We start from the raw sequence: 230,686 nt of genomic DNA on the forward strand, positions 1-230,686 counted from the left end.
CGCTCGGCTCGACCTGTTGTTTCTTCGAGCGATAGTCGGCCTTGCCGGAAGCGTGAGCGTTCGCGGCCGCATCATCTTGACGACGGTTGGCAGGCTTAGACGTCTTGCCGGTGTTCTTTGCCGACGCAGAGGCGTCTGCCGCCTTCGGCTTCGAATGACATACGGAAACCGAGGGCGATTCGGTCTGAACCGCCGATTGGTTTTTGGCCTTGGAAGACTTCATCGCGTTGTCGGACTTGGTCTCGCCTTTCGCGGCTTTGCCCGTCGACTTGGAGGCTTTGACGGTATCTTCGTTCTTCGTACGCGATTCGGAAGCGGCGACGCTTTGGACGGACTCGGCCTTCGACTTGGAACGTCGGCTCTCAATACGTTCTTTTTCGGCCCGAGTCTGTTTGACCGCCTTCGCGATTTCCTGCTCAGCCATCAGTCCGGTGGGCTGCTCATCACTGGATACGGGTTTCATGGAATCTTCGTTGGCAACCCGGTTGTCGGTTTTGGCCGTCTGACCATTGGCAACGGCCGCAGAACGGCCACGCTGAGATTGACCGGCCTTGGCTTGCGCGGCACGTTTCACCTTGAGGTCACGTTCCCAAGCCCTGGCATGATTGGCCGTGCGCACGCCCAACGCCACGACCACCGCGAGCAATACCGCGGGAATCAAGGCAAACAGCGGACTGAACTTCAACGGGAAGGAAACGGCGAGAACCACAATCGTGACGAGAAGCAACGCCGCCGAAACGATGGCACGCCTGCGCGCCGCCTCACGCCGAAGCCTACGGATACGCGCGACTCTGGCACGTTCCTTCATGGCTTTCGCGGTTCGTGCAACCGATGCCCCCGATGGACTCGCGACAATACCTTTTCGCTCCGATTGCATGACAATCCCTTTCGCCGAAGACTGGCGTTCATCACTAAAACGAGTACCGCTTTCGGCATCCACCAGATGCAACGACGGCGAGTACTTGTCCTCACGATGCTCGACCACCTTTTTCATACTATCCACGGTGCGCCGCGGAAGCCAGCCGAGTAACAGGATAACGAGAATGACCAGCACAACAACACCGCTCACCCACGCATAATCCATGGTTTCAAGAATAGAGAGAGTTAGTGACTTTTTACACCCGTGTAATTCGCACGCGTCATACAAGCAGTCGTCGGGTGAAACCATGCGGCGCATCCTCCGCCAACAGACTATAGACGTCGTGGTCACGCCATTGATGGTGGATGTACATGCTTTTCAAGCGCGTGCCCTCGTGATGGGCCTGCAATTTCTGCGCCACCCTGCGAGAACGCCGGTTTTCCGGCAGCATTGATATCTCCAAACGATGAAGCCGCGGACCGTTTGGACTGAACATCGCCCAATCCGCCAACATCGCCGCCGCCAATGGCGCGATGCCGTGGCCGGCGTGACCCTGATCGACCCAGTACCCGATATTGCCGCAACGCGACGATCCGTAGCTGATGGCACCCACGGAAATCTGGCCGATGATGTCCATCTGATATTCGATGACGAACAGCGCGCCGACCCCAAAGGCTTCGTCGCTACGCTGCCGTTGCAGCCACGTGTTGAACGTCAAAGCGGGTCCATGCATCGGATCGTCGGAATCCCAGGGAGCAAGCCAGGCAGCGTTGCGTTGTCTGGCTTCGTTCCACGCCGCCTCGTCCTCCGCCACCATCGGACGCAGACGAATCTGAATGGCGCCTTCGGGAGGCACGAGCTCGACCGGCATGGTGATGGCGTTGGGATTGGGGACAAACGCGTTGCGTAGCGAACGAAAGACTGACACACGTTTATCATACCCATTCGAGTCTTGCCTATCCGGACATCGCCAATCATCGATGCACAACCGCCGCGTAGTATGAAACCATGGGCAACGAATCCGAAAGCATCGATACGTTGAAACAGGGCATGCGGCGCAAGGCCATCGTCAGGCGCAAGCAAGTCGGCGAGTCCGAACGGGCGCAGGTCGGCGTGAGGCTGGGGGAACTCGGCGCATCATTTTTGAGCGGTCTGTCGGACGAAACGAACAGGTTCAACAGACCGGCAAGTCCAAACGGATCAAACGCGTCAAAGAGACCATATGGACCAGGTAGATCGGATGAATCGGATAAATCGGATAGCGAAGATTCGACGAGCGGCATCGAAAAGGTCAACGATGCCAACGGTTCCAATGCTCTTTGCCATATCAAAGCCAACGGCGCGGCCTTTGACGTGAAGCCCGGAGACACCGCTGCCGCTTACATTTCGATGGGCACGGAGATACCGACGCTTGGATTGCTGGACCAACTGGTCAAGCGACGGCTGCGAGTACTGGTGCCACGGCTCGGCACAGGGCGCGACATCGGATGGAGCGAGTATGCCGGCGAATCCGCACTACGAGAGATGCCGCACACCGCAACGGGTGGGTTGAGGCCGGCGGAACCTGACGGCAGGGTTCTGGGGCCGCGAGCCCTTGCCGACGCAAAAATCGTCTTCATACCGGCTTTCGCCATCGATCTCGACGGCACTCGGCTGGGACGCGGCGGTGGTTGGTACGACCGAGTTCTCAGCCTTTGCCGCCCTGACGCGCTGAAGATCGGGATTTGCTGGGATTTTGAATTCATCGACCGCCACGACGCCGTGCCTCGAGAGATTCATGACATTGCGGTGGATGCCGTGATAACGGATAGACGAATCATTACTATCTGACAAAACGACAAGCGTTGGGCTTTGGTCGGAGCGTTCTCATGCAGAGATAATCACGAAAACGGACCCGAAAATGTGATTATCACTGTATCAGGCTAGTCAGTACAGAGATAATCACGTTTTCGGCTCGAATTATGTGATTATCTCTGCATCGCACCACTTCGTAGGCGCCTCATCATGCTTTGGCCAATTGCCAAACCCCGGATCTTCACGCAACGCTTCCCTGCTGGAAGATGCCACAACTTCACCGGAAACGAACGAGCGTCAAGGCTGGGACTAGGATATGAACAGTTGAATTGTTAAGCATTTATCTTTGTGGAGGGACCGTTGCCTACTTATCACTATCGTTGCAAGAACTGTGGATACGATTTCACCGAGCAGCAGTCATTCTCCGACGATCCCATTACCGTTTGCCCCAAATGCGGCGAAGAGCAGGTGCGCAAGGTCTATTCGGCGGTCCCCATCGAGTTCAAGGGACACGGCTTCTACCGCACCGATAAGGGAGGTTCGTCGTCTTCATCGAAGGAATAGGCGCTATTCGATTGGTTGAGCAACCCTGAGAAAGCCGGGGCTCGTTTTGATGCGAGCGCCGGTTTCGTGTTTTATGCCTGCCAATCAAGAGTTCCGGGTCAACAATGATGTGCACGAATCAAGGTTTGGTCCGCAGTTCCGATTGATCGATAAGGTGGATAACTCGTTTTAGATCTCCACCGCGACACGCCCCGAATGTTGATAAGCCGTATCATCCGACCACAGTACCCGTTTTTGCCTCGGTAATTTGAGGTTCTGGTCCATCATGGAACCATGAACCTTTTTCATCATGGAGACCATCAAGGTCTAAGCGTAAAGCAACCGACGCTCAGGCAACGGCGCACCATGCGTCAGACGCGTACCGTGCTCGCGGCACTGTGTGTCGGGTTGGCCGTTTTCTTTGCCTTGCAGTCGATTTCCAGCAGCGTTGCCACTAAAACCGCCGTTACCGCCACCCGTGCCATCAAACGCGGGCAGACCATCCGCGCCGATGACCTCAAAACCGTACAAATCGCCGACAGCCCTGCTTTGGCAAACGTGTTCGGCCCGGATGACGACGTACAAGGACTCATAGCTCAAGTGGACATCGAAATCGGCAGCGTCATCTCCCGCCCCATGGCACGGGCCTCACCGGTGATCGGACACGGTTTGACCACCATAGACGTCAAAATCAGTGGGTCCTCACAGACATTGATTGCCGGTGACAAAGTGTCGCTTGTCGGCAGCGGCGGATGCGGCGCCTTGCCGGATCCATCCAATCAACACTCATCTGCAGGCCTGCACAGTGAAACCGATACGGCACCGATCAATCCGTCGACCGGAAACACTCTGGAAAACGGAGAATCGGCAGAAGGGAAAGCGAACAGCGGCGCAAGCATAGGCAACCCGGACAACGACGACTCGGGAATGCCAAATACGGCGACACCAACGCAGTCGGACGGGCAAACCTGCATGCTGGCCAGCCAGGCAACGGTCACTGGCAGCCCGCATCGCGATGACGGCGGCAATGTCACCACCCAGCTGGCCATGCCACCGCAGGATGCCGCCCGGATCATGGCAGCGCAGGAACGCATGCCCATTATGGCCGCTAGGCTCTAGCCCAACAATATCAACCACAGAGGGCAGGGCTATCAGATATCAACGAACGATAGGAGCACAACATCGACGAAGCAACATCGACGAACCGAGAAACCATCGACATCGGCTACAGGCATTCATCACAACGAAACTTACGATGAGACATTTTACGATGGCCGAGTCCAAGGAAGGAAACAGGAATGAAACGGTACGATTGCGCATGAGCAGACAGTCCATGCGAGCCGTCAATGCAAGAGATCCACCGGACAAACACGATTGCAGGACGATGCAAAAGGACGATGGCCGACTATCACCATCGCCCTTGAAATAATCATCCCGTAAATGTCGCGCTATTGGCTCCGCTCGCTGAAAATACCCCAGTGCGGGGGCAGCTCACGCAGGATGCGACTGTCATCATCCTGCTGCTTGCTGCCCCTCGGACGGCGATCTGACGGATCAGGCTCGACACCGTCGACATCAAAACGTTCGCTGCCTTTGCGCACCACACGCCGATGGACACGCGACGAGCGACGGTTCGGATCATACGCTGCCGCCATCAACGGACCTCTTGATACAAATCGCTGATGCGACTGACAATCCGGTCAACTTCCTTGTCCGGATTGACGAATGCCGCCACACTCCAGACCGTCATCACCGACCAGCCCAGGGTGGCCAATTCCTGCATCAGCACACGATGACGCTTGCGGGTTGACTGGATGCCCATGAAATGTGCGTCATCGGTCATCACCGCCAGCGAGAACGGCTTGTCTTTCAGGCCGACGACCAAAGGAATGGAGGCACCGCCATCGAAACCGTAATTGGCAGCGACTTTGAGCCCACGTGCACGAATGCGGTCGGCCAAATCGTTGAACAGAACGTTGTCGCCCTTAAGAGACATCGAGGGACGCACCACTTCCTTGCCCAGGCCCTCGGCCCACTTGAGCATGACCTTCAACAGCTTTGGACCTGGCTGATGGAGACGGTCGTCTTCCATGTCTTCGGAGCCGAATGCCGAAATGATGTCGACATTGCGATTGGCCAGAGCAAGGGCATCGAGCAGCTTGCCGCCGCCCCCCTCGCCTTCCAAGGTTCCAAACTGTTGGAGCAGACGGCCATGCGACGTCTTGGCGAAGCACAGCGAAAGGATGACATCAGTGGCACGCACCCCGGCCGCCTCATCGAGATCGACCAGACGTACGTGACGAAGGAAACGCCCCATGGCTTCATCCTTCAGCGACAGCGACTTCAGTTCAGCGCCAAGCCGCGTGCGGAAAACCGGAGTCAGAGTGACCACCGCAAGCAGATAGCCGGTCGGCACCACGGTAAAGGCCCCGGCACGCTGCTTGATCACGGCAATGACCTCATCGATTTCCTGCTGGCTGCTTTCCACCAATCCCGTGGCGAGCACGGGCACGCCGTTGGCCTCGATCCTGTGGAAACGCACCCTGCCCTGCATCGATTCCGTGGCCACATCCCTGCGGGCGCCACCATAGCCTTGAGCAGAAAGGAACAACGAAAGACGCGGATCGCGGCATACCGGCCGTGTTTCGAGCGTGACCTTCGGCAACAAGGCGACCAGAGCATTCATCGATTCAGAGGTGATGGTGGATTGATGGGCGATGACCACAACACGCCTGGCACGGCTCAAGATGCTCAGCAACTCAAGGGAAGGAAGGTGGGAGGCAGCATCGATGATGGCCACGTCGGCCAAAGGTTCCGGGCCGCTCAACACGGCAAGCGTGAACGGAGTGGCCATGATGACCGGCTTCGCCGCCGCAAGAATCTGCGAGTATTCATGGGCGATACGGCTCAACGGCACATGCCTGTTACTGGCCAGCAACGTGTGCAGCTGGTTGGCCTCCTGCGTGTGCGAAAACAGCATGTCGCAGAGGTGACGCATGGCTTCCTGATCAAGCATGGGACCCACGGAGTTGACGTGGTCGACATCGACCTGCACGAACCGATCGGCCGCGGATTGCAAGGCAGAACCGTCCTGGTTGGAGATAATCGCCGAAGAACGCACGATATCCTCAAAGACCGTCGTCCACCAAGACAGCTGAAGCTCCCCTTCCACGGCGTCCACGGACACGCGACGGTTGCGCATGTCTTCAATCAACGCATCAAGTCCCATGGAATGGAAATCGCGTTCAAGGCTGGCACGCCCCGGCAAGGTATCCAGCGCATTGCGATCGGAATAGAGAGCCTTGAGCCTGGTCTCAAGCCTGGCCAAGTCAACGCTTTGCAGGTCGCCGCCCTCGACCGTGGTGGCCAGTACGGTGTCGAGCGCCGTAATGTCACGCATCAGCGCTTCCTGCGTTTCCACTATCGTATCCAACTTTGCGGGAAGCACGGGCCAACCGCCATGAGGCACGATGTCATGCCACTGTTGCGATTGCTTATCGACAACCTGCAAAGCCTCGTGCAGGTCTTCCACCTGGGAACCGGCCCGAAGCAGGCTCTTGGCTTCTTTGACATGGCGGCGACGTTCCCAGAAGCCCATGCTCGTCCCCTCGGCCTTACGCTGGGCCTTGGGCTTGCTTGCCTCGATCATCGAGTCGATGTCACGCTCGAAAATCCTGGGTTGGAAAACGTCGAGCACGCGACGCAGGTTCTTCAAAACCGTGACCTGACGACCCCATTCCTGAGCTGTCGACGGCACCGGGAAACCGCAGGTTTCAGCGACGGACGCCACCTGGTCACGCGTGGCGGGAAGAAGACGTTGAAGCAGGTTCTCAACCTTCTGGTAGGCGTTTACCGCCTCGCTTTGCGTAAAAAGCGAGGCTCCATACCAAGCGGTGGTCTGCGGGCCGACGGTAAATTCACCGTATTCGCCGGCCTTGCGAAGCTTCTTGATCCATTCGTCCATGTGTGGGGCGATGGCTCTTGCGGTTTCATTGGAAAGACGGACATGCGTGGCCGGATGAGTCGGCATCGCGGAAATGCTGGCGAGATTTTGAATGGTCTGGTAGGCGGAGACGCCCCACCGACTGCTCACCCCGTGCAAATCTCCGAGATAACGGGTAAGACGCGAGCGCACTCCGACGAGTTCATCGGAAACTTGGTCGAATCGGGCGACGGCGGCACCCGGCTTGAATCCAACGGCCGCGATCAATTCCTTATCGATTTGCGACGCCGCTTGGGAATCAGCCATATCGACCACTCGGCCACCCATATGGCAGGTTTCCATTTCGTGGACGAAACGCTTCTTCTGCCCCGCCACTGCCGGCACGTACAACACGGTTCTGCCGGCACTGATGCAGCGGGAGGCAACGGCCGCGGATATCTGCGCCGTATCGTTGCCAGATGCAACGTCGACAAACAGCGAATGACCCTGTGCCGCCATATTCGCGGCATAACGCACAACATTGTCGACATCCCCGGCTTCATGCTCGCTATGGGGATCGGCATCAAAGGGGCTGAAACTCGGAAGTCTGGTGTCCTTCAAAGCGCTGATGGCGTCAGCGTTGCCGGCCAACGCGTCAAGAGCGGTGTTGCCGCTTGGCTTGCCGGCCAGAGCATCGATGATATGACGGCTTTCGGCAAGCATCTTGGTGGCAGGATCCATGAAGCAGCCCAGGATGATATTGCGCTCGATGTCGAAATCCGCAATCATCGGTTTGATTTCATCGGTGATGGCGCTGAACACGGAAGAAGTATCAGGAGTGCCGCTGGCATAGTTCCTGCCATCGAAAAGAGCAACTTCATCAATATCGAGGCGCTGATCGTGCATGGCCGTCGTGAATGCAGGATTCATGCTGACGTGACCGGTGAAACGGATGACGGCATCGGTCTCGCGGCCACCCGGCTTGCGGCGCACCTCAACCGGATAGAGAAGAACAGGAACCGAATTGCCCTTCCACGTAGCCACTCCGACCACCAGAGAAAGCTCGGCGACCCCGGCGGACCGCGTTTTTACGGCCTTGTCATCGAGAACGCGTTCGAGCCTGCGTCCGGCCGCCCGCAACATTCCGGCGTCACGGAACATGGAATCAAGGGTGGTATGCCCGCTGGCGAAAAGCTGGGCGATGCCGGAAGGATGGGCGTGGGTCAGATCGAGCTGCGCAGTGAGCTGTCCGACGTCTTCCAAAGGCGAAGGCATGAGCCCGTTGCGGTAGCTGTCATACCATTTGCGCATCCGCTGGATGCCGTTCATTGTCTGGTTCGTTTCGCTCATTGTCTACGTCCCTCCCCAACCTCGTTACGATATTCGATATATCCTGAATTTTGTGAAAGCGCGGCGTCGACATCATCGTTGCCCACTGCCGAAAGCCATGCATACAAATCGTCATACAGCGAAGGATTCATCGCAAGAAACGGCAGAAGCTCAGGTTGCTTCGCCATTTCGAACTGGCGCGAAAAGTCCGTGGTCGTCTTGGCTTCCAGTGAACTCATATCTCCCACTTCGACCTCGGGCTGCGGCTGGTCGAATTCGCCATTCGACACCTTTTCGAAAACCGAACCGGGTTCGAAGGTCGGCTTGAAGCCTTGTTGCGCATTGAACGTGCCATCATCGGCATTCGTGGAAATCCTTGGAGAATCGGTGGCTTCCCTCACCGGAGGCATGAACTTATTGCGTTTCTCGGCGGTCTTGCTCTCGGCCGAATCGTTTTGCGAATGCTGCGAGGCGCTGAAATCCAACCGCGGACGAGCGCCGCCACCGTCGCTGCGACGAGGACGTTCATCCATGGCGAATATCGGGTTGCCCTGACCGACTGGAGCCTGCTCGGATACCGAGTTCACACCATTGCCTGTCCGTCGTTCCGCCCTGCCTGCGTAAACGGTTCCGTTGCGGTTGGCCTCATCGCTGCCGGTATTGCCGTTGAAGTCGTTAGTGCCGCCGACACCGAGACTGTCCTGACGATCGGAAGCGCTATCTGCGCCACCATCGACGTAACCGCCAGCCGGCCGTTGCGCGGTGATTTGGGACTCGGGAATACCTGCGTCGAACCGGTTGACCTGCTGTGGCGACGCAACCTGCTGCGATTGCAGACGAGCGGCCTGCCCCTGTTGCACCGAAGAGGCGTCTATAGCGCCGCCGTTCACATTGGGTTGCAACTGCGTTGCCGTCGGTTGTTGTGCACCAGAAGCCTTCAGTAGGCTTTGTCCGTCATTTCGGCGAGAGGGCAAAGAAACCCGTCGTGCCTGGGATCCGTCTGGCGACGAGATGCTTTCAGCAGGAGCCGCGGTATCGTTTGCTGCCGGTTGTGAAGCCGTTTTGCCGGCATCGGCGGACTTCGCGGACTCTTCGGCCTGATCGTCGGCAGCGCTGGTCATGGCATCTTTAAACAAGTCACGCGCCTTCGCGTCCTCGACCTGCGGCTCGGGTGTCATCACGTTCAATGAAATCTCATCGATGGTATGCTCGATCGGCGAATCTCCGGGCTTTTGATTTATTCCGGACTCGTCCGACGGTGCGGCTTCGTCTGCAGGCTCTTCTGCGTTTGCACTGTTTTCGTTCGCCGTATGTCCATTCGCGTTTTGGGCATCGGCGTTACCGTCGGTGTCCGCATTAGACGAAGCCTCGATACGATCGGCCACATCCGCAGCGCTGAAAGCCGTGGTCGGCTCCCCCGCGCGTAGGTTCAGAATGTCGTCAACGGACATTTCATTGAGGTCGGGTTCGACATCGGCGCTTCCCCCGTCACTTGCGGCATAGTCGAACAAATCGGTAACCTGGTTGTCGTCCTCGGGGCTTTCATCCACCTCGACACGCACAAAATCAACAGGAACATCACCGAACTGTAATCTCATCGGCGAATCGGGAAGGATGAAATCCTGATTCGGGGTCAACGGACGCAGCCCCTTTTCATCGACCACGTATGTTCCGTTGGTCGAGCTCAAGTCGGTGAGCGACGCCCCGCCATTGGCCGCAACGGTGAATACCGCATGGCGCTTCGACATCGAACGCGTATCGTCGTCGATCTCCAAACGACGATGTCCGTCATCGGCAAGCGGACGCAAAGGCCTTCGGCCGATCTCAACGTTTTCGCCGGGACCGACATCGACTTTTGTAGAGCCATTGACCTTGATGACCCAATGTTTTGTCGTTCGCGGATCAGACACCTTGCGGCCTCCCCTATACACCATATTCATGCTAATGCCATTCTGTCATATTTATCTTGAAACCAAGAAGGAAAATGACAGATATTGACAACACTCACGCACGAGCCTGCCTTCGCTTTTGCATGAAGGACATCCTTAGATACTACGATAGCCGACAAAATGAACAAACCCTGCGAACGGAGATTCCGCACACAGGGTTTGCAACATCTTTGGGGTTCAAACGGCTACCTGCTGTAAACAGCCATAGCCGCCTCGACCCGCAAACAAGAAGGAACTACTTGAGTTCGACGGTGCCGCCGGCCTCTTCGATCTCGGACTTGGCCTTCTCGGCGTCATCCTTCTTGGCCTTCTCGAGGATGGTGGTAGGAGCACCGTCGACGAGCGCCTTGGCGTCAGCCAGGCCCTTGCCGGTGATGTTCTTGACGGCCTTGATGACCTGGATCTTCTTCTCGCCGAAGGAGGAGAGCACGACGTCGAACTCGGTCTTCTCTTCAGCGCCATCGCCTGCGCCAGCGGCAGGAGCAGCGGCAACGGCAACGGCCGGAGCGGCAGCTTCGACATCGAACTCGTCCTCGAACTTCTTGACGAAGTCGGAGAGTTCAACCAGGGTCATTTCCTTGAACGCGTCGAGGAGCTCATCGCTTGAGAGCTTAGCCATAATAGGCTTCCTTTCTTTTCTGATGACGGATGTTTATTGGTTCCGTCACCTAAATTCTTAAAATTTCTTTAATTATTGGCTATTGGACTGCCTGTAATTCACGCGGCCGAAACCGCGCAAAAATCAAGCGGCCTTTTCCTGCTTTTCGCGCAGCGCGTCGATCGTGCGCACGGCCTTGGTAGGCAGAGCGGCGAAAGTACGAGCGGCCTTGGCCATGGATTCCTTGAGGTCTCCGGCCATTTCGGCAAGCAGGGTATCGCGGGACTTGAGGCTCGCGAGTTTCATGAAGCCTTCGGCGTCGTACATGGTTCCGTCTGCGAAACCACCCTTGATGACGAGGGCCTTGTTTTTCTTGGCGAAGTCACGCAGGATCTTCGCAGCCTCGACGTAATCACCCTTGACGAAAGTGATTGCGGAGGGGCCGGCGAGGACTTCATCGAAGCCTTCGTATCCAGCCTCTTTGGCGGCGATGCGAGCGAGCGTGTTCTTAGCCACTGAGTAGGAAGTATCGCGGCCTAGCTTTTCGCGCAGATCGGAAATCTGCGGAACGGTAAGCCCGCGGTACTCGGTCAGGTAGACCGCGTCGGCGTCACGGAATTGCTCCGTGAGCTCCTCGATCACCTTTGCCTTATCGGGCCTTTTCATGGCGTTCCTTCCTGAGTCGACCATTGATTTGGAAATCGGAACGCTTCGGTTTCGGGCAATATCGCGAATGCAACGAACGCATTCGGCAATAACTGTATTTCTACAAAAAATGCCCTGCGCACAGGCAGAGCAACAATCAAGCCATTTTCATGACATATTTCCTTTTGCAAGGAACTTCATCTTGTTCAACCTATGCTGGCTTGGCGAACCAAACTTCGAGAGACCTTGCGGCCTCTAACCAACAGTCTGTGGTTTACAGATACATACTATACGGAAGACGGCCGACTATGCGACACGCCTGCCTCCCCTACTCAACGAAATGCGTTGGAAAGCAGAAAAACGGAGGCGAAATTCTGCTTTCCAACGCATCCTGATGGGGACTCGCGTTGAAAAGCAGAAATATCGACCTGAAAATCTGCTTTCCAACGCAGGCAGCGGACAACGATGGTCTCAGAGCACGGCCTGCAGCGCGAAGTCGAGGATGAAGAGGATGGTGACCACCCACATCACCGGATGGATCTCCTTGATCTCCTTCTTGCAGATCTTCACCAGGCAGTACATGATGAAGCCCGCGGCGATGCCGTAGGAGATGGAGTAGGACAGCGCCATGAACACAGACGCGAACAGGGCCGGAATCGCTTCGGCGAGATCGTTCCATTGCACTTCCTTAAGGCTCGAGGCCATCATGCAGCCGACCACGACCAGCACACCTGCGGTTGCCGCGGACGGAATGGCGGAGACCAGCGGCGAGAGGAACATCGAGATGAGGAAGCACACCGAGACGGTGACGGAAGTCAGACCGGTGCGACCGCCGGCGGCGATGCCCGCGGAGGACTCGACGTAGGTGGTGACGTTGGAGGTGCCGAACAGGCCGCCGATGGAGGTGGCGATGGAGTCGGCGAAGAGAGCCTTGTCCATCTTGGAGCTGAAGCCCTTGCCGTTGGCCATATTGGCGATGTCCTGGTCAGAGAAGATGCCGGTCTTGCGGCCGGTGCCGACGAAGGTACCGATGGTGTCGAAGGTGTCGGACATCGAGAAGGCGAAGATGGTGACGATCACCAGCGGCAGGCGGCTGAGGTTGCCGAAGAGCGACGGGAAGCCTTGCGGGCTGAAGATCGCGAGGAACGTGGTGGGCAACTGGGCGAACGTGTCGGAGATGGAGACCGCGTGGCTCATGTTGGTGATGCCGAAGGGAATGCCGATGAGTGCGGCGGCGATGATCGCGATCAGCAGCGACCCGCGGACCTTGAGCAGAGTGAGCACGATGGCGATGACCAAGCCGATGAGGAAGACCCAAAGCGCCGGGGTGTTGAGCGTGGCCAGACCCGGGGTCGCGTTGATCGGGCCGCCCTTGGCCGCGGCCTTCGGGTCGCCGGGAGTAAAGGAGATAAAGCCGACGTTCAACATGCCGACATACATCACGAACAGGCCGATGCCGCCGCCGATGGCGTGTTGCAGGGACTCGGGGATACAGGCGATGACGAGCTTACGAATGGAGGTGACGGTGATCAGGATGTTGATCAAGCCGCACAGGAATGTCATGCACAGGGTTTCCTGCCACGAGAAGCCAAGACCTGCGCAGACCGTGTAGGCGAAGAAGGCATTCAAGCCCATGCTGGCGGACTGAGCGTAGGGAACGTTGGCAAACAGGCCCATCACCAGCGTGCCGACGATGGAGGCGATGATGGTGGCGAGGAACACGGCGCCCCACGGCATGCCGGTGGTGCTCAGCACTTGCGGATTGACCACGATGATATAGCTCATCGCGAAGAAGGTGGTGATGCCCGCTGTGATTTCAGTGGATACTGTGGTGTGATTTTCTTTAAGATGGAAGAACCTGTCCATCATTCTCTCTTCCTTGGTTTGAGCACCGCCAAGTCAGAGCTACAAGGAAAGGGACGGTCGGCGTTCAAGGCGTTACCACTACGAAACCGACGACTTCACTAGCTGTTGATAGTTGAATTGACGATACGGAGGTTGCTGCGACTCGCCCGCGTTCCCGCGGACATCTCGAATATAACACCGGTACTCCCCTACGCCCGTTCCAGCGTGTCTGATATCTTGTTGACTTAAAAAAATAAATCACCCGAAACGGCCGGAGATGTAACGCTCGGCCTCTTCGTTTTGCGGGTTGTTGAACATCGTGGTGGTATCGGCGAAGTACTCAAGATGGCCGGGTTTGCCGACAGCCTTCAAGTTGAAGAAGGCGGTGTAATCGGCCACGCGGGCGGCCTGCTGCATGTTGTGGGTGACGATGACGATGGTGTAGTCGCGTTTGAGCTCGCAGATCAGATCCTCGACGGCGAGCGTGGAGATCGGGTCGAGGGCGGAGCACGGCTCGTCCATCAAGAGCACCTGCGGGTGGACGGCGACGGCGCGAGCGATGCACAGGCGCTGCTGCTGGCCCCCGGAAAGGCCGATGCCCGGACGATCGAGCCGGTCCTTGACCTCGTTCCACAGATTCGCGCCGCGCAGCGCCCATTCCACCAGCTCGTCGGCGTCGGATTTGGAAATACGGCGGTTGTTCAAGCGAATGCCTGCCAGGACGTTGTCGCGAATGGACATCGTCGGAAACGGGTTGGCCTTCTGGAAGACCATGCCGACGTCACGACGCACAGCCACCGGGTCGACGCCACGCGCGTAAAGGTCGCGGCCATCGAGCAATACCTTGCCCTCGACGCGCGCGCCCGGCGTGATCTCGTGCATGCGGTCGAGCGTGCGCAGGACCGTGGATTTGCCGCAGCCGGAAGGCCCGATGAACGCGGTGACCTTGTTGGCCCGGATGTTGAGGTTGACGTCCTGGACAGCCAGGAAATCGCCGTAATAGACGTTCAAATGTTCGACATCGATGCGTTGCCCCATGTTGTCTCGCTTTCATTGTTGATAACCTATATCGCAATCCGTATCGCTCTTACGCAGCACGCATCTTTCAGACGCTACCGTCCCAAAAGTGCGCTTTAGCGAATCTAGAATGCACCCTTCACACGCCAGCGTCAAAAAAGTGCGCCCGGGAACGGCTAACACGCACCCTTTGCACACCACCGTCAAAAAAGTGCACCCAGAGACAACCAACACGCACCCTTCACACATCACCGTCAAAAAAGTGCACCCAGAGACAACCAACACGCACCCTTTGCACACCACCGTCAAAAAAATGCGCTTGAGCGAATCTAGAATGCACTGTTCACACGCCAGCGTCAAAAAAGTGCGTCTGAGGACGACCAACATGCACCCTTTACACATTAGCGTCAAAAAAATGCGCCGCATAGAGGCCGATGGACCGCCATACTTGATGAATCGCGCGATGCTGCCTCTCATCGAGACGCCTCCGCGCTGAACAGGCGCTGCACCAAGCGGCCAACGAGATTCAAAGCAAGCACGATGGCAATCAGCACCAATGCCGCCGCCCACGAACGTTCGGACGGAATGGAGGCGATGCAGCCCGGGCCGGCGCTCGGCGGGCAGGTCACAGACATCTTGCTATATTCCTGATAGACGAACACCGGCAGCGTGGTCATCTGCCCGGAGAAGAGGTTCCAGTTGGTGGTGGCGATGAACCCTGCGGTCATCAGAAGCGGCGCCGTCTCGCCGATGACACGAGCGATGGCGAGGATGACGCCGGAGACGATGCCGGGAAGCGCGGTGCGCAAGACGACCTTCACGATGGTTCGTGATTTGGTGACACCCAGCGCATAGGAAGCCTCACGCAGGTCATCGGGGACGATCCGCAACATCTCGACGCTGGAATTGACCACGGTGGGGATCATCAGGATCGACAGCGCCACAGAACCTTCGAAACCGTTGGAAATACCGGGACCCATTACAATCGCGAACAGCGAAAAGGCGAACAGGCCAGCGACGATCGAGGGGATGCCGCTCATCACATTGACCAACAGCGTAATGGCCTTGGCGAATTTACCGCCACGCGCATATTCCACCAAGTAGATGGCGCACATCAGGCCGACCGGCACGGAAATCAGCATCGCACCAAGCGTGACCTCAAGCGTACCGATGATGGCGTGTTCGATGCCGCCGTGGCCGCCGGAGGGTGTCGGCATGCCGCCGATGACGCCGGACATGTTGTACGTCAGGAAATTCAGGTTCAGCCGTGTGACACCACGCGCGACGGTGGTCCAAAGCAGCGAAACCAGCGGTATCATCGCAACAAGGAAGGCAAGACCAATGAAACCGGCCATGATCCGGCTCTTGAATTCGCGGCGTTTAAGCTGCGCGTAAGAAGGCGAAAACTGCGAGAAATCTAAGGACATGGAGTGAGATGCATTCGTTTCACGCGACGGAATCACCTTACGAGCTACATTCACCTCACGAACCGCATTGCGCGACCCATTGCCCTGTGCGTCGCCTAACAACGGCACCGCACCGCTCTCCTCTTCCATCGGCGACTTGCCGGTCGCAAGCGGAGCACGCGTGCCGCGCCATGTTGCCGATGCCTGTCTCACCGTCGCGATGACGTTGCCCGCGATTCTTCCGGCCAACTTCTCGAAGCCCTTCCCGTCTGCGGTACCGCGTTTCGTGATACGTCGGGCAAGAAGGTTGACCGCAAACGTGATGGCAAACAGGACCAGGCCGGTGGCAATCAGCGCCGAGACACCAAGCGAATCGGCTTCAGGATATTGCGCGGCGATATTGGCGGCGATGGTCTGGCTTTTCGAGGCCTCAAGCCAGTGCCACGAATAGGTCATGCCCGGCGAAAGCACCATCATCACGGCCATCGTCTCCCCCAGCGCGCGCCCGAGCGCAAGCATCGAGGCCGACACCATGCCGGGGCGCGCGAACGGCAGCGCGGTGAGTTTGATCATCTCCCATTTCGTGGCACCAAGTGCAAGCGCCGCCTCCTGGTTGAGGCGCGGAGTGGCCGCGAAAACATCGCGGGTCATCGAGGTGATGATCGGCATGATCATGATGGCCAGAATCACCGCAGCGCTGGCAACCGTGCGCGGCGGGTTGGCAGCGGGACCGGCGAACAGCGGAATCCAACCCAGATGCGCGGAAACCCAGTCCCAGAACGGGTACATCGCCGGTACGAGTACCAGCGACCCCCACAGTCCGTAAATGACCGAAGGAATCGCGGCCAGCAGGTCGATGACGTAATTGAGAACGGTACGAATGCGTTCGCGCGCATAAAACGTGATAAACAGGGCGACGCCGAGCGCGACAAAAAAGGCGATCGCCAGCGCCAGCGCCGCAATCACCACCGTACCGAAGACCAAAGGCCCGACATATTGCCAGAACCCCTGCGCCTTGCCTCCGCTCAAGGTTGCAAAAACCGCAGAAGTCCGGGCTTGCGGACCGGCGAAAATCGGCCAGGCACGCAGCAGCAGGAAGAGGACCACAGCGCCCAGCGCCACCAGAATCAAGGCACCGCAGCCAACGGCCACGGCACGGAAAATCCTGTCTTGACTGCGCCAGCCCGCTTTGGCGTTCGCGGAATCAATTGATGCCGCCGGCATCGCATGCTCCAAGCTACTGCTTTCAGGTGTAGTCGCCATGCTGTTGCCTACCTTCAAAGTTCGGAGCCAGCCGAATCGCCTTTGCTCTCACAAAACCGGCCGATCCTCATCAAACGCGGTCAGCCAACCGGTGGAGTCATGCTTATCTGCCGGGTACTCGTCGGATTCGTTCGTTGGCCTGGTCGCCAATTGGTCTGGTCTCAGTTGGTTCAGTCGGTTGAGTTGGTTCAGTTCGCTCTGCCTCATTCGCTCTGCCTCATTCGCTTATCGACAAATCCGATGATTTCGTCACCCGGCAATCCGCTCAACGGCTATTTCGCCTGTACCGCACCAATGGATTTCAGGGCTTTCTGCGTCAGCGCTCCCCCTAGAGGGGCCGAACCGGTGTTGTCCGCAGCCACCTTCTGCCCGCTGTCGCTTAAGACATAACCGAGCCATTCGCGTACGAACAGGCCGGTCTGCCGGTCTTTGTAAGCCGGGCACGCCACGGCATAGGAGGAGGAAACCACCGGATAATCGCCAGCAGCATTCGTGGCATAGTTGACGTTTACCACCACGCGTTTGCTGCCCTTGGGCATCGGACGCAACGGCGAGGCATTGACCGTTTTCGCGGCCGCATCCGCAGCCGGCGCGACATAGTCGGAACCGACACGCACCGCAACCGTGCCGAAATTGCCGGCCTTGGCCAAATCCGCGTAACCGATGGTGCCGTCGGCCTGACCGATGCTGCTGACCACACCGTCGGTGCCTTTGGCGGCCTGACCGACCCCGACCGGCCAGTTTTCCTGCGGCTCGTAGCCCCAGTCGTTCGGTGCGGCAGCCTTGAGATATGAAGTGAAATTATTGGTCGTGCCCGACTTGTCGGAACGATGGATCACGGTTATCGGCGTGGCAGGCAGGTCCACCTTGGGGTTTTCGGCCTTGATGGCTTCGTCGTTCCACTGCGTGATCTTCCCGTCGAAAATACGCGCGATGACTCCGGCGTCCATATTCAGATGCTTGCCCTGCCCCGAAATGTCTTTGAGATTGAATATCACCGCAATCGGGGAAACGTACACCGGAACGTCGAAAGCGCTGCCCGATTTGCAGATGGACTTGGAAAGCTCAATCTGCTGGTCGTTCAACGGAGCGTCGGTACCCGCCCAAGCGATGGCACCGGTCAGAAACGTAGAGACCCCGGCTCCGGAACCGGAAGGGTTATAGGCTATCCGCGCGTTGCGGTTTTTGCCTTGGTAGGTGGCGATCCACGCTTCCACGGCCCCTTGCTGCGAAGAGGCGCCGGCACCGTGGAATTCACCGGAAATACCGGTATCCCTGCCTTTAGCACCTCTTAAGGCGCCGGAGGGGATATTGTCGCCGCAGGCCGAAAGCGCCGCCACCATCGCCAACGAGGAAACGACGGCGATGAGGCGCTTACATGTGGTGCTGTGCATGATGGTACTCACCGTTTCATTATGACAGATGGGCTGCCGCCGTTCACTAGACAATTTCCGCAATTTCATATCCGCAGCGTCTTTTGCAACGACCCATATGGAATTCCATTGCCGACCAAGCCGGAAACATAAGCCGACCTTCTGGCTTTTCGATTCAGAGTCGTGGAGCCGAAAACGGCGATACCGTACAATTCCTGACGTATGACATTATCGACCGAACGTTACGCACGGCACCGACCAATCCTTCAACGGCTTGCCGACCTTTTGAGCCGAAAAGGGTTGGTCATCCAAAGTTACAGCCTTCGGTATTTCTCATTGGGCGAACGGCGCACAGCGTCCGGCAAGATGGAGGAATTCAGAAATCAGCGTCTCATGAGTCTATAGGTTCCAAGGTTCCGGACGTTTCGGCATAAACCCGACCGGCCTACGCGCCGAAGAATAGTCAGAGCCTGGTCACGATATCGACGGCAAGGCGTGCTGCGGTATCGGCATATTCGGAGATGTCGAACTCCTTGAACTGCTCGTATTCGGTATCGGCCTCGTCGGAAAGCGCGCGGATGACCAGCACCGGCACGTCGTTGCGGGCGGCGACATGGGCCACGGCCGCGCCTTCCATCTCCACCGCGTCGGCGTGGGTCTTTTCGGCGACCACGGCCGCGGCTTCGGGAGTGCCAATGAAATTGTTGCCGGAGGCGATCACACCGGTCATGTGGTGGATGCTCATCTCGTCAAGCGCGGCACTGGCCACGTCGAGCAGATGCTGGTCGCTGTGGAATTCCTCGGTTTCCGGCTTCCACTGGGCGATCATGCGCATGTCGGAATCGAGGTAGCGCAGAGTGCCTCCGAGCACGATGTCATCGATATGCATCGACTTGTTGAGCGATCCGGCGATACCGGAGAAGATGACGGCATCGGGATGGTAGGCATCGACAAGGACCTGCGTGGTGGCCGCGGCGTTGACCAGGCCCATGCCACCCACCGTGGCGGCGACGGTGATCTGCTCGCCGGACTTGGAGGTGAGCGTGCCGACGTTGATGTCAAGGCTCGCAGTCTTGTTGTGCTTCACGCCGTCCAGAGACTTGGCGATCAGCGCGACTTCCTCTTCCATGGCTCCGATGATGGCGACGGTCTTCATAGTTCCTCGTTTCTTGGTTTTTCCTAAATTGCTGCCAAAGTCCTTATAAGAATACGGCTCTTCACCATATATTCAGACTCGGATATGACATTTCCGGTACAACGCCACGTCGCAAAATCGCGTGTCCTCGTGCAAGATCAGGCGCCGCGGCGGACATCGACGGCGTTGGCAAGCTCACGCAGCAACCGCTCCGTCTCTGGCCAGGCGATGCACTTGTCGGTGATCGACTTGCCGTATTCCAGCTGCGAAAGCGGGGCCGCGGGCTGGGCACCGCCGAGGATGTTGCTTTCCAACATGAGCCCGGTGATATCGGGCTCGCCGGTGGCGATTCGACCGGCCAATTCGCGCGCGACCTCGGCCTGACGAATCTCGTCCTTGCCTGAATTGCCGTGCGAGCAGTCGATGATAAGGCCGTGGCAAGCGGCACAATCCGACGGCATCTCGCTTCTGATGGAATGCATGGCCTGCTGCACCGAAGCCGTATCGTAATTGGGGCCGCGCGAGGAACCGCGCAACACGACGTGGCAATCGGGGTTGCCGAGCGTCTCGACGGCGCTGGCGCGGCCCAAGTGATCGATGCCGAAGAACGTGTGCTGCTGGGTTGCGGTATAGCACCCGTCGATGGCGGCCTTGACCGATCCATCGGTCGCGTTTTTGAAGCCGATGGGCATCGAAAGCCCACTGGCGAGCTGACGATGAATCTGGGACTCGGTGTTGCGAGCGCCGATCACCCCCCAGCTCACGGCGTCGGAAATGTATTGCGGACTGGTTGGCTCCAGGAATTCCGTCGCCGCTGCCACGCCTTCGTTCAGCACGCCGAGCAGGGTCTTGCGAGCCAGCAACAGGCCCTTCTTGATGTTGTGGCTACCGTCGAGATCCGGGTCGTTGATCAGGCCCTTCCACCCCACCGTGGTGCGCGGCTTCTCGAAGTAGACGCGCATGACGATAAGGAGGCGGTCGCCGAGCTCGTCCTTCATTTTGGCCAGACGGTGGGCGTAATCGAGCGCCGCCTTTGGATCATGAACGGAGCAGGGGCCGGTGATGACCAGAAGCCTATCGTCTTTGCCACGCAGACAATCGCGTATCTCGTCGCGGGAACGGACGACCAAATCCGTCGCCTCGACGCTCAGCGGCATGCTCGAAAGCACGTCGGCCGGGGTGGGCAACGGCTCGAGCTCGAAGACGCGGCGGTTGACGATGCGGTTGACCCCGGCCTCGTCCTCCCAACGCTTGATACCTTTGACTTTCAACGGATTCTCGCCGTTTTTCAGCGCCTTCTCGAAAGCCGCGCGGTTTTTGGCGTCATCGATGCCCTGAACGGATTGGCTGGAAACGTTGTCTTCGACTCTGTTGCCCTCGCCGAGCGCCGACGAACCTTTGGCGTCATTCACAGCTTCACCCATATATATTGCACTCCACTTATCGTTTTTCTGTCCACCATCATCCACATTTCCATATCGCCTTACGATCATGTCGACAATAGCGCATATCGGTTTGTCGTCCCAGCTATAAGGATAGGCCATATTTGTTCATAACTCGGCCCAGCTATCGGCGTTTCCCGAACTTGCGTCGAAAAGCAGAAAAACCATGCTGAAAATCTGCTTTTCAACGCATCAAATACATTATCAGCGTTAAAAAGCAGAAAAACGACACCGAGAATCTGCTTTTCAACGCAAATAAGCTACAACCATCACTCAGCGGTCGAGCTTGCGACGGGAGGTGACGGCGTCGGCCAGGGTGTGCAGCAGCTCGTCGGTGCGATCCCAGGAGATGCAGGAATCGGTGATCGAACGGCCGTAGACCAGCTGGTCGAGCGGCGCGGGCGACTGGTGGCCGCCGCGAATGTTGCTTTCCATCATGACTCCGAAGATGCCGGGCTCACCCTTGGCCAGACGTGCGGCGATCTCTTCGATCACCTCGGCCTCGCGCACCTCGTCCTTGCCGCAATTGCCGTGGGCGGCATCGATGACCAAGCCGTGCTCGCTCGGGCCGGTGACCTTCGACTGCTTCAGCGTCTCCAGCGCCTCGACCACAGACTTCGCGTCATAGTTCGGCCCGGAATTCGAGCCACGCAGGACGATATGGCAATCGGGGTTGCCCTTGGTCTCCGCCGAAATCACGCGTCCGTCAAGATTGATTGAAAGGAAATGATGCTCGCTGGACACCGCATAGCAGGAATCCGCCGCGACCTTCACTGAGCCGTCGGTGGAGTTCTTGAAGCCGATCGGCATCGACATGCCGCTGGCCAGCTCGCGATGGACCTGGCTTTCGGTATTGCGCGCCCCGATGGCGCCCCAGCTGACCATGTCACAGATATACTGCGGGGTAATCGGGTCGAGCCATTCGGTGGCGGCGGGCAAACCTTGGTTCAGCACGTCGGCGAGGACCTTGCGGGCCAGATCCATGCCCTTGCGGATATTGAATTCGCCGTCAAGATCCGGATCGTTGATCAGCCCCTTCCACCCAATGGTGGTGCGCGGCTTCTCGAAATAGACGCGCATGACGATCATCAGACGGTCTTTGAGCTCATCGTTTACCTTGGCCAGACGTCCAGCGTAATCCTTCGCGGCTTTCGGATCATGAATCGAGCAGGGACCGACGATGACCAGCAGTCGGTCATCACGTCCGTGCAGGATGTCGCGGATCTCCTGACGGGACTTCAAGACCAAATCACTCATCGGCTTAGTCAGCGGGGTTTCCTTCAGAAACGCCCTCGGCGCAGGAATCGGGTCAAGCTGGCGGATATTGACATCCACGGTTTCGGGATAAACGGCTTCCTCGCCAAATCGCCGTGCGTCCTCAGAACTTCCAGGCCCTCGCATAATCGCCATGATTCCCCTCCTCTTTCCTGATTCGGATATTTTCTCCCTGCACGCTCGAAGCGCAACAGGAGGCTCATTATAATCGATTGAACGATGTAATACCGCCATTTGTCCAATCATGATGACGTTGCCCCGTCTTCAAGGCGGGGCAACGAAAATATTAGCGAATGTGTATTGAAATTCGCACTATGCGAGTGCGCCTTATTGAGTCGACAATCATCTCTAACTCAACAGATGCCAACTGGTTTCCTGAAACCGGCAGGTGCCGGTTTCAGGCGCGTATTGGCCGAAAATAGCCCACTGGGCTATTTTCTTCAGGCCAATGCGCCCATTGGATCCCAAGCCGGCAGCATCGTCGCAGGCTCGGTGAGGGCGGCCTGGTAGTCAGCGGGAAGCATGGACTTCGGGACGGCGACCTCGTAGACGTACTCGGTGAACCAGTCGTCGGCCATGGTGAAGTAGCCCTTGTCGGCGACCTTGCAGCCCCACGAATTCTCGACGCGCCAACGGTTGGTGGTCTTGCCGTCATCGGCCACGTCCACGCCGACGAATGCCATCGCATGGTTCATCGCGGAGTCGCCGTAGCGCACACGGTCTTCCTTGCTCATATCAAAATCGACGTCATAGACCTTGCCATATTCGTAGAGATCGGTGGCCCACGCGCCGTTGTCGCGGTCCATCATCGGATGGCAATCCGCACCGAACCAAGCGGGCATGCCCTGCTCGCTCAGGATGCGACGCACGCAGTCCTTCATGAACTGGTTGGGGACGTTCAGATATTCGGTCGCGTCACCGCCTACCACGTTGCCCAAGTGCTCGATGCCGATCTTCTTGCCCTTGGCATGCTCGGCACGCGGATCGTCGACGAGACAGACATAATCCTCAAGATGCGCCGGACCGACGTACTTCTTCCAGAACTCGACCGGCGTGATCTCGCCATCGCGATGGAACTCGCCGTCCTTGTCGGTCCACTCCCAATCGAAGCTCTTCGGCGGCTCGCCCAAGTGGATGGTGAGCATACGATGACCGGCCTCAACGCCCTCGTCAACGATCTTGTCAATCGCTGCCGGATCGGCGTACATATGTGCCACAGCGGTGTGCAGCATACGACGCAGCTGCGTGTTCATCTCGCCGGTGTTCTTCGAGGAGGCCGTCTCCGGGAAGAAATCCTTGGGCACGGCGCCGTATTTCTTGTAGACGTTCATCGCCATCGTCCACTGTCCGCCGTCGCCCATCACGTCGGCGAGCAGATGCTGCATGAGCTGGGAATCCGCAGGCTCCCCTGCCCGCACCAGATCCGCGACGTCACGCAGGAAGTAATTGATGCGCTCAAGCTTGTCGAAGTACATCGCATAGTTCTGCGAGAACTCGAACTGCTCGAGGTTGAGGTTCTGCTTGGCCACGAAACGCGCGACGTTCAATGAGCTGAAGAGCCAGCAGCGCCCGGAACGATTCTGGTTGGTGACCTCACCGTTGTCGACGGTCACGGAGAAACGGCGCTGAAGCCTGCGGGCCCTGTCATAATTGTGCGCGACCGGATTGATACCGGAAGTGGTGACGGCGTTCATGGCCAGCGTGTTGACGGGTTTCGCTTCGAAATCGTCCTGCAACTGCCCCAGACGCTCGGTACTCAGCGGCTTCATTTCACTCATTAGACAATGCTCCTTTACTTGGTTTACTTTCCACCATATTCCATACACAGTATCCGACACGCAGATTGGAATCCGCGGCGTCGCAAAGCCTCGGAATCAAGGCATATCAACGGATACGACAAAATACGAAAGCGCGCCATGGCGAAATCGCCACAGCGCACACAATCGTTATGCAAACCGGTAATGCTTACCGGTCCACAGGGGCCCCACCAGCGGGCTCGCCGCCTTCAGGGAAAATGATGTTGTTGCTATTGATACGGCTCTGGTTATTGGCCGCAAACCTCGCGTTGGCAGGGACTCCTCCGTTGACCGGAGCGTTCGGCGAAGGAGCAGCGGCATTACCGGCCGGAGAATTCTTTTTCGAAGTGTGATTCACCAGATTGGAAAGCTGCCGCATACCGCTCTTGGAAGCGGCATCCTGCCCGGATTCCGAACCGTTCTGCGCCTGGGCCTGTGCCCTGTCATGGTGTTGGGGAGCCTGAACCGGTTGCGGCGCCGGAGCTTTGGCGGCATGGTTGCTTGGCGCGTAGGAGGCTGGCATCTGGGAAGCCGCAGCGGGAGCCTGGCTTGCAGAGGCAGCAGCACCTTGGCCCTGAGCCCCGCCCTTATCTTCGGGCTCGCGCTTTTCATCTTTTTGCTTGTCCGCTTGCGCGGCATCATCGAGATCATTGGCCACGGCATTAACCACCGGCACGTTGATCTCGGACCGCTTGTCATCGGCAAAACCGAATCCGGAGAACGCATTGGTGAACATCGCACGCAGCTCGGTGACGCGTTGGGTAATAGTAGATTCGCGCTCCTGGAGATCCTTGATACGCTTCTGGAGCCCATCAAGCTCGCCCTGCGCGGCCTTGCGGCGCTCTTCGACGCGGGCCTCGGCATCCTTCTTGGCCTTGGCCACGATCTCTTCGGCCTGCGCATCGGCTTCCTGACGCTTTGAAACCGCATAGTTGTCGGCCTCGTCCCTCAGGTCCTTTGCCTTGGAGACCAGGCTGTCCGCTTCCTTCTTCGCGGCGGAACGGCTCTCCTCCAACTGCTTGAGCAAATCGTTGACCTTGCTGGTCGCCTCTTCCTGCTGCTTGGAGATGTCGGTGCGAATCTGCTCGACCTCGGCATTGACCTGGCTCATGGTCTTGGTGCGCTGAACTTCGGCGTCATCGGCGATGCCCTGGGCCTTGGCCTTCGCATCATCGGTGATCTCCGTAGCCTTGCGCTGCGCCTCGGTGGTCATGCGCGAAACCTGCTCACGCACGTTGGCGAGTTTCTTGTTGGCCTCGGCCAGCGCGGTCTCGATCTGATCGCTGGCATCGCTTTTGAGTTTGGCGACCTCATCGTTCGCGGCTTTGCGCTGTTCGGCGACCTGCTGAGTGGCCTTGGCCTTGAGCTCGGCGATCTCGCGGTCCTGCTTGGCCTTTTCGCTGGCGAGACGCTTATTGTGCTCCTCGCGTGAATTGGTCAATTCGATTTCGATGGTGTCGCGCTGCTCGGTGACTTTCTTGGCGGTCTCCTCACGGAGTCTGGTGGCATCCTGGCGAGCGGAAGTCGTAATCGATTCGGACTCGGTCTGCGCTTTGGCCAGAATGGTGGCCGCCTTCGAATTGGCCTCGTCGGTGATATGCTGCGCATCAAGCTTCGTATTGTTGATCAGGGTTTCCGCCTGATGCTGGGCCGCTGAACGGGTGCTGGCGGCATCCTGCTTGGCACGGTTGACCAGTTCCGTACTGGTCTGTTCGGCGCTGGCGAGCATCTGCTGGGCGTTGGCTCCCAACGAAGCGAATGAATTGCCCTGCGACGCCTTCCTGGCATTTTTCTTTTCCTCTTCGAGCTGCGCACGCAATTGCAGAATCGTCTGGTCGCTGGAATTGACCTGCGCACGCATACGATTGAGCGTCTGCTGCAACGAAGCCAGCTCCTGGTCTACCTGCTCCTTGTTATACCCGCGCAATTCTGTCGTGAAGCGGTCATCCGCCATAGTGATTCCTTTCGCCTTGCGACATCGGTCGCAGTTTCTGAAAGCCGATACATACTATTGCCTCATTGTAGTGTATTTTTCAAGCGTTCTATGCCGAAATGCGTCTAATCCACACAGACACCACGCGATTCGGAGTGTCCCTTCCCTAACGTTTGCCGAGAAGGGCGAACCTGCAGCTTTGCAAGGCGCCCGACCTTCAGGCGATGAGGATGTTCGACGACGTCGGTTCGAGGAAGTAACGGGCGGTCTGGCGCACCACCACACGGCATGCCTCCACCTGCTGATCCAGCGTCAAACCATGCTGCGGATGCGGCTGTTCGTTGATCATCGGCAGGCTGACGAATCCGGAAAGCACTTTATTCTGGCCGGCCGTCCATCTCATCAGATTGTAGAACAGAGAATTGCAGACGAACGTGCCCGCGTCCGAACTCAAAGCCGAGGGAATCTCCTGTGAGGCAAAATCATCGAGGATGGAACGCAGAGGAAGCCTCGTCCAAAAAGCGGCGGGACCGTTCGAAGCGATTGGTTTACGCGCGGCCTCATCGGGAAGTTCAACGGCAACGCCGGTCATCTCACCGGAAATCGCCGTACGGGTGGTGTCGATGATGTTATTGGCGCAACGTTCCAGAAGAATCCCGCGGGCCGCGGCTTTAAGCCCCGTGGCAATGACGATGTCGGGATGTGTGGCTTCCAGCGTTTCCTTGAGCAGAGGCCAGCACTCGTCGACGCTCACCGGCAAATCGACGGCGTTGATCGACACATCCGCATCCCTTAAGAGATCATCGCTTTCAAGGTCGGAAGCATCGCCGAGGCCAGCATCAGCGAGCGCATGCGGCACCACATGCGAAGGATTGTTCGAGATGCCCTCGTAGGGATCGAACCCGGAGATGACGACATTCAAATGTTCCATGATTCCAGTCTAGCGCGGAATGCGGCTCTGGTTGGCCGTATACGCTTTTATTCCCGTACAATCAGGGCGAGCAGGCGGCCTTCATGCTCTTTGTGGCCGAGACTTGCACGACGATGCGAGTAGAAAAGCGGGTTTTCCAACGTGCAGAGGCTGTGGCGCACCTCGCCGATACGCTCGGAGAGATTGGGACTACCTTCGCCGTCGGCGGCGCACAAATCGGCAAGTTCCGCATCCTGATCGAGGTATTGTGTGGCGGCGCCGACACGTGGGGTCGAGCTGATGACATTGTCTGCCGGTATGCCAGCCTTGGCGAGTTCCTGCAGCGCGGCCTTGGCGATATCGATGCCGGGGCCTCCGAAACGGGTCAGGGTAAAGGTTGCCGGGAATTGCGCATCGAATTCGTCGGCGATCTGATCACCGACCTCGTAGCAGTCGCCGCAGATGCAGGGGCCGAGCGTGGCCACGATACGATTCGGCTTCGCGCCTTTGGCCACCATCAGATCGACCGCAGACCCGATGACCCCACGCTGCAACCCCTTCCGGCCGCAATGCGCCGCGCCGATCACACCCGCCTGCGCATCGGCCAGCAGCACCGGCAGGCAATCGGCCGCGAACATGCCAAGCGCGATGCCGGTTTGCGCCGTGACCTCGGCGTCCGCTTCGAGGCGCGGATAGGCAGTCGGAGAGCCCGCATCGGCTTGGGACTGATTCGAAGAGGATTCATCGTTTTCGGTCGTGCCGGATTCGCTGATACTGATACGCGTATCGGTCTTGGTGATTGCAGTTCCGTCTGCGCCCTCGATCTCCTCGACATCACGCTGTACCGCTATTGCATCGGTTTCTCCGGTCGCCGCACCATCACGCCGAGTTTGCGAACCGATAACCGTACCGGAACAATCGCAACCGTATGGTGCGTTGTACTCGAAGAACGTATCCACGTCAATGGCCTTGCCGGAATGGACCTGAGCCACCAAGGAAAGCGGAGCGCCCACTGCTTTGGCCAGCCCCATGCGATTGGCGACGACGGCAGCCGGGTCGTCACCTGACTTGCCGCCCAGATTGAGATTGCCCCAATCGTCGGTGCTTGAGCCGCCGAGCCGCGTGGTGTAGACGACCTTGACACCTGGCGCCAGGTCGATGGGAATCGTGACGGGAATGGGATTGCCGAATGTATCCGTCGATGGAATGGCATTGCTATTGAGAATCATGCCATCTTGGTTTGCAGTTTCACTCATGCCGCCACCTTATCGCAAGACACACTCCGATATCAATGCAGTTGAAATCCAACCTCACGGTCCCCCTTATGAATGTCACCACTCAATCGCCCCATTTTGACCATCTTGGTGCACCAAGACACCCCAAACGAGTGGAAAAGTGTGAATTCTCCCTTAAAAGGTCATCTTGGTGCACCAAGATGCCCCAAATGAACGGAAAAATGTGAATTTCCCCCTTAAAGACCCATCTTGGTGCACCAAGATACGAATATTCGAGAGAATTGATATCATATTGCCCCAAAACCGGCAACTTGGTGGCACCAACATAGCCAATAAGGAGGGTTAAGCGTTCATTACGGTGTCAGCGGCACACGTTAGTGACAGCCAGAGAAGAAGAAAACCTCTATTCAGCCTTGAGCGTGCGCTGCTTGGCACGCGACCGAATCATCGAGTGCTCGGCAATCGCGAATGGCAACGGCATCGAAAAGACATGCGCGGGGTTGTTGATTTCCTCGACGCTCTGACCGTCGGCGTCTTGCATGCCGCCTGCCGCGACCGTATAGTCAATCGGCTCGCGTCCCGGAATCAGGAACTCGATGAGCTGACCGGGTTCGATCTTGTTGCGGCTCATCAGGGTGAGACGTTGTGTCGCCTCGTCATAGCCGATGACCTCGCCGACCACGAGCCAGTCGCGGAAATAACCGCCGCGATCGGTGTTCTGGCCGGCCTTGTGCTCCGGGTAGTAGAAACCGGTGGAATAATCACGGTGCGAAACCTTGTAGGGTTCGTCCTTAAGCCATTGGGGCAGCTCGACATGCTTTGGTTCAGCGTTCTGGGCTTTCGTGGCCTCGGCACCCACCAACGCCGGGACGCTCGCGGAAATCGTCGCCTTGGCCGCGGCCTCGGCGCCCGCATTCTGCACGCCACGGAAACCAATGGATCCGCTGGATTCAAGCTCCCCTACAGCGCGGGTCGCCCGCACGACGTCGGAACGACGCACCATGTCGTGCAACGGCTTCAAGTGATTGCCGTCCGCATCCTCGAATCCGCGCTGCACCATATATTCATTGACCGCGCACTTGTAGGCGTTGGTGATCGCCGCAACATAGTACGCGCTTTTTGCCCGTCCTTCGATCTTGAGGCTTGAAGCGCCGGCGTCGATCATGTCGTCGATGTGTTCGAGCATGCACATGTCCTGCGAGTTGAAGAGGAAGGTGCCCTCGTCGTTTTCCTCGACCGGGAAGAACTGTCCGGGACGCTTCTGCTCGACGACGCTGTACTTCCAGCGACAGGGCTGCGAGCACTCGCCGTGGTTGGCGTCGCGCCCGTTCATGTAGTTGGAGATGAGGCAGCGGCCGGAGAACGCCATGCACATCGAGCCGTGCACGAAGGTCTCGATATCCATGTCCTCGGGGATGTTGGCGCGGATGTCGGCAATCGCCTGCAGATCGAGTTCACGGGCCAGCACCACACGCCTCGCCCCCAGTTCGTAGAGGGCGTTGGCGGCAAGATAATTGGTCACGCCCGCCTGGGTGGAAACGTGCAATTCCAGTTGCGGGGCGATGGAATGAGCGGCCATCAGCACACCGATGTCGGTGATGATCAGCGCGTCGATGCCTGTGGCGGCGAGGTGGGCAATGTAGGTCTTGATATCCTCGACCTCATCATTGTGCGGCAGGACGTTGCAGGTCACATACACCCTTGCCCCGCGCTCGTGGGCGTAGGCGGCGCCAACCTTCAGATCATCCATCGAAAGGTTCTTCGGCGCCGAACGCATGCCGAATTCCTTGCCACCGCAGTAGACGGCGTCCGCGCCGAAATCGATGGCCGTCTTGAGGCTTCGTAAGCTGCCCGCAGGCGCCAACACCTCGGGCCTGCGCCGCCGTACCATCTTCGTCTGAATCGGCTTGTTTTCGCTGCTTTCGGCCATCATTTCACCTTGATTGTTCTTGTATCCGCCCGTTTGCACCGTTCCAGTCTAGCCCCGATACGGTCTAGACAGCACAACACCGCCACCAAACCAAAAACGAAAAGACACACGAATACGGAACACATCCCGCACGACCGGCTTATGCCACAAATCGGTCATTAGCTCCCCACAACGTAGATTTTTAGACTCCAAAACCTACATCAAGCGGCACTAATGGCAGGTCTGTGGCAGGATTGACCGGTTGAAGACAGAAGAGAGGATGGGCTGGGCACGCCAAGACCGCGCACTGAGTAAGTATCCGGTCTTGGCAACCCTAGATGAGTAACGTGCACCATCTCCACTCAGGCGTTGAGCTTGGCGAGCTCCTCGGCGCTGAGCTTCAGATCGCCGGCCTTGAGGCTGTCGAGAATCGTTTCAGGGCGATGGGCGCCGGGGATGACGAAGACGTGACGCCCAAGGCTCAGCTCCCAGGCGAGCACGACCTGCTGGTGGCTCACCCCATGGGCCTGCCCGACCTCGCGGAACGGGTCGTACTTGGTCTCGTCCTTGGCCTTGCGGTAGCCGCCGAGCGGGCTCCAGCAGACGAACGGCAGCCCCAGCTTCTCGCAATAATCCAGCGTGTCACGGGTGGACTGGTAGGTCGGCGAGAACTGGTTCTGCACCGCCACCAGCTTGTCGCCCAAAATGCCACGGGCGATGTCGATCTGTTCGATCGAAGCGTTGGAGATTCCGGCGACCTTGGCCACGCCTTCATCCAGCAGCTGCTTGATGGCTTCGACGGACTCGTTATAGGGCACCTGTGGATCCGGACGGTGCAGATAGAGCAGATCGATGGTGTCGACGCCGAGTGCGAGCGCCGACTGCTTGCCGGCCTCAATCAGGTGCTCGGGCTGTCCGTTGACGCCCCAGGTCGGGGTCGTGCCGTCGTCGGCGAAATTGCGGAAATGACCGACTTTGGTGGCGATGGTCACCTCGTCCTTCGGCCCGTCCCAGCTGGCCATGGCACGGCGCACCAGCTTTTCGCCGGTCTGCTCCTCGCCGCCGGAGCAGTAATAGGACCATGCGGTGTCGATGTGGCGGCATCCGGCGTCGAGCGCGGCGTGGATGGTTTCGATGCCTTTGGCCTCGCCCAGGTTGTTTTCGATGGTCAGCGGCATCTCGCCCAAACCGATGGCGGTGGTGTCGAACGGGCCGAGATTACGATGTAATACCATGTTGCTCCTTTGTCAGCGCTGTAACTACCAATGCTCCCAGCCTACGGAACCAAGCGGATTTTCTCCACCCCATTGTCATCAAGACACTTTGCTGCTGGCAGACGGCACGTAAGCCACGCTCATATGCAGTTTGCCAGCAGCAAAGTGCGAAACGAAAACCTGATGCTGGTAAACAGCATCCAACAGACAACGAAACGCCGTTTACCAGCAACAAAAAAGCGAGCCGCTTCTCCAACGAGCAATAAATGATCGCCCCCTGTAAAGTTCGCCATACAGAGTAAAATACAGACAGTTTCTTAGCGAGGGTTGGATAGGAGAAGAGTCACGATGGCGCCAATGATACCAGATTGTGATTTCATCCGTGAACTGGGCTCAGGCTCCACCGCCGACGTGTATCTCTATCGTCAGCATAATCTCAATCGCGAGGTCGCCGTCAAAGTAGGAAAGGCGAGGCAGGACCGCGACTTCGATGAAGCCTTCGAAAAAGAAGCGAAGATCATGGCCCAGTTTTCGACCCACCCCTACATCGTTTCCATTTACGGATCGGGACTAACCCCCCAAAGCCGCCTGCCGTATCTTGTCCTTGAGTACGCCCCGCATGGCTCTTACAAGGACATCATGCGTAGCCGCAGGCTCACCGTCGCCGAAATGCTTGACCTCGGCGTCAAGCTCACAGCAGCCTTGCAGACCGCGCATCGTCACGGCATCATCCACCGCGATATCAAACCGGCCAATATCCTTATCACTTCCGCCAACCAGCCCGCCCTTTCCGATTTCGGCATCTCGACAAGCATCTACGAGTCGAAATCACGCACCGGCTTCTCCGTGCCCTGGGCGCCCCCGGAAGTGCTGACCGGCAAAAGCGGCGGCAGCGAAACCTCCGACATCTATTCGCTCGCTGCCACGCTTTATGGCCTCCTGGTCGGCAAATCGCCGTTCGAATACATCTTCCACCCCCATACGCAAAACGAACTGGCGCAGCACATCGTCTCGGACCAATTGCCGAAAAACACCATCCCGGATGCGCCCAAGGAAATCGAGCAAATCCTTCTCAAGGCGATGAACAAGGATCCGGATGCCCGCTACCTTTCGGCGCAGCAATTCGGCAGAGCCTTGCAAACGGCACAGGAGGATTGCGGATACAACATGACACCATTCGTGGCGGAGGACTGCGACGAATTCCCTGCGCATCATACGTTGCCGCAATCCGGCAAGAGCCGTTTCGGTGCAAAAACAGTCACTCCCCAACGGAAACGCTCGAAGAAACCGCTCGTCATCACCCTTGCCGCACTAGCCGTCGTCGCAGCCGTCGCAGCCGTTTTCACCTTCGCGGTGATCCCTCGCATGGACAGCAAACAATCAGGCAACCGCACGCAGATCAATGCGATGCAGACACCGCAGTCAGGGAATGCCCACTCCGGCAATGCCGGACAGCACAAGAGCCACGCCACCGGCCAAGACAACACCCAGAAGGATGACATCACCGCCGAGGACGCAGGGGCGGCGGTTCCGCAAGCCGCAAACCTTGTCGGCACTTCGAACGGGCAAAGCGTGACATTCACCTGGACCAATCCCGCTCCAAAAGAGGGAGACACCTACGCCTGGTCGGAAGTCCAGAACGGATCGGCGGCGACCGGCGGCCAGACCTCAATCGTCAAAGCGCCTAAAGTCACCTTAAGTGTGACCAACAGCGAACCCCAGACCTGCATTCAAGTTAGTATCGTAAGAGCTGACGGGCATATGTCTGCAAATCCTACGATGGCTTGCGCGACAACGTTGCAATGACGAACAGACGAACCATCGAACGACAACAAGAAAAGATTTTGGGCCAGCCATTTGAGGCCACCTGAAAAGAAGTAAGGAAGCAACTGATGAAGGCATCTGGCAAACCACAGGGTGAGCGTAGCGTCCGTCTCGCCTTGAGACGCCTGAATTCGCAGACCAACCGCCGCTGGCTCACCCCGGTACTCGTGCTGCTCCTGCTGCTGGGCATCGTGGCCGGAGCCATCATCATCAACACCCTGACCCGCACCCACGTCCATCTCGATGATGGCACGGTCTGGGTCACCTCACTCAAGGACCGCAAGGCCGCACGTTTCAACGTCAAACTCCAGCAGGCCAACGGGGCGGTCGCGCCGACCACTGCGACCTTCGACGTCAGCCAGCACAATGATGACGTGATCCTGTCCGACGGAGCAAAGGCGCAAGGCATCGTGGCTTCGAATCTCGGCATCCACGGCAAAGCCGAAATCAGAAACTCCACTTCGACCTTCATCGGCGGTAACTCTGCGGCGTTCCTCAACCATAAAACCGGCAACGTATGGGTCGGGGATTCAGGCAATCTCGATTCCATCACCCCCAAGACCTCGGCCCCGCAGATGCAGCTCGGAACCCATGGCCTGCTTGCTCTCGACCGCAACGGAGCAGTCTACGGATATCGCCCGGCAGACGGAGCCGTGCTCAAGATGGACGATGCGCACAGCGCGCCGAAGACGCTCAAATCCATCACCGGAGGCAAAGAGACCAACGCCGACAGCTTCACCGTCATCGGCGACCGCCCGGTCATCGCCGTCAAGCAACGCATCATGTGGCAGGGCGGAAGCGCGCAGATCGACTCACGAGGCCCGGTGACCCTGCAAGCCCCGTCCACCGACAACGCCCAAGGCGACTGGTTGGCGGCCAGTGCACGCAATGGCATCTTCACCGTTGATTTCAAGCACGGCGACAAAACCGCCGCGTTCATGAACAAGGGCATGGCCGAGGACGCGCAGCCGGTCTCATCCAAGGGCTGCGTATATGCCGCCTGGTCACAGCAGGCACACAACTATATCCGCCTGTGCTCCGCCGACGGCGCCGCCAATGCCGATCAGGGCAAAGACGACAACACCCAGGCGCAATGGCAGAGCCTGCAGTCCATCTCGCCGACCTCGCAGCTCGTATTCCGCACCAATCACCGGCTCGTGGTCTTGAACGACGTGACCAACGGCAACGTCTGGAACCCCGATCAGTCCAACAAGGTCATCAAAATCCAATGGCGCCAGATTCAGACGAAGAAGACCACCAACCAGCAGAAGAACTCCGATTCCGCCAACAACCAGACCCAGTTCAAGCCGACCTGCTCCGCCAAATCCGGCGAGATCAAGGCCGAAGATGACAACTTCGGCGCGCGCGTGGGCGGTCAGCAGATCCTCGACGTGCTGCGCAACGACGAACAGAGCGATTGCTCGGTGCTGCACATCAGCAAAGTGGGGCCGGTCTCAGGCGGCGGCATCACCGTCTCTCCCATCTATTCCGGCCGTTACCTGCAACTTGACACCACCGGCGCCGCTGCCGGCAAAACGAGTTTCACCTACGAGATCAATGACGGACGCGGGCAATCCAGCAGCGCGACGGTCAACCTCGACATCATCGGCGACACCACCAACCGACCCCCCGCTCAGGTCGACACCCCTCCCGAATACGATGTCGAACAAGGAGCCACCTTCACGCTCAACGCCTTGGGCAGCTTCGCCGACCCCGAAGGCGACCCGATGACGCTGGTCTCCGCCGTGGCGCAGAACAACAACCAGGTCGCCATCTCCACCCGCGCCGACGGCCAGCTCGTCTTCAACACCGGCTCCCTGACCGGTGGCCGCGTAGGCGTGGAAGTCACGGTCTCCGATGGCCAGCATAGCGGCAACGGCCTCATCTACTTCTCGGTGCGTCCGGCGAACACGTTGCCGGCGACGATCGACGCCGTGACCAAGAACACCACTCCCGACACCTCCACCACCGTTGAGCTCAAGCAATACGTTCACGGCACCAGCGCACAACCGCCGGTACTTTCCTCGGTCAATACCCCGAACGGCGCCACCACCGCAACCAATTCCGCCGACCTCTCCTTCACCTTCAAGGCCAGCAATCCAGGCACCTATTACGTCCCCTACACCATCAGCCAAGGCAGCATCGAGGCACAGGGCCTGGCGCGCATGGAAGTGCAGCCGGTCGCAGGCGATTCCGCCAAACCCGTAGCAGCCAACGATGTGGCGCTTCTGGGAGCCGACCGCACCGCCATCGTGGAGCCGCTGAACAACGACACCGATCCGATGGGCGGCGTCCTTTCCGTCACTTCGGTCAACGTCGATCCAAAACTCGGCATCAAAACCGGTCTGGTGGCCCACAAGCGCGTCTATATGACCGCCCGGCAGATTCCGACCAAACCGGTGCGTCTCACCTATACCGTCACCAACGCGGCAGGCTCGACCCGTGGCGCGATCATCCTTCAACCGCCGGCTTTGACCACGGCCAACGCAGCGCCCAAAGCCACCAACATCACCGCAAACGTGCGTACGGGCGGCATCGTCAGCGTCGATGTGATCGACCACGTCTCCCATGCCGACGGCACGACGGTGAAGCTGCAGAACACCCTTCAGTTCAGCAAGAAGACCTTCAAGGGCCTGGTCTTCGTCTCCGGAGACGAAGTGCGTTACCAAGCTTCGAACACCCCCGGCGTCTACCCGGTGACCTACACCGTGCGCGACAATCTCGGCAACGCGGCCTCCGGCATCATCACCATCACGGTGCACGCCAAGGACGCCAACAACAAGCCGGCCCCCACCCCGCAGGACGCGCAGGCACAGGTGGCGGCCGGCCAGAAAGTCCGTATCCCGATCACCCTGACGGGCATCGACACCGACGGCGACGACGACACCCTGCTCGGCCTTGGCGACAAGTCGCCGAAGATGGGACGCATCGACGAGGTCGGCGCGAACTACATGGTCTATGAGGCCTATGGCGATTCGTCAGGAACCGATACCTTCTCCTACGCCGTCGAGGATTGGACCGGCCAGCGGGCCCAGGCCCAGATCCGCGTGGGCGTCTACAAAGGCACCTCGGATTCCGGCGTGTACGCACGCGACGACCAGGTGACGCTACGACCCAACACCGAGGCGACCGTGCCGGTGGCGCAAAACGACATCTCCGGCGACAACACCGACCTCGTCGTCGACAAGAACCTACAGATGCAAGGCATCACCGGGGCCAGCGTCGCCGACAACATGATCTCCTTCAAGACTCCGGCTTCAGCAGGAACGTCCTACATCGTGTATTGCGTGAAAGACAAGGCGGGACTTTCCGACACGGCCACGCTGAGCGTGACCACCGATCCGAACGCGCCCATCGAGCCGCCGACCGCCTACGATTACCGCGTGCCTTCCGCGGCGACGCTCGACAAGAAATCCGTCGACGTCGACCTCTCGCAATGGATCGCGAACCCCTCCGGCACCGCCCAGGAGCTCACGGTCGGCATCGATCCGACCGCCGCCAACCATGCTCGAGTCAAGGGCGGGGCGAAATCCACCACGGTGACCGTCGATCTGACCGGCGAAGCCAGAAGCGTGCCTTACACGGTGACGAACACCACCTATCACGTGACCTCCACGGCCTTCGTGCAGGTGCCGCAGTATGGCGTGTTCCCGCCGACGCTGCGCCCGAAGGCCCCTGCGATCAAGGTCAACGCGAAACGCAGCGTCAATATCAACCTTGCCGATTATGTGCGCGTCGGACCGGGCAAGACCGCGTACGTCGACAAGGATTCGATCAGCGCCACCAAAAGCGCCGATTCGGATTATTATGTCAACGACCAGACCCTGAAGTTCACCGCGCCCAAGGACTATGCGGGCCCGGCCTCCATCACGTTCACGGTCTCGGACGGCAAACGGGACGACAACAGCAAGGACAAGAACGGATCGAAACAGGCCAAGATCATCAACTCTTCGGTGCTGACGTTGCCGATCACCGTCATCGGCCGCAACGTGCCGCCACCGACCTTCTCCGCCTCCACCATCAGCGTCGCGGCCGGCGAGGACGCCAAGACGATCGATTTGACAGCCCTGACCCACGCGCCAAGCGGCCTGGACGAAGACGAAAAGGAATACACCTATTCCGGAGGCCAGGCTTCCGGCGCGATCGAATCGCACCTCACTTCAAACGGCAAGCTGACCGTGAAGGCACCGACCGATGCCGCCGTGGGATCGATGTCGAGCATCCCCATCACCATCAAATATTCCGCCGGCTCAGTTTCGGCGGGACTGACGGCACAAGTGGTGCAATCGACACGCCCGCTCGCCAAAATCTCCGGAGTGAACAAGAAGATGAACGCCGGGGATTCCACCACCGTGGATATCCTCTCCGGGGCGTTCAACCCCTTCCCCGATTCGTCGCTTACCGTGGTGAGCTGCCAGGCCGACGATACCTCGAAACTCAAGGTCGACTGCGGCTCGAAAGGCTCCATAGGCATCCACGCAGCCGCCGACATCGGCGCATCGTCGAACACCGTGGTCGTCAACGTCCAGGACGCCACCAAGACCAAGGAACGCGAAGTCAGCGCCACCATCACCGTCTCGATCATCGACAAGCCCGACCCGCCGCTGCTCTCTCCGGTGGCCGGCCTTCCCGCCGACAGCGCGGTCAACCTGAGCTGGACGCCCGGCCCGGCCAACGGCAGCCCCATCAGCGAATACGTTGTGGAGTATGACGGCCAGAGCAAGTCGTGCGGTGCCGTCACCACCTGCAACGTGACGGGCCTGACGAACGGCAAGACCTACAGTTTCACCGTCAAGGCGAAGAACGAGGCCGGCTGGTCGAAGTCCTCGAACAGCGTGGAGAGCATGCCCGACAAGGTGCCCGACGCACCCAGCGGCATCAAGGTCGACGGCGATTACCAGAAGGTCACCGTCAGCTGGGACGCCGCAAGCTACATCGGCACCAAGCCCGACGACTATCTCGTGACATTGAGCGATGGCCAGTCGAAGCACACCAATGGCACCAGCCAAAGCATCTCGTTTTCCATCAGCAACGGAGCCATCAGCGACGGCACCACCATCAGTGCAAAGGTTCGCGGCCACAACCGGGCCGGCGATGGACTGGTAGGCGATTCCTCGAACTCCGGTACACCTTGGGGCGATCCCGATCCGCCCAGCGTCACCTTGAGCCAGCAGGATGAGAACACGATGAAGGTAAGCGCCGAGGCCAACAATATGCGCAACTCCGGCTGCCGCAGCATCGATATCGACGGTCACGGATCCTTCGATTGCAGGAATGCCAGCACAACGTTCGAATTGAACGACAGCGACTACGGCCACCCGATGATCGCCACAGCCACACTCGTGCCGGATAAGGGCGGTGCCGCCAAGTCCTCCGCCAACAGCAAACCCGTCACCCCGGGCTATAACGTCAAGACTCCGACCAACGTCATTTTGCAATTAGCCGGTAACTCCTGCAAGGTAAGCTGGCAGCCCAATGGAAGGCACTCCGGATTCACGATTTCAGGATCCAGCAAAGCCACGGTCGGCAAGAACGACACCTCATATGCATACACCATCGGCAACTGGCAAAACTGCGGTTCTGTGAGCGTGGCGCAGACGCTCAACGATTCAACCGGATCGCCGGTTCAAGCCACAGGTTCCGGCAACCTCACCTATAAGGTTCGGGCGAAATTCAACAACATCGCATTGACCTGGGGAGCGGATCACGACCATATCATCGTTACCGGGTCGGTCGACCTCTTCGGGCAGAGCGGTACGACACAGATCCATATCTGGTCGGACGACACGGAAAAGATATATGACTGGCCGGCGACCGGTTCGCTGGACGTGTCCGATCTACCGGATGCTTTATCAGGGTATACCTGGCAGGTAGTGGTGACCGGCACAGATTCCGCATTGAACAACGACACAGGCGATCATAGCCAGCATCCCGTCAGCGGGGCAGGGAGACAGCAAGCGACGTTGCCGTCAAACACGGGGACCGGCGATGAGGGCCAAGACCAATCGTCCGAATCGCAAAGCCTCGTCGACCGCTTCCCCACCCTGCAGAAAAGAATCATGCAACGCGATCTCGCCGCCGCGGCCAAACAACAGGGAGCGGCGCGATGATGACGACTACGACAACGAACGATGCCGCCGTCACCACGGCCATGCCCTTCTACGACGGCATCCGCGCGTCCGAGAGGCGCAGCGACCAAAGCAGTCTATACAGCAGCAACCATCAATCGGCTCATCAAGCAATCATAAAGGAGAATCTATGAGCACGCACAAGGCAGACCCGTCAAACGATGAGACGCAGATCTCGGATGCCACACACATCTCCGATACCACCCATCAGTCGAGATTCAACAATAACGACGACACCATGAACAGCCATCACAGCGCGTTCCCCTCGTTGCCGGAACGCTCCAGGTCCGAAGGCAAGTCGGAGTCCCAACATACCGGCGATCTCAGCGACGACAGCACCGTGCTCGGGTCCATCCACGGCGCAGGTGTCGACGATCCCGTCTCGGAAGAGACCGTACTGAGCACCTCGATGCCAAATGTCGGCAACGACCCCATCTCAGAGGAAACCGTACTGAGCACCTCGATGCCAAACATCGGCAACGACCCCATCTCGGAAGAGACCGTACTGAGCACCTCGATGCCGAATGTCGGCAACGATTCATTTGCCCGTCCCGCCGAACAGCCATCGGACGCCTCCCTGGACGGTCCAACCGCGAACAGCCATGTCTCCACTCCGGCCACGACCGCCGCAACAGCCCCGACCACGACCGCCGCTACGGCTACGTCCACCGCCAACCCGGCAACACCTGCCAGCACTACGGCGAACACGGCGCAGAACGGATATCAGGCACCGGCCGGCAACACGAACCCGCAGGTCTCCCCCAAACCCGCCGACGCCAGCGTGGATTCGCTCTCGGCTCCCTACGCCTCGGCCTCCCCGGTTTCAGGCATCATCCAACCCCCGAAGGATTCCATCCTCGATTTCAAGCGTTCCTTCGACGCCTTGGTCGACAACATCGGCAAGGTCGTCGTCGGCAAGAGCGAGCCCATCAAACTGTGCGTCACGGCCCTGATGGTCGGCGGCCACGTGCTGCTGGAAGACAACCCAGGCACCGGCAAGACCCAGCTCGCCCGAGGCCTGGCCAATTCCATCGCCACCTCGTTCAAACGCATCCAGTTCACCCCCGATCTGCTCCCGAGCGACGTGGTCGGCGTGACCTTCTACGACCAGAAATCCAGCGAATTCGAGTTCCGTCAGGGCCCGATCTTCGCCTCCATCGTCCTGGCCGACGAGATCAACCGCGCCTCGCCGAAGACTCAGTCCGCACTGCTGGAGGTCATGGAAGAGCAGAAGACCACCGTTGACGGCAAGACCTACCAGATGCCACAGCCGTTCATCGTCATCGCCACCCAGAACCCGCTGGAACAGCTTGGCACCTACAAGCTGCCCGAGGCCCAGATGGACCGCTTCCTGATCAAGACCTCCGTCGGCGCCCCCGGCCACGACGTATCAATCCGTATCTTGAAGGACATCGATATCACCGATCGCGCCGACACCGTTTCCGCAGTTTTGAGCGGCGACGACATCGTCAGGCTGCGCAAAACCGCCAAGGACGTACGCGTCGACGAACGCATCCTCGAATACATCGAACGCCTGATCGAGGCCACCAGACTGAGCGAGAAACTCCGCGTCGGTTCCTCCATGCGCGGGGCCTTGGCGCTGACCCGCTGCGCCCGCATCTGGGCCGCCGCCGACGCACGCGACTACGTGCTTCCCGACGACGTGCAAGACCTCGCCGTACCAGTGCTCGCCCACCGCATCATTCTCAACGCCGAAACCGCGTTCAAGGGCGAAACGGCCGAACAGGTCGTCGCAGAAATCGTCGATTCCGTCCCGGCACCTGCCATGGGGGCCTGAAAGCAACGCCATGCACAACTCCCAAACCCAACACCAAACGCCCACAACGCCACCCGGTTCCCCCGCTTTTCGCCGCAACGGGGCCATGGCGGCAAGTACCAACGGCCGAAAAGGCCTTCGAGGACTCAAGGGCCGCAAACCCAGTTTGATACAGGGCAATACCCGCCTTGCGCTGTTATCGCTCAAGGTGCGACACCATCTGGTTGTCTTGCGCAGGAAACTGCCCGAATGGCTTACCGCGTACGTTTCGCCGCTTGGTTGGTCGGTGACGGGCATGGCAGTGGTCTGCCTCGTGGCATTCCCTGCGTTGGGATGGCATGAGCTGCTGGTCTGCGGCATCATCGGACTGGTCATGCTGGCACTCGGCATCGCGATGTCACTTGGCAATACAAAATTCCATGCGGCGTTGTCCGTTTCCGACAACCGCATCACCGTCGGCGACTCGGTCAGGGTCGACGTCAATATCGCCAACCCCGGCAAAAGCCCGACGGTAAGCGTTCAGGGCGACCTGCCGATGGGCGAGATGCACCAGCACTTCCGCATCCCCGCCTTGATGCCCGGCAAATCCAGGGACGAACAGGTCGAGTTCCGCGCCACTTCACGCGCGATTCTCCCGGTCGGCCCGCTGAAAATCAGCAAGGGCGATCCTTTCGGCATCGTACGTCACGAACAGTCGCTTTCCGAGTCGGTGCAGGTCTTCATCCATCCGAAAACCGTCTTCCTCAACACCCTCGATTCGGGCATCTTCCGAGACCTTGAGGGCAGTCCTTCCGGCCAGGTGGTCGACGATGACCTCGATTTCTACGGGTTACGCGAATACCGGCCTGGCGATGACATGCGTAACGTCCACTGGCTTTCGTCGGCGAAAACCGGCACGTTGATGGTCCGCCAATACGAAGCGACCAAACGCACCGATACCTCCATCACCCTTGGCGTCAACCCTACGGACTATACGACCGAAGACGAATTCGAGCTGGCCGTCAGCACCGCCGCCTCTATCGGCACCGAATGCCTGGTCGAAGGCCGTCCGCTGGCCGTACAAGCCTCCTCCGATTCCCTGATTGCGCGTGGGGCCATGCCGTTCCTCGATTGGATGAGCGGGGTCAAGCCGGATATGGACGAAAACCCGAATCTCGCGCTCACCACGTTGAAGACAAGCCCTGCGGCCTCGTTCTATTTCTTCGTGGTCGGTTCCGGCGCCAGACTCGAACGCCTCCGCCGTATCGCGGCCGCACTGAACCGGGAATCCATCTGCGTCATGCTGCAAATCGACCCCATAGCCGGCAATGCCATCCATCAATACGATGATTTCACCCTGGCCACGCTTTCAGCACTAGACGACCTTCCGGTGATTATGGAGGCGCTGAAATGAGCGGCACCAATCCTATACGCAATGCTTTCAATGCGGCAAGCCGGTCGAAAACCCCCGATCGGACTTCCCTTCCCGATTTCACCGGCACCACCGGCACATGGGCGAGCACGACCCGGGCACCGATCGCGCTGACCGCCACCGGCAACGGCCAACGTCAGATATTCGTCACCGTTCATCGTCCTTGGACCACCGCCTCCATCGGCGCCCTGCTTGTCCTGGTCGCCGTGTGTCTCAATGCCGCCAATCTCATCGATGTCTACGGCAACATCCCGGTCTGGGCGATGGCGGCGGTCCCGGCAGCGGCACTTGGCGTGTTGATCGCCTTGGCCGGTGTCAATCCGGCGCTGAAGCTCTGGTGGCAAATCGTCTTTCTGACCCTTGCCCAGTTCCTCGTCGGCCCTGTCGTCGCACTCAACGGCACCACCATCGGCCATATCGTGCCGAGCCTGCAGACCTTGAGCCAAGGACTAACGCAGACCTTCGGCTCGTTCAAATATGTCATCGCCGTGGTCCCTCCGCTCGGAAGCGCCAACGGCAGCCTGATGGCTCTGTGGACGCTCAATCTGTGGACGGCGTTCCTCGCGGGCGTTTTCGCGGTTTCAGAAAGCCAGCGCATCAACCTCATCACCGTTTTCCCGCTGGCGTTGAACCTCGCGGTCAGCGCGCTGTTGGGAACCGCCTACGGCACGTTGCGCCCTGCTTGCGCGATCGTCGCCATGCTGGCGCTGGTCATCTGGCTGGCCTGGCGCTGGCAGTCGCTGGACATCCATCGTGCAATAAGCATGGCCATCATCATCCTTCTTGCCATCGCTCTCGCCTTCGGCGCTACCCTCATCGTCCCCCAGCACCGCCTCACCCTGCGCGACCGTTACAACCCGCCGCTCGACCCGCACCAATACACCAGTCCTTTAAGCGGCATGCGATCCTACGTCAAATACCACAAGAAGGAAACACTGCTTTCGGTTTCCGGGCTTCCTGCGGGCACGCCGGTGCGTCTTGCCGTCATGGACCGCTTCGACGGCAATGTCTGGAACCTTTCGGATTCCACCGACGCCAGCGATTCCTCCGATTACCGCAAGGTCGGCAGCGCCATCGCCAACACGACCCAGGGCGAACATTTCAAGGCCACCTTCACGATACGAAAAGGCTTCTCCGAACAATGGCTGCCGTTGGCGGGTGATGCCTCGTCGATCAGTTTGAAAGGCCAGGATTTCTACTACAACACGGGAACCCATTCCGCCATCGTTGCCAATACCCCACTTGGCGGGCAGACCTACACCGAATCCGGCGTCATCGCCGATATGCCCACCCAACAGCAGATCACCCACGCCCAGGCCCAACGCATTACGCAACCAGAGGCGAAGGACATCCCCGACAGCGCCAGCAAACTTGCGCCGTCACTGACCGGCAAACAGTCCAGCGACGGCGCGACCGCACAGACGCTGGCCACCGCATTGAAGACCAAAGGCTGGTTCTCGCACGGCCTCGCCGGCGATTATCCTTCGCTGCCCGGCCACGGCAATTTCCGCATCGATTCCATGCTCGGCGGCACGGCGATGGTCGGCGACAGCGAGCAGTATGCTTCGGCGATGGCGATGATGGCCCGGGAGCTGAACCTTCCCTCCCGCGTGGTGCTTGGTTTCATCCCGAAAGACAAGGACGGCAACATCTCCAAGTCCCGCACCTCGCACGGCAGGAACAGTGCTACACAGACCGATTTCACCGGCAACGACATCGAGGCCTGGGTCGAGATCAACTTCAAGGATTACGGCTGGGTTCCTTTCTATCCCACACCGAAGGAAACCAAGACCCCGAACAAGAACCAAGATCTGACGCCGCCGAACCCGAAGACACTCGTCCGCCAGCCGCCGGTACCGCTCGTCGACCCTCTGCACGACCAGAACCAGGCCCGCGACCAGTCCTCGCTTGACGGTGCGGATGCAGGCGACAAGAACGGCAATGCCACACTGATGAAAATTCTCATGGTGGCGCAAAAGGTAGCCGTCTACGGCAGTCCGCTGTGGATCATCCTTATCCTCTGCGGGCTGATTCTGCTCATCAAAGCCATCCAACTGGCCGTCATGGCCCGTCGGGGCAGTTCCACTCAGCGCATCGCCTCCGGCTGGAAGGCCATCGATATGCTCGCCGACCAGAGCGGTATCAAGACCTCCGGCACCCGCAGGCATCAGGCGGCCCAGATCGACGAGGCCCTGAAGGCCGCGCTGCAGGGCACGAATGCCACAAGTCCGGCGACGGCAGCCATCACGGACTCGACGTCGGGGCCGGCCACGACCCACAAGGAAAGCAAAGCCGCCCAAAAAGCAGCCAGGAAAGCAAACGGACCGAAAAAGAAGAAGACCTCCAACGCACGCCCCATCGATCTCGAAGCGTTGAGACTGCTCTCGCGCGAGGCCGATTGGGTCGCCTTCTCCGGCAAGCAACCGGAAGAGGCCGCCAGTAAGGATTATTGGAAGCGGGTCAAGGCCATGCGCAAGGCAATCCTTGCCGATCAGCCCCGTATGCGCCGCCTGCGCACCCGGCTTTCGCTCAAGGGCGTCTTCCAAGTGCCGCACTTCAGTCTCCAGCGTTTCAAAAGGTCGGGTTCCGCCGGTTCGGCAGGTCCTACAGGTGCCGGCGCGGCAAATCCCAAAACAGGGAAAAGCGCGAAAAACAGCAGGAAAAAGCCTCGCAAAACCATGAAAAGCAATACAACGAAAGACAAGTCTATACTGACTAATGTGCATGCAAAACGCAAATCCACCGCACGGAAAGGTCGTTGATAATGTCTGATCATCCACACATTCGTGCGGCTATGGGTAGCGACATCGGCAGAAAGCGTCGCAACAACCAGGACACCGGAATCAATGAGCCCGGCGTCTACATGGTTTGCGACGGCATGGGCGGCGGTGTCGGCGGCGAACGTGCCAGCGCCCTGACCGCAGCGCACTTCAGGTCAGTCGCCAATGAACCGGTCAGGTCAAGGCACATCATCGAATCCGCACTGAATGCCTCCCAGCACGATGTCTGCGACCTGGGCCGGGAGCTGGGCGGTGTCGCCGGGACAACGGCCAACGGCATCATCCTCCCCTCCCGGCCCGGCAACAACGGCGACGAGCAGGCACCGCTATGGTATGTGATCAATGTCGGCGATTCCCGCACCTATCATTTCGATATCGACACTGAGGGCCATGCCGTCGCCTCTTCGATCAGCCATGTCACCAAGGACCATTCCCAACGTCAACAGGCCATCGATACCGGGCTGATGTCTCCGCAAATGGCCAACGCGACCATTCCGCGCAACGTCATCACCCAGTGCATCGGCGCCCCGCAGGGCATCAGGCCGGATTTCTACGCGGTGGTGCCGACCGGTCGGTTCATCGTATGCTCCGACGGGCTGTATTCCGAGGTCTCGGACAAGAAAATCGCAGCGATCAGCCAGGCGAACCCCGACCCGCAACTTGCCGTTGAAGCATTGATTCGTGCCGCTCTGCACGCCGGCGGAAGCGACAACATCACGATCATCGTCGTCGACGTGTGGCCCGGTACTCCATACGACGAGCCTTGGCACGCCAGCAAACTCGACAACGGAGAGGAACTGGAGACCATCGGAGACGTCACACTCGACAGTCTGCATACATAAATCGCGTCAATTTCCCGTTTCCGTTTCATCCGTGTAATGCCGGCGAGACATAACGGGAACCAACCGATATAATCGTTACGTTGGCTCATGCAATAGTAAATAATCGATACCCAAACGATGAACGTCGAGCGATTCATCCAATAAGAAAGAGAAGTGAAGCAGATGGTTGATTATGACACCGCCGTCGCCATTGTTCAGGATTCCGAAGCGGATCCGGTCATGCTGGCGAAAGTCGCTTACGAAAACCCCGATTTTGGTGCGAACGTGGCTGCAAACCCACGCGCCTATCCTGGGCTGAAGCGCTGGCTGGCACAGTTCGGCGATGACCGCGCCCGCGAAACCCTCAAGTCCATGGGCTTCGAGGTTCCCGATCAGGGTGTCGAGCCCCAAGAGGCGCAGACACAGCAGGCTACGGAACAGGCATCAACACCTTATATCGCCGACCAGCAGACGGCAGCAGACGGCCAGTACACCACCATTGCCACTACTGCCAATCAGTACGCGACGCAACAGACGGCCACCACAGACGGCCAGTACACCGCTGCCACCACCAATCAGTACGCGGCGCAACAGCAATCGGCCACTTCCCAGAACTACAACCAGCAGATGCCCGTCGCCACGAACGCCTACGGCTACACCGCCGAGCAGGCACTGGACCCGAACACCGACCAGATGACCATCGCCAGCATCGCCCAGTATGCCCCCGAGCTGCGTCCATGCCTCGCACGCAACCCCAACACCTACCCGGAGCTTCTGAACTGGCTGGCCCAGCTGCACGACCCGGCCATTGACGCAGCCCTTGCCACGCGGCAATAGGCACAGTCGCAACAGCGCCAATATCGCCGTTATTATCGGCTGATGAGCTGGCTTGGTTGTCACGAGCCGATCGGCCTCGCCTGCGATAACCGAATCGGCTCATCACCGCTATAGCGTAAAACATATAGCGTAAAAACATGTCCCGCTATCTTGCCTTTTGGCCGGATAGCGGGACATGTTGTTACTGGATGTCTCTTCACTTTCAGAGACCTGTTTCATGCTGCCAGGGCACAAATCATCCTTTGTCTTCGGTGAGCTTGAAGAACTGGTCGCCGATACGCAACGTCACCGGAGCCGAAAGCTGAACCGGGCTGTTCTTGACTTGCTGCTCGTGGTCGCCAGCGATGATATACGTGCCGTTGAGTGAACCATAGTCCTCAAGCCACAACGTGCCGTCCTTGTCATAGCTGATGGCCGCATGGTTGCGTGAAACCGTGCGCGTCGGATCGGCGAGCCTGATGGACATCGCGCCTTCAGGCACAGTGGCCGAAACATTGCGGCCGAGCAGGGCGCTCTTGTCAAGCAGGATATCCTGACCGGTGGCGTCGTTGTGCAGCCGATAGCGTTTCTTGGGCTTTTCGGACATGAACGCGGCGGATAACACCGTGCCGTCCCAGTCCTCGATATCGCCATCGCTGTTGGTCTGCGGGGCGGCCGAAGTCCAGGAACTGTCCACAGCAGGCTTCTGTGTCCCCATAGCCCCGTCCACTAGCGACTGTGGAGTACGGGCCGTTTCTGAATCCCGTGCGAGTTCATCGGCCACGGTCTGGTTTGCGGATACAACTGTGGTGTCATCATCATACCAACCGAGCTCTGGTGCCGGTGGAAAAGGCAAAGTACTCATGGTTTCATATTACATCAGAACCGCAACATTACCGGCAAGGTTTCCTTGGAAGCGCGGTTTCTTTAACGCTCAGCAGACTTGCACCTTTACCGCTCATTCAATATATACAGATGGCGCTAAATCAATGATCAACAAGATGATGATGGATGGCATTGTCTGCTTCAGATACGCCAGAGACGGCAATGATGTGCTTGGCCGGCAATGCTTCAACGACTCGCTTGGCCTTGGCTTCTATCCGGGTCATACCGTAAGCAGAACGGTCGCCGATGGTTTGCATCCCTGACACAAAATCATCATCGAGGTTTGCCGACAGCCATGGCAGCTGCGGTCATCGCTTGAATGACGATCATGCTCAATGCCCTTTATTCCGGCTCACAGGCTGCAACAAGTCCGATCTTTTTAAGACAAGCTCGGCCGTATATGAAAATGTCTTGTTCCCCTACCGACTTGCAACAATGGCAAGCGGTAAAAGAACAAGACATTTTTAAACGACCTGTCGGGAAAGCCGGTCACCGAACTTTCCCGACATCGATATCAATCAGACCTGTGAAGCCGAATCGTCCGAACCGTTCGTGCCGAAATCGGTGTCGCCGTTCAGGTCGCTGGCTCCGCCCTGATCGTTGAGGAAGTCATCGGGATTGAAATCATCGCCGAGCTTCAGATCGCCGAAGTCGATATTGGAGAAGTCCATATCGTCCATGCCGCCGTCGCCGAACTCGGAGGACGCGTCCCCACCCAAGCCGAAGTTCGGGTAGATGGTGTCGCGGATGGCCTTGTCGGGCTCGACCGTCGCGTTGCGATAACGCGCCAGGCCGGTGCCGGCAGGGATGAGCTTGCCGATGATGACGTTCTCCTTCAAGCCCTTGAGCTCGTCGGACTTCTGCTCCAGCGCGGCCTCCGTAAGCACGCGGGTGGTCTCCTGGAACGAAGCGGCGGAAAGCCAGGAATCGGTGGCCAGCGAGGCCTTGGTGATGCCGAGCATCTCGGGACGGCCGGCAGCGGGCTTGCCGCCCTCCTTGACCGCCTGCATGTTGGCGTCACGGAACTTCGCCTGATCGACCAGCTGTCCGGGCAGCAGATTGGTGGTGCCTGAATCGATCACCGTGATGCGGCGAAGCATCTGGTGGACGATGACCTCGAGGTGCTTGTCGTGAATATCCACGCCCTGGGAGCGGTACACATCGTGCACGCCCTCGACGATACTGACCTGAGCCGCACGGGGGCCGAGGATGCGAAGGATCTTCTTCGGGTCGACGGAGCCTTCGATCAGCTGGGTGCCGACCTCGACGTGGTCGCCGTCCTTGACCAGCAGCGGAGCGCGACGGGTCACCGGGTAGGTGATCGGCTCGATGCTGGTATCGTCCGGGGTCAGCGTAACCGTACGGCCGTGGTCGGAATCCTCGACCTTGACGGTGCCCGGGTACTCCGTGATCGGCGCCTCGCCCTTAGGCGTACGCGCCTCGAAAAGCTCGGTGACACGGGGAAGACCCTGGGTGATGTCGGAAGCGGAAGCGACACCGCCGGAGTGGAAGGAACGAAGCGTGAGCTGCGTACCAGGCTCGCCGATGGACTGTGCCGCGACGACGCCGACGGCCTCGCCGACATCCACCAGGCGATTGGTGGCCAGCGACCAGCCGTAGCACTTCGCGCATACGCCGCGCTTGGACTCGCAGGTCAAAACGCTGCGCGCCTTGACCTCTTCGACACCGTGGGCGACCATATCGCGCAACACGTCCATGCTCATGGCGTCTCCACGCTTGTAGAGCACGGTCTTGCCGTCCTTGGGATCGATGACGTCATCGGCCAACAGACGCGAATACGGGCCACCATCGGCGGCCTTAACGAGTACGAGATTACCGTCTTCGTCGCGGTCGGCGATCTTGATCGGCAGTCCGCGCTTGGTGCCGCAATCCTCTTCGCGTACGATGACCTCCTGAGCCACGTCGACGAGACGACGGGTGAGGTAGCCGGATTCCGCGGTACGAAGTGCGGTATCGGCCAGACCCTTGCGGGCGCCGTGCTGGGAGATGAAGTACTCCAAGACGGACAGGCCTTCGCGGTAGTTGGACTTGACCGGGCGGGAGATGATCTCGCCCTTCGGGTTCGCCACAAGTCCACGCATACCGGAGATCTGGCGGATCTGCATCCAGTTGCCTCGGGCTCCGGACTGGACCATGATGTTGACGTTGTTGTCGTCCTTGAAGTTGTCACGCATGGCGTCCGCGACCTTGTCGGTGCATTCGGTCCACAGGTTGATGAGCTCCTGACGGCGTTCCTCTTCGGTCAACAGACCCATGTCGTACTGGTCGTTGACCTTGTCGGCCTGGCCTTCGTAGTCATGGATGATCGAAAGACGCTCCGGCGGCTCGACGATATCGGAGAAGGACATGGTGACGCCCGACCAAGGGGCGCGGGTGAAGCCGAGATCCTTCAGGGCATCCAGCGTCGCGGCCACCTGGGCGGTGGAGTAACGCGTGGCGATGTCGTCGACGATCGTGGAGAGCTTGCCCTTGGCGACCTGCTCGTTGATGAACGGGTAGTCGACAGGCAGGGTCTGGTTGAACTTCAAGCGGCCGTAGGAAGTGGCGAAGAGGACGGTTCCGTCCTTGAAACGCTCTTCCTTAACCACGTCGGGGCTGCCTGGCTCGGGGTCAACGACCTTGAGCTCGGCCGGCTCCCAATCCTTGGGAAGCACGAAGTCCTCGGGCAGGCGCACGAGCACCTTGGCCTGCACGTCGACATCATGACGGTCGACGGCCATGCGCAGTTCCTCGGGAGAACCGAGCACGCGGCCCTGTCCCTTGGCGCCGTCCACGACGGTGGAGAGGAAGTAGAGACCCAGAATCATATCCTGAGAAGGCATCGTGACGGTGTGGCCGTCCGCCGGCTTCAGGATGTTGTCGGAAGCCATCATCAAAGAACGGGCCTCGGCCTGCGCCTCGACGCTCAGCGGCAGGTGGACTGCCATCTGGTCGCCATCGAAGTCCGCGTTGAACGCGGCGCAAGCGAGCGGCGGCAGGTGGATGGCCTTGCCCTCGACCAGAATCGGTTCGAAGGCCTGGATGCCGAGCCTGTGCAGGGTAGGCGCACGGTTGAGGAGCACCGGATGCTCGCTGATGACGTCTTCAAGCACATCCCAGACGGATGAATCCTGACGGTCGACCAGACGCTTCGCGCTCTTCATGTTCTGCGCGTAGTTCTGGTCCACGAGCTTCTTGATGACGAAGGGCTTGAAGAGCTCCAGGGCCATCGGCTTGGGCAGACCGCACTGGTGCATGCGCAGCGACGGACCGACGACGATCACGGAACGGCCGGAATAATCGACACGCTTGCCCAGCAGGTTCTGACGGAAACGGCCCTGCTTGCCCTTGAGCATGTCGCTCAGGGACTTCAGCGGACGGTTGGAAGCGCCGGTGACCGGCCGTCCTCGACGGCCGTTGTCGAACAGGGAGTCGACGGCTTCCTGCAGCATGCGCTTCTCGTTGTTGAGCATGATCTCGGGGGCGCCGAGCTCGATGAGCCTCTTCAAACGGTTGTTGCGGTTGATCACGCGGCGATAGAGGTCGTTCAAGTCGGAGGTGGCGAAACGGCCGCCGTCGAGCTGCACCATCGGGCGCAGATCCGGAGGGATGACCGGGATGGCCTCAAGCACCATCGCCTCGGGCTTGTTGTCCGTAGTAAGGAAGGCGTTGACGACCTTCAGGCGCTTCAGGGCACGGGCCTTGCGCTGGCCGGAGCCGGTGTCGATCTCTTCACGAAGCTGCTTGGCGGCACCTTCGAGGTCAAAGTCACGCAAACGCTTCTGAATGGCTTCGGCACCCATGGAGCCTTCGAAATAGTCGCCGTAGCGGTCGCACATTTCCTGCCACAGGTCGACGTCGCCTTCCATGTCGCCGGGCTTCAAGGTCTTGAAGCGGTCGAACACGGCGGCGAGACGCTGGGCTTGATCGTCGTAACGCTGGCGAATGGCCGCCATCTCACGCTCGGCGGAGTTGCGCATCTTGGATTTGGCGCTGCCCTTGGCTTCGCCGCTCGCCTCGAGCTCGGCCATATCAGCCTCAAGCTTCTTGGCGCGTTCCTCGATCTCGTTGTCGCGGCGCTTGGAAAGCTGCGCGATCTCGGTGTCGAATTCGTCCTGCAGATCCGGCAGATCCTGCTGGCGCTGCGCCTCATCGACGCTCGTGACCATATAGGCCGCGAAGTAGATGACCTTCTCCAGATCCTTCGGCGCGATGTCGAGCAAATAGCCCAAGCGGCTCGGCACACCCTTGAAGAACCAGATGTGGGTGACCGGCGCGGCCAGCTCGATGTGGCCCATGCGCTCACGGCGGACGCGGGATTTGGTGACCTCCACGCCGCAGCGTTCGCAGACGATGCCCTTGAAACGCACGCGCTTGTATTTGCCGCAGGCGCACTCCCAGTCGCGGGTCGGTCCGAAGATCTGCTCTCCGAACAGGCCGTCCTTCTCGGGCTTCAAAGTTCTATAGTTGATGGTTTCCGGCTTCTTGACTTCGCCGTAGCTCCACTTGTGGATGTCCTCGGTAGTGGCGAGTCCGATCCTCAGTTTGTCAAATGCGTTGACGTCCAGCACTATGTTGTCCTGTCTTCCAATTGATAACAATCACGATTATTTTTCTCCGGCTTGCCGTGGCTTGGCGCTTTTCGTTCGTCAAGCCACGCTCTTAAAGCCGTTGGTTGAAGCGTTGCCTCTAGCGGTATTCCGGCTGAGGTGCCGCCTGATCGTCCTTGGCCGCGGCGTCCGGACGGGCGCCGATGTTGAAGCCGAGATCGTTGGAGTTGCCCACCGGGTCATCCTCAGCGTCGTTCAGGTCGATGGCCACGCCGTCGGCGTTGAGCACTTCGACGTTGAGCGACAGCGACTGCATCTCCTTCAAGAGCACCTTGAAGGACTCGGGAATGCCGGCCGGCGGCAGGTTCTCGCCCTTCACGATGGCACCGTAGGCGCGCACGCGGCCGTCGACGTCATCGGACTTGGTGGTCATCATCTCGTGCAGCGTGTAGGCGGCGCCGTAGGCCTCGAGGGCCCACACCTCCATCTCACCGAAGCGCTGGCCGCCGAACTGTGCCTTGCCGCCCAGCGGCTGCTGGGTGATCATGGAGTACGGGCCGGTGGAACGCGCGTGGATCTTGTCGTCCACAAGGTGGTGCAGCTTGAGCATGTACATGTAGCCCACCGAAATCGGCTTCGGGAAGGGCTCGCCGGTGCGGCCGTCGAAGAGGGTCGCCTTGCCGTCCTCGCCCACGAGCTTGTCGCCGTCGCGGTTGGGAAGGGTGCTGCGCAGCAGGCCCTGAATCACGTCGGGACGCACGCCGTCGAAGACGGGGGTGGCCACCGGGGTGTTCGGATCGCCGTGTTCGGCGCCCTGCGGCACGTACTGCTTCCATTCGGCCTCGAGATCCGGGTCGAGCTTGATATCCCAGCCCGCGTGAGCGATCCAGCCCAGGTGCAGTTCCAGCACCTGACCCAGGTTCATACGAGACGGGACGCCCAGAGGGTTGAGCATGATGTCGATCGGGGTACCATCGGGCAGGAACGGCATATCCTCTTCCGGAAGGATGCGGGAGATGCAGCCCTTGTTGCCGTGGCGGCCGGACATCTTGTCGCCCACCGTGATCTTACGGTGCTGGGCGATGTAGACGCGAATCATTGAATTGACGCCGTTGGGGAGCTCGTCGCCGTCCTCTTCGGCTTGGTCGCGGGTGATCTCCTTGATGGAGATGACCGTGCCGGTCTCGCCGTGAGGCACACGCAGCGAGGTGTCACGCACTTCGCGGCTCTTCTCGCCGAAGATGGCGCGCAGCAGACGCTCTTCAGGGGTGAGCTCGGTCTCGCCCTTCGGGGTGACCTTGCCGACCAGGATGTCTCCGGCCTCGACCTCGGCACCGATGCGGATGATGCCGCGCTCGTCGAGGTTCGCCACCGCTTCCTCGCCGACGTTCGGCAGGTCGCGGGTGATTTCCTCGGCACCGAGCTTGGTGTCGCGGGCGTCGATTTCGTACTCCTCGATGTGGATGGAGGAATAGGTGTCGTCTTTCACCAGGCGCTGCGAGATGATGACGGCGTCCTCATAGTTGTAGCCGTTCCAAGGCATGAACGCGACCAGCACGTTCTTGCCCAGCGCGAGGTCACCCTTTTCGGTGGCCGGTCCGTCGGCCAGGACGCTGCCGCGCTCGACGCGCTCGCCGTCATGGATCAGCGGACGCTGGTTGTAGTTGGTGGTCTGGTTGGAACGCTGGAACTTGGCGAGCTTGTAGCTCGACTGGGTTCCGTCGTCGTTGGCCACACGGATGATGTCGCCGGAGACGTAGCTGACGACACCGTCCTTCTCGGAGAGAATCGTATCGCCGGAATCGTAGGCGGTGCGCCATTCGGCGCCGGTGCCCACCAGCGGGCGCTCGGACTGCACGAGCGGGACGGCCTGACGCTGCATGTTGGTGCCCATCAGTGCACGGTGGCCCTCGTCATGCTCCAGGAACGGAATCAGCGAAGCGCCGACGGAGACCATCTGACGCGGGGAGACGTCCATATAATCGACGTCGCTGACCGGCACATCGACCGCTTCGTCCTCGCCGGAACGCACGAGTGCGGTCTTCTCGACGAAGTTGCCGTCCTTGTCCAGCTTCTGGTTGGCCTGGGCGATGACGTGCTCGGCGTCCTGATCGGCGGTCATGTACTCGATGTCGTTGGTGACATGTCCGTTGACGACCTTACGGTACGGGGTCTCGATGAAGCCGAACGGGTTGACGCGCCCGAAGGTCGCGAGCGAGCCGATAAGGCCGATGTTCGGGCCTTCAGGGGATTCGATCGGGCACATACGTCCGAAGTGGGACGGGTGGACGTCACGGACCTCCATGGAGGCGCGGTCGCGCGACAGGCCGCCGGGGCCCAGAGCGGAGAGACGACGCTTGTTGGTCACGCCGGAAAGCGGGTTGTTCTGGTCCATGAACTGCGAGAGCTGGGAGGTTCCGAAGAACTCCTTGATCGTCGCGTTGACGGGGCGGATGTTGATCAGGGACTGCGGGGTGATGGCCTCGGCGTCCTGGGTGGTCATGCGCTCACGAACCACGCGCTCCATACGGCTCAGGCCGGTGCGCAGCTGGTTTTGGATAAGCTCGCCGACCTGGCGGATACGACGGTTGCCGAAGTGGTCGATATCGTCGGTCTCGACGCGAAGGTCGACGTCCTCGCCATTGCGACGTCCCGGGAAGGTCTTGTCGCCGGCATGCAGCGCCACGAGGTACTTGATGGTGGCGATGATGTCCTCGCGCGAAAGGCTGCGATCGGTCGGCTCGGCCTCGAGGCCCAGCTTGCGATTGATCTTGTAGCGGCCGACGCGTGCGAGGTCGTAACGATGGTTGTTGAAGTAGAAGGACTCCAAGAGGTTCTTGCCGGCTTCCGGAGTGGCGGTGTCGGCCGGACGGATCTTGCGGTAGAGGTCGGTCAGGGCCTCGTCCTGCGTGTTGATGGTCTCCTTTTCAAGGGCATCGAGCACCAGCGGGTAGTCCTTGAAGGACTTGGCGATCTCATCCTTGGTCATGCCGATGGCCATGAGGAAGACGATGGCGGACTGCTTGCGCTTGCGGTCGACGCGCACGCCCAAAACGTCGCGCTTGTCGATTTCGAACTCGAGCCATGCGCCGCGCGACGGGATGATCTTCGCGCCGAAGACCTCCTTGTCGCTGGTGCGGTCCGGGGTGCGGTCGAAGTAGACGCCCGGGGAACGCACGAGCTGCGAGACGATGACGCGCTCGGTGCCGCCGATGATGAAGGTGCCGTGCGGGGTCTGCAGCGGGAAGTCGCCCATGAAGACGGTCTGGCTCTTGATCTCGCCGGTGTCGCCGTTCTCGAATTCCGCGTTGACGTAGAGCGGTGCGGAATAGGTGTAATCCTTCTCCTTGCACTCCTGGACCGTGTGACGCGGTTCCTCGAAGTACGGGTCGGAGAAGGTCAGGCTCATGGTCTGCGCGAAGTTCTCGATCGGGGAAATCTCGTTGAAGACCTCTTCGAGGCCCGAAGTATGGGCCACGTTGTTGGTGCCGGCCTTGATGTCGGCTTCGGCCTTCTTCTTCCAGCGTGCGTTGCCGATGAGCCAATCGAAGCTATCGGTCTGCACCCCCAGAAGGTAGGGCACATCGATGGGTTCCCTGATGGAACCGAAATTCACACGGTCCGACGCCTTATGCAACTTGATGTCGTGCTCATCGGCGCGTGCGATGACTTGTGTGGTGTTCGTCTTGAGCTTATTTTCAGCCAATGGACGTTCCTTATCGCTCGCTTGATCTTTGTCTATTCTTTTACGAGGAAACGCACCGCAAACGGCTACACTACGCGGGCGCTTCATCGTTAGAGCATGCCCGCAATATGACACACCTTATGCAAAGTATCTATTATACACGGCGAGGAGACCAGATAACCGGCATATGGGGCAGTGGATTCTTGGGACCGCATCAGAACGAAGCTCGACAATCCGACGTCGACCACTTCGCCGAACACGCCCCGAGCAATCGAATCCCGACCATCGACCGTCGTAAGCGCAGACGCGGTGCCGAACCCCGAAGACGGTACGCGGATCTTTTTGTATACAACCTATACATATAATCCCTATATGATAAAGCGATGGTGCACAGTACGGCAGTCTTGGCAACTTCACATATCATAGTATGATTAGATTTAATATCGGATTACAATTCTAGATTGCATCGGAAGAGCTCATGAGAAGAATCATGGTACTTGGCGCAGGCTATGCGGGCTTACATGCCGTAAAGCAGCTCGTCGCCCAGAACCCCGACGCGGAAATAATGCTGATCAACAAGGACGTTTACCATTATGACACCGCACGGCTTCATGAAGTGGCCGTCGGCAGAACCGACCCATCCGAAATCAGCTTCAACCTGCGCGAAAAGATCAATCCGGGCGTCACCCTCGTCATCGATGAGGTGGTGCGAATCGACCACGACATACGCGCCGTCGAGCTGCGCAAGAACGGACTGATTTTCTACGACTACCTGATCAACGCACTGGGCGGCGCTTCCTCCACGCCCGACGTTCCGGGAGCCACCGGCAACGTCCTGCCCCTGATTACCCTTGACGACGCGATGCGCGCACGGAGCCATGTCGAACAGGTACTGACGGATTATCGACTCAGCCAGAACCCCTACGATCTGCGCGTCGCCGTGTGCGGAGACGGATTCTCGGCCGTTGCGTTCATGGCCGCACTGATGCACGAGATCCCGGCGCTGGCGAAAAAATTCGACGTGCCTGCAAAAAAAATGGAAGTCCATTGCTTCGCCTCCAACCCTAGGCCCCTCTACCGTTTTGACCCCAAACTCACCGAATGGATCATGGAGGATCTGGGCGGCAGCGGCGTCATTTTCCATGGTTCTTCGCGCGTGACGAGGATCGAGCCGGGCACGGTATTCATCGGCAACCAGACTTTCCACGCCAACACCATCGTCTGGGCGACGGGAATCCGCGGCAGCCGGGTCGTTCCTGTTTCCGGCTATGTTCAGAAATTCAACCGCGTCATTGTCAACGATGACCTTTCGGTCGTGGAGGCCGATGGCGGGTGGCCACGGGAATTCGTGATCGGGGACGTTTCCGCCGTCGCAAATCCCGAAACCGGCCGCGTCTACCCGGCAAGCGCCCAGCTCGCGATCCAACAGGCGGATTGTGCCGTCAGCAATGTTCTCTCGCTGCTGCATGGCGGACGCACGTTCAGGTTCGTCTTCAAACCGTATGGCACGATTCTGCCGCTCGGCCCGCATTCGGGCGTCGCCCAGCTTGAGAATTCCAAGGGCAAATACACCCGGCTCAAAGGTGCCAAGGTACGGCTGCTGATCAGCAGGATGAACAAATACTTCAGAGAAGCCATCATCTAGGGATGAGTGAAGGCCGGGTTACAGCCCCATCTGGTAACGGCCTGATTTGGTTACGGCCCGATCTGGTGACAACCTAATCTGGTCACAGCCCGATCCGGTTACAGCCCGATCCGGTTACAGCCCGATCCGGTGACAACCTAATCTGGTCACAGCCTGATCCGGTTACAGCCCGATCCGGCTACGACCCGAGACGAAATTCAGGATTCCCGAATCTCGAAGACACCGCACTCCCGCAATGATTCGATGTGCGGCTGCGCCTACTTGACGGTAATCGGAACTTTTTCGCTTTTCACGTTTGGATGGTCTTTGAGGCTCAGCTGGGCCAGATAGACACCGCGCTTCACGCGAGGAAGCTGTTCGTCGGGCACGCAGGTGGATCCGGTCTTGTCGGCCGGCCAAGTGATTTTCTGCGCATCCTTGTCACCCTTGGCCATCAACAGCTTGCGCGAATCCGCCGGGCATACCGCCGAACTCCAGATGGTGTCGCCAGTTTGCCGGCCGGAAGACGCGTCCGCATCATCGCCGGAAGCAGAACCGGAATCAGCATCCGACGATGCCCCCGACTTGGCATCGGAACCGGATTTCGTGCCGGAACCGGACTGGGAAGACGAGCCTGCATCGGCATTCGAGCCCGAATCGGAAGCCGAATCGCCATCCGGAATCGAATAAATCGTCAGGATACGCGAGGCGTTGGAGGCGTCGACCAGGCAGGAATCATTGCCTTCGTAGCGTATGGTCGCCTTGAAATCGAGCGATCCGCCGAGTTCTACGCTTGACGTCGCGGGGCTCAGTTCCAGCTTCACGTCCTTGGCGCCGCATGCTTTGACCGTGCTTTGGTTGGCTTTATCATTCTTGCCTGCGTTGTCGGATGTGCCGGATTTCTTGGAAGCCGCGGCCCTCTTGCCACTCGGAGCAGAGCTTGAAGATGCCGAACCGCCATGCCCCCCATAAGTGGCCATGACCTTGGTGGCGAGCGCATAAATGCCGAGCCCAATCAACGCGAGAAGCGCCAACGCAATCACGCCCACGACAATGCGGCGACGCAGATAGACGCGCTGCATCTCTTTGCCGGGCTTGCGCTTTCCCTGTCGCTTCTGCGGTTGCTGAGAGGTCATACCAACCAAGTGTAAACGACTTGGCTGAATTTGACGGCCACCACGCCGACTTGGCCTGCTGCCGCCAATCGGAATTCCGTGAGGAACCTGCCGGTTTTGCATGCCTTCAGCAATGAAAACGTACCTGTTTTGGCAATATTCGCAAACCAATGACAGTTGGAGGTGCTACATGGACATTCCTCTGCACAATTCTCAAACCAATGACACTTGGATGACGCAAATGGACGTATCTGTGCAATATTCTCGAGTTAGTGACAGCTGACGCGGTTAAACGTACCTGTTTGAGCAATATTCGCAGAATAATGACAGAACAGTATGGCATTGGTGCAATGGCCGAACAAATATGATGGTGTTGGCGCAATAGCCGAACAAATTCGATAACCCAATACGACAACCCAATCGAGGATGCTGGGCGACCTCACCGCTTTCGTCACATTTCCAACGTCATTGGCTTCAGGCGGGCAGACGCAGCGAACCGTCCGGGGCGATTTCGATCAGACCGTCCTCATCGAGGCTGGCGATGCAGGCGTCGAGCTGGATGTGGTCGGGCCAGAGCTTTTCGACATCGGCGCGCGACAGATATGGCGACGTTGCCCGCTCTGAGCCGTGAGCATGTTGCGCCGCCGAACAATCGGCTCCCCCGTTGCCCGATTTATTCGCATGAGGCACTGAAAGCATGGAAGCAGCCAAGTCAGAATCGTTTTCAGCCGGTGTTGGCTCGGAAGGCGCGACCGCGAGTCCACGTAGCGCATTCAGGATAATACCGCGTACCTGACGGTTCGTGCCCTTGAAACTCTGGCGCGGACGGGTGCGTTTTTGGCCCATCCCCGGGCAACCGGCTGCGTAGAAACGGCTGTACGAGGCCCACGGATCCTCGTCGATCTTCGGGTTCTTGGCGGTGCACACCAGCGCGCCCAACTCAATCAGCGCCTCGTTCCAGATCACGCTTTCCCTGGCATCCTGCGGCAAGACCGCGTTCGCCAGTCGCCGTTCCTCCGGCTTGGTCGCGCCGCCGAAGGATTCCTCGCCCTTGAACGTACGCCAAAGCACACGGCGAACGTTGGTGTCGAGCACGGCGATACGACGCCCGAACGCAAAGCTCATCACCGCGCTGGCCGTGTAGTCGCCGATGCCGGGCAGGGCCACGAGTTCATCGTATGTTTTCGGAAGTTCATTGCGGTACTGCTCGGCGACGACCTTGGCACATTCCTGAAGGCGCAACGCACGACGCGGGTAGCCGAGCCTGCCCCATGCGGTGATGACCTCGGCGGCGCTCGCCTCTGCGAGACTTGCGGCATCCGGCCAGACGCCCATCCAGTTGTTCCAGTATTGCACCACGCGGCTCATCTGCGTCTGCTGGCTCATCACCTCGGAAACGAGAATTCCCCATGGCGTCGTGCGGCCGTTGCGCCATGGCAGGTCGCGCGCGTTTTCGTCCCACCATGCGAACAGCTCCTGCTTCATCGTTTCGAGCTCCGCCGAGCTGAAGCCTTCCGCCGATTCGGATGAGCCTGTGCCGGATTTCTTCATATCCTTATCCTCGTGAACCATCCGACCATTCTGCCCTGACGTCGATACAGCCCGGCCTTCACACTCCGTTAACGCTCACATGTCGAACGAGAATCAGGCATTATAATGACAATTGTTGTGAGCTATATCACAAAACATAAAGGAGTGAACAATGGTGTATCGTATGATCTTCAACCAGGAAGCCTATTTCGGGCGTGGCGCAATCAAGGAAATCCCGAATGCCGCCAAGGCGCACGGCTTTACCAAGGCTTTCATCGTCACCGATCCGGTGCTCTTGAAGACAGGAACGGTCAAGAAGGTCACCGACGTGCTCGATAGCGCCAGCATCCCCTACGAAATCTTCGACAACGTCAAGCCGAATCCGCCGGTGGAGTGCATCCAGGACGGTGTGGCGAAGTTCAAGAACGCAGGCGCCGACTTCCTGATCGGCCTAGGCGGAGGCTCACCGCAAGATACCTGCAAGGGCATCGGCATCATCACCGCGAATCCCGAATTCGCCGATGTGCTTTCCCTGGAAGGCACCGCCGCCACCAAGAACCCGTCCATCCCGATCTTCGGCGTACCCACCACCGCTGGAACCGCATCCGAAACGACCATCAACTACGTGGTCACCGACACCGCCAAGAAGCGCAAGTTCGTGGCCGTCGACCCGCACGACATCCCGCTGGTCGCCTTCATCGACCCGGACATGACCGACACCATGCCGCGCAGCCTGAAGGTCGCCACCGGCCTCGACGCGCTGACCCACGCCATCGAAGGCTTCGTCACCCCGGGCGCCTGGGAGCTTTCGGATTGCCTCTCGCTGCAGACGATCCGCATGATCGCCCACAATCTCGCCAAGTCCGCCGACGGCGACGTCGAGGCGGGCGAGCAGATGGCCTATGCCTCCTACATCACCGGCATGGCGTATTCCAACGTCGGGCTGGGACTCGTTCACGGCATGGCCCACGCGCTGGGCGGTCTGCTCGGCGTCGCGCACGGTGTGGCGAACGGCATTCTGCTCGCGCCCGTCATGGAATACAACAAGGACTATACCGGCGAGAAATACCGTGCCATCGCCCACGCCTTCGGCGACCAGAATTCCTATAATCCCGACCGTTCGATCGAGGAGGTGCGCGAAGAGGCCGTGCACAAGATCCACCAGCTCACCGTCGACCTCGGCAACCCGACCACCATCAGCGAGGTCGGCGCCAAAGAAAGCGACATCGACGGGCTGACCGACAACGCCTTCAAGGACGTCTGCACCGGCGGCAACCCGCGCAAGCCCACGCGCGAGGAGATCCACGCGATCTACGAGAGCCTGATGTAAGGTTTCGCCGAAGAGACGCAAGCCGATTCCGTCGACGCGTAAAGACGCGCGAACACATCGGTTGCTGCCGCGAAAGCCCGTCGACTTTTCGGCGGGCTTTCGCTATGCCGCCATTCCCTTACCCCACGTCGCACGTCGCACGCCACATCGCACGTCGCACGTCGCACGTCGCACGCCACACGCCACATCGCACGTCGCACGTCGCACGTCGCACGCCACACGCCACACGCCACACGCCACATCGCACGTCGCACGTCGCACGCCACACGCCACATCGCACGTCGCACGTCGCACGTCGCACGTCGCACGCCACACGCCACGTCGCACGTCGCACGTCGCACGCCACACGCCACACGCCACACGCCACACCACACACGCCACACCACACACGCCACACCACACCCAACATCGAGAGAACGGCCAGAACGCGGTATGAGACGGGTTCCAACGTATTGCGCCATGTAAGGCATAAAACCGTTCAAAACCAGAATCGTGGATTCGAACCACGTCTTTCGATCATCACCCACGCTCAGAGCCAATTCTCAGGCACACACGCTGTTCACGCCCTCTCATATTGTCATGCATTCGGCAGAGAGCACAAGACGGCGCCGGCATCATGCTTGGCGCATCCACCAAAACGTTCGAGCGCGACCGGTGTCGCTTCACGGGGATAGTTTTGAATCATGACAGACGCAGCGCAAACGGCGGAAAACGCCGGAAATCCCGAGAACAAAGTCACCGACATGTACGAATACGGCTACCGCAAGTCCAATTACGGGCCGGACGAGCTTGTGACCGACGCACACGGCAACCCGATCAGCGTGGTCGACGCGATGATGAGCGCCAAAGACGCCAGTGAGGCCGAAACGGTGACGCCGCATCTGTGCTACTACTCTCCGCGTATTCCCGGCAACACGGGATCGGCCATCCGCCTGTGCGCCGTGACCGGCACGATCCTGCACCTGATCGAGCCGCTCGGCTTCAACCTCAAAGACACGAAACTGCGCCGCGCCGGGCTGGATTACCACGATATGGCACACGTTGTGCTTCATCCCGATTTCGATGACTTGGTGAAATCGATGCCCAACTCCCGCATCATCGCCTTCACCGCCCATGCCACCAAGCTTTACACGGATATCGAATACAAGCCGACCGACATCCTGCTTTTCGGCCCGGAGCCAGGCAATATCCCCGATCCGATGGACATCATGGAAGGCCCGCACGTCGCTGAGCAGGTGCGCCTGCCGATGCGTCCGAGCCTGCGCAGCCTCAATCTCACCAACTGCGCCTCCATTGCCATCTACGAAGCCTGGCGTCAGCTCGGCTTCAAGGGCGGAGAGTAACCCTTCCACTACCCGCCCCTCAAGCAGCCCCGGTCTTACAGGCAACCCCCGGCCCGGTTGCCTAATGCCCAGGCCCTCATTCCAATTTTGCGCCATCAATAAGCCGTTGACCATCAACCACCGGCCCACGGCGTAATTTTATATTTGAGCCACATTTAAGCCACTTACAGTTTCTTAGTTGCTTATTTATGGCGTGAACGGATGCGATGTTTGGGCACTCAGTTCTTGAAACTGTGTATCGGAGCGGGGATGCGGCCGCCGCGGGTGACGAAGGCCTCGCAGGAGGTCTGATTGACGGGAATGATCGGCGCGTAGCCCATCAGCCCGCCGAAGTTGGCCACCTCGCCGACATCTTTGCCGTAGACCGGAATGACACGCACGGCGGTGGTCTTTTGGTTGACCATGCCGATGGCGGCCTCGTCGGCGATCATGCCCGAGATTGTGGATGCCGTGGTGACGCCCGGGATGGCAATCATGTCAAGGCCGACCGAGCAGACGCAGGTCATCGCCTCAAGCTTTTCGATCTTCAGGCAGCCGGACGCGGCCGCATCGATCATGTTCTTGTCTTCGGAGACCGGAATGAACGCGCCGGAAAGACCGCCGACGTAGGAGGAGGCCATGATGCCGCCCTTCTTGACCTGGTCGTTCAACATCGCGAGCGCCGCGGTGGTGCCGGGAGCGCCGACCTGTTCGAGCCCGATCTTCTCCAAGACCTCACCCACCGAGTCCCCGACGGCCGCCGTCGGAGCCAGCGACAAATCGATGATGCCGAATGGCACGCCGAGCCGCCTCGAGGCTTCCTGCGCGACCAACTGGCCGACGCGGGTGATTTTGAAGGCGGTGCGTTTGATGGTCTCGCACAAAAACTCGAAATCCTTGCCTTTTGCGGCATCGAGCGCACGCGAGACCACGCCCGGCCCGGAAACGCCGACGTTGACGACCACGTCTCCTTCGGTCACCCCGTGGAAACCGCCGGCCATGAACGGGTTGTCATCGGGGGCGTTGCAGAACGCCACGAATTTGGTGCACCCGTCGCTGTCGGTCTCCCGAGTGGCATAGGCGGTGTCCTTGATGACATGGCCAAGCAGCTCAACGGCATCCATGTCGATGCCGGTTTTGGTCGAACCGACGTTGACCGAGGAACAGACGATATCAGTTTGCGATAACGCCTGCGGAATCGACTCGATGAGCATGCGTTCCGCCGGAGTCATCGACTTGGAGACCAATGCCGAGTATCCACCGATAAGGTCGACGCCGACCTCCTTGGCCGCACGGTCGAGCGCGTGGGCGATTTTGACGAAATCAGCGGGCGAATGGCAGGAGCTGGCCCCTACAAGCGCGATCGGGGTGACGGTGATGCGCTTGTTGACGATGGGGATGCCGAAATCACGTTCGATGGCCTTGCCGACCTTCACGAGGTCGCGCGCTTTGTCGGTAATTTTGCGGTAGATGTTGTCGCAGACCGCCTCCACATCAGCCGCCGCACAGTCAAGCAGCGAAATACCCATGGTAATCGTACGCACGTCGAGCTTTTCCTGCTCGATCATCGCATTGGTCTCGCGGACCTCCATAATATTCAGCATTTGCTTGCCTCTTTCATACGCTTCTGACACAAATCTCTCGTTATGATGTCTGTTGGTGCCACCAAGCAGGCCATTTTTCCGAGAATCATACCCAATTCATTCGTTTTTATGGGGTCTTGTTGCACCAAGACCACCTAAAACACCACAATCACATCCCATTTATGGATAATCACGCTGCTTGGTGCACCAAGACCCCATAAAAATGAAGAATGAAGGAGATAACTGTCACATCAAGAATATCTTTATTCAGATCCGATGCATACTCGTGAAGATTTCCTCGCGCTGACAGCGAATACGTACGCCGATCTTGTCGCCGAGCGCCTCGAGTCCGTCGACCAATGCCGAGAATTCTTCATCGGACTTGGAGTAATCGACAATCATCATCATGTTGAAGAATCCGTCGATGATGGTCTGCGAAATATCAAGAACGTTGACCTTGTGCTCGGAAAGATAGGTGCAGACCTGCGCGATAATGCCGACCGCGTCCTGTCCGACCACCGTAATGACCGCTTTATCCATATCAACCCCTTAACCGTTGTTGAAAACACGATGGCCGACCGATGCCATTCCGAATCCAAGTATAAATGCAATGTGCGCGATGAAGCCATCAGCGTCCGGAATGCCGACAGATGCCGCCGCATATCGGTCGTTCAGGAGTTTTATCGCCGACCAAACAGCAAATCGGGCCATCATCCGGACAGCCAGCCGGATATCGCTGAATACCGGCCCATCCACGCTATCGGCCGAACAGCCAACCGTATTACCGACCAATAGTCCTCACTCGCTGAGCGTTGATGCCCGAACCAAATACGCATTCCTCCATATTCGCTCATTTCGCCAGTTAACAAGCGATTCAAGAAAGCTCAGCCATCTTCAACACCCGGTTCCCTCGCCGCCAACCTTGCCGACCGCGCGGTTTCAGCGATACCGGCGCTCGTGCTTTTTCATGCCTGCCAGATAGTGAGAGGCCCCTGCGGCCGAGTCGCTGCGTTCAAGATTCTGCTCGGAGCCGTCCGTCACCAGTTGGGCGCTGAACATCGCCTCGTAGTCGGGTATGCTCAAACGCTCGCGTGCATCGAGCAAGGCGCGGTGGCCCTGCGCATCCAAACGATTTCGGTAACCGGGCTGCAGCGTGCCGAAATAGAGTTCCGCCACAGAGCCGGACCCGTAGGAAAACAGGCCGATGCGGTCGCCCGCCTGGAGGGTTTCGTCATTGTCGAGCAACGAAAGCAGGGCGAGGTAAATCGAGCCGGTGTAGATGTTGCCGACCTCCTTGCCATAGACGATGCTCTGTTCGAAGCGCTCGGTCAGCCGGTTGTAATTAGCCTCGGAAATCTTGCCATTGCCCAGCGTTCGCAGGCCCTTGCGCCCCATTTTCGAAAACGGGATGTGGAAGAGCAGCGCCTGCAGATGTTCCGGATCGGCCAAGCCCTGCTGCCGGGCCTTGTCCCAAAGATCGGAGAACATGCCGACATAGACTTCCTCGGAGAATTTGCCGCGGGCGAAAGCCTCGGTGGAATAGTTGGGACGCCAGAAATCGCCGGTGCTGCGGCTTGCGTACAGCGATTCCGGCTCAATGGCAAGGATGCCGGGGTCACGCGTGACAAGCATCGCCACCGCTCCTGCCCCCTGCGTCACCTCGCCAGGCGTATCAAGACCGTAACGCGCGATGTCGGAGGCAATGACCAGAACCTTGCGCCCGGGATGACAGCGCACATAATCACACGCGAGCTGGATGCCGGCGGTCGCGCCGTAGCAGGCTTCCTTGATTTCGATGGCACGAAGATCGGCGGTTAATCCCAGCAGATCCTGAACGAAAAGCGCCGCAGCCTTGGACTGGTCAATGCTGCTTTCCGTGGCGACAATCAGCATGCCGATTTCCTGCCGATCGTCATCGGAAAGTATCGGCTCGGCGGCGTTGGCGGCCATGGCGACGACGTCCTGGTCGAGCGCGGCCACCGACATCCTGTTCTGCCCGATGCCGATGAGGTATTTGTTGGGATCCACGCCGCGGGCTTCGGCCAGATCGACCAAGTCAAGATAGTGGTTGGGCGTGTAGAAGTTGATTTTATCAATACCGGCCTTGACGCTATCGGTTTTGTCGATTTTTTGCATCCTGTACTGCTCCTGTCTCATTGTTCGATATCCATTGCATTCGTATCGATACATTCCATTCCTGCCGTTCCGGCAGCAGTGCTGGAAAACGGACTCTTAACAACCGGCAAAGTCCGCTTACCAGCAGCAACCCAACAAACAGACACCTTAATGCTGGAAAACGGCACCTTAGACATCGGCAAAGTCCGTTCACCAGCAGCAATATGCACGTTGGAGCCGGAACAGTCCGTATAGGTAGGTTCCCTCAGCATGGATCCAAGCCCTTACGCAGACGGCCCAGCAGCCGTTGAGCGGTCTGCAGATCGGCTTTGGCCGGATCGGCACGAAGCCCAGACACCACTTGCGCAAGCTCCTCCGGCCTCGCTCCTGCGGACATCGCAAGGCTTTTGAACTGAAGATTCATATGACCTTCCTGAATGCCTCGGGTCACCAGCGCCCGCATCGCCGAAAGGTTAGAAGCCAGACCGACGCTGGCGACGATACCCATGAGCCGCGATGCATCAGGCTGGTGCAGCAGTTTCAGGCTCAGCTTGGCCATCGGCAACGTTGACATCGCGCCGCCGACGCTGCCCAAGGGCAATGGAATATCGATACGTCCGACCAGTTGATGACGTTCTTCGTCGACAGACCATTGCGTCCAGGTCCTGCGTTGGTCATTCAGATCGGCATAGGCCGCGGCGTTGATGTTTCTGGTGTCGTTGCCGGTGGCGAGCACCACCGCGTTGATGCCGTTCATGATGCCTTTGTTGTGCGTGGCCGCTCGCAACGGCGAGATTTCGGCGAAACGGGCTGCCGCAACGATACGCCGGGCGACCTCTGAGCCATCCATATCGCGGGTCGCCAAGTCGTCGAAATCGATACGCGCCTGCGCCCGCGCACGCTGGTTTCGGGTATCGTTGGAAAGGATGGCCATCAAGAGGTCGAGCCCGTCAAGCCGCTTGACACAATACTTTGCGACCGCTTCGGCAATGGTGTTGACCACGTTCGCGCCCATCGCATCGCCCGGGTCGATCAGCAAATCGATTTCGGAAAAACCCTCCGCCGACACCGAAACACTGATGTTGCGCAACCCTCCCCCATACGTTTGCAGACTGGGGTGTGCGTCGTGCGCGACCTTGCGGATTTCCGCCTCGTGCCTTCGCACAAACGTTGCAAGACGGCTAGCCTCATCGAATTTCGGAGCATTATCACTCGGCGGCACCGAGACCATGGAATCAGCAGCTTCGTCACCTTTGATGTCATACGTTTCAGAAGTACCAGTGTCCTCTGGACCATCCTTCCTGCCGTTCGAATAGCCGCCATTGGGCTCACAAAGCCTGCCGGGCTTACCGGAATGGGTCGCCCTATCATATACGGAATCTGGCGATCTATCAGCAGCACATTCAAAACGTTTGTCATACGTCCGTGAAGAACCGCTTTCCATAAACACGATCTGGGCGGTGATGCCATCTCGACGCACCGACGTACGGAAACCTCCGGCTCGCGCGATGCGATGGGCGGCATTGCCTGCGGCCGCAATGACGGAAGGCTCCTCGACGGCCATCGGCACCCGCAACGCCTCGCCATCGATGACGAAATGATCGGCCAGACCGAGCGGAACGGGGAAATTGCCGATCTGGTTTTCGACCATATTGGCGGCCACACCAGTCGGCAGCGCCGGCTCGTCGGTCAACACCGGCAAATCATCGTCGTCGATCGCACCTTCGTCGCGTAGTTGCGCAAGCCGCTCGGCTGTGGAAAGCTCATAGAATTTCGTCATCGTATATTCTCCACTTCCATGGCCACGCCTTGCCCGCCGCCTACGCACAGCGCCGCGATGCCGAAACGCTTGCCTGTGCGACGCAGGTTATGCACCAGTGTAGTCAAGATCCTGGCGCCGCTCGCCCCGAGCGCATGCCCCAGCGCGAGCGCCCCACCGGAGATGTTGTAACGCCCGGGGTCGATGCCCAGCACTTCGCGCGTCAGCCACGCCTGGGTGGCGAACGCCTCGTTGACTTCATACAAATCGATGTCGGAAACCTCTTGCCCGCAGCGTTCCAGCAGTTTTTCGATGGCCGGAATCGTGGCGTAGCCCATCTGATCGGGCCGATAACCGACCTCGGCGTACCCTCGAATCACCGCTTGCGCCGTCAGGCCGAGTTCGTGTGCCTTCCCAGCCGTAGTGACCACCGTCACCGCTGCCCCGTCGCTCAACGGAGAAGCATTGCCCGCGGTGACCATGCCATCCGAGCGATACACCGGCCTGAGTTTGGCGAGCCCCTCGAGGGTCGTGCCGGGTCGCATGGTCTCGTCGCGCTCCAGCCCTCCGACCGGCAGCACTTCGCCGTCGAAACAGCCGGCGTTCCAAGCCACATCGGCCTTGCGCTGCGAGTCGAACGCGTAGCGGTCGAGTTCGTCCCGCCTTACGCCGAAATGTTGCGCGAGGTTTTCGGCGGTGACCCCCATCGCGTAATCGCCGAAGGCGTCGTTGAGCGCGTCATAGTGCAAGGTGTCATGCCAATGGTCGACGTCGAATTCATTCTTGCCGATCCGACGTGCGAAGGCGGCCGCGTTCGACATGCTTTCAGTGCCCCCCGCCAGCACCACGTCCGCATCGCCCATCATAACGGCGCTCTGGGCCAGACGAACGGCCTTGAGCCCGGAACCGCAGACCTGATTGACGGTCATGGCCGTGCCGGACATCGGCATGCCTGCGCCGAGCTGCACCTGCCGCGCGACGTTCTGTTTTAAGCCGGTGCCGAGCACGTTGCCCAGAATCACCTGATCGAAGATGTCGGCGGACAGACCGGAACGCCGCAATCCTCGCTTGGTCAGGTCGGTGGCCATATCCACCGCGCTCATATCGCTTAACGCGCCGCGGAATCTTCCGGTTGCCGTACGCCACGAAGCGGCGATGACCACGTCATTGCCTCGAAGCCGCGCCCCGTTCATCGGCCCACCCCGACAAATCCGAGAATCACGGCACCCGTACTCCGAACCAAACCCCAATCACACAAGCACATACGCACAATCCTCCCTAGCGCTTGCCAGACTAAGTGAGGACCATACGGATACGAAAGGAGCTGTGACGCTATCTCCACCAGCGTTCACAGCCCCTTTACCGATATCGCAAGTTCATCACAACTTCGGCGTCATCATTCTCGTTTATCCGTCAAAAGTCGTTTCATGCTTGCAATATCATTACAATTTGATTTCGATTCTCGTATTTATGACTCCTTATGTGCCGAATCGGAAGCCACGGCCGCCAGAGCACGCGGAGCATGGAAACCACGATGCGCGAACTCGTCAGCGATGGCCTGAGCTACCGCACGGCCCTGGCCCTTGTCGACCAGCGCGATGATGGATCCGCCGAAACCGCCGCCGGTCATGCGGGCACCGTACGCACCGTGTTTGCGGGCGACGTCGACCGCCACATCCAACTCGGGGACGGTGACCTCATAGTCTTGGGCCAGTGAATCGTGCGAGGCGTTGAACAGGCGTCCGGCCTCCTTGACATCCCCTGCCGCGAAGGCATGCACGAATTGAGGCACACGCCAGATTTCGGTAACGACGTGGCACACGCGCTTCTTCATCGTCTCGTCGCCGAGCTTGCCCAGCACATCGCGCAACGCGGCCTGAGCGGCATCGGCGTCATCACCGGCATCTTGCGAGATACGGTCGGCGATCACCCGCAGGTTTTCAACACCAAGCGCTTTCGCGGCTTCTTCGCACATACTGCGACGCGCCTCGTACTGGCCGTCGTTGAGCTGGTGCTTGGCCTGGGTGTCGACCACGAGCAGCTCAAGCCCGAGCGATTCAAGGTCGAACGGCTGCTGCGAGACGCTGTGCAGAGCGTCAAGCTCCGGACGGCAATCCAGAAGCAGCGCATGGTCGGGGGTGCAACGCATGGAAGCGTTCTGATCAAGACCGCCGGTCGAGGCTCCGGCCATGTCGTTTTCGGCTTTCATCGCGGCCTGGATCAGCGTGACGCGGCCTTCGTCGCTTCCGCCGAAGCCGAGATGGTAAATGTCATCGAGTGCGAGCGCGGTACAACAGGTCATCGCGGCCGACGAGCTCAGCCCGCCACCGACGGGAACGCAGGAGACGAACGCGGCATCGAAGCCTTTCACCGCGTCGAATCTGGCCTCGCGCAGCGCCCAAGCCACACCGATCGGATAGGCCGCCCAACCCTTGACATCCCGGGCTTTGAGCCCATCAAGGTCGACGGCGACGGGCTTGCGGTCGCCGAAGCTGGAGACGACGCGCACCACGCCGCTTTCCTTGGGAGCCACGGCGATGAACGTGCGGTGCGGCAGGGCGATGGGCAGGCAGAGCCCGGCGTTGTAGTCGGTATGCTCGCCGATCAGGTTCACGCGCCCGGGCGCGCTCCACACGCCAGCGGGGGCCTCGCCGAACGTGTCGACAAAGAGCTCGGCGACTTCGCCGACAGCCTCCTTGGCATCAAACGGCTCAAGGTATTGGACGTCTCTGATAGTGCTCATTTGATTTCCTCCATGGAATGAATATGACGGAGATGATGGCGGTAACGATGGTAACGATACTGAAGGCGGCGCGGCAGCAGCGAAGCCGGCCGGCTCAGTCGATATCGATCGGACCGAGCTCGTGGAAGCGGGCGGCGATGCGTTCCGGCGTCGTGTCGCTGACCCACGCGGCCATGCCCGATTCGCTTCCGGCCAGGTACTTGATCTTGTTGGCGGCGCGGCGGAAGGAGAAGAACTGCAGGTTGAGCCGGTAGTTCTCGCGGCGCTTGTCGTGAATCGGCGCCTGATGCCAGGCGGAAATGTAGGGTAGGTCCATGCCCTTGCCGTCGCCGGTATCGAAGAAGGCGTTGCCACGGCGCAGCAGATGCGAATACATCGAGGCCAAGTCCCAGCGTTCCTGATCATTGAGCTCGTCGAGGGTCAAGACATCGCGCACCGGGGCGACGTGCACTTCCAATGGCCAGCGCGCGGCGGCCGGCACATAGGCGACCCAACTGGAATTGCGCATCACCACGCGGGTGCCGGCCTCAAGCTCAGCGTTCATGATATCGCGCAGCAGGTTGCCGCCGTTCTTTTCGTGGTAGGCCTGCGTGTGTTGCAGCTCGGTTTCCATCTTCGGCGGGATGAACGGGTAGCAATAGACCTGGCCGTGCGGGTGCGCCAGCGAGACGCCGATTTCGGCGCCGTGGTTCTCAAAGGGGAAGATCTGCTCGATGCCGTCCATATGCGAAATCTCGGAAGTACGGAAGGCCCACGCCTCCACGACGGTGCGCAGGCGGGAGACCGGCAGGTCGGCCGGCAGTCCGTTTTCGTTGGGGTCGAAGCAGATGACCTCGCAACGCCCGGACGCAGGCTTCTGCTGCCACAGCGCATTGCCGTCGACGTCGGTGACCACGTCCGGCACGCCGGGTACCTGCACCATCGAAGGGAAACGGTTTTCGAAGATGACCACGTCGTAATCGGTGTCGGGCACTTCCCCGTCTTGATAGGGGTCGCCGGGCTTGCGTGCGGCCAGTGGGTTGCCTTTGGCCGTGGCCCCCGGTCCGGCGGTGATCGGCCGGTTCATGCGTGCCGCGGCCATCGGAATCCAGTCTCCGGTCAGCGGGTCGCGGCGCATGATCGGCTCGGCGTACGGCACTTCGTTGCCGTCGGCGTCAAGATGCGGGGCGAACCGGTCGGCCAGCGGCCGCGGATCGACGAGCTCACGGGTCTTGGCTCCGGAAACATATTCCGGGTCGTCATCCAGATAGAAGAAATCGCGCCCGTCCGCCAGTGTGGTGGGTGTGATGCGGATATGCTCACACGCATATGTTCCGGGACGATAATACTTGAATTGTTCCTGCTTCATTGCTGTTCCTTTGTATGGGTTTCCATATCATCAAGCCTTCGGTTTCCGCCGTTCGCGACGTTTGCCGTCGACCTCGCGTTTTGCCAGAACCTGCCAGACGATTGCCGCCATGCTTCTTTTGCAACCTTGCAGCTTGTTGCTTGCGACATATCGACCGGCCGATCACGGCCATTCAGTCCTCGACTTGCCCCGGGCCTTTGGTCAGGATCAGGTGTTTGACCAACTTGCGCGTCTCCTCTGCCGAAGTCGGGTCGAGCCCGTCGTCGGTGATGAGGGTGTCGACCTGGTCGAAACGCGCGAAGAGGGAAAGCGAGGTGCAGCTCCATTTGGTGTGGTCGGTCAAGATGATGGTCTTGTCGGCGATATCCATCATGGCCATGTCCGTGGCGGCCTCGAGCGAATTCGGCATCAGGAAACCGCGTGGCACCGAGACGGAATGCGTGCCCAGGAATACGGTGTTGACACGAAGCGATTCGATGACCTTGTCGGAAATCGGGCCGACCAGGGAGTTCGAACGGGTGATCACGCCGCCGGTGACGATGACCTCGACGTCCTTGCTTTCCAGCGCCTGCACCAGTTCCGCCACCGGTATGGAGTTGGTGAGGATGGTGATATTGCTCGCGCGTTGGCTTTCCAGCAGATGCTGGGCGAAGATATATGACGTCGTACCGCCGCCGATGGCGATGACGTCACCGGGCGAGACGTATTTGACGGCTTCCTGCGCGATCGAGTCCTTGAGCCCGATATCCATCTGCGATTTGACGGAGAACAGAGGTTCGCTCAGCAGAGTGCTCGTAGTCACCGCCCCACCATGGACGCGCTTGAGCAACCCCTTGTCGGCGAGGTCGGCGATATCACGACGCACCGTCATGGCCGAGACGCCGAGCTCCTTGGAAAGGGCGGTGATACGTACAGCGCCTCGGGTGCGAAGCCTGCTTAAAATCAAATGCTGCCGTTGTGACGAAATCATATGAACATTATCGCACAAATACGAGCATCAAACAAACCAGCCTGAGCGTTTCATTCGGTCGTTTTACCAAAATCGAACATTTTAGATACAAAGAGCCTTGATTTTTCACCTAAAATAATCAAAAATATCCTAATTTGATAAAAGACGTGAGCCTTCAGCCTCTTGAGATGCATTCATCTTCGCCAGCGTTGGAATACCACGCCATGACGCATACAACAGACGTTACCGACTCCCGGTAGCGCGCCCGAAACACATGAAAAAACTATTGCCCGTCATCGCCCGAATCCAGAAACTCATTCTGGTCGGCATCGGGATTCTGCTGCTCTTCGACTTGGGGCTGCTGCTGGTCCTGGGCTTCGGACTGCCGGTACGCATCACGCCGGTACTGGTTGCCGGAATTGCCCTGACTGCTGGCATCGGCGGAAACGCTGGCACCGCCCATGTACTTCGGGTCCGGGTTGCCGTAGCTGTTGTCGATCGGCGCGTTGATGTCCGCAAGGTACTTGTTCATGAACTCCGTCCACGCCGGGGTGGCGATGTCGGCGCCGTACCAGTAGCCGTGGGAGCGGCCGTTGATGGTCTTACCGGAGAAGGAGACGTTGTATTCCGCGTTGCCCACGGAGACGAAGGTCGCCACCTGGCCCGGAATGAAGCCGGAAGTGAGCATACGCGTCTGCTCGTTGGTGCCGGTCTTGGCGAAGGTCTTGCGTCCGTTGTCGAGCTGAGCCTTCTTGGCCTGGCCGTCGGAACGGATGACGCCTTGGTTCATCGCGTAGGCCGTGGTCTGTGCGATGGCCGGTTCGATGGCCTGATGGCAGTTGGCGCTGGGCACCTTCAAGGACTTGCCCTGTTTGTTGATGACCTTCTTCAGGGCGATCGGCGTGCACTCCACGCCGTTGGCCGCGATGGTGGCATACACGTTGGCCATGGTCAGCGGGGAGGCCGCGACCGTGCCGATGATCAGCGGGCCGGGCCAGTTCTTGGAGGAGAACAACGTGTCCCCGACCGGTGCCTGATGATAGCCCACGGTCTTCGCAGCATCGATGACCGGGCACATCCCGATCTGATCGATCATGGCCGCCTGTGTGGTGTTGTGCGAATGGACAAGGCCGTCGAGCACGGATTCCGAGCCTCCGACACCGCCCTCCGAATTCTTTGGAGACCAGCCGTTGGCAGTGCCGGAATAGCCCGGGCATGCGAAGGAATGTTTGGGATAAAGGCCCTTGGGATGCACGATGTCGGTGATGGACCGGCCTTGCTGCATCCACGCCACCATGTTGATGGGCTTCCATGTCGAACCGACTTCCCAGCCGGCACCACCCCCGTCTTTCTGATCGACGGCATAGTTGATGGCCGTGCGTGTGGGGTCGCTTTTCGCGGCATCGGTGGGGTCATAAGTGCGGTTGATGCCGAAGCCGAGCACCTCGCCGGTTCCCGGTTTGATGGCGGCTATCGAGACCTCGAAGCCGCTGGGGTCTGCCGGCGGAATCGTGTCGCGCGCGGCCTGCATGGCGTCGGCATTGGCGTGAATGTCCATCGTGGTGTAAATGCTGAGCCCGCCTTCGTTCAGAAGCTTGGTGCGCTCCTTGGCGGTTTTGCCGAACTCCTTGGAGTTGAGAATCTGCTTGGTAGCGTAATCGCAGAAGAACCCCGCATCACCGGCGGCCTGGCAGCCGACCTGCGTGGAGTTGTTCTGCAGGTTCAGCGTGCTGGCTATGGGCTGGGCGCGGAATTTGTCGTGGTCGGACTGCGAGATGAAATGCTGCTGCAGCATCAGATCGAGGACGATGTTGCGCTGTTTCTGCGCTTCGGGCTGGTTCTGGGCCACCGAAGGATCGTACCTCGCCGGGTTTTTGGTGATGGCCGCGATGGTGGCCGCCTGGCCGATGTTGAGGTTGGAGGCGGAGACGTTGAAGTAGCGCTTCGCCGCGGTTTCGACGCCGTACAGGTTGTTGCGCCCGAACTGGGCGATGTTCAAGTATCCCTGCAGAATCTCGGCCTTGCTGTATTGCTTCTCCATCTGTACGGCGATCAGCATCTCGCGTACCTTACGGGCGATGGTGTCTTCCGAAGCGTGGTATTCGGCGATGGGATCGTTCTTTTCCTTCGCCTGGATAAGCAGTACGTTCTTGACATACTGCTGCGTCAGCGATGAACCACCCTGCGTATCGCCGTGCTTGATGAATGTCTGGACGAAGGCTCGAAGCACGCCCTGCATATCCACGCCCGCATGCTCGAAGAAACGGCGGTCCTCACGGGCGACCACGGCCTGTTGCATGGGCTGCGATACCTGGCGCAACGGGACTACGGTGCGGTTCTGCGCGTAGAAGGAGGCGATGACAGTTTTTCCGTCTGACGCGTAGATGGTGGATTTCTGCGGCAGGCTGGTGACATCGAAATCGATGTCCTCGGTTTTCAGCGTCGGTGCGACGGTACGGGCCATGCCGTTGAGTCCAAGCACTCCGGGGATGAAGAACATACCACCGACGACGCCACCGGCGATGCAAAGGGTCACATAGGTCAACAGCAAAGCAATCACGCGCCTCACCGTGAGGTTGTTCTTCATTTCAGGCATGGTGTTCATTCTAGGATATCGCCTCTACCGAAACGGCCAATTGCGTAGCCTTATCGCCTATTGCGTACTTCATCCGGGAGAGTCTGGGAGATTGCGGAAAATCGGCCGAACGAACCATAAAAAAATCGCGGCTCGAAACCATGAGGCAACGAGCCGCGACATATATCTCAGAACTATTACGAAGCGATGATCAATGACGGGAACGACGAATCAGCGCACCGGGCTGGTAGATGATGATGGCGCGGCCTTCGCGGGCGATCCATCCGCGATTGGCGAAGTCCATCAGCGCCTTGTTGACCGTCTCACGCGAGGAACCGACCAGCTGGGCCATCTCTTCCTGCGTCAGGTCGTGCGGCACCTTCACGCCGGATTCCACGGGCTCGCCGAAACGCGAAGCCAGATCGAGCAGCGTCTTGGCCAGTCGCGCGGGAACATCCATGAATACAAGGTCGGAAATCTGCTCGTTGTTCGCGCGCATGCGGTTGGCCATCACCTGCAGCATATCCACAGCCACGCGCGGATACTTGTTGAGCCACGCGAAGAGGGTGTCATGCTCGAGCCAGCCAACCTGCGTGCCGTTGTTCATCGCGATGGCCGAAGCCGTGCGAGGGCCGCCGGCGGGATCGAAAACCGGAATCTCTCCCAAAATCTCGCCGCGGGTATGGATGCTCAACAGCTGCACACGATTGTCACTGGCCTCACGGGTGAGCTTTACTTTCCCGCTTTCCAGCAGATACATGCGCTGATCGGTGGAACCTTCATGAAAGATGTAATCACCCTTCTCGAATTCCGCGCGCTTCATGAATGGCATGAGCTCCTCCGCATTGGCGTGAGAGACATGCTTGAACAATGTCGTTTGCAGAAGTTCATTGTCCGCTTCATTTGCCCCATTCGGACTTGCCACGAGAATGCACCTCCAAAAAAATATTAACCGTCGTATTACCAGAAACTCATTGCCTTGAAACTGGTCGAACTCAAATCTATCTCAATTGTAGCTCAGTTTGGCATACGTTTCGAGGTAAGAGAAAAGTGTTTCAAATGGAATATTTTTTTGCCGTTTGATAGGCGCAACACGTTTGACGGCCGATTTGACGGATTTATCACTCATCTTTTCCGAAGAGGTTTTGAGTATCCTTCCCATTTTCTCCTCATCGATGTCGTAGGCAAGGGTGACATGGTGCAGCAATGCCCCCGGCCCGCCGCCGACCGGAGGGAAGAGGCGCTGTGCCGCGCCACCGATCTTGCCCTGTGCCGAAGCGATGTCGTTGGTGCCGCTGAAAAACGCGTCAATGCCGAGATCCCGAAGCGCATCGACCAGCCATTGGTCGCACAAACGGAACGATTCATCGACGGGGAGACTCGCGACAAACCCCTTGGGCGCATAGAGAGAATAGGTGATGGCGTCACCCGGTTTAATGAACATCGCACCACCGCCCGTGCTGCGACGGACGATGTCAAAACCCTCCTGCCGCGCGGCTCGTATGTCCACCTCACGCTCGATGGATTGGAACCTGCCAACCACGACTGCCGGCCCCGCCCAATGCCAAAACCGCAACGTCGCGGGTCGTGCGCCGCTCGCCACTTCTCGAGCCCAGCCCTCGTCCGTTTTCATCTGTTCGGCGGGACTGCGTGCAACGTCATGCACCACCAACGGACGCAATTCACCCCAACGTTTTTGATAGAGTTGATGGAAAACGTCATCATTTGACGTCAAATTGTCTGAGACGTCAACAACTCCAACCTTTGCACGAATTGAACTTCCCTTTTCGTCTGAAGCACTGTTTTGCCGTTTGTGCAAAGCCCGTCGGTAGGCGGTGGATATCGCGGTATCGTCGAGACCCACTAATTTCAGCGACGAATAGCGCGAAAAGACATCGGTCAACGGTCTACCGGCGATCAGCGAATCGGCAAGCTCGGCGAGCATGGCGTGGACGGCGCTGTCGTCACCGGAAACGAAAAAATCACCATCAATCGAGCAGGAAACCGGTTGGCCGGATTTGTCGACAACGACCTCGACCCCGACCAGCTTGCCTCCGGGGGTCTTGTATTCACCTCGCATAACACATCACCATATCAAAGCGCGGCGCGAAAACGTCATGAACGTTTCCCCGCCGCATCAAAACAACGTATCCACTCGCAGGCTCCGAGGTGGAGCAAACTCGTCCCATCCCGTTGCGCCCCGTGCCCTATTGCAAGGCCGTATCCCTGCTATTCCAGCAGTTCCATTCCTTTGGCGTCCCTGTGCCAAGGCGAACCGTAGTTTGAACTGAGGATCAGCACGCCTTCGATCAGCCCCCAGATGAAGGCCGCGATGGGACCGAGCCCGAAGAGTATCCAACCGATCAGGGTCAACAGCAGCTGGGCGATGGCCTTGCCATAGAAACCGAGATAGAAATTATGGACGCCCAACCATCCCAGGAAAATGCCCAACAGTCCCGCAGCCATCTTGCTTCTGGGCTGGTAGCCGTAAGGCAGCGGCTCCGGCTGGCCATATTGCGGGGCATAAGGCTGACCTTGCGGGTAGGCGTTCTGGTTCTGCGCAGAATACGGCTGGTTGTAATTGCCAGACGCATAGCCGTAGCCGGGTTGGTAAGCCGGTCCGGCCTGGGGCTGAGCATAACCGGGTTGGCCGTAATTCGGCTGGGAATACCCTGGCTGGCCATAATTCGGCTGCTGCGGCTGCCCGTAATTCGGCTGCGGATTGGATTGCGTGCCGCCGGCCTGTCCATAGTCAGGCTGGGCATACTGCCCGCCTTGCCCCTGAGTCTGCCCGTAGGTCCCGCCGTACTGGGCTTGCTGCCCCGGCTGGTTTTGCGCGGCATTGAAACTCTGGTGATCGCCGGAACCCTGCGGAGCCTGTGCTCCGGGCTGCCCACCTTGTGGATCTGGTGTATCGTTCATGTTTTCAAGTCTAGTCCAAACGGTCGAGACAACCGTGTGAAAACGCTGACAACCAGCTGGAAATCCAGAAATCGTCATCTGCTTTCAGAAAGCAAAATCGGGTGCCTTCGCCCGCGAAAAGCACCCGGAACACACAACAATCGGACGGCAACATATTTCTTTTATATTATGGTCTGCCGTCCAACGTCGTGCACAACCTCACAGCTTCACAGTCTCACAGCCGCGCCAGAATATCCCGTCCGACTTCGGCGGTGGTGCGCGTCTTCTGTGCGTTTTCGGCGATATCGTCCTCAACGACCGTTTCGATACGCGCGGCGGGCTCATCCATGCCAAGGTGACGCAGCAGCATCGCAGTGGAAAGGATGGTCGCGGTCGGGTTGGCGATGCCCTTGCCGGCGATGTCAGGGGCGGAGCCGTGGATCGGCTCGAACATCGAGGGGTACTCGTTGGTTGCGTTGATGCAGCCGGACGCCGAATAGCCGACGCCGCCGACCACGCTACCGGCCTCGTCGGTGATGATGTCGCCGAAGAGGTTGTCGGTCAGGATCACGTCGAAGCGGGACGGCTCGGTGACCATGAAGATGGTGGTCGCATCGATGTGCAGGTAATCGTGGCTGACCTCGGGGTATTCCTCGCCCACCTTGTCAACGATGCGCTGCCACATATCGCCGGCGTTGATCAGCACGTTCTTCTTGTGCACCAGCGTGACGTGCTTCTTGCGTTTCATCGCCAGGTCGAAGGCGTAACGCACCACGCGCTCGACGCCGTAGGCCGTGTTGATGGAGACCTCGGTGGCCACCTCGTGGGGCGTACCCTTGCGGATCGCGCCGCCTGCGCCGCAATAGAGGCCTTCGGTGCCTTCGCGCACCACGACGAAATCGATGTCGCCCGGGTTCTTCAACGGGGACTCGACACCTTTGTAGAGCTTGGACGGGCGCAGGTTGACATACTGGTCAAGATCGAAACGCAGTTTCAACAGCAAACCACGTTCAAGTAAGCCGGCCGGTACGTCAAGCCGAGGGTCGCCAATGGCCCCCAACAGAATGGCGTCGGTTTTCTTGATACGCTCGAGGTCCTCGTCAGGCAGCACAGCCCCATCACGCACATAACGCTGGGAGCCGAGGTCGAAGTCCTCATACTCGAAATCGGCCACACCCTGCATAGCCTTCTCCATGACCTGCTGGGCAGGAGGAATGATTTCCTTGCCAATGCCGTCGCCTGGAATGACGGCGATATGATATGTTTTTTTAGTGCTCATAGCCGCGACGTTAGTACCGAATTCGGCACTGTCCACTATATGGTCCAGCAAATGGACATCACCGATTCCGCGATTTCTTCCGTTTTGAAGGCTCTTGGTGCCACCAAGTAGGCCAAAATTCAAAGAATCAACACCCATTCTCAAAATTCCGGGCAACTTGGTGCACCAAGCAGGCCAAAATACGGAGATTCAACACCAAAAGACACATTTCCACCCATCTTGGTGCACCAAGTAGGCCAAAATACGGAGATTCAACACCTAAAGACACATTTCCACCCAACTTGGTGCACCAAGCAGGCCAAAATACGGAGATTCAACCCCTATTCTCAAAATTTCGGACAACTTGGTGCCACCAAGAAAGTGATATGAGAGCAAATAAGGGTATCTCGCTACTCTTCGATTCCCATGGTATGAAGACACCAGGCGTTTTCGTCGCTGACTTCCTGCCACTGCTTGTAGCGCCCGGAAGTCCCACCGTGACCGGCCTCGACCTCGATGCGCGCGATGGCGTCGACGCCCTGCGATTGCAGACGGGCGATCCATTTCAGCGGTTCGACGTAGAGCACACGGGTATCGTTCAGCGAAGTGGTGGCGAAAATCTTCGGATAGTACGAGGCAGCGGAATCGGAGACATGGCCACCATCAGCATCCTGCTTTCCGAAGGCACGCTTTTCAGTAATCCGATCCGATTGCCAGGGTTCCGAATCCCCCTGCCAATGGCCGAACGGCGCGTTTTCGTAAGGGGAATACGACTTCATATAGTCATAGACGGCCTTGTCGTGAAGCGGATCGCCCCACTCGTCCCATTCGGTGACCGTCAGGGGCAGCGACGGGTCGAGAATCGAGGTGAGCGCGTCCACAAACGGCACGTCGGCCTCGATGCCCGCATAGCATTCCGGAGCCATATTCGCCACGGCACCCATCAAGAGGCCTCCCGCTGAACCACCATTGGCGACGCTGCGTTTCGGATCGGCAAGTCCCGCCCGCTGCAAGGCTTTGGTAGCATCCACGAAATCATTGAACGTATTACGTTTATGAAGCCTTCGCCCTTGCTCGTACCAGGCACGGCCCATCTCGCCGCCGCCACGCACATGCACCACGGCGTAGAGCACACCACGGTCGAGCATACTCACTCGCGCCACGGAAAAACCGGGGTCGCTGTCTGCCTCGTAGGCCCCGTAACCGGTGATGAACATCGGCGAGGCAGACACCAAAGACGCCACAGAGTGAGGATTCTCAGACCTGTCATTTGCACCATCAAGCAGGTCGATACCGCTGAAATCCTCGCCCAGCGCGCCCATGGCCGTGCAGCAATCCTGCCTCCAGACCAGGGAGACCGGCACGAGCTCGCCGTCACGCACCCGCACCCAGATACGGCGCTCGCGATAGTTCGCGGCGTCGAAACCGCCGTGCACTTTCGCACGCTTCAGAAGCCTGCTGGTGCCGGTGGCCACGTCCAACTCGCGCAGCTGCCCGGGTTGCGTATAGCTTGCGAACGAGTAGCGGAGCCGCGGCACATTGTAGGAGGGATTGCCGCCGGCCCCGATGGAATAGAGATGCCGGTTGCTGCCGTTCTCGTCTGGTTTGAGCTCGCGGAAGTGCCACGGACGATGAGCCAGGAAATCCTGCAACGCTTCGTCTTTTCTCATCACCGCGATATGGGGCAGGCTGTTGTTGCGATAACTCAGCACAACGAAATTGCGGTACATCGCGATGCCCTCGATACCCAGCCCGCGAGCGCCGCGCAGGATGTCAGGGTTGTCGAGATTGCTATACGGCGTATTGACCGGTAGTCCGCTCGCCCCCGACTCGACCTCATCGCCGCGCTCGCAACCGTAAGGCGAACCCTGCGCCACGATTACACCTTCGCCCAGCGCATACGGCGGTTCATGGGCATTCAAGTCGACTACATCAACCTCGAAATTCGGGTTGTTCGCGTTGTGATAGACCAGTGCCAGCGGGATATCGGCCCCGCCAACGCCCGCGCCTTCGAAGCTGGCGAAACTGACATCGTATTCGACGCCTTCCTGCCGCGGGATGAACGCCCGGAACTCGCCTTCCGGGTCGCTGACCGGCAGCATCAGCACCTCGCTGGTGGTCTTGGACGAGCAGCCGATGACCATGTTGCGTTCGTCGAAGCTCAGCCCGACGCTGATCCAGAAGTGTTCGTCGGATTCGCGGAACACCTCAACGTCATCATCGACAGGCGTGCCGACCCGGTGCCGGCAAACCGCATATGGCCGCCAGGATTGATCGAGCATCGTGTAGAACACCCACTTGCCGTCGGGTGTGAAGCAGGCCTCGGCAATACCCTTGAAAATTTCGGGCAGCTCGTGGCCGTCCTCGAGGCTGCGGATGCGGTAATCATAGCGTTCGCTGCCTACGGTGTCGGTGCCGTAGAGCAGCCAACGGCCGTCGCGGGTCAGGTCAAGCCCTCCCAGACGGAAGAAATCGTGGCCTTTTGCCTCGACGTTCGGATCGAAAACGACCTGCTCCCCCGGATTCGCCCCCGGAGCGTCGCCGGCCTTGATTTGCGGCGGATCCCAATCATCCGGCCCTGCGATCGGCAGGCGGCACTGCACTCCGTATTGTTTGCCTTCCTGGGTGCGCACGAAATACCAATAGCCATCCATCCGCGTCGGCACGGACATGTCCGTCTCGTCGACCCGTGACTTGAGCTCTTCGAATAGGCGGCGTTTCAGTCCGTCGAAACCGGCCGTGCGGGCCTGGTAATATTCGTTTTCCTCACGCACAAATCGTTGCAATTCCGGTGAATTCTTGTCGCGCATCCACTCATAGGGGTCAATGAACGTATCGCCGTGAACGCTACGCGCGTGCGGTCTGCACAAGGCATGCGGAACAGCGGGGGTATCGGCGTGCCGCGTCGAGGCCGCCATGTTCGTTTCATCAGTCATAAGCATCAAGCCTATAACTCATCGAACGAACGGCAAAATCTAGCGGATGCCCAATATCTGGCGCAAGTACGGCAGCATCGTCTTCATGATGTTGGCCCCTGTGGTGCCGATGAAAACGGGAACGTCGGTAACCGGCATCGGCTGTGTAGCCGTGAATCCCGCGATTTGCTCCAACGCCGAAGACTCGCTCGGGCTCAACTCGCGGATGGCGATGGCCAGCACCCTGCCGGGATGGCGTCGTGCGATTGTGGCGTAGGTCATCGGGTCCTTCTGCCCGTCGTCACCGATGAGGATGAATTTCATATCCGGAAAATCCTCCATCAGCTGCTCGGCGAACTGAAGCTTGTGCTCGACGCCGGAGGGAACGAAGGTCTTGGGCCGCGGGTCGAGGTCGCGCAACAGCAACGGACCGGCCGGATAGCCCTGCTCGGCGATGAAATTGCGAATCGAACTTTCGATGTTCCACGGCGAGGTCGACAGATAGAAGAACGGCGCATCCGGCATCATGTCGGCCAGCCGCGTGAACAGCGCGCTCATTCCCGGCACGGTGCTGCGTTTCGCGGGGTTGATCAAGAACAGATTATAGGCCGCTTTCATCGGGCTTGGGGCCTGAGTGACCATGATGGTATCGTCGACATCGGTGATGATGCCTACTTTTGTGCCGGAAGGCACCACAAAAAGCTCCGACGTGACTTTTTTGCGGCCGGCGACCTCATAGGAGACCACATGAACGCCCGGGGTGTTGCCGCGCTCGGCCACCAGATCAAGATATCCGGAACTGTCGGAAACGGCGTATACCGAGCTTGTTTCCCGGGAGGAATCGTATCGGTCGTATATCTCGGAAACCCCGACCTGCACCTGATTGACCGGCACACCGTCGATTTCGATCTTGACGCGCACCTTGGCTGCCGGCACCGCAAACATGCCTCGGATACCACGTATCAGCTCGCCGGAACGCGAACCGCCGGGTGCCATCACCGTCCGGCAGACGAGCCTGGCATAGTCATCGGTGCCGTAGCCGGCGTAGGGTTCGACCTTCGGATACCAACCCAACCTGCGAACCAGACCGGTCGAAAATCGCGTCCACGCGCCGAAGCCTTTCGTGGCGACCTTCCGACCACACCAGACCAAGGGCTCGCCGAATCGATGGGAGGCGCCGACGGCTTTCGGAGAATCAAACGAACTGGAAGCACGATGCACCTCAATCGGTACAGTCATCATCTGGTTGACCTGCGCCGAGCTGTCGCTGTGTTTCGCTCGTTTGCGTGCCATTGGTTTCCGTTCGTTTACGATAGGTGTGTGTTTGCTTTATTAGTATAAGTTGTCAGTTATTGACTAATATATTAGTCATCAATACTCAATTATTCTAAATCATTATTTGGTGTCGACTGTGCGATTACTCCGCGCGACGGACCATGGCGACGTACTGGTCCGCATCCATCAACTCCGGCTCGTCGTCATCCATTTCGATTTTCAGAATCCAGCCTTCGCCGTACGGGTCGTTGGTGATGACCTGAGGATCGTCGGAGACAGCCTGGTTGACGTATTTGATGGTGCCTTCGACCGGCGAGATGAGGTTTTGCACGGTTTTCGCGCTTTCCATTTCCGCGATTTCGTCGCCGGCACGCACCGGGGTGTCCGCCTCGGGCAGATCGACATAGACGATTTCACCCATCTGCGAGGCCGCGTATTCGGTCAGTCCGATGACGGCGAGACCGTCGACATCCTCGACCCATACGTGATCGGCGGAATATTGCAGGTGATCGGGCACATCCAAAGCAGGGGCCGGGGATTGGAAAGAAGCGCCGGCCACCGCCGAATCGGAGGCTCCGGTGGCGGTGTCGACGTCTTTGGTTTGGTCAAAATCATTCATAACGTTTTCGTTCATATACTCAGACTACCGCATTACCCACGTCAGTTCCATATGTCGTGAAACAGCTGTCCCGGCTTTCGGCCTTCACGCAGACCGCCTCATCTTTGCTCGAAAGCGTCGGACACATTCTGTCCGGTGTCCTCACCTTGACGGCAACGTTACGGCACTGATTGAAATACATTGGACGCCCCGTTCACACAGCTCAACAGGGCGTCCGTAATTGAAAGCTGGCTGATGACGCGTTTACCGCACCGGACCGCCAGGCTGAGCACCCACGACCTGGACCAGCGTGCCCTGCGGGCAGTTGTCGAAGATCCACTTGGCATCCGAGATGTTCATGTTGACGCAGCCGTGCGAACCGTGGCCGGCCGGGTCACCCGTGCCGATGCCCGTAGGATTCCAAGGGGCGCCATGGAAGCCCTGCCCGCCGTTGAAGTAGCTGACCCACTGCACGTTGGGAGTGACGTAACCCGGCCCGCGCATGGTCTGCACGGTGTAGCGCACGTTGATGACGTAGTTGCCCAGGCTGGTCTCATGGCCCGGTTTACCCGTGCATACGGGGAAGGACTGCACCTGCTGGTCGTCCTTGTAGATGGTCGCGGTCTGGGTGGAGCGATCGACGACGATGCGCATTTCGGACTTGGTCTGCTTGACATCGAATTTGGTGATGTCCGCCGCCGCCTGGATGGTGGCCGGCTGACCGCTGGTCATGGCGTTGTAGACCTGATCGGCCACAGCACCGCCGTCCTTGACCTTGACGCCGTCGACGCCTTTGGACATGGTCACGAGCACGTTGCCCGAGCCGTCGACGATGTCCTGCTGGCTGACCATGTCCTGGTTGAGCTGCTTGGGCATCTCGGTGTTCATGTAATTGACGATCGCGTTCTTGTCGATGTCGAGTTTGATGGATCCCTTCTCCAAATCGGCGTCAGGCTTGATCCACGCAGCGAGCTGCGAGACCGGCACTTCGAACTTGCCGGCATCGCCGTTGCCGATGACGATCTTGTTGGCAAGGATCTTGTTGGCGGACTCCGCAGCACTCTGGGCCGTGGCCTGCGTGATGGGGGTGTCGATGGTCTTGTAGGAAATCTTGACGGACTCGGTCTGCCCCGGGTCGGCGATCAGGGTATTGACGGAATTCTTGACACCGCTCATTTCCGGCGAGCGCCCGCCATGCCCCGCATTGGCCACGAAGGCGTTGGAGTTGGCGTCGAAGACGACGCTGGAAGGCACGGCCTTGTCGTGGTCCTTGACAAACGTGTTGGTCAGATACGTGTCAATCGGCAGATCGGTGACATTCGCGGCAAGCTTGACGTCGGCCTTCTGGAAGGGAACGACGCGACCCGCGCCCTCGCCCTTGGCCGCCAGCAGGTCCTGCACCGTCCTGTCGGTGTCGACCTTCACGCCCAGGTCCTTGAAAGAGGCGGAGGCTTTCTTGCCTTGTCCGTCGGCGATGATGACCTTCGAGTTGTTCACCTGCTGGTCAACGGTCTTTTCCAGCTGGGCTGCGTTCTGACCGGCCACGGCCACGTTACCGAGACGGACTCCCGGAGCCGCCTTATCCTTGTAATACCAACGTGCACCGAAGAACGATGCCACCACAGCAATGACCAGCACCGCAAGAACCACGGCGGCGATGATGATCGCCAGACGGTGCTTCCCCTGCTTCTTGGGTTGCACACGAGCCTCGATACCCAGCGCGGCGATATCAGCTTGACTCATTTCGCTCGTCAAGGCCTCAGGCTCGTTACCGTAGTTGTTCACGTTGTTCATTACTTCCTCCACATACCCCTTCTCAGCGTACTGAAGTACAAGATTATCCCAGAGATATGACGTCCCGGTATTGCGCAAAGCGCGAAACGAAGCCACTCGCCATATCGCGAAAACAAAACGTCTCAACAGATAGCCGAAAGACGTCTCAATATTGAAAATAGTGAATGTGAGGGGAACAACCAATTTCGGCACTACAATTCCCGTCCGTACCACTCCTCGATCATATAGCGGGCGACGGTCGCCTTGCCCGGAGCCGCCATCGTGCCTTGGGCCAGCGCTTCGGTGAATTCGTCTCTGGTCAGGAAACGGGCGTCGAGCGTCTCGCATCCGTCCACCTTGACATCCGTGCCAAGGGCCCTCGCCTTGAACGCGACCATCAGCGAACCCGGGAAGGGCCATGGCTGGGAGCCCAGATACCTCACCTCGCCGAGCGCAAGCCCCGTTTCCTCGGCGGCCTCGCGCCTGGCGGCATGCTCAAGACTTTCTCCGGCCTCGACGAACCCCGCGCATACCGAATAGTGCGATGGATCTTTCCACGCCTTGTTATGCTGCAACAGCAAACGATCGTGTCCGTCGACAATGGAGACGATGACAGCCGGCTCGATACGGGCGAACAGCGGCGAACGATGTGCCTTGCATTGTTCATTGGTGCAGCGCTGGGCCCAACCGGACATGGCCGGCACCACCGGGCAACCACAGCGCGGGCAGTGCTTCTGGGAGCGGTGCCAGTTGCTCAAGGACGCCGCGGTGGTGGCCTCACCTGCTTCACGGGCCGAGGCATGCGGGGCGAAGCCCATCAACGATACCCAGTCGAAACGCTGCAAGGCGCGTTCGAGTATCTGGTTGCGTCCGGCTCGTTTTATCAGTTGGCTGTCTGCTTCGGGGTTGGTGCTGCTTGCCTCAGACCTAGCGTCGCCTGCCGCGGCCTTCACGCCAACCGCCGGAGACCCGGCATCATCTGCTTCGGCCTTCGTGTTAACCGCTTGAGGCTCGGCATCGCCTGCCTGAGACTCGGCATCGCCTGCTTGAGGCTCGGCATCGCCTGCCATTGCCGTGGCGTTGGCGGTTGCGGCCTGCGGATTCCCCTCGCCGTTCTTCAAACCTTCTGCCCTGTCCGCAAAAACCGATACGTCAAGAGCGACAACCGACTGAGGACGCTCGCTGCCGACACCATAGCTGCCGAGGAATATGGGGATAAGCCCAAGTCGGTTCGCGATTTCGCCGACCGTTTGACCCGCGCCTGCAGCAAGGTCCCCTTCACTAGCTGCCACCCCTTTTGCCAGTACCTTCGAACCATCAGCGCCTGTGCCGGCTTGTCTTGTTATCGCACGCAATACGTATTGGCCCGGCACCGTAGCCAGACGCATCTTCGTGGTTTCGAAATCAACCCGTGCCGCTTGCCCGTCGGGAACGGCCACGAGCCCGTCACGCACGAAGATGACGGTGGTCGAGGGACGCGAGAGCACATCGGCAATCAGACTGGGGTCGCTTCTGCGTTCGGCCTGGTAATCGATATCGCCCTGCGCGAGCGGCAAGAAGGGCAGCATCTGCGTCAACGCCAGCGATGAGAACGAAGCAGCCATGTCAACCTCTTTAGCTTTGGGAGACGTCTCCATCTCCTTCAATTATCTGCGTCATTATATATATCACCGTAACAGATGAACCATAATCTCATAACCATGGCAGCCCTGTCCATCACCGAGGCACTTTCTGCACGCCAGCGTCAGATACATGCACTCTGGCTCACTTAACTTGCACCTTCCTGACGCCAGCGTCAGATACCTGCACTCTGACCCACCCAACATGCACTTTTCTAACGGCAGCGTCAGACACACGCACTCTGGCCCGCCCAACACGCACCTTCCTGACAGCAGCGTCAAGAAAACGCACGTTAGCGGGCGCAACATGCACCTTTCTGACAGCAGCGTCAGAAAAACACACTCTGGCCCACCCAACACGCACCTTCCTGACAGCAGCGTCAGAAAAACACACGTTAGCGGGCGCAACATGCACCTTCCTGACAGCAGCGTCAGATACATGCACTCTGGCCCGCCCAACACGCACCTTCCTGACAGCAACGTCAGATGCATGCACTTTAGCAGGCACAACATGCACCTTTGTGACGCCAGCGTCAGAAAAACACACTCTGGCCCACCCAACACGCACCTTCCTGACAGCAGCGTCAAGAAAACACACTCTGGCCCACCCAACACGCACCTTCCAGACAGCAGCGTCAAGAAAACGCACGTTAGCGGGCGCAACATGCACTTTTATGACGGTAGACAACGGGGCAACCAGCCTCACCGGCGGCCAGGCACCCGTTCAACCAGGTCAAGCAAGGCGTTGGCAACGGCGTCGGGATGCTCGACAGCACTGAAGTGGCCGCAATCCGGGATCGCGGTGAACGCGACGGAAGTGGAGGTCATGGCATCGGCAATCGGACGCATCTTATCGGGCGGGCTCGAAGGATCGTTCTGCCCGCAGACCACTGCGGCCGGAACGGCAATATGCGACAGCTGGTCGGTAGTGTCGATGCGTCCGGCGGCCATGCGCTCGCGCCAGGCAAGCTCTTCCGGCCGCTGGTCACGTATCCAGCCGGCCAGCAGCTCCTCAAAACGCGGGCTGCGCTTGATGCTCGAATCGCCTGCTTGCGGACGAGCGAAATGCATCACCGGATCCACGGTGTTGTCTTCCTCGCAGGTTTTGGCGACGTTCAGACGGTTCGCACGAGCCTGAGGACTGTCCGCAAAGGTGGTGGTGTCGCATAGGGCAAGCCCGGCAACAGACCCGGGAAACAGCCGTTGAATATCCATCGCCAGATAACCACCCATCGAAAGGCCCACCCAAACGGCCTTTTCATAGCCGGCAACATGCAGCATCGAAACGTAGGCTTCGGCCACTTTGTCCATCGCCTCGGCGTAAGCGCCGTCATCGGCGAGCGCTCCGCTGGCTTGCGCATCAGGTATCGAGGCGTCGCCGGCACCAGGCGTATCCGGCGCCCAGATCGGGAACGGCTCCACCCCACGCTCGCCGCCCAACCGAATCAGACTTGCCGCACAATCGTCCCACATCCGTGCATCCACGGGGAATGCATGCAGCAGAATCAGCGGTATGCCTTTGCCGGAACGATAGACCTTATTATCAATACGAATATTCATGCCACTCTTTTCTGCCCGGCACACGACATCATGGTCATCATCGTCAATCGATTTTCAACCATGCAATATCTTGTATGCCAAATCAACGAATGAAGACTGCGAAAACGCGATACCATACACCCGTTTCGCAGCCCAAAGTCTCAGCCGAAACACTTACGCGCCGACACCGGCCCACGATAGCGCGCGACGCACGATCTGGCCGTGCCCGCCTGACATCTGGGCGATGAACGTATCGAGCTGTTTGCCCTCGACATCGCACCATTCCACGTCCAGCGCGGGGTCGAGCGGCTTGCAATCACCGGAAATCTGGATCACATAGCACAGCGCGATGGCATGCTGGCGCGGATCGTAGAACTCGGAAATACCCGGGGTCGGGAAGAATTCGGCGACGGTGAAAGGCTGCAGGCTCGCGGGCAGGATCGGCAGGGCAAGATCGCCCAGATCCTTGGCGATATTGCGTGCGATGGCCTCGCGGATGGTCTCGTGAAAAAGAATGCGGCCGGTGATCAGCGTGCGTTCGACGGAACCGCTGTCACGCACGCGCAACAGGGAACCGACCTGCGAAATCCGCCCCATGTCGTCGGTGCGCACAGGAACCACCTCGGCGTAGACGATGGGCAGTTTGGCACGGGCTTCGTCGATATCGTGCGGCGAAAGCCATCCCGGAGGATTGCCATTGCTGCCGCCGCGTACAAAATCCTCGGGCGTGATGCCATCGAATTCGCCACGATGCCGCCCCGCATCGAAATCACCCTCGTCGGGCACTTCATCATTCAAGACTGCCATGGCTCCATTATCGTGTGTCAGGCTGACGAATGCGCAAATCGAACCGCCGTTTCGTCACTGGCGTAGCTTTGTTGGGGTTTACTGCGAAACTGGATAATACATCGCGCGTAAGGCAAACGACCACACAACGATGCAATGCACAAGCGGAAGGAGCCATATCATGGCAACGCAGACTTTGACGGCAAAGAACTTTGAAGAGACCATCACCAACAACGACTTGGTGTTCGTTGATTTCTGGGCCACCTGGTGCGGCCCGTGCAAGGCGTTCGGTCCGGTCTACGAGAAGGCCAGCGAGGCCAACACCGACATCGTCTTCGGCAAGGTCGACATCGACCAGAATCAGGAGCTTGCCACAGCGGCCGAGATCCAGGCCGTCCCCACGCTGATGATCGCCAAGAAGGGCCAGATCATCTTCAAACAGGCTGGGGCCCTTCGCGCCTCCGACCTGGACGAGGTCATCAAGCAGGCCCGCGCCCTTGACGTCGATGCCGAGCAAGGCGCCAACGCCTGAATCTAGACGAGCTGCTCAGGCCGGTCAATTCGATCGGACTTCACAGAATTTTCGAATGATCTTCGCATAATTTCACGTAATGAGGTATGCCGTTAGCCGGCAATGTTCGGCTAACGGCATATCGGTCATAAAGCGACAAAATAACGGCGTTTCAGGGCAAAGCGCCATTTATTTATGAATAATTGCTATATTTTGACCATTTATAAAACGATTTTTCGTGCCACTGCGTTATAATTATGATTGTTTTGTGATGTAGTGATGTATCTGCCAAGGCGGATTAAGTAAGTTGCGGCGTTGCATCTCGCACGCTAGGGACGTGCGAAAAGAGTTGAGAGGAAACCGAACGGCACCTCGTTTATTCGACGTGCCAGAAACTGTAGGACTACCTAGGAGCATTAACAGCATATGGCTAACCACCGTAAGCAAACCAAGACCTTGAGGTCGCTGAGCAAACGCCAGTGGACGAAGATCGCGGCCGGCGCACTAGCGGTTGTGGCATTGATAGGCGGCAGCGCTGTCGTCATCCATTCGCATAATGCAAGTCAGGATTCCCTCAACCGAATCACTTCATATTCCGCTACAGACACCAACGCACTTGGCGTCTCCCGCGGCGCAGACCGCGAGGACCTTCGCGGCGGCAAGGCCGGAGACACCTACGTCACCGTCAGGATCAACGGCAAGAACCGCGCCGTGGTCGGCTCCCATTTCACTAACGTCAAGTCCGTGCTCGACCAGGGCGACATCACCCTCGAGACCGGCGACGTTGTCACCCCAAGCCTGAAGACCAAGGTCAACGAATCAACCGTCATCACCATTGAGCGCGCCGACGCGAATCTTGAAACCTCGGATGCACCCATCGGTTTCAACGTCGTGACCAAGGAGACCTCCGACTTGCCCAAGGGCCAGCAAAAAGTGGAATCCGAGGGCCAGGAAGGCGTCATGGAGACCACAAGCCTGGTCACCAAGGCCGGCAAGAAGACCATCTCCTCCAACGTATTCACTTCATTTGTGAAGCAGGCTCCGGTCGACAAGGTCATCCTCGTCGGCACCGGCTCCAATACTTCTGTGTCCAGCGCGGCCGCCAACATCGGTTCCACTGTTCCTGTCGGCGAGATGCAGCAGTGGGCACACGATTATCTGCTCTCTACGGGCGGGTCGGAAGCGGACTTCACCGCCACCGTCTACATCATCAGCCACGAATCCGGCTGGCGCGTCAACGCGCAGAATCCTTCCGGCGCCTATGGCCTGCCCCAGGCATTGCCCGGCAGCAAGATGGTGAGCGCCGGCGCGGACTGGGCCACCAACTATCAGACACAGCTCAAGTGGTTCTGGGGCTACTGCGCTAAGTACGGCGGCGTGCAAGGTGCCTATCAGTACTGGTTGGTGCACCACAACTACTGATTCGATTTACTGAGCCAACAGATGGAAGAGGGAAGCGATTGCGACTGCGTAATTGCTTCCCTCTTCTTTGCGCTCTGATCCCGTCTTTCGATTCGATGAGCTTGGCCCAGCGCAGGTAAATGAGCGTGGGCCACCACATGTAAAGCCTCTTGCCGGACAGCTGCTGGAGGAATCAAGCAAGCCGCGTCCCGCAGCCGTCGTGAATCCTCCGCCAATTGGCCCTAGTGGAAGATTTGCGACGCAAACCATATGTTTAGCGTCACAAAACCTCCACCAACTGATCCCATTGGAGGAATCACGACGCTTTTTAGCCTTATTGCGTCACAAAACCTCCAACAACAGGCCCTACTGGAGGAAACGCGACACAAACCACACCCTCAGCGTCACAAAACCACCAACAATCGGCCTTATTGGAGGAATCACGACGCTTTTCAACCCTGTTGCGTCGCAAAATCGCCACCAACAGGCCCTACTGGAGGAAACACGACACAAACCAGACGTTTAGGCGTCGCAAAACCTCCACCAATTGGACCTAGCGGAGGAATCACGACGCTTTTTAGCCTTATTGCGTCACAAATCATCCACTAAACGACACTACCGGAGGCTTTGCGACGCTAAACGTGTGGTTGGCGTCGCAAAACCTCCGGTAGTCGTGGGGCCCAATCGATCCACAGACCAGTCGATCCACAGACCAGCAGCCAGTTCATGAGGCCGACAGCCAATCCATGGGATCAGCAACCAGACTATGGCAACAGCCGGCCCGCAGGATCAGTAGCCAGCCCACGGCCAGCAATCAGTCCACGGCCAGCAATCAGACCACGAGGTCAGTCCTTACGGAAGCCCTTTGGGTTCTTGGTCTGCCAGTTCAGCGAAGAAGCGGCCATCTCGTCGATGCCGAGCTCAGCCTTCCAGCCCAACTCGCGCTCGGCCTTGGAGGAATCCGCATAGCAAGCCGCGATATCGCCGGGGCGACGGGGCTTGATAACGTACGGAATCTTATGGCCGGCGGCCTTTTCATAGGCCTTGATGACCTCGAGTACCGAGTAGCCGTGGCCGGTGCCGAGGTTGTAGGTATAGACGCCGGGCTTGTTGATGTGGTCGATCACCGCGACATGGCCGCGGGCGAGATCGACGACGTGGATGTAGTCGCGCACGCCGGTGCCATCAGGGGTCGGGTAATCGTTGCCGTAGACCTGGACCTCCTTGAGCTCGCCCAGCGCCACCTTGGCGATGTACGGGGTGAGGTTGGCGGGAATGCCCTTCGGATCCTCGCCGAGCAAGCCAGACTCGTGCGCGCCGACCGGGTTGAAGTAACGCAGCAGCACGATGGTCCATGAATCGTCGGCGACATGGACGTCGCGCAGAATCTGCTCTTGGAAGAGCTTGGAGGTGCCATAGGGGTTGGTGGTGCCGCCGACGGGGCTCTCCTCGGTAAGCGGCAAGTGCTCGGCCGCGCCGTAGACGGTGGCGGACGAAGAGAAGATGAACTTCTTGACGTTGTGGTCGCGCATGGCCTTCAGGAGCACCATGGTGCCGGTGAGGTTGTTGTCGTAGTATTCGATCGGCTTGGCGACGGACTCGCCCACGGCCTTGAGGCCGGCGAAGTGGATGACCCAGTCGACGTCGTTCTCTTCGAAGATGCGGTTCATCAGCTCCTCATCGCGCACATCGCCGTCGTAGCGCTTCACGGTCTTGCCGGTGATGGTCTTGACGCGATCAAGCGCCTCCGGCACCGAATTGACGTAATTGTCGATGCTGATGACGTCATAGCCCTTGTTCAGCAGTTCGATATCAGTATGAGTGCCGATATATCCGGCTCCTCCGGTAACCAACACAGTTGTCATTGTATGCTCCTTGCATCGTGTTGCAACCTAACAAAACTTAACATTAGCACACATATAGTACACAGGTTTTGTGACTATTTGCAACACAACTCCCGTTAGCGCGTCACCATCTTGACGTTCGATATCTACCGATATTCAACACCACTAGCAGATCTGTTGCATAAAGCCGATCGACATAGAACCGAGCAACACACTCCCCCAGACAAAGCCAAAGCAATTTCTTCAACACTGCGTCACAACGCACCGCGGTGCAACACACGGCGGCCAACCAAACGGCTCGTCAAAGCAGGAAAGCCTCGCCTCTTACTGACTTGCACTTGCCAACTTGTCTACTTGTCTACTTGCTTACTTGCCTACTTGCTTACTTGCCTATTTGCTTACTTGCCGTTCATCGCCATGAGCTGATCGATCGTCACAAACTCATAGCCCTGCCCCTTGAGCCCGTCGATGATTCCGGGCAGCGCCGCGATGTCCTCGCTCCGGTCGCCGCCTCCGTCATGCATCAAAATCACCGCGCCGTTGTACGCCTTCGACAGCGCGGCGTTGGCGATCGCCGGAGCCCCGGGCTTCTTCCAATCCTCCGTGTCGACGGTCCATATCACGTTATAATCGATCAGATCGCTGGTCTGCAGCCACTGATTGGGGCCGAAATTGCCGTACGGCGCACGCAGCATCTTGGTGGTCATCCCGGAAGCCGCCTTGATATTGGCCAGCCCTTGGGTGATGTTGTCACGCAACTGGTCGGGATTGAGCTTGAACATGTCGGGATGCGAATAGCTGTGGCTGGCGACCTGATGCCCCTCGGCCACCATGCGCTGCTCGAATTGCGGCCACGCTGCGGCTCCATTGCCCACATCGAAGAACGTGGCCTTGATGCCTTTCTCTTTCAGGATGTCAAGAATCGGCCCGCTGTATTGGCTGGGGCCATCGTCAAACGTCAAAGCGACGACCTTGTGCGTTACGGGCTTGGGCGAGAACGTATCGACGATGACGTTCTTCGGCTCCTTGACCACGCCCTTGTCCACTTGTTCACCGGAAATCTTGCCGATCCACACTTCCTTGACACCCTGCTTGCCCCTTTGCACAAGCTTTTGGATGACGCCGTGGCCGTTGACGCTGACGCCAAACGGAACCATTGTACGTCGGACATCGTGCTGTTCGGTCAGATTCTTGCCGTCTTTTACGGTTATTTTCGCGTTTTCGGGCAGCTTTATCGAGTCAAGCGCGACGGGGACGTCGGCTGTTGCCTGCGACTTGAAGCCCTTCTTTTTATTGTCACTCGAATTGTTCGTGGAATCCGCGGCCTTGATTTGCTTGCCGTTGAGCGTATAGACCACCGACGCTCCCGCAGCCGCTTTGAGCACCTTGCCCGAAACAGAGAGCAAATCGCCGGGCTTCGCACCAAAATTATCGTTTTTCGCGGCCAGTTTGCCGAGCGTCGTGTTCGCGCTCACCTGCTGTGCGGAACCATTGACACTCACCGTTATCTTGCGAAAATTGCCATAGCCCCAAGCACTCACACCCGTCAGCGCAAGCACGATGACCAAAACGACAACGACGATCAGCGAGATTCGGACCTGCTTGGGTATCTTGCGCGCTTTGGCCGTTTTGATGGACAGCTCCTCGATAGCCGGTTCCTGCTCTTCGGAAGATTCCTTCTCGGAATCGGCAAGGGTCTCAGCCAAAAATCCGCCGACAGGTATGACGGGCGCTGTGCCTTGGCCACGCTCTGGCGAATAACCGGCATCTCCAGAGCCTGCAAAGCCTTCAGTGCCAGCAATATTCTCCTTCTCAGAGTCAACATCATTGCTTGCGTCACGAGCAGGGCCGCCCTTGCCTCCGTGTGCAACGGCAGCTTTACCCGACACGGATTCCTTGCCCTTGTCCTTGCGTCTCATCGTTCCCCTTCATCCACCGGCACGAACTGCCCGCCGGTTTAACGATAGTCACCGTCTAAGCAAGACACTACACAAGCAGGTGGAAATGCAGAGGGCGACACGAGGCTTGCAAACGAACCCGCACATTGTCTAGTTCCATGACTCGCGAATCTTGCTTTTCGACCAATAAACGGCATCAGTATGAATCAATGTGAACATTCTCAGAGATTCCTTATGCCCGCCGCGCTCTCTCGATGTATTCGAGCATATTTTCCTCCCAGTCGGCTGTCTTGTATCCCGTTTTCTCCAATTTCGTCAAATCAAGAAAACTGTTTGTCGGTCTGGGAGAAACCGGCTTAGTTTCTTCCTTATAATATTCTTCCGTGGTAACCGGTACTACCTTGTCGCCGTTGCCATTGGTCTTTTCGAACACTTGCTTTGCAATCTCCGCCCAGCTCTTCACTGCCCCTGAACCGGTCAGATTATACGTTCCATATTCTGCACCGGAATCGAGTAGATGGAAGATGCCGTTGGTAATGTCCTCAGTGAACGTCAAACGGCCCAATTGGTCATCGACCACAGTGACTTGGGACAATTTATCATTTGAATCGGCTACGCGATCAGACAGCCCCATCATCGTCTTGACGAAATTGTTCCCATCGCCGACAATCCAGCTGGAACGGACAATGTAGTGGCGAGGAACAATGGATACGATCACATCAGCCGCAGCCTTGGTCGCACCATAGACGCCAAGGGGCGCAAAGCCCTCGTCTTCTGAGTGCTCTTTGATTTCGCCGTCGAACACATAATCGCTGGATATGTGAACCAACGTAAGGTTGTGCATCTGCGCAGTTTTCGCTATCAGGGCCACCCCTTGAACATTCGTGCGCCAGGCCGCCTGGCGACCCTCATTGTTCTCCGCATTATCTACGGCCGTATAGCCGCCAGCATTGACGATGGTGCCGTAGAGATCCCAATCATAGTTCTCATAAGCCACGGGATCGGCGAAATCGAACATATCCCTATCGGTGAAGTCGAAGCACTGCAGCCCGTGCTCCTTCACATAAGCCTGGACCGCCCTCCCGACCTGTCCGTTGCATCCGGTGACCAGCGTGCGTTTGGGGGCCATGGGCTTGGCGTCCTTGAGCATCGGGTGGTGCAGGTCGGCCTCGCTCCGCTCGCTCTGCTCCAGCGGGATCGGCCAGTCGATCCCCAGGTCCGGGTCGGCGAGGTTCACGAACGTGTACGTCCTCTTCTGCTCCAGCGACCAGTGCGCGTTGACCAGATACGTGTACACCGTCCCGTCCTGCAAGGCCTGGAAGCTGTTGCCCACCCCGCGCGGCACGTAGATCGCCCGCGACGGGTCGAGACGGGTCGTGTACACCTGGCCGAAGCTCTCGCCCGGGCGCAGGTCGACCCACGCGCCGAAGATCTCGCCGGCGGCTATGCTGATGTACTTGTCCCACGGCTCGGCGTGGATGCCGCGGGTGACGCCCTTCTTGTCGTTGTAGCTGATGTTGTTCTGCACCGGCCCGAAGTCGGGCAGGCCCAGCGCGGTCATCTTGGCGCGCTGCCAGTTCTCCTTGAACCAGCCGCGGTTGTCGCCGTGCACCGGCAGGTCGAACACCAGCAGCCCCGGGATGTTCGTCTTGGTGACCTTCAGGTCCTCCTCGAAACCAAATGACATACTTGTAATTCTACGTGAGAGTGGCGGCAAATAGATATTTTAAAACAAAACACTAAATAATATACTGAATCAAATTGACATGCCCAATTTAACAAACTTCGTTGCGGCATTCTCCGACATGCCTCAAACCGTAAAAGGATTCTTCACTTTTATTCCTGTCTCATTCTTCTTTTCTCCACATAACGGCTAAAACAACCTAGTTGTTGATACAAAATCAGAAGCATTAAATATACTGGCAAAAAGTGAAAGTTGAGACAATATGCTAGATCCTGATTCCAAGCCAATTCCCCATCCCGACTCCCGCGAACTTAATATCGAGATTCTTCGTATCGTCTCAATGCTGCTGATTGTGGCATGCCATGCTGTTGTTTTTATTCCTTGGCTAGGCAGTAAAGATGCTTATGAACCCAGCTGGGGGCTGATTACACGTTGGGTGGTAGTGCAGTATGGTCAGGTTGGAGTCACCATTTTTTTCTTGATTACCGGCTTCTTTTTGTCCAAGAGAACTTTCTCAAAACGTCGTATTTTCAAAGTCTGGTTCCAAACATTCTGCTACTCTGCACTTATTCTTATTGCTGTCGTTCTTATCAAAGCTCTCAAAACAGCTGAAACACGGACTCCCGATTCCCTTACATTCTGGCAGCCCCAGCACTTGGTACCAACAATCTTACAAGGCATCTTCCCGTTCATAGAAGGCTCATATTGGTTTGTCACCGCTTACATAGTTCTCATTTTGTTGTCCCCATTCCTTAATTCCATGGCCCAACACGTCGCACAATCACAATTTGAGAAGCTTATTCTACTGCTGTTTTTCTTTGCCATCTGGGCAACATTCAAAATCCGCTATTACACTCCGTGGAACAGCTATGTATACGCAATTCTCATTTATTTAATCGGCTGCTGGCTGCAGATGTATCCGAATGCCCTTCATGCAAAAGTCCAATCATGGAAATTGTGCGTAGCATGCGTGTTCTGTACAATTATCATGTTTCCCATTCTTCATATCATCTACCAGCACTCAACATGGCTGACATTACTGTTCCAAAATCCAGGGACCATACAATCAAGTCTAAGAATTCTTCCCATTATTATCGGCACGGCCGTTTTCATCCTTGTCAGACGTATCGATATGCGTCATGCTCCTGAGGTTCTCAAAAAATGTATTCTAAAAATCTCTTCGGCAACGTTCGGAGTATACCTGCTTCATCAGCATCCTCTGACTTGTCGCTTTGTATGGGCAAAAGCCTCTGCGCTATTCCCTTCTCCTGATTCCGCAATATTAAAGGCTCTCACTTTTGTCGTTATTGTGATTCTTATGTATCTCACTCTGACGTTGTTAGCATCGTTCCTCGATACATTAATCATTCATCCAGCAACTAAAATCATCATTCGCCATATCAAAGTCGACAATAAGTAGTTTTACGCTACTCAGAGTAGGTATTTATTCACGAAAAGAGGCATCGTGCGAAGTCTGATGATCAATACCGGCAAAACAAAAACACCAACGAATCATCAGAATTCGTCGAATCTTCGCGATAGTAGGATCGAATCGCTACGTATAATCGCGATGTTTTTGATTGTCCTATGCCATTTTACGATTCATATCAACTGGAAACTATTGGAGTTACCAGGAATCAGAGGAGCTGTAGCTCATTTACTTGTAGATGGCGGACAAGTCGGCGTGGTCATATTCTTTTCCATCACCGGCTACTATCTGTCGACCAGTCGATTCAAAGCTAAAAGGCTTGTATCGACATGGATTCAGACTTTTCTATACTCTTTCGCTTGTCTGGTAGTAGGATTCATTGGCTGGAAAGTCGGGTGGTGGCCACAACTACGTACTCTATTGATGGGGTTCAACGGGACTCATACTGTTGAACTTATGCTGATGCCAGTAATCAGTCGCGAGTATTGGTTCGTATCAGCGTATTTTCTGCTGCTTCTGCTCGTTCCGGTATTGAACGTAGTCATCACCCATGTTCATCGAACATATATGCAGTGCCTTTTATACGGATTAATTGTGATAAGTTTACTGCCAATCATAGGACTCGGTTCGTTCCAGCCTTATGACTCAACCGTGTACGCGATTACTTGCTATCTCATCGGCGGCTATCTGAGGAAATACGGCGAGAAGATAAACATTTCTCCACTAAAATGCACTGGCGGCGTGCTTGCTGCAATGGTACTATTCGGCATGGTACATTATGCGATGGCAGTTCCCTCCCCTATTGCAAAATATTTTGGATGGAACTCGCTTTTGAATATGAGTATACGTACGCCAGGCCTCATCATCGGCACGCTCATCTTCGCTTCGGTGCTTTCCAACAGTCATCCATGGTCAAGAAGAACCATCAATATCGCCGCAACAGGAATGTTCGGCGTCTATCTGATTCATGAGAACTGGCTTGGAGCACGCATACTCTGGTATGTAGTCAACGAATTGGTCCCTATACCCCGAAGAACGATCGCAAAAATCCTCATTGGAGCTGTACTCGTTACAATAATATTCGTAATCTTAACTGCCATATCGCTAATATTTGATTTTCTTATCGTCCATCCCGTTCAACATCTTGTGTCGAAAATATGGAAACACATGAAGCAGCATTTTGCGAATCGACATGACCGCATACGCAATCAGTCAGCTTTATCAGTATCTTCGACCCTATAGGTCCTCAGAGAAACATTGATCGGCAAGAGCCCAATTTTCATACTCAGCACAGCCCAAATCACGTTCTACAGTTCAAGACTGACGAACATAGGCAATAGACGAATTGGCGAAGACTTCACCCCATGTAAAGAAGTGATTCCAGACAATCATGAATATACAGAGCATCAGAAGAAGCTCAAAAATTCGATTTGCGTATATCAATCTGTCTTTGAGCCATGCTTTTCCTCTTCACCTATTGTCTTGTTGCCCTCGCGATAAATGACTATTTTTGCGAAAACGCTCGTTTAAATACCGAAATCATATCCTTACAAGCCCTCCGATTAATCAACAGATAGACTGCATACACAATCGCATAAATACCGGCAGCCCACCAACCTGGAAGCATAAACGCAACCGCAATGAAAATAATGGTAATCATGATCTCTTCAACGCTCAATATACTTGATTTCACATAGAGCTGTCTATTAACGAGCATCTCGGAAACAAAACTCCTCAGAATAATAGCAACAACCACTGAGCCAATAATCAAATAGACCGATGGCTTCAGGAACGCAAATATAAACACGCAAACACTGCTCAACGCCACCGTCGCAAGGTTGATTATCAGCAAGAGCTTCTCTCGCCTAAGCACCTTAAAATAGGTAGTGCAACAGATGTCCATTTTGGTATTAAACAAGCACAATGGCATCAAAAGAATGAAGTAATCCAAGCTCGATGCATACGCGGGAAGCCATTTGCTGATAATCCAGACAATCGGGAAATACAGCAAATAAATAAACGGGAACACCAGTTCCATCACATCACGTATGTGCCTGTATACGTTGGTCAGCTCTTCTCGATTACTCTGCCGCAATGCAGGGAAAAGCACCATACTCGCCTGAGAAACAAACTGAATAAAGAAATTCACCAAAGCCAGAGAAAACGATAACTTGCCAAAAACCTTGATCCCCCATTTGTAGTCAATGACGAACCTGGCGACACCAAGAATAAGCAGACTGGCGAGATTCGCAATCATCAGTTTAATGCCTACACGTATGCTATTCCAAGACAATTGAGCCGATTGAGACAGAGAATAAGCTTTTACTGCGAGGATATCCTTTGCACGCCAAAGGCAATAGACAAAAGCACAGGTTTTCGAAACGGCATAAAAAATCGCATACCATTCAAACGTGCGGACACGGCATATCAGCAACACACACAACGGAACCAAAAATACGAGTTTATCGATAATCACCGAAAAAGAGAAGAGTTTGGTCTCATTGATAGCCTGAAAAACGTAACCCAAGAAAGCAGCGGCATTGGTAAGCACCATATAGATCGCAGTCAGCATTAAGACAGCCGAACGTTTTTCCCCGAAACCCCCTGACAAGGCACCCAAAAAGATAAGCGCTGCGCAAATCAGCTGGAACAGCGTCCCAACGGCGAACTGCCCCTTGATCGATCTAGAATCCAATTCATTTCTGTGGCGGCCGCCATTGAGCAAGTACACACCGTCATTAAGACCCAAATGGAAAAGGCCTGCATAACTGGTATAGAAAATGAACAACTGCCAATAGCCGAATTCTTCTATACCAAGAATTTTAGGTACCAGCAATGAGGTCAGCACGCTGAGAGTCAAGGAGACTCCTTGCGCCAAAAACGCGACCAGCGCATTACTCACGAGCTTACGAACTTGCAAAATTCGGTTCCTTTACCTTGTACCAGTAGCCAGTCAAAGACTTCAACCGCTTTTGGACAGACAACATGCTACTGCTGGCTTCCGATACCGTATCAATAGTACAGACATAACCACCATGAAAACCAAAGTAACAAACGTGGCCGGCGCCAAATACTGGTGGAAAAGCCAATCAGCTATCGGGAAATACACTACGGACACCAGGAGATAAGCCACGATAATCTGCACCGAGGCGGACAATGCAATATTCGTTTGACGCAGTCTACTGACTACAACATAATACAGCCATGTAAAAAGAACGGCCTGAACAGCAGTGAACAGAAACATGCCGATGAAACCAAAATCATGAAGATAGTAACGGAATGCGGTATAGACATTACCCATGCTGATTCCATCTTTGGCGAATGTATATTCAAGCTGATAAGAATACAACCAGTTCGGATTGTGCGATCGCCTACCCAGAAAACTATACAACGCATAGAACGTTTCGCCGCCCCATAATTTTGAGGAGGGAGAAGTGCTAACTGGATGATCGAGATAACTGCTAAAATTCGTTATCGATCCGCCAACATACATCATCAGATTGTCAAAAGGCGTCTTTGATAGTTTTCTTCCGACCAATCCACTAAGCGCCACGAATCCAGCCAAGCCAACAGCTATAAGTCCAACAATCGCGGCAAGAGACTTCCCTGAAAGCCTTGCAGATGAGTTTTTCCTTCGGAAAAGAACCCACCACATAATAAAGCCAGCAATGGCGAAGACAATCAATGGTCCTCTAGAAGACTGAACAAGAATATAGACAACATATATCAATACCGGCAGAACCGCTATCCAAGTCATTCGTCGTTCCGCCACAAGGTTGTTGATGATAACAAATAAATAGACATAAGCCACGGCAGTCAGGACATATCCAGCATAAACCACCGCGGTGGGCACCGCCCCATACGGCTTATGCACGTTATATGCGGAATACTGGCGGTACGCCGCCATAATACTGCTCCAACTACTGATATCAGCATGAGGAATTTGCTGTACAATACGAATCACGGCACGACAATAGAAGAAAACTATTACTGCCCCAAATATGCACATCACCCAAGACGACCATGACCTACATGAAATTATCGTGACGCCAACGCCCTGCTTCGCAGAGTCTCCCCACCGCAGTCGACACAATCTATACGTTATATACGAGCCAACGATAAAAGTCACAATACCCGCTATCAGCAACAACGCTGCATTCCAACTCAATGAGACATGCCAACGAATACAGTTATATAACGAGGCGAACGAAGAAATAGTAAAAGCGTAACAAAAAAGACCCGGTACGGAAAACATATCTCGGTCGAACAAATAGTAAACACCGACACTCAGCAGCATCAACACTAGAGAAAACAACACAGAAGTATTCATTGATGCCCCTTAATACCTATTACATAAAAGCTTGATATGCATGAGCATGGTCTCCTTGAACGAGGGAAGCCAATAATCATGGTCGGCAAAAAGCCTCAACCGCGTCGAAAGACTCTTAGGCAATCTTGCAAATTGTTTTACTACCATCAGACTTTCATTATCCATCATCGAGGAATAATGGGCCAATAATATTTGGGCTGTCTTGGTAAAATCCTGATCAGGACGATGAAAAACATGCTGAATCAATGTCATCACACGTTGAAAAGAAAACCTTCCTAAATTTCGCTTCCCAACCTGATTATGCCCGGTAATCCGGCGTTTGATGTACGCGTTACCCATATCAGGGCAGACAACACCGCAGGTTCTCGCAACTAAATGCACCCACACATCATGAATTCTAGGTCCCGAATAATTTCCATAGCTCTGCAATAGATGACGAAGACGTTGGTTGAACACCATAGTGCATCCTGACGCCCAGTTATACACCAACAACGTTTTTAAAGAATCCGGAACATCGCTGAAATTTCCATATTCTCTCGATCCCCCATGTAGTGAGGCATCTACATTTTCGATATCAGAATAGTATAATGCCGGCTGAGACTCCGTATTCCTGAGCTTTTCAACTGCCTTGATCAACTTCTCCGGCATCCAATAATCATCTTGATCAGAAAAAGCATAATAATCAAACCCGTCAGCTTCAGGCATATCGAGCATACTCAAAAAAGTACGGGTTCCACCCTTGTTGACGATATTTCTTTTTATCGTAATAGGGAATCCTTTATCGATATAAGCTTGACAGCAAGCAATCGTATTGTCACTTGAGCAGTCGTCGTTAATCAATAGAGAAACAGCAACATCCTGTTGCCGAAAAATGCTATCTATCTGTTCCCCAATATAATCAGCCCCGTTATAAGTCGCCATCATCACCAGAACCGTAGGTAGATTCGAGCGAGACTCATACCATTGTCCCTGTTGCATTACTTATTCATTTCTTACTCGGCGACGGATCCGGCTGACTTGCTACGCCCCATGACGCAAACAGAAGTCTGTACATTTCCTCGAGGTTCTGCGAGGGTTCCCATCCCAAAGCCCTGATAGCAGAGGTATCGAGCAGGATGTCATTCCCTTTCCTGAACGATGCCGCCCTAACAGCGTCGTTGCCGAATTCGACCTTTGAACCCGGCTTACCGAACCGTTCAAGAACCATATGCGCCATATCGAGAATGGAACAATAAGTATCGTCATTCGAGAGATTATAAGCCTTTCCTGGCTCCCCACAAAGCAGTACTGTCAGAATGCCCCGTACCGCGTCATCTACAGAAAGATAAGTGTTCCTCTTCTTACCATCGCTGAACAGAACAATGTTTTCTCCACTCAATGCCGAACGCCCGAACTCCGCGAAAACACGTCCATCGTCCTGTTTCACCCCCTGTCCAAACGTTTGCGTCAAACGCACAACAGAAGACGAAAGGCCGTACTCAGACCAGAACGACGACACAATATTCTCTGACATCAGTTTAGCTTCCGGATAGCTATTCCTCGGACGTAGAGAGTCCAGAAAACCCAAATCTGACTCATGAATGGGTCTGGCCGTCGTTTCCCCGTAAACTTCCATCGTCGAAAGGAGGACCGCCCGAGCGGCATTCATCCTTTCTGCAGATTGCCATACCTGATAAGTGCCTTTTACAATTGAAATCGCCGTCTCTACCGGACGTTCCGAAAAATCTTTGCTTGACGTGGTGCAGGCTGCATGAATGATATAGTCAGCAGGAAAATCTTTCCGTAACTCGTTACCGAGTGACCAACGGTAATAAACACAATCCTTGCGCAGCCCGAATAGAGACTTGGCCTTCTCCACATTACGGACAGGAAGAATGAGCCGCACACCAAGGGCATTATTCTCATTGGCCTTAAGCAGTACACGAACGATCTGAGAACCAATCAATCCCGTCGAACCGGTAAGCAACACCGATTTACCGCTCAGACTCTCCAACGATAGCCTACTTGCCACCGCACCGGCAGTGTCCCACAATAGCTTGTCGTTATTCATGCTTCCCATATTTGCGCGACCTCCTGCATATCGACATAGGCTTTAAACGTAAAGAAATCTCTTGGCGTGGTAATTTTAATATTCTCAATTGGCCCATCTACGGTATGTATACGGTACCCGTAATGCGACATCAAAGATATGGAATCGACAAAATCATTGATTCCATCTTCTTTGGCTTGTAAATGCTTACGGTAGAAATCGCCAAGTCTGAATCCTTGAGGCGCTCTGGCCAATTTACAATGCTCACGATTGAGCACTTCCCTGACGTATCCATCTTCCTCATTGATTACGGTTTCCACCGATGGAGCCGTTGTAGCCGTGCATCCACAAGACCATACCGATTGAATGCAGTCGGTAATAGTCGTCTCGTCGATAAGCGGGCGAACACCATCATGAACCAATACGACTGAATGGTCATCATCCACATCCTGACGATTATGAAGGACCGACACCCCATTGAAAATAGACTCCTGGCCGGTAGAACCTCCTGGAACCACCGCCAAGATCTTGGTATAGTGATTCTCTCTCGCCAGTTGCTTGAATGTATCAATCCAACCTGACACACACACAACTACAATACCGTCGACCATGGGATGATGTTCGAAATGATCGATGGTGTGAATAATAATCGGTTTGCCACCGAGTTTGAGGAACTGTTTCGGAAGTTTGGCCCCTTTCATACGGGATCCGACTCCGCCTGCAGATATTACGACGAAGACCTTGCCCTCCTTATCCATGGTTCCTCATTTCGCCCGGAATATTACTATTACTTATATCAGCAGAATATATCTTCAGTCGACATCTGTGCCGTACTTACCCAAATCAAACGCAAAAAAAGCATGATGTTCACGATCTTTGAGGGAAGGTAACCGATTCCAATCACCATATAGTTTCGTCAGATACCGTTCGACATTGACCGGGACATTCCACATCTCGCCTTCAAATGGCTGCTTTTTTGTGCGTACCATATCTCTTCGTAGATAAATCTCTCCAAAGAAATGCTTACGTCCCGACGGAATCACCACAAAACGAGTATCGTCATTCTTGCAACGGGCATACCACTTGACTGAGGTTTTCATCCATTTGTTGAATGACCTAAACGAGAACAAGGCACCGATGGCTGACTTCATCTGCAACGACTTTCGCAAATCAGCATTGTCGCCAGCAAGCTCGTAATAATAGTTCCTATCCTGATGCGTTCTGGTACAGGAACAGATAAAGCCCAAAGCCATAGAAACAAAGCCGTGAAAATCACGCATCACCACGTTGTCATAGGTATTCTCGACCGGGAAAATATCCACCCATACCCCGACGTTGTTGTTGCCTATATCCTCCCTGTCCTTAAGACGGGTACCTTTGAGTCGCACACGCGCACCCCAGGAACGATAGTTCGGTGTCTGCTCGGGGGATTCAACAACGTATTTATCTTTATGGACTCGGGCAAAACCTGAAATAAAGGCATCATAATCGGCACGAGGCATGTTGATATCCATGTCATCATCCCATGGAATAAAGCCTTTATGCCTCATCGCTCCAAGGGCAGTCCCCCCTCCGAGATGATAGTTGATATTGTTCTCTTCGCAATAACCGATGATGTCACGAGCCATCATAAGCAATACGCGCTGCAGCCGGAACAACTGCTCGTCATCCAGCGTAATCAGCTCGGCATTATCGATATGCTTGAACTGATCGACTGTCGACAAATGCATATCTGTTCCTTCTTTAGCCCAATCGGCAATATGTCCGCAAACTCCGAAACCTTAGACTTTACAATCTTATACGAACGGCAAAACAGAACACAATGTCGTAAAGTATACATTTCGCTATATCTGGAATTATGACATATACAATGTCACTGTATAAAGTGTGCGGCAGAATTACCTTCAATCCCTGAACCAGGGAATATCACCTCAATCCATACATTCGTCCGAGAATAGGAAAGCAATAAGTCTTACCACATCCGACTAACGTTGACAGCAAAATAGAACTGTTGCGTATAATAGCTATGTTTCTCATTGTTCTCAGCCATTTCAGCACCAATGTCAGTTGAAATCTAAACGGCAAAACACTGGGAAAGCTTCAGTCCGGCTTTCCATTCAGGGAGCGAGTCGGAGCAGTTCTGTTCTTTGTGATTACCGGATATCTCCTTGTCCAAAGTATATTGGGCAAAAGTCTTGCCGCTCTTACTGCTCTCTTGCCGCTAATCGATACCATAGTCGTGCATCCGATTGCTCAAACGGTTCTCAAAAGACTTTGGTAACCACTAAGAACACAATCAATACCCACATGGGTTGCCAGTAAATCCTAAACAACAATATTCAGAAACTCTTGCCGTATTTCTTGCCGGTGAGCTTCGAGAGCAGGAAGCCGCCGCCCTTTTTGAACCAATCTACCGGCTCGGGGCTCACGGTGGGAAGCTCCGTATATGCGTAACCCTGCGTTTTCAGCCACACGTCAAGCAGGCGCTCGCTCACCCGGCCCGGGTAACGCGCGTTGAACGCGTCGTATCGCCCCGGATCGATACGACGGGTCAGTTCGTCAAGAATCGGGAAAAGCCAGGAACAATATTCGTCAAGCCGACGTCGACTCATCACGAACATATTGAATATGTGGGCGCTTTTGCCGGCCATCACCTCATCGAAGGCAGGAACGTACTCCGGAAGTCTCTCGGCCAGCAATTTCCGAGTCTCATCGAACTGTTCAGCATGGAAGGTATGCGCATAATGGGAATAGACGCTCTCGATATAGTAATTGCGCTTCTTAGGCAAGATGATTTCGATGGCGGAACCATCGCCTGCCTTTCGGTCCAATGCAGCCTCGATGTCCGATCGCCTTGCAATCCTGTCGAACCTATCTCTGGCGAATAGGCGCTTGGTCATATTCACGGCACCAAAATGCCTTCGATAATGCACCAGACCTTGATAATCGGCGTTGCAATGCCTCCAAAGCCAATACAAAGCCGTCAGTTCGGAATACGAGGCGTTGAGATCAGAGATGTTGTCACCGGTATTGTCGGCCACGAATCGCTCGCCCAAGTTCACGTCCGGGTGTAAAGACGCCCCTACATGCATAGGCAAATAGATATCGTCATCGGGCATCCGATACGGTTTATGCGCCGCTACCGCGATGCAGATATCCTTGTTCGTCACTGGTCTTCATCCATTTCCTGACAGCGAATAATATGGTCCATTTTTTGTTGCCAGATTTCAGTAATTCACCTTGGCAATCCCCGGATCTTCCCAGCCCATGGGCGTCTGATCCAAGGCAAGTTCTCCGGCTGATTTCGGCGAAGTGGTCACATCGAATGAAATCGTCGCCGAAGCCCCTTGAACAAGCGTGATATTGCTGGCGAACGGATTCTTGCCGTTGAACGAGACGCGCGTGGGAGCCGTGGCGTTGCCTGTGATGGTGAGATTACTGATGCTTCCACCCATCGGCGCATACACGAACGTCTTCTCCACCGCGGCACCAAACGGCAAAACGCCGCCGCCGCCAACGTAATTCGTAATGGTGGAGGCCTCGGCTCTCGTGAGCGTATTGGTCATCTTGTAGTCGACATGGTACGTCTGCTGGCCGGTCTTGCCGCCACTGGTTTTGGTGATTGTTGAGGTCCGGTGAACATACCAGTCCATCTTTGAGGCGTTCTGCTCATTGACGTATACGCCGATCTTCGGTTGGGTCTCGTTGTCGGGCGACTGTGGGCTGTAGCCGCTGTTGGTAAAATTCCGTTCGATGGTCTGGTCGAAAGCATAGATGTCGAAATGACGCCCCTGAGTCATGGGGCCCATAATGCTGCCGATGGCCGCCAGTTTGGAAAGGTTGAGCCCGCTGAACATGCTGCCGATGGATTGGAGCGCCACTTCACCGAAAACAACGTCCTGTAATCTGGGATCGTATTGCTTATACACTGTATTCAACAAGAACCGAGCCGTGTTGTCGCCCGTCAACACAACGCCGTTGGGCAATGTCACATTGCCATTGATTCTGATCAGCGCTTGCAGGAACACGGGATCAATGGTGATCACACCATCTATCGGTTGCGCTGCCCCCCAGGGAGTTTTGTCCCAGCTGGTTTTCACCTGTTCGGCCACACGAGAAATATCCGGGGAGAAACCGACATCGCGAATATCGAATGAGGACTGCAGCGGCCCCCAATCGTAGAACAGCGCACGCTCATCGGCACTCGGATTCGTACCATAATTGACATAATCGGTATTCGACCTGAACGAGCCCATTGCAATCTGGCCGTTGTTGGTGGTCAGCGTTCCGAGCGAGCCGCCCAAACCGCCGGAAGATCGCGCCTCGGACGTGGTCATCGACAACACTACATACGTCTGAGGTTTGGTCGCTCCTAGAAAGTCAGGAAGAATCTGGAATGTGCTGCAGACCTGGTCGATCTTTCCCGACAACGCATCAAGCTTGACTCCCGCATCGTCATAGGCTTTTCTCACCATTGCGATTTTCGCCTGATGCCCAGGTAGATTATGGTAATCCTTGACTTCTGCCTGCAAGGCGGCATTGGCTTTTTTCATTCCCTGCTGCGCCTGCAGCACCGGTTGAAGGTTGATCTGGCCTTGGCCGTCAGTGAGCTTTGCGGACTTGAGCTGGCTGACGACATTGATGAATTGGGGAACCGAATCGTGCACAATCCCGTCAACGGTTGACGTCATGCCTTGCACGGTCTTGATGTCGTTACCGATGTACGGGGCCTTGGCAGCCAGATTCCACAGCCTGCCATGCGCAATGTCGTTGGCCTGCCGCGTCTCGCTTTGCACCTGTGGCAGTTTCTGCGAAATCTGGTCCAGGGAATTGAGGTCTTTCTTGCCCGAAAAGCCGCTGAGCATCGACACCGCGTTCTGTTCGTGCGCTTTGACCTCTTTGGCCTGCTCATACATAGTCTTGGCGGCGTACCCACCAATCCCTGCAATCGCAACCAACAGCACGAATATCACCAGCAGCACCCACGGCCAGGCGCGATGCCGACGCATAGGCCTCGCGGCCGCCAAATGCCTACCTTGTGGTCGACGCATAAGATATTTCCCTTCACCTATATAACAATGCACCATTATGCACTATCGCCGCGGATTTCGCGGATTTTGAGCGAATCCTGCACAGATTCGGTATAAGTGGGCGCCGACGCCGATACTCACGGATACCAGAATACTAGAATGTGGTATACGTATGTGTCGGAATACTCACACGCCGAATAGGTAATAAGAAGGTCTTTTGCCTATATGCTGTATATTGTGGTGTGAACGGTTTCGACGGACAGAAAAGGGTATATCGTGGTACAGGGAGTTGAGTCAGGTCATGTCCAACAGACCCCTGACACCGCCCAACCCGACGATAAGACCTTGAAAATCGACATGGATCCGGAAGCCCTTCCCTCAAATGGGCACAAAAAGCGCACTGCTTCTTCAACTCCTCATCGCGCAGACGAATCGGCAGGCAACAGCTTCTTTGACGGCTCGTATTTTCTTTCGGACAGCACAGGCAAATTCCATTCCAAAGCCACCGATGCCAACCATCAGCTACTGAGCTATTCCATTCCCAAATGGAGTCTCGCCTTCAACGCCACCCTTATCGTGCTCGACATCGTCGTGACGCTTTTGGCGACGGCGATGGTGCTGTTGTTCGATACCGGTGCTTATGCGAATTTACGCGGCTATGGCCGCGACCCGGAACGACTGAACGTATTTTTGGCGCTCATCTGTGTGGCATGGATCGCAAGCCTTGCTTCGCAGCAAATCTACCATCGCCACGCCATGGGCGAGGGCTACGAGCTTTACAGCAAGATCATCAACGCAGCTTTGGTTGATTTCGTCATCATCTGCATGTTCAGCTATATCTTCAAGCTCAACATCCCGCGTTCCCTGACCATCTTCATACCGCTTTTCTCTTGCGTGCTGGAGCTGCTGGAACGTTGGATCATGCGTCGTTCCCTGCATCGGCATCGTCGTAAAAACACGTTTATGTATGACACCGTGATCGTGGGGTCGCCTGAAGGAATCCGCAAGGTCATGGCGCAGCTGAAGAAAAACCCCGGGATGGGGTACAAACCCATCGCGGTCTGCCCTGTGGTCTCCGTCTCCAATAGCGTCAAGAACCAGAATTCGCCGGACGCCCAGCAACTCGTTTCGGTGCCGTTCAGCGCTGTCTATCCGGAGGAAAAAGGCCTGCGGATATTGCCGATGGATTCTCACTTGCCGCAAAAGGCGAAGGAACTCGGCTCTCAGGCGATCCTCATCGCCGATGTCATGTCCCGATATTCCGAGACGATGCGCACCTTCTCACTGGCCGTGGAGTCCATGGGCATCGAGCTGGCATTCATGGCCAATGTCGCCGATATCGCCTCCTCCCAACTCCACGTGCGCAGCAACCCTTCGATGCCGATGCTTACGGCCCGCCTACCGCAGTATTCCACACTGACCAGAGTGCTCAAACGCGTCTTCGACATCGTCGGATCCGCTTTCGCCATCATCATTTCCTCACCGGTAATGGCTTTTGTCGCTTTTCGTGTCAAGGCTCAGGACGGTGGTCCCGCGATATATTCCCAACAACGCATCGGGCTCTACGGCAAGCCCTTCACGCTCTATAAGTTCCGTTCGATGCGCGTGAACGCTGACCAATACGACGAAGCGGTGGCCGAAGAAACCGGCAACGCGCACGGCATTCTCTTCAAGGCCGAAGACGATCCGCGCATCACCACATTCGGTCATTTCATCCGTAAGACCTCACTCGACGAATTCCCGCAGTTCTTCAATGTATTCAAAGGCGATATGAGCCTCGTCGGCCCGCGTCCGCAGCAGCAGTACGAAGTGGACCAATACGGCTCGCTCTATTCCGCTCGTCTCCTGGTCAAACCCGGTGTCACCGGGCCCTGGCAGATTTCCGGACGCAACGAACTGAGCCAGGAGGAAAGCGAGCAGCTCGACATCTCCTATGTCGAGAACTGGTCGTTTACCGGCGACATCGCCATTTTGCTCAAAACCGTCATCGCCGTTTTCCGCGGTACCGGCGTATGATTCTGCGCCGTACGATTTCTACGTAGCTCGGGACTTCCCCAGGCCCCGTTGCTGTCTCCGGCGCTTTTCCTCCATTCCGATTTCGCGTTCCCGTTCCCGGCCTCCTCGCCTCCCGTGCCCGGTCCCTCGCCTTCCCGTTGCGGTCCCTCGCCTTCCCGTTGCAGTCCCTCACCTTCTGCTCCCGCCCCCTCGCCTTCCGTTCCCGGTCCCTCGCCTTCCGTTCCCGGCCCCATCGCCTTCCGTCTTGCGTGACGAAACGCGCCTGCTCCACCATCCGGAAGGGGGTGTAATCTAAACCAAGTTGATTCAGACGGAACCGAAGCACGTTCTTCACTGGCACCGTCGTTATGGAACCTTTCATCGATAGATATAGTGGATATATATGCGGGTAGAAATAAAGAACAACATCGTCATCGTGGGCAAGGAGTGATCGATCGTCGTGCAGCCATCAACTAAGACTCCTGTAGAGCCATCCCGGAAATCGGCCAAGACTTCGAAACCATCCTTGTCGAAAGCCCTCACCAAAGAGGAATCCTATATCGACGGACACCTGAGCCACGCGGCTTTCATCTCCATCGCCATCCTCACCTTCATCACCTTCGTCGGCAACTTCACCCAGCTGCAGCTGAGCGCGGCATTGCCGACCATCGTCTCCGAGTTCCACATCAACGTGACCACCGGGCAGTGGCTGACCTCCGTCATCCAGCTGGTGCAGGGCGTCATGGTGCCGCTGACCGCCTACCTCACCCGCCGTTTCTCCACGCGTCAGATCGTCATCACCTCGATGGTCGTCTTCACGATCGGCTCGGTGCTGGCCTGGTTCGGCCCCACCTTCGTCGTCGTGCTCGCCGGCCGTACGCTCGAGGCCATCGGCTCCGGGGTGATGTGGCCCGTCTTGCAGATCATCGTTTTCACCGTCTATCCCATGTCCAAACGTGGCGTGGCCATGGGCACGGTAGGCGTGGCCATGAGCGTCGCACCTGCCATCGGCCCGACGTTCGGCGGCTGGCAGACCGATGCCAGCGGCTGGCGCTCCATCTTCGTCTCGCTGACCATCGTGGGCGCCATCGCCTTGGTGCTCGCCATTTTCGGCCTGCATAACTTCGGCGAGAACGACGATGACGCAAAAGCCGACTTCTTCTCGGTATGCCTGTCGATCATCGGCTTCGGCGGTCTGCTCTTCGGCTTCACCAATATCGAAACCTACGCATTCACCAATCCTCTGGTCTGGTTGCCGATGGCCGTGGGCCTGGTCGGCATCGTCTGGTTCGTCACCCGCCAGCTCAAGGGCGCCAAGCGCTACAAGAAGGAAATCAACGCGGCTATAAGCGACCTCGAAAGCTGCGAGCTTCAAGCTCTCAAGCAAAACGCGACAGAGGCTGCTGCACAAGTCGGCGGCAATTCGTCCTGCCCAACAAGCATCGAGGCCGTGCACGCCCTGATCAAGCGAGTCGCCGACAATCCGGATAACGCGAACAAGTTCAAGAAGCATTTCTCCAATTCCAAGAGCCGTTCAATCATCGACCGCATCAAGAAGATCCAGCCGCCGCTGCTCGATCTGACGGTGCTCAAGAACCACAGCTTCATGATGGGCACCATCACCGCGGCCATGAGCTTCTTCGCTTTCAGCTCCATCACCGTCATCATCCCGCTGTTCATCCAGAACGACCGTGGCTATTCGGCCACCATCTCCGGACTCGTGATGTTGCCCGGTGCCATCGGCCAGTGCATCGCGCAGTTCTTCGGCGGCCGCTTCCTCGACAAGTACGGCGCTCGCCCGGTGGCATTGGCCGGCACGACCATCCTCATGATCGGCACCATCATGATGAGTTTCATCAGCACCGGTATCCCAATCTGGTGGGTCTCGATCTGCCAGTTCATCCGCCAGATCGGCATGGGCTTCGTGCTGATGCCGGTGACCACCTGGTCCCTCAACTGTCTGGAAGTCCGTTCGATGTCCGCCGGATCGGCCGTCACCAACACGGTGCGACAGATATCCGGAGCCATCGGCGCACCGGTACTGGTCATCCTCATGGAGGAGTTCACCAAGATCAGGCAGCACTCAATGGGATCCGGTCACCAGGCCGCGGTTCTTGCAAACATCTATGGCATCAGGATGTCGCTTATCATCAGCTCAGTAATCGCGTTCGGCATGGTAATGATCGTGTTCTTCGGCGTCAAAGGTCAGGGTGCCGGATCGGCTCGGGACCTCGCCAACCGCACGCTGCGCCACGTCCATGTGCCCCACGTTCCACACGTCCCGCATATTCACCCGGGCAAGTAAGCCTGATACTGTTCGGCAAGCTACGCTTGCCCCCCCCGAATGCTGACGCACGTCTTCAACAAGCAAGGTTCGCGCGTCAGCATTTTTCATTTCACCGTCTACCAGACTGCGCCCCCGTGGCTTATCGGCGTTCTCGATGTTCAAGTTTGCATATCGGACACCTCTCATTCTTATATCGGACAACTCTCATTCTTTTCCTTTCTCCTCGGTTTCTTTTGTTCCCAGTTCCTTTTGTTCCCAGTTCCTTTTGTTCCCAGTTCCTTTTGTTCCCAGTTCCTTTTCTCGTTTGGCTATTGGGAATCTCCGACATAGCTCCCCATCATTTTCACGGTTTTCATGGTTTTCATGGTTTTCATGGTTTTCATGGTTTTCACGGTTTTCACGGTTTTCACGGTTTTCATGGTTTTCATGGTTTTCTTAGTTCCCATAGTTTCCGCACATGTCCGACGTTATGTTGAATCCTCTGCCGAATCTCGTGAGCCAACCGGCTTACACCTTCAGCGTTTCGGGATTTCCTGCGCGGGACAGGTCCGCAACACCTTGGAGATGGCCCGTTTTTCGGCAGTGGTGACGCTGAGACCGTATTTTCGCTTAACCCCGACCTGACGGGCGACATAGGTACAGCGGAACTTGCGATTCGACGGCAACCAGTAGGCAGCGGATGCCGATCCTTTCTGCTGGTTGGCAGGACCGTCGACGGCCAGCAGATTATAGGCATCGTTGCCATATCGCTGTTTTGTGGCCGCATCCCACTTGCTCGCCCCCGACTGCCACGCGTTCTCCAAGGCGACCACGTGGTCGATCTGCACAGCCGCGCTCGTATGCTTTCCACGTATGAAACGGACGGATTTGCCGGTATACGGTTCCTGCAAGACTCCGGTTTTGACCTGGCAGGCACTTGGCCTCTTGTACCTCACCCCGGTCATGTCCCTTTTGAGAATGTCGTCGCGGATGGTGCAGCCGTCACCGTCATCATCGGTGGTGTTGTATCCGAACGAATTCCTGTCGTAACCACGCGTGCTGGGGTGATCATCCACAGGTAGCGTCGCCAACGCCTGCGCCACCGGCCCCGTAGCGACGTACTGACCCGTTATCTGCGCCAGTGGCGTGCTCACCCTAGGCAGCACGAGCCCGAAGCCGACGCCGATAAGGCAGGCAGCCAACAGCAACACCAGGAATCTCGTCAGCAGACTGTCTCGATTGATCCATCGCCGTCGAAAATGGTCGTTACGACCCCTTCTGCCACGTCGAACAGTCCGATGGCCGTAGCTGTCGGGCATCGGCTGGAACACCCCTCCAACATGCCAAATCATCATTCTTCGCCAGACTCCTTCCCGATTTGCTCCTGCAGTCGACACACAACGTAATACTCATGCCATCGATGATTCAGGAATAGAGGAAAACGGAAGAGAAAGCAAGAGCCGAAGGCCACTTTGCCCAAAAAATCAAGATTTCTTGATATTCCGTTTCAATGAAAAGGAACGAGAAAAAACAATAAAAAGGAAACGGGCTAAAACGTGCTCAACGCACAAAGGCACGCATACACAAAAACAAAGTTGCCCGATACCTCTTTCGAAGTATCGGGCAACTTATTGATTCAACTACGCTTTATGCGCTTTTCACACTTCAGGAAAGCGGAGCGAGGTCCAGCGGAACGCCGGGGCCCATCGTCGAGGTGAGTGTCGCCTTGGAGATGTAGCGGCCCTTCACGGTGGAAGGACGCAGACGCTTGATCTCTGCGGCCACAGCCTGGAAGTTCTCTTCCAGAGCCTTCTGATCGAAGGACTTCTTGCCGATGATGAACGACAGATTGCCATTCTTGTCGACGCGGAACTCGATCTTGCCGCCCTTGATGTCCTTGACAGCCTTGGCCACATCCATGGTCACGGTGCCGGTCTTCGGGTTCGGCATGAGGCCACGGGGGCCGAGCACGCGGCCCAAACGGCCGACCTTGCCCATCATGTCGGGGGTTGCGACCACGGCATCGAAGTCGAGGAAGCCGCCCTGCACCTTGGCGACCATGTCGTCGTCACCGACCATGTCGGCTCCGGCTTCGGCTGCTTCGGTGGCCTTCGGGCCACGTGCGAACACGAGGACCGTTGCGGTCTTGCCGGTGCCGTTCGGGAGGTTGACCACGCCACGGACCAGCTGGTCCGCCTTGCGAGGGTCGACGCCCAGGCGATAGGTGGCTTCGATGGTCTCATCGAAACCGCGTGCAGGCATGCTCTTCAGCAGAGCGATTGCCTCGGAAGCGGTGTACAGATTGCTGCCGTCGACCTTTTCGGCCGATTCACGATATTTCTTGGAATGTTTGTTAGCCATCTGTTTGCCTCCCTCAGCCTTCGACCGTGATGCCCATCGAACGGGCGGTGCCCGCGATGATCTTCATTCCGGCCTCGACGTCACGAGCGGACAGATCGGCCATCTTGGTCTCGGCGATCTCACGGACCTGTGCCGAGGTGACAGTTCCGACCTTGTGGGTCAGCGGGTTGTCGGTGCCCTTCTTCAAACCAGCGGCCTTGAGCAGAAGTGCTGCGGCCGGCGGGGTCTTCAGAACGTAATCGAACGAGCGATCCTCGTAGACGGTGATTTCGACAGGAACAACCTGTCCCATCTTGTCTTTCGTCGCTTCGTTGTAGGACTTGCAGAAGTCCATGATGTTGACGCCATGCGAACCGAGAGCAGGACCGAGCGGCGGCGCAGGATTGGCCTTGCCGGCCTCAATCTGCAGCTTGATCAGCGCAGTGACCTTTTTTCCAGCCATAGAAATGGCTCCTTTTCATTGTCCGTGCGGTACTTACGGTCGCCCACGACACCTTTGGACATATCCGGTCTTGTCTTGTTTACGCTTGTTGCCATCTTGCGACAGGCAACGAAACAAGCCCAAGAAAACCTCGGTATATCAAGTGTCACGGGTCTCCTCCCGCAACTGATATTGCTTCTGCTGTGCTAGCGGGTCTCCCCTCCAGACACAAGCCTTCTTATTATCCCAGCCAATCAAGACAAAGCGTATAGCTACGCTTCCCGCCTACACCCTCAACTGCTTACACCACAAATAAGCCACTGACTGGTCATTGGTGGCTCTTTTCTGTCGCTATTGATAAACGGCGCCATCAATAAGCCGCTAGCCGCTCGTCAGTGGCTCAATTATGGCGCGATATATCAGTAGCTCCGTAATTGAGCCACTGGGCATCTAGCATCGCTTCGCTCTTACATCATCGGAAGCTTCATATCCACGGACGGATCCCAATGCTCCAGATACGCCCAATACAACGATGCCGCAGATCTTGCGACCTGCGGCATCATACTTAACCTTAACAACTCAACGAATCGAAATCAGACAATCTTCTCGACTTGGCTGAAACCGAGCTCGACCGGCGTGTCACGGCCGAAGATGGAAACCAGCACGGTGAGCTTCTGCGTAGTGGGCTCGACGTCGGAAACCGCACCGGCCATCGTGGCGAATGGTCCGTCGATGACGGTGACCTGATCGCCGACCTTGTAGGAGACTTCGACCGTACGCTTCTTGGCAGCGGCAGGCTTGTCGCCCGCCTCCTTGAGCGCCTCGGAAGCAATCATCGGGGCCATCATCTTGACGACATCCTTGCGGCTCAACGGTGCAGGATCCTTGGTGGGTCCCACGAATCCGGTGACGCCTTCCGTCTCGCGGACGATACGGCGAGCGTTCTCGTCAGGCCACATGCGGATGAGCACATAACCGGGCACACGCACGCGGGTGACAACTTTCTTGCCTTTGTCAGTATGCTTCTCGACTTCTTCCATCGGCACTTCGATCTGGAAGATCTGGTCTTCGAGACCGAAGCTCTGGATACGGGACTCGACGTTGGCCTTCACACGCTTTTCATAGCCTGAATAAGTATGAAGTACATACCACTTTCCGTCCAGACCGCGCAAGCTCTTGGAGAATTCCTTGACAGCCTTGGCACCGGCATCGTCAGCATCCGCACTTCCAGCGTCAGCTGAAGCATCTTCCGTTGTTTCTGCAGTAGTGCTATCGGTCGTTTCGGCCGCATCCGCAGTGTTTTCGGAATCCTCGGCAGAAGAGGAAGGAGTCTGCGCAGAATCTTCGGAGGCTGTATCGGTTGCGTCAGCGTTTTTGATACCTGCCACGGCATCTGCCGCAGCACTATCAGCGCTCTGCTCCTTAGCTGCAGCCTGATCGCCGTCCGGCAAATCAGGCAACGCATCCAAGCCCTCGAGATTTACTTCATTATCCATGCTTTTAGTCACCTTTAAAATTGTCTACGCTCAGCCAAAGATCCAAAGAGTCAATTTGCCGAGACCGAAATCCATACCCGTGACGAGAGCCATCAGCAGCACCACAAAGATAAACACTGCAACCGACCAGCCGGCCAGCTCTTTGGCAGTAGGCGTGACAACCTTACGCAGCTCGTCGATAACCTGCTTGATGAACAAACCGATACGCATGAAAATGTTCGGCTTGACGCTCTCTTCAGACTCTTGTGCCTTCGCCATATCCGTCCTTCGTTCGGCTTGTGATTACTTGGCAGGGAAGGCGGGACTCGAACCCACAACCTACGGTTTTGGAGACCGTTGCGCTACCAATTGCGCCACTTCCCTAGGTGAACTCTGTCTACGATACTCGAAGCACGAGACCACGTGGCATAAACCGCCGAAAAAACAGTGTAGCCTTTTTTCGTGGTTTCGTCCACTCCTCGTGTCGCAACGAATTCACGGCACCTCAGTATACAGAGGCTGCTCAATTACTGTTTGCGATAGTTGCCGGAAACTTCATAATCAAATCCACCAAAATCGGGGGTCTTGGTGCACCAAGCGCCCCTAAAATGGAAGAATCACCACCAAATCCCACAAAAACAAGCCACTTGGTGCACCAAGACCCCCAAAAACGGAAGAATCACCACCAAATCCCACAAAAACAAGCCACTTGGTGCACCAAGACCCCCCAAAAACGGAAGAATCTTGCGCAGATAAATCCGGGGCAGGAGGCTAAGCAGACCACGATAGGGTAATCAGCAAAGAGGGCCAACAGACAAAAAGACTCAGACCTTTCCGCTTCTCTCGTTCTTGCCCCAATCTATGGATTTCAGCCAACCCATTGCTTGAAACGGCGCATGCCCTCAGCCAAGTCATCATCGTCAAGCGCATACGAGAAACGCAGGAAACCGGGAGCGCCGAACCCTTCTCCGGGAACGGCTGCGACGTGGGCTTCGTCGAGCAACAACCCAGCCAGATCGGAAGAGGTCTTGGCGACGCTTCCGCTCTTGCCAAGCGGGCGATTGAGCAGCGCAGTGACATCGGCGAACGCATAGAACGCACCTTTGGGAGTGCGACAGGTCACCCCGTCGACGGCGTTGAGACCGGCGACGATGGCCTTGCGACGCTTGTCGAACGCCTTGCGCATCATGGCGACCGCGTCAAGCGAACCGGAAACCGCCGTAAACGCTGCCTGCTGGCAGACGTCGGCGACATTGGAGGTCATGTGGCCCTGTAGCTTGGCGGCGGCCTTGGCCACCGGAACCGAACCGATGAGCCAGCCGACACGCCAACCGGTCATGGCGTAGGTCTTGGCCACACCGTTCAAAACGATGAGCTGGTCGCGGACTTCCGGCACCACGGCGCCGATGTACGCGGTCTTCTCGCCGTCGTACGTGAGGTGTTCGTAGATTTCGTCGCTCAGGATCCAGATGTGATGCTCTAAAGCCCACTGCCCCACGGCCCGCAACGTTTCTTCGCCCCAAACCGCACCTGTCGGATTCGAAGGGGTGTTGATGAAGATGGCCTTGGTACGTGGGGTGCGCGCGGCCTCAAGCGCCTCGACGGTTGGTTCGAATCCGTTCTCCGCACCGCTGAAAACGATGACCGGCTTGCCGCCGGCAAGTCGCACGGCCTCGGGATAGGTGGTCCAATAGGGGGCAGGAATAATGACTTCGTCGCCGGGATTGACAATGATCTGGAGCGCCTCATACACGGCCTGCTTGCCGCCATTGGTCACTACTACCTGGTCGGGCGAAACCTCATAGCCAGAATCGCGCAACGTCTTCTCGGCGATGGCCTTTCGCAACTGCGGCAGGCCCGGGGTCGGAGTGTAACGATGGTTCTTCGGATCGCGGCATGCCGCGGCGGCCGCCTCGACGACGTAATCGGGAGTCGGGAAATTCGGCTCGCCCGCACCATAACTGATGACATTGACGCCCGCGGCCTTCATCGCCTTCGCCTTGGAATCCACGGCCAGCGTGGCGCTCGGTGCCACGGAATTCACACGATCACTCAACGTCTGCCACTCTGCCATTTTGCCTCCCGCATTTGCTGGCAATTACCAACTCAAGACTAGACCGCGGTGGCGAATTGACGCATCACCCGTACACATAGCGGAAACGCGGCACAGACACCGTACGATTGGCAGCATATCCTCCGTACGATTGGCGCCGTATTGAAGCCACTGGCTTGCTTCCAGCGGCCCATTTCTGGCGCAACCACAAATTCGCGCCATATTGAAGCCGTTCACGCACTCCCAGCGGCTTATTTATGGCGCAGTCGATTAACGGCTGGCTTCTGAACTACAGGAGGACCAGATTGTCGCGATGGACCAACGGGTGGGCGTATTCCTCGCCCAGCAAGCGCTTGAGCTGGGAGGTATCGCGGCCGAGGGTGTGTGGGATCTCGTCGGAATCAAAGCCCGAGAGGCCTTTGGCGACGTGGTTGCCGTCTTCGTCATCGATCCAGACCGGATCGCCCGCCGAAAACTCGCCATGTACCTCAAGCACGCCGGCTGCCAACAGACTGGCCTTGCCGCCGAGCACCGCTTTGATCGCACCTTTGTCGCCGACCAGCCTTCCGCGAGGGTTCGCGGCAAAACCGATCCATAGACGACGCGAGGAATCACGATGAGACGTAGGCGCGAAGGCCGTTCCGGTCGGCTTGCCACCCAACGCATCGGCCACATTCCCCGCGCTGGTCAACACCACGGGGATTCCGGAGCTGACCGCTATCCGTGCCGCCTCGAGCTTGGTCACCATACCGCCACTGCCCACTCCGGACGAGCTGCCACCCACGGAAACCTCGGAGAGTATCTGTTCCACATCCGGTACAAAACCTATGCGTTTGGCCTCCGGACGCGTCGGCGGAGCAGTGTACAGGCCGTCGATGTCAGTGAGCAGGACCAAGGCGTCCGCACGTACCAGATTGGCCACCAGCGTGGAAAGTCGATCGTTGTCGCCGAAACGAATCTCATTGGTCGCCAACGCATCGTTTTCGTTGACAATCGGCACCACGTCAAGGTCGAGCAGCCGGCGCAACGTGCGCTGTGCGTTACGATAACGCGAAGCGTGCATCGTATCGTCGCCAGTCAGCAGAATCTGACCGACACGGACACCGAAACGCGCGAAACCCGTCTCATAATGCTGCATCAGGATGCCCTGCCCAACCGACGCCGCCGCCTGCTGGGTCGAAACATCCTTGGGCCGCGTCGAAAAACCCAACGGTCCGAATCCGGTGGCAATGGCGCCAGAAGACACCAGGACCACGCGCGTGCCCTTGCTGGCCGCACTGGCCAATACCTCGACCAATGCGTCGACCTTGCCTGTGTCAAGATGGCCGGAAGACTTGGTCAGCGAGCTGGAACCGACCTTGACCACCACGGTATGGGCCGATGCCACGTCCTGACGCACCTGGGATTCGGTCTCGCTGTTGCTCATCTGCGTTGTTCGCCTCGTTTTGTTCTATATTGCTCTTGATCGCGGCGGCCGCCCGCTGTAGCGGTCAGGCCGCCGCCGAATTCCAACGTCAAAGATACGCCATGAGCAAGGCAGACTGCGCGTGGCCGTTTCCTCGGCTCGAACCCGGTGCGCAAACCTCACGATTCCAGCCACGCTTGACCACCGACATCGCATTGGCAAAGGCGCTATGACGCACGATTGCAAAGAATCAAAAGGAATCAAACGCCTGCTTGCAATCACTCTTCGTCGTCGCCGTGGCCACCGAGAATCGCGTGCTCGTCGTGCCGATCGTCGTCAACGCTCGGATCGGCCCAGTGACCGGCCGTTCGTTCCTGACGCATCGCCTCGCGCACGGCGGTTTTGGCGTCCATCATCTCGTGATACTGGCGACGGCGTTCGGCGTTGGTGCGGCGACGGACACGGTTGCCGTCGGATCCGTCATCGAGACGCAGATCCTTGCCACGGGCACCCAATTGGGCACCATCCAGCATTTCCGCGCCGGCGGCGATGGTCGGATCCCAATCGAAAGCGACCGCATTCTCGCCCTTGCCGATGCGTACCTCGTCGCCGGGCTTGGCTCCATGGCGACGCAGCTCGTCCTCGACACCCAAGCCGGCCAGACGGTCGGCGAGATAGCCCACGGCCTCGTCGTTGTCGAAATTGGTCTGACGCACCCAACGTTCCGGCTTCGCACCGGTGACGGTGAACCACACCGCTCCCCTGCGGTTGCTTTCGCGCTCGACGGCGAAATCAAGCGAGGTGCCACGCTCGTCATCGGCACGACGGCGACGACGCGCCGGCTGCTCCAACGGCTTGATGACCACACGCTCTTCGTCGCGCTCGGCTTCTTCGCGGGCCAGCTTTGCGCGCAGCTCGGTCACCATCTTGCCCAGAGCGTAACCGAGTTCCTTCAAGCCCTCGTGCGATGCGGTGGAGACGATGAAGGTCTTCAGCCCCAACTTCTCGAACTCCGGGCGCACGAATTCCGCGAGTTCCTTGGCCTCAGGCACGTCGGCCTTGTTGAGGACGATGACGCGCGGGCGTTCGGGAATCGGGATGACGCCAAGCGGCAGTTTGAGCTTGGCGGCATACTTCGCCAGTTCGTCTTCCAAGGCGTGATAGTCGGAAATCGGATCACGGTCCGGCTCCAACGTGGCGCAATCGATGACGTGCGCGATGATTTCGGTGCGCTCGATATGGCGCAGGAACTCGAGGCCGAGCCCCTTGCCCTCCGAGGCTCCGGGAATCAGACCCGGCACGTCAGCGATGGTATAGCGGTATTCCTCGAGCTTCACCACACCGAGGTTCGGTACGAGCGTGGTGAACGGATAATCAGCGATCTTCGGTTTCGCAGCGCTCATCGCGGCGATCAGGCTGGATTTGCCTGCGGAGGGGAAGCCCACCAACGCCACGTCGGCGATGGATTTGAGCTCCAGAATCACGTCGCGTTCCTCACCCGGTTCACCGAGCAACGCGAATCCGGGGGCACGACGTGTCTTGTTGGCCAGCGCGGCGTTGCCCAAACCGCCCATGCCGCCCGCAGCGGCGACGAACCGGTCACCGGCATGACGCAGATCAGCCAGCTCGCGGCCGGGGTGCTTGGCCTTGCCCTGCGCACCTTTGGCCTCGAAAATCACGGTTCCCGGCGGGACCGGCAGCACCACGTCGGCACCTTTCGAGCCGTCTTTGGTGTCGCCCAAACCCATCGTGCCGCTTTCGGCCCTGCGATGCGGGACGAAACGATAGTCGAGCAGGTTGTTCGCGTTCGCGTCGGCCACGAAGATGACGGAACCGCCGTCCCCGCCGTTGCCGCCGTTCGGCCCGGCCAGCGGCTTGTACTTCTCGCGCTTGACGCCTGCGGACCCGTTGCCGCCGTCGCCGCCCTTGACATGGACGGTCACTCTATCTACAAAGTCTGTCATAGTTCCTTACCTTACCGATGGGTATTCATCTTCGCATACCCCCGGCGACGAACCTGGGGAATTATCGTTTTGGGCAAAAAGCCAAGCGATAACCCGATACGCCATAAAAGCATTACATCTTGAAGTCTTCGAAGCGATTGCTTGATGCACGCCCATTGCCGCTTGGACCGCCGACACACCGTCAATAATCCTACCGACAATCAAAAAGGCCGTACCTCATCTGGAGATACGACCTATTGATGAAAAAGCTACTTAGCTTGGCTTCTCACTCGGCGACTACGTCGACAACCTTGCGATCGCGGCGAACGCCGAACTTCACGTTGCCGTCGGACAGCGCGAACAAGGTGTGATCCTTGCCGGTGCCGACGTTCTGGCCGGCGTGGAACTTGGTGCCACGCTGACGAACGATGATGTTGCCGGCGACGACAGCCTCGCCACCAAACTTCTTGACGCCAAGGTATTGCGCGCTCGAATCGCGACCGTTGCGGGAAGCGGATGCGCCCTTCTTATGTGCCATTGTCTGTTCCTTTCAGGCTTTGATTGCTCTTACGCTACCGAAATCAGGCGATTGCCGTGATCTTGACAACGGAAAGCGGCTGACGATGACCCTTGCGACGGGCGACACCAGTCTTGTTCTTGAACTTCTGAATGTTGATCTTCGGACCCTTGGCCTCATCGTCAACGACTTCAGCCTTGACGGAAACCTTGGCAAGATCCTTGGCGTTCAGCGTCACCTTGGCGCCATCAACCACGAGCGCGACCGGGAATTCCACGGTATCGCCCTTCTTCGCATTGAGACGGTTAACCAGGATAACGTCACCGACCTCGACCTTTTCCTGATGGCCACCGGCCTTCACAATCGCGTACATATCTCGTTCCTTGCTATTTCGAAAGCTAAACTGCCCAGCACGTCTTCGACTTCCACGGCCAGACACCAGTCTTTTAGAGTACACCGACCCACGTACTAACGTCAATCCATACTAACGGTATGTCCCTACGTTGCGCGTGGCCTGGGGTGTTGTGTTCCCAATTTCACAAAAGACAAGTGAAAGCGAAACCGGGAACGTAGCTTTATTACCGTATTATTTCAGCGCGATTTCAGCTTTTGTCGGCCGAAGAATCAGCAGAAGGTTCGGAAGACGAATCAGCAGACGAATCCGAATCGGACCCTTCTTCCTTTTCCTCGTCGTTGGCCGCCACCGCAGCCGCGGCGATCTGCGCAAGTTTGGCCTTGACCGCCGGGCTCGAGCCCTTCGGCGCCTGCACCTCGGGAGTACTGCCGTGGCCGTGTTTGTTGGTGTGGACGAACGGGTCGCCACCCTTCATCGCATATGGATCGGCGAAATCTGCGGAAATCGTGGGCTCGTCATGGAGGATGAAGCCGCGGCCCTTGCAGGTCGGGCACTCCTCGCTGAACGCTTCCACCAAGCCCTGGCCGATGCGCTTGCGGGTCATCTGCACAAGCCCAAGCGAGGTGACCTCGGCGACCTGATGCTTGGTACGGTCGCGCGCGAGGCACTCGACCAGACGGCGCAGCACGAGGTCACGGTTGGCGGGCATCACCATGTCGACGTAATCGATCATGATCATGCCGCCGATGTCGCGCAGACGCAGCTGACGGGCGATTTCCTCGCTCGCCTCGAGATTGCAGCGGGTGACCGTCTCCTCAAGCGACTTGCCCTTGCCGATGAACCGGCCGGTGTTGACGTCGATGGTGGTCATGGCCTCGGTGCGGTCGATGACGATCGAACCGCCGCTCGGGAGGTAGACCTGCCGTTCCATGCCCTTGCGAAGCTGGGAGTCGATCTGCCACTTATCGAACACGTCCTTGCCCTGATGCTCCTCGGGATCCCACTTTTCGAGGCGATCCTTGAGGTCGGGGGCCATGGTGTCGAGGTATTCCTCGATGCGTTCGTAGACGGTGTCGCCTTCGACGATAAGCTTGGAGAAATCATCGTTGAAGATGTCGCGCACCACGCGGATGGCGACGTCGGGCTCGCCCTGCAGGAGCTTGGCACGCTTGCCGTTGTGATAGAGCTTGCGCTTGTCCTCGATCTTCTGCCACTGGCGCTTGAGGTTCTCGAGGTCCTTCTTCAGCGCGTCCTCGCTGGCCCCTTCGGCCGCGGTGCGGATGATGACGCCCATATCCTTCGGGGCGATCTTGGAGACAATGGACTTGAGCCTGCCGCGTTCACGCTCGGGCAGCTTACGGCTCACGCCGGTCATGCCGCCGGAGGGAACGAGCACGAGGAAACGACCTGCAAGCGTGACCTGCGAGGTCAGACGCGCGCCCTTGTGACCGATCGGGTCCTTGGTGACCTGTACGAGCACCGGATCGCCGGACTTGAAGGCGAGTTCGATGCGGCGCGGCTGGCCTTCCAGACGCGTGGCGTCCCAGTTGACCTCGCCGGCGTAAAGCACGCCGTTGCGCGGCTGGCCGATGTCGACGAACGCGGCCTCCATGCTGGGTAGCACGTTCTGCACGCGGCCCAGGTAGATGTTACCGACGGTGGCGACCTCCTGGATATCGGAAACGTAATGCTCGACGAGCACGTTGTCTTCGATTACGGAAATCTGGGTATGCTGGCCACGCTCGCGCACGACCATCAAGCGGTCGACGTTCTCGCGGCGGGCGAGAAAGTCCTGCTCAATCAGCTGGTTCTGGCGGCTGCGTTCACGTCGGTTGTCGCGGCGACGTTGCTTCTTGGCCTCGAGACGCGTGGAACCTTCGATGTCGGTGATTTCGTCGATATACTGCTGCTTGCGGCTGCGACGCGAGGTGGAGCGCGATGACGAATCGCGAGCGCTTTCGCTATCGTCACCCTTGGAGCCACGGTGACGACGGCGGCGACGGGTCAGCGGCTGCTCGGCGTTGTCCTCGTCGGATTCATGGCGACGACGCCGACGCGTTTCGCCCCGGTCTTCCTCGGCTCGATCATTGCGGCCGCCATTGCCCTTGCGACCACTACGAGACCCGTGTTCCTCGTTTTCCTCCTCATTATCGAGTTCGGCATCGTCCCGATCCGCTCGGGAAGAGCCCCTGCCGCTCCGCTCGCGGCGTGTTGCACGCTCACTGGAACGTTCGCTGTCATGCCCGCGACGCCTGCGCGTCCGGGATTGTTCGGCTTCCACATCGTCGATGGGACGATAGGTGATGTCATCATCTTCGAGATCCTCTTCGATCTGTTCGATTTCGTCGGCGGCATGGCGCTCCTCGGCGTTGAGCCTGCGACGACGATGGGTACGACGTTCGCTGCGTTCGGCGGCTTCCTCGTCATAGATGTCATCGTCATCATCCAACCGGCGCGAACGATAGACCTGGCGAGAGGAATCTTGGTTGTCATCTTCGTAATCGCGGTCCCGGTCATTCGACTTGCCGCGTCTCGAGCCCGACCTGCCCCGGCGTCCGTCCTGTTGCTCATCCAAACGTTCATCGTCGCGCTCGGTGCCACGACGCGAACGGTTGCCGCGCGTCGAACGCCGGTAGTTATTCTCATCGTCCTCGTCATTGCCGCGGGAACGGGAACGTCGCCGAGTTGCTTTAGGCTCTTCGTCCGCATCATCTTCACGGGGGAGCACGGGCTCCTGGAACAGCAGCGATGTCATCGGCCGAGGGGCGTGGTGACTTTCATGGCCTTTGGGAAGGCCCTCAACGGCGTCAATGACACGTTCCGTGGCAGTTTCGATGTCGGCTTCCGCCTTGGTCTCACTTGCGGACGCGGAATCGAGAGACCGGCTGCGCGATCTGGCGCTACTGGTGCGCCGGCGGCGGCTCGAGGTCGAAGACTCGTTCGCTTCCTCTTCGGATTTTCCGCTTCCTGCATTCCGAGTGCGGGCTTGAGATTCCTCGTCTGAATCTTCACCATCGCGAACACGGCTACGCGTCCGCGCTCTTCTCGTCGTGCCGGATGACGAAGCACCCGAGCTACGAGAAGAAGATGCTCTGCCGCTCCTTGTCTTTGTCGCTTTTGAGTCCGAACCGGTTTTGCTCTCGTCGGATTTTTTCTCGCCACTGGCGTCTTTGGCGCTTTCGCGTTCCTCGACTTTCAACGCGACGTCGGCACCGGCGGCACCGGCACCACGAACTACACGACGACGAACCGTACGACGACGCGTCGCGGGCTCGTTATCCGCGGATGAGGACGAAGAAGGTAAATTGGTATCATTTTGTGTGGCGTCATCGGCTTGACCGACCCCGCCTCGGGTTACTCTGGGCACAATGCTCCTTGTCGACATGCTGCAACATGTCGGCTCTCTGGCCGTCTACGGCTCTCACACCACGCTCTCACCGCGGCCACGCAACAGTTGCGTTCGTAGTCGGCAATCTAAAAGTCATTACGTTCGTCACGGCGGACACCGGCACTCGCGGATTAGCACGCGAGGGGATCAACGCCATCGGAATTCGGCAACTTGCAGAATCACCAACCTTTATTATACGTCCACTGGGGTAGAAGTGACAACAGATGCACTATGCTGTGATCACCGACGCACCCAAATTTCATAATTCCACCCAAAACAACCCTGTTGGTGCCACCAAGTTGCCCGTATTCACGCAATTTACTGCCAATTCTCCATTTTTAGGGCATCTTGGTGCACCAAGAACACGCTAAAACGCAAAATTGATGGACAATTCCCAAATTTTGGCGGACTTGGTGCACCAAGATACCCCAAAAAAAGAAGAATTCACAAACGGCGGGGCAAATATTAGGTCGTGCGCGATAAGCGCACAACTAGCCGGAAGCACTACAACAGTCCGGCAACATTGCAACGCAGAAATCTCGAAAACGCAAACGCTCGCTAGCGTAGCCACTGCTCAAGGATGTCGGTAAGCAACACGAGCTGGCTTTCCGGAATCTGTTCATCGGCCTTGTGCGCCAAAAGCGGGGAGCCGGCGCCGAGGTTGACGGCCGGGACGCCGATGGACGAGAAACGGGCGACATCGGTCCACCCGAGTTTGGCCTGCGGGGCAAGTCCCGTTTTCCCCTCGACCAGCTTGGCCAACGACACGGCCAGCGGAGCGTCCATGCCGGGACGTGCCGACGGCGATTCGTCCTTCATCTCGATATCGAAACCTTCGAACATGCCGCCGGTGGCCCTGTGCTCGCCGTTGCCCATCTCGGCCCCGGCATCGGTCCCCATCATCAGCGCCTTGGCGGCCGGCAGATCCTTGTCAGGCGCGAAACGATAGTTGACGTGGATGCGGCACTCGTCGGGAATGACGTTGGTGCCTTTGCCGCCGGAGATAAGGGTGGCGTTGACGCCTTCGCGGTAGGTCAGACCGTCCACCTCGACATCCTGCGGCACGTAGGCGGCGAGCCGGCCGAGGACTTCGGCGGCCTTGTGAATCGCGTTTTCCCCCATCCATGCGCGGGCGGAATGCGCGGCGACACCGTGGGTGACCACGTCGAAACGCATGGTGCCGTTGCACCCGCCTTCGATGCCGCAATCGGTGGGTTCGCCGATGATGGCGAAATCGCCTTGTATCCAGTCGGGATGGGCACGCGCCACCTTGCCAAGGCCGTTCTTTTCGGCGACGACCTCCTCGTGGTCATAGAAAACGTAGGTCAGGTCATATTTCGGCGCGGTCATCGTCGCCGCAAGATAGAGCATCACCGCGTCGCTGGCCTTCATATCCGTCGCGCCGCGGCCGAACATCACGCGCTGGCCGGGATTCGCGCTCGCCACATCGTCTCGGATACGCTTGTCCCCCGGCTCAAGCCAAAGCGGTGGGAAATTGTCAATGACGGGAACCGTGTCGAGGTGGCCGGCGAGCACGACCCGCTGCGGGCGAGCAAGCGAGGTGGACGCAACCACCGTATCGCCCAAACGATGAACGGTCAGATGCGACTGCTCGCGTAAGAACGCCTCGACCTCATCCGCGAGCGCCGTCTCGTCGTCGGAAACGGAATACGACCCCATCAATTCCTCGAACAGCCCATCCAGCGCGGCCTCGCGCGTGGATCCCTGCTTTATCATCAGACTCATACGCCCATAGTACAAGACACAGGAATCATCGCCAGCCTTGTTTCCAACTCTGGTCATGGCTGGCGTTGATAATGGCGACGCAATCCACTCTGCCATCGTCTGACCGAATACGTCCCCTGTTCCCTGTTCCCTGTTACCTCCTCTCTTTACTTCCGCGATATCCTGCTGTCTTTAACAGGTCATTACTGCCCCTCAAAGTACGTTTTAAACGGGGAAAATGACCGGTTGGAGGCAGCAATCAGCAATACGACAGCGAAACACCCCTTCAAAAGGCGAAAGAAATAAGCCCATAACCGACGAACAGACAAATAACGAAACGTAACCGAACAAACATGGAACGGCAAGGCATTATATTGTATGAGGCGGTACGAAACGGAATCGAAATGCGAAAGGAACCGATATGGGTTTGCTGAGCGCGATGCAGGGATTTGTGGTCATCGCCGTCATCATCGGAACCGGCTACGTGGCGGCGCGTTTCAACATCGGCGGCCCGAGCGCGCAGATGGTCCTGAACCGTTACGCGTTCTTCGTCACCAACCCGTTTTTGATGTTCGCAATCCTTTCCAAGGAACCGATTCTCGAAATCTTCCATCCTTCGATCATCGTCGCGTTCTTCTCCGCGCTGGCCGTGGGCTTGCTGTTTCTAATCCTGAACAAATTCTTCTATCACATGGGACCGGCCGACGCGACGGTTGGCGCGCTCAACTCGCTGTACCTGAACTCCAATAACATCGGCCTGCCGATCGCCACCTACATTTTGGGAAATGGGGCGCTGGTGGCACCGATCCTGGTGATGCAGCAGGCGATTTTCACGCCCATCGCGCTGACGGTCCTGGACTACACGACCACCGGCAAGATGTCGGTGAAGAAGGCGCTGATGCAGCCGCTGCATCAACCGCTGCTGATCGGCTCGCTGGGCGGCATCCTCGTCGCGGCCATTACCGCATGGATCGGCTACTACCCTATTCCGAAATTCATCTACGACCCGGTCAACATGATCGGACAGGCCGCGATTCCGATGATCCTGATGGCGTTCGGCATGTCGCTGCGCGGCACCAAACCGATGCAGAACAAGAGCTCGCGTTCCGCGGTCATCGGGGTGACGATCTTGAAGAACGTGGTGATGCCGTTCATCGCCTTCCTCATCGCCAAGTTCATCATGGGATTCACCGGCAAAGTGCTTTACGCCTGCGTCGTGCTCGCGGCGCTGCCTGCCGGCCAGAACGTTTACAATTACGCGGCCCGCTACAACGTCGGCATGACCTTCGCCCGCGACGGTGTGCTGATTTCCACGATTTCCAGCCCCATCATCATAGCCCTCATCGCCGCACTGTTGAGCTGACGATTCGCGCTGGCCGGCGGGCACCAGACAAGGCATGGCCATCGTTCCGAAACGCCACCCCACCCATCGAAACCATCGACCGGCTCACTTATGGGCGCAGCTGGCTTCTTGATGGTATCGAGGAGGCGCTAGTGGCCATTACTGGTACAAAGTGGTCATTACTGAGGTAAAGTAGTCATTTTCGGACCGCAAATTGACCACTTTGTACCAGTAACGACCACTTTGCACCATCACATCAGATGGAACCAATCGGCACAGCCATTCACAGGAGCGACGAGGAGACTTTGGCCGGCCTTCACAGACGAATCAACGGTTGCGGTATTCACGCGCCAAATCGCCCAGACGCCCGACGAAATGCGGCCAGTCAGCGTTCATCGCGGTCAACAGCTTGCGGTCGGGCACCTCGCCGACCGGAATCCACGCAATCTCCATGCTTTCGTCGTCGTTGGGGTGCGGGTTGACCTCATGCCCCGGCTTCTCGAAGGCGAAAACCGTGGTGTAGGCCCACGGGCCGTGCTCCTCACGATGCGTGCCGACAACCTCAATGTCCTCCGGGGTGATGTTGGCCTCCTCGTAACTTTCGCGCAACGCACCCTCGATCGGGCTCTCGCCGTCCGCGAGCGCACCGCCGGGAATGCCCCAAGTGCCGCCTTCCGCGCTCCACATCGCACGATGCTGCATGACAATATCGGTGACTTCGCCGGTTTCCTGGCTACGCCGGGCGAGCAACACGCCGGCGGCACCGTTCAGTCCCCAATGGCGACGTCCGCAGGCGCACTGTACCCAGCCATCGCCGGGCTGGTGAACGTTGTCTTTCGGCGGCACGATTGACGCGGCCTGCGCCTCGGCATCGGACTGCGTTTTGGCGGCCGCGGCCTTTGCCTTAGTCCTTGCAGATAGTGATGGCTCACCTGTATCAATATTCTCGGTATTCGGTTTCGTTTTTGTTGATGACGTTTCGATATCGTTATCAGCATTTTCGCCATTTAACGATACCGAAACCGCATCATTCTGCACTTTCAAGCCATCCGCAACTTGCGACGCAGCCTGCGATTGCATTCTTGTTGCAGCCACCTTGCCAAGACCGGTATTCCAAAGATCCGTCCACGCCACGCCCATACTCACGACCATGCGGCGTAGCAACGGCAGACTCAGACCGAGCACGCCGCTCGGGTCGCCCTCGACACCGTCGATGAAAGCGCCGCCGAGCCCCTCCAACGTAAAGCATCCCGCCACTTCCAACGGCTCGCCGGACGCGATGTACGCCTCGATATCTTGGTCGGAATAATCGCCGAAACGCACTATGGCGTGGCTGGATTCAAGCTTCTGCCGGCCGGTGGCGAAATCGATCAGGCAATGGCCGGTCCACAACTCGCCCGACTTGCCACGCATCGCACTCAGCCGTTCGCGGGCGACTTCCGGGGTGTGCGGCTTGCCCAGCGCAACACCCTCGAAAAGGAACATGGAATCGCAGCCGATGATCAGCGGGCCGACCTCGGCCACAGCGAATCCGGGATGCTCAGCCAACGCCTGCTTCATCGGCTTGGCTTCGACAGGCACTTCGACCGCTGAAAAATCGCGGGTCAGCGTTGTTATATCACCGTTTGCGGGTTTCGCCGTACCGGCATTGCGCCCGGCGTTATCATCGTTCCCCTCGGCTTCAAGAGGATAGGCGGTCATCTGCTCGCCGCTGGCACCGAGTGCGGCAGCGGCAACCTGCCGATAGGCCTGATAGACGCTCTGCGCCTTGGCCCGCGCCAGAATCATCACGCGCTGCTCGCAGCTCAAATCCTCGACGGCCACCCCACGAGCCTTCGCCTCGGCGGCCACCGCTGCAGGTTCATCAACATGCGAGACGTGGATGGTCGGGCTAATGCCGGCGGCATTGAGTACATTGCGCCGTGACGGCGACTGCGAGGCGAGAACCAAGGGAATCGACATAACACTCCAAACATTTCACCGGCCACAGCCGGCAGAAGAACAGATCTACGTCTAGCCTACCCAATTCCCGCGCCACGCGTCAGCGCGACTCGAGCTCGACCTGAACGCCTTGGGGGCTGACGGGAAGATGGAGAACGCGCCAGTGACCGCTCGAGAGCTGGGCGGCGGCGATCTCGTCGATCTGCGCCGATGCGTCGCCATAGTGGAGCACCAACACGCACGGGCCGGCTCCGGAGACTGCGGCGGCGAAACCATGCGCGCGCAGTGTCTCGATCAGCTTCCACGACGGTTGCATCAATCCCTTGCGATAGGGCTGGTGAAGCCTGTCTTGCGTGGCGGCGAACAGCAGGGCGTTGGAACGCGAGGCGATGGCAGCGGTATCCTCGAGCAACGGCCGGCGGGAACGGAAAGCCGAATCGCCATTCCCATCGTCTTCTTGCGGCAATTGAAAATCACCATCGACAGCAGCCGAATCCGCGTTGGAAGCGACCTCGTCATTACGGACGGATGACGCCTCGTTTGGCGATTGAACGCCAGACTCGTCGACAAGACTCGCCGGATTCATCGCGGCAGGAAGCAGCGCGACGCGAGAGACGTTGAACACCGCATCCTGATAGGGAAGCTTGCGCGGCAAAGCTTCGCGGGCCTTTTGTGTGGAAAGCTCAAAATCCGGGACAAAAACGGCAGCGGTCATGGCGCGGGCCACCGGATAGTTGACCGTGTGGAACCCGGCACACAGCGGCTCGCCGCCGGGAATGCCCACGCTCCCCACACCTTCCGCGGTCTTGAAATTCCACGAAACCGTGAGCCCGCCATAGACCGCAGGTGCCACGTTGTCGGGATGTCCCTCCATCGAGGCGGCCATCTGGAACACCGTCTCCCGATTGAAATCAGCGTCGCCCTGCGCGAAGGCGGCCGCGGCGGCGATGCCGGCGACGATGGCCTCGGCCGACGATCCCATGCCGCGCGCCTGCGGGATATTGTTATATGCCTCAAGCGTGAAGCCGAAGCGACGCAGGCCGAACGCCTCGCACGCACGCCGGAAGGCCGAGACGACCAGATGCGTCTCGTCGCGGGGCAGCGTGTCCTCACCCTCACCGTGAATGATCACTTTGGCGGAGGTGGCTGAGAAGCCACTTAGCTTGCTTTGACCGGAGATGCCACTTTGACCGCCCATGACGTCTTGGCTTTGTTGATCGTTTTGGGCGGTCGGATTACTCTGCCCGTTGCGTTTGTCTTGATTATCGAATATCCCATCTTCATTGACGGTAAAGGCAAGCTCGTCGTGATAGTCCAGAGCCAGACCGACAGAGTCGAACCCTGAACCGAGATTCGCGCTCGTGGCCGGAACCCGCACCTTGACCTGCCGGACTTTCGGCATCATTCCCGCCATAACGTCTCCTCGACTAATGTCCATCAATTCATGTCAACCAATAGCAACAGGATAACGCCATTGTCTCGAGCTCGGCAAGATGTGCCCACCTTTGCGTATCCCTTCATTTCCGATATGGAAAGGCGATCGGACAACGGAAACCGAAAAGAGACCCGCGCATTGTTCACACGAACGTGGGTCTCGCGATTGCAGATAAACGGGCTGTCAGCAGGCACCGACAGCAGGAACCAATCCCTACATCTCGCGCAAAATCGAGGGCTCGCCGATGACGAAGTCGAACTTGCAGACATCCTCCACCGTTTCGCGCAGCTTGGTTTCGTTGCACTGGTGGGTCACCACGCGCAGGGTCTGCTGCTCGCCCGAATAGCCGGGGTCGTGCGGGGTCGGCTTCAGGTCCTGATTGATGCCGTTGATGGAGACGTTGTGGTCGGCGAAGGTCTTGGAGATCGCGGCAAGGATACCCGGGCGGTCGCAAATACGGAAACGCACGGCGAACGCGGCGCGGGAGGCGTTCAACGGGGCTTTGGGCAGATTCTGGTACATCGAAATCTGCGGACCGGTGCCGCCTTGGACGATATGACGGGCAACAGTGACGATATCGCCCATAACCGCCGAAGCGGTGGGCGCACCACCGGCGCCGCGACCGTAGAACATCAGGTCATCGGCCGCCTGCGCGTGCACGAACGCCGCGTTATAGCTGCCGTGCACGCTGGCGAGCGGATGATTGTCGGGGATGAGCGCCGGGTAGACGCGTGCGGACACGCCATGTTCACCGTTGACCACGACGGCAAGCAGCTTGATGACCTTGTGCTCGGCCCGTGCCAGCGCGATGTCATCGGCGGTGATGTTGGTGATGCCCTCCGTCGTGACGTCATCGATGCTCACCGGCGTATGGAACGCAAGAGACGCTACGATGGCCGCCTTGTTCGCCGCGTCCTCGCCTTCGATGTCACCGGTCGGATCGGCTTCGGCGTAGCCTTTGGCCTGTGCGTCCTTCAACGCCACCTCGAAATCGAGGCCCTTGGTGGTCATCTGGTCAAGAATGTAGTTGGTGGTGCCGTTGAGAATGCCCAGAACGCTGGTGACCTTGTCGCCGACCAGCGATTCACGCAACGGGCGGACCAGCGGAATCGCACCGCCGACGGCTGCCTCGAAGTAGATATCGACGCCGTCCTCCTCGGCGGTGCGATAGATTTCCGGACCGTATTTCGCCAGCAGCGCCTTGTTCGCGGTGACCACGGAAGCGCCGCTTTCGAGGGCCTTCAACACGAGCGTTCGCGCGGGCTCAAGGCCGCCGATCAGCTCGACCAGAATGTCGCTGTGACTGGCAACATATGTGGTGTCTGTGGTGAGCAGTGTTTTGTCGATCCAGGGAAAGTCGACCTTCTCGGGTTCGCGGCAGGCTATGCCGGAAATCTCGAACGGCTGGCCCATCCGTTGCTGAAGTTCGTTCTTCTGTTCCGAAAGAATCCTGGCGACTTCAGAACCGACGGTTCCCACGCCCAAAAGACCCACACGAATCGGAGTCGAGCTGTCGTGAATCCCCTTCGGCAGAATTTCCGCTTGATTGCCGTCGCCTTGGGCGCGTCGTTGCGCCGAACTTTCCATCTGCCCCATACTCACTCCCGTTTCAGCCGCTTCCATTACTTCACATACTTAGACTCATCAATCCTAGGAAATGAATCCGACACTTCATCAGAACCGACAACAAGCAGACGCGCATACCTTCTCATCAAGAAATCTTGGTCATGTTCCGGCACAGGAGAGACGGGTTTGTAGCTTATCCGAAAACTTATGCTACAAACCCATGATGAAGAGCCTCTTTATTCTGGGTTTGTAGCATAACAGCGAACTGATGCCACAAACCCAGAATAAAGATATGACTCATCATCTTGAAACCCCACACATCAGGCATAGGATAATAAACGCAGAAGCCCGAATCATCTACGTCACCGACAAGAGATATCGGCGCCGCCGTTGACTGCATCATTGTGCGACCGACACCATCAGCAATCAGCTCACGTCGAGGGCGAGCAGATCCTGGATGGTCTGGCGACGGAGCATAAGGTGGGCGTCTTTACTGCTGACGGCGATCACGGCGGGAATCAGGGCCTGATTGTAATTGCTGGCCATCGTACGGCCGTAAGCGCCGGTGACCGGGATGGCGAGGATGTCGCCACGCTTGAGATCGCGCGGCAGGCGGCATTCGTGAACGAGGATGTCGCCGGACTCGCAGTGCATGCCGACCACTCGGGCGAGCATGGAATCCTTGAGGTTGCCGTTTTCGTCCTTTTCGCCGCCACTATCGCGGTTGGCGAGCAGGGCCGTGTAATCCGCACCGTAGAGCGCCGGACGGATGTTGTCGCTCATGCCGCCGTCGACCGAAACGTAGGTGCGTTCGGCGATGGGATTGCCGGCTTGGTCTTTCGTGCCTTTCGGCAACGTCACACGCTTGATGGTGCCGACACGGTAGAGCGTGACGCCTGCGGGGGCGACGATCCAGCGGCCGGGCTCGAAGGAAATGACCGGGGCGGGCATGCCCAGCGCCTTGTTGATCGAAGTGACGGCCTGGGCCAGCCTGCCAAGCTCGACGTCGATGTCCATGGAATCCTCGGCATCGGTGTAAGCCACGGAGTAGCCGCCACCCAAATCGACCTCGGGCAGGGTGTAGGCGTCGGTGGCGTAGAAGGTCTTACGTAAGAGCATCATGCGTCGCGCGGCTTCGATGAACGCGTTGGCGTCGTGGATCTGGGAGCCGATATGCGAATGGATGCCGACCAGCTCGAGGTCGTCCTGGCGCTGGTAGATGTCTTTGAGCACCGCGAGCGCCGGCCCGTCCGCCACGGCGTTCATCGCTTCGGCCAGTTCGCGTTCGGTGTCGGAAACCTTGACATGGCTCATATCGTAGGGGTATTTGATCGAGTAATCTAGCTCGTTGCCACTTGCACAATCAGCGGTATTCTGGGCACTATCACCTACAGTCGCACTGCCAAGCTTGGCAAGAATATCAAGTATTTCGGGTCCGACGCCGGCCGGCAGCAGCGGAACGCCGAATTTCTGGTCTTCGTGCGCGGTGGAGATGTATTCGTGACCGCCGGCGTGGATGCCGGAGGTGACGCGCAGCATGACGCGGGCACGCTTGCCGAGACGGTGCGCGATGGCGGCGATGCGTGCGGGTTCATCGGCCGAGTCGACGACGATTTTCGAGAATCCTTCGCGCACGGCCAGCTCGATCTCCTCGTCGGACTTGTTGTTGCCGTGCAGCACAAGCCGGCGCCCGGGCACCCCTGCGGCAAGCGCGATCTCGATCTCCCCCATCGAGCAGGTGTCGACGGACATGCCGGCTTGGGTGACGATGCGCACGACCTCCTTGGAGAGGAACGCCTTGCCCGCGAAGCTGACGTGAGTGGTCGAGGTGTTGAACGCGTCGGCGGCGGCACGCACGAATTTGCGCGCACGGGCACGCACCTCGTCGGTATCGATCAGGTAGAGCGGCGAGCCGAACTCGTCGAGCAACGATGCGGCGCTGTGCCCATGGAAAGTCAGTTCGCCGTCGCCATTGAACGCTGTCGCTTCCGGCCAAATCGAAGTGATGCCCATAATTTCGTCCCCTCTATTCTTCGTCTGTCACGCAATTTTCAAGCTGTACCTAACGATACCGAAACGCGATGAAAATGGTGGAATCATCTCAACACAGTGATGTGCCTATTGAGCTCGCACAGAGATCAGTCCAAAATTGCAATATCTCGTGTAGCCGACAGGGCCAACGACAAGCTCACTCACCCATTGCAAATCTGCATGGCTACGCCATCTTGCATGATTGCGAACCCATGCTTTTGATAGAACGCCGCGTTCTTGCTTTCCTCCGGCATGACTTCGATGTAGAAATAATCCGCATACCGTTGCTTGACCATCTCAACCATGTGGCCGGCGATGCCCCTGCCTTGATATTCGGGATCGACCAGGACGTAATGCATATAGGCCATCATCGCCCCGTCATCCAAAACGCGCACCAGCCCGGCAAGCCGATCGCCGTCCCACGCGGAAAAGACCGTGGAGGAACCCATCAAGGCCTTGTACAAACGTTCCGGATACTTTCCGGAAACCCAGCCGACAGAGAGGAAAAGACGCTCGACCTGCGCTTGCGTGAAACATTTCTCATCCGTAAATCTGATGTCTCCGTCGACCATATTCTCTCCTCTGATTTGCCCTATCACCTATTGACTTGTAGACAATGATAAATAACGCATAAAGAAATCGGCCACGTCATCCCACGATGGGAAACGTGACCGATTCGCGATACATCCTGCATTACATCTTGTCGGGCGCGGTGACGCCGAGCATCGCCAGGCCGGAGGCGATGACGCGCTGGACAGCATCATTCAATTGCAAACGAGCTGCGGCACGGGCCGGTTCCGGGCACTTGGCGACGCGCGCGGCCTCGTCCATCTTGCGCTCATCCAGGCCAGTCAGGTCCATCGGCACCACGCGCTCCAAGTTGTACCACTTGTGGTACGTGCCGGCGAGCGACTCGAGATAGTGCGCGATCTTGTGTGGGGCGCGCAGGTCGCCGGCATCGGTGACGACGGACGGCCACTGGGCCAGCGAGCCCAGCACTTCGCCGTCGGCTGGGGTGTCGAGCAACGACAGGTCAGCGGCGCTTGCGTCGATCTTCGCAGCTTGCGCATTGCGGTCGACGTTGCAGCTGCGGGCGTGCGCGTACTGGACGTAGTAGACCGGGTTCTCGTTGGTGTGCGAGGCGAGCACATCGAGGTCGATGTCGACGCTGGTGTTGTAGTCGGTGCGGGCTAGCGAATAACGCGCGGCGTCCACACCCACGGCCTCCACGAGGTCATCGATGGTGACGACGTTGCCGGCGCGCTTGGACATGCGCACGGCCTTGCCGTCCTTCATCACGTTGACCATCTGGCCGATGAGAATCTGCATGTTGACGTTTTGCTTGTCGCCGAACGCGGCGCACATCGCCATCATGCGGCCGATATAGCCGTGGTGGTCGGCACCGAGCATATAGATGGCCACGTCGGCCGGGTTCACCTCGCGATGGCGCTTGTCGTAGTAGTAGGCGATGTCGGCGGCGAAGTAGGCGTACTCGCCGTTGGACTTGATGATGACGCGGTCCTTGTCGTCGCCGTGCTTGGTCGAGGCGAACCAGGTGGCCCCGTCCTTTTCGTAGATGTCGCCGTGGTCGCGCAGCCAGGCGATGGCCTTTTCGACGGCGCCGTCCTGATAGAGGCTGTTCTCGTGGAACCAGACGTCGTAGTTGACGCGGAAATCCTTCATCGACTGCTGGATCTCGGCGAACATCATCGGCACCGCGCGCTTGCGGAACTCCTCGCGCTGTTCGGAATCGCCTTCGCCGAGCGCATTGCCGTCCTTGTCCTTGCCGCCGTCGACGCGAGGCAGGGCGAGCACATCGACGCCGTCCGCCTTCGCCTCGGCGATCACACGGTCGGCGATCTCGTTGATATACGTGCCTTTATAGCCATCGGCTGGAGTTTCCTCGCCGTGAGCCGCCGCCACCAGCGACTTGGCGAAGCGATTGATCTGCTCGCCGTGGTCGTTGAAGTAGTATTCGCGCACGACCTTGGCGCCGTTGGCCTCGAGCACACGGGCCATGGAGTCGCCGGTCGCCGCCCAGCGCACGCCGCCGATGTGAATTGGGCCGGTCGGGTTCGCGGAGACGAATTCAAGGTTCAGGGTCTTGCCGGCCAAGTGGTCGTTCAGGCCGAACTTGGTGGAATGTACGGTTTTCGCAGCGGTTGCGGTATCGGTATCGCTATCCTTGCCCTTCCAGACCTCGACGCCCTTATCGACGGGATCGACGTCGAGAGACTGGTCCAGAATCTGCGAGACCACGGCGGCAGCGGAGGCCGAATCGAGCGTGATGTTGATGAAGCCAGGCCCGGCCACCTCGACGGAGGCGATGCCGTCGGCGTCACGCAGCCTGGCGGCGAACGCCTCGGCCAAATCACGCGGCTTCATGCCCGCCTTCTTGGCCAGTTGCATCGCCACGTTCGACGACCAGTCGCCGTGGGCACGGTCCTTCGGCCGCATCACGGCCAGCTTCTCGACCGGTGGCACCAGCTCGGCTGTCAAATCGCCGGCTTGGCCGGCCTCAACCAGCCCATGTGCAATATCAGAAATAAGTTCACTCAACGCTTCAGGATTCATGCACCTCAGTCTAGCGTGTCGAGTGAACCTTCTCTTCCAACGATAAGCCTCAACGCAATTCCAAAGTTTACCCGCCCATCACTAAGTTCAGTTGCCGTCTTATTCCAGCAACCAATCGACTAGATTGACGCCGCGGATGCCGTCGACACTGTAGGGGAACTCGTCGAGCGAAAGCACCGTCTTGCGATAATTGTCATTTATCTTGGCCAATACCCCGAACTCACGATTCCGAGTCTGCTCGTCGGCGACCAGATACGAGACCTGATAATATTCGGTCTCACCATTGCGACGCACGATGAAATCGACCTCGGCATCCCCCACTTTGCCGACATTGACCTTATAGCCCCGGCGCAAAAGCTCAGTGTATACAATGCCCTCCAGCACCTGATCGACGTTCGCGACATTGTTAAGGCCAAGAGCCTGCCGCAACCCCTGATCGACAACATAATATTTATCGTTGAACGACAGCATTTTCTTGCCCACCGCATCTTCACGACGAACGCGATACAGAAGATACGCCTGTGTGGCAGCCTCAAGATAATTGGTCACCGTTGCCGCACTGACCTTGCGCTGCTCGCTTTTCAAGTAATCGGAAATGCGCTTGGTCGTTAAAAGATGCCCTTCCTCGGCGACGGCATAACGTACGATCCGTTCGAGCATATCAACGTCACGGATATCGTTGCGTTTGACCACATCCTTCAGCAGAATCGTCGAGAATAAATCATCCAAGTAATGCAACGAAGCATCCTGATCAAAATCAAGTTCATTCTGGAAGGGGAACCCGCCTTGAACCACATAGGCCCGGAACGCCTCACGATTGTCTGCCTTGGGATGTGCAACGCGATACGCCGGCTCGAATTCCTTAAACGAAAGCGGAAAAACCTCAATGGTCACATAACGGCCGGTGATGAACGTCGCCAAATCGCTGGAAAGCACGCTCGCATTGGAGCCCGTGATATAAATGTCGGCATCGCAATCCACCATGAACGCGCGCAAGGCACGTTCCCAATGCTCGACTTCCTGAATCTCATCGAGAAATAGGCATATGGGTTTCTTAGGGTCAATATGCTCATACACATATTGCGTCAGATCTTTGTCATTTTTGACATCAGCCAATTGCGCGGACTCAAAACGCAAATGAAGCATATTGGCTTCCGAGGCACCTTGGGCCAGCATATGCCGCTTAAGCAAATACAATAACGTCGACTTGCCGGAGCGCCTGACGCCAGTGAGCACTTTAATGATGTTCTTGCCGACGTACGGCTTAATACGTTCAAGATATGCCAGTCGTTCAATCACCATAAATCCTCTTTGCTTTCATTTGTACTTTAAACTTTACTCTAAAATCCGAAAAGTTTAAAGTATACTGAAAACTTTTCGGAAAAATTCACTTAGTTTTAAGTACAGTTGAAACTTTTCGGCAAAACGCGATTAGTTTCACGTACAATTAAAACTTTTCAGCATTGCAGAAAACGAGAGTGTCTTCGCACTACACCGACGAAAGCCTGTGTATCAACCGCCAAACCGCTTAAAACATAGCCGAGAAATTCCAATTCTTGTATTTGCCGTTCGGTATATCCGGAGCCAAAAGACCGAACAGAAATACAAAAAGTATACCGAAGGCAGGTTCCCAATTGCTATCCTCCCGATAATTCAGAGCCAGGATAAGCAAGACGAGGAAGTACGCTATCGCAACGCCAACCATGAACCAGGAAAAACCTTTCAGCAAACCGGAGTTCCGCCTTGAATAGTTGCGCACGCAGCCCACCATTATCGCAACCTCTATCAGATAAATCACTCCGCACGCCACCAGCCCGAGGCAACCGGGCCAATCCGATGGAATAGCAATCAGGAACACCACGGCGAAGGCGAATACGAACACCGCCGTCCCGACAACCAACGCCGCGATCTGGCACATCAACTTGCGATCGGGACGGTAGCCGTTGCCGGGTTCGGTGATCCACAGCCCGTCGTCGGTCTCGTCGCTGAAATGCAATTCGTCGCCGTGCTGGCGAGCGCCGTTGTCTTCCCCGACGCTGGCGACTCTCGGGCCGGTCCGATAGGTCGGAACCTTGATTTTGATGCGGTTTTCCGGAGCGTAAGGCGACTGCTCGGAATGACCGGTGAGGAACATATCGATGGTCTGCTGCACGCCCTCGCCATTACCGACGCCCAGCTCACGCGCGTATTGCTCGGCGCAGCGCAACGACCAAGCCATGTCCGCCATGACCTGCAAAGCCTCGGGATATGTCTCGTAAAACCCGACGTGATACAGTTCGCAACGTTCGCGGAAATAATAGACGAACCACTTGTTGTCGCTTTTCGCGAGTCCGACGCTCCTGCCGTAGCGCTCCGAGGTTCCGCAAGCGAAATTTTCCTCGCCCACGCAATCGGCAAGAACTTGAGGAACTTTCCATTCCGGTCCGTCGTAATCGGTGAGGTTTCTTATCGCTTCCGGACGTGTGAATTGCGGATTCTTCATTTGCAACGCGAGATAGAGCACGGCGCTCTGCGGCTTTTTGACACTGACCAATTCGTTGTTTCTGTGGTTGACAACGCGACCGACCGTGTATCTACGATCCTTGGCGGAGTAAGTCAGGCGGTAGACCTTAGGCTTCGCAACGGGACTTGTGGCATCACCCGGTTGCCTCGCGTCGCCGGACGAAGGCAAAGGCAGGCATTCAACCATGTCGCCTCGGTCGCGCAATTCATAGCCCGCGATGGCCGCAACATTCTCGAGAGCACCCAGCCAATCGCGCCGTGCGTCCACCGATTCAGGGATACTCAACGTACCACCATCGCCATCCTCGTCTGCACTATCACCACTGAAGCAATCATCTTCCATTCCAGACACGATACCCTATCCTAGCCTCTTGAAGACCCGTGGAAACGCACAGATGCCGGGGCGGCAGCATCGTATTGACTGCTGCGCCCCGGCATCTTTACCTCAACCCATCACCGCGATGAACGTCTCGATTCGCCGAACGTGCCGAACCATTTGAGCATGCAGCCCATGGCCACGGCCACGATTGCGGCCAACGCGAGGCACCACACGTCAACGCCTGTAGAGACAAGAGACTTTGTTGGCTTGTTGGCCGCTTTGCCCGGCTTCCGTCCGTTCGACGCAGCAGGAGACCCCGAGGCACCACCGTTCGCCCCCGGATTCGCGTTGCCGTTTGATCCGCCCGGATTCGGCGTGGGTGTCGGATTCGGATTCGGTGACGGATTCGGCGTGGGTGACGGCGAAGGAGCCGGAGGGGAGATCCGGACCAACGCCGACTCCGCTTTGTTCAGTTTCTCAACGGCCGCATCGACATCCTGTTGGGTGACGGGCTCCGTCAGATCCTGCGCATCGGCGATGGCGTTCTGCGATTGCGCGCGATCCAGCACGGACTCGGCGCTCTTCAGCGCATTGGCGAACGGCTCCCAGCTTTCCTTGGTGTAATCCGCCTCATTGAGTTTCTTCGCCTTGCTGACGGCATCTTGCAACTTGTCGACCTTCACCTTGGCAGGCAGGTCGGCCGCCACCGCGAGCCACGAGATGACCGGCTTGTTGCCGCCCGCGCCCTCGTTGGTGACCACATAATCAACCGTGGCCGGGGCGTCAAGCTTGAAACGCAACGTCTGATGCAACGGGGTGTTGGTACCGGACAAAGCGACCGTCGCCTTCTCGCCGATCTGCGTGCCGCCGACGCTGGCAGTCTGATACATCGTGCGATCCTGCCCCCACCATTCGGCGAATCCGGCAGTCAACGTATAATTTCCAGCGTCGAGCGGCAGATGATAGACCTGCTTGGTGGTGTCCTGATAGAGACCGGTCGAGTACTTGTCGTTGATGTCGGTGCCGCCTTTGACTTTGACGCCGGCAGCCTCGTAGCCCCACTCGCTTGCGGATGGCGCCACGCGATCGACCGCATCGTTTTTCAAGGGATTGCCGATGGAGTCGCGTTCGGCTTTCACGGCAAGGTATTGAGGAGATGCCACGCCGGAAGTGCCGGAATCGATGTAGTAACGCAGCCCGGCAGGGACCACCTCGATACGGGCGCTCACCGCCTTGCGCCCGTTGGAACCGCCCTTGTCGGCCACAGACCCACGTACATCGATGGTGTCGTATTCGTTCGCCTGGGAGAATGCTTTCAGAGACTCATCAGACCACTGCACATCGGTCTGTTTGCCGTTAACGGCTACCGAGGACGGCAACGAACTGCCTGCGACCGCCGCGATCACCCCCAGCGGCATCGGTTCATGCTCGACTCCCAGCCAGCTGATCACAGGATCCTTGCCGCCGTCGGAAAGCACCTTAAAGGTCACCGTCGCGTCAGCGCCAAGGCTGAAATCGACCGTTCCCGTGCCATTGCGCCCCGCGGTGGTGAGACTGGGCATATGGCTGCCGCTCGCGGATTTGGCGACACCTCCCTCGTTCCAGCTCGCCTCGAGCTTCATCGGACGGTTCTCTCCGCTCCACCACTCCGTGAAGCCGGCCGTGATACGGTAGGATCCGGCCTTCAGCGGCAGGGTGTAGTCCAGTTCCTGTCCATTCTGGTAAAGCCCGCTTTGGTACTTGTCCTTCTCCGTCGCGGACTTGACCACGGCGTTGTCGCCATAGCCCCAGGCCGTCGAGGCATCCGTGGAGGCACCGGCCTTCTGATCGGCGACCTGATTAAGCAATCCAGGCACGCCGGCCTTCACCGATTCGTATTCAGCAGACGTGGCCCCCGCACCGGAATCGATGAAATAGGCCATATCCAGGGTAGGCAGTATTTCGACATTGGCGGTGAAGCGGTGCTTCAGCCCGTCCTTCAACGCCGCGCTCACACCGGAAACCGTCATCCATGAATAGGCGTCGGCTTTCGCCACGGCCTGGGCGCTTTCGTCGCTCCACGAGACCTTGGCCCGCTGCCCGTCAATGGTGATTGAAGCGGGAAGACCACTGTCGGCGCTCACCGCCGGCATGGCACCAAGGTCATCGATATCAGGACTGACGTCCTTGCCGACCAGATTCTTCGAAGCGGCGTCAAGACGAGCGATAAGAGCGGAGGCACCTTCGGCATCCAACCCATATCCGGCAGGATCGTCAAGCGCGGACTTGGCAGCGGCGCGAGCGGCATCGAAAACATCCCATGTCGACGGATAGTACTCGCCAGCGTTGTAGTCCTTGACCTTTTCCAGAGCCGCGCGCAACGAGCCGGTATCAACCTTGCTCGATTCCACCGCGGCCTTACCCGCATCGCTGACGACGCCCACCGCGTCCACGGAGAACGGTTCGGCGTTTGCGGTTTCGATGACGACGACATGCTGGCCCTTGCCCAATCCACGAAGCATGAACGTCGTCGCAAGATTGGAAGCCTGCAATGTGGAGGCATTCGACAGAATTCTCTTGCCGTCGACAGAGACATTGAGCCGCGCCTTTCCGCTGTTGGCACCGATGATATCGAGACCCGTCCCGGAGAAACGATAGGTGAGCGTCGCGCCTTTGGCCGTGCTCGTCGAGATGGAGCGCTTGTAGACGAACATGCCCTGCCCGTCCAGATGCTGCCAATCCTTGTTATATTGCAGAATCGGCGTAGAGGTGTCGCCCCAGCTGCGTTGATGCATGTTGTCGATGAAATCGGTGTAATAAGGCGTGTAACCAGCGACCCGATCCACCTTGAGGTCATCGAAGCGCACATTGGTGAAGCTGGTGCCGATCTGCACACGTCCACTCGCCTGCGCAGCGGCATCCCGATAGTCGCCGACCGTGACGCCATTGACCAGCGCCGTATAGGTATCGCCCGCCACACGGATGGCGATGGTGTTCCATTGGCCCAATCCGGCCTTCCAGTTCACTCCGGCGGTGTCGCCGAGCTTTCCTGAGGCCACATTCACGCCGAAGCGCTGCAAAGCCCAATCTCCCGATGGGGTCACCCGCAGCTGAGCGGCCGAGGCGCCGATGCCGTTGGCGTTGCCACCCTGCTCTCGCGCGCCGATGGTGGCGTACGCGTTCTTGCCGTTGTCGGCGCCGTTCTCAAAGTAGACACGGACGCTGGCTTCGTAATTGGCCCAACGGTTGTCGCCGACGGTCGTCATCGGGTCGCCGCCGTTCCACGCACCGGCGTTCATGCCCTCGCCGACTTGCTGACGCAGGACGTGGCTGCCGTCCGGAAGTTTCACGACCTCGAACGCTCCGTTGGTGTCATCGGTATAGCGTGGGGTGGCACCGGTGTCGCCGCCTCGGGAATGCAGGTAATCCTCCTCAACCGTCGCGCCTTGCTTGTAGGTTTCGACCTTCTTGTCCCGATATTCGAAATCGTCGGCGTACAAGGGCCCGATATTGTCCGAACTCTGGTCGAGAACGGCCTGGTCCTTGCCGTTCACATATTCCTTGGAGGCTGGCAGCATGCTGCCTTCGCCGTCACGAGGCTTCAGTGTTCCATTCGGACCGGATTGGGCGTAATCGAGGGTTGTGGCGGTGAGCATGGAGAACGGCTTGACACTGAACTCGTAGGCGCCTTGGCCGTCAGGATTGATCTGCGCAATCGGGCGCACGTAGTTGCCGTTATACGGCTGACCGGCATCGGCTGCCGTCGTCTCCCACAATTGCATCGGAGCCGAGGCACCGGCCTTGAGACTCATGTTCTTGGCCGAGATGCGATAAGTCTTGGTCTGCGCAGAATCGTTGACGATCACCGTGGAGAAGGCGCTTTTGTCCGGCGCGGCGAGCGTCATGTAGCTGGTTGCGCCGCCGCGCGAGCTGGACGCTCCGGTTCCGCGCCCCGGCGGGTTGCCGTCAGTCATATCGCTACGTGAAGCTTCGGGAATGCCACGCCAAATGCCGGCGGTATTGGTCGCATTCTCGTACCCGGTTTTGGCAAAGCGCGAGAACTGCTCCAACGTCGCCAAGCCACCGTCATAATGCATCCACCCGCTCCAAGGATCACGTGCGGAAAGCAGCTCTTTCGAGGAGTATTGGAAACCGTCGTAGAACGAGCCGATCGCCGGCTGATAGACGAAATTGGTGCGACGCGAGCTGGTGAAGCCTTTGATGGCGGTGTTCGCCATCTCGAGGGCGGAGTTGATGCCGCCGATGCCGACTCCGGATTTGCCGTCGTTCTTGCCGTTGTTGGTCCCGCTGCCCTCGCCGCTGGCGGTGTTCATGGTGTTGTTGGGGCGATCCGCGGTAAACGAGAACGTGGCCTGGGCCTCGGAATTCCAAATTTCCTTGTCCTGCTGGTCGGCGAGTTTCTTGAAGTCGCCGTTCTTGTCATCGGCTGTGTTGTAGTGGAACCCGGCGATATCGACCGCCTTCATCAGATCGGGGTCCTTGAACATATCCGCGCCGAACGAACCGGTGCCGACCTCGTCGGAGATAAGCGTGCGAATCTTATGGAACGCCGCTTTTTCTTGGGCATCCTTCCACGCAGGCACATCGCGGCCGTCAAAGTCCTTGATGCTGCCCGCTCCCTCGAATCCGCTCTCGTCGGTTTTCACGCGATTGGCGAAATCCTTCGTCCACGCATAATCGGGCTTCTGCTCGTTGATATGCGGATTGACCGAATCCACCATATAGCCGTATTCGCGATAGACCGCGAGAATCGTGTTTTTATACCACTTGTAAATATTGTCGTGGTTGTTGTCGGATCCCACCCATTGCGGGTACTTCCAACGCAGAATGCTCACTTTGAGGCCGGGATTGACTTTAAGCGCGTCGCTGGCCAGCTGGAAACCGGGCTCACGCGCCACATCGGGGTATTCATCGGGCCCTCGCATCACTGCCGCGTTCGGACCGGTGGAGGTGTTGCGGTCATTGCCCATTTCAATCTTGACCGTGTTCATCAACGGGTGTTTGCCGCCAAAGAGCACATCGATCATTTTCCAGTATTGCTGGGGATGCTCCGCCTTGTAGTCCATGAGCAGGCTGCTCGTGGAATTGGCGCTCAACTCGCCGAAACCCTTGAATGTCAGGCCGTTTTTATTGAGCGCGGCCCGAGCCACGTCCCCACCGTCGACGGTCACTTCAACGGGATTGGAACCCGATTGTTCTTTCACTGCATTCGCCGCACCTTCGGAAAGCCCCTGTGCGGCCATCGCCGGCGTCGCGCACAGAGCCATCGGGACGGCCACCATCATGGCCACCGCGACCGTCATGGTTTTTCGTATGGCCGCACGATAATGTACGCCTTGGGTCTTACCTGATCGTTGTGTCCGCATATTCCCACCTCATCATGGTCATATATTTGGATGTTCTCTTCTTGACTCACCTTCTCAATCGCGTGCCAGACAATCCAAAGCCTTGACACAGCAAATAGACGAGGAAAGCACAATTATTTACTATATTAGGATAAGAAATATCATTTTATTAAGATTGCCAAAATTTGTTCTCAACGGCGCAGGACTTGCGATGCAAGCGATGTCAGATGATTGCGAGCCGATAAACCACTACACGCCTCGTATTGGCGGGAAATCTCAAAAACACATTGTGGGCCCGATGGGATTCGAACCCACGACCTTCTGCTCCGGAGGCAGACGCTCTATCCAGCTGAGCTACGGACCCAAACAACAACTCAAAGCATAGCACCGTAGCCGACCAACGGCGTGGCCTGAGTGGCACCGGACGTCATTGCCCATCAGCCAGACGATAAATTCGCCTCCGCGCCCATGCCTTTTCACGCCCCCATGCATCAGAATTCCGGAAATCGGCCGTCTATCGGATTTCAACCATTCCGAACCGCAAAAATGCGCAAGAAGTGCGAAACGCCGCCATTTCGTCTAGACTTGGACTATGGCCCCTGAAATGAACGACTTCGAATTCGATCGGCGGTTCTTCTGCCGTCAGATGCCCGAGGAACTGGACGATGGCAGCGCGCCGACCCTTATCGTGCAAAGTTACTACGTTCACTCTGATAACTATGCGTTGCGCGTGCGTCTGTCGAGCCGGAAAACCCGTATCGAAATGAACGCCGACACCGACGCGATGGCCGCGCTCGACCGATACCGCGACGATTTCACTGAAGCCAGTGTCACCGTCAAAGGCCCATCCGTGGGCGGCACGCGTTATGAGGCGGAGCGCGAAATCGACGTCAACATCGCCGCGGAGCTGATCAAACGCGGCGGGGAGGTCATCATCAAGAACCGTTTCGCCGCTTGGATCGGCGAGGACGGCTGGGACATCGATGTGTTCGGCGGATCCAACGCGCCACTTGTGGTGGCCGAAGCCAAGCGCAGCCGGCCGGTGACGAACCTAATCATCCCCGATTTCTGCGTCACCGAAATCACCGACCAAGTGCGTTTCTCCAACGATGGACTTGCCAGCAGGCCATTTGCGAGCTGGAGCGGGGACTTCGATCGCGAGCTGGCCGAACAAGGTCCCCATTTCGAGCAGATCTACGGCCGCAACCGGCACGAGTAGTCCGGTTCCCAGCCCTGCCGAACGCCATACCCGCCTGACTTACGTCACAAAACCTCCAGTAAGCGGTCCTACCGGAGGAAACGCGACGCTTGTAGCCTGATCAGCGTCACAAAACCGCCAACACCCAGCTCAACTGGAGGAAACGCGACGCCACCCGGCCCGATTCACATTGTTTCGAAGGCAATAGCGTCAGAAAAGTGCATTCTACAGCACCCAAATCGCACTTTTTTGACAGCAGCGTCACAAACATGCACCTTACCCCGGCTCAGATGTATTTTTTTGACGCCAGTGTCAGAAAAGCGCACTTATACAAGAACAATCCTCGGCCATAGGACCAGCCAAACAGAAAACGGCACGATCCCGGCTGAGCATTGAGCCGCTGCCGGGAATCGCACCGTTTGCCATACAGGCGAAAACGCAGGAAACTTTCGCCTCAGTACATCAGCGTCGAAAGACGACGGCGAGCGGCCCTGAGTCGCGGATCGTCGGGCTCGGGAATGACGAAGTACTCGAGCAGACGCTTGCGCACCGGTTCCAAGTCGGCCTTGTGACCAGCGGCGAGGAAATCAAGCAGACGCGAGAAGGCATCCCCGATCTGGCCGCCAATCATATCGATATCGGCGACGGCAAGCTGCGCCTCGACATCGTCGGGGTGATCGGCTGCGGCAGCACGGACCTCACGCACGTCGGCGCTGCCGGAACGCGCCAGCAACAGAGCCTTGGAACGCTCACGGGCGGCCAACGTGTCGTTGGGGTTCGCCTCGAGCACCTGCGCATAGGCCTCAGCGGCACCGGCATAGTCGCCATCGGCCGCAAGTTGGTGGGCCTGCTGGTGCTCAGGCGGGACCTGCTCGGCTTCATCCGCCTCCCCGCCGGCATCGGCGTCAGGATCGCCAGAATACGGCGCCGTTCCGGTAACCCCGGCCTTCTGGGCCAACTGCACGATCTGCGGCAGCAGGGTGTCGGTGATCTGCGTCAGTTCCTCGCTACTCGGCAGCCCCTCGAGAATCGGCATGGGCCGCCCGCCGATAAGCGCGAACAACGCCGGCGCACCCTTGATCTGGAAGGCTTGGGCGATACCCGGCTCCGCATTGATGTCGATGCGGGCAAGTTGCAGCTGGCCCTTCATGGCATTGACGGTATCCCCGAGCTTCTTGGCCATGGCAAACAGGCGATCGTCGGTGGAAATCCACAGCAAGAGCACCACCGGATAGGTGGCGGAAGTCTGTAATACAGCCTGGAATGTGGACTCGGTAACGTCGATGACATAACCACCCGCGCTCGGTGCGCCGCCTGCCTGGCCCGGTTCAGACTGCACCTGATGCTTAATCGAACTCAAATCGACCGCGCCCGCCAAGGAAATGCCCGGATTCGTCTGGGGCTTATTTGCTGCTGCCAAAAGTGCCTTCTTTCTTGCTGCGTCGGCTCGACACAGGAATCGCTATCTGCCCGATATGCATATAAGCACAAGTCTAATCTACCTGTCGCCCGACCCGCAGGACACCGCTTCGCCTGACGGCGGACCCCAATACACAAGCCTCGTTACCAACAAAATATATGGACATCTCTCGCGTGATCAGGCACCCAAGTCGAGGGTTGAAGGCAGTTAGCCATCAATCCTGCCTCTAACCCTCCAGCAACATAGCGTTGCCCCGGGGTTAGAGGCAGAGAACACACACCAATGCCCCTAACCCTTGAAAATAGCCCGGTTACGGCAGGGTTAGAGGCAGAAAACAGCAACGGATCCGAAAGCGAAGACGAAAATCTAGAGCGCTTCGACCTTGATCGGCTGACGTTCGGCGCCTACCGCGACCACCTTTTTACCCGATTTGGCTGGAGGAACATAAAAAGCCAGAATGTTGACATACGTCACCTTCATGGTGCCGGTGGCCTTGCCTTGGCCGAATAACGCGCGCTCCGCGTCGCTGGCAGGCTGCGATTCACGGCCCTCACCGGCGATGCGTGTCCATTCCGAATTGATCTGCGAGACCACCAGGTCGCCGCCTTCGCTTGAACGCATCACCGCGATTCCGTTTTTAATCGGCATGAAAGCCTGAGTCTGCGTGCCATGGTTGCGTTCCATGCCCTGCTGGACCGTTGCGGACAATTTGTCAAGATCGTCACGGAAATAATCGTTGTTGAATTTCGACGCGAACTTGCTCTGCTGCCCGTGCGTCAAAACGTCCGCATACTCATCCACCGCCTGTTGCGGGGTCATCGACAATCCGGAATCATCCGGCGTCCCCATATTGGCACCGATCGAGGGGATGGCGAATTCCGGAAGCTTCGCGCCCTGGAAGAGTCTCACCACGCCCCACAGTTTGTAATTGGTTCGCGGGCTACGCTGCGTCATCACCAAAAGCCGCTTGGACTGCTGGTCCTGGGTCGTGGTGGTGATCGAGAACACCGAACGCGGCCAACCCGACTGGGTGGGAATGATCGTCTGAGCGATGTCCTTCGGAATAGTGGCCTTGGGATCGATCGCACCGGTTGCCTGGGCAATCGACAGCTCGCTGGTACGCACTTCAAGGGCCGGGCCGGTCACCCGCGCCGATAGTCCGTCCGGGCTTTTGGCGTTGTCCGAAGCGTCAAGAACGTCCAGCGTCGCCTTGCGTATCGCCTTTTCCTGCGCTTCGGTGATATCCGGTGTCTGGGTCGACGATTCGGCCCCCTGCGGCTTCGGGGGCCGCTCGCCGCACGCGGCAACGCCGACCAGAGTGGCTGCAGCGATCGCCACGGCGGTCAATGCTCTCAACAGTTTCTTCGTACTCATGCGTTCTTTTCGTCCCCATTCGCTTCTGTTGTTTTGCCGGCCTGATCCGACTCGACGTGAGCGGTGTCAGCATCGCTGTCCGTGTCTTCAGTCGACGTTTCCGAAGATAGACGGGCGAAATAATCACGGAGGTCATCGGCTGAAATCACCGTTGTTTCGGCTTGCGCATGACTTTCGTCAATCAACTCGTCGGCGCTCGAAGCCGTGCGTCCCTCGCTGTTGCGAGCATCATCCTGCGCGTTGCCGTCGGATTCGGTATCGCCCTCGGGCTGCTGAAGCGACACGGACACGTTGGCTGCCCTGAAATCGACGGCTTGTCCCTCATCATTATCGGCGTTGTCGTCGCGGTCAAGGTTATCGGCATCATGACGGTTGCCGAGACCGTCGTTACCTGCATGGCTGGCCGCGGCATGCCGCGAATGCCTACCTACCGAAGCCGACGACGCAGTGGCATCCGATTCGGATTCCTGTTCCGGTTTGCCGCAATGCCGCCCTGAATGACTCACGTTATGATGATTTTCATCAATATTGACATCTTCAGTATGCTCAGAACCGGTACTGGAAACCGTACCTGTCCCCGCCGCCATGTCGCCGGAATCCGCAGATCCCTGCGTCTGAGCCGTTTCGGTTTCACCCGTCAGGCTTTCGTCCACTTCGTCGATAGAGCCGGACCGCAAAGCCGAAGCCTCGTCCTGTTCGGAATCGCCGGCCATACGATCGTCTTGAACGGTATCGGCAACACTGTTGTCAGCGGAGGCTTTTTCAGTGTCATCAGCAGCATTGTCAGCGTTGTCGGTATTTTCGTCGTTGTCGGTACTTTCAGTGTTGCCGGTACTTTCAGCGTTGTCGGTACTTTCAGTGTTGCCGGCGTTGTCGGCACTTTCATCATTGTCATTGACGCCAGTGCCATCATCACTATCATTCTGCATCTGCATGTCCGCCACAAGATTGCGCCTGGTCGGATCGATAATGCTGGGAGCCGACGCATCCGCGTCCGAAAGTCCGCTGTCCGTGGAAGCGGAGAGCGAAGAACCCTCGCCCGACACCACGCCTGCGCTGCCTTCGGCTGCCGACGATTCGCCCGAAGCCGCAACAGCAGAAGGACGAATCTTATGAGACGGACGATGGTTATGGCTCGAGTGCACCAGACTTCTGCGGAGCACGGCGATGCTTCCGGTCATCGCCTCGGAAATCGAAACTTCTTCGGCCTTCGCCTTCTTGCGCCTCTCACGACGCTTCGCACGCTTGCGCTTGAACGATTCGTTGGCCATGATCGCGAAAAGCGAGGCGGATAATATGGTCAGCACCACGCACACGCCGGACGCGACGAAGAACGGCACCGCATGATTGGGAACACGATCGCGCAACCAATGCATGGTGATGGTGACGCTCGGCCGCGCCGATTTCCTCGCAGACGCGCCCATGTCGACGACCATCACCTGATCGCTTCTCACGTCATTGAGGTTCAGCTTCATCGCGGAATCGCCGCACTTCACGCTCGTCCACATATCCGAATTCTTGAAAGCGATCTCGTCGCCGCCTGCCACGGTCTCGATCTTGGGCCCCATAGCGGTTTTGGTGGAGAGCCTCTTCCAATCATCCAGACCGGTCACTCGTACGTATTGCTGACCGGCGATCCAGCCGGTGGCGTCTTTGGCGTTGCCCAAGGCCACGCAAGTCTGGGCTGCGGATTTTGCTGTTTTGGTTTTATGGGACTTTGTTGCTTGGGCTTTATCGGATTTGGCTGAGGCCTGTGCCCGGTCGCCGTGAGCGCTCACTTCTATATTGACGGATTTGGCGAGTAGGTTCAACATCCCGGAATCGGTGACAACGTAACGGGCTCCGGAGATCGAGGTGGTCGCACTGACCTCACGCGCAGGTTTCCAAACCGTCATGTTCAAGGCGCCCAAGACGATGAACAACACCGCGAGAAGGCCGAAAATCGGCGCGACAACGCCACGCATGATCACCGCGTGTTTAGTCGGCTTTGCGTTGTGTTTAGTCTTTTTATCCTGTTCTGAAGTCATATTGCCTTATATTCTACAAGGTCTATCCGATAGAATTCTGTGAACGATTATCACAGTATTACATCATTGCATACAGAGTAAATCACACTTTTAGGCCCGATTCTGTGATTTACTCTGTAAGCTCACGACGGATACAAAGCAAATCACACTTTTGAGCCGAATTCTGTGATTTACTCTGCATCGCAGGGACGGATACAGAATAAATCACATCTCCACCACGGCCAATCACCATCAGCCAGCCAGCGATATCCGCTCAGCCATCTCCGACTATGCGCTAAATCAAGGTTCAGGGCTAATGTGGTGAGCCATGAGCAACAAACACACCCGAACTTTCGGCCGCATTCTCGCCGCAACCTGCGCCATCGCCCTGTCATTCGGCTTGGCAGCTTGCGAATCAAACAGCGGCAACAGCAAATCCTCAGACACCTCTGCCGGCACACAGATGGCCGGCGTCAAGGCAACCGGTGCGCTTGGCAAAAAGCCGAAAATCACCTTCCATACCCCGATGAGCGTGGTCAACAATTCCTATGTCGTGCTGCAAAAAGGCAACGGCCCGGCCATTCAAAAAAACAATCATGTCTGCATCCAGGGCATCGCATTGAACGCCAAGGACGGCAGCGAGATGATGAGCACCTGGGAGAAGAACACACCCGACTGCTCGATGGTGATGAACGAGGACGGTACGGGCAAAACCTATTACAACGTGCTCAAAGACCAGAAGATCAACTCGACCGTCGCTTTCGGCATCAATGACCACAACAAGAACAGCACCTCATACATCATGGCGATCACCCTCGTCTCGCAATCCAAGCCGATAACGCGGGCCGAAGGCACCAAGGTGACGGACGTTCCCGCGAACCTGCCGAAAGTGACGCTCGGTGAAAAAGGTGCACCTTCCATCGATTTCAACGGTTACAAACCAGGCAACGACCTCGTCGTCCAGCCGCTGATCAAGGGCAAGGGCAAGAAGGTGGCCGCCACCGACACCATCGATGCGCATTACACCGGCTGGGTGATGGACAAGGACGGCAAGCCGTCGAAGTTCGATTCCTCGTGGGATCGCGGCAAGTCCTCGCAATTCTCGCTGCAGCAGGTCGTCGATGGTTGGAAGAAGGGCCTTGCCGGACAGACGGTCGGCTCGCAGGTGCTGTTGGTCGTTCCCCCGGATTTGGGTTACGGCAAGACCGCACAGGCCAAGATTCCCGCCAATTCGACGCTCTACTTCGTGGTCGATATACTCTACGATTACGGGCAAATGCAAGGCCAGCAGTAAAGATAAAGCGATCCTGTTCGAATTCTTGCTTCAGCGGATGATAGCCTTGCCGGTGCACAATATCGCCAGCATTCGCTGAAGTAGGCAGGCAAAACGTCACATCTCAAAAAAAACAAAGCCTGGTGTCATCTCTCAAATGCGATGACACCAGGCTTTGTTTTTCTTCGTCACCGACCGTACTCAAATCGGCTATGTTTCCACTTCTTCATCATGGGTTTGCGGCATTCACGGCTGGCAATACCGCAAACCCAGAATAAGCAGCTTCCCTATCATGGGTTTGCGGCATTCGCAACCTACAAAGCCGCAAACCCATGATGTATAGAGAGCATACAGGCTGAACGGACGCTCAACTTTGATACCCAACCTCAGAACAAGCGCAGACTGTCGTCATCGGTGCCCTTCATGTCCTCGTAATCGAGGATAAGGCAATCAAAACCGCGCTCGGTGGCCAGGACACGAGCCTGCGGGGTGATGGTCTGGGCGGCGAACATACCGCGGACCGGGGCGAGCAACGGATCTTTGTTGAGCAGTTTTACGTAACGAGTGAGCTGTTCGACACCATCGATACCGCCATGACGCTTGATTTCGATGGCTACGTGCTGGCCGTTGCCGTCGATGGCCATGATATCGACCGGGCCGACGGGCGTAGGAAATTCGCGGCGCACCAGTTTCGCGCCCTTGCCGATCCGCTCGATCTGAGCCGCCAGATAATACTGAAGATGATCTTCCACGCCGTCCTTGATGAGCCCCGGGTCCTCCCCCAAATCGTAGGTCTCGTCGGAATAGACGTGCTGCACCGTCACTTCTAGGACGTCGGTCGATTTCTGCGAGGCGACACGAAAGACCTTTTCGGGCAATGGTTCGGCAGCTATATCGATGTCTATATTCGCTTCGACGGCGGTTTGCGAAACGCTATCTCCACCAGCGCCCTCACCCGCATCCGCCGCGGTTTCAGTCGCTTCTTTTGGCGCAGCCGAAGCGTTTCCTTCCTCGTCATCGACTTCGCTTTCCGGGGTCACCTCACGGATGCTGCAAGGCGCGGCCATCCAGTTGAGCGGCTTGTAGGAACCGAGCTCGGAAAAGATCAGCAGGCTCTGGTCGGCCTTGATCATGAGCACACGCTTGGCCATGGGCAATGAGGCGTTGAGGCGCCCGGAATAGACGGCAGAGCAGTCAGCAACAATAATTCGCACGTTGGCTACCTTACCCGAGCCTCTGGGCGAAAATACCTCAAACACTCAGTCATGATAATTCGCAGCATAATGCAGTACATTTTTGTATGTAATAATTACCGATGTATCAATCACATACAAAAGTGGAGGCATCGAATGTATCGATGTCTCCACTTTATTGACGAAAGTTGCCGACAAACAGCCCATTGGCCAATCAGTCGTTGGTTGCCGTCGGATCCTTCTTGGTGTCCACGCCGGTTTCCACGGCGACGGTCAGAGAGTTGGAATCGAACGACGCGAATCCGTCGGTCACCTCGAAGCTGTGACGGTTGCCGTCAACGTCAATGGCCGAAACCGTGCCCTTGTCGATAACCGTCAGAATCGGCTCGTGGTCGGGCAGAAGACCCATACCACCCTCGCTGGCGGGGATGGAAACGGACTTCGCGACGCCGCTCCACAAGGGACGGTCGGAAGCGACGATATTCACCTTCATCGTGGAGCCAGCCATCACGCATATTCCTTCTGCATGTCGTGCCACTTGTGCTCGAGGTCATCGATACCGCCGATGCCGCTGAACGCCTGCTCGGGCACGTCGTCATACTTGCCGTCGCAGATGCGCTTGAACGCCTCGACCGTCTCGTCAGCCTTGACATAGGAGCCTTCCAAGCCGGTGAATTTCTTCGCGACATAGAAGTTCTGGCCCAGGAACTGCTGGATCTTACGGGCGCGGTTGACGGTGGTCTTGTCTTCCTCACCGAGCTCGTCGATGCCGATCAGGGCGATGATGTCCTGAAGTTCCTTGTTGCGCTGCAGAATCGCCTTGACGCGGTTCGCGGTGTCGTAGTGTTCCTGGCCCACGTAGCGCGGATCGAGGATTCGCGAGGTGGACGACAGCGGGTCGACGGCCGGGTAGATGCCCTGGGAAGCGATGTCACGAGAGAGCTCGGTGGTCGCATCCAAATGGGCGAAGGTAGTGGCCGGGGCCGGATCGGTGTAATCGTCGGCAGGCACGTAGATGGCCTGCAACGAGGTGATCGAGTGGCCACGGGTCGAGGTGATGCGCTCCTGCAGTGAGCCCATCTCATCGGCCAGATTCGGCTGATAGCCCACGGCGGACGGCATGCGCCCGAGCAGCGTGGAGACCTCGCTCCCCGCCTGCGTGAAGCGGAAGATGTTGTCGATGAAGAGCAACACGTCCTGGTTCTCGACGTCGCGGAAGTACTCGGCCATCGTCAGAGCGGTCAGCGGCACACGAAGACGCGTCCCCGGGGGCTCATCCATCTGGCCGAAGACCAACGCGGTCTTCTCCAAGACGCCTGCGTCGCCCATCTCGCCAATCAGGTCGTTGCCCTCGCGGGTACGTTCGCCGACGCCTGCGAATACGGAGACACCGCCGTGGTTCTGCGCCACACGCTGAATCATCTCCTGAATCAGCACGGTCTTGCCGACGCCTGCGCCGCCGAAGAGGCCGATCTTGCCGCCCTCGACGTACGGGGTCAGCAAATCGATGACCTTGATGCCAGTTTCGAACATCTTGGTGCGGCTCTCGAGCTGGTCGAAGGCCGGCGGATTGCGGTGGATGGACCACCGCTGCTTGATCTCGATATGCTCGTCGGGCTTTGCGTTCAGGATATTGCCCGTGACATCGAATACATGTCCCTTGGTCACGTCGCCGACCGGCACCTCGATGGGGCCGCCCGTATCGGTGACCGTCGCACCGCGCACGAGGCCATCGGTAGGCTTCAAAGCGACGGCACGCACCGTGGAATCACCGATCTGCTGCTCGACCTCAAGGGTGATCTCCTTGACGGTCTCGCCTTCGGTGTCTCCCTCGTTGCCGATCTTGACTTTCAGGGCATTGTAGATGTCGGGCAGGTGCCCCGCCGGAAACTCGGCGTCGATCACCGAACCCTGGACGCGCGTCACACGTCCGGCATTCAGATCGTTCGCCTTGTCGGCGGAGGTCGCGCTGGACTGAGCCGTTGACTCGTTTTGTGCCATAAGCGTTCCTACTCTTCCTCTTTGTTCAGCGCATCTGCGCTGCTGATTATCTCAGTAAGTTCCTGGGTGATCGAAGCCTGACGCGAAGCATTGAGCTGGTGCGTAAGGGTATCGATCAGGTTGTTGGCGTTGTCGGTCGCGGTGTGCATGGCGTTCTGTCGGCATGCCGTCTCGGAGGCGGCCGCGGTCAACAGGCATTCATGGATACGCGACTGCACGTACTTCGGCAGAATCGCATCCAGGACCTTGTCGACGTTCGGCTCAAACGTATAGAGCGGCGACAGCTGATCGCTTTTCGCCACCGATGTCACATCCCCGGCTTCCGTAGCCGCCGAAGAATCGGCCTGCCCGTTTCCGGACTTAACGTCATCGGCGGGTTGAGCCGCGGCATTGGCATCAGGCTTGCGATCGTCGCTTCTGACCAGTTCGACCGGCAGCATGCGCAGCACACGAACCTTCTGCACCACCATGTTCACAAATTCCGTGAAGACGATATACAGCTCGGAAACACCGCCCTGCGCAGCCGTTTTCATATAGTCGTCCAACAGCCGGTTGGCGATTTCCCTGGCGGTATCCGCGCCCGGCTGATCGGTGTTGCCTTCCCACGTCGCCGCGATCTGGCGATTGCGGTATTGGTAATAGGAGACTCCACGACGGCCATAAACGTACAGCAGAGGTTGCTTGCCCGCTTCGTCGAGGCGAGCGAGCAACGATTCCGTCTCGCGGATGATCGACGAGGTATAGGCACCGGCCATACCGCGATCCGACGTCAAGGCGAGAACGGCGACCCGAGGGTTGTGTTCCGTAGACTTGACAATCGGATGATCGATATCGGTATGTGCGGCCAGCGCCTGGACGGCATCGAAAATCGCGTCGCTATATGGCTTCGCGTTGAGCGCCACAGTACGAGCCTTGGCGATATGCGAAGAAGCGATCATCTCCTGTGCGTTGAAGATCTTGCCCAACGACGTGGTGGAGGTGATGCGTGATTTCAATCCGAGTTGCGAAGCCATGGGTTACTTATCACCCGCCACAATCTTTTCCTGCTCAATCTTGGTAGGAGTGGTGGCGACCGGCGACTTTACGACCAAAGGCTTGCCGGCCTTGGTCACATAGTTCTCACGGTATTTCTCGACAGCCGCATCCAGAGCCTTCTCCGTGTCAGCGGTGAAGTTCTCGGTGTCACGAATCGTCTTGAGGATGTCGGTGTTGTGCTCGAGATAATCCAACAGACCGTGCTCGAAAGGCAGCACGTCGACGATTTCCAGATCATCGAGCTTGCCGTGGGTGCCGGCCCACACGGAGACGACCTCCTGCTCCATCGAATACGGAGAGAACTGCGGCTGCTTCAAGAGCTCGGTCAGGCGCGCGCCACGCGTCAGCTGCGCCTTGGAAGCCGCATCCAGATCGGAGGCGAACATCGCGAAGGACTGCAACGAACGGTACTGCGCCAGCGAAATCTTCAGCGTGCCGGAAACCTTTTTCAATGCCTTGGTCTGGGCCGCGCCACCGACGCGGGAGACCGAGATGCCGACGTCCACTGCGGGGCGCTGGTTGGCATTGAACAGGTCGGACTGCAGGAAGATCTGGCCGTCGGTGATGGAAATGACGTTCGTCGGGATGTAGGCGGACACGTCGTTCGCCTTCGTCTCCACAATCGGCAGACCGGTCATCGAGCCGCCACCAAGGTCGTCGGAGAGCTTGGCGCAACGTTCGAGCAGACGGGAATGCAGATAGAAGACGTCTCCCGGGTAGGCCTCACGCCCCGGCGGGCGACGCAGCAGCAGGGAAATCGAACGGTAGGCCTCGGCCTGCTTCGACAGATCGTCGAAGACGATGAGGACGTGCTTGCCGTGATACATCCAGTGCTGGCCGATGGCCGAGCCGGTGTAGGGGGCAATGTACTTGAAACCTGCGGAATCGGAAGCCGGGCTGGCCACGATGGTGGTGTATTCCATGGCACCGGCCTCTTCAAGGCTCTGACGCACGGAGGCGATGGTGGAGCCTTTCTGGCCGACGGCCACATAGATGCAGCGTACCTGCTTCTTCGGGTCACCGCTCTCCCAGTTGCTCTTCTGGTTCAAAATCGCATCGATCGCGATGGCCGTCTTGCCGGTCTGGCGGTCGCCGATGATGAGCTGGCGCTGACCACGGCCGATCGGTGTCATCGCGTCAATGGCCTTCAACCCCGTGGAAAGCGGTTCCACAACGGGTTGACGATGCATCACATCCGGGGCCTGCGCCTCGAGAATCCTGCGGCCTTCGCTTTTGATTTCACCCAAGCCATCGATCGGTTTGCCCAGAGGGTCAACCGTACGCCCGAGGTAGCCGTCGCCGACCGGCACGGAAAGCACCTCTCCGGTGCGCCGTACCTCCTGGCCTTCCTCGACACCTGCGAAGTCGCCGAGGATAACCACGCCGATCTCGCGGGGATCAAGGTTGAAAGCCAGACCGAGCGTGCCGTCTTCGAACGTCAGCAGCTCGTTGGCCATGCAACCAGGCAGTCCCGTTACATGCGCGATGCCATCGCCGGCCGTCGCGACAAACCCCACCTCTTGGGTGGGAGTGTCACTGGGCTTGTACGAATCGACGAAATCGTCGAGGGCCTTTCGCACACTCGCAGGATCAATGGTAAGTTCTGCCATGATCACTCCTTATTGATTAATTTGTTGACTGATAAGTCTTGGTACAGGTGCCGTTTGAAGCACCTTGTTGTTTTCTCGATGTCCGGCGTACAGCTCACATCTCCGTACTCACTTTTCGGCGTAGCTGCAACAGCTGGGCGGCAACGGTGTTGTCCGTGACGTCCGCCCCGATCTGCACGCGCATCCCGCCCAAAACCGAGGGGTCGACCGATGAATTGATATGCACCGGACGGCCAAGCCTGGCCGAGTAGATTGCGGCGAGCCGCTTGATCTGGGTCTTGTTCAACGGCGTGGCCGTGGTGACGGTGACCATCGATTCGCCCATATGATGGGTGAATTTGGCGATAAGCCACTCAAGAGTCACCAGGAAGCGACGATGACGCGGATTGGCAACGGCATGTTCGGCCAATCTCATGGTCACCTTGTTGAGCTTCGAATCGGCGAAAACCGCGTGCAAAAGGTCCAGACGCGCCTTGGCCGGTGCAAATTCGTCGGAAAGCTTGGAACGCAGCACCGACATCTTGAGCAACGCGGAACGCATTTCCGCCAATTCGATGGAGACCGCAAGCGTGCTGTCGGTCGCATCAGCGTAATACATCATTCCGTCGACGGCGAAATCCTCAACGGCGTTGGCGATATCACGAACCCGGCTCCAATTGCGCGAGACCAGGTCATCGAGAATCTCCACCGTCAAAGGATCAGCCTGATCGGCAAGAATAGCCTTGACAAGTGCCTGCTTGTCGGCAGTGGGCCGGGAAGGGTCGGTAAGTGAACGCTCCACCTGTGCATCGTGGTCGAGCAGATTGGTAACGACGAACAGCTCCTCGCCGATTCGCCACGCGCCCTCCCCCTTGTCCTTCAATTTCGGAGCCAGGGAATCACGCGAAGTGCGATCAGCGCTGAGTGACGCTTCTCCTCGCATTGCTCACCTCACCTTCTTTGGATGAATCCTGTTTCAAATCCATATGCCGCAACATATTCCGATGGCTGACGGAACATATCACTTCGTACTGTCTGTTTTCTTGTCGAGATCGTCAATCATGCCGTCGAGCATGTTGGTCTGCACGTCGCTGTCCTCGAGCTTGGCGCCCAGAATCTTGCCGGCGAGAGCCGTGGCCAATGTGCCGACCTCGCTCTTCAGCGTCACCATCGCCTGCTGTTGCTGCGAGGCTATCGAACGCTGGGCGTTCGCGGTGATCTGCTCGGCTTCCTTGTCCGCACGGGTGTGGGCGTCGGAAATGATCTTCGTCGCTTCGCCGCGGGCGTTGTCGGTGATCTTGGAGGCATCGACACGGGCATGGTTGAGTTGGTCCTCATACTTTTTCTTGGCCAAGTCCGCATCTTCCTTGGCTTTTTTGGCCTTGGCGATGTTGCCTTCGATCTTTTCGGCACGTTCGTCGAAAATGGCGTTGAACTTCGGCATGAAGAATTTGTAGAAGAACACGGCGACTATGGCAAGAATGATCAGGGACCATACGATGTCATAGACCTTCGGAATAAACAGGTTGATACCTTTCGAGGCAGCAAATGTCATCGTGATCTCCTTTCATCGTTCGTTTGTGTCATTCGTTTTCGCTTGTTGCTGGTTTTCTTGTTCAGAGCACCAGAGCGGCGACGAAGCCGAGCAGGCCGAGAACCTCGACCAGTGCCAAGCCGATGAACATGATCATCTGGATCTTGCCGCTGACTTCGGGCTGACGTGCCGTGGACTCCATGGCCTTGCCGAAGAGAATGCCCAGACCGAGGCCAGGACCCAATGTCGCCAGACCGTAGCCGATAACGCTCAGGTTGCCAGAAACCGCTGCGAGAGTGATGATATCCATTTGTTTTCCTTTCCAGTGCCGTGTCGGCATTAAAAAAACCGGTACAACTTTGGTTACTGCTTTGTTCAATTGTAAAAAATTATTGTTCGTATTGGGCGTCGCCGTTTAGGCGGAAGCGCGATGTTGCTTTATGCGGGATTCGTTGATTATTCGGCCTCCGGATAACTCAGGTTGATATAGACCGTTGCAAGAATCGAGAAGACGTAAGCCTGCAGGAACGCTACGAACACTTCGAAAAGCGTCATTACGATGCCACCGAGGAACCATGCGGCGCCCACGGGAATGCCGACCATCTTGTTGGCGGACTCGATCATCCAGAACTGGGCGAACGCCAGGCAGGTAGCGACCGTAAGGTGGCCGGAAATCATGTTGGCGAAAAGTCGAATCGTCAGCGACGCCGGGCGGATGATGACCAACTCGAGCAGCTGAATCGGAGCCAGAAGGATGTAGACCGGCCACGGCACTCCGGGGGTGAAGCATTCATCGCGGATGTAGCCCCAAAGTCCCTTTTCACGGCACGCAGTGACCCAATACTGCACCAATACCCAGATGGCAAAGACCAACGGCATGGTGATGGTGGCCGTCGCGGCCATGTTGGCCCCGGGGATGACACCGAAAAGGTTGAAGAAGAAAATCGTGAAGAACAGAGTGGTGATCATCGGCACGTAACGCTTGCCACGCAACTCGCCCATGGTCTCGTAGACCACGCTGTTGCGTACGAAGTCCATGCCGAATTCGATCAGACCCTGCCAACGGCCGGGAATGAGCTTGGCACGGGCCGCGGTCAGGCCCAAAATGATGAGCAAGAGAATCGTAGCGACGATGCGGATGAGAATGATGCGATTGATAGCAAATGGCGTGCCCTGGAAAAGGATTTCCGGAGGCAGGAAGTCGTTGACACCCGGCAAATCCGCACCGGACGCCGACGCCAACACCATATTCGCGCCAACAGCTTCGATCATGTGCCCTCCCCGATTTATCTTGAGGCTACCAGTCTATTCCATCTAAAGGAAATGAAAATACGTCATTCCGCGATTCAGCGCGAATTGGCGACAATTCCACTTCTTTTGGTTTTCCAGCGACGAGAATCATGCGGGGGCTTGACGCATCCGGCACGACCCTCAACTCCGAATGGCCGCTGACGATTGTACGTCGTTTACCCGAAAAATGTAAATATCGTCACAATTTAATTTCGATATTAGCATTCATAGATAAGTATCAACACCAATAAACAACATATGTCGCATATCTCACTTTTTTGTCGTATCCGGGATAAGGCCATATCCGTCATTTTCAAGCGGTTTGAAACAATCGTTACGCGGAGCACCGGGCTCGTGCCGAATGGAGCGGTCGGTACCCAATTTCTTCTCTGCGCGAAGTTCGGGAACCTCTTTGAGATCGTACGGCGTGGTTTCGTAGACCCAGTTGAGCCAGTTGCGCCAAAGCAGATTCGCATGGGCCCGCCACGAGAACAGCGGTTCCATCGTGGGGTCGTCGTGTGGGAAGTAGTTGGCCGGGAAGGGCACGTTCGTCAGGCCTTTGGCCTTGTCGCGCTCGTATTCGTCACGCAACGTGTATTTGCCGTATTCCCAGTGACCGAGCACGAAGACCTCGGAAAAATCGCGTGCCGCGATGAGTCCCGAGCCGGCCTGTGGCCCCCAGGTGAGCACCTGCAGGTCTGGATTCTTCGCGATATCGTCCTCGTTCATACCGGCGACACGCGAATGCGGCTGCAGCGAAATCTCGTCGAATCCGTTGGTGATGAAGCAATACTCATCCTGCAGATATTGCGGGAACACGCCGAAAAGCTTTTCCCTGAAATTTTGCTTGCGGATCCCGTAACGGTAGTTGAGGCCGGCCATCGCGCCCCAACACAGATACATCGTCGAGAAAACATGGGTCTGCGCCCAATCGAGAATCTGCTTCAACTCGTCCCAGTAATCGACCTGTGCGAAATCCAGCTGCTCCACCGGCGCGCCCGTGACCACCAAGCCGTCATAATAATTGTCTTTGAACGAGTCGAAGTTCTCATAGAACTTGAGCAGGTGATCGGCGCTGACGTGAGTGGACTCATGGGTCGAGGTCTTCATGAAATCGATGTCGACCTGCAGCGGGGACTTGGAAACCAGGCGCAGCAACTGCGTTTCCGTCTCGATTTTCTTGGGCATGAGGTTGAGAATGACCAACTTGAGGGGACGGATTTTCTGCCGTTCCGCTTCAGGCTTTTCGATGGCGAAGATCCGTTCGCTCTCGAGTATTTCACGCGCAGGCAGTCCACTGGCAATCTTGATAGGCATGGTTCCATTATGGCCGCAAATCTCCCCTCACGACAAGAACCGTTCGTTCTACCACACGTCATTTGCCATCAACGCGGCGGATTTCTGCCCTGACAGCAAAAAACTCGCCGAAGATTTGACATTTGCGTCATTATCCGTAATGTAGATAACTGCTGTCTTAAACAGCCGTCGCGGGGTGGAGCAGTTCGGTAGCTCGCTGGGCTCATAACCCAGAGGTCTCAGGTTCAAATCCTGACCCCGCTACCAGTTTCTCGGGCCGTACATTGAAGAAATGTGCGGCCTTTGCTATATCCCTAAGGTTCCAATCAGTTTTGCCAAGCATCTTCCGCGAAATCGCAGGAGGATGAACGCCAAACACCCAAGCCTCTCAATCCGAGTTCAACAGCACCAATGGCATTGAGAGCATCGGGACCACCGTGAGGCTCAAAGTAACGAGCAATACCGGCATATCGCTCGACGCCGGGCTCGCGCAGCCTGTCCGGGACACCCACGAACCCGAAACACGCGAAACCCTACACGCCGGTGTTCGGCGACAAGACGCGAACCGCCGTCTACGTCCTCGGCCTGGCCCTCAGCGTCATCGCCGTCATCGTCACCCTGAAGGACGATTCCACCGCCGCCATCACAGCAAGCGGCGGAATCCTCATGGGAGGCTTCGGCGTGGCCTACAACCCCGTCAGCGTCAGCCGGAGGCGGGGCTGAAGTCAGGCGCCCGTCTTCCTCGGGCGACCGCCATGGCCCGGCCTTGCGGCCTGCCATTCGGCGATCGTCTGGGGCTTCCAGCCGCGCGACCTGCCCACTATCACATCAGGCTCGGGCATACGATAGGTGGCCAATGCGCTGCGGCTGATGCCAAGCTCACGGGCCACATCAGCCGCCGACAGATAGTGTTCAGTCATCCTTGCCACCGCCGGTCAATCCGAGGTCAAGGCCGAGGATGCCCGCCGACAGACCGAAAAGGCCACCAGCCCATGGCACCCTGCCGAAACTGCAAATTAGGCCTACCACGCCAAGCACAAGTGAAACCCAGCCACGTATTTTTCTATCGTTGTTCATATGGTTTTTCATGAAGTATCGTGGAAAGAGTGAGGTTCTGGATACTTGGTTTATTCGGAACCCCACATCTCACTTCTTGAGGCGGTAGCCGTCGATGAACTTCATCACCGAAAGACACGCCGCGCCAACGGAGCGGTGGGAACGGCCATGCCGTTAACGGCCTTAATCCACTCCAAGATCTTCATGCTTTCTCCTTTCTTGTTAGCCTTAATATCACAACAGTTTTAAGAGATTAATTCCAGTCCGACACGCAGAAACATGAAGATTCGCCATTGGATTCCGCTCTTAGACAAGGGCCCCAAGAGACTTATGGACACCTCGCCCGGAGCAACCCTCAGTCGAGAATCCGGCATGGCGACATAACGCTCCATTGCTTCCATGGCTCATGACCCAGCAGCCTGAAAACGAGACACAGGTCGTGGGTCACCTCATAGATCTCAGATTCACGCCCTGACCCCGCTACCAATTCCCTAGACTGCATATTGATTATGCATATACATATCAGTTTCTGTATTTTTCTACGATTATCCGATTATTTTCGACTAGTCGAATAACTCTTTCGAACAATGCAGCCATCAGTAAATACTTCGGCTGAGCCCAAGGAAATCTGCGGTTTTCGACAGATACTCTTGAACGCGGGCCAGATGGCTGCCGAATCCGAAAATCCGCGAAATCAAGGCTCGGAGCTTGCAGTATGCAGAAACCCCGAGCCAGGAATATCAACGTCTCCCATCACCGGTGACGAGGGTGATACCGGTCTCGCTTCAGCGCTTCCAACAGGATTGCGCCAAAGAGGAACGCACCTGCGACAAGCAACAGCAAGGCGATGGGCGCACCGCTGAGGGCCAGAGGAACAGAAGCCGGCTGAGCAACCTTACGTACGCCGTTCCAATCGTCAAGATTGGAAGCCACGGGCTGCATCATGCTCATGGTTCGGCCTCCGATATCGACAGTCTGCATTCCCACCGCATCGTCAGGATTCGGAAGCGCTGCGGTAGCGTCATCAGACTTATCACCGGTAAGTCCACCGGAAGCAGCAGAGCCTGAGGGCTCACCTGTGCCGCTCGCTTCACCGGCTTCGGATCCCGATGCAGAGGAGTCTTCATCATCGTGATGAGTGCTCTCACTATCATCCTGCTTGCTTTCCGAACCTTGCGACCAAGGGTCCGTATCGGTACCCTGATAATCGACAAGTGGAATACCGGTGACTTTCGCCCGATCCATATGCCTTGCCGTGACGTCTTTCAACGTGCCGACCACATCGACATGCTCTCCAGGTTTGAGCACCAGGCTTGACCATCCGTCCGGATATCTGAAACCGGTCACTGCACCATCGCCGGCAAGAGTCGTGTCACTGATGTTCAGGTCGCTGGCCTTGAACAACGCTCCATGCCCGCCCTCGTCGTCACTGGTGTTGGTGATGGTGAAGACGATTTCGGTGTCTCCTTGCACGTTGAGCGCATCATTTGGATCGTCACGGTCGCCTGCGGACCAGCCACTGGACTTGTCCCATTTTTCGATATGCAGCGAAGGAACAAGCTCCGGCGTTCGGGTCCACACGACATTGGACTCGTTCACCCGACCGTTAAGGGTCTCGGTGAACTTGTTTTCATGACGGTCGGTCGGCTTCATCCGTTTCACCTGGATATAGGCACGCCACCCTTGCTCGTGCGCAATATCACGCGAAACGAGTTGACGATAGGATTGCGTTGCGGTTACGGTAATCCGCATATGCCCGACTTGTTTGGAAACGCCGGCCGCGGAATCGCGAAGCGAAATACCGCCATCATCGGCCACAAGAGTAAACAGATCGCTGCCGAATTTACCGATCGCCTCGAATCCGTTGCCCGCGATCCTCTCACCTTCGTGGGCGATTACGTTGCCATCCGAGCCACGCAGATCCCGCGTCGCGTAGACGGCCCATTGACCGGTGTACTGATCGTAATCCGGGTTAAGATCGTCGACGATATTCCATTCATTGACTTCGGGATAGGCTCGGTTCGCCGGCAGTACGGAGCTATCCAACTGATAGAGGAACGCGCTGTCCTTGTAGACGCTGGAACCGCTCACGGATTCACCGCCGACGCGGACAACCACGTCTTTGCTGGGATTGATGGGCTTGAGCGGATTGCTCACCTCATTGGTCTGCCTGCGTATGGTGTTTTCAATCTGGATGGCCTTGTTTTTCACAACATACCCATCGCTGACCTTCCGCACTTTGTACGGCATCACGATGTGATAGTACTGGCCAAGCAATGACTGGTCGATTGCCGGATCGGAAAGCGGGTCATGCCTATCATCGGCGGCGTATGCCTGAAGATCTTCGGGCTGCGGGTCGCCTTTCAGCGTGACCGCCGTTGCCGCTACGAACGTATCGACCTGACGAGCGAAAGCATAAAGAACACCGTCGCGGATGCCGATGTTGAATCTTCCGGTGTAGTCCTTCCCATCATCGCCACTGACCACAATGCCCGTAGGATCGACCTGGAGATATTCTTCGTCAAAGTCATCGACGACACCGAGTTTCCATACGTTATAGGCCTGCCCAGTCTGCGTGGCATCAAGGTCAATGACATAGTTGCCGCAGTCTCCAAGCAACAACGTTCTCCCGTCGATGGATACGGTGGGATCGCCCTGCTTTGAACTCTGAAAATCGTGCTTGACCGGGTTCAAGGTAGGCGGAACGTTGAACACTTCATTGCTTGGAGTCACAGAATTGTTCAAGGTGAGCATCCACTTATTGCCGACCTTATGATCCGCCGGAGCATCATTGGAGACGGTTCCCTCGAATCGCAGCTGCAAACGTGGCGTGCCTCCGGACTGCCATTGCGAGATAAGAGCGATATCCGTGATGCGCACCGCCACTTCATGAACGTCGTCATCCCACTTGGTTGCGTATTTCGACTTGGGGACCATGCGGCCGCTGTTGAGGTCCATAAGCTCGAGCGTCTGTTTGTCGGGCTTGAGGTAACGATCATAACGGTCGGTGAACACAATGGTCTTCACCGGATAGGCCAAAGAAGGCAATTGCAGTTGGGCGTCCAAATCGTATTCGACCTTCTGACCGGGATACACCACCTTGCCGTCCACGGAATCCTGATCGCCACCTTGCGAGGCTTCACTGACCACGTCCTTCTTCACAGCCGGTATGTAACCGCAAATTTTCGGCAGATTGGTGTCTTTGCCCTGCCTATTGACGCGGATCGAACCAATATTTAGCAAATCAGAACCGTTGGGATCAGTGCCGAAGGCAAGCTCGTCACCAGGATTTTTACCGAAATCCTCGCGCACTTTCGCGGCCCCCTTGCCATTGGCATAATTCGCCAGGAACGGTATGAACATCGTAATCTGGACAGGGCCGTCGTGGCGCGAGAACGTCGCAAGCCAGTCTGGTTTGGCCGTGGCCGTAATCCTTGTGCCTTGCTGAGAGATGGCAAAGTTTTCGGTGACATCGGAACCGACGAGATTATTGATCGCCTCAACACTGGATTCGCTGCTCGAAGAGGCGGGTGCCATATAAACGTGTACCTTGGAAAGAGTCTCTGGATCGACAAGGTAATCGGCCTTTCCATAGTCATCGCTCAACGAAAGCCGGCTGACACCGTATTCCAATGCATGCGGATCGGTGACCGGAAGATTGATAACCGCCCCCAACCGATCACCGTCAAGGAAGGTGAGGTTGTCGGCACCGGTCGCGTTGCTCTTGCTCGGGTCCACGACCAGTTCCCACTTGCCGTTGGCATCAAGCCGCACCCAGCTCTTATCGGGGTTCGGACTCCAGACGTGAATCTGCGGGGTGTTCGTGGCTGCGCTCTTCGCGTTCCAACGTTCGCTGCCTTTGTTGATGACGGTCGCCGTGGCATGCGCGTCCACATCTTTGAGCATGGTTCCGCTCAGCACCATTTTCACCTTACGGTCCTGCGCCTGCTTGCCGCTGTCATCAAGTATCGACGGCTTTGCGCTCGCCGTGGTGATGTGACCGCTGGTGGCAATATCGAAGTCTCCGGTATGTTCCACGCCATCCACGTACACTCTGACCCGATTGTTTGGAAAATCCACATACCGGGCAGCTTCCGACCAATCATCTGCGATGGCATACTCACTCAAATCCTTGGCCAGGTTCTTGGGCAAAGTCCCGTTGACGACGACAACCGCATCGTCGCCGGTCACATAGGTCCTGTTGTCGGCGGCTACATCATTGGTATGCCTTTCGTCCGCGGTATTCAACGCTTCGTGCATATCCTTGACCCATGCTTTGTCGGGATTCGGACTGCGCACGAGCACTGCCGGTCTGTTGGTCTCAACGCTCTGCCCGTTGAATTGTTCCGCTCCGGAATTGTTCATCGACACCGCTTCGTTGGCCGTTGTCTCCAACTTGAAACTGCCGTCAAGCACCAGCTTTACCTCACGGTCCTTGCTCTGGTGTGCGCTACCGGAGAGAATCGAGCGACGGGCAACAGCGGTTGTCTTGAAGCCTGCTGTGGTGATGTCGAAATCAGCAGTGCGCTCGATGCCATTCACATACACTTTGGCATTTTCATTGGGAAAATCTACATAACGCGAGGCATCCGACCAATCATCGGTCAACGAATACCGGGAAAGGTCTTCTACTAGATCCTTCGGCAACATACCGTTGACCACACTGGATACCCGGTCACCGGGCACGAACGTTCTGCCGTCAGAACCCACCTGGTTTGTGTGGTTCGGGTCTGCTGTGGCCAGTGCTTCATTGGGATTGGTGGTCCATGCCTTGTCCGGATTCGGGTTTCGTGTCGGGAACCGGTAATGGGCGGTTCCCACGAAAGGCTTGTGATTCCACGCCACCGAGGCAACGTCTCCCACGGTATTCACGTTCGGATTGTGCACCGTCACCTTGAATGTGAATAGGAAGACATGGTCAATGGGCAATTCCCCCTTACTCTTGGAACGATCGGCTGTCACCGTGTTCGCACCCTTGTCCCAATTCATTGCAAACTGGTTCGACTCATTCGAACCCGCAGTCGCATCAGTGACTTTCATATCAGAAATGTCATAATCAATGCCGTTGGGCGAAATCACATCCTTAAAATGCATCTCATAGCCGCCACGACCCGTATTGGATTCAATAGTCGTCGTATTGGCCATACCGTCCACGCTCGTACCTTGCTGAACGTTCTTTGTCGGTGCCGGAGGAGCCGATGAAGCGATGCTCCATTGCTCGGAGGCATCAGCCGATCCCTGATGGGAAGCGGCTGCGCTCATCCTGCCTTGTTTGCCCACATTCACATCGAACCAGTACCGACCCTCCTGCCAATGGCTCATACCCAAATCAGAGGGCGAAAACGACGGCGATGCGGAATCACCATTGTTATGGATTCCACCGGTCTTTCTTGACTGTTTGGCTGACACATATCCGTCGGGCTGGCCAGCGTAGTGCAACGTCACATCCGCATTCACATCCTCCGCAATCGATGACCCGTTGCGGTTGGCGTGGATGACGTCATACACACTGTTCGTGGCACCGACCACGACGCCAGCTGGCATCTGTTGGCTGGAAGTCAGGCCAAGATCGTAATTGCGTGGCGGCTGCTGGTTGTTGACCGCCAAGCACACCACCTGTACGCCGGCCGGAGTTGCCGCCGCCTGCGCGTTGATACCAGCCTCGAACATGGACTTGCCTCGCGCAAGCCATCCCGAATCCCAACCAACCAGGCTTCCGGAAGGATTCGCCGCGTCCCAGTCAGCATGGAACCGGTTCATGAAATCCGTACCGTTCGTCCCCCATAAGTTGATTTTGTTGCCGCCTGCCAGTGAAGGGGTTGCCGCCACCGCCATCATTACCCCGACCACACGCGCCTGGGTTGCGGGACCGTCACTGACATCTGCGATGGCATTGCTAATCGCATTGCGACAAACCGGCTTGACTCTACCGTCGAAATCGTTGCCCACCGGAGTTCCGGGGTTCGACACAGCAAAGTGACTATGAATCTGGCTCAAGGCATAGGTAATCGAGTCTTCGCCCCAGCCTTGTGCCGGAGTGCCGGAATACGTGTTATCGTCTTTAAGCCACAAGGCATCAGAGCTAGGGCCGACACTACCCCCTCCATCTACACCACCACCGCCGATGCCCATACCAGCATTGGCTACTCCGGGTGTAAGCATCGACAACGCGACCAGCACACCAATACCACTGGATGCCAGACGCCTTAAATGCCTAAATTGTAAACAATTATCTTTCATTTCTTTACCCTCCATTCGGTAGGATGGAGGAAGAGGACTCGCTAGAGCTCTCTTCCAAATTAATGGAGCCGCAACCCCCGTTCAATCCGCCAAGATTCATAGCGGGGGAAACGACAAATCTTAAGAATCAGCCACAATCATTCGGTCCAAAACAGACCGGACCATTGTCATGACCGCCTGGAACATAGTCTGGTCCAAAACCACCATCAACAAAACCATGTATTTGAGGAACAGACGTTGCACGGCCCTGCGACCCGGAGCCTGACGATCCACCACGATTCGCACCACCCGACTTCGAACGCCCCGCAGACCGCTTCCGAGCAGCTTCAGCCTGAGCTTTCGCCGCAGCTTGGGCGGCCTCGGCATCGGCTGCGGCCTTCGCCTGCGCACTCGCGTTGACGCTGTTCATCGCACTGTCAAGCGCCTGCGAGGTCTGCTGCAAATCAGCGAGTTTCGATTGTTTGTTGCCAAGCAGTCCATTTGCGGTATCAATCTGCTGGGAGAGCGCCCTACGCGTCGCATCATCGGCCACGGTGCCGGCCGATGAATCCAACAGCTGCTTCGCTTGCGCTGCTTTCGCCGCCAGTGCACTCTGCGTATCCTTCAGCGTTTTCGCCTCACGACTCGCCAACACCTTTTTCGCCGACTTCGTCACAGCTGCACGCGCCGACTTCAACGATTTCAGCGACGCAGCAGCAACACTTTCCTGCTTCTGCGCAGCCGAGCGCGAAGTAGCATCGCAAACAGGCACGCCCTTTTGCGTCAGATCGGTAAGTTTCTTTTGATCGCGGTGCAGCACTTTCCAGCTCTCGCCATCAGCAACATCCTTCTCGCTCACCTTCTCCGCCTCAACCACGTTCTTGCCGAGAGGAGTTTTGACAAGCTCTCGAACCTGCCCGGCATATTGCCGACAACTTGAAAGCGCTTGATCCTTGGCATGCTGGTTCCATGCCACACCGCCCACAACACCGGTAACAACGATAACCGCCACCGCAGCGACGACAATCCATAGAGTCCGCTGCTTGAAGAATGGCCATTCAGCCTTATCCGAACCCACACCGCCATCATGCAATTTGCCATTCTCATCAGGCGGCAATGTCACACGGGCGCCTGCACGATCTGGAGGAGGAATACCTTCTTCCCCGTGTTCGTCAACGGTTGGTTCCAAATTTGTTTCGTCATTCATTGTCGTTTCACTTTCTCTTTGCAAGCGGATACTGCCATCGTTGCACAGTTGCGCAAATTTCCGCGTTGTTTTCAGGCACTGTGGTCGAATGATCGGGGTCTCGGCGTGTTGTGGATAACTTGATTTCCACTATCCACATTTCGCCGTTTACAGGGCATCTTTGCCTGATTCGTCCACATGCTTATCAACTATTTTGTCATACGAAAAAATAGTTATACACAAATCCTATCATTTTGCTCAAAATTGTCCGACATCATCAAACCAACCTTTACAATGAACCATACGGAACAATTCACCGACAACAACAACGAAGTGGGAGCGATTATGGCAGTCAATGCAACCAACCGGGAATTCAGCGAGCCGGCCACACCCAGCTTCCCTGTTACCGACCCAGGCCAATTCGGAAGGATAGTCATTCTCTCCGTCACGCCTAGCGAGCAACGAAACCTATACCCGGCGCGCGTCGAACTCGGTGAGATGTTCACTGTCACCGCGCAGATTTTCATCGAAGGCCGCAGCCATACAGGCGCCACAGCAGTGCTGCGCGACCCGAATGGCAACATCAGACAGCAAGTCAGGATGATCTGTATCAATCCTGGCCTCGACCTTTGGAAAACCAATCTTTGCGCCGGTCAACCGAGCGATCTCAATCCCTGGGACAAGGATTTCGATACACTTCGCAGACAACTCGGCGAGTGGAGTGTCACCATCGAGGGCTGGGAAGATGCATATGCCTCTTGGCTGGCCGACGCCCGCATCAAGGTTGACGTCAACGATGACGCAGAAAATGCACTGATTTCCGGCTCGCAGCTTTTCTCACGATGGGCTGAAGACAGGAACGCAAAACTCAACGGTTCCCAACAAAACATCTTGCGCAAAGCAGCCGAACAGCTCGCCGATGAATCTCTGGAGACCACAAAGCGGATTTCCGCCGCCGACAATCCTGCCATCGAGGCGCTGCATCTCGCAAACCCACTACGTGAAGGCCTGACCGCGAGCGCACCGCAACGATTCAAGGTCGAACGCCCCGAATCGAGCTTCACCGCGTGGTACCAGTTCTTCCCGCGTTCAGAGGGCGCAACGAGGAATCCTGAAACCGGCGAAATCGTCCAAGGCACGCTCAAAACAGCGCTGTCCGGACTCGACCGCGCCAAGGCCGAGGGCTTCGACGTGGTCTATCTGCCGCCGATCTTCCCCATCGGCGTTACCAACCGCAAAGGTCGCAACAACGCTCTGGTCGCAGGGCCAAACGACCCGGGCTCACCCTTCGGCATCGGCTCGTCGCTCGGCGGGCACGATACGGTCGACCCGCTGCTCGGCACCATGGACGATTTCAAGGCGTTCTGCGCCTACGCACACAAGTTGGGTCTGGAAATCGCGCTCGACTTCGCGCTGCAATGCTCGCCCGACCACCCGTGGGTAACGGAACATCCGAACTGGTTCCGACACAAACCTGACGGCACCATCGCCTTTGCCGAGAATCCGCCGAAGAAATATCAGGACATCTACCCCATCGATTTCGACATCGACATGCCGGGCATCGAACACGAGACCGAACGCATCATGGACCTGTGGATTGCGGCGGGCGTTACGATATTCCGTATCGACAACCCGCACACCAAGCCGGTACGTTTCTGGCAGGACGTCATCGAGGCCGTGCAACGCAGGCACCCCGAAATTCTGTTCCTCGCCGAGGCCTTCACCCGTCCGGCCATCATGCGCGCGCTGAGCCTCGCGGGCTTCACCCAGTCGCACAGCTACTTCCCTTGGCGAAACACCAAGGACGAGGTGAGCGAATACCTGCAGACCACCAACAGCGACGAGGCCTACTACCAGCACAACACCTTCTGGCCCACCACGCCTGATATCCTGACCGACTATCTGCGCGACAACGGGCCGGCTGGCCACAAAGTTCGCGCGGTGTTGGCCGCCTTGGGCTCGCCTTCATGGGGCATCTACAACGGCTATGAGCTGGTGGAGAACCATCAGCAAGAGGGACGCGAGGAACAGGCGGACAACGAGAAGTACGAGATCAAGGTGCGCGATTGGAACAAAGCGGATACATACGGCATCGCCACTTTGCTCACCGACCTCAACCGCATCCGCCGAGCTCATCCCTCCTGCCGCAGCTATCACGATTTGATCATGCTGTGGACCAGCGACCCGAACGTCGTGGCTTTCGCCCGTCATATTCCGGCAGGCACCTGCATCAACAACATACGTGAAGGCGACAAAGGGACCGCCGATCACCACGATAACGGTACCGAAACGCCGAATACCGAAAACCATACCGTCATCCGCCATCAGGCTGCCATCACCGATGCCCACGGCACCGGCCCGGCGAACGACGGCACAGAAACCATAGAACCCGGCGACACCCTCATCGTTGTGGTGAACCTCGACTGCAAGGCCGCCCACACCTCGGAGGTCAACTTCGATCCGGCATTGCTCGGCCTCCCTCGCGATCACACCTTCGATGTCCACGACGAACTTGGCGGCGACAGCTTCACCTGGTCCAGCAACAACAAAGTCACCCTCGACCCCGCGCAACGCCCAGCCTATGTTTTCCGTGTCACCGGAAACAAGTAAGGACGGACCGGAATCGGAAACCCAGACGGAAGAAAGACCGGCCACGCCATCCATCCGATGCCGAATCGGAGCAAAACCGGTTGACGGTCAAACCGTTGCCTCCCTCTGTGGCGGTAAGGGAGCAGAAGCCGGAAAGCCACGGCTGCACGGGACCGAAGCTCGCGCTATCCGCTTCGTTGCCCTATGGCTCGGCGAGTATCTGCGCTAGACTTGGACACGGCAACAAACACTACGTTCAACATACGTTCAAAAGGAGCAAACATGGCTGAAACGTTCAATGTCCTCGTCGAGATCCCGCGCGGATCGAAGAACAAGTACGAAGTGGACCAGGAGACGGGCCGCATCACGCTCGACCGCACCCTCTTCACCTCCTTCGGATATCCGGATGACTACGGCTACATCGAAGGCACCCTCGGCGAAGACGGCGATCCGCTCGACGCCCTGGTAATGATTCCGAACTCGGTCTTCCCGGGCTGCGTCATCGAGTGCCGCGCCGTAGGCCTCTACCACATGGAAGATGAAGAGGGCGGCGACGACAAGGTGCTGTGCGTGCCCGCCGATGTGCGTTTCGATGACATCAAGGACATCGATGACGTCAACGAGTATCACAAGGCCGAAATCAAGCACTTCTTCGAGCAGTACAAGGCCCTGGAGCCCGGCAAGGAAGTCAAGCCCGGCGATTACTGGACCAACGTGGCCGAAGCCGAGAAGCAGATCAAGGCTTCCCGCGAGCGCCTCGCCGCTTCCAAGAAGTGAGACGATAGCTCATCTTGAATATCGTTGGTTCTCAATTACGACCATTGATGAGATAACCATTCGGCATTCACCATTACCTAAACCGGAACATGCATCGCGCATCGTTCCGGTTTTTATTTGCCAAATTCGCAGAACGACGAAACATCGGTCAAGTCATCGACCGGGTATTATACTGAGGTCAACAATTGTGGCATGCGAACGGTATTCACATCGGGAATTCAAAGCCGGGACATTGGTGGGTTGCCAGCAGTTCTCAATGCCGAAACACAAGGCGTAGGCGGGTAACCGTCGAGGCCCATTCGCGTGCGACTTGCGGTGACAACCGACTGGCTCACCGCCATCAACGTCGGCGCCGCGGATGAACACGAAAGTGCAGCCGTCAAGCTTATGATCGTCGAAATCCTGCTTATCGCGGTGTCCGTTTCGATGGATGCCTTCGCCATCGCCATCGGCAAGGGGTTGGCCACCAAACATGTCCGGCCGGTCAATGCGATCAAAACTGCACTCTGGTTCGGTGGTTTTCAGGCGCTCTTCCCCGTCCTGGGCTACTTCTTCGCTTCATTGTTCGGCAAGTACGTCGAGGCCGTCGACCATTGGATCATCTTCGCTCTGCTCGCGCTCATCGGCGGCAACATGATTCGCGAGGCCTTCGGCGAGCCGGAGGAAGACACCAAGGAAACCGCGCAATTCGACTGGCGGCACATGGCCCCGCTCGCCGTGGCGTGCAGCATCGACGCCTTCGCGGTGGGCGTGAGCTTCCAGTTCATGCCACTCAACATCTGGGGGGCCGCCGCCATCATCGGCGTCATCACGGGAGCCTTCTCCATCGCCGGCCTCTACCTCGGCCACACCATCGGCGTACGTTGGCAGCAGACCGCCCAAATCATCGGTGGTATCATCCTGATTCTCATTGGTCTGAAAACCCTGTTGGAACACCTCGGCATCATCGCCTAATCCCGACAGCAACAGCCAATCGCGTTGTCGCGAGAAGCGGCAAAGGCATTCACAAGGTCATGCAAATCACGCCAGCACCTGCCATCCGAACGTATGCAAAATGCACTTTATTCACAGACCCGGCAAAAATGTGCATTTCAGACCAGCCAAAACGCACATTATTCACAGGCTGGCGCAAAATGTGCATTTTGCACCAGCTAAAACGCACTTTATTCACAGACCCGGCAAGAACATACGTTTTAGACCAACTAAAACGCACTTTTTATGCAGACGAATAACAACCTCTCAGCCGACGAAAACCAGCAGCGCAACCAGCGCAAGGAACACGACGAAGCCGCCGTACATCACCGGCATCAGACCCAGAGAGTAACGGGCATAGCTGCGGAAATTCCGAATGTCCTTCCCATTGCCGGCCTCAAGCTTGAAGCGCGGCAACGGACTTCCGGCAGCCCGATAATCCTTCGCCCACCTGGTCGACGCCCACGACAGCGCCGCCAACAGAGCCACGGCAATCACTGCGACAATCGCGACCACATACGGCTTGCGCGCACCCAACGCGCCGACACCGAAATAACGCAGCAGAGCCGGAGCGAACACCCAGCCCGAAGCCCCTGCCATCGCGACGTCGAACATCAGGCCGTGCGAAAGGGAAAGCACCATATTCGTCCGTTCGCGGCGCAGCATCTGATGCAGGAAACCGAGGATGACGAACGCCGCCAGCACAATCAGCAATGCGGTCGCCCAGCGAGTGCACCAATGCAGCAATTCATCACCAGACATCGCATCGAAACGGGCAGACACATGACGACGCAGCCTGCGCGGCCCCGTCATGCCATCGGCATTCGGCAACGCCTCCGCCAGTGACGTTTCGGTCGCATATATCATGCCGAATCCGCCAAAGGCTCCCACCAAGGCATCAAAAATGCTGGTGTGCAACGGCCAGGAAACTCCCACAAAAATCGCCAGTGCCCCGGCAACCGCCGTAAAGATGGCGACTTCCATACGCCCTTCGACAAAGCAGGCAACGACCAAGAGAACAGCGATAACCGCATACGCGCCGACCTCAAGCGCCACCATCCCCTTGGGGGAACCTATCGACATAGATTGCTGTCCACCATTGCCGTCGCCATTCGCCGCAGCAGTCATCCGTAACCCCGTTCCGTCTCGTGTCACTCGCTTTTCGCACCATTCTAGGCACGAAATCCGGTCATCCAAAACCTTGCCGCCTAGCCGCTTACCGGCTTTCGAACCACCAAACCCCGGCGTAACACCGCCGAAACCAACAAGGTTTTCTATAAGAAATATGGTAGCTGCCAGTGTCCACAACCAGCAGGTACAATGACGGTAATCGCATAAACCCCAATGACGTCGTATACACGGTGTCGAGTTGTGCTTGAGGCCGTTCGACCGGAGACGGCAAAGCCTACAGGCAACAGGGCGCACGATCGGGAGGGGAGGGCTCGATGACCGATTTGACATTGATGACGATGGCCCCCAACCCTGCGAGCGTGCTTCCCAGCCTCGCCCTGCTTTCCTACCGCGTGCGCGTGCTACCGATGGATGCCGCAAGCCTGGTGAAGCTTCCCGAAAACACCATTCTTTTCCTCGATGCGCGCGACGATCTCGCCAACGCCAAGACGCTGTGCAATCTCATTCACGCCTCCGGTCTTTCCATTCCGATCATCCCCATTATTACGGAAGGCGGCTTTACCGCCATCAATATCCAGTGGGGCGTGGCCGACGTCGTGGTGAACAACGCCTCCCCCGCCGAGGTGGAAGGCCGGCTGCGGCTGGTCTGCGAGCGCGGCCAGACCGCCCCGACCACTACGCGCACATCCGTGGAACGCGACAATTACAACGATGACGGGCAAATCCGTTCCGGTGACCTGGTGGTGGACACCAAGGGTTATACGGCCACGCTCAACGGCGAACCGGTGAACCTGGCCTATAAGGAATTCGAACTGCTGAAATATCTTGTCGCGCACCCTCACCGCGTCTTCACCCGCGCCCAGCTGCTACAGGAAGTGTGGGGCTACGACTATTACGGCGGCACGCGCACGGTCGACGTCCACGTGCGTCGCCTGCGCGCCAAGCTCGGCGGCGAATACGAGCATATGATCGGCACCGTGCGCAACGTCGGTTATCGTTTCGATCCGCCGGATGACGGCGATAATCATGACGTCAACGATGCCAGCGCACCAATTCCCGGTGCTGCAGATGCCACCACCGCCAACAACTGACATACCGCACGGTATCCCGGCCATCTATAATCGCTTTTATGCCAAAGGAAACGAAGAAACAGCGCCTCGAACGCATGCATGGCGAGTACGAAATCCTACGCGAACTCATTCCCGAGCCCGCATGCGCGCTGCATTTCAAGACTCCGTTCCAGCTTTTGGTCGCCACTGTTCTAAGCGCCCAGACCACCGACGTGCGCGTCAACAGCGTCACCCCCACGCTCTTCAAGGATTACGGCACACCGGAACGACTCGCGGCGGCCAACCCGGAAGTCATCGAAGACATCATCCATCCAGTCGGCTTCTATCACGCCAAGGCCGACCACATCATCACTCTTTCCGGCCAACTCATGGATCGCTACGATGGCGTCGTACCGCAAAAAATGGAAGAACTGACTAAGCTTGCAGGCGTGGGCCGCAAGACGGCAAATGTCGTATTGGGCAACGCCTTCGACATCCCCGGTTTTCCCGTCGATACCCACGTCATTCGACTGACCGGACGCTTGCGCTGGCGCAACGACTGGCGCAGCACGCATCCCGACCCGGTCAAAATCGAAAAGGAAATCACCGGCTATTTCGCCCCCGAAGAATGGACAAACCTTTCGCACCGCCTCATCCTCTTCGGCCGTTCTACCTGCCACGCTCGCAAACCCGTATGCGTCGATTGCCCGCTCAACGACACCTGCCCTTCCGCAGGGCAGTTCGGCTGAGCACTCGGGCAACGTTATCCGTGAAAATCCAAGCATTTCAGTCTTTTCACGTCTCTTTCAGGAATCATTCAGCACCGGATAGTAAACTGTTGAGTCATGTCACGTCATAAGCAGCAAATGAGCGGGCCGATGAGGGGTCTCGTCTTCCTCGGTGCTGCTGCGGTGCTCTTCGCCCTTGTAGGTGTCGGCTGGGCTCATTTCGACCATCGCTCCGTTGACGCCACCCTGCTTCATTCCGGTTCGGAAGTCACCGTCGGATTGGATGCCACGGCCCCGCAGTCTCTCGACATCCGCACAGTGCAAGGCAAAGAGCTCGACCAGGCGTTGCTCGGCAATGTATACGAAACCCTCGTCGGCCGCGACCAGGACAACAAACTTGTCCCGTCCATCGCCAAAAGCTGGGATGTCTCGAAAGACGGCCTCAACTATACGTTCACGCTCAATGCGGATATGCGCTTCGCCAACGGGGACGCTCTGGATTCCACCGACGTGGTCTACTCCCTTCAGCAGGTCATCAACAGGAACTACGTGGGCTCCGAGGATCTCACAGGTCTCAAATCCGTCAAAAACCCTGACACCTCGACGGTGCAGATAAGTCTTTCCTCACCCAATCCGCGACTTCTGCGGGCGCTTTCCTCACGTGCCGGAATCGTCTATGATTCGACTTCCAACATCAACTATGCCAAGCAGGCCGGCGGCAGCGGACCGTTCACCGTGCGCAGTTTCGACCCCGGCAATTCCATCGTATTCACACGCAATCCCCTGTACTGGAAACAACAGTCGGCCAGTTCACAGATGACCCTGCGCTATTTCGACTCCGTTCAATCGCTTGGCAAAGCCATGAAAGACGGAACGGTCCAGCTTGCGGTGCTGCGTCCCTCGGATTCCCCGAAGCCATTCCAAGGCAGCAAAAAATACAGCGTTTCGAAGGGATTGACGACTTCAAAGTTGACGCTGGCGCTCAACAACAGCAGCGATTCGATCTTCTCCGACGAACGCGCGCGTTCGGCCGTCCGCTATATCCTCGACAACGAGGCCATCACCAAAAGCCAGCCCAACGCGGCGTCCGTGCTCAACGGACCGATCAGTCCGCTGGAACCCGGTTACGACGATCTTTCCGCGATATTCCCGCACAATCTGGACGCTGGAAAAAACGATCTGAACTACTGGATCACCCGGCCGGGGTATTTCGGGGACATCACGTTCCTGGTACCCGACGAATACGCGTCGCTTGGCCAGCAGGTGCTCGACCAGTTCAAGACCACGCAGCTCCATCTGGTGATGCAAGTCGTCGATGACGATACGCTCAGGCAACGGCTCGACAACGGCGATTACAAAATGGCTATCGTCGCCATGCAGGGGCCGGACGATCTGGGCGCCTTCGCCGAAGGCCGCTTCGGCTATCAGAACAGCGAGGCCCAGCAGGATTACCGCAACGCTCTGGCCTCCACCAACGATATCGATTATCAGCAGAATCTCCGCGCCTATGCCAAAACCGTGAGCTCGGACGCCGGAAGCGCTTGGTTCTATAACGAAAGCAGCATGGTGGCCGCGGACAATAACATCGCCGGCTACCCCAGGAATATGACCGACGAACTGCTGCCGTTACGCGATGTGAGCACAAAGTAACCCGCCAACGCCCGCATGCCAACCACGGCGGCGCTGATGTCACCATTGCTTTCTAAAATTGGTCGTTATGACTGATCAGGACAATAGCATTATCCACGCAAGCCTTTCGCCGCTGCCCGACCGGGTCGGCGTCGACGGCCTGGAAGACAAATGGCGTTCCGAATGGGACAACGACGGCACCTACGAATTCGAGATTCCGCGCGACGGCAACGGCGCACCCGACCGTGCGTCCGTCTACTCCATCGACACCCCGCCACCTACCGTTTCCGGCAGCCTCCATGTGGGCCACGTCTTCTCCTACACCCACACCGACGTCATCGCCCGCTACGAGCGTATGCGCGGCAAGCACGTCTTCTACCCGATGGGCTGGGACGACAACGGCCTGCCCACCGAGCGCCGCGTGCAGAACTACTACGGCGTGCGCGTTGACACGTCGCTCAAATACGATCCTGATTTCAAGCCGCCGTTCGAGGGCACGGACGGCAAGAAGATCAGCGCCCGCGACCAGGTGCCGGTCAGCCGTAAGAACTTCGTGGAGCTGTGTGAGCGCCTGACCGCGCAGGACGAGAAGCAGTTCGAGGCGCTGTGGCGTTCCTTGGGCACGTCCATCGACTGGCGCCAGACCTACCACACCATCGGCGAGCATCCGCAGCGCGTGGCACAGAAAGCGTTCCTGCGTAACCTTGCACGTGGCGAGGCCTATCAGAAGGATGCGCCGAGCCTTTGGGACGTCACCTTCCAGACCGCGGTGGCGCAGGCCGAGCTGGAAAGCCGCGAATATGACGGCTTCTACCATCGCGTCGCCTTCCGCTTCGAGGACGGCACGCCGATCTACATCGAGACCACCCGACCGGAGCTCCTGGCAGCCTGCGGCGCGCTGATCGCCAACCCCGACGACGAACGTTACCAGAAGTATTTCGGGCAGTACGTTTACTCTCCGCTCTTCAAAGTCAAGGTGCCGATCATGGCGCACCCGGCCGCCGAGATGGACAAGGGCGCCGGCATCGCGATGTGCTGCACCTTCGGCGACCAGACCGATATCGAGTGGTGGCGTGATCTGAACCTTCCGCTTCGCCCGATCATCCAGCGCAACGGCCGCATCATCATGAGCGTGCCGGATTGGGTCGTCGACGAAGGCGGCAAGAAGATCTTCGAGGAGACCGAAGGCAAGACCACCTTCACGGCCCGCAAGATCATCGTGGAGCATCTGCGCGAGTCCGGCGATCTCGACGGCGAACCGAAGCCCACCAAGCGTATGACCAACTTCTACGAGAAGGGCGACAAGCCGCTCGAAATCGTCACCTCACGCCAGTGGTACCTCAAAAACGGCGGTACCGATATGAAGCTGCGCGCCGAGCTGTTGGAGCGCGGCAAGGAGCTGCAATTCCATCCCGACTTCATGCGTGTGCGCTATGAGAACTGGGTCAATGGCCTGAACGGCGACTGGCTCATCAGCCGTCAGCGCTTCTTCGGCGTGCCGTTCCCGCTGTGGTATCCGGTCAACGCCGACGGCGAGCCGGATTACGACCATCCGATCACCCCGCGCGAAGACCAGCTGCCGATCGATCCGACCAACGACGTGCCTGAAGGTTACACGGAAGACCAGCGCGACGTGCCCGGCGGCTTCACGGCCGAAAAGGACATCATGGACACCTGGGCCACCTCGTCGCTGACCCCGCAGATCGTCACCCACTGGGAAGAGCCGGATCAGGAGAGCAAGGACCTCTTCAAGGCCACCTTCCCGATGGACCTGCGCCCGCAGGGTCAGGACATCATCCGCACCTGGCTCTTCACCACGATGGACCGCGCGCATCTCGAGAACCACTGCCTGCCGTGGGCGCATACCGCGCTGTCCGGCTGGATCCTCGACCCCGACCACAAGAAGATGTCGAAGTCCAAGGGCAACGTCGTGGTTCCCAAGGAGCCGATCGAGAAGTACGGCGCCGACGCGGTGCGCTACTGGGCCGCTTCCGCCAAGCTCGGCCTCGACGCCACCTATGACGAAGGGCAGATGAAGATCGGCCGCCGTCTGGCCATCAAGCTGCTGAACGCCACCAAGTTCGCGCTGGCCATCGGCCGTGAGGACGACAACCATCACGTTGGTGCCGCCTCAAGCGCCGATTGGAATCCGGCCGACGTCACCGAACCGCTGGACCGCGCGGTGATGGCTCGCCTGGCAACCGTGATCCGCGAAGCCACCAAGTCGATGGACGCCTACGAGCACTCCAAGGCGCTCGAACTCATCGAGACGTTCTTCTGGCAGTTCTGCGACGACTACATCGAGCTGGTGAAGAACCGCGCTTACGGCACGGCAGATTCCACCGGCAAGACCCCATCTGAGGCCGCCGTGAAGTCCGCGCACACCACGCTGGGCCTCGGCCTTGAGGCGTTCGCACGTCTGCTCGCGCCGTATATGCCGTTCGCCACCGAAGAGGTCTGGCACTGGATGCACGCCGGCGAGGGATCCGTGCACACCTCCTCCTGGCCGACCGCCGAGCCTTACGAGGCCGCCGCAGGCGACGCCGACCCGGACATGCTCGTTTGGGCAGGCAAGGCACTGGCCGAGCTGCGCGGTTTGAAGTCGCAGGCCAAGGTCTCAATGAAGACCCCGATCTTGAAGGCCACGCTCAACGCGGCCAACGAGGCCGGCAAGACGGCCATCGACTTGAGCCTCGTCGACATCGCCGAAGCCGGCAAGGTCACTGGTCCGCTTTCGGTTACGGTCGACGCTTCCGACGATACCCCGGACAACGAGATTATCGTTCGTGTCAGCGACGCCGAACTCGGTGAGCCGCCGGCCAAGAAGCCCAAGAAGAAGTAGTTTCCGATACGTTGGTTTGATGAAAAGGCCTGATACGTTTGATACGACGTGTCAGGCCTTTTCAGTACCTGCTTTGCCCATCTGCTTGTCCCCGATTTCCGAGGCTTTGAGCGACAATATTCGCGGCGCGCAAACCTTGTGATTGTACATCAATCGTTTCTATATTGTTCCATTTTGCGATACGACTGCTGAATCACCGAAATTCAACAAACCCTTTCAAAGGGCGTCAATCGATTTGACAACTTTTGTTTTCCGACTATTTTAAATTAAACGCTGCAATATTTTCATCACATCGTCGGTTTCGTATTCACCATGTGGCAGCCGTCCAAGAATCAAATGTCCAATGAGGGAAGAGCGATGCACAACAACACACAATACGTATACCAGTTTTCGGAAGGCGACGCTTCGATGCGCGACCTGCTGGGCGGCAAAGGTGCCGGAGTGGCCGAAATGACCAAGTTGGGAATGCCGGTGCCGGAAGGCTTTACGATAACCACCGAAGCCTGCCGAAAGTATATGAAAAACCCGGACGGCATCGACGCTGAAATCCGCCAACCGGTGCTCGACGCCCTGAACCAACTTGAACAACGCACCGGCAAGACGCTGGGCGACCCAGATGACCCGCTGCTGGTATCGGTGCGTTCCGGCGCGCAGGTCTCCATGCCCGGAATGATGGATACGATCCTGAATCTCGGGCTCAACCGCGATGTGGTCGAGGCGTTGGGTGAAAAGTCCGGCAACGCGCGTTGGGCTTGGGATTCCTACCGTCGCTTCATCCAGATGTACGGCAATGTGGTCATGGGCATCAACGAAGATATTTTCGAGCATCGCATCGATGAACGCAAGGCCGAACGCGGTGTGGAATCCGATGTCGACCTCGATGCCCGGGACATGCAGTGGCTGGCCGATCGCTTCCTCGAAGATTACCGGCAGGCCAAAGGCGAGGACTTCCCCACCGAACCTGCCACCCAGCTTTTCGAAGCCATCAAAGCCGTCTTTCGCTCCTGGAACAACCCTCGTGCCGTCTATTTCAGACAGATGAACAACATTCCCGACGATTGGGGCACCGCTGTGACCGTGCAGCGCATGGTCTTCGGCAACCTTTCCGAAAATTCCGGCACAGGTGTGGCCTTCTCGCGCAACCCTGTCAATGGTGAAAAAGGCCTGTTCGGCGAATATCTGATGAACGCGCAGGGTGAGGATGTCGTTTCCGGTGTACGCACCCCCGAACCCATCGAGACCTTGAAAACGCGGAATCCCGCGCTGTACGAGACCTTTGACCAGATCGTGCATAAGCTCGAGCTGCACTATCGAGATATGCAGGACATGGAATTCACCATCGAAGACGGCCATCTCTTCATGCTTCAGACCCGCAATGGCAAGCGCACCCCGCAGGCCGCCTTCAAAATCGCCAGCGACCTGGTGGACGAAGGCGTACTGACACAGGAGGATGCCGTCTGCTCCATCGACCCGACCTACATCACCGCGATGCTGCATCCCAGTTTCACCGACGAAGCCCTGAAAAACGGCACGGTACTTGGCACCGGTCTGGCAGCCTCGCCGGGAGCGGCTGCAGGACGCGTGGTCTTTTCATCCGATGACGCCGAAACCTGGTCGAACCGGGGCGAACAGGTCATTCTAGTACGGCGCGACACCACTCCGGAGGACATCGTGGGCATGCACCATGCCGAGGGCATCATGACCGCACGCGGAGGCATGACCAGCCATGCTGCCGTCGTGGCCAGAGGCATCGGCAAATGCTGTGTTTCCGGGGTTTCGGCCCTGCAATTCGACGATGCCGGAAACTGCCGCATCGGCGGACATGAACTCGATGAGGGCGAGTGGATCTCCTTGGACGGCAGCACGGGTTCGGTCTACGAAGGCAAACTGGAAACCGAACCGGCGTCCATGACCGGAGCGTTCGGACGAGTGATGTCATGGGCCGACCGTTTCCGCAGACTTGAGGTTCGCGCCAACGCGGATACTCCCGAAGACGCACGCCGCTCACGCGAGTTGGGCGCCGAAGGCATCGGCCTGTGCCGTACCGAGCACATGTTCTTCCGTCCTGAACGCATCGACGCCATCCGGCGGATGATTGTGGCACGGAACGAGGAGGAACGCCAAGCCGCACTCGACGTGCTGCTGCCGATGCAACGCGAAGATTTCACGGCGATGTACGAGGCGATGGAAGGCGAACCGATGACCGTGCGTCTCATCGATCCGCCCCTGCACGAATTCCTGCCCAAGACGCCGGAAGCCGTGGCCGCACTGGCCGAGACGACCGGCCAAAGCGTCGAAGACATCAACCGCGCCACCACCGAGCTGACCGAAGTCAACCCGATGCTGGGCCATCGCGGCTGCAGGCTCGCGGTCACCTATCCCTCGATCGCCCGCATGCAGACCAGGGCCGTGCTGGAAGCCGCCGTGAACGTCAAACGCGAGCATCCCGATTGGACAGTGGCCCCTGAGATCATGATTCCGCTGGTCAGTGAATCGGCCGAATTCGATTACGTAAAGTCCATCGTCGAAGACACCGCCAAGGAGGTCATCGCCAGCTCCGGCATCTCGCTCTACTGCTCGGTAGGCACGATGATCGAGACGCCACGCGCCGCCCTGACCGCCGGCGACATAGCCGCCAGAGCCGAGTTCTTCTCCTTCGGCACCAACGATCTGACGCAGATGACCTTCGGCCTGAGCCGAGACGACGCCGGCTCGTTCCTCCAGGATTATTACGACAAGGGTCTGCTGAAAGAAGATCCGTTCTCGCATCTGGACCGCAAAGGCGTGGGCAGGCTCATCGGGATGGCCGTCGAATCCGGCCGACGCGTCCGTCCGAACCTCAGGGTCGGTATTTGCGGCGAACACGGCGGGGACCCGGAATCCATAGAGTTCTGCGAAAGCTCGGGCCTGGATTACGTTTCGTGCTCCACCTATCGCGTGCCCGTGGCCAGGCTAGCCGCCGCGCAAGCCGCATTGGGACGTCACGCCCCCGAACGCAGGTGAGCGCAAACGTTTGCGATGACGTCGTTGAGCAAGCTCTCGGATACGACTGCAGCTGAACGATACAAGATAAAGCCGCAAATTCCGTCTCATTGATGATGATTATGATGGATGGCCTGCAACTGGAAATATCACCGGCTGCAGGCCATCCATCAGACATTTTTCGCTGGCGGCTATTGACGAGTCTTGCCCAAATCCAACCTTTTCAACTCAGGGATATCGTCCAACGAGGCGTTACGGCCGTCCTCAGTTCGATGCTCGCTGAGGTCATCATTGGCCCGGCCATAACCTCTTTCGTTTCCTGCTTTGTCCACTTTGCTGTTGCCGACACTGTTGCCTGGCAATCCTTCTGCCGCATCGGATTCGTTCAACGGACCGGTTTCGCCCAAAACCCCGGCATCCTCCGCTTCCGCAGCATCGGCAGCATCGGCAGCATGGGCAGCATCGGCAGCATCGGCAGCATCGGCAGCATCGGCAGCATCGGCAGCATCGGCAGCCGCGAGATCAGACGTTTCACTGTCGTAATCCCCAAGGCCGTCGACGCTGTCAATCCCCTCATCGATATCATCAACGTCATCCAACGCGTCAGGATCGGCGTATTCCTTGGCATCCTCGAACGCGACGGCCCCGGGAGAATCTGAGGCATCAAACCTGCGGTCGTTCTTCGCCTCACGCTCTTCCTCGCGCGCGGCGATGGCCTGCAACGTGCGGGCGAAACGCATCACCTGATCGTCGGTAATCGCTTCAAGCTTCTCCTTGGTCATCACCGAACGCATGACCATACGGATATGCGCAACGTCAAACGCAGGCCCCTTCTCCCGCTTCGACTTGTTCTTCCTGGCGTAGATCTCCAAGCCGTGCTTGCCTTGACGCGCATGAACGAACGGCTTCCATTTGCCCCCGGTTTGCGAGGCGTCAAGCAGCGTCGCAAGCCTCGCTATCAAAATCGCGCTTTGCATGGTCGAAAGCCCATACCAAGAGCACATCAGATACCACGAAACCGAGCGTTCCAGCGTTCCGCCCAGATATTCGTCATATTCATCCATCGCCATCTGCATCAACAACACCCGGTCTTGAAGCCGCTTCTCCTCGGTGTCCAGATTGTCGATGACCTTGAATTTCTTTCTGCTGACGATTTTCTTGCTACGTTTCTTGCCCATATCAGCCTCCTTGCCGACAAATACAAAATACGTTACACCATATTCTATCGTCCTCGAATGATTCTTTCCCTTACAGCGTTCGGCGTAAACCATATCCAAGCCTTTCACCGCACCCCGTCCCCACCATGTGCGGGAGCCCGATACGTCTACGGATAAGCGCATATCCGCTATCGCCATTGCTACGGCGCTTCTTATAACCGTCGTGGCCACCCCCCCCGATACCAGTACACCGCTAATCGCCGTATCATCTCGGCTCCCAGCCCCTTCCACACATAATTTGACAACTCACATTCATTGCATCATAATTGGCGGCAAACCATAGATGGTTTCTCTCTCAAAGATGTTGTGTATCCGTCCAGTGTCATAAAAACTAGTTTGTGCATAAGGAAGGTGCTATACAATGCGTCAATTATCCCAAAAACTGCTATGCGCATTCATTCCGCTACTCACAGTTTTCTCATTTACGACTCCTGCCAACGCTGCGTCCAGACAGCTGAACGTGCCGATAGAGACGCAGCTGCGGTCCAATCATATTCATGGATGAAGTCAGCCAGCGGACATGCCTGGACGCACAGCCGCTACAACATTTCACGGTAAAGGAGATCAATCATGAAACGGCAGCCCTTCATCATCATTGCATCTCTATCGTCGATCGTCTTCATGAGCCTTTCACTGCCGGCATCCGCAATCGCAGCAGTAAGCATTCCCGACGATGTCACCGAATTCTTCAACACTCAGGCTCCGAAAGAAATATCGGAATTTGAACACGAGGCGCACAGCACAATCAGCAATCAGACCATCCAAAAAGATACGGCTCCGGCACTGGAGAACATTCAACAGGAATATATCGTGCAACCGGACGCCAACGGCAAGCTGGAAATCAAACCCACCGGCGACTGGATGGCGGCGGTCCTTCACGACAACACACTTACAGGAATTGCCTACGCCCATCGCAACGCCAACGATCAACTGGAGTCAGGCTGGTCGGAAGACACCACGGTAGCAGGGTATCTTCTTGCCGCAAATCCAGGAACGGATGTTGTGCTGGTGCCGTGGACCAACGCCTATTTCTCCAGGACAAACGGCACTTTGACAGCACTCAATGACGAGGCGAAGCAATCCGCGCCCAATCCAATCAACGAAAACGAGTTCCTCAGCAAGGTACAGTCTTCGTTTGACACAGACAAAAAGAACAACGAACAGTCACTCAATCAAGGCAAGGTACCAGTCAGCGGTTCCTCAAACCATGCGCGGGAGCCCAATACATCTACAAGTAAGCGCATATCCGCTATCGCCATTGCTACGGCGCTTCTTATAACCGTTGTGGCCATCCTTATGCTCGTACACAGGAAATCGAACATAACAAACAAAAAGCAAGACTGATCGGCGCACGACGTCAATCGGATGATTGCACGCAAACGGCCTCAGCTGCGCGGCATGGATTCGGCGATGCGCTGATGACGTTTTTTGGCTTCCGTGACCACGAACTCACGATAGCTCTCTTCAATGCTCGGATCGAGCCCGGCATCGAGAGCCACCTTCGTAAGCCGCTCGGCCTGCCGACTTTCACGTTGTCGATCTTCCGGAGCGAACCCGGACTGGGCCTTCAAAACCCCGACTTCAGCGGTGTATTTGAAGCGCTCCGCAAGCAACGAGACGATGGCCGTATCCACGTTGTCGATGGACTGGCGCAACCGCTTGATGCGTTCGACGGCCTGCGCGGTTTGCGGGTTGGCCCTCTCCTGCGCGTCGTCGATGGTGGTATCACGCCAGCCTTCCGCTTTGTCGCTGCCCGCGGTTTCCGTAGTCATATCTTGCCTATTCATGATGATTCAAGATTACCGTGTACACAACCCATTGCACAATCCGACTTACTGGCGGAATCATGACGCAAAATCCGCCACTCGCGTCACAAAACCACCAACAAGCAACACTACCGGAGGAAACACGACGCAAAATCCGCCACTCGCGTCACAAAACCACCAACAACTTGGACTGCCGAAGGAAACACGACGCCAAATCCACCACTCGCGTCACAAAACCACCAACAACTTGGACTGCCGAAGGAATCACGACGCAAAATCCACCACTCGCGTCACAAAACCACCAACAACCCGCACTACCGGAGGAATCACGTCGCAAAACACCACCTCCGCATCGCAAAACCTCCAACAAGCAACATTACCGGAGGAAACACGACGCAAAATCTGCCACTCGCGCCACAAAACCGCCAACAACCCGCACTACTGGCAGAATCACGACGCTAAACCCACCACTCGCGTCACAAAACCGCCAACAAGCAACACTACCGGAGGAAACACGACGCAAAACACCACCTCCGCGTCACAAAACCTCCAATAGGCAACGAAAAAGGGGACCCTGATAACAGGATTCCCCTTTTCGTATCGCCTCAAGTCGAATCAGTTGTTCATATTACTGGTGTTCTGCTTGATGATGGCCTGCAGGAAGTCACGGTTGGTCGCCGTCTTCTTCAAGCGCGGCACAATGGTCTGATATGCCTTCTCCGGCTCCATGCCGCCAAGCAGACGACGCAGGCTGTAGATGACCGCAAGCTCATCTTTCGCCGTGATGAGCTCCTCACGACGCGTGCCGGAAGCATTGATGTCAATGGCAGGGAAGAGTCGCTTATCGGCCAAATCTCGCGAAAGACGAAGCTCCATATTGCCGGTGCCCTTGAATTCCTCGAAAATGACCTCGTCCATCTTGGAGCCGGTTTCCACCAGCGCCGAAGAGATAATGGTCAGCGATCCGCCGTTTTCAATGTTGCGGGCGGCGCCAAAGAACTTCTTAGGCGGATAGAGCGCCTGCGCGTCGACACCGCCGGAAAGCACGCGACCAGAAGCCGGAGCGGCGATGTTGTAGGCACGGGCAAGCCTGGTCATGGAATCGAGCAGCACCACCACGTCCTGGCCGAGCTCCACCAAGCGCTTGGCACGCTCGATGGCGAGTTCGGCGACAGTGGTGTGGTCGGAAGCCGGGCGATCGAACGTCGAGGAGATGACCTCGCCCTGCACGGTGCGCTCCATGTCGGTGACTTCCTCGGGGCGTTCGTCCACGAGCACCACCATCAGATGCACTTCTGGATTATTCGTAGCGATGGAATTGGCGATGTTCTGCAAGGTGATGGTCTTGCCGGCCTTCGGCGGGGAGACGATCAGACCGCGCTGGCCTTTGCCGATCGGCGCGACCAGATCGATCAGGCGACCGAGAATCTTGTTCGGAGTGGTCTCCTGCTTGAGGCGTTCCTGCGGATAGAGCGGGGTGAGCTTGGAGAACTGCGCGCGGTTGGCCGCATCCTCGACGCTCATGCCATTGATGGTCTCGATGGATTGCAGCGGCACGAACTTCTGGCGCTGGTTGCGGCGTTCGCCTTCGCGCGGTTCGCGGATGAAGCCCTGAACGGCGTCGCCCTTACGCAGACCGTATTTGCGAATCTGGCCCATCGAAACATACACGTCGTTGGGGCCCGGCAGATAGCCGGAAGTGCGGATGAACGCATAGGAATCAAGCACGTCGACGATGCCTGCGACGGGGACCAGCCCCTCCTTGGAATCGTTGCGACGATCCCGCATATCCTCTTCGTTCACGTTTTCGTTGTTGTAGCGACCGCCACGATCGGCATGTTCGCCGCGATTGTCGTGGTCCTTATAGTCGTAATTGTTGCGATCGCGTCCACGCATCCTGCGCTGATGACGCTCGTTGCCGCGGTCTTCATGGTTGTAGCGATCGTTGCGGCGATTACGGCGGATGAACTCGTGACGCGGCTCTGCCTCTTTGGCATCGCCGGCATTTCCCTCGTCATTGTCGACAACCGGCAAGGTGGCAAGAATGTCATCCAGATCCCGAACCTTATTGGATTCGGTATCGTGACGCGACTGCTGCTCCGCGCGATAGTTCCTGCGATGAGTGCGGCTCTCGCCTTCCTCTGCCATCTCGTGATCGCCACGATGATGCGAGACGAATGACCTGCTACGCCGACGAGAAGACTCTTCATCGTCGAATGCAGTGAGCTGGGAGGCGCGGCCTTCACCGCTCTGCCTAGACGAAGACCGTTGCTCGTCGGCCTTTTCGGCTTGTGCATTCGATTTCTTCAGCCGGGCATTTTCCCGACCAGCCGAAGCGTGCGTCTCGGCTTTGTCGGATTCGGCCTCACCACGAACCTCTTTGGCATCCCCGACCTTGCCATCGGGGTCGCTGCCGGAAACCGGCTGCTTGGATGCATGGTCGCTTACGGAAGTCTGTTCGTGCTCGGCATCACGATTTTCGTTCTTTTCCGCAGCCCTTTTCGGCGCGGCTTTGGGAGCACGAACCGTAACGCCACTAGGCGCTTCCCCGCCTGTTCTTGCAGCTTGAAGGGTGGCGAGCAGCTCGGGCTTACGCATCGTTGACGTGCCACGAAGCCCCATCTGTCTGGCGAGCGCTTTCAGCTCAGGCAGCTTCATATCCTCAATATTCTGGCTAGTTGCCACTATAATGTTGCCTTTCCTCGACTTCCTACGGCATTGCCCGGAAGCTATATGAAAAAGATACGGCATATTGTAAAACCGCTTATGAAATATCCGATACCACCATGTGGTTTTCGAACTTTTCTTTAGATTACAACCGTGCCCTGACCAACCCCGCTCGGCGTGGCGAACTCACAATCCATTGCCACTTCGCATCCGCGCTCCCGCTGACTCTGCTGCTGGGAAACCGCAACCGGCAAACCCTCAAAGTCCGATTACCAGCACGAACACACTTTAATGCTGGAAAACCGCATCTGGCAAACCCTCAAAGTCCGATTACCAGCACGAACACACTTTAATGCTGGAAAACCGCATCCGAACGAACAACAGATGCTGTTTCCCAGCAACAATGAGCATGTCTTGCTCGAACAATGACAATGCAAAAGGCGGACGACCCTTGCAGATCATCCGCCTTGAATAAGAACGAACATACTGGCAGAAACCAGAACAGTCAGCGACTAAGAGCTACGCGATCACGCGGATTTTTCCTCATGATAGGACTTTTCGGTGTTGACCGACCAGACGTTCTTCTTGTCGGCGCGGCCGGTCTTGATGTTGTCGACGGCCTCCATCGCGCTGGCCATGGAATGGTCCTGGTTGTTGTAGCGGTGCTGGCCGTTGCGGCCCACGCAGTAGAGGTTGCCGAACGAATCCAGATAGTCGATGAGCTGCGGCATCTCGTCGTAGGTGTCGAAGTAGGCGGGATACGCCTTCTTGACGTGCTCGCGGTGCGAGTCCAGCACATCCTGCGGCCCGTTGATCACGCGCATGCGAGTGAGTTCCTTGATGGCGAACGCGGTGGCCTCCTCGTCAGAGAGGTTCCAGAAGTCATCGCCCTCCTCGCAGAAGTACTCGAGGCCGACCCACACCGTGTTGTCGACGTCCTTGACGAGGTAGGGGCTCCAGTTGTTGAAAATCTGCACGCGGCCGACCTTGTAGCCCGGATCCTGCACGTAGATCCAGCAGTCCGGCACGATCGGCGGGTTGCCGAGCGTCTTCATGTCGGTTGTATTCTTCAAGCGCAAGTGCTTCACCAAGAGGCCCACGGTGACGAAATCGCGGTACGGCAGGCCGTTGGCGATGCGCTTCATGTCTGCCGGCACGTCCTCGGAGGTCGTGGCGATTTCCTTGGATGCGGAAGTATTCGCGGCTTCGGAACCGTCGACGGCCTTTCCGCCTTCATCCTCTTTCGCGGCACGATCGATGGCGTTGACCAGATCCTTAACCGGCATGGAGCTGATGAAATCATCCGCCGCCAGTTCGGTGCGCGCACCCTTGTCATCGACGTACACGACCGAGGCGATCGATCCGTCATCCTTCTGACGCAGCTCGACTACGTTCGCATCGGTGATGACCTTGCCGCCATTGTCAACGACCTGTCCCTCGACGATCTCCCAGAGCTGGCCCGGACCGAGCTTCGGGTACCAGAATTCCTCGATCAGCGAGGTCTCCACCTTGCTGGAGTCGCGCTTCTGCGGACGCATCTTGGCAATCGCGTTCTTCAGCACCGTGATCACGGACAGGCCGCGCACGCGCTGGGCGCCCCAGTCCGCCGAAATCTCGGCGGGCGTACGGCCCCAGACCTTGGTGGTGTAGCCCTCGAAGAACATCGAATAGAGTTGACGGCCGAAACGGTTGATATAGAAGTTCTCGAGATTGTCTTCAGGAAGCTTGTGAATCATGGACCAGAGGTAGCTGAACCCGGCCTTCAGCGTCAGCTTCAGACCCAGCGCCTTGAAGAGGCCGGCGGAAAGCGAAATCGGATAATCCAGGAAATGCTGGTTCCAGAAGATGCGGGAGACACGGTGACGCTTCAACATCACCACATCCGTCTTCTCCGGATCCGGGCCGCCCGGCTCGAGGTCATGATGTCGTCCGAGCTTCTTGTCATCGTACGATGGCGCGCCCTGCAACGGCATGATGTTCTTCCACCAATCCATCACGCGGTCGTCCTTGGAGAAGAAACGATGACCGCCGATATCCATGCGGTTGCCGTTGTGCTTCACCGTGCGCGAAATACCACCGAACTCGCGCGTCGCCTCCAACACCGTCACATCATATTTGCTGGCTCCGCCGTCCTTCAGCAGTTCCCAAGCCGCAGTCAGACCCGCAGGCCCGCCGCCGATAATCACCACAGACTTCTTGTCAGCACCCTCAGCCACAACAGCCTCCCCAAAAAAATACTTATTTTGAAGCCAATACGCCCCATACACAAATCAAAACCAGCCTACACGAACGCGCAAACCAGCACCATCATTGTCTAAAAACATACACGAACCATCTGCATGTTTGCTGAAAATATTCGCTTAAAAGCGCTTCAGAACCCCGACATCGGCCCAGTCGACTCCTAGCAGATTCTAAGGCTGAGGCCTGGAAGGGGAAGATATGCTTTGCTCGGGCGTAAAGACTTGGCCTGTGCAAAATTGGAAATTTTGCCTTCGCGCTCGATACATCGCGCTCACTTCGCCTACGAAAAGCCCACAGGGCTTTCCGCTTAACGGCTCAGCCCGGAGCGTGTCGAACAATGTATGTCCCACCCTCCCGAACCGTCATAAGCGCTAAAGAATCATGTCAGAGAATCGGGAATATCGATGTCGGTCTTCTGCACTTCCTCTACGTTGACATCCTTGAACGTGACAATCCGCACGTTCTTGACGAATCGCGAGGAACGATAGACGTCCCAGACCCACGCATCCGTAAGCTGTACGTCAAAATAAACGTCCTGACCGGCGGAACGCACGTTGAAATCGACCTTGTTGGCCAAATAGAAACGACGCTCTGTCTCCACAACGTAAGTGAACAGCTTGATAACGTCACGATATTCCTTGTAAAGCGCCAATTCGGCGTTCATCTCGTAATCGTCGAGATCTTCAGCGCTCACTGAACGCTACCCCCTGCTTTGTCGTTTTTGGAATCGGCCGTCTTGTCGACGTCGCCTTTTTTCTGCCCGGTATGTCCAAGATTACGCCACCAGGCCTTTTTGGATTTCTTGCTTTGTGTGGCGGAAAAGGGCCATGACGTTTCATCGGAATCGTCATTTTTATGCTTCTGACCATCGTGCTCCGACGCCGCAGAAGAGTCGTTTCCGCGAGCCGTGACCGCACCTGTTGTATCAGACTTGGAGCCAGCGGACGCCGAAGCAGCGCCATCGGTGGATTGGCCGCCTGCAATCTTACCGTCTCCCTGTTCACGTTTGGCCGCTCGAGTGTCGCTCCCACCCGTCTCCCCACAGCTGGCATCGGGAACCGAAATGTCGTCTTTGTTGTTCCGAGACCGGTGCTGTTGGATTTCGATGGAATGCTCACGCGCCGCCATAGCCTCCTTGACACCGGGATTGCCCTCGATGACATGCATACCGAAGGCGTCGAGCGAACGGATGGGGTCATATTCATCGACAAGCGTATCAAGAACTATCAAATCCTGATACTTTCCGATAGAGGCGTCCCACAGCGAATCGCGGGAGGTGCCTGACTTGATGAAGCCCAGAGACTGGTAGACCGAGAGGGTGCGGGCGCTTTTCTCCGGTACCGCCACCCAAATACGATGCATTCCCAAACCCACCGGGGTGGAAGCGAACCCGTAGGTCATCACTCGGGGCATCGCGTCGCGCGAATAGCCGCGGCCACGGTAATCCTTGCCGAGCATCACCTGGATACGAGCCGAACGCGCCCAGCCGTCGATGTCGATCAGGAAAATCATGCCGATGACGTTGTCGGTCTCCTCGGCATCGATTTTGCCGTCGGCGTCATGGTCCGAATCGGTCAGAATGGTCCAGGCCATCGTGCGCCGGGCCTCGGGATCGCCGACTCCGGATTCAGACGCGGCAATGCCGTTGACCCATGCCACCGAACGCTTGACCCAAGCTTGGACGACGGCGCGCTCGGACTGCTTGTCTTTGCCGGTGTCGCCGGAAGCGTTGAAATAAACCTCAAGCTGATCGAGCTTCGGCAGATCATCAAGGGTCGCGGGGCGCAGATGCACCATCTCACCACGAATCTCCGGTATGACGATACGTTCCGGCAGTTGACGCGGCGTTGCATCCACTACAGGAATTTCGGAGTTTTCAGACATAGTCACTCACCCTCCAACGAACATGAGACATACCTTAAGATAAGGATAGTGTATTCGACTGACGAGAGCGAAAGCCATACAAGACCACGGCCATCTGTCGATTGAAGATGGAATACATCGTGGTTGCGAGGCCAAAAGGACATTGCCGCACGCCAATGGCCTCGTGACCGGTTCAAGCCACGAGGCCATTGGCAACCATGCCGAGCCGCCGTTACCATCGGCTGGCGCAAACACCGTCGATGATTACCGCAAACAACGGCTCCTAGCAATCACACTTGGCAATCGTCTTCAGCGACGGCTTTCGGCAATCGCTTCGGTAATCGCTTCGGTAATCGCTTCGGCGACCGCTCTCAGCGCTCAAACCGACCCTGCTTATATTGCGCGGTGACCACCTTGCGATGGGTATAGAACTCCACGGAATCCTTGCCGTTGGCGTGCAAATCGCCGTAGAACGAATTCTTCCAACCAGAGAAGGCATAGAAGGCGACAGGCGCTGGAACGCCGAGGTTGACGCCAAGCATACCGGCGTCGATGTTCTCACGGAAGTAGCGGATGGCGTCAGCGCTGTTGGTAAACAGGCATGCCCCGTTGGCCAACTTGCTGCTGTTGGCCACGCTTACGGCTTCCGGCAGATCCTTGACCCTGATGATGTCAACGACCGGGGCGAAGATCTCGTCGGTCCAGATCGACATGTCCGTCGTCACGCCGTCGAAAATCGTGGGCCCGACGAAGTAGCCCTCGCTCGGCAGGTTCTCACGACCGTCGAGCAGCAGCTTGGCGCCGGCCTTCACACCGGCATCGATGTAGTTGAATGTGCGCTGCTGGGCCTCTTTGCGGATGACCGGGCCCATGAAGTAATCATCCTCGCAGGTGTTGCCCATCGAAAGTTTCGAAGCCGCGTTGACGAATTTCGAGACGAACTCGTCGGCAACGGATTCCTGAACGACGATGACGGAACCGGCCATGCAACGCTCACCGGCGGAACCGAAGCCGCCGCCGATGGTCTTCTCCACCGCGTCATCGATGTCGGCGTCGGCCAGGATGATGCTGTGGTTCTTGGCACCGGTCAGGGCCTGGACACGTTTCATATTGTCGGTGCCGGTCTTGTAGACGTAACGGCCCACCGGCTCGGAGCCGACGAACGAGATCGCCTTGACCGTCGGGTTCTCCAACAAGCCGTTGACCACGTCCTTGCTGCCCTGAACGATGTTGAGCACACCGGCCGGCACGCCCGCCTCGACGGTGAGATCGACGACCTTGCCGACCAGATTCGGGGTTTTCTCGGAAGGCTTCAAGACCATGGTGTTGCCGCAGGCGATGGCCATCGGGAACATCCAGAACGGCACCATCATCGGGAAGTTGAACGGGCAGATGCCGCCGCACACGCCGATCGGATAACGGTAATTGGTCACTTCCACATCCGTGGCGACCGTCGAAAGGCTGTCGCCCATCAGCAGGTTCGGGATGCTGGCCGCGTGCATCACGTTCTCGATGCCGCGCCCGACCTCGCCCAGCGCCTCGGCGTGGTTCTTGCCGTTCTCCAAGGTGATGATGTCGGCCAGTTCGTCCTGATGCTGCTCAAGCAGCTGCTCGAGGCGGAAGAGGATGCGGGCACGCTTGGTCACCGATGTCCGGCTCCAGGTCTTGAACGCCTCGGCCGCGTTATCGACCGCGGCGTCGAGTTCGGCGCGCGTGCTCAGCGGCACCTTCGCGATGACCTCACCGGTCGAGGGATTGAAGACGTCGAGCATATCCGTCGACGAGCTTTGCACCCATTGCCCTCCGACGAAGTTCTTGATGATTTTTACTTCATTGGCCATTTCCATACTCCTTTGTGATGGATAATATTTGTCCGGACATATCGTCTGAACATCATGCCGTGTGGCAAAAGTCATTGTAAATAAAAAATCTCACAAAATACACTATTCTATGTATGTAGACGCGGTTCATAAACAAAGATGTCTGAAAAGCGCCGTTGAAAGGAAGGAGGCTGCGATGGAGCAGCAACAACACCATACGAACGTTGACCCGGGCGGAGTGAAACCGGTAAAATCCGCCGCGAGAACCGTACTGATTCTCGAATACCTCGCCAAACACGCGGAGTCGCCCAGCACGTTGTCCGAGCTTTCCGCCGCCATCAAGGCTCCGCGCAGCAGCACCTACGCGTTGCTGCGCACGCTGATCGATTACGGATGGATTCGCTCTGACCACCCCGGCAACCTTTACCGACTCAACCTGCGCACGCTTCTAGTCGGGGAATCCTACCTTGACGCCGATCCCTACGTGCGTATCGTACGGCCGGTATTGGCGGACCTGAGCCGCAAAGTGACCGGAACATTCAACATGTCGCGCATGGACGACAACCGCATGGTCTATCTGCTCACCCAAGAGTCACGAAGGGATTCCACGCTGTTGCCGAGGATCGGACGCTGGCTGCCCACCTACGCCACCGGGTCGGGCAAAGCGCTGCTCGCCATTCGCGGCAAGGCCGATATCCCGGCGAAACGGCCGCCTATCACCTCGAAAACCATCACGGATCTCAAGGAACTGATGGCCGACCTCAACGCCACCAGACAACGCGGCTACGGGCTGGAGGTCGACGAAAACAACCTCGGCTACTCCTGTGTCGCCGTGGTGCTGCGCTACCAGTCGCCGCCGCAGGACGCCATCAGCTGCACGCTGAAAACGCGGGATTTCACAGAGAAACGGCGGCGGACCATCATCGATGCGCTGATGGAGGCGCGGGACAAAATCGAGAAGGCCGCGCCGCTGCCGGGCACCTGGTACTGAAACGCGGCAGAAAGCTCGGCAATAAAGCTGGGCCATAGAACAAAGGCCGGTGGCGTTGCCTGCCCCAGCGCCATTCAAAAGCGCTGAATGCAGGAAGCCGCCACCGGCCTTAACAAGGAAGTTCTATCAAGCCAATCGGTTGATTTACTTCTCCGCCTCCCTTTGGTCACGGGCAAGGTCTTCCATCAGGATGCGATCGCGGGCGCGGATGGCCTCCGTGGCCTTGTCGCCGCTCCAGTCGTAGAAGCCCTGGCCGGTCTTGGCACCCAGATTGCCCTGCTCGACCTTCTCCTTCAGAGCCGGATCCTCGCCGGTGTTGTTGGCCAGATCGTCATAGAGATACTTCGAGATGTTGTCGAAGACGTCGAGGCCGCCCTGATCGATGCCCTCCAGCGGGCCGACGATGGACCAACGACGTCCGAGGCTGTACTTCATGATGTCGTCGACGGCCTCCGGGGTGGCGATGCCGCGGCGGACGATCTCGTTCTCCTCGCGGATGACGGCCATCTGCAGGCGGTTGCCGACGAAGCCCAGCGACTCGACTTTCAGCGGCACGGCGTGCTTGCCGAGGCTGTTCATCAGGTCGACCGTGACGTCGACGGTTTCCTGGCTGGTGTTCTCGCCGGGCACGACTTCGACCAGCGGCATGAGCTGGACGGGATTCCAGTAGTGGGCCACCACGAAGCGTTCGGGATGCTTGAGGTTCTTGGCAATCGCGCTGGGGCTCAGACCGGAGGTATTGGTCGCCAGAATGGTGTCATCGTCCACCACGGCTTCGGCCTTCTCCCACGATTCCTGCTTGACCTGAAGGTTCTCGAACACGCATTCGGCGATGTAGTCGACGCCGGCAAGATCGGCGTAATCGGTTGTGGGATGCACACGCGCCATGATCGCGTCCTTGTCTTCCTTGGCCACGCCACCTTCAATCATGGTGGTCAGGTCGCGGTCAATCAGGGAAAGGCCACGCTTCAGCGCTTCGTCGGTGGCATCGACCATGGTCACGTTATAGCCGTGAATGGCGAATTCCATCGCGGCGGCATGACCCATGGTGCCCGCTCCGAGCTGGCCGATCCTGTTTCCTATCGTTTTCATTGTTAGCTCCTTTGCTTCAAACCGATTTTGTTGTTCTTGCGTTAAGGCCCATCGTTGTGGCCTTAACGCGGTCCGCAAACACTTGGCGGCACCGATAGAATCGTCAAGCGTTCGAGGTAATTGCCATGCTATTAAAGCGTTCGGGAAATGCCTTATTGTTTAGCCTGCAGCATGATTATTTGACATTTCAGAAATTCATCGGTTTGTGGCAAGAAATGGCCATATCCGCTCACCCGTCAGCCAGGCCTTCAACATACCCAATATCAACGAAAGGCTGGCCGGAAGGGCATGCGCCTGTAATGACCCAAACAAAAAGGTGAAACCCCTTACGGGATTCCACCTTCATGTTTCGTACATCGCGCTCAATTAGCTACGTGAAGCCCACTGGGCTTGGTTGCAGGAATCCCACTCACCAAGCAAGAACTCGCACGCAAACCAAAGGTTTGCCTTCGCGCTCGTACATCGCGCTCACTGAGCCTACGAAAAGCCCACTGGGCTTTTCGCTTAACGGCTCAGCGAGTTCAGCCTTTCATCTTTTTGATGACCAGAGCGCTCACGGCCTTGGCATCGGCCTGACCGTGAGTGGCACGCATAACGGCGCCGATGATGGCGCCCATCGGCTTCATGTTGCCGCTCTTGAGCTTCTCGGCCACATCCGGGTTGGCGGCAAGCGCCTCATCAATCGCCTTGTCGAGCGCACCATCGTCGGAAACGACCTGATAGTTGTGCTTCTTGACGACCTCATCAGGGGTGCCTTCGCCGTCCAGCACGCCGGTGACGGTCTGCTTGGCGAGCTTGTCGTTGAGCTTGCCTGCGGCGACGAGCTTCTCGACCTCGGCCACGTCGGCCGGGGTGATCGGCAGCTCTTCAAGCGAGACGCTGCGCTCGTTTGCGACGCGGGAGATCTCGCCAAGCCACCACTTGCGGGCGCCGGCAGCCGAGGCACCGTCCTTGACGGTCTCTTCGACCAGGTCGAGCGCGTCGGCGTTGATCAGGTCGCGCATCTGCAGATCGGTCAGGTTCCATTCCTTCTGCAGGCGGGCACGACGCTCGCGCGGCATCTCCGGCATGGTCTTGGCAATCTCGTCGATGTGCTCCTGCGTGATGTGCAGCATCACGAGGTCGGGATCGGGGAAGTAACGGTAATCGTTGGCATCGGACTTTACTCTGCCGCCAGCGGTGGTCTGCGTGGCCTCGTCCCAGTGGCGGGTCTCCTGCAGAATCTCGCCGCCCTCGTCGAGGATGGCCGCCTGACGGCGAATCTCGTACTGCAAGGTCTTCTTGATGCCACGGAACGTGTTGACGTTCTTGGTCTCCGAACGGGTGCCGAGCTCCTTAGTGCCCTTCTTGCGCAGTGAGATGTTGACGTCGGCGCGCATGTTGCCTTGCTCCATGCGGCCATGGGAAATGCCCAGGGCGCGCACGATGTCGCGGATGGCGCGCATGTAGGCGTCCGCAATCTCCGGGACGCGGTCGCCGCCGCCCTCGACAGGCTTGGTGACGATCTCGATCAGCGGGACGCCGGCACGGTTGTAATCGACCAGCGAGTGGTCCGCGCCCTCGATACGGCCGTCGGCGCCACCAACGTGGGTGTTCTTGCCGGCGTCGTCCTCGATGTGGGCGCGCTCGATCGGCACGCGGAAGGTGGTGCCATCGTCGAGCTCGACGTCGAGATAGCCGTTGCCGTTGGTCGGCTTGTCGAACTGCGAGATCTGATAGTCGCGCGGCATATCCGGGTAGAAGTAGTTCTTGCGGGCGAACTGGCTCCACTCGTGGATCTCACAGTGCAGCGCCAGACCCAGCTTGATCGCGAAGTCGACGGCGGTCTTGTTGACCACCGGCAGGCTTCCGGGCAGGCCGAGGCTCACCGGGGTGAGCTCCGTGTTCGGCTCCGCGCCGAACTCCTCGTGCGCCGGGCAGAACAGCTTGGTCTGCGTGCACAGCTCGACGTGGGTTTCCAGACCGAATACCGGGTCAAATTCCTTGACGGCATCGGAATACTTCATCAATTTTTCAGCCATGATTTGTTTCTCCTTGCCGTCCGATTACTTTGCGCTCTTGAGCCACGGGGTCTTGAGGCTCTGCCAGACCGGGCCGCCCCACTGCTCCTCCAGGGCCGCCTCAAGCGCGGCGGCGGGCTTGTACATCTGCTCGTCGTGCTTCTGCGGGGCCATGAACTGGAAGCCCACGGGCAGGCCATCGTCGGAAAGCCCGGCGGGGATGCTCATCGCGGGGGTGCCGGCCATGTTCGCCGGAATCGTGGCGATATCGCTCATGTACATCGTCAGCGGGTCGTTCATCTTCTCACCGAACTTGAACGCGGTGGTCGGGCTCGTCGGCGCGACCAGCACGTCGGCCTTCTCGAACGCCTTGTTGAAATCGTCGATGATCAGGGTGCGGACCTTCTGCGCCGAACCGTACCATGCATCGTAGTAGCCGGCGGAAAGGGCGTAGATGCCAAGGATGATACGGCGCTTGACCTCGTCGCCGAAGCCGGCCTCGCGGGTATAGGCCATCATGTTGGCGGCCGTTTGCGGCACACCTGCCGGCGGCATCACACGCAGACCGTAACGCATGCCATCGTAGCGGGCCAGGTTGGAGCTGACCTCGGACGGCATGATGATGTAGTAGGCGGCGAGCGCGTAATCGAAGTGCGGGCAATCGACCTCGACCACTTCGGCACCCATGTCTTGCAGAAGCTTGACCGCTTCATTGAAACGGGCCTCGACACCGGGCTGATAGCCATCGCCGCCGAGTTGCTTGACAAGTCCGACCTTCATACCCTTGAGGTCGCGCTTGTAGCCTTCGCGAGCAGCCTTGACGATTGGCGGAACGTCCATCGGAATGGACGTGGAATCACGCACGTCGTGGCCGCCGATGATCTCCTGCAGCAGCGCGGAATCAAGCACGTTGCGCGAGACCGGGCCGATCTGGTCGAGCGAGCTCGCCATGGCGATCGCACCGAAACGGGAAACGCCACCATAGGTGGGCTTGACGCCGACCGTGCCGGTCAGGCTGCCGGGCTGACGAATCGAACCGCCGGTATCGGTGCCGAGCGCAAGCGGGGCCTCGAATGCGGCGACCGCGGAAGCGGAACCACCGCCGGAGCCACCAGGGACACGGGAGGTGTCCCAAGGATTATGGGTCGGGCCGAACGCGGAGTGCTCCGTGGAGGAACCTTGTGCGAACTCATCAAGGTTGGTCTTGCCCAAAAGCGGCATGCCCGCGGCCTTGAGCTTGGTGATGACCGTGGCGTCGTACGGCGGGATCCAGCCTTCGAGAATCTTCGAAGCGGCGGTCGTTTCGATACCCTTGGTAACGATCATGTCCTTGATGGCGATCGGCACACCGGCGAGCTCCGGCAGGCCCTCGGTCTCGCCTGCGGCATTCTTCTTATCGAAGGCGTCGGCCTGAGCGCGCGCCTCATCGGCGGATACGTGCAGGAACGCATGGATGTCCGGTTCGGCGGCATCGATGACGTTCAGCTCGGCATCGACCAGCTCGCGGCTGGAGACTTCCTTGTTGCGAATCTTCTCCGCCATCTGTGCGGCGGTGAGCTTCACCAATTCATTTGCTTCGGCCATCAGGCTTCACCTCCGAGGATGCGCGGGGCTACGAACATACCGTTCTCCGTGGCTGGGGCTCCGGCGAGCGCGTCCTCGCGGCTCAACGGCTTTTCGGGGACGTCGGGGCGCAGATACGCCTCGAGCGGAACCGGGTTGGCAGTAGGTTCGACGTCATCGGACGCGACTTCCTGCACCTTGTTGATGGAATCGGCGATGACGTTCAACTCGCCTTGCATGCGGGTCGCTTCCTCGTCGGTGAGCGCGATCTGGGCAAGTTGGCCCAGATGCTCGACTGTATCTCTTGTGAAAGTAGGCATAGCCTCAATTGTATGAGTCATCTGTGACGTTCAGATGACGGCGTCCGGACATAAAAACCGATTCCGACGACAAATAAATCGACACTGCCATACCAACTGCCTCTAACAGGTCAATCCTGCCTCCCGACGTAGGTTTTCGAAACCCAAAACACACGCCAAGAGGCAGGAATGACCGGATAGGGGCACAACTGGCCTGTTAGAGGCACAACTTATCGATCCTAGGCAGCAGACCTGTGAACATCTCGAGGAAAGGAGTTCCCAAGCCCAACCCCTACGGCCGCTATAGTGAGCTCTCACCTGCAACCCATAAACCCTTGGCGTTCAAATCAACAGAGCCGAACATCGAAGCCAGGATTTACCTCCAGAGGCACAGCCAACGGCCACGACGGCGAACCGTTACTTCACATCGCGGCGACGCGCGATAAGCGTGCCGACAGCATAGAAAACGACGGCCCATGCAAGCATGATCAGACCGCTCTGCCACCAGCCCGGAACCGGCCAGCCCTTGGGTACCATGCCGGCCTCAAGCTCGTTGCTCTTCCCCGACAGGAACGTATTGACCAAGCTCGAGGGCATCAGCTGCGAGCACCAGTTGGCCCAAAGCATATGCTTGGAGAGGCTGGAGATGATGCCGAAAATCGTAGTGGCCATCATATAGATCACGACGAAAATGACCACACCGCCGGCCGTCGAGCGCACGATAGCGCCCAGACCGAGCGAAAATTCAGCGACCAATGTGGTTATCGCCGCACCCCCGAGAATGACAATCAGCGGTAGCCAATGCTCTTTGGCAGTCAGCGGCGTCTGCTTCGAGCCCGCAAGCATGGCTTCTACCACACCCCATGAAATGAGCAAGGTCACCAGCGAAAGCACAAAGGAGTAAATCGCCACCGCAAAGGCCTTGGCATTCATGAACATCACGCGTCGCGGGTTGACGACCAGCGACATCTGCACCGAGGACGTGGCGTATTCGCCGGTGACCACGAGAATGGCGATGACACCGATCAGGATGATGGCGACGACAAGACTCTGCGAGACGCATTCAAACAGAACCGAACGAGGAATGGGCATGGCCGTCGCCATCCACTTGCCCTTATCGTCATAATGGCTCTCCTGCTTGATGCTCCACGCAAACAGCGCGGCGAAACCGACCGTCGACAGGACTGCGATGCCTGAAAGCCACCATGTGGAGGCGATGCTGCGCAGCTTCACCAACTCGGAACGCACGCTGCCGAAAAAGCTCAGGCGGGCGCGTGCCATGCTGCGGCTTACTGTATATCGTGCGACACCGGCCTGAGAGCTGGAAGCCACATTGCCCGTCGGCACGCTCACAGGCGCCGACGCTGTTGAAGCGGGCATCGTCGGAACAGGCAACGACGGCAATGGCAACGGACCGGCCCCGGCAGTCGGATTCGGATTCGAACCAGGGTTCGGATTCGGATTCGGATTCGAGTCCGGGCCAGGGTTCGAAGGATTCATGGTATTGGTCTCGCTCATCGCGTTTGTCCTTCCCCATTAAACTGCATGTTCCCGGCGGTTGCGAAATTGCCGTCCATATTCTGCTGCACATATTCGATCGGCCGTTCGCCGGGAAGCTCCTTGGCTGTGTACTGCGCCTGGGAATGCGTGAGTGACAGGTAGGCCTCTTCGAGCGACACCTTTTCCTCGACGAGTTCGTAGGTCACCAGCTGCGCCTGCGCGAACACCTGCGCGGCGGACTTCAGGTCGGCTCCGTTGATGCGGAAGACCTCGCCTTCACGCGGGTCGGACGCTGTGCGTTGTTCAACATGTACCTGGACCTCCGGGGCACTGGCGAAAATGGCCCTGAGTTTCTGCGGCTCCGGGGTGACCACACGAATCGAATGGGCGGAGTGCTCGGCGACGAAATCGTTGACCGTGGTCGTTTCCAAGACCTTGCCCTGCCCGATGATGACCAGATTGTCGGCGGTCAGCGCGACCTCGCTCATCAAGTGTGAGCTCAGCAGCACCGCACGGCCCTGGCTGGCGTAGAACCTGCACAGTTCACGCACCCATTTCACACCTTCAGGGTCGAGGCCGTTGACCGGCTCGTCGAGCACGAGGTTGTGCGGGTCGCCCAACAGCGCCGCCGCGATGGAAAGCCGTTGGCTCATACCCAGCGAAAAGCCGCCGGTTTTGCGTTTCTTGACGCTTTCCAAGCCGGTGAAATTGATGACCTCGTTGACGCGACGCTTGGAAATGCCGTTGGTGAGCGCCAGAGAAAGCAGATGATTGTATGCGGAACGGTTCTTGTGAGCCGACTTGGCGTCGAGTACTGCGCCCACACTCGTCATCGGGGCGCGGGACTTGCGAAAGTCAGCGCCGTCGATCAACGCCTTTCCGGAATCAGGCGCGATCAGCCCCAGTGCCGCGCGCATCGTCGTTGATTTTCCCGCTCCGTTAGGACCGAGAAACCCGGTCACCTTGCCGTCAAAAGCAGTGAAACTCACACCGTCGAGCGCGGTTTTGGAGCCAAACCGCTTACTCAGATTGGTTATTTCTATCATATTCTAACCGTATCATGCGGCCAATGCGACGGTCATCGGCCTCGGTGACAATTCAGGGTACGTTCAAGATTTCAAGCAGTCAAATGCTGGGAAATCCAGCAGTGCATGGAGACCGCGGCGGCGGCACCAGCATTAATCGAGCGCACCGAGCCGAACTGGGAAATATAGACCACATCATCGGCCAGTTCCAGCGCCCGCTGAGAGAGACCAGGCCCTTCGGCTCCGAAGAGCATCAGGCAACGGTTCGGGAAACGGTAGGTTTCGATGGGAACCGCGCCGGGGATGATGTCGAGTGCGATGATACGGGAGGCCCTGGCCTCCTCGGCAATGCGGTGATAACGGGCCTTGTCCACACGGAATTCGGCCTTGGCCTCGTCCGCTTCGGCTTGCTTGATTTCCTCGGCGATTTCCTGCTTCCAGCTCGCCACCAGCTCTTCGATGGAGGGATGGTGGTCGACGTGCTGGTAGAGCTCGGTCATCAGCGCGCCCTTGCGGTTCCACTTGTGCGGGCCGACGATATGGACCTTGCGTGCAGCGAAGGCATTGGCCGTACGCACCATCGATCCGATATTGAAATCATGCGTCCAGTTTTCGACGGCCACGTCGAAACCATGACGGCCCCGCTTGTCCAGCTCAGCCTTGATGGCGGACACTGACCAATAGCGGAATCCATCGAGCACATTACGGCGGTCACCGTTGTCAAGCAGTTCCGGATCGTAGCGTTCGTCGAAATTCGGCGACTGCGGATTGTCGGGACGAGGTTCGTCTGGATGGGTCTGCGCCCACGGACCGACACCGATCTCGCGGAAAACTGGCTCGCCCGAAGCCTGGGCCGCCGCGGTTATAGGATTAGGCTCACGCACGATAATCAGTACTCCCTTCGATCATGGCCTTGACGTCGGCATCGACCATGCTCGCACTATCAATAGATTGCAAACGCCTATGCCGCACGAAATACGGTTGCTCGCTGCTCTCACGAGCGACTATAACAGCGGTCATGCGGGTTGGCTCATCCATATCAATCGGTCTTTTCTGCTTCAGTCGCGCCACCACGCAACCCGTCCTCGTCGAAAACCGTTACAAAAGGCAGATTGCGTTGCTCGCCGGAAACGGGATTAATGACTTTGATGCCGCCAGCGTCGGCATCGCCACTGACCCCGCCGATCAATGAAGCGATGGCAACGACTTCTGCGCCTTCATGCTCCACAACGCTGAAATCAAGACTCAGCTCATTGCCGTTGCGCAAGGTGACCAGCGACGAAGTCTGTACATACGACTTTTCGGAAAGCCACGAATCGAGCAAGACCACGCGCCTGCCTGAAATAGAAGGGCCTTTGATCGACGGATAGACAAAATCCATCACGAAACCGTTAAGCTCACGTCCGCGCTCATGAGCGGCGTGCATCACCGCAGTCACCATCGGCACGGCGGCAGCGGTCAACGCGCCGACCGCATCAAAGTCACCAAGAGCGAAACCGCGCTGCTCCAACGCGTCGAGCAAAGCGTCACCAATAAGCTCGAAGCCGTGCGCATCAAGACTCACTGCAAACAGCTCGTTGAACGGCTTATCGGCCATCGCCGCACGCAACAGCTCACCAAGCTCGCCACTTCGATCGGCTCTTTTACCCTTGGCACTCATTGGCTCTCCTACTCTTTGTATCAGTCCGACCCATATTATGGCCTGCTTGCCAGACGCCGACCACCGACGTCATGAAGAATCACGATTCTTCGCGCAGCCACAGCGCTATGGTCTTATTCACCGGACGATTGTTCCTGCTCTTTCGACTCAAGGTCCAACTCGGGAGCCGTAAGCTCATGGACGTCAGTTTTCTCGGAATCGGCCATCTCGACCGGCTCGATAACCTTGCTCGAATCAATCTTCTGCATTTTACGCGCGGTGACCAACACACGCGACTCCAACGACGAAGCGAAAGCATTGTATGCCGAAACCGTACGGGTAATGGAATGGCCAAGCTTGTTGGCTTTGTCGCCAAGAACCGCAAAACGTTCATACAGCTCACGCGAAAGATCGAAAAGCATCTTGGCGTCATCGGTAAGGCTCTGCTGTTGCCACGCGAAAGCGACCGATTTCAGCACCGTCCACAAGGTGACCGGCGAAGTCAACGCAACCTTACGCGCGAATGCATCGTCCATCAACGTCGGGTCGACCTTCAAAGCCGCCTCAAGCAAGGCATCGTTGGGAATGAAAGCGATAACAAAATCGGGAGTGGTCTCGAAAGCATTCCAATAGGCCTTGTCGCCCAAGGTCTTGACATGCTCGCGCAACGCTTTGGCGTGGGCCCGCAGCAACTCATCACGACGTTTGAGCTCGTCAACAGAAGCCGTATCGGGAATCTCGCAGGCACGCTGGTAATCGGAATACGGTGCCTTGGCATCGATGGGAATCGTCTTGCCGCCGGGAAGATAAACCACCATGTCCGGCCGCTGTATGCGACCTTCCGGATCGGCCACGACCACCTGCGTATCAAAATCGACATGCTCCAGAAGCCCTGCGGATTCCACGATGTTGCGCAGCTGCGCCTCACCCCATGCGCCACGCACCTTGTTGTTGCGCAACGCGGCCGAAAGCGAACTGGTCTCCTTGTCCAAGCGGGTCTGTTGGTCGTTCAGCCCCTTGAGCTGCTGGCCCAAGGCACCCATCTCGTGCTTGCGGCCTTCTTCAATCTGGGTGACCTTCTGCTGCAGGGCATCAAGGTTTTTCTGCACAGGAGCGAGCGCGGAAAGCACCTTGCTCTGCTCCGCCATCGCCTTGGCCTGCTCGGCCTGTTTGCGTTCGGCTTCCCTCCGCTCCTGCTCCTGCTGTCGTTGCACACGAAGCTGCTCGGCCTGCTGGGCCTGCGCCAATTGCGATTTGACGAACGCCAGCTGCTGATTCAACCCATCGCACTGCGTTCGATATTGCGCGGCCTGCGTGGTAAGCTCACCTACCTGTCGCCGAAGCTGGTCGTTTTGCGCCTGCGTCTCTTCGGCACCGGTGTCTTTGACGGTTCTCGCGGTCTCCTGCCCTTTGGATTTGCCCAGCACAAATCCGGCCACCAGCCCCAGCGCCGCTGCGAGGATGACCATTACGATTGCCACTACAGGATTTTCGAACATATGTTCTATTACACAGGATGCCATGGACGAAGCCGAGAACCATACGACTGTGCGTATATCTCGTGTCAATCAACGTCCCAGTGTAGCCACCGGTGCGATTTGCTGGGATGATGAAAGGGTAATCAAGGAGGCACCATGGAATTCGACTTATTTATGGGCGGCTTGGCAGTAGTGCTTGCCGCGCTGGCGACGTGGCTCATCCTCCTCTTTTTCCGCTCTCCCGCTTCCGCTCAGTCCTCAGTCGAAACGGCTCTCCATGGGCTTAGAAATCTCGACGCCCCCACTGCCGATATCGACGCTCAGGGACAGTCCAATCGAACTACAGCCCAGATTCCGTATGTCTCACGTCTGCTGACGCTCTCGCTGCTCCTTACGGCCATCGTATGCATCCTCTCACTGCTAAGCCGTTTCAGCGATGCTCCGATTCCCAGCTGGCTGACCAACCCATGGGTACAGGCCATTCTGAGCACACCGGCGATGTTTTATTGTGGTTCACCGATCCATCGAGAGGGCTGGCACGCATTGAAACTGCGCATGCCCGACGTCAATTCACTGATCTCGTTGGGAGCCACCGGCGCTTACATTTACAGCCTGGCCATCTGCGTGGCCGGCAATCAGTTCCCCGAAGGTTCCCGCCACGCCTATTTCGGTTCCGTCAATATCATTGTCGCCCTGGCGCTGAGCATCGAACTGCTGGAACTTTTCATCCTGCGCGACGCCGAACGTTTCCAAGATTCCGCCGCACCAGCGGCAGCCTCCACGCCGAAAACGCCGAACGATTCCATAACCGATCACGCATTTGCCACACTCATCGCCGCAGTGAGGAGGCTTGCCCGTTTCTCCCGCGTCTTCACGATTACCGTCATCATCATCGCGGTCTGGGCGTTCGCGCTGCTGGTAGTGTTCGGCCCGCAACCACGGTTAGCCGTCGCGCTTTTCGGCGGAGTGGGGGTACTGGTTATCGCCGGCCTTATCCTCGCTATTCTCGCGGTTATCCTTATTATCAATGGACGCAGAAAAGTACAGCAAGGCAACGATTGATTGGAACAAGCCGATAACGTTCGCCATATGCCTCTGAATATACGAATATGAATATAACGAAGGGCCGGGCTGTCACATTGCTGCAACAGTCCGGCCCTCTGAACGCGCACCGTTCTCAGGTTTTACGCGCTTTACGCTTTTCAATCACTCGTCGTCGCGGTCCTCGTCCAGCGGGTCCTCCGGCATCGTGCTCAGCTCAAGGTGATCGCCGCCGGTCTGGTCGACCAGAACGGTGTCGCCGTCGTGGACTTTGCCCGAAAGCAACATCTTCGCCATCTGGTCGCCGACCTCGGTCTGCACCAGGCGACGCAACGGACGAGCACCGTAAGCCGGGTCGTAACCGGCATTGGCGAGCCATTCCTTCGCAGCTTTGGTGACGTCGAGCGTGATGCGGCGGTCGGTCAGACGAGACGCGACCTGACGCACCTGGATGTCGACGATGTCGCCCAGCTCCTCGCGGGTGAGCGGATGGAAGATGACCAGCTCGTCGAGACGATTGATGAATTCCGGCTTGAAGTGCGCGTGCACCGCATCCATCACCGCGTTCTTCTTCGCCTCGTCATCCAGATCGGGTTGCACCAGGAACTGCGAGCCGAGGTTCGAGGTCATGATCAGAATCGTGTTCTTGAAGTCCACGGTCCGGCCCTGTCCATCGGTCAGACGCCCGTCGTCAAGCACCTGCAAAAGGATGTCGAAGACCTCGGGATTCGCCTTCTCCACCTCGTCGAACAACACGACCGAGTAAGGGCGACGCCGCACGGCCTCGGTGAGCTGACCACCTTCCTCGTAGCCGACATAGCCTGGGGCCGCACCGATCAGGCGGGTCACCGAGCCCTTGTCCATGTATTCGCTCATGTCGATGCGCACCATGGCCTTCTCATCGTCGAAGAGGAAGTCCGCCAACGCCTTGGCGAGCTCCGTCTTGCCGACGCCCGTGGGTCCGAGGAAGAGGAACGAACCGGTCGGACGATTCGGGTCGGAAATACCGGCACGCGAGCGCCGCACCGCGTCCGAAACCGCCTGAATGGCTTCCTTCTGGCCGATGACGCGACACCCAAGGAACTTCTCCATATTCAGCAGCTTCTCGTTTTCGCCCTGCATCAGACGGCCGACGGGGATGCCGGTCCATTCGGAGACGATGCCCGCCACCGAATCGGCATCCACATGGTCGGGCACCATCGGCTCGGTCTCCTGGCCGTCCGCATTTTCCTCGTCCGCGGCTTGCTCAGCCAGATCGAGCTGCTTCTGGATCGCCGGAATCTCACCGTAAAGAATCTTGCTGGCCTTCTCCAAATCGCCCTCGCGGGTAAATTTGTCGGCCTGCACCTTCTTGGCGTCGAGCTGGGCACGCAAGTCGCCGACCTTGTTGTGGCCGGCCTTCTCGGCGTCCCAACGCGACTTCAGGCCCGAAAGCTTCTCACGGGTATCCGCCAGATCGCTTTGCAGCTTCTTGAGCCTGTCCTTACTGGCCGGGTCCTCGGCCTTCTTCAGCTGCATCTCCTCCATTTCCAGGCGGGTCTCGCGGCGCTGCAGCTCGTCAATCTCCTCAGGCTGCGAATCCAGCTCCATGCGTAGGTGCGCCGCCGCCTCGTCGACCAAATCGATGGCCTTGTCGGGCAGCTGACGGCCGGAAATGTAGCGGTTCGAAAGCGTCGCCGCGGCTACGAGCGCATCGTCGCCGATGGTCACCTTGTGATGTGCCTCGTAACGTTGCTTCAAGCCACGCAGAATCGCGATGGTGTCTTCAACACTTGGCTCACCGACGAAGACCTGCTGGAAGCGGCGCTCCAGCGCCGGGTCCTTCTCAATGTTCTCGCGGTATTCGTCGAGCGTGGTCGCGCCGATCAGGCGAAGCTCGCCGCGCGCCAGCATAGGCTTCAACATATTGCCCGCATCCATCGAGCCTTCGGCCGCACCCGCGCCGACGATGGTATGAATCTCGTCGATAAAGGTGATGATCTCGCCGTTCGCGCTCTTGATCTCATTCAAGACGGCCTTCAGCCGTTCCTCGAACTCGCCACGATACTTCGAACCGGCCACCATCGATCCCAAATCGAGGCTGATAAGCTTCTTGTTTTGAAGCGTCGTCGGCACATCGCCGGCAACGATACGTTCCGCCAAGCCTTCAACGACAGCGGTCTTGCCAACGCCAGGCTCGCCGATCAGCACCGGGTTGTTCTTGGTGCGGCGCGAGAGAATCTGCATGACGCGACGAATCTCCTGATCGCGGCCGATGACCGGATCGAGCTTGCCTTCCTTCGCCTGCGCGGTCAAGTCGGTGGAGTACTTCTCCAACGCCTTGTAGCTGCCTTCGGCGTCCGGGCTGGTCACTTTCGCACCGCCGCGCACGCCCGGAACGGCCTTGCGCAAGGCTTCCGGCGTCACGCCGTTGTTTTTTAGAATCGTCGCGCTTTCGTTCGGCGCGGCGTCGGCGATGCCGATCAGCAGGTGTTCGGTGGAGACGTATTCGTCGCCCATCTGCTTCATTTCCTTTTCGGCTTGAGCCAACGCGGCCGTCAACTGGCGGCTCGCCTGTGGTTGCGAGGTCGAGGAACCGCTGGCGCTCGGCAGCGCGACCAAGGCGTTGCGCACCGCGGCTCCGATTGCTTTCGGATCTCCGCCCGCGGCGCTGATCAGTCCGGTGACCACGCTGTTTTCCTGACGCAGCAGCGCATCCATCAGATGCAGGGTGTCGACCTGCGGATTGCCCGCAGCCGACGCGCTTTGAATCGCGTCACCGATGGCTTCCTGAGCCATGGTCGTAAATTGTTGTTCCATGTTTTCCTCCGTTTGTTCGCCCTGACCCGTCGCAAATCGGCGGAATGGCAAGGCATCGTTCAATCTCTGATTAGTACAACCACAAACGGAAGGGTTCTATTCCCAAAACTTGAGTCTCTTCGACTCAACTTTTAGACCTCATTGTCTAGTTCAATATACGAGCCAGCTCACTACGCCGACAATCGACAGGGTTTATCGGCACGACTTCCCGCTCGAGCGCATGTCGAAATCCGCTTTCAAATCGTCGGGACGGAACTCGCAGACACGGAAACGACCGGGCGAAACACGATCACCCGACCAACCGACGAAAACAGGCCGACCGGCGGAATCTAATCCACCAATCGACCTATTCAATATACATACCTTTATATATAAGACACTTAAGCTATGTAGACCTTACGAAACCAACAGTCTCAGTCCTTGACGACCACGTTGCGCAGGGATCCGATGCCCTCGATGTTGACGATGGCTTCGTCGCGCGGCTTCAGCGTGCCGGAAGCGTTGGGGGTGCCGGTCATGATGACATCGCCCGGCAGCAACGTCGCAAAGCTTGAGATTTCGGCAATCTGCTCGGGAATCGAATGAATCAGGTCGGCGGTGGTGCCGGAAGCGGCGGGCACGTCTTCACCGTTCAGCGTGAAGGAGATCTTCGCGTCCTTCCAATCAAGGTCGGTCTCGATCCACGGGCCCAGTGGGCAAGAGGTGTCGAAACCCTTGGCGCGCGTCCACATCGGGTCGCTGCCTTGCAGGTCACGCAACGTCACGTCGTTGACGCAGGTGAAGCCGAGCACGTAGTCCATGGCTTTGTCGACCGAAACGTTCTTGGCGATGCGGCCCATCACAACGGCCACTTCTGGCTCAAAATTCATATCGTTGGAATAGCCGGGAATGACGATCGGATCGTCGGGGCCGATGACAGAGGTGGACGGCTTCATGAAGATGACCATCTCACTGGGAGCATGCTCAACGGTGGACTGGCCCTTGGCGTGCATATATTGCGCATGGGCCTCGTAATTCTTGGCCAGACCGTAAACCTTGGAGGGGATGACCGGAGCAAGCAGGCGAACACCGTCCTCGTCTATCAGGTGGCGCTGGCCGGTGGGGCCGACGGGCTGCGAGCCGAAGGGGTAGCCGTCGAGCTCGACCAAGTAATCCTTCTTGTCGTTCTTGTCGGTCTGTACGAAGGCATAGTGCGGAACATCGTTATAGGAGTAGCGTGCGATTCTCATGGCTTCAGTCTACGCCGATACCGGGCAGAACGAGCGAGAATCAAGAATGGGCTGAAATTAAAAAGCCCGCCAATGCGTCACAAATCCACCAACAGACGACGCTAGCGGAGGAATCAAGACAGAAAAGACACTCAACGCGTCGCAAATCCTCCAACAAGCCACACTAACGGAGGAAACACGACGCAAACCTGCCCCATAGCGTCACAAATCCTCCAACATCTGACGATAACGGAGGAATCACGACGATCAGCGTGACCATAGCGTCGCAAATCCTCCAACATCTGACGATAACGGAGGAATCACGACGATCAGCGTGACCATAGCGTCGCAAAAGCTCCAACATCTGACGATAACGGAGGAATCACGACGATCAGCGTGACCATAGCGTCGCAAAAGCTCCAACAAGCCACACTAACGGAGGAAACACGACGGGAAACGAACAATCAGCGTCACAAAAGCTCCAACAGATCAACGGAACAACAGCACAAACGCAAGCCAGATACGACCAAAGCGACAAATAGCAATGAATGTATCGCAGAAAGCGATTCAACGAGCGTCGCGGCGGACGCGGAATGCGGAACCATCGTCGCGGGAAAGCGGGATTTCCGTGGTTTCCACATGATCGACGTGGCCCCATTGCGGACCGCGACCAAGCCGCTCGACAAACGCGGCGACCAAGCTCTGCTCACCCTGCGCCTCGGCTTCGACCGTTCCGTCAAGGCGGTTGCGCACCCAGCCGGCAACATCGCACCGCCGCGCCTCATTGACCGCGAAATAGCGATAGCCGACGCCTTGCACCATCCCGGAGACCACCGCGCGAACACGAACCACCCGATTGCCGCCTGCGGCACTATGCATCTTCATTTGCCAACCTCCCACGATACTCGCCATAAACAAGCCACTGAGCAATATTGAGCGGCCCATAAATGGCGGAGTTTCAAAAGGCGCCATTTTTAAGCCGGTAGACCGCGCCCAGTGGCTTGTTTATGGCGCAAACGGCTGAATTTGCTCAGATGAACGCACGCTCGCCGAAAATCGCAGTGCCGACGCGCACGATGGTCGAGCCTTCGGCCACGGCGTAGTCCATATCGTGGGTCATGCCCATCGACAGTTCGCGGCATTGCGCTGTTCCGGGCTCACCGGACGCCAGAATCGTGTCGCGGGTGCCGCGCAGATGTGCGAAACCGGCGCGTATCGTCTTTTCGTCATCAACGTGGGCACCGATGGTCATCAAACCTTGCAATTGCAAGCCGTCGATGGCACCGATTTGATAGGCAAGGTCTACGGCCTCATCGGGTTCACAACCGGATTTCGAGGCCTCGCCGGATTCGTTGACTTCCATCAGCACGCCGACGACGATGTTGCGAGCAACAGCGCGACGCGCGATTTTCTGCGCCTCATCGAGCGAGCCAACCGACTCAATGGTGTCGACGTAGGGCAGCACCTTGCCGATTTTGTTGGATTGCAGCTGGCCGATCAGATGGAAGGGAATGTGACCGTTCGGGGTAGTCTGAGAAGCTTGGGAAGTAGCGGCACCCAGCGAGAAGCCGCGCTCGGCACATTGACGAATCAACCCCTCGGCCTTAGCGGAAATCTCCTGAGGACGATTCTCGCCGATCATGCGAACGCCTGCATCGATAGCCGCCATGATTTCGCCGACATCGCGGGTTTTCGTAGCCGCAAGCAGACGCACCGACCCGGACTCACGCCCGGAAGCGGCCTCGGCCTGCGCGATGTCATCGAGCACGCGATGCACGCCGTCCGTGATTTCCTTGACCCGCGCCTCGTCGATGACCTCGTTGGCGAGATCCTTGTGATCCATATAAGCAGTCATCATTCCCCGCTTCCCACTTCGATTATCCGCCTCTATATTATGCCCGCCCATGTCATCGCGCAGACAATAAAAGCCGACGTCATGCGTCACAAATCCACCAACAACCGACGGTAGTGGAGGAATCACGACGCAAAACGAGCGAATAGCGTCGTAAAAGCTCCAACAATCCGGGCTGGCGGAGGGAATACGACGGCAATCGCAACTATAGCGTCACAAATCCACCAACAACGGGCACTAGTGGAGGAAACACGACAGCAATCGCAACCACAGCGTCACAAATCCACCAACAGTTGACGATAGTGGCGGAATAGCGACGGCAGCCACAAAAACGCGGGCACACGCAACTCCTCAACCGCCAACACCACCTAATGCTGGGAAACGGACTTTAGCAGTGGCTCAGGTGCAGTTCCCCAGCACCAACTCGGATTTAGTGCTGGGAAACGGACCGTAACAGCTACTCAGATGCAGCTTCCCAGCACTACACGGCTTTACTGCTGGAAAACGGACTCCCAGCAGCACCCAGATGCAGTTCCCCAGCACCAACTCGGATTTACTGCTGGAAAACGGACCGTAACAGCTACTCAGATGCAGCTTCCCAGCACTACGCGGCTTTACTGCTGGAAAACGGACTCCCAGCAGCACTCAGATGCAGCTTCCCAGCACCAAAATGCGGGCACAACGTCCGGTGACGAATGTGCCCGCGATTCGGTTTCTGGTTTTGCGGTTTACTACGCTACTCAGTTCAGGGCGTGAACGGCCTCGGCCATGGAACGGACATAGTCGGCGACATAGGGCACCGCGTCCTCGCCGTACTTGCCGACGATGCGCACGATGGCCGAACCGACGATGGCACCGTCGGAATCGGCGGCCATCTCGGCGGCCTGCTCGGGAGTCGAGATACCGAAACCAATGGCGACCGGCACGTCGGTGGCGGCACGCACCTCACGCACCATCCCCGCCACGTCGGTGGTGATCTCCTTGCGCACACCGGTAACGCCCAGAGAGCTGACACAATAGATGAAGCCCTTGGCGTCCGAGGCGATGCTGCGGATGCGCTCGTGCGAGGTCGGCGCAATAAGGCTGACCAGCTCGAGCCCTGCGGCAGTCAGCGGCTCGTCGAATTCCGGCTTTTCCTCGTGCGGCACGTCCGGCAGAATCACACCGTCGAGCCCGACTTCGGCCGCCCGACGCGCGAAACGCTCAAGCCCGTAGGAATAGAGCACGTTGGAGTAGGTCATGAAGACCATCGGCGTATCGATCTTGTGCTCGCCTCGCAGGCGCTCGACCAGCGCGAAGGCGTCATCAGTGGTCGTTCCGGCAGAAAGCGCACGATTACTGGCTTCCTGGATGACCGGACCTTCGGCCGTCGGATCGGAGAAGGGCACTCCCAGCTCGATCAAGTCCGCTCCGGCATCGATCATCGCCGGAACCAGTTTCTCGGTCAGAGCAATCGAAGGATCGCCGATCGTGACGAATGGGACGAACGCCTTGCGACGGCTGCCATCGGGGGCCGTGAACGCAGCCGCGATACGGGAACGGTGCGGCGCGACGGGTTGCGATTTCGCAGCGTCGCCGTCCGGCCGCGCACCCTGCGCATCGCCGTCATTGTTGGCAAACAGTCGCGCTTCGGCCGCTGCTGCGCGCGCGGAAGCGGTATTGGTGTTTTCAGTCATGAAGATCCTCCCCACGGTAGCGGGCGATGGCCGCCACGTCCTTGTCGCCACGTCCGGAAAGGGTGACGATGATGTTTTGGTCTTTGGGCAATGTCGGCGCGAGTTTCATGGCATAGGCTACGGCGTGCGCGCTTTCGATGGCCGGGATAACGCCCTCGGTGCGGCTCAGGTATTCGAAGGCGTCGACCGCCTCGTCGTCGGTGATGGCGACGTATTGGGCACGGCCGGAATCCTTCAGCGCCGCGTGCTCGGGGCCGACGCCCGGGTAGTCGAGGCCGGCGGAAATCGTGTAGACCGGCGCGATCTGCCCGTATTTATTCTGGCAGAAGTAGCTTTTCATACCATGGAAGATGCCGAGCGAGCCGGTGTTCATCGTAGCGGCGGTGCGGTCGGTGTCGATGCCGCGGCCGGCCGCCTCGCAGCCGATGAGTCGCACGCCTTCGTCGCCGATGAAGTTGTAGAAGCTGCCGATGGCGTTGGAGCCGCCGCCGACGCACGCGATCACGGCTGCGGGCAACTTGCCTTCGTCCTCGAGAATCTGCTCGCGGGCCTCCTTGGAGATGACGGCTTGGAAATCGCGTACCATAGTCGGGAAGGGGTGCGGGCCCATGCACGAGCCGAGGCAGTAATGGGTGTCGTCGATGCGCCGCGTCCATTCGCGGAAGGTCTCGGAAACCGCGTCTTTGAGCGTCCCGGTGCCGCTGGTCACCCCGCGCACTTCCGCGCCCAAGAGCCGCATGCGGTAGACGTTCAGCGCCTGACGCTCCATATCGACCTGGCCCATGTAGACCACGCACGCCATGCCGAAAAGCGCCGCAACGGTGGCGGTGGCCACGCCGTGCTGGCCCGCGCCGGTTTCGGCGATGAGCCGGGTCTTGCCCATACGTTTGGCCAACAGCGCCTGCCCGAGCACGTTGTTGATCTTGTGCGCGCCGGTGTGATTCAGGTCCTCGCGCTTCAAATAGACCTTCGCGCCGCCGAGGTCGCGGGTCATATTCTCTGCGTAATACAGCAGCGACGGACGGCCTGCGTACTTCTTCTCGAGGTCGTCGAGTTCGGCGAGGAAATCGGGGTCGTTTTTGTAATGATTGTAGGCCTCCTCCAGCTCGCCCACGGCGCCCATCAGCGTCTCGGGGATGTACTGGCCCCCGTGGATGCCGAAGCGCCCCTTTGAATTCGGTGAATTCGTCATGAGATTGCTCCTTACTATATACAGTTGGTTTTGATTATTGGCGATGTCGTTGGACCGTCGGTATTGCTTGGTTCGGGCGGTCGAAACAGCGGAACGTTTACCCTGTAGATTTTGTTGTCGGATTACGTATCATTTGCGTCACTCGCTTTCGTACTATCGGCCATTTCGCGCACGGCTTTGACCGCGGCGAGCATCTTGACCGGGTCCTTGAGACGTTCGGTTTCGATGCCCGAACTCATATCGACGCCGAACGGATGCGTCGCGCGAATGGCTTCGACAACGTTTTCGGCAGACAAGCCGCCGGCCAACATAAACGGACGATCGACCTCGGCCACTAGCGACCAGTCGAAGGACTTACCATCGCCCGCACCCGCGTCGAGCAGCACCATATCCGCGGACGATTCCACAGCTTGCGCCACGTCCGTTGCCTCGCGTACCTTGAACGCCTGCATGATCGGCATGGTTACGAGCTCACGCAGTTCGGCAAGATAATCTTCATCTTCGTGCCCGTGCAGCTGAATCACATCGAGATCGGCTTCACGCGCAATCTGCGCCACACGTCCGGCCGGTTGATCTACGAATACTCCCACCGCAGCCGGCGACGTTACACCGGTTTCATCAGCTCGAGTCTTCATATACCGCACCAGCTCAGCCACACGTTCTGCAGAAATCGAGCGATGGGATTGCGGAAAGTCGATGATGAATCCGACGGCATCAGGACCGGCCGCCAAGGCAGCGTCCATATCCTGCTCGCGCTTGAGCCCGCAGAGCTTGACTTTACAGGCATTTGCGATATTTGCAGCATCCGCGTCAGCAGTAGCAACAGCGTCATTGCGCGAAACCGTATGACCCAAAATCGTATGAGCACCAGTGGCGTCATCTTCAAACGGCACACCATTATCGAGCGGTTCCAAAGACGCGGCGCGAACCGATGCCATCGAATTATTCATCGCACTACCTCTCATTCTCAATTACGAATAGCCCATGGACGGACAAACTGCCAGACCCGCAACCAGCAGGAACAGCTCCGATGGATGCCACCAGACTATTCATCAGCTCGTCTCTTACTTTCCAGCTACAGCAGTACCGCCCGCCGCGTCACCACGAAGCTCGGCGAGCGCCGCAGCTTTGTCCGACGAGCGCATCAACGTCTCACCGATTAGCACCGCGTCCACATTTGCCGCCTCAAGACGAGCAACATCGGTACGGGTATATACGCCGGACTCCGAGACGAACACACGATCCGGGCCGACGGTGGGCCGCAGACGTAGGCTGCGCTCGAAATCCACTTCGAAATTGCGCAGGTCACGGTTGTTGACGCCAACGATCCTGGCACCGGCATCCATCGCCCGTGGCACCTCTTCGGGTTGGTAGGCCTCTACCAGGGCATTCATGCCGAGTTCGTGGGCGAGCGCGATGTAATCCGCAATCTGCTTATCATCGAGAATCGAGCAGATGAGCAGAACGGCCGAGGCGCCGCACGCACGGGCCTCAAAGATCATGTATTCGTCGACGATGAAGTCCTTGCGCAGCACCGGGATATCGACCGCCGCCGCGACCTGCCGCAGATGCTCGTTGGAACCTTTGAACCACGTCGGTTCGGTCAGGCAGCTGATGGCCGCCGCCCCGGCCTTTTCGTAGTCGCGGGCGATGCTGAGGTAGGGATAATCCGGCGCGATGAGGCCCTTGCTGGGCGAGGCCTTCTTGAGCTCGCAGATGAAGCTCATGCCGGGAGCCTTCAACGCACGTTCGAACGGGAACGCCGCGTCGCCGACCTCCCCCGCTGCTACCTTTCGTGCGGCGACCTCACGAGCCTGAACCTCCACCACGCTCTGCGGAGTCTGCGCCTTTTCCTCAGCCACGCGTTCGCGGGTTTTCGCGGCGATACGCTGCAGAATATTCTCGGAATCAGCCATTACCTTTGCACCTTCTTATTGCGGATATCGACAGCCACATATTCACAAACCAATGTCATACGTTTAACAATATGCGGTGAATCTATTGCCATTCAACTCTGTATCGGCGCCGTTAGGGGCGAGAAGTTCACGAACGCACAAACCAATGTCGGCCATGAGACAACCCATTCGTAAACTTCCCGCCACTTTTCACCCATCACTTTTCGGCGTCGGCCTTGGCGAACTTCTGCGAGCCGGCGACGAACGCCTCGAGCGTCTTCATCGCGGCACCGGAGGCGATTTGCTCGCGGCCCAGTTCCACGCCTTCGCCGATCGAGTCCGCAACACCCGAAACATAGAGCGCACAGGCGGCGTTGAAAAGCGCGGCTTCCAGCTTCGGCCCGGTCTCCTTGCCCCCAAGGACGGCACGGGTGATGGCGGCGTTCTGCGGCGGAGTGCCACCGAGCAGGTCTTTCTTCTCACAGCGGGTCAGGCCGAATTCCTCGGGTGTCAGGGTCATCGGGTGGTATTCGCCGTCGCGCAGCTCGCAGGCGGCTGTTTCGGCGGAAAGCGAGACCTCGTCCATCTTGTCGCGGCCGTAGACAACCAGCGCACGCTTGACGCCTAGGCTTTCGAGCACATGGGCGATGGGCTCCACGAGATATTCGTCGTAGACGCCGAGCAGGAAATATTCGGGACGCGCCGGGTTGGTCAGGGGCCCCAGAATGTTGAAGACGGTGCGGAAGCCGAGTTCCTTGCGAATCGGGCCGACGTAGCGCATCGCGGTGTGGTAGCGCTGGGCGAAGAGGAAGGTGAAGTTGTCGGCCTTGAGCAGGTCGAGCGCTTCATCGGGAGAGAGCGAAATGTTCGCGCCCAAGGCTTCGAGACAGTCGGCAGTGCCACACTGCGAGCTGGCCGCGCGGTTGCCGTGCTTGCTGACGTGAGCACCAGCCGCCGCCGAAATCAGGGCCGCGGTGGTGGAGATGTTGAAGGTGTTGGCGCCATCGCCGCCGGTGCCCACGATATCGATGGTCTCGATACCGGGATGCGGCACGGGGGTGGCCAGTTCGCGCATGGCGGCCGCGCAGCCCGCGATCTCGTCGATGGTCTCGGCCTCGGCCGATTTGGTGGAAAGCGCCGCGAGGAAGGCCGCGTTCTGGGTCGGCGTCGATTCGCCGCCCATGATCTCCTTCATCGCATGGTAGGCCTCGTCGTAGGTGAGGTCGTGCTTGTTGACGATTTTGACGATGGCTTCACTGATCATCATGACTTCCTTGTTATTGATTGGTTAGTTGATTTATTTATTGATTTATTTATTGATTTATTTATTGATTTATTTATTGATTTATTTATTGATTTATTTATTGATTGATTTATTTATTGATTTATTTATTGATTTATTTATTGATGACTATCGATATTGATGAGCAAACCGTTGATATTCCGATCACCGAATCAACTTTCCGGCCAATCGGCTCAACGCACCGCTCATCAGCACTCGCCCGTCCGCCATCGGTCGACCACGTCGATGAAATTCTTCAGTATCTGCAAGCCCTGCGGGGTCAGGATGCTTTCGGGGTGAAATTGGACACCGAACGTCGGGTCCGTAACGTGGGCCACGGCCATGATTTCATCGGTGCCGAGCGTGCGGGCGACGACGCGCAACGTTTTCGGCAACGTCGCCTTGTCGGCCTCAAGCGAGTGGTAACGCGCGGCTTGGATTTCACGCGGCATGCCTGCGAACAGCTGGCAATCGTCGCGCAGCTCGACCGGCGAAGCCTTGCCGTGCATGAGTTCCGCGGCGGGGATGACCTTGCCGCCCAGCGCCTCGCAGATGGCCTGATGACCGAGGCAGACGCCCAGAATCGGCAGTTTCCCGCCCAGTTCACGCACCACGTCTTCGCAGATTCCGGCATCTGCGGGCTTGCCCGGACCAGGCGAAAGCACGATACCGTCGGAGCCAAGCGCGGCAAGCCCGGCCACGTCGAGGTCGTCGTTGCGCACCACCTTGATGTTCGGATCGATGGAGCCGATGAGCTGGTAGAGATTGTAGGAGAAGCTGTCGTAATTGTCGACGATGGTAATCATTTCAGGCCTCCGTTCGCCTGGTTGATGGCGTCCACGACGGCGAGCGCCTTGTTGCGGCATTCCTCGAATTCCTTGTTCGGGTCGGAATCGGCGACAATGCCCGCGCCGGATTGCACCGTCACCTTGCCATCGTGCTTGAACGCCAAGCGGATGCCGATGCAGGTGTCAAGATTGCCGGAGAAGTCGAGGTAGCCGATGGCCCCGCCGTAGATGTCGCGCGGGGAATTTTCAAGTTCCGCGATGATCTGGCAGGCGCGGATTTTCGGGGCCCCGGAAAGCGTGCCGGCCGGCAGCACCGCGTCGATGACGTCGAGCGCATCCTTACCGTCAGCGAGCTTGCCCGCGACTGTGGAACCAATATGCATGACATGCGAGAAGCGCAGGATATCGTGCAGCCGTTCCACTTCGACGCTGCCAAGCTGCGAGACACGGCCGATGTCGTTACGTCCGAGGTCGACCAGCATGTTGTGCTCGGCCAGTTCCTTTTCGTCGCTGAGCAAATCCTGTTCGATGCGCTTGTCCTCTTCCGGCGTCGCACCGCGCGGGCGGGTGCCGGCCAGCGGATAAGTCAGCAGCTTGCCGTCTTCGAGCCGTACCAGCGTCTCGGGCGAGGCGGCGGCGATTTCGATATCGTCGCTGGACATGAAGACCATGTAAGGACTCGGGTTTTCGGCCCGCATGAGACGGTAGGCGTCGAACAGGCTTCCCGAGGCCAGAGCAGTGCTGGGATTGGAAAGCACGACCTGGAAGATATCGCCGGCGTAGATGTGCTCCTTCGCCTTCTTGACCATCGAACCGTACTGCTCGCGGTTGAGCGTGAGCTGCAATTCGCCCTGAAGTTCCAGCGGCTTAAAATCGTAGCGCTTACCGTTCTCGAGAATCTGTTGCATTCCCTCGATCTGGGCGACGGCGCGCTCGTAGGAGGCGTCCACATCATCGGTATCGACCCCGGCGATCAGCTGGAGGCGCTGACGGTAGGAATCAAAGGAGATGAGCTGGTCGAAGAGCATCAGATCGACATCAGGCAAGGCCTTGGGGTCCCGGGTTTTCTGCCGCAACGTCGGCTCGGCATATGCGAAATAGCCGAAGGAGAAGTAGCCCACCAAGCCGCCGGCGAACGGAGGGAAGCCTTCGAGCCGCGGGCTGGCATATTGGGCGAGTACCTTGCGAATCGCATCGCTCGGATGATTGACATGCCTGCGCTCGACCACGACGTCGCCGTCCGACGAGCCGGCAGGAGCGACGCGCTTGATGCTCAGCTCCCCGGCTTTGCAGGTCAGTTCCAGCGTCGGCGCAAACCCTAGGAAGCTGTAGCGTCCCATACGCTGGTCGGCTTCGGCGCTTTCCAGAAGGAAGCAGTGATTGGAAGCGGCACGCACCCGGCGCATCGCCTCGATGGTGGTCAGACGGTCGGCAAGCAGCTCGCGCATCACCGGGATACGGCGGTATTTGCCGGTACCAGCCAACTCGCGCACTTCATCAAGCGTCGGCCGAATGCCAGCGTAACGGCTCTTGCTACCGACAACGCCCCGCACGGCCGCATCGCCGTCCGAACCCGCACCAGCTTCCGCACTCATGCTCATCATGGGCACCTCCTGAAGGCTTTCGCCTCATTCAGGGACTAAAAAAGCCCGTCCCAGCTGTCAATTACAGCCAAGGACGAGCGAATATATGCCCGCGGTGCCACCTTGGTTCACGGTCTCCCGTGCCCTTATCGGAATGCCAACACATCCCCGGCAACTGACGTATGCCTTACGTCGCAGCCTCATGGCCAAAATCCAGCCAATCGGTGCGCCCTCAGCGGCCCACTCAACGGTTCGCATCTCGTCCCGGCTCTCACCATCCCAGGCTCGCTCATCGCGCGTTTCCGTCTACTTCCCCGCTTCATCGGTTTGTAGTGTTTTTTAGTTATTGATGCTTAGGCTACACTTCCGTTTTTCGGCCTGTCAACTTCATCTGCCCAATCCGGGCTTAGAATGCGGTCGGATTTGTTCGCACGAATATCGTCAAAAGTGAAGCATTCCAAGGCCTCTCGTGCGCTCATCGCAACCGGCGCGGAAGTGTCCGAAATGTGGACAGCCCCAGTTGTGCGAATGCCAAGCAACCATGCACAATACCCGATAATCTGCTCCGGACGGACCCCATCGGCACGCAACGCTGCGATATCCAGTGAATGTTTGCGCTTGGCCAGACGCACACCCGCAGGGTCGTCGATCAGCGGAAGATGGGCGTAGGCGGGGTTCACCGCTGAAATCATGCCGGCCGGTTCACCTGAGCCTTGCGCGATTGCCCCATCATCACTGTCTGCATTACACCTATTTTCCGGTGAAGAAATCCTATCGACGTTTCCGTCAATCCCGTATTTTGCGGCGAAACCGGAGGCCACCAACGCACGTCGAATCCAAATCTGCAGGGCCGTGGAACGCAGCAAATCGCGGCCGCGTACGATGTCGTTGACCCCCATCAACAGATCATCGACCACCACCGCCAGCTGGTAGGAAAAGATGCCGTCCGAACGCCGAATCACCGTATCGCCGACCTCACGCGATAAATCGAAACGCTGCTTGCCAAATACCGCGTCATCAAATTCGACAACACTTCCCGGCACCCCGGCTTCCGGGACCGCTATACGCCACGAATGACGCTTCCCGGCTTCCAACCGCGAGCGCACAACGTCAGGCCGCTCGGCCAGAAGCCTCCGGCACGTTCCGGGATAGATCAGGAACCGGTCGCCCTCCTGCGGCGCCGAGGCCGCGCGCAAATCGGCACGCGAGCAGAAACACGGGTAGACGAGCGGGAAACCGCCGGCGACTCCGTTTCCCAGAGAATGCGAACGTTCGGCAAGATCCTGCATCCACTTGACGTACGAAAAGCTTTGGCCATCCGCAGCATCGTCGGAACCGCCCGATTTCATAGCTTTTTCAAGAGACGAATGCAAAACCGTATCTTGCGCCATCCTGCCTTGTAAAGAATTTCTATCATCCAATACATTTTCGGAACCATTAAGGTCATCTGCCGAAGAATTCCGCGAATCCGCAAAAGCCCCATCAGCCAAAGCGACGTCTTCGACGCTCACCGACCCCATCGAGCGCAAGGCCTCCTCGTAGATTTCCGTGCGCTGCGACTGATAGACCGGCTCGCCGTCCCAGTCAAGCCCGAGCCAGTGCAGATCGTCCATGATCCATTTATCGGCGTCCTTGAGCGCCCGGGGGCCGTCGACATCCTCGATTCGCAGCAGCACCTTGCCTCGGTTGACGTTGCAATCAACGTTGCGATCGCCCAAACGGCCATCACCGGCCTCTTGGCCCGCACCGTCGCCCGCATGGGCCGAGAGCCATGCCGCAAGCATCGCATAGACGTTGCCGATATGCATCCTGCCGGAAGGAGTGGGAGCGAACCGGCCCACTTTAGCGCCTTGCGCTGTCACGGGAGCCTCGGCAACTGCCGGCTCGATGGCGGCAGCCTCAAGGCACGACAGGGAATGCAACGGACCCTCGCCACTACCCGCAATCACCCCGGTCATTTCACCCACAGCTCTGAATCCAACGGCCATTCGTTGGGCGT

The 230,686-nt window shown here is 57.8% G+C and carries 162 protein-coding genes, 3 tRNA genes and 1 pseudogene (2 of these 166 only partly in view); 36 read left to right on the top strand and 130 right to left on the bottom strand.

Going from position 1 to position 230,686, the window contains the following annotated elements:
* Positions 1 to 994, bottom strand: partial view of a hypothetical protein gene (locus OZX64_RS07285; RefSeq protein WP_277172361.1) — the 5' portion only. Its footprint begins 560 nt before the window's first position; the window shows 994 of its 1,554 coding nt (coding positions 1-994); its start codon is at positions 992 to 994; its stop codon lies off the left edge, out of view.
* A gap of 145 nt (positions 995 to 1,139) precedes the next feature.
* Positions 1,140 to 1,730, bottom strand: a complete 591-nt coding sequence (locus OZX64_RS07290; protein WP_277175017.1) for a GNAT family protein — start codon at positions 1,728 to 1,730, stop codon at positions 1,140 to 1,142.
* A gap of 137 nt (positions 1,731 to 1,867) precedes the next feature.
* Here OZX64_RS07290 and OZX64_RS07295 point away from each other — a divergent pair, with 137 nt between their 5' ends.
* The 3 genes from OZX64_RS07295 (at position 1,868) to OZX64_RS07305 (ending at position 4,315) form a co-directional block, all read left to right on the top strand.
* Complete coding sequence (locus OZX64_RS07295; protein WP_277172363.1) at positions 1,868 to 2,689, top strand: 5-formyltetrahydrofolate cyclo-ligase; 822 nt, start codon at positions 1,868 to 1,870, stop codon at positions 2,687 to 2,689.
* Positions 2,690 to 3,013: 324 nt separating this feature from the next.
* Positions 3,014 to 3,217 carry an FmdB family zinc ribbon protein gene (locus tag OZX64_RS07300; RefSeq protein ID WP_277175018.1) on the top strand — a complete coding sequence of 68 codons (204 nt, stop codon included), beginning with the start codon at positions 3,014 to 3,016 and terminating at the stop codon, positions 3,215 to 3,217.
* Positions 3,218 to 3,490: 273 nt separating this feature from the next.
* Positions 3,491 to 4,315 (top strand): SAF domain-containing protein, encoded by an 825-nt coding sequence (locus OZX64_RS07305; RefSeq protein ID WP_277172365.1) that lies wholly within the window; start codon positions 3,491 to 3,493, stop codon positions 4,313 to 4,315.
* A gap of 329 nt (positions 4,316 to 4,644) precedes the next feature.
* On the opposite strand, the gene OZX64_RS07310 is transcribed toward OZX64_RS07305, so the two are convergent.
* The 19 genes and pseudogenes from OZX64_RS07310 to OZX64_RS07400 form a co-directional block, all read right to left on the bottom strand.
* Entirely contained in the window at positions 4,645 to 4,851 is a 207-nt protein-coding gene (locus tag OZX64_RS07310) for a hypothetical protein (RefSeq protein WP_277172367.1), read from the bottom strand.
* Positions 4,851 to 8,468 (bottom strand): helicase, encoded by a 3,618-nt coding sequence (locus OZX64_RS07315; RefSeq protein ID WP_277156923.1) that lies wholly within the window; start codon positions 8,466 to 8,468, stop codon positions 4,851 to 4,853. Before OZX64_RS07315 ends, OZX64_RS07310 begins: the two co-directional genes overlap by 1 nt.
* The gene (locus tag OZX64_RS07320; RefSeq protein ID WP_277172369.1) at positions 8,465 to 10,387 is read right to left on the bottom strand and encodes an FHA domain-containing protein; all 1,923 of its coding nucleotides are present in this window, start codon (positions 10,385 to 10,387) and stop codon (positions 8,465 to 8,467) included. The genes OZX64_RS07315 and OZX64_RS07320 overlap by 4 nt, the downstream gene beginning before the upstream one ends.
* A 244-nt stretch (positions 10,388 to 10,631) precedes the next feature.
* On the bottom strand, positions 10,632 to 11,015 hold the full coding sequence (gene rplL, locus OZX64_RS07325; protein ID WP_277156921.1) for a 50S ribosomal protein L7/L12: 384 nt from the start codon (positions 11,013 to 11,015) through the stop codon (positions 10,632 to 10,634).
* A 123-nt stretch (positions 11,016 to 11,138) separates the two neighbouring features.
* Positions 11,139 to 11,660: a 50S ribosomal protein L10 gene (gene rplJ / locus OZX64_RS07330; RefSeq protein ID WP_277146253.1), complete on the bottom strand. Its 522-nt coding sequence runs from the start codon at positions 11,658 to 11,660 to the stop codon at positions 11,139 to 11,141.
* A 450-nt stretch (positions 11,661 to 12,110) separates the two neighbouring features.
* Positions 12,111 to 13,505 carry an NCS2 family permease gene (locus OZX64_RS07335; RefSeq protein WP_277157385.1) on the bottom strand — a complete coding sequence of 465 codons (1,395 nt, stop codon included), beginning with the start codon at positions 13,503 to 13,505 and terminating at the stop codon, positions 12,111 to 12,113.
* A 237-nt stretch (positions 13,506 to 13,742) separates the two neighbouring features.
* Positions 13,743 to 14,522 carry a phosphate ABC transporter ATP-binding protein PstB gene (gene pstB, locus OZX64_RS07340; RefSeq protein WP_277156920.1) on the bottom strand — a complete coding sequence of 260 codons (780 nt, stop codon included), beginning with the start codon at positions 14,520 to 14,522 and terminating at the stop codon, positions 13,743 to 13,745.
* A 452-nt stretch (positions 14,523 to 14,974) separates the two neighbouring features.
* Positions 14,975 to 15,928 (bottom strand): phosphate ABC transporter permease PstA, encoded by a 954-nt coding sequence (pstA, locus tag OZX64_RS07345; RefSeq protein WP_277175019.1) that lies wholly within the window; start codon positions 15,926 to 15,928, stop codon positions 14,975 to 14,977.
* Positions 15,929 to 16,177: 249 nt separating this feature from the next.
* A pseudogene (gene pstC / locus OZX64_RS07350) lies at positions 16,178 to 17,131 on the bottom strand (phosphate ABC transporter permease subunit PstC); the annotation flags it as partial.
* Between the two features lie 311 nt (positions 17,132 to 17,442).
* Complete coding sequence (gene pstS, locus OZX64_RS07355; RefSeq protein WP_277175020.1) at positions 17,443 to 18,564, bottom strand: phosphate ABC transporter substrate-binding protein PstS; 1,122 nt, start codon at positions 18,562 to 18,564, stop codon at positions 17,443 to 17,445.
* Between the two features lie 442 nt (positions 18,565 to 19,006).
* A complete protein-coding gene (mtnN, locus tag OZX64_RS07360; RefSeq protein WP_277172371.1) occupies positions 19,007 to 19,699 on the bottom strand; it encodes a 5'-methylthioadenosine/S-adenosylhomocysteine nucleosidase in 693 nt (230 codons plus the stop codon).
* Positions 19,700 to 19,836: 137 nt separating this feature from the next.
* Positions 19,837 to 21,102 carry a 3-deoxy-7-phosphoheptulonate synthase gene (locus OZX64_RS07365; protein ID WP_277172372.1) on the bottom strand — a complete coding sequence of 422 codons (1,266 nt, stop codon included), beginning with the start codon at positions 21,100 to 21,102 and terminating at the stop codon, positions 19,837 to 19,839.
* A gap of 291 nt (positions 21,103 to 21,393) precedes the next feature.
* Positions 21,394 to 22,530 (bottom strand): 3-deoxy-7-phosphoheptulonate synthase, encoded by a 1,137-nt coding sequence (locus OZX64_RS07370; protein ID WP_277172374.1) that lies wholly within the window; start codon positions 22,528 to 22,530, stop codon positions 21,394 to 21,396.
* A 305-nt stretch (positions 22,531 to 22,835) separates the two neighbouring features.
* Positions 22,836 to 24,173 carry a C1 family peptidase gene (locus OZX64_RS07375; RefSeq protein ID WP_277172376.1) on the bottom strand — a complete coding sequence of 446 codons (1,338 nt, stop codon included), beginning with the start codon at positions 24,171 to 24,173 and terminating at the stop codon, positions 22,836 to 22,838.
* Positions 24,174 to 24,360: 187 nt separating this feature from the next.
* Positions 24,361 to 26,145 (bottom strand): cell division protein, encoded by a 1,785-nt coding sequence (locus tag OZX64_RS07380; protein WP_277172378.1) that lies wholly within the window; start codon positions 26,143 to 26,145, stop codon positions 24,361 to 24,363.
* 196 nt (positions 26,146 to 26,341) lie between these two features.
* Complete coding sequence (locus OZX64_RS07385; protein WP_277172380.1) at positions 26,342 to 27,055, bottom strand: pyroglutamyl-peptidase I; 714 nt, start codon at positions 27,053 to 27,055, stop codon at positions 26,342 to 26,344.
* Between the two features lie 47 nt (positions 27,056 to 27,102).
* Positions 27,103 to 28,290 carry a polyphenol oxidase family protein gene (locus OZX64_RS07390; RefSeq protein WP_277172382.1) on the bottom strand — a complete coding sequence of 396 codons (1,188 nt, stop codon included), beginning with the start codon at positions 28,288 to 28,290 and terminating at the stop codon, positions 27,103 to 27,105.
* A 382-nt stretch (positions 28,291 to 28,672) separates the two neighbouring features.
* On the bottom strand, positions 28,673 to 30,160 hold the full coding sequence (locus OZX64_RS07395; RefSeq protein WP_277157382.1) for a U32 family peptidase: 1,488 nt from the start codon (positions 30,158 to 30,160) through the stop codon (positions 28,673 to 28,675).
* A gap of 380 nt (positions 30,161 to 30,540) precedes the next feature.
* Complete coding sequence (locus tag OZX64_RS07400; RefSeq protein WP_277156912.1) at positions 30,541 to 31,413, bottom strand: aldo/keto reductase; 873 nt, start codon at positions 31,411 to 31,413, stop codon at positions 30,541 to 30,543.
* Positions 31,414 to 31,749: 336 nt separating this feature from the next.
* Between OZX64_RS07400 and OZX64_RS07405 the strand changes: the two genes are divergently transcribed.
* The 7 genes from OZX64_RS07405 to OZX64_RS07435 all read left to right on the top strand — a co-directional run bounded on the left by OZX64_RS07405 (position 31,750) and on the right by OZX64_RS07435 (position 46,970).
* Positions 31,750 to 33,198 carry a serine/threonine-protein kinase gene (locus OZX64_RS07405; protein WP_277172385.1) on the top strand — a complete coding sequence of 483 codons (1,449 nt, stop codon included), beginning with the start codon at positions 31,750 to 31,752 and terminating at the stop codon, positions 33,196 to 33,198.
* Positions 33,199 to 33,284: 86 nt separating this feature from the next.
* Positions 33,285 to 39,326, top strand: coding sequence for an Ig-like domain-containing protein (locus OZX64_RS07410; protein WP_277172387.1), 6,042 nt, complete (start codon positions 33,285 to 33,287; stop codon positions 39,324 to 39,326).
* Positions 39,327 to 39,753: 427 nt separating this feature from the next.
* The gene (locus OZX64_RS07415) at positions 39,754 to 41,142 is read left to right on the top strand and encodes a MoxR family ATPase (RefSeq protein WP_277175021.1); all 1,389 of its coding nucleotides are present in this window, start codon (positions 39,754 to 39,756) and stop codon (positions 41,140 to 41,142) included.
* An 85-nt stretch (positions 41,143 to 41,227) separates the two neighbouring features.
* The gene (locus tag OZX64_RS07420) at positions 41,228 to 42,514 is read left to right on the top strand and encodes a DUF58 domain-containing protein (RefSeq protein ID WP_277172389.1); all 1,287 of its coding nucleotides are present in this window, start codon (positions 41,228 to 41,230) and stop codon (positions 42,512 to 42,514) included.
* Positions 42,511 to 45,294, top strand: coding sequence for a transglutaminase-like domain-containing protein (locus tag OZX64_RS07425; protein ID WP_277172391.1), 2,784 nt, complete (start codon positions 42,511 to 42,513; stop codon positions 45,292 to 45,294). The genes OZX64_RS07420 and OZX64_RS07425 overlap by 4 nt, the downstream gene beginning before the upstream one ends.
* 2 nt (positions 45,295 to 45,296) lie before the next feature.
* Positions 45,297 to 46,154 (top strand): serine/threonine-protein phosphatase, encoded by an 858-nt coding sequence (locus OZX64_RS07430; RefSeq protein WP_277172393.1) that lies wholly within the window; start codon positions 45,297 to 45,299, stop codon positions 46,152 to 46,154.
* A gap of 162 nt (positions 46,155 to 46,316) precedes the next feature.
* Positions 46,317 to 46,970 carry a hypothetical protein gene (locus tag OZX64_RS07435; RefSeq protein ID WP_277172395.1) on the top strand — a complete coding sequence of 218 codons (654 nt, stop codon included), beginning with the start codon at positions 46,317 to 46,319 and terminating at the stop codon, positions 46,968 to 46,970.
* Positions 46,971 to 47,205: 235 nt separating this feature from the next.
* Here OZX64_RS07435 and OZX64_RS07440 read toward each other — a convergent pair whose 3' ends face one another.
* Positions 47,206 to 47,814, bottom strand: coding sequence for an FHA domain-containing protein (locus OZX64_RS07440; protein WP_277172397.1), 609 nt, complete (start codon positions 47,812 to 47,814; stop codon positions 47,206 to 47,208).
* Positions 47,815 to 47,938: 124 nt separating this feature from the next.
* Here OZX64_RS07440 and OZX64_RS07445 point away from each other — a divergent pair, with 124 nt between their 5' ends.
* Positions 47,939 to 48,097, top strand: a complete 159-nt coding sequence (locus OZX64_RS07445; RefSeq protein ID WP_277172399.1) for a hypothetical protein — start codon at positions 47,939 to 47,941, stop codon at positions 48,095 to 48,097.
* A 255-nt stretch (positions 48,098 to 48,352) separates the two neighbouring features.
* Here the strand turns inward: OZX64_RS07445 and OZX64_RS07450 are convergent, their stop codons facing one another.
* Together OZX64_RS07450 and rpoB are read right to left on the bottom strand one after the other, a co-directional pair.
* Positions 48,353 to 52,405 (bottom strand): DNA-directed RNA polymerase subunit beta', encoded by a 4,053-nt coding sequence (locus OZX64_RS07450; RefSeq protein WP_277172401.1) that lies wholly within the window; start codon positions 52,403 to 52,405, stop codon positions 48,353 to 48,355.
* A gap of 118 nt (positions 52,406 to 52,523) precedes the next feature.
* Positions 52,524 to 56,090: a DNA-directed RNA polymerase subunit beta gene (gene rpoB, locus OZX64_RS07455; protein ID WP_277156903.1), complete on the bottom strand. Its 3,567-nt coding sequence runs from the start codon at positions 56,088 to 56,090 to the stop codon at positions 52,524 to 52,526.
* Between the two features lie 457 nt (positions 56,091 to 56,547).
* On the opposite strand from rpoB, the gene OZX64_RS07460 reads away from it, so the two are divergent.
* The gene (locus OZX64_RS07460; protein WP_277172403.1) at positions 56,548 to 57,714 is read left to right on the top strand and encodes an FAD-dependent oxidoreductase; all 1,167 of its coding nucleotides are present in this window, start codon (positions 56,548 to 56,550) and stop codon (positions 57,712 to 57,714) included.
* 257 nt (positions 57,715 to 57,971) lie between these two features.
* On the opposite strand, the gene OZX64_RS07465 is transcribed toward OZX64_RS07460, so the two are convergent.
* Together OZX64_RS07465 and OZX64_RS07470 are read right to left on the bottom strand one after the other, a co-directional pair.
* A complete protein-coding gene (locus OZX64_RS07465; protein ID WP_277172404.1) occupies positions 57,972 to 58,829 on the bottom strand; it encodes a hypothetical protein in 858 nt (285 codons plus the stop codon).
* A gap of 453 nt (positions 58,830 to 59,282) precedes the next feature.
* Positions 59,283 to 60,293, bottom strand: coding sequence for an A/G-specific adenine glycosylase (locus OZX64_RS07470; protein WP_277175022.1), 1,011 nt, complete (start codon positions 60,291 to 60,293; stop codon positions 59,283 to 59,285).
* Positions 60,294 to 60,510: 217 nt separating this feature from the next.
* On the opposite strand from OZX64_RS07470, the gene fucO reads away from it, so the two are divergent.
* A complete protein-coding gene (gene fucO / locus OZX64_RS07475; RefSeq protein ID WP_277172406.1) occupies positions 60,511 to 61,668 on the top strand; it encodes a lactaldehyde reductase in 1,158 nt (385 codons plus the stop codon).
* Between the two features lie 683 nt (positions 61,669 to 62,351).
* Complete coding sequence (locus OZX64_RS07480; RefSeq protein ID WP_277156890.1) at positions 62,352 to 63,011, top strand: tRNA (cytidine(34)-2'-O)-methyltransferase; 660 nt, start codon at positions 62,352 to 62,354, stop codon at positions 63,009 to 63,011.
* A 218-nt stretch (positions 63,012 to 63,229) separates the two neighbouring features.
* Here OZX64_RS07480 and OZX64_RS07485 read toward each other — a convergent pair whose 3' ends face one another.
* The 22 genes from OZX64_RS07485 to OZX64_RS07590 all read right to left on the bottom strand — a co-directional run bounded on the left by OZX64_RS07485 (position 63,230) and on the right by OZX64_RS07590 (position 90,747).
* Positions 63,230 to 64,594: a PFL family protein gene (locus tag OZX64_RS07485; RefSeq protein ID WP_277172408.1), complete on the bottom strand. Its 1,365-nt coding sequence runs from the start codon at positions 64,592 to 64,594 to the stop codon at positions 63,230 to 63,232.
* Between the two features lie 246 nt (positions 64,595 to 64,840).
* Positions 64,841 to 65,113 carry an ACT domain-containing protein gene (locus OZX64_RS07490; RefSeq protein WP_277156888.1) on the bottom strand — a complete coding sequence of 91 codons (273 nt, stop codon included), beginning with the start codon at positions 65,111 to 65,113 and terminating at the stop codon, positions 64,841 to 64,843.
* 9 nt (positions 65,114 to 65,122) lie between these two features.
* Positions 65,123 to 65,365 carry a hypothetical protein gene (locus tag OZX64_RS07495; protein WP_277172409.1) on the bottom strand — a complete coding sequence of 81 codons (243 nt, stop codon included), beginning with the start codon at positions 65,363 to 65,365 and terminating at the stop codon, positions 65,123 to 65,125.
* A 147-nt stretch (positions 65,366 to 65,512) separates the two neighbouring features.
* Positions 65,513 to 66,730, bottom strand: coding sequence for a hydroxymethylglutaryl-CoA synthase (locus OZX64_RS07500; RefSeq protein ID WP_277172411.1), 1,218 nt, complete (start codon positions 66,728 to 66,730; stop codon positions 65,513 to 65,515).
* Positions 66,727 to 66,960 carry a hypothetical protein gene (locus OZX64_RS07505; protein ID WP_277172413.1) on the bottom strand — a complete coding sequence of 78 codons (234 nt, stop codon included), beginning with the start codon at positions 66,958 to 66,960 and terminating at the stop codon, positions 66,727 to 66,729. Before OZX64_RS07505 ends, OZX64_RS07500 begins: the two co-directional genes overlap by 4 nt.
* A complete protein-coding gene (locus OZX64_RS07510) occupies positions 66,954 to 68,468 on the bottom strand; it encodes a hydroxymethylglutaryl-CoA reductase (protein WP_277172415.1) in 1,515 nt (504 codons plus the stop codon). The genes OZX64_RS07505 and OZX64_RS07510 overlap by 7 nt, the downstream gene beginning before the upstream one ends.
* The gene (locus OZX64_RS07515) at positions 68,465 to 69,640 is read right to left on the bottom strand and encodes a thiolase family protein (protein WP_277156882.1); all 1,176 of its coding nucleotides are present in this window, start codon (positions 69,638 to 69,640) and stop codon (positions 68,465 to 68,467) included. The genes OZX64_RS07510 and OZX64_RS07515 overlap by 4 nt, the downstream gene beginning before the upstream one ends.
* Positions 69,641 to 69,915: 275 nt before the next feature.
* Positions 69,916 to 71,181, bottom strand: coding sequence for a galactokinase (gene galK, locus OZX64_RS07520; protein ID WP_277175023.1), 1,266 nt, complete (start codon positions 71,179 to 71,181; stop codon positions 69,916 to 69,918).
* 103 nt (positions 71,182 to 71,284) lie between these two features.
* The gene (gene galT / locus OZX64_RS07525; protein WP_277172416.1) at positions 71,285 to 72,538 is read right to left on the bottom strand and encodes a galactose-1-phosphate uridylyltransferase; all 1,254 of its coding nucleotides are present in this window, start codon (positions 72,536 to 72,538) and stop codon (positions 71,285 to 71,287) included.
* Between the two features lie 172 nt (positions 72,539 to 72,710).
* Positions 72,711 to 73,508, bottom strand: a complete 798-nt coding sequence (locus tag OZX64_RS07530; RefSeq protein WP_277156880.1) for a DeoR/GlpR family DNA-binding transcription regulator — start codon at positions 73,506 to 73,508, stop codon at positions 72,711 to 72,713.
* Between the two features lie 262 nt (positions 73,509 to 73,770).
* The gene (locus OZX64_RS07535) at positions 73,771 to 76,083 is read right to left on the bottom strand and encodes a transglycosylase domain-containing protein (RefSeq protein WP_277172419.1); all 2,313 of its coding nucleotides are present in this window, start codon (positions 76,081 to 76,083) and stop codon (positions 73,771 to 73,773) included.
* Positions 76,084 to 76,273: 190 nt separating this feature from the next.
* Positions 76,274 to 76,993 (bottom strand): Crp/Fnr family transcriptional regulator, encoded by a 720-nt coding sequence (locus OZX64_RS07540; protein WP_277157377.1) that lies wholly within the window; start codon positions 76,991 to 76,993, stop codon positions 76,274 to 76,276.
* Positions 76,994 to 77,068: 75 nt separating this feature from the next.
* Positions 77,069 to 78,007, bottom strand: coding sequence for a lipoate--protein ligase family protein (locus tag OZX64_RS07545; RefSeq protein ID WP_277172421.1), 939 nt, complete (start codon positions 78,005 to 78,007; stop codon positions 77,069 to 77,071).
* Between the two features lie 284 nt (positions 78,008 to 78,291).
* On the bottom strand, positions 78,292 to 78,984 hold the full coding sequence (locus tag OZX64_RS07550; RefSeq protein WP_277172423.1) for a TM2 domain-containing protein: 693 nt from the start codon (positions 78,982 to 78,984) through the stop codon (positions 78,292 to 78,294).
* A gap of 214 nt (positions 78,985 to 79,198) precedes the next feature.
* Positions 79,199 to 80,242: a 3-isopropylmalate dehydrogenase gene (locus OZX64_RS07555; RefSeq protein ID WP_277172425.1), complete on the bottom strand. Its 1,044-nt coding sequence runs from the start codon at positions 80,240 to 80,242 to the stop codon at positions 79,199 to 79,201.
* A 389-nt stretch (positions 80,243 to 80,631) separates the two neighbouring features.
* Positions 80,632 to 83,157, bottom strand: a complete 2,526-nt coding sequence (locus tag OZX64_RS07560; RefSeq protein ID WP_277172427.1) for a S9 family peptidase — start codon at positions 83,155 to 83,157, stop codon at positions 80,632 to 80,634.
* A 39-nt stretch (positions 83,158 to 83,196) separates the two neighbouring features.
* Positions 83,197 to 84,429, bottom strand: coding sequence for a phosphatase domain-containing protein (locus OZX64_RS07565; protein ID WP_277172429.1), 1,233 nt, complete (start codon positions 84,427 to 84,429; stop codon positions 83,197 to 83,199).
* A 124-nt stretch (positions 84,430 to 84,553) separates the two neighbouring features.
* Positions 84,554 to 85,045 carry a glycine cleavage system protein GcvH gene (gcvH, locus tag OZX64_RS07570; protein WP_277172431.1) on the bottom strand — a complete coding sequence of 164 codons (492 nt, stop codon included), beginning with the start codon at positions 85,043 to 85,045 and terminating at the stop codon, positions 84,554 to 84,556.
* Positions 85,046 to 85,273: 228 nt separating this feature from the next.
* Positions 85,274 to 86,803 carry a L,D-transpeptidase gene (locus tag OZX64_RS07575; RefSeq protein WP_277156873.1) on the bottom strand — a complete coding sequence of 510 codons (1,530 nt, stop codon included), beginning with the start codon at positions 86,801 to 86,803 and terminating at the stop codon, positions 85,274 to 85,276.
* A gap of 191 nt (positions 86,804 to 86,994) precedes the next feature.
* Positions 86,995 to 88,386, bottom strand: a complete 1,392-nt coding sequence (gene nudC, locus OZX64_RS07580; RefSeq protein WP_277172433.1) for an NAD(+) diphosphatase — start codon at positions 88,384 to 88,386, stop codon at positions 86,995 to 86,997.
* A gap of 717 nt (positions 88,387 to 89,103) precedes the next feature.
* Complete coding sequence (locus tag OZX64_RS07585; RefSeq protein ID WP_277172435.1) at positions 89,104 to 89,961, bottom strand: alpha/beta hydrolase; 858 nt, start codon at positions 89,959 to 89,961, stop codon at positions 89,104 to 89,106.
* A gap of 153 nt (positions 89,962 to 90,114) precedes the next feature.
* Positions 90,115 to 90,747 (bottom strand): NUDIX hydrolase family protein, encoded by a 633-nt coding sequence (locus tag OZX64_RS07590; RefSeq protein WP_277156870.1) that lies wholly within the window; start codon positions 90,745 to 90,747, stop codon positions 90,115 to 90,117.
* Positions 90,748 to 90,907: 160 nt separating this feature from the next.
* Between OZX64_RS07590 and trxA the strand changes: the two genes are divergently transcribed.
* Both trxA and OZX64_RS07600 read left to right on the top strand, forming a co-directional pair.
* The gene (gene trxA, locus OZX64_RS07595) at positions 90,908 to 91,258 is read left to right on the top strand and encodes a thioredoxin (protein WP_277156869.1); all 351 of its coding nucleotides are present in this window, start codon (positions 90,908 to 90,910) and stop codon (positions 91,256 to 91,258) included.
* A gap of 405 nt (positions 91,259 to 91,663) precedes the next feature.
* Positions 91,664 to 92,659, top strand: coding sequence for a G5 domain-containing protein (locus tag OZX64_RS07600; protein WP_277172438.1), 996 nt, complete (start codon positions 91,664 to 91,666; stop codon positions 92,657 to 92,659).
* A gap of 824 nt (positions 92,660 to 93,483) precedes the next feature.
* On the opposite strand, the gene galE is transcribed toward OZX64_RS07600, so the two are convergent.
* The 3 genes from galE to OZX64_RS07615 form a co-directional block, all read right to left on the bottom strand.
* On the bottom strand, positions 93,484 to 94,503 hold the full coding sequence (gene galE, locus OZX64_RS07605; protein WP_277156867.1) for a UDP-glucose 4-epimerase GalE: 1,020 nt from the start codon (positions 94,501 to 94,503) through the stop codon (positions 93,484 to 93,486).
* A gap of 377 nt (positions 94,504 to 94,880) precedes the next feature.
* A complete protein-coding gene (locus tag OZX64_RS07610) occupies positions 94,881 to 96,401 on the bottom strand; it encodes a polysaccharide deacetylase family protein (protein ID WP_277172440.1) in 1,521 nt (506 codons plus the stop codon).
* Positions 96,402 to 96,612: 211 nt separating this feature from the next.
* Entirely contained in the window at positions 96,613 to 98,067 is a 1,455-nt protein-coding gene (locus tag OZX64_RS07615) for a sugar nucleotide-binding protein (protein ID WP_277172442.1), read from the bottom strand.
* 259 nt (positions 98,068 to 98,326) lie between these two features.
* Here OZX64_RS07615 and OZX64_RS07620 point away from each other — a divergent pair, with 259 nt between their 5' ends.
* Both OZX64_RS07620 and OZX64_RS07625 read left to right on the top strand, forming a co-directional pair.
* Positions 98,327 to 99,484 carry an acyltransferase gene (locus OZX64_RS07620; RefSeq protein WP_277172444.1) on the top strand — a complete coding sequence of 386 codons (1,158 nt, stop codon included), beginning with the start codon at positions 98,327 to 98,329 and terminating at the stop codon, positions 99,482 to 99,484.
* Between the two features lie 45 nt (positions 99,485 to 99,529).
* Positions 99,530 to 100,735 (top strand): acyltransferase, encoded by a 1,206-nt coding sequence (locus OZX64_RS07625; RefSeq protein ID WP_277172447.1) that lies wholly within the window; start codon positions 99,530 to 99,532, stop codon positions 100,733 to 100,735.
* A 262-nt stretch (positions 100,736 to 100,997) separates the two neighbouring features.
* Here OZX64_RS07625 and OZX64_RS07630 read toward each other — a convergent pair whose 3' ends face one another.
* The 8 genes from OZX64_RS07630 to OZX64_RS07665 form a co-directional block, all read right to left on the bottom strand.
* Positions 100,998 to 102,413 (bottom strand): oligosaccharide flippase family protein, encoded by a 1,416-nt coding sequence (locus OZX64_RS07630; protein ID WP_277172449.1) that lies wholly within the window; start codon positions 102,411 to 102,413, stop codon positions 100,998 to 101,000.
* A 42-nt stretch (positions 102,414 to 102,455) separates the two neighbouring features.
* Complete coding sequence (locus OZX64_RS07635; RefSeq protein WP_277172451.1) at positions 102,456 to 103,823, bottom strand: O-antigen polymerase; 1,368 nt, start codon at positions 103,821 to 103,823, stop codon at positions 102,456 to 102,458.
* Positions 103,824 to 103,832: 9 nt separating this feature from the next.
* The gene (locus tag OZX64_RS07640; protein WP_277172453.1) at positions 103,833 to 104,801 is read right to left on the bottom strand and encodes a glycosyltransferase; all 969 of its coding nucleotides are present in this window, start codon (positions 104,799 to 104,801) and stop codon (positions 103,833 to 103,835) included.
* Between the two features lie 7 nt (positions 104,802 to 104,808).
* The gene (locus OZX64_RS07645) at positions 104,809 to 105,882 is read right to left on the bottom strand and encodes an NAD(P)-dependent oxidoreductase (protein WP_277172455.1); all 1,074 of its coding nucleotides are present in this window, start codon (positions 105,880 to 105,882) and stop codon (positions 104,809 to 104,811) included.
* The gene (locus OZX64_RS07650; RefSeq protein WP_277172457.1) at positions 105,870 to 106,610 is read right to left on the bottom strand and encodes an IspD/TarI family cytidylyltransferase; all 741 of its coding nucleotides are present in this window, start codon (positions 106,608 to 106,610) and stop codon (positions 105,870 to 105,872) included. Before OZX64_RS07650 ends, OZX64_RS07645 begins: the two co-directional genes overlap by 13 nt.
* A gap of 54 nt (positions 106,611 to 106,664) precedes the next feature.
* The gene (locus OZX64_RS07655; RefSeq protein WP_277172459.1) at positions 106,665 to 107,582 is read right to left on the bottom strand and encodes a LicD family protein; all 918 of its coding nucleotides are present in this window, start codon (positions 107,580 to 107,582) and stop codon (positions 106,665 to 106,667) included.
* 609 nt (positions 107,583 to 108,191) lie between these two features.
* Positions 108,192 to 109,022: a DUF4422 domain-containing protein gene (locus OZX64_RS07660; RefSeq protein ID WP_277172461.1), complete on the bottom strand. Its 831-nt coding sequence runs from the start codon at positions 109,020 to 109,022 to the stop codon at positions 108,192 to 108,194.
* Between the two features lie 57 nt (positions 109,023 to 109,079).
* A complete protein-coding gene (locus OZX64_RS07665) occupies positions 109,080 to 110,903 on the bottom strand; it encodes a DUF4012 domain-containing protein (protein ID WP_277172463.1) in 1,824 nt (607 codons plus the stop codon).
* A gap of 255 nt (positions 110,904 to 111,158) precedes the next feature.
* Between OZX64_RS07665 and OZX64_RS07670 the strand changes: the two genes are divergently transcribed.
* Together OZX64_RS07670 and OZX64_RS07675 are read left to right on the top strand one after the other, a co-directional pair.
* Entirely contained in the window at positions 111,159 to 112,898 is a 1,740-nt protein-coding gene (locus tag OZX64_RS07670; protein WP_277172464.1) for a sugar transferase, read from the top strand.
* Positions 112,899 to 113,403: 505 nt separating this feature from the next.
* Entirely contained in the window at positions 113,404 to 115,182 is a 1,779-nt protein-coding gene (locus OZX64_RS07675) for an MDR family MFS transporter (RefSeq protein WP_277175024.1), read from the top strand.
* 497 nt (positions 115,183 to 115,679) lie between these two features.
* On the opposite strand, the gene OZX64_RS07680 is transcribed toward OZX64_RS07675, so the two are convergent.
* From OZX64_RS07680 to dapE, 13 genes are all read right to left on the bottom strand, one after another.
* Positions 115,680 to 116,462 carry an HNH endonuclease family protein gene (locus tag OZX64_RS07680; RefSeq protein ID WP_277175025.1) on the bottom strand — a complete coding sequence of 261 codons (783 nt, stop codon included), beginning with the start codon at positions 116,460 to 116,462 and terminating at the stop codon, positions 115,680 to 115,682.
* Between the two features lie 346 nt (positions 116,463 to 116,808).
* The gene (rplA, locus tag OZX64_RS07685; RefSeq protein WP_277156840.1) at positions 116,809 to 117,504 is read right to left on the bottom strand and encodes a 50S ribosomal protein L1; all 696 of its coding nucleotides are present in this window, start codon (positions 117,502 to 117,504) and stop codon (positions 116,809 to 116,811) included.
* A 13-nt stretch (positions 117,505 to 117,517) separates the two neighbouring features.
* The gene (gene rplK, locus OZX64_RS07690; protein ID WP_277146190.1) at positions 117,518 to 117,946 is read right to left on the bottom strand and encodes a 50S ribosomal protein L11; all 429 of its coding nucleotides are present in this window, start codon (positions 117,944 to 117,946) and stop codon (positions 117,518 to 117,520) included.
* A gap of 572 nt (positions 117,947 to 118,518) precedes the next feature.
* A complete protein-coding gene (gene nusG, locus OZX64_RS07695) occupies positions 118,519 to 119,421 on the bottom strand; it encodes a transcription termination/antitermination protein NusG (RefSeq protein ID WP_277172465.1) in 903 nt (300 codons plus the stop codon).
* Positions 119,422 to 119,451: 30 nt separating this feature from the next.
* Complete coding sequence (gene secE / locus OZX64_RS07700; protein WP_277156838.1) at positions 119,452 to 119,679, bottom strand: preprotein translocase subunit SecE; 228 nt, start codon at positions 119,677 to 119,679, stop codon at positions 119,452 to 119,454.
* 29 nt (positions 119,680 to 119,708) lie between these two features.
* Positions 119,709 to 119,784 (bottom strand) — tRNA-Trp (locus OZX64_RS07705).
* A 484-nt stretch (positions 119,785 to 120,268) separates the two neighbouring features.
* A complete protein-coding gene (locus tag OZX64_RS07710; protein WP_277172466.1) occupies positions 120,269 to 121,474 on the bottom strand; it encodes a pyridoxal phosphate-dependent aminotransferase in 1,206 nt (401 codons plus the stop codon).
* A 268-nt stretch (positions 121,475 to 121,742) separates the two neighbouring features.
* Positions 121,743 to 122,879 (bottom strand): glutamate 5-kinase, encoded by a 1,137-nt coding sequence (proB, locus tag OZX64_RS07715; protein WP_277172468.1) that lies wholly within the window; start codon positions 122,877 to 122,879, stop codon positions 121,743 to 121,745.
* A gap of 257 nt (positions 122,880 to 123,136) precedes the next feature.
* Positions 123,137 to 124,822, bottom strand: a complete 1,686-nt coding sequence (gene obgE, locus OZX64_RS07720; protein WP_277172469.1) for a GTPase ObgE — start codon at positions 124,820 to 124,822, stop codon at positions 123,137 to 123,139.
* Positions 124,823 to 125,087: 265 nt separating this feature from the next.
* The gene (rpmA, locus tag OZX64_RS07725; protein ID WP_277146184.1) at positions 125,088 to 125,339 is read right to left on the bottom strand and encodes a 50S ribosomal protein L27; all 252 of its coding nucleotides are present in this window, start codon (positions 125,337 to 125,339) and stop codon (positions 125,088 to 125,090) included.
* Between the two features lie 43 nt (positions 125,340 to 125,382).
* The gene (rplU, locus tag OZX64_RS07730) at positions 125,383 to 125,691 is read right to left on the bottom strand and encodes a 50S ribosomal protein L21 (RefSeq protein ID WP_277156835.1); all 309 of its coding nucleotides are present in this window, start codon (positions 125,689 to 125,691) and stop codon (positions 125,383 to 125,385) included.
* Positions 125,692 to 125,920: 229 nt separating this feature from the next.
* Positions 125,921 to 129,040: an Rne/Rng family ribonuclease gene (locus tag OZX64_RS07735; RefSeq protein ID WP_277172470.1), complete on the bottom strand. Its 3,120-nt coding sequence runs from the start codon at positions 129,038 to 129,040 to the stop codon at positions 125,921 to 125,923.
* A 579-nt stretch (positions 129,041 to 129,619) separates the two neighbouring features.
* Positions 129,620 to 130,807, bottom strand: a complete 1,188-nt coding sequence (dapE, locus tag OZX64_RS07740) for a succinyl-diaminopimelate desuccinylase (RefSeq protein WP_277172471.1) — start codon at positions 130,805 to 130,807, stop codon at positions 129,620 to 129,622.
* 400 nt (positions 130,808 to 131,207) lie between these two features.
* On the opposite strand from dapE, the gene OZX64_RS07745 reads away from it, so the two are divergent.
* Positions 131,208 to 132,149 carry an AEC family transporter gene (locus OZX64_RS07745; protein WP_277156832.1) on the top strand — a complete coding sequence of 314 codons (942 nt, stop codon included), beginning with the start codon at positions 131,208 to 131,210 and terminating at the stop codon, positions 132,147 to 132,149.
* Positions 132,150 to 132,455: 306 nt separating this feature from the next.
* Here the strand turns inward: OZX64_RS07745 and OZX64_RS07750 are convergent, their stop codons facing one another.
* The 10 genes from OZX64_RS07750 to OZX64_RS07795 all read right to left on the bottom strand — a co-directional run bounded on the left by OZX64_RS07750 (position 132,456) and on the right by OZX64_RS07795 (position 150,205).
* A complete protein-coding gene (locus OZX64_RS07750; protein WP_277172472.1) occupies positions 132,456 to 134,090 on the bottom strand; it encodes a Maf family protein in 1,635 nt (544 codons plus the stop codon).
* Between the two features lie 79 nt (positions 134,091 to 134,169).
* Positions 134,170 to 135,474: a homoserine kinase gene (locus OZX64_RS07755; RefSeq protein ID WP_277175026.1), complete on the bottom strand. Its 1,305-nt coding sequence runs from the start codon at positions 135,472 to 135,474 to the stop codon at positions 134,170 to 134,172.
* A 243-nt stretch (positions 135,475 to 135,717) separates the two neighbouring features.
* Complete coding sequence (locus tag OZX64_RS07760; RefSeq protein WP_277157371.1) at positions 135,718 to 137,025, bottom strand: homoserine dehydrogenase; 1,308 nt, start codon at positions 137,023 to 137,025, stop codon at positions 135,718 to 135,720.
* Between the two features lie 471 nt (positions 137,026 to 137,496).
* A complete protein-coding gene (locus tag OZX64_RS07765) occupies positions 137,497 to 139,083 on the bottom strand; it encodes a diaminopimelate decarboxylase (RefSeq protein ID WP_277172473.1) in 1,587 nt (528 codons plus the stop codon).
* Between the two features lie 179 nt (positions 139,084 to 139,262).
* Positions 139,263 to 139,673, bottom strand: a complete 411-nt coding sequence (locus OZX64_RS07770) for a GNAT family N-acetyltransferase (protein WP_277156829.1) — start codon at positions 139,671 to 139,673, stop codon at positions 139,263 to 139,265.
* A 121-nt stretch (positions 139,674 to 139,794) separates the two neighbouring features.
* The gene (argS, locus tag OZX64_RS07775; protein WP_277172474.1) at positions 139,795 to 141,675 is read right to left on the bottom strand and encodes an arginine--tRNA ligase; all 1,881 of its coding nucleotides are present in this window, start codon (positions 141,673 to 141,675) and stop codon (positions 139,795 to 139,797) included.
* Between the two features lie 99 nt (positions 141,676 to 141,774).
* A complete protein-coding gene (locus OZX64_RS07780) occupies positions 141,775 to 142,977 on the bottom strand; it encodes an ATP-binding protein (protein WP_277172476.1) in 1,203 nt (400 codons plus the stop codon).
* A 226-nt stretch (positions 142,978 to 143,203) separates the two neighbouring features.
* Positions 143,204 to 144,520: a hypothetical protein gene (locus OZX64_RS07785; protein WP_277172477.1), complete on the bottom strand. Its 1,317-nt coding sequence runs from the start codon at positions 144,518 to 144,520 to the stop codon at positions 143,204 to 143,206.
* A 110-nt stretch (positions 144,521 to 144,630) separates the two neighbouring features.
* Positions 144,631 to 149,862 (bottom strand): family 16 glycoside hydrolase, encoded by a 5,232-nt coding sequence (locus OZX64_RS07790; protein WP_277172478.1) that lies wholly within the window; start codon positions 149,860 to 149,862, stop codon positions 144,631 to 144,633.
* A 269-nt stretch (positions 149,863 to 150,131) separates the two neighbouring features.
* Positions 150,132 to 150,205: transfer RNA gene (locus tag OZX64_RS07795), tRNA-Arg, on the bottom strand.
* Between the two features lie 228 nt (positions 150,206 to 150,433).
* Here OZX64_RS07795 and OZX64_RS07800 point away from each other — a divergent pair.
* Positions 150,434 to 151,060 carry a hypothetical protein gene (locus OZX64_RS07800; protein WP_277172479.1) on the top strand — a complete coding sequence of 209 codons (627 nt, stop codon included), beginning with the start codon at positions 150,434 to 150,436 and terminating at the stop codon, positions 151,058 to 151,060.
* Between the two features lie 433 nt (positions 151,061 to 151,493).
* Here OZX64_RS07800 and OZX64_RS07805 read toward each other — a convergent pair whose 3' ends face one another.
* The 3 genes from OZX64_RS07805 to OZX64_RS07815 all read right to left on the bottom strand — a co-directional run bounded on the left by OZX64_RS07805 (position 151,494) and on the right by OZX64_RS07815 (position 155,860).
* A complete protein-coding gene (locus tag OZX64_RS07805; RefSeq protein WP_277172480.1) occupies positions 151,494 to 152,459 on the bottom strand; it encodes a tetratricopeptide repeat protein in 966 nt (321 codons plus the stop codon).
* Between the two features lie 366 nt (positions 152,460 to 152,825).
* Complete coding sequence (locus OZX64_RS07810) at positions 152,826 to 153,833, bottom strand: hypothetical protein (RefSeq protein WP_277156825.1); 1,008 nt, start codon at positions 153,831 to 153,833, stop codon at positions 152,826 to 152,828.
* The gene (locus OZX64_RS07815) at positions 153,830 to 155,860 is read right to left on the bottom strand and encodes a hypothetical protein (RefSeq protein ID WP_277172482.1); all 2,031 of its coding nucleotides are present in this window, start codon (positions 155,858 to 155,860) and stop codon (positions 153,830 to 153,832) included. Before OZX64_RS07815 ends, OZX64_RS07810 begins: the two co-directional genes overlap by 4 nt.
* A gap of 307 nt (positions 155,861 to 156,167) precedes the next feature.
* Here OZX64_RS07815 and OZX64_RS07820 point away from each other — a divergent pair, with 307 nt between their 5' ends.
* Positions 156,168 to 157,133 (top strand): FKBP-type peptidyl-prolyl cis-trans isomerase, encoded by a 966-nt coding sequence (locus tag OZX64_RS07820; protein ID WP_277156823.1) that lies wholly within the window; start codon positions 156,168 to 156,170, stop codon positions 157,131 to 157,133.
* 365 nt (positions 157,134 to 157,498) lie between these two features.
* On the opposite strand, the gene nucS is transcribed toward OZX64_RS07820, so the two are convergent.
* The 10 genes from nucS to metA all read right to left on the bottom strand — a co-directional run bounded on the left by nucS (position 157,499) and on the right by metA (position 167,071).
* Positions 157,499 to 158,371 carry an endonuclease NucS gene (gene nucS, locus OZX64_RS07825; protein ID WP_348519408.1) on the bottom strand — a complete coding sequence of 291 codons (873 nt, stop codon included), beginning with the start codon at positions 158,369 to 158,371 and terminating at the stop codon, positions 157,499 to 157,501.
* 148 nt (positions 158,372 to 158,519) lie between these two features.
* The gene (locus OZX64_RS07830; protein WP_277156821.1) at positions 158,520 to 158,813 is read right to left on the bottom strand and encodes a F0F1 ATP synthase subunit epsilon; all 294 of its coding nucleotides are present in this window, start codon (positions 158,811 to 158,813) and stop codon (positions 158,520 to 158,522) included.
* Positions 158,813 to 160,306 carry a F0F1 ATP synthase subunit beta gene (gene atpD / locus OZX64_RS07835; RefSeq protein ID WP_277156820.1) on the bottom strand — a complete coding sequence of 498 codons (1,494 nt, stop codon included), beginning with the start codon at positions 160,304 to 160,306 and terminating at the stop codon, positions 158,813 to 158,815. The genes OZX64_RS07830 and atpD overlap by 1 nt, the downstream gene beginning before the upstream one ends.
* A gap of 8 nt (positions 160,307 to 160,314) precedes the next feature.
* Positions 160,315 to 161,319: a F0F1 ATP synthase subunit gamma gene (locus tag OZX64_RS07840; protein ID WP_277156819.1), complete on the bottom strand. Its 1,005-nt coding sequence runs from the start codon at positions 161,317 to 161,319 to the stop codon at positions 160,315 to 160,317.
* A 3-nt stretch (positions 161,320 to 161,322) separates the two neighbouring features.
* On the bottom strand, positions 161,323 to 162,951 hold the full coding sequence (gene atpA, locus OZX64_RS07845) for a F0F1 ATP synthase subunit alpha (RefSeq protein WP_277156818.1): 1,629 nt from the start codon (positions 162,949 to 162,951) through the stop codon (positions 161,323 to 161,325).
* Between the two features lie 94 nt (positions 162,952 to 163,045).
* The gene (locus tag OZX64_RS07850) at positions 163,046 to 163,873 is read right to left on the bottom strand and encodes a F0F1 ATP synthase subunit delta (protein ID WP_277156817.1); all 828 of its coding nucleotides are present in this window, start codon (positions 163,871 to 163,873) and stop codon (positions 163,046 to 163,048) included.
* A gap of 78 nt (positions 163,874 to 163,951) precedes the next feature.
* The gene (locus tag OZX64_RS07855) at positions 163,952 to 164,485 is read right to left on the bottom strand and encodes a F0F1 ATP synthase subunit B (protein WP_277172484.1); all 534 of its coding nucleotides are present in this window, start codon (positions 164,483 to 164,485) and stop codon (positions 163,952 to 163,954) included.
* A gap of 61 nt (positions 164,486 to 164,546) precedes the next feature.
* On the bottom strand, positions 164,547 to 164,774 hold the full coding sequence (gene atpE, locus OZX64_RS07860) for an ATP synthase F0 subunit C (protein ID WP_277146158.1): 228 nt from the start codon (positions 164,772 to 164,774) through the stop codon (positions 164,547 to 164,549).
* A gap of 146 nt (positions 164,775 to 164,920) precedes the next feature.
* Complete coding sequence (atpB, locus tag OZX64_RS07865) at positions 164,921 to 165,736, bottom strand: F0F1 ATP synthase subunit A (RefSeq protein ID WP_277172485.1); 816 nt, start codon at positions 165,734 to 165,736, stop codon at positions 164,921 to 164,923.
* Positions 165,737 to 166,024: 288 nt separating this feature from the next.
* Positions 166,025 to 167,071, bottom strand: coding sequence for a homoserine O-succinyltransferase (gene metA, locus OZX64_RS07870; RefSeq protein WP_277172486.1), 1,047 nt, complete (start codon positions 167,069 to 167,071; stop codon positions 166,025 to 166,027).
* A gap of 169 nt (positions 167,072 to 167,240) precedes the next feature.
* Between metA and OZX64_RS07875 the strand changes: the two genes are divergently transcribed.
* A tRNA-Met gene (locus OZX64_RS07875) sits at positions 167,241 to 167,317 on the top strand.
* Here the strand turns inward: OZX64_RS07875 and OZX64_RS07880 are convergent.
* Positions 167,274 to 167,429 (bottom strand): helix-turn-helix domain-containing protein, encoded by a 156-nt coding sequence (locus OZX64_RS07880; protein WP_277175027.1) that lies wholly within the window; start codon positions 167,427 to 167,429, stop codon positions 167,274 to 167,276. The two genes, OZX64_RS07875 and OZX64_RS07880, sit on opposite strands and share 44 nt — an antisense overlap.
* Positions 167,430 to 167,593: 164 nt before the next feature.
* On the opposite strand from OZX64_RS07880, the gene OZX64_RS07885 reads away from it, so the two are divergent.
* Positions 167,594 to 167,773 carry a hypothetical protein gene (locus OZX64_RS07885; protein ID WP_277172487.1) on the top strand — a complete coding sequence of 60 codons (180 nt, stop codon included), beginning with the start codon at positions 167,594 to 167,596 and terminating at the stop codon, positions 167,771 to 167,773.
* A gap of 2 nt (positions 167,774 to 167,775) precedes the next feature.
* Here the strand turns inward: OZX64_RS07885 and OZX64_RS07890 are convergent, their stop codons facing one another.
* From OZX64_RS07890 to OZX64_RS07900, 3 genes are all read right to left on the bottom strand, one after another.
* Positions 167,776 to 167,970, bottom strand: a complete 195-nt coding sequence (locus OZX64_RS07890; RefSeq protein ID WP_277172488.1) for a hypothetical protein — start codon at positions 167,968 to 167,970, stop codon at positions 167,776 to 167,778.
* Between the two features lie 889 nt (positions 167,971 to 168,859).
* Complete coding sequence (locus OZX64_RS07895) at positions 168,860 to 174,286, bottom strand: LPXTG cell wall anchor domain-containing protein (RefSeq protein ID WP_277172489.1); 5,427 nt, start codon at positions 174,284 to 174,286, stop codon at positions 168,860 to 168,862.
* Between the two features lie 187 nt (positions 174,287 to 174,473).
* Entirely contained in the window at positions 174,474 to 175,556 is a 1,083-nt protein-coding gene (locus OZX64_RS07900) for a hypothetical protein (RefSeq protein WP_277172491.1), read from the bottom strand.
* A 300-nt stretch (positions 175,557 to 175,856) separates the two neighbouring features.
* Here OZX64_RS07900 and OZX64_RS07905 point away from each other — a divergent pair, with 300 nt between their 5' ends.
* The 3 genes from OZX64_RS07905 (at position 175,857) to OZX64_RS07915 (ending at position 179,831) form a co-directional block, all read left to right on the top strand.
* The gene (locus tag OZX64_RS07905) at positions 175,857 to 178,121 is read left to right on the top strand and encodes an alpha-1,4-glucan--maltose-1-phosphate maltosyltransferase (RefSeq protein WP_277172494.1); all 2,265 of its coding nucleotides are present in this window, start codon (positions 175,857 to 175,859) and stop codon (positions 178,119 to 178,121) included.
* Between the two features lie 261 nt (positions 178,122 to 178,382).
* Positions 178,383 to 178,877, top strand: a complete 495-nt coding sequence (locus OZX64_RS07910) for an inorganic diphosphatase (RefSeq protein WP_277146152.1) — start codon at positions 178,383 to 178,385, stop codon at positions 178,875 to 178,877.
* Between the two features lie 387 nt (positions 178,878 to 179,264).
* Entirely contained in the window at positions 179,265 to 179,831 is a 567-nt protein-coding gene (locus OZX64_RS07915) for a manganese efflux pump MntP family protein (RefSeq protein ID WP_277175028.1), read from the top strand.
* A gap of 285 nt (positions 179,832 to 180,116) precedes the next feature.
* Here OZX64_RS07915 and OZX64_RS07920 read toward each other — a convergent pair whose 3' ends face one another.
* Complete coding sequence (locus OZX64_RS07920) at positions 180,117 to 180,977, bottom strand: hypothetical protein (protein ID WP_277172496.1); 861 nt, start codon at positions 180,975 to 180,977, stop codon at positions 180,117 to 180,119.
* A 317-nt stretch (positions 180,978 to 181,294) separates the two neighbouring features.
* Between OZX64_RS07920 and OZX64_RS07925 the strand changes: the two genes are divergently transcribed.
* The 5 genes from OZX64_RS07925 to ppdK all read left to right on the top strand — a co-directional run bounded on the left by OZX64_RS07925 (position 181,295) and on the right by ppdK (position 190,231).
* On the top strand, positions 181,295 to 182,071 hold the full coding sequence (locus tag OZX64_RS07925; RefSeq protein WP_277172498.1) for a response regulator transcription factor: 777 nt from the start codon (positions 181,295 to 181,297) through the stop codon (positions 182,069 to 182,071).
* Between the two features lie 38 nt (positions 182,072 to 182,109).
* Positions 182,110 to 182,778, top strand: a complete 669-nt coding sequence (gene nth / locus OZX64_RS07930) for an endonuclease III (RefSeq protein ID WP_277172500.1) — start codon at positions 182,110 to 182,112, stop codon at positions 182,776 to 182,778.
* Positions 182,779 to 182,874: 96 nt separating this feature from the next.
* Positions 182,875 to 184,407: an ABC transporter substrate-binding protein gene (locus OZX64_RS07935; protein WP_277156795.1), complete on the top strand. Its 1,533-nt coding sequence runs from the start codon at positions 182,875 to 182,877 to the stop codon at positions 184,405 to 184,407.
* Between the two features lie 67 nt (positions 184,408 to 184,474).
* Entirely contained in the window at positions 184,475 to 187,228 is a 2,754-nt protein-coding gene (gene valS / locus OZX64_RS07940) for a valine--tRNA ligase (RefSeq protein ID WP_277156794.1), read from the top strand.
* A 357-nt stretch (positions 187,229 to 187,585) separates the two neighbouring features.
* Positions 187,586 to 190,231 carry a pyruvate, phosphate dikinase gene (gene ppdK / locus OZX64_RS07945; RefSeq protein WP_277172502.1) on the top strand — a complete coding sequence of 882 codons (2,646 nt, stop codon included), beginning with the start codon at positions 187,586 to 187,588 and terminating at the stop codon, positions 190,229 to 190,231.
* A gap of 170 nt (positions 190,232 to 190,401) precedes the next feature.
* On the opposite strand, the gene OZX64_RS07950 is transcribed toward ppdK, so the two are convergent.
* The gene (locus OZX64_RS07950; RefSeq protein WP_277172505.1) at positions 190,402 to 191,388 is read right to left on the bottom strand and encodes a hypothetical protein; all 987 of its coding nucleotides are present in this window, start codon (positions 191,386 to 191,388) and stop codon (positions 190,402 to 190,404) included.
* 609 nt (positions 191,389 to 191,997) lie between these two features.
* On the opposite strand from OZX64_RS07950, the gene OZX64_RS07955 reads away from it, so the two are divergent.
* Positions 191,998 to 192,771: a hypothetical protein gene (locus OZX64_RS07955; RefSeq protein WP_277172507.1), complete on the top strand. Its 774-nt coding sequence runs from the start codon at positions 191,998 to 192,000 to the stop codon at positions 192,769 to 192,771.
* A gap of 41 nt (positions 192,772 to 192,812) precedes the next feature.
* Here OZX64_RS07955 and OZX64_RS07960 read toward each other — a convergent pair whose 3' ends face one another.
* From OZX64_RS07960 to OZX64_RS07985, 6 genes are all read right to left on the bottom strand, one after another.
* Complete coding sequence (locus tag OZX64_RS07960) at positions 192,813 to 193,199, bottom strand: chorismate mutase (RefSeq protein WP_277172509.1); 387 nt, start codon at positions 193,197 to 193,199, stop codon at positions 192,813 to 192,815.
* Between the two features lie 609 nt (positions 193,200 to 193,808).
* Positions 193,809 to 195,878 (bottom strand): transcription termination factor Rho, encoded by a 2,070-nt coding sequence (gene rho, locus OZX64_RS07965; protein ID WP_277172511.1) that lies wholly within the window; start codon positions 195,876 to 195,878, stop codon positions 193,809 to 193,811.
* Positions 195,879 to 196,387: 509 nt separating this feature from the next.
* Positions 196,388 to 198,076, bottom strand: a complete 1,689-nt coding sequence (locus OZX64_RS07970; protein WP_277172513.1) for an NAD(P)/FAD-dependent oxidoreductase — start codon at positions 198,074 to 198,076, stop codon at positions 196,388 to 196,390.
* A gap of 404 nt (positions 198,077 to 198,480) precedes the next feature.
* Entirely contained in the window at positions 198,481 to 198,795 is a 315-nt protein-coding gene (locus OZX64_RS07975) for a DUF2469 domain-containing protein (RefSeq protein WP_277156790.1), read from the bottom strand.
* Positions 198,792 to 199,985, bottom strand: coding sequence for a GNAT family protein (locus tag OZX64_RS07980; protein WP_277172515.1), 1,194 nt, complete (start codon positions 199,983 to 199,985; stop codon positions 198,792 to 198,794). Before OZX64_RS07980 ends, OZX64_RS07975 begins: the two co-directional genes overlap by 4 nt.
* A gap of 350 nt (positions 199,986 to 200,335) precedes the next feature.
* Positions 200,336 to 201,805, bottom strand: coding sequence for a CoA-acylating methylmalonate-semialdehyde dehydrogenase (locus OZX64_RS07985; RefSeq protein WP_277172517.1), 1,470 nt, complete (start codon positions 201,803 to 201,805; stop codon positions 200,336 to 200,338).
* Between the two features lie 175 nt (positions 201,806 to 201,980).
* Here OZX64_RS07985 and OZX64_RS07990 point away from each other — a divergent pair, with 175 nt between their 5' ends.
* A complete protein-coding gene (locus tag OZX64_RS07990; RefSeq protein ID WP_277172520.1) occupies positions 201,981 to 202,775 on the top strand; it encodes an IclR family transcriptional regulator in 795 nt (264 codons plus the stop codon).
* Positions 202,776 to 202,919: 144 nt separating this feature from the next.
* Here the strand turns inward: OZX64_RS07990 and OZX64_RS07995 are convergent, their stop codons facing one another.
* The 10 genes from OZX64_RS07995 to rmuC all read right to left on the bottom strand — a co-directional run bounded on the left by OZX64_RS07995 (position 202,920) and on the right by rmuC (position 213,392).
* The gene (locus OZX64_RS07995) at positions 202,920 to 203,867 is read right to left on the bottom strand and encodes a 3-hydroxyacyl-CoA dehydrogenase family protein (RefSeq protein ID WP_277172522.1); all 948 of its coding nucleotides are present in this window, start codon (positions 203,865 to 203,867) and stop codon (positions 202,920 to 202,922) included.
* Positions 203,868 to 204,388: 521 nt separating this feature from the next.
* The gene (gene gatB, locus OZX64_RS08000) at positions 204,389 to 205,888 is read right to left on the bottom strand and encodes an Asp-tRNA(Asn)/Glu-tRNA(Gln) amidotransferase subunit GatB (protein WP_277172525.1); all 1,500 of its coding nucleotides are present in this window, start codon (positions 205,886 to 205,888) and stop codon (positions 204,389 to 204,391) included.
* 24 nt (positions 205,889 to 205,912) lie between these two features.
* Entirely contained in the window at positions 205,913 to 207,451 is a 1,539-nt protein-coding gene (gene gatA, locus OZX64_RS08005) for an Asp-tRNA(Asn)/Glu-tRNA(Gln) amidotransferase subunit GatA (RefSeq protein ID WP_277172528.1), read from the bottom strand.
* Positions 207,451 to 207,750, bottom strand: coding sequence for an Asp-tRNA(Asn)/Glu-tRNA(Gln) amidotransferase subunit GatC (gene gatC, locus OZX64_RS08010; RefSeq protein ID WP_277146135.1), 300 nt, complete (start codon positions 207,748 to 207,750; stop codon positions 207,451 to 207,453). The genes gatA and gatC overlap by 1 nt, the downstream gene beginning before the upstream one ends.
* Before the next feature lie 396 nt (positions 207,751 to 208,146).
* Positions 208,147 to 209,247, bottom strand: coding sequence for a hypothetical protein (locus OZX64_RS08015; protein WP_277172530.1), 1,101 nt, complete (start codon positions 209,245 to 209,247; stop codon positions 208,147 to 208,149).
* Positions 209,244 to 210,275, bottom strand: coding sequence for an ATP-binding cassette domain-containing protein (locus OZX64_RS08020; protein WP_277172532.1), 1,032 nt, complete (start codon positions 210,273 to 210,275; stop codon positions 209,244 to 209,246). The genes OZX64_RS08015 and OZX64_RS08020 overlap by 4 nt, the downstream gene beginning before the upstream one ends.
* A gap of 71 nt (positions 210,276 to 210,346) precedes the next feature.
* Positions 210,347 to 211,138 carry a TrmH family RNA methyltransferase gene (locus tag OZX64_RS08025; protein ID WP_277172535.1) on the bottom strand — a complete coding sequence of 264 codons (792 nt, stop codon included), beginning with the start codon at positions 211,136 to 211,138 and terminating at the stop codon, positions 210,347 to 210,349.
* Complete coding sequence (locus tag OZX64_RS08030) at positions 211,131 to 211,274, bottom strand: hypothetical protein (protein ID WP_277172537.1); 144 nt, start codon at positions 211,272 to 211,274, stop codon at positions 211,131 to 211,133. Before OZX64_RS08030 ends, OZX64_RS08025 begins: the two co-directional genes overlap by 8 nt.
* A 19-nt stretch (positions 211,275 to 211,293) precedes the next feature.
* Positions 211,294 to 211,914: an orotate phosphoribosyltransferase gene (locus OZX64_RS08035; protein WP_277172539.1), complete on the bottom strand. Its 621-nt coding sequence runs from the start codon at positions 211,912 to 211,914 to the stop codon at positions 211,294 to 211,296.
* Positions 211,915 to 212,027: 113 nt separating this feature from the next.
* Entirely contained in the window at positions 212,028 to 213,392 is a 1,365-nt protein-coding gene (rmuC, locus tag OZX64_RS08040) for a DNA recombination protein RmuC (RefSeq protein WP_277172541.1), read from the bottom strand.
* Positions 213,393 to 213,527: 135 nt separating this feature from the next.
* Here rmuC and OZX64_RS08045 point away from each other — a divergent pair, with 135 nt between their 5' ends.
* Positions 213,528 to 214,433: a hypothetical protein gene (locus tag OZX64_RS08045; RefSeq protein ID WP_277172543.1), complete on the top strand. Its 906-nt coding sequence runs from the start codon at positions 213,528 to 213,530 to the stop codon at positions 214,431 to 214,433.
* Between the two features lie 144 nt (positions 214,434 to 214,577).
* Here OZX64_RS08045 and clpB read toward each other — a convergent pair whose 3' ends face one another.
* From clpB to OZX64_RS08115, 13 genes are all read right to left on the bottom strand, one after another.
* Positions 214,578 to 217,211: an ATP-dependent chaperone ClpB gene (gene clpB / locus OZX64_RS08050; RefSeq protein WP_277172545.1), complete on the bottom strand. Its 2,634-nt coding sequence runs from the start codon at positions 217,209 to 217,211 to the stop codon at positions 214,578 to 214,580.
* A gap of 413 nt (positions 217,212 to 217,624) precedes the next feature.
* Entirely contained in the window at positions 217,625 to 218,440 is an 816-nt protein-coding gene (locus OZX64_RS08055; RefSeq protein ID WP_277172548.1) for a fumarylacetoacetate hydrolase family protein, read from the bottom strand.
* 546 nt (positions 218,441 to 218,986) lie between these two features.
* Complete coding sequence (locus OZX64_RS08060) at positions 218,987 to 219,298, bottom strand: acylphosphatase (protein WP_277175029.1); 312 nt, start codon at positions 219,296 to 219,298, stop codon at positions 218,987 to 218,989.
* Between the two features lie 151 nt (positions 219,299 to 219,449).
* Positions 219,450 to 220,274: a YggS family pyridoxal phosphate-dependent enzyme gene (locus tag OZX64_RS08065; protein ID WP_277175030.1), complete on the bottom strand. Its 825-nt coding sequence runs from the start codon at positions 220,272 to 220,274 to the stop codon at positions 219,450 to 219,452.
* 737 nt (positions 220,275 to 221,011) lie between these two features.
* Positions 221,012 to 221,947: a tryptophan synthase subunit alpha gene (gene trpA / locus OZX64_RS08070; protein WP_277172550.1), complete on the bottom strand. Its 936-nt coding sequence runs from the start codon at positions 221,945 to 221,947 to the stop codon at positions 221,012 to 221,014.
* The gene (trpB, locus tag OZX64_RS08075; RefSeq protein WP_277172552.1) at positions 221,940 to 223,139 is read right to left on the bottom strand and encodes a tryptophan synthase subunit beta; all 1,200 of its coding nucleotides are present in this window, start codon (positions 223,137 to 223,139) and stop codon (positions 221,940 to 221,942) included. Before trpB ends, trpA begins: the two co-directional genes overlap by 8 nt.
* Before the next feature lie 122 nt (positions 223,140 to 223,261).
* On the bottom strand, positions 223,262 to 224,089 hold the full coding sequence (locus OZX64_RS08080; RefSeq protein WP_277172554.1) for a phosphoribosylanthranilate isomerase: 828 nt from the start codon (positions 224,087 to 224,089) through the stop codon (positions 223,262 to 223,264).
* Between the two features lie 114 nt (positions 224,090 to 224,203).
* Complete coding sequence (gene trpC, locus OZX64_RS08085; RefSeq protein WP_277172556.1) at positions 224,204 to 225,055, bottom strand: indole-3-glycerol phosphate synthase TrpC; 852 nt, start codon at positions 225,053 to 225,055, stop codon at positions 224,204 to 224,206.
* A gap of 196 nt (positions 225,056 to 225,251) precedes the next feature.
* Positions 225,252 to 226,301 carry an anthranilate phosphoribosyltransferase gene (trpD, locus tag OZX64_RS08090; protein WP_277156774.1) on the bottom strand — a complete coding sequence of 350 codons (1,050 nt, stop codon included), beginning with the start codon at positions 226,299 to 226,301 and terminating at the stop codon, positions 225,252 to 225,254.
* A 224-nt stretch (positions 226,302 to 226,525) separates the two neighbouring features.
* Positions 226,526 to 227,122, bottom strand: coding sequence for an aminodeoxychorismate/anthranilate synthase component II (locus OZX64_RS08095; RefSeq protein ID WP_277172558.1), 597 nt, complete (start codon positions 227,120 to 227,122; stop codon positions 226,526 to 226,528).
* Complete coding sequence (locus OZX64_RS08100) at positions 227,119 to 228,708, bottom strand: anthranilate synthase component I family protein (RefSeq protein ID WP_277156772.1); 1,590 nt, start codon at positions 228,706 to 228,708, stop codon at positions 227,119 to 227,121. The genes OZX64_RS08095 and OZX64_RS08100 overlap by 4 nt, the downstream gene beginning before the upstream one ends.
* Positions 228,709 to 229,040: 332 nt before the next feature.
* Positions 229,041 to 230,495 carry a glutamate--tRNA ligase family protein gene (locus tag OZX64_RS08900; RefSeq protein WP_348519424.1) on the bottom strand — a complete coding sequence of 485 codons (1,455 nt, stop codon included), beginning with the start codon at positions 230,493 to 230,495 and terminating at the stop codon, positions 229,041 to 229,043.
* A 146-nt stretch (positions 230,496 to 230,641) separates the two neighbouring features.
* Positions 230,642 to 230,686, bottom strand: partial view of a DUF3152 domain-containing protein gene (locus OZX64_RS08115; protein ID WP_277172560.1) — the 3' end only. Its footprint extends 759 nt past the window's final position; only the last 45 of its 804 coding nucleotides appear in the window; its start codon lies beyond the right edge, outside the window; its stop codon occupies positions 230,642 to 230,644.

The organism is Bifidobacterium sp. ESL0704, assembly GCF_029392075.1.
Taxonomy (GTDB): domain Bacteria; phylum Actinomycetota; class Actinomycetes; order Actinomycetales; family Bifidobacteriaceae; genus Bifidobacterium.

Excerpts from the sequence above, each read along its gene's own strand:
- clpB (WP_277172545.1), bottom strand. The coding sequence starts at position 217,211 with ATGGAACAACAATTTACGACCATGGCTCAGGAAGCCATCGGTGACGCG.
- metA (WP_277172486.1), bottom strand. The coding sequence starts at position 167,071 with ATGCCTATCAAGATTGCCAGTGGACTGCCTGCGCGTGAAATACTCGAG.
- gatC (WP_277146135.1), bottom strand. The coding sequence starts at position 207,750 with ATGCCTACTTTCACAAGAGATACAGTCGAGCATCTGGGCCAACTTGCC.
- valS (WP_277156794.1), top strand. The coding sequence starts at position 184,475 with ATGACTGATCAGGACAATAGCATTATCCACGCAAGCCTTTCGCCGCTG.
- OZX64_RS07380 (WP_277172378.1), bottom strand. The coding sequence starts at position 26,145 with ATGGCGGATGACCGCTTCACGACAGAATTGCGCGGGTATAACAAGGAG.
- OZX64_RS08015 (WP_277172530.1), bottom strand. The coding sequence starts at position 209,247 with ATGAGCGAGACCAATACCATGAATCCTTCGAACCCTGGCCCGGACTCG.
- OZX64_RS08095 (WP_277172558.1), bottom strand. The coding sequence starts at position 227,122 with ATGATTACCATCGTCGACAATTACGACAGCTTCTCCTACAATCTCTAC.
- OZX64_RS07425 (WP_277172391.1), top strand. The coding sequence starts at position 42,511 with ATGAGCGGCACCAATCCTATACGCAATGCTTTCAATGCGGCAAGCCGG.
- OZX64_RS07810 (WP_277156825.1), bottom strand. The coding sequence starts at position 153,833 with ATGAGTACGAAGAAACTGTTGAGAGCATTGACCGCCGTGGCGATCGCT.
- OZX64_RS07565 (WP_277172429.1), bottom strand. The coding sequence starts at position 84,429 with ATGGCACGCAAACGAGCGAAACACAGCGACAGCTCGGCGCAGGTCAAC.
- OZX64_RS07530 (WP_277156880.1), bottom strand. The coding sequence starts at position 73,508 with ATGATTTCGTCACAACGGCAGCATTTGATTTTAAGCAGGCTTCGCACC.
- OZX64_RS07465 (WP_277172404.1), bottom strand. The coding sequence starts at position 58,829 with ATGACCTCTCAGCAACCGCAGAAGCGACAGGGAAAGCGCAAGCCCGGC.
- OZX64_RS07960 (WP_277172509.1), bottom strand. The coding sequence starts at position 193,199 with ATGACTACGGAAACCGCGGGCAGCGACAAAGCGGAAGGCTGGCGTGAT.
- OZX64_RS07650 (WP_277172457.1), bottom strand. The coding sequence starts at position 106,610 with ATGGATAAGGAGGGCAAGGTCTTCGTCGTAATATCTGCAGGCGGAGTC.
- gatB (WP_277172525.1), bottom strand. The coding sequence starts at position 205,888 with ATGGCTGAAAAATTGATGAAGTATTCCGATGCCGTCAAGGAATTTGAC.
- OZX64_RS07935 (WP_277156795.1), top strand. The coding sequence starts at position 182,875 with ATGTCACGTCATAAGCAGCAAATGAGCGGGCCGATGAGGGGTCTCGTC.
- OZX64_RS07620 (WP_277172444.1), top strand. The coding sequence starts at position 98,327 with ATGCTAGATCCTGATTCCAAGCCAATTCCCCATCCCGACTCCCGCGAA.
- OZX64_RS07955 (WP_277172507.1), top strand. The coding sequence starts at position 191,998 with ATGAAACGGCAGCCCTTCATCATCATTGCATCTCTATCGTCGATCGTC.
- OZX64_RS08060 (WP_277175029.1), bottom strand. The coding sequence starts at position 219,298 with ATGCATAGTGCCGCAGGCGGCAATCGGGTGGTTCGTGTTCGCGCGGTG.
- OZX64_RS07590 (WP_277156870.1), bottom strand. The coding sequence starts at position 90,747 with ATGGCAGTCTTGAATGATGAAGTGCCCGACGAGGGTGATTTCGATGCG.
- atpE (WP_277146158.1), bottom strand. The coding sequence starts at position 164,774 with ATGGATATCATCACTCTCGCAGCGGTTTCTGGCAACCTGAGCGTTATC.
- OZX64_RS07335 (WP_277157385.1), bottom strand. The coding sequence starts at position 13,505 with ATGGACAGGTTCTTCCATCTTAAAGAAAATCACACCACAGTATCCACT.
- nth (WP_277172500.1), top strand. The coding sequence starts at position 182,110 with ATGCCAAAGGAAACGAAGAAACAGCGCCTCGAACGCATGCATGGCGAG.
- gatA (WP_277172528.1), bottom strand. The coding sequence starts at position 207,451 with ATGGCCGAAGCAAATGAATTGGTGAAGCTCACCGCCGCACAGATGGCG.
- OZX64_RS07600 (WP_277172438.1), top strand. The coding sequence starts at position 91,664 with ATGGCTAACCACCGTAAGCAAACCAAGACCTTGAGGTCGCTGAGCAAA.
- OZX64_RS07710 (WP_277172466.1), bottom strand. The coding sequence starts at position 121,474 with ATGGCAGAGTGGCAGACGTTGAGTGATCGTGTGAATTCCGTGGCACCG.
- OZX64_RS08020 (WP_277172532.1), bottom strand. The coding sequence starts at position 210,275 with ATGATAGAAATAACCAATCTGAGTAAGCGGTTTGGCTCCAAAACCGCG.
- atpD (WP_277156820.1), bottom strand. The coding sequence starts at position 160,306 with ATGGCACAAAACGAGTCAACGGCTCAGTCCAGCGCGACCTCCGCCGAC.
- OZX64_RS07500 (WP_277172411.1), bottom strand. The coding sequence starts at position 66,730 with ATGAGACAGGAGCAGTACAGGATGCAAAAAATCGACAAAACCGATAGC.
- rplK (WP_277146190.1), bottom strand. The coding sequence starts at position 117,946 with ATGGCTGGAAAAAAGGTCACTGCGCTGATCAAGCTGCAGATTGAGGCC.
- OZX64_RS07920 (WP_277172496.1), bottom strand. The coding sequence starts at position 180,977 with ATGACTGCTGCGGCGAATGGCGACGGCAATGGTGGACAGCAATCTATG.
- OZX64_RS07305 (WP_277172365.1), top strand. The coding sequence starts at position 3,491 with ATGAACCTTTTTCATCATGGAGACCATCAAGGTCTAAGCGTAAAGCAA.
- trpB (WP_277172552.1), bottom strand. The coding sequence starts at position 223,139 with ATGACGAATTCACCGAATTCAAAGGGGCGCTTCGGCATCCACGGGGGC.
- OZX64_RS07745 (WP_277156832.1), top strand. The coding sequence starts at position 131,208 with ATGGGTTTGCTGAGCGCGATGCAGGGATTTGTGGTCATCGCCGTCATC.
- nusG (WP_277172465.1), bottom strand. The coding sequence starts at position 119,421 with ATGGATAATGAAGTAAATCTCGAGGGCTTGGATGCGTTGCCTGATTTG.
- OZX64_RS07680 (WP_277175025.1), bottom strand. The coding sequence starts at position 116,462 with ATGCCCGACAGCTACGGCCATCGGACTGTTCGACGTGGCAGAAGGGGT.
- OZX64_RS07485 (WP_277172408.1), bottom strand. The coding sequence starts at position 64,594 with ATGCTGAATATTATGGAGGTCCGCGAGACCAATGCGATGATCGAGCAG.
- OZX64_RS07820 (WP_277156823.1), top strand. The coding sequence starts at position 156,168 with ATGAGCAACAAACACACCCGAACTTTCGGCCGCATTCTCGCCGCAACC.
- OZX64_RS07575 (WP_277156873.1), bottom strand. The coding sequence starts at position 86,803 with ATGAACAACGTGAACAACTACGGTAACGAGCCTGAGGCCTTGACGAGC.
- pstA (WP_277175019.1), bottom strand. The coding sequence starts at position 15,928 with ATGTCCTTAGATTTCTCGCAGTTTTCGCCTTCTTACGCGCAGCTTAAA.
- nudC (WP_277172433.1), bottom strand. The coding sequence starts at position 88,386 with ATGGCTGCTTCGTTCTCATCGCTGGCGTTGACGCAGATGCTGCCCTTC.
- OZX64_RS07440 (WP_277172397.1), bottom strand. The coding sequence starts at position 47,814 with ATGAGTACTTTGCCTTTTCCACCGGCACCAGAGCTCGGTTGGTATGAT.
- OZX64_RS07545 (WP_277172421.1), bottom strand. The coding sequence starts at position 78,007 with ATGCTCGCCGAGCTTGCCGATTCGCTGATCGCCGGTAGACCGTTGACC.
- proB (WP_277172468.1), bottom strand. The coding sequence starts at position 122,879 with ATGAGCAACAGCGAGACCGAATCCCAGGTGCGTCAGGACGTGGCATCG.
- OZX64_RS07405 (WP_277172385.1), top strand. The coding sequence starts at position 31,750 with ATGATACCAGATTGTGATTTCATCCGTGAACTGGGCTCAGGCTCCACC.
- OZX64_RS07560 (WP_277172427.1), bottom strand. The coding sequence starts at position 83,157 with ATGACTGATGAAACGAACATGGCGGCCTCGACGCGGCACGCCGATACC.
- OZX64_RS07765 (WP_277172473.1), bottom strand. The coding sequence starts at position 139,083 with ATGGGCATCACTTCGATTTGGCCGGAAGCGACAGCGTTCAATGGCGAC.
- OZX64_RS07295 (WP_277172363.1), top strand. The coding sequence starts at position 1,868 with ATGGGCAACGAATCCGAAAGCATCGATACGTTGAAACAGGGCATGCGG.
- atpA (WP_277156818.1), bottom strand. The coding sequence starts at position 162,951 with ATGGCAGAACTTACCATTGATCCTGCGAGTGTGCGAAAGGCCCTCGAC.
- OZX64_RS07480 (WP_277156890.1), top strand. The coding sequence starts at position 62,352 with ATGACAGACGCAGCGCAAACGGCGGAAAACGCCGGAAATCCCGAGAAC.
- trxA (WP_277156869.1), top strand. The coding sequence starts at position 90,908 with ATGGCAACGCAGACTTTGACGGCAAAGAACTTTGAAGAGACCATCACC.
- OZX64_RS07385 (WP_277172380.1), bottom strand. The coding sequence starts at position 27,055 with ATGGAACATTTGAATGTCGTCATCTCCGGGTTCGATCCCTACGAGGGC.
- OZX64_RS07375 (WP_277172376.1), bottom strand. The coding sequence starts at position 24,173 with ATGAGTGAAATGAAGCCGCTGAGTACCGAGCGTCTGGGGCAGTTGCAG.
- OZX64_RS07755 (WP_277175026.1), bottom strand. The coding sequence starts at position 135,474 with ATGATGCCGAAAGTCCGGCAGGTCAAGGTGCGGGTTCCGGCCACGAGC.
- OZX64_RS07655 (WP_277172459.1), bottom strand. The coding sequence starts at position 107,582 with ATGCATTTGTCGACAGTCGATCAGTTCAAGCATATCGATAATGCCGAG.
- fucO (WP_277172406.1), top strand. The coding sequence starts at position 60,511 with ATGGTGTATCGTATGATCTTCAACCAGGAAGCCTATTTCGGGCGTGGC.
- gcvH (WP_277172431.1), bottom strand. The coding sequence starts at position 85,045 with ATGAACGAAAACGTTATGAATGATTTTGACCAAACCAAAGACGTCGAC.
- rpmA (WP_277146184.1), bottom strand. The coding sequence starts at position 125,339 with ATGGCACATAAGAAGGGCGCATCCGCTTCCCGCAACGGTCGCGATTCG.
- OZX64_RS07910 (WP_277146152.1), top strand. The coding sequence starts at position 178,383 with ATGGCTGAAACGTTCAATGTCCTCGTCGAGATCCCGCGCGGATCGAAG.
- OZX64_RS07445 (WP_277172399.1), top strand. The coding sequence starts at position 47,939 with ATGATCAACAAGATGATGATGGATGGCATTGTCTGCTTCAGATACGCC.
- OZX64_RS07435 (WP_277172395.1), top strand. The coding sequence starts at position 46,317 with ATGGTTGATTATGACACCGCCGTCGCCATTGTTCAGGATTCCGAAGCG.
- OZX64_RS08065 (WP_277175030.1), bottom strand. The coding sequence starts at position 220,274 with ATGACTGCTTATATGGATCACAAGGATCTCGCCAACGAGGTCATCGAC.
- OZX64_RS08080 (WP_277172554.1), bottom strand. The coding sequence starts at position 224,089 with ATGAATAATTCGATGGCATCGGTTCGCGCCGCGTCTTTGGAACCGCTC.
- OZX64_RS07430 (WP_277172393.1), top strand. The coding sequence starts at position 45,297 with ATGTCTGATCATCCACACATTCGTGCGGCTATGGGTAGCGACATCGGC.
- OZX64_RS07635 (WP_277172451.1), bottom strand. The coding sequence starts at position 103,823 with ATGAATACTTCTGTGTTGTTTTCTCTAGTGTTGATGCTGCTGAGTGTC.
- OZX64_RS07610 (WP_277172440.1), bottom strand. The coding sequence starts at position 96,401 with ATGAGACGCAAGGACAAGGGCAAGGAATCCGTGTCGGGTAAAGCTGCC.
- OZX64_RS07790 (WP_277172478.1), bottom strand. The coding sequence starts at position 149,862 with ATGCGGACACAACGATCAGGTAAGACCCAAGGCGTACATTATCGTGCG.
- ppdK (WP_277172502.1), top strand. The coding sequence starts at position 187,586 with ATGCACAACAACACACAATACGTATACCAGTTTTCGGAAGGCGACGCT.
- obgE (WP_277172469.1), bottom strand. The coding sequence starts at position 124,822 with ATGACAGACTTTGTAGATAGAGTGACCGTCCATGTCAAGGGCGGCGAC.
- pstB (WP_277156920.1), bottom strand. The coding sequence starts at position 14,522 with ATGGGGCAACGCATCGATGTCGAACATTTGAACGTCTATTACGGCGAT.
- argS (WP_277172474.1), bottom strand. The coding sequence starts at position 141,675 with ATGAATCCTGAAGCGTTGAGTGAACTTATTTCTGATATTGCACATGGG.
- OZX64_RS07815 (WP_277172482.1), bottom strand. The coding sequence starts at position 155,860 with ATGACTTCAGAACAGGATAAAAAGACTAAACACAACGCAAAGCCGACT.
- OZX64_RS07995 (WP_277172522.1), bottom strand. The coding sequence starts at position 203,867 with ATGAAAACGATAGGAAACAGGATCGGCCAGCTCGGAGCGGGCACCATG.
- OZX64_RS07390 (WP_277172382.1), bottom strand. The coding sequence starts at position 28,290 with ATGAGTGAAACTGCAAACCAAGATGGCATGATTCTCAATAGCAATGCC.
- OZX64_RS07370 (WP_277172374.1), bottom strand. The coding sequence starts at position 22,530 with ATGGCGATTATGCGAGGGCCTGGAAGTTCTGAGGACGCACGGCGATTT.
- rplL (WP_277156921.1), bottom strand. The coding sequence starts at position 11,015 with ATGGCTAAGCTCTCAAGCGATGAGCTCCTCGACGCGTTCAAGGAAATG.
- trpD (WP_277156774.1), bottom strand. The coding sequence starts at position 226,301 with ATGATGATCAGTGAAGCCATCGTCAAAATCGTCAACAAGCACGACCTC.
- rplA (WP_277156840.1), bottom strand. The coding sequence starts at position 117,504 with ATGGCTAACAAACATTCCAAGAAATATCGTGAATCGGCCGAAAAGGTC.
- OZX64_RS07830 (WP_277156821.1), bottom strand. The coding sequence starts at position 158,813 with ATGGCTGGCTCCACGATGAAGGTGAATATCGTCGCTTCCGACCGTCCC.
- OZX64_RS07505 (WP_277172413.1), bottom strand. The coding sequence starts at position 66,960 with ATGCTGAGGGAACCTACCTATACGGACTGTTCCGGCTCCAACGTGCAT.
- pstS (WP_277175020.1), bottom strand. The coding sequence starts at position 18,564 with ATGCACAGCACCACATGTAAGCGCCTCATCGCCGTCGTTTCCTCGTTG.
- rplU (WP_277156835.1), bottom strand. The coding sequence starts at position 125,691 with ATGTACGCGATTGTGAAGGCCGGTGGCCATCAGGAAAAGGTCGAGGTC.
- OZX64_RS07460 (WP_277172403.1), top strand. The coding sequence starts at position 56,548 with ATGAGAAGAATCATGGTACTTGGCGCAGGCTATGCGGGCTTACATGCC.
- galE (WP_277156867.1), bottom strand. The coding sequence starts at position 94,503 with ATGACAACTGTGTTGGTTACCGGAGGAGCCGGATATATCGGCACTCAT.
- OZX64_RS07890 (WP_277172488.1), bottom strand. The coding sequence starts at position 167,970 with ATGACTGAACACTATCTGTCGGCGGCTGATGTGGCCCGTGAGCTTGGC.
- OZX64_RS07985 (WP_277172517.1), bottom strand. The coding sequence starts at position 201,805 with ATGGCCAATGAAGTAAAAATCATCAAGAACTTCGTCGGAGGGCAATGG.
- OZX64_RS08045 (WP_277172543.1), top strand. The coding sequence starts at position 213,528 with ATGGAATTCGACTTATTTATGGGCGGCTTGGCAGTAGTGCTTGCCGCG.
- OZX64_RS07640 (WP_277172453.1), bottom strand. The coding sequence starts at position 104,801 with ATGCAACAGGGACAATGGTATGAGTCTCGCTCGAATCTACCTACGGTT.
- OZX64_RS07750 (WP_277172472.1), bottom strand. The coding sequence starts at position 134,090 with ATGTCGATTCCCTTGGTTCTCGCCTCGCAGTCGCCGTCACGGCGCAAT.
- OZX64_RS08900 (WP_348519424.1), bottom strand. The coding sequence starts at position 230,495 with ATGCATATCGGCAACGTCTATGCGATGCTTGCGGCATGGCTCTCGGCC.
- OZX64_RS07950 (WP_277172505.1), bottom strand. The coding sequence starts at position 191,388 with ATGGGCAAGAAACGTAGCAAGAAAATCGTCAGCAGAAAGAAATTCAAG.
- OZX64_RS07555 (WP_277172425.1), bottom strand. The coding sequence starts at position 80,242 with ATGAGCACTAAAAAAACATATCATATCGCCGTCATTCCAGGCGACGGC.
- mtnN (WP_277172371.1), bottom strand. The coding sequence starts at position 19,699 with ATGAAGACCGTCGCCATCATCGGAGCCATGGAAGAGGAAGTCGCGCTG.
- OZX64_RS07365 (WP_277172372.1), bottom strand. The coding sequence starts at position 21,102 with ATGGGTGAAGCTGTGAATGACGCCAAAGGTTCGTCGGCGCTCGGCGAG.
- OZX64_RS07800 (WP_277172479.1), top strand. The coding sequence starts at position 150,434 with ATGGCCCCTGAAATGAACGACTTCGAATTCGATCGGCGGTTCTTCTGC.
- OZX64_RS07780 (WP_277172476.1), bottom strand. The coding sequence starts at position 142,977 with ATGGTGATTGAACGACTGGCATATCTTGAACGTATTAAGCCGTACGTC.
- OZX64_RS08035 (WP_277172539.1), bottom strand. The coding sequence starts at position 211,914 with ATGAGTGCCAAGGGTAAAAGAGCCGATCGAAGTGGCGAGCTTGGTGAG.
- OZX64_RS07850 (WP_277156817.1), bottom strand. The coding sequence starts at position 163,873 with ATGCGAGGAGAAGCGTCACTCAGCGCTGATCGCACTTCGCGTGATTCC.
- trpA (WP_277172550.1), bottom strand. The coding sequence starts at position 221,947 with ATGACTGAAAACACCAATACCGCTTCCGCGCGCGCAGCAGCGGCCGAA.
- OZX64_RS07395 (WP_277157382.1), bottom strand. The coding sequence starts at position 30,160 with ATGGTACGGCGGCGCAGGCCCGAGGTGTTGGCGCCTGCGGGCAGCTTA.
- OZX64_RS08055 (WP_277172548.1), bottom strand. The coding sequence starts at position 218,440 with ATGAGAATCGCACGCTACTCCTATAACGATGTTCCGCACTATGCCTTC.
- OZX64_RS07615 (WP_277172442.1), bottom strand. The coding sequence starts at position 98,067 with ATGTCATTTGGTTTCGAGGAGGACCTGAAGGTCACCAAGACGAACATC.
- OZX64_RS07840 (WP_277156819.1), bottom strand. The coding sequence starts at position 161,319 with ATGGCTTCGCAACTCGGATTGAAATCACGCATCACCTCCACCACGTCG.
- OZX64_RS07585 (WP_277172435.1), bottom strand. The coding sequence starts at position 89,961 with ATGAATATTCGTATTGATAATAAGGTCTATCGTTCCGGCAAAGGCATA.
- atpB (WP_277172485.1), bottom strand. The coding sequence starts at position 165,736 with ATGATCGAAGCTGTTGGCGCGAATATGGTGTTGGCGTCGGCGTCCGGT.
- rmuC (WP_277172541.1), bottom strand. The coding sequence starts at position 213,392 with ATGTTCGAAAATCCTGTAGTGGCAATCGTAATGGTCATCCTCGCAGCG.
- OZX64_RS07855 (WP_277172484.1), bottom strand. The coding sequence starts at position 164,485 with ATGACATTTGCTGCCTCGAAAGGTATCAACCTGTTTATTCCGAAGGTC.
- OZX64_RS07770 (WP_277156829.1), bottom strand. The coding sequence starts at position 139,673 with ATGGTCGACGGAGACATCAGATTTACGGATGAGAAATGTTTCACGCAA.
- OZX64_RS07785 (WP_277172477.1), bottom strand. The coding sequence starts at position 144,520 with ATGGAAGATGATTGCTTCAGTGGTGATAGTGCAGACGAGGATGGCGAT.
- dapE (WP_277172471.1), bottom strand. The coding sequence starts at position 130,807 with ATGAGTCTGATGATAAAGCAGGGATCCACGCGCGAGGCCGCGCTGGAT.
- OZX64_RS07320 (WP_277172369.1), bottom strand. The coding sequence starts at position 10,387 with ATGAATATGGTGTATAGGGGAGGCCGCAAGGTGTCTGATCCGCGAACG.
- OZX64_RS07665 (WP_277172463.1), bottom strand. The coding sequence starts at position 110,903 with ATGCGTCGACCACAAGGTAGGCATTTGGCGGCCGCGAGGCCTATGCGT.
- OZX64_RS07310 (WP_277172367.1), bottom strand. The coding sequence starts at position 4,851 with ATGGCGGCAGCGTATGATCCGAACCGTCGCTCGTCGCGTGTCCATCGG.
- OZX64_RS08100 (WP_277156772.1), bottom strand. The coding sequence starts at position 228,708 with ATGATGAGCATGAGTGCGGAAGCTGGTGCGGGTTCGGACGGCGATGCG.
- OZX64_RS07980 (WP_277172515.1), bottom strand. The coding sequence starts at position 199,985 with ATGTCTGAAAACTCCGAAATTCCTGTAGTGGATGCAACGCCGCGTCAA.
- OZX64_RS07905 (WP_277172494.1), top strand. The coding sequence starts at position 175,857 with ATGGCAGTCAATGCAACCAACCGGGAATTCAGCGAGCCGGCCACACCC.
- secE (WP_277156838.1), bottom strand. The coding sequence starts at position 119,679 with ATGGCGAAGGCACAAGAGTCTGAAGAGAGCGTCAAGCCGAACATTTTC.
- OZX64_RS08030 (WP_277172537.1), bottom strand. The coding sequence starts at position 211,274 with ATGACCGCTGTTATAGTCGCTCGTGAGAGCAGCGAGCAACCGTATTTC.
- OZX64_RS07915 (WP_277175028.1), top strand. The coding sequence starts at position 179,265 with ATGATCGTCGAAATCCTGCTTATCGCGGTGTCCGTTTCGATGGATGCC.
- galT (WP_277172416.1), bottom strand. The coding sequence starts at position 72,538 with ATGAAGCAGGAACAATTCAAGTATTATCGTCCCGGAACATATGCGTGT.
- OZX64_RS07400 (WP_277156912.1), bottom strand. The coding sequence starts at position 31,413 with ATGGTATTACATCGTAATCTCGGCCCGTTCGACACCACCGCCATCGGT.
- OZX64_RS07410 (WP_277172387.1), top strand. The coding sequence starts at position 33,285 with ATGAAGGCATCTGGCAAACCACAGGGTGAGCGTAGCGTCCGTCTCGCC.
- OZX64_RS07925 (WP_277172498.1), top strand. The coding sequence starts at position 181,295 with ATGACCGATTTGACATTGATGACGATGGCCCCCAACCCTGCGAGCGTG.
- OZX64_RS07990 (WP_277172520.1), top strand. The coding sequence starts at position 201,981 with ATGGAGCAGCAACAACACCATACGAACGTTGACCCGGGCGGAGTGAAA.
- OZX64_RS07315 (WP_277156923.1), bottom strand. The coding sequence starts at position 8,468 with ATGAGCGAAACGAACCAGACAATGAACGGCATCCAGCGGATGCGCAAA.
- OZX64_RS07645 (WP_277172455.1), bottom strand. The coding sequence starts at position 105,882 with ATGGGAAGCATGAATAACGACAAGCTATTGTGGGACACTGCCGGTGCG.
- OZX64_RS07420 (WP_277172389.1), top strand. The coding sequence starts at position 41,228 with ATGGCGGCAAGTACCAACGGCCGAAAAGGCCTTCGAGGACTCAAGGGC.
- OZX64_RS07550 (WP_277172423.1), bottom strand. The coding sequence starts at position 78,984 with ATGAACGATACACCAGATCCACAAGGTGGGCAGCCCGGAGCACAGGCT.
- OZX64_RS07490 (WP_277156888.1), bottom strand. The coding sequence starts at position 65,113 with ATGGATAAAGCGGTCATTACGGTGGTCGGACAGGACGCGGTCGGCATT.
- rplJ (WP_277146253.1), bottom strand. The coding sequence starts at position 11,660 with ATGAAAAGGCCCGATAAGGCAAAGGTGATCGAGGAGCTCACGGAGCAA.
- OZX64_RS07510 (WP_277172415.1), bottom strand. The coding sequence starts at position 68,468 with ATGACGAAATTCTATGAGCTTTCCACAGCCGAGCGGCTTGCGCAACTA.
- OZX64_RS07290 (WP_277175017.1), bottom strand. The coding sequence starts at position 1,730 with ATGCCGGTCGAGCTCGTGCCTCCCGAAGGCGCCATTCAGATTCGTCTG.
- OZX64_RS07515 (WP_277156882.1), bottom strand. The coding sequence starts at position 69,640 with ATGAACGGGGCGCGGCTTCGAGGCAATGACGTGGTCATCGCCGCTTCG.
- OZX64_RS07415 (WP_277175021.1), top strand. The coding sequence starts at position 39,754 with ATGCCAAATGTCGGCAACGACCCCATCTCAGAGGAAACCGTACTGAGC.
- OZX64_RS07535 (WP_277172419.1), bottom strand. The coding sequence starts at position 76,083 with ATGCCTGAAATGAAGAACAACCTCACGGTGAGGCGCGTGATTGCTTTG.
- OZX64_RS07470 (WP_277175022.1), bottom strand. The coding sequence starts at position 60,293 with ATGAAGCAGGAGCTGTTCGCATGGTGGGACGAAAACGCGCGCGACCTG.
- trpC (WP_277172556.1), bottom strand. The coding sequence starts at position 225,055 with ATGGCTGATTCCGAGAATATTCTGCAGCGTATCGCCGCGAAAACCCGC.